Genomic DNA, 207,083 nt, shown 5'->3' on the forward strand with positions numbered 1-207,083 from the left:
TTGAGCGGCTCAGGCAACTGGGACGGCAGCTTCCTGAGCCCATCCCTGCACCAGAAGCCGAAACTCAACGCTCTGCAAAAACCAGCCGACCGCGCCACAGAGTCGAAACCGAGCAGGACCCCAAAGCGCTGTTTCATGAACTGATGCAGGTGAGCCAGGACGGCACCGTCCCTGAGCATCTGATGGCGAGATTGCGGGATGCAGAAGAGCGGGTCGACAGTGAGCGACGCCAGAAGCTGAATGCGCCATCCCCCTTGACGCAGGATTCGCCCTCCCAAACAGCGGTCCCCACCCGCTCGACCGGCAAGGGCAAGAACACCCGCCCTCAACGCCGTGATGTGGTGCCTGGCAGCGAAGAGGACAGCCTGTATGTGGCTTTCGGGCAGATGTTTCTCGAGGAACAAGACGACGAGACGGAGTAACGCCGCTGTGCCATGAACATCTCCCGATACCGGATCATCGCGGTCGGAAAAGTGCGCAAGCGATGGGTTCAGGACGGTGTGGAGCTCTACCTCAAGCGCCTGCCTGGGCTAACCATCACTGAACTGCGAGACAGCAGCCGTGACAAGGAGGTCGAAGCGATCCGTCAGGCCTTGCGTTCCGATGAGTTGCCGGTGCTGCTGATGGAGCAGGGCAACACCCTGACCTCGGTGGACTTCGCTGATCGTTTACGGGACTTTGGCTCCGAGCGTCTGGCCTTTGTGATCGGTGGCGCTGACGGCTTCACCGATGCATTCAAGAGCTCGGCCCGATGGCAACTGAGCCTTTCACCCCTGACCTTTCCCCATGAGCTGGCGCGATTGCTGCTGGTTGAGCAGCTCTACAGAGCGCAGTCGATCCTGCAGGGGAGTCCTTATCACCGGGCCTAAAACCAACACCAATACGAGGTTCAGGCTGGCCAGGCGCTGAGTGCGACAGCTTCGAATTTGGCGATGCTGATGGTCCAGGCGCGCCCACAGATGGCTTGAAGACTCGCCTGGAAGGCCTCGGTGTCGCCACTGTTGAGCCAGTCGGCTTTGAGCCTGGGGAGGTCTTCCGGCAGACACTCCATCGGCAATTCTACCAGCAGCAGACTCTCCACGCCGCAGGCGCGACGTAACGGCCCCCCATCACTGCGCTGCCACAAACGCAGCAGCAATTCCAGGGCCAGCGAATGGGCCACCTGCGTGGGCTGCTCCGCAGCAGCGGCTTCTGCACTGAGGGAACGCCCGGCCAGCGGCAGAGCCCTCTTCCCCTCCTGCTCGATCAGGGCGAGGGCAACGAGATAGGGGGCAGCAGCCATCACGACAACGTCAGTGAGCGCATCCTCTCCGGTCAAGGCCGCGATGGCGCCGAATGCGGATCATGGCTGAACTGGATTTGCGCAGACAACCTGCCGTTCATGACAGCACCAGCTCAGGAGCCGAGGACCATTCTCTGCTTCGGCGACTCCAACACCTGGGGATTCAACCCCGACGGTGGTGGGCGACTGCCCCACGACACACGCTGGCCAAATCAGTTGGAGCAGCAGCTCAACCGGCGTGCGTCCGGCCAGGCCTGGCGAACGATTGAGGACGGTCTCAATTCCCGCACCTGGCTGCTCGACGATCCCATCGGCGCAGCCAGGTATGGCGCGCAATACAGCTGCAGCGGCCGCTCAGGCCTGATGACGTCGTTGCACAGTCACAAACCCATCAACATGGTGATCCTGGCGCTGGGCTGCAACGACTGCAAGGACTATCTCAACCTGTCCGCCGAGCAGATCGCTGATGGCGCCCGCATCCTGATGCATGACATCCGCAGCGCGCTCAACTGTGGCCCGCGCGAGCGGCCCGACCGGCCCCCCAACATCGTGCTGATGACACCACCGTTGGTGAAGATCACGGCACAGTCGCTGGCCTGGGGATTCGATGGCGCCGACACGAAATCCCAGGCATTAGCCAGCTGCTATCTCCAGCTCGCCGACGAACTGGAGGTGCTGGCGTTCGACGTGCAGACCGTGGCCAGCCCCTCACCCCTTGATGGCATCCATTTCGATAGCCAGGCCCAGTCCGCAATCGCTTCAGGCCTGGCGGATCTCATCGCCCCAACCTGAACGCAGAGCACAACCAATCACCAGCCACCTGAATAGAACGCCTGTACTATTCTGTACGTGTCGACCTGTTGAACCCATGGCAATGGAGATCGATCGCTCCTTTCTCCAGCCACCGCAACCCCTAAGCCCCCAACGAACGTCAAGGCAGCTGCCACTGGCCGGAGAGCGTGTGGCCGCAGGCTTCCCTTCTCCGGCAGAGGACTACGTGGACGTGGGGATTGACCTCAACGACCAACTGATCCGGCATCCCACCAGCACCTTTTTCCTGCGTGTTAGCGGCGACTCCATGACCGGTGACGGCATTCACGACGGCGACCTTCTGGTTGTGGACCGCAGCCTTGACCCCCACCCCGGACGCGTGGTGGTGGCTGTTCTCGATGGCGGCTTCACCCTCAAGCGCTTGGTCCGCCATCACGGCCGGCTGCGCCTGGAAGCAGCCAATCCCAACTATCCACCTCTTGATCTGCGGTCCTGCAACGACGTGCAGATCTGGGGGGTTGCCATTCATGTGATTCATCCCCTCTGAACGCCATGGCTCAGGTCACCGCGCTCATCGACGCCAACAACTTCTATGCCTCCTGCGAGCAGAGCCTGGATCCTGCCCTGATCGGCCGCCCAGTGGTGGTGCTCTCCAACAACGACGGCTGCATCGTGGCCCGCAGCGCCGAAGCCCGTGCACTCGGCATTGCCATGGGCACTCCGTATTTCAAGGCCAAGCAGACACTGGAACGGTGCGGAGTGGTGGTGCGCAGTTCCAACTACGCCCTTTACGCCGACATGAGCCAGCGACTGATGAGCCTTCTCGAGAGTCAGGTGGAGGAGCTGGAGGTGTATTCCATTGATGAAGCCTTCGCTCGCATCAGTCGTCCAGCGGCGGTAGATCTACGGCCCTGGGGCCGGCAGCTGCGTGCCCTGGTCCGTCGCAATCTGGGACTGCCAATCGCCATCGGCCTGGGAGCCAGCAAAGGCCAGGCGAAGCTGGCGAACCGTCTCGCCAAGGTGGAGGCCAGCCATGCAGGCCTATTCGATCTCGGGCACTGCAGCCATCGGGACCATTGGCTGGAAACGATCGCCATCGAAGACGTGTGGGGAATCGGTCGCAAACTCGCTGCCTGGTGCCGACTGCGTGGTGTGCGCAACGCCAGGGAACTGCGAGACATGGCCAGCGGCCCCCTGCGGGCCAAAGCGGGTGTGGTCGGCCTGCGCTTGCAGAGGGAACTCCAGGGGCATGCCTGTCTTCCCCTCGATCTGGCCCCATCCCCGAAGCAGGAAACCTGTGTCAGCAGAAGCTTCAGTCGACCCATCACGTCTCTGGCGGAGCTGCAAGAAGCTGTGGCGACCTACGTGGTGCGTGCCGCGGAAAAGCTGCGCAAACAGCAGCAACGCGCCGCCTCTCTAAGCGTGTACACCCGCACCAGTCCGTTCGCGCCTGGCTTCTACAGCCGCAGCGCCAGCACCCATCTGGACCTGCCCAGCAACGACACCCAGATGCTGCTGAACGCCGCGCTGCCACTGGTGGAACGGATCTTCCAGCCCCACCGTCAGCTTGCCAAGGCCGGGGTGCTGATGGAGCACCTGCAGGACACGGAACAACTGCAGCATCACCTGCTGGTGCCTTGCAGTGCAGCACACCTGCAACGGCGAGACACGCTGATGAACACCATCGACGGTCTCAACCGCCGTTATGGACGCGGCACCGTGCAGTGGGCCGCCTGCGGCCTGCATTCCGGCTGGTCGATGCGACGGGAACGGCTGGGCCGGGCAGCCACCACACGACTGAGCGATGTACCCGTGGTCCAGGCCTGAACAACAGCAACAGGGTTCTATGAAAAAATCTGGCCTCTATCGATGGAAGGGTTGTGTTGCGGCGAATCCCGATCATTGCTGCGGGTGCTGTCCTGCTTGGGGCCACAGCGACTGTCGCCGAGCAGGTCACCCTCAAGCTGAGCAACGGCGACACCCTGCACGGGGAGCTGATCCCTTCCGAAAGCACAGACACCACAACGGTGCTGCAGCACCCAGTGCTGGGAAAGCTGAGCATCCCGAAAACGGCGCTGATGCCCGAACCCAAACCGAAACCATGGAAGCTGAGTCTCTCCGGGGGAGTGACGGGATCCAATACCGACAACGATCTCGACGCCGGGGGAACAGCACAGCTCGACACGAGCTACACCTCAGGCGCCGACAAAGTCTCGTTGAAAGTGAATGCCCAGTACGAGGTCTCCCGTGACGAGGGAGAGACCAGCAACTCAACAGACACCAATGAAGGCGACGCTGAACTGCGCTACATCCGCAGCTTGAACAGTCGTTTGCACGCCTATGCAGGTGCACACTTCAACTACGACACACTGAACTTCAGCGGAACCGACGCATTTGAAAGCTCAATTGGCCTCGGTTACGACCTGATCAAGACCTCAAAAACACGGCTCACCGTGTCCCTCGGTCCCTCCATTGAACAAATCTGGGGAGGGGATGGATGCAACGCAGACCCAGTCTGTGGACAGACCTTCGCAGCAACAACAGCGAGAGCTGAACTGGAATGGAAGCCCAGCTCTGCCACCAGCCTCACGCTGACCAATACCTATACCGGGGCATACGTGAACGGAATCTCAACCAACAACATCTTTTCGATCGCGCTGAAAGTCTTCCCCATGAACAATCAGCGCCTGTTCACATCCCTGAACGGCCAAACGATCTACAACGAACTGCGCAGTCCAAAGGTCAACAACAACATCTCCATCCAGGTGGGGGTGAAGCTGGACTGAGCCTGAGCGGACGTCATGGAGATGACTCAGGCCAGATGGCTTTGCATTGCGGATCTCTCGACAGTGCAGCGGATTTCGCGCGTTCCGTTTCTTCTGGATCGAGGTAGTGCGCCGCCAACAGCAACATCAGACGCTTCAAGGCCTTTGATCCCTGATCGGCAGTGAGCCAACCCAATCCGTAATAGGTGCAAGTGGCATCAAGCCAACCCTTGGCTTCACCCTGCAATCTGAGCTCCAGATCATCCATGGCCGGAATGGCCATCACCGGAGAAGCACAAAGACAAGAAGCAGCAGTGAGAGCAATCAAAAAACGATGCATTGAACAACAACGTCTGAGGACATGTTGCAGTAACCACAATTGAGTGAACCGAACGATGGCCAACGCGGAAAGCAATGCAAGAGCCTTCAATATCGCAACAGACCCAAGCAGCGATCGAGCCAGGAGCTTCGACTCCTTCCTGCCACAACACGTGCTAAGTGCTTAAACCGTGAGCTGCAGTGACTGCTCGGCCAAGGCCCGGAAAATCTCCTGCTTCTTGCATTCAAGGAAATCCTGCTCGTTGGGATCGCCGCCCGGCCAATGACGCAGTGCATCGCAGGTTGTCTTGTATTCCAACCTCAGAGCGTTCAAGTCGTACGAGAAGGTGGCAACAGGCTCGTTCATGGGACACACGAGATGATGAAGAGATTATTACAAGTTTTCATGCTGTCTTGACGTAGCAGCAGCAACAGTATCCATTTTTCGCAAGGGACATTAAGTAGCCGTTGAGCTTTTCGCGAGCCGCAGCTGTGCGGATATCTCCGTCACGGACAACAACAGGATTTCGCGATGGTTTCGCTGTTCTTTCTTCGCTTGTTCGAATGACTTACGAAATCCGCAACTGGGCCGTCATTGCTGCCGCCATGGAGAAGCAAGGCGCCACTGATAGCCAGATGTATCGACGCGCAAAGGCTATGGCCAACGGCAGCGTTGATCCGATGCCGACAAGCCATCCCGCCGCTCCTTACAGCATTTCAGTGGCCTGAGCCTTTCAAGGTCGGTTCAAATCCTGGGGAGGCCAACGAACAAGCCTCCCTTTTTGATGCGTTGCAATAACCAGGGGCTTCACCAAGGTGCGCGAAAGGGTCGACCTGGGTTACACCTGAAAGAACCGCTTTTGGTGCTATGCCGTCAATCGACAAGAACGCAACGCAACAGAAGAAATCTGAGGCCTCAAAACCGCTCACTCTGCTGGCCCGTCCCGTGTATCCGGGGACACGCGGAACACCCCACACCAACAACTGAAGAACGATTGCCGGACTTCAAAGCGCTGGCATCCAAGGGGCTACATACAACAGCCCCTTGGATGCCATCAACGTGGACTGAAGCCATCCTTAAACGAGAAAGAGTCGCGGCATGAACGAGAAGAACACGACTGACTCCTGGATCCATATCGAAACATTCAACGAGACGCATTCCTGGAAGCAAACCTGGATGTTTCTCGGAGGTGCGGTGGTGCTGTTTGCATTCGCACTGCTTTATGAGATCGACAAAGGCTTGCATTGCAAGCCCAGCGAGGCCTCAACCAACTCGCAAATTCTCACCAGCCCTAGCCCTGCACAAGACAGACTCACAACGATCAATTCAGACATCTTGTTGGGATAAACCAAATCTGTAAGCTCACAAATCTGGCAGCCAAGACGACGAACAATCAAAACATGAACAAGTGATCAACACTTACAATTGAAGGCCATAAATCAATCACTGCAGTACGTCTTCAACCACTCTTAAAATGGCTTTTTGAATTTTCGAAGCATCGTTCAGATTAACAGTAATTGTATCCTTCATCATCTGAACTTCAACTTCATCAGTTGCTAATAACAGTTGTCCTAACGAAGCTGATGGATCAAGCCGAGCTGATCAGTGCTTGAAATCTCGGCGTAGAACTTGATGCAATCCTGCTCAACCACACTTCAATTGAACATCTGATCAACAGCACGCATAACGGCCACCTACAGACGTTGACGAACAGCCAGCAAAAGACTTCCCGCTCCCGCTCTAAGGCCAGTTTGCGGCCCTAAATCACGTCCCAGCAAGAAACGTTCTTCCGCCTGTTGGCAACGCATCACATCCTGAATGCGACGGTCCTGTTCCCTCTCCAGACACGGATGGTGCGTACAACCTGATTCAGACAAGCAATCACAAATGACACGACACACGCTTTTGGCACAACAAACAACAGATCGCCGTCCTTAAGGTTTGCTCAATAATTGATCAGCACGTTTTTTGTTAACCCCAAATTCACCACTGGGTCCAAGGCAGACAACTGCTGACCCTGTCAATCTCTACACCGAACGTCTCAATGGACGTATGGCCATGCTGGGGCTGGCCATCGGAGTAACCGTGGAAGCACTCACCGGCAAAGGCATCCTCAACCAGGTGTTTGGTCTGTTCAGCTGACCCGATTGGGTTGAAGTTCCGATGCTCTTCAACGGTCCATGAGCTACGACTGAAGGATCGGTACGTTGACCATGACCGAACTCTTCAACAGACCATCTGCAAGTCGCGATTCAAAGGTGTTGATTCATCTTTCCGAATGGCTTGAGAAGATCTGCATGCAGATGCTGTTGACCCTGGCGTTATGGCCGCTGAAGTTGATGTACAAGCGTCCGAGGCCAGAAGAGTCATGGCCGGCCTGGCATGCCAATCAAAAACTCTGCATGGCAGACCAGCGTTACTGCTGAAGGGACATCAACCGAGATCCCAACAACTCTCCAAGGTGAGCTGCTCCAACGTCTTCTGCTTGAAACAGCGCACATCACCCAAACGAGGGAAGCCGCCGTTCAAACCGTGGGAGTTGTCTTGGCTTGAATTGCACAGGTTGCGGTCAGAGGAGGAGCGGCCAAACCCCGAATATCACTGGTTAAAGCACCGGTTGAACGATCCAAAACATTGGAAAGGTATGACCCCGTGTAGGGCAGCTCTTTCCCAAACCTCACGTGCTCAGGTGTAAACGAGGCTGGATATTCCGTACTGCTGCGGAATTCAGGCTTGTAAACCCAAGCTTTGCCAGCCTTCTCATCAAGCGTGATTTCCCAGATGGTTCCATCCAATCCGAAGACATCACAACGCAGATACACCAGATCGGCTTGGGCAGGGTTGAACCATCCCTCCATTGCTGCAAGCGCAACCACCCCAATCAGGCCGGCAACAGCAGAACCCATAACCACCCGAACGCGACTGTCCATTCACCAAAACAAGTTGGTGAAAGGGTGCTCGATCTCGATGCAGAACACATCCCCCCAGCGAGTGATCGTGCCTCCTGGCGATCAGTAGAAATCCTGAACAGCCTCAACAGCCAACGCGCGCTAGCACCAGGGTCGGTGGCCTCTGCACTGAGCTGAAGCATGGGAGAAGAACACCCACTTGGGGGATGAGCCTCAACACAACCTGTCCTAGAAAGGCATGAGTGATGAGGTCTGCCCATGGCGATCCCAACCCCAACCTGTGCCTGTGAGCCCTGCGATTGCACGATTGCTCCAGACTCTGCAGTCGAAAAAGATGGAAAGCTGTTCTGTTCTCAGCCTTGCGCTGATGGTCATGCCGGTGGAGATCAATGCTGCACCAGCTGCGAGTGCTGTTGATTCCTGAACACAGTCCATAAAGAAAAGCCCCACCCGGCAAGAACCAACGGGATGGGGCCCTGAGTGCTGCTGGCGTTGCTGATGGTCATGGCCAAGTCTTCTGGAAGGGTCCATCAGCCATGGCAGAAGAACAACTCAAAGCCTTTCTTGAAAAAGTCACCCGAAGATGTTGTGAGTAACGCCTGATGCGAGGCTCCAGTCCTGCCGTTCCGGCCTCCTATTGAAGATCAATACCCCCTTTGAATCGTCAAGTGGCTGAACTATCAGAATCAAGGCAGGCCCATGCTGAATGATCGACGTTTCATGGCTCACCGAACGATTTTCACTGAGGTTCTCTTATCTCATGAAAAACTCTCCACAACTGAGCCAATCGTCGATGCAAGGATAAAAAATGTGCTCACAGCGATAAAAACACCAATGAGAACTGTGGGATTAACATCGCTGACCGCTTCTTCACTCAGAGCCTGAGTGTTGCCATTAGCAAGCTTGTCTTCCATACAAATCGTTCATACTCTCCTCAGCTTATGAGACAAAACCGTTGGATCTTTAAAGCGGCAATCAAGATACCCAAAAGGCATGGCCGCCGTTAAGATTGATCGAGCCAAAAGAAGCATTCGCGATCGATCAACGTTGGATTGTGTAAGTTGCTTCATAAAACAACAACAACAAGACTGCCAGTTGTTGTTGTTTTGACTGACTGATTGAGAGGCAAAACGGCTTTAGGGTTGATCAGAACACCCTTTCACTGCCTGAGTGCATCTTGAGGCTTCAGTGATCACTCCATGGGGGGATCTGCCTGACCAGAGTCAGTGGTTGGAGCAATTGCGGCAGGTCAAAACTTGCGGAGCTCACGCTGCCGTCCAGTTCTCGACGGGCGCTGCATTGAATCCTGCTGACCAGTTGTCGTTTGTGCTGATGGCATGTCGTTGTCGCAGTCGCAGCGTGGTTCTTTGATTGCCAGAAAAATGACAGCAACGGCAAGCAGCGCAACAGCGATCGAGTGAATCGGCGCAGTTTTGTTGTTCATGAGGCCCAAGAACATTGGTCTGCGTAACGCCAATCGATCCGGGCATATCCACTGGCAAGCATGGCCAACTGCACATTCATCTCGTCGACAAACAGCTCAGCGACAGTCCGGCCATAACGGTCGATCGAGATGCGTCGAAGCCCGACGGATCGTCCCACAACCATCCCGCGAAGGTGATCCCGGGCAGCCCTCGCGGGAAGAGGGGCAGCCCGTTTTCCCCTCAGTTCAGGGGTATCGATGCAAGCCAGCCGAATCCTCTCGCCATCGGTTGTTCGGCAGGTATCACCGTCGTAGCAATCGCTGATGGTCACACTCTCAGGAGCTGCCGTTTGAGCCGGCGCTGCAAGCATCGCCGTCGCCAGCAACTGGATTGCCATCGATCGAAGCTGCATCAGATCTGGCCTGCATCTGAGCTTGGGCAAGCCATTTCCACTATTGGAGGTTTTGCCATCCAAGGCAATGCGCCATTCGACCGATGCCAAAAACGCCTCTGCGGGTGGAGAGTGAGGCCACGCAATCGGAGGAACCAAGCTTGGTCGACACTCCACCTGAGCAGATCGCAGAAGCAGACTGACTTCTGGCCCCTGCTCCAACAGTCTCAACAATGACCTGGGTTGGTCCTTTGGTCGGCAGACCTTGTGCGCCACGCCAATCGACGCTCCACTCGCACCGCCCTAGGTGCCCTCGGAGACAACGACCCGACACCTAGAGCGCATGGCCCCAGGGCGCCTCTAGCCAGAAGCTTCGACCCCTTCCTTTCTCGACAAGCGATGGGTTGAACAATGCACAAACGAGCGACTTAGGCCGTCTTTCCACCAGGAAGGGCGGCCTTCCTCTTTGCGCCCATCACTCGAGGTGAGGCATCAGATTCAGAGCTGGTCAATAAAAAAGCCTCGCCAAAGCGAGGCATCTCATCAATCGTCGCTCGATCATCTGGCGTAGGAGACACCGCGATAAGCAAGCTGGGGGTGAAGCTCACGAGCTGCCTGCTGGCGACGAGCGTTGTAGTGCTCGCGTCGGTAGGTGAGTTCAACACTCTGCTTTTGCACCGCAGTGTGATGAGGGGTGTAGGTCTGACCTCTGTAAATAAGAGCTGTCATGGATGGTTCCTCGAAGCAAGTTCAGGTCCCCGTTCCTTGGCCTGAATCGAACTGCGCCTCTCCGAAAAGAGGTGAACGTGTTGGTAGCTGTTGCTACAGACGTTTTATAAGACAACTCTCAAGGGGTTGGTCGTTCGAGTGGATACAAAACGGACCAATTCCCCCTGCACCGGCAGCTCCACTGGTCTGCTCAGAGATGGGGATAGGCATTCGCCAAACCCCAAACCGCCAAAGCTGTAATCGAGGCAAAGGTCATGGCCGCCCAGGCCGCTGTACTCGAGCTGGAGCTTTTCGACAGTGGCAGTTGGATTTTGCGGGCCATCAAATCACAGTTCAATCATCTCCGTAGTGGCTCATTCCATCCCCGATCGCCAGTGATATCAGTGAGCCCTAACCATTGAGGCTTTCAATCCAGAGAACAGCTGGTTTTTAGAAAGCTTCAGGTCTTTGATCAGACAGGGCAAACCAACTGCACCGCATTGGATCTTGAGGAGAACAAGAGCACAAAATTGTCGCCATGGCCATTTAATCCAGTTTGCTCACGCAGCAAATCAGTACTGGCCAGAGCCAGGCCACAGGTCTCGCAAAACAACACCGGCAATGTTGCAGCACTGCCCTGCATGGCCTGAAGGTCTAAAGCCTGCCGGACTGCACGCTGCGATCGTTCAAGACCGAGTCGCTCCACCAGAGCAGGCCAGAGATCGTTCACCGGTGCGCTGGCCGCGAAATCAACGGATGGATGAGACATCAGACAGGCAGCTGTTCGATCGCCACCACAATCATCTGCGGTGAGACCTCAATCACATCCAGAGGATCCTGGTTATCGAGATAAGCCTCGAATGACGAAAAACGTTCAATCCGGGGAGCCGCCTCCTTCACGGCACAGGCCGCAATCCAGTCGTTGTCGTCAGGCTTGACGGTCACATAGGCCTGCAAAGCCTCCTCCAGGTCACCGCCATCACCGATGCCCTCCCCATGCCAGAACGCTTCGAAGAATTCAGACATCGGACACGGGGAACGACCGTTTTGATCATGACTCCGACCCGAGCCGCTGCCCAGTGCCTAGACGCTCAAGAATGGGGATAAGGGACGCGCAGAACGATGCAGGATTCGCTGTTCAGGCTTGATGGTCAGGTGGCACTGGTCACGGGATGCCGCAGAGGCATTGGCCAAGCCATGGCGGATGCACTGGCTGAAGCAGGAGCCGACATTGTTGGAATCAGCGCCTCACTCAACCCTGACAGCAGTGAGGTGGGAGACGTGATTCGCAGGCGTGGCCGCCGCTTTTCTGGTTTTCGCTGCGACCTCAGCGACCGCAATGCTGTTGACCACGTGCTTGAACAGGTTCTGAGCCAACATCCAGTCATCGACGTGCTGGTGAACAATGCCGGCATCGTGCGTCGGGCTCCGGCAGAGAAACACAGCGATGAGCTCTGGGACACGGTGCTGGAGGTCAACCTCAGTGCACAGTTCAGAGTGAGTCGCCGAATCGGGACGCTGATGCTGGAGCGAGGCAAGGGCAGCATCATTTCCACCGCCTCGATCCTTAGTGATCAGGGTGGATTGAATGTGGCCAGCTACGCCGCCAGCAAAGCGGGCCTGGCCAACCTCACGCGCTCACTGGCCAATGAATGGGCAGGACGCGGCGTAAGGGTGAACGCCATTGCACCCGGATACGTGAAAACAGAGATGACCGAAGCGCTGCAGTCGGATCCACTGAGATCCAGACAGATTCTGGAACGCATCCCCGCTGGTCGCCTGGGATCACCTGATGACCTGCGCGGCCCGGTGGTGTTTCTCGCCAGTGATGCCTCGCGCTACGTGCATGGAGAGACATTGGTCGTGGATGGCGGTTGGATGGGTCGTTAACTCAACCGTTGACGGATGCTGCAGGTTCGGAGCTGGTGTCCGAGGTATAGCCGGCACAGCGCTGTTGATCGAGATGTTGGATGTGTCGACGTTCGGTGTAATACAGCTCCTGAAAACGCAGGGCTTCAGCGTTGAGGTCGTCGAACATGGTGTGGATGCGCTGCTCCATATCGACTTCCAACTCAACAGCAGGAGCTGACTGCTCCTCTTTCTCCTGCTCGATTAAGACGGCAATGCAACGCTCCAGAGTTTGCAGACGCTGGCCAGTCCAGGCTTCCAGCAAATGCCGGCAACGTTTATTGCTCTTCTGACGTTCAAGCATCGCTGCCGTTCCACGCAGCTGATCCATTGGCCGGGCCAAGGCAACACGCTGCAGTTCATCCGGTTCGAGCAGTGGCGTCAGACGCGTCACCAGATCACTGTTGTCCAGGAGGAGCTGATCTGTGAGCAGTCGGGGCAGATCGAGGTCTGCCAATTCGTCGCCGCGATCCTCACCGCGACAGATCGCTTCCAGCCGCACACTGCCGAGATTGCCTTCCTCCAGATCCGTGATGCCAGACCACAGCAGACGGTGATGCTGCAGCGCGAAATCCTCGAGCTCCCGACTCCTCAGTTCCTGGCGGATGCCAGCCCGATGGGACGGGCAATGCAAATAGAGCAGAAGGATCTCAGCTTCTGAACGTTCACGCTGGGAAGCTTCGCCAGCCTTCTCATGTCGGCTGGAGCGGCCGTGCCAGCGCTGACCTTGAACCTGCTGGCGGAGATCGTCTTCAAGCTGCAGAGCCAGACGGCCCTGCCCACCGCTGAGGCGCTCGGCCACCTGCTGGATGTAGTGGGTGCGGATGGCGGATTGGGGAAGCTTGCCCAGCAACGCAACCAGCGAAGCCACCGAACGTTGAAACTGATCTGCCTTACTGAGATCCCTTCCCTCAAGGACCTGTTCGATCTGCCAGTCGAGCCAGAGCGGCGCCTGATCCAGCAGAGCCCGATAGTCACCGGCGCCATGCTCCTTGAGAAATTCATCGGGGTCCTTGCCGGATGGAAGGTGAAGGACCCTCAACTCCAGTTGTCCCTGGAGTGCCAGCTGCTCCACCTCACCGATCGCTCGGTTGGCGGCTCGCACGCCGGCGCCATCGGCATCGAAATTCAGAACAATCCGCTTGCCATCGCTGCATCGGCACAGCTGGGTGATCTGTTGACTGCTGAGAGCGGTGCCCAGAGAGGCCACCGCATTGGTGACACCTGCAGCATGCAGGGCAATCACATCGAAATAGCCCTCCACAACAACAGCACGATCGTCCTTGCGGATTGCGGATGAGGCCCGGTCAAGTCCGAATAGGTGCTTGCCCTTCTCGAACACCTCCGTTTCAGGTGAGTTGAGGTACTTGGGCTCACTGCCATCGAGGCTGCGGCCACCAAAGCCGATCACCCGCCCCTGACGATCACGAATGGGAACAATCACCCGATGGCGGAAGCGGTCATAAAAACCGTTCCCTCCTTTACGGGGAACCACCAGTCCTGCTGCCTCGAGCAGTTCTGGAGACAATCCCTCCACTTGCTGCAGATGCTTCAGCAGGCCATCCCACTGATCAGGTGCATAACCCAGCTCGAACTGATCGAGGGTGGTTTCGCTCAGGCCGCGGGTCTCACGCAGATAGCGAAGTGCATCAGCACCTGCGTCTGTTCTGAGCTGTGCACGAAACCAGCCGGAGGCCAATGCAAGCGCTCGGTGCAGCTTGTCGCGGCGAGACAGCTGTTGTTTGAGTTTCTCCTGCTGCGGACCATCGACGGTCTCCACCGGCAGTTGATATCGGCGGGCAAGGTCAAGCACCACCTCGCTGAAACTCTGACGTTGAAACTCCATCAGGAACTTGATGGAGTTTCCTCCTGCGCCGCAGGAGAAGCAGTAATAGAACTGCTTGGCGGGAGACACCGTCATTGACGGCTTGCTGTCGTCGTGGAACGGACAGATTCCGACGAACTCACGACCCTTTTTCTTGAGCACCACGTGCTCACCAACAACGTCCACGATGTCGGCGCGTTCCTTAACGGCCTCGATGGTGCGTGGGTGTAGTCGGGGACTGACCATCGAACCATTCTGCGAGAAACCGCGCGTCCCGTCGATCGCAATTGCTGCTTCGAGCTCAAGACGATCCAAACAACGGTCGGTAACCATGAACCAGGGCTCGATCAGGAACAGCTCCGGTGACATCGTTGAGAACTAGCGTGCAGACCGATGAATGCGAGGCCTGCTGACAACCATCCGCGGATCGCAGTCCCCTGAGGAATGGAAGGCCTGCGTGAGTCTGGTCGGAGCGGCTTTGGCCTTCAGCCTGATGACCGTCTGCGTCAAGCACCTCGGAGGACGCTTACCCGTGGCTGAGGTGGTTCTGATTCGATCGTTGATCAGCCTCGCGATCACGCTCACCATGTTGAAGCGACTGGGAGTCTCCCCTTGGGGTCATCAGAGGGGTTTGCTGCTGGTGAGAGGTGTGCTCGGCACTGGCGCACTGCTGATGTTTTTCCAGGCCATTTCCAGCCTGCCTCTGGCCGCAGCCACCCTCCTTCAATACACCTACCCGACCCTCACGACCGTTTGCGCCTGGGCCTTGCTGCGGGAACCGATCCGCAAGCGCATCAGCCTGGCGGTCCTGCTGGGGCTGTTCGGTGTCCTGCTTGTTGTGCAGCCCGAATGGGCAGGACAGTCGATGGCAGGACTTCCACCCTTTTCAGCACTGATCGGACTTGGTGGAGCCCTGTTGACGGCACTCGCTTACGTAAGCGTCCGCCAACTTTCTGTGAGGGAGCATCCTCTGGTGATCGTGTTCTATTTCCCGCTCGTCTCCGTGCCAGCGACGTTGCCATTGCTGGTGAACAATCTGGTGCTACCGACGGGAAGCGACTGGCTGTGGTTACTGGGTGTCGGCCTGCTCACACAGATTGGGCAGGTTTGGCTGACCGAAGGCCTGGCGATGCTCCCTGCGGCGCGCGCAACCTCAATCAATTACGTCCAGGTGGTGTTCGCCACTCTCTGGGGAGTGTTGATCTTTGCTGAACCGGTGACCGCCACCGTCATCGTCGGTGCACTTTGCGTGCTCGGAGCCACTCTGATCAGCCTTAGCGCAAAACAACGTCAGGCCGGATCGATCGCCAGTGGATAAGTGATCCAGGTCTGCGAACTGCCGTCATCGGAACCACTCGGCAATGCCAGACGCCAGCTCTGGCCGCGTTCCCCCCGCTCAAGAAACAGCTCAAAGGGACTATCAACCTTGATCGCATCTCCAGGCAGTCGCCAATCGAAGCGTCCGATGAGATGCACGCCTTTCTGATCACCAATGCTCAGACTCTCTTGCTCCTCAAGGCGGACCCTGGTGACCTCTGGAGCCCCGGAGGCCTCAAGATCCAACGACTGGGCGATTGCACTCTGGGTGAGATGAATTTGCTGACCAAGAGCGCTGAGGATCACAGCGCGAGGCGGACGATCGCCAAGTGAACAGGAGGTCAAGCCGAGACTGATCAGACACACCAGCAACAAGGACAGAAGCGCCCTGCGCGCGCTGCGTAGAGATTGAATCACTGCAAAACGGAGTGGACAATCAGACGCATGGACATCTGAAATCTCGCTGACCTGGATACCAATCATTGGTGGTGTTTGGAGCCATCACCCGGAGTTACAGGTTCAGGCTAACGGCAGCCCGAATCCTGAAACCACGCTGGTCAGACTGAGGGTGAGAAAGCCCTGCCTCTGCGCTCCAGCAACGACTATTCAGACGCAGAAGCCATGTTCCGCTCCCTGTTGAACATGAACAGACCGAACGAAAAAGCAAAGGAAATAGCAAACGTTACGGCGATATAGAGATACCAAAATTTCATTTTCAGCCGGATCCCTTCCGCTGCATAAAAAACAAACGATGCAATCAGCACAAGCGTGAGGTCAGCTGCAATAAAGCCCGCAGAGGCATTGGCCCAGACGCCCTGGGAGAACAAATTAACGATTTCAATTGGATCCGTTAAACCCAGCTCTTCCGTTTCCTGAATGAATTGATAAATGCAATACCAAGGCCACGCAATACCAGCCAACGCAGTAGCCCCATAAAGGCCAAGCCTTAATTTAGCCATGTTTTAAAATCTAAATGACCACAATCTCACATAACAAGAACCATTCAGGTGACCAAAGCTACAAAGGTACAGAAAGACTTTGATTCGGCAATTAATTCAAAAGCGAATTCGCGAAGGGATCAAAAAGTCAATTCATTAACATAATCATCAAAAAGGTGATTCAGAAAACCACATCAATCACAAACAAATCAACGCTCTGAGCCGGCCCAAAGACCCTCATGAGAACCATGCAAGGGATGTCCAGGATGCTGCCGCCCCTCGGCGTAATACAGCTTTTCAGCCATAAGATCTCCGACCATCGGCCTTGCCGTCGACTTGGCAGGGATGACCATCAGGGCAAGAGCAGCAAGAGATGCTAAAAATTTCATGTGTCATCACCGGAAAAGACTCTGGAAAAACAAATTCGCGGATCATTGGAACAATCCAAACTTTCGATCCACGTCATGCTCAAAAAGTGGGATTTATGTCATTCAAATCAGACCAGAACCGACTGATTCGGTGTAATCCCGACTCAAGTCAACGTGAAGTGTGGAGAGCCGCCATCAGAGGTACGGTCGACCACCCGAAACATTATCAAGACCCGGCAATTTGCATTGCTTGATACCGTTCAAGCATGTATTTCATGAAATAATTAGAAATATCATTGAATTTTTAGAAATTGACTAATTAACAGCAATAACGCCAACTCCAGCATGAACAGACCCACCTCATCATCAGGGAAAAAGAAGATTCAAACCAAATCGAGTCCACCGCACCACAGTCTTTGGACTGGCGACGAATCACCCCAACGCCGCCGCTATTTGCGCAGCCTGACTGACCAGGAGCACTGCGCAAAGAATCAGCCCAGCTGAAGCCGTCTTGATCCAAGCCGACATCAATTAATGCCTTCACCCTGGCAACACACGCTGGATCACCACTGCTTCTCAGCCAGGCCGCCGAGCTTCAATCTGGCATTGATCAACCTGAGTGGCTCTGAATTCAGTTTTTACCGGCATCATTGGTGACGGCCAGAATTCAACAGACAGGGGCATTTCATGATCGGCTGGCTTCGGGGTGAACGGATCCAGACCTGGGAGCAGGGCGGCCGCCGGGGCGTCGTGATCGCCTGTTCAGGGGTCGGTTATGAAGTGCAGCTGACCAAACGCGACCAGCAGGCTCAGATCGGTAACAGCTGCACCGTCTGGATCCATCAGGTTCAGCGAGACGACGGTTCGACGCTCTTTGGATTCCCCCAGCAACAGGACCGTGATTTGTTCCGAACCCTGATTGCGGTGAATGGCGTTGGTCCCCAGATGGCTCTCTCGCTGCTCGATTGCTACGCAGCACCTGAACTCGTGATGGCGATCATTGAAGGGGACCTGAAGCGGCTGACGCAGGCTCAGGGGGTCGGCAAACGCACTGCTGAACGCATCGCGGTGGAACTCCGAGATCGCCTTGGCTCTTGGGCGCCTGAGGCCAACGAGGCGTCTCTATCGCTTGTTGATCGCAGCGACGTGAAAGCTCTGCCAATCCAGCCTGATTCCCTGCAGGAACTTCAACTCACCCTCGAGACTCTCGGCTATGAGGACCTCGAGATCCGACGGGCCATGCGAGCTGTCGCTAGCAGTTCCGAGGTGCCTGAAGACAACGACAATGAAGGATGGCTGCGTGCCAGTTTGCGTTGGCTCAGCGAATCGGCTTAACGGGACCGCGGGAAGGTAAGTTGGTTCTTTGCACTGTCAGGGCCAGACGCCGCGCATGTCGCTCGATACCACCGAAAAGCAGCAACTGATCAACACCCACCAGACCCATGCCACCGATACCGGATCGGCTGAGGTTCAAGTGGCCATGCTGAGCGAGCGCATCTCGAAGCTCAGCAGCCACCTGCAGCAGAACAATCACGACTACTCCTCGCGTCAGGGGCTGTTGAAGATGATTGGTCGCCGCAAGCGCCTGCTCAGCTATGTGCGGGGCAAGAGTGAGCAGCGTTACAGCAGCCTGATCGCCAAACTGGGTATCCGCGGCTGAACCGCATCCCAGAATCTGCATGAGTCATGGCTGAAAAGCGCGATCCTCTTCCTTTTGAACCGCGTCGTTCAGCTGCAGAGACAACCCGGAATCAAGCGATTCCTAGAGAAGTGGCCAACCGCATGGCCCGACGCGTCGCCATTGCCACAGGGGTTCCTTCCCTGATGGGAATGGCCGTTTTTGTGATCAGTTACCTCGTGGTGAGTCGAGGCATTCTTGATGTCCCGCCAAGCATCACCCTTCTGGGATCGGGCTTCTTCTTCCTTTTGGGTCTGGTCGGCCTGAGCTACGGAGTGCTGTCGGCAAGCTGGGAACCTCAGCCAGGAACGTTTCTGGGCCTGGAGCACCTAAAGCCCAACCTTCAACGTTTGCGCAGCTCGATCAAAGCTCAGAAGCAGGCTTAATCGGACTCAGCGCTAACGCATCAACGGGTCGCTGCAGCTGACAGTGAAAGCACTGTTCTGCAGATGTTGCTGAGCCGCGGCCGCATCCTTGACGCAGAACTGGGGGCCAAGACGCACATAACGCACGTCGGGCCCTCGACGCACCGCTGCCACCACGGGAACGCGCACACCCAGCTCATCCTGGTCAGGACGATGGGCTTGGAGACATTCCCTCAGCTTGTGCTGAACCGCCACATCAGAGGCCTGATCGGGGTCGAGTTCCACCAAAAGCAAACGCAAATCATCAATCGCGCGGCAGTCATCCACGATCAACTGCACCCGTTCGTCGCGTCGATCCACAGCGGCCCAGACCAGAAGCCTGGCCTCGGCCATCAGATGATCGGAGAGTCGCGCATAACTTTTCGGGAACACCACAGCTTCACAGGAACCAGTTAGGTCCTCGAGCTGAAGAATCGCCATGCGGTCACCTTTGCGCGTCGTGACCTGACGCATCTCACTCACCATCGCGATGGCGCTGACCTTCGCCTTGTCTGCTTGTTCTTCCAAGCTGGCCAGTCCAATCGGTGCCAGCAGACGGGCGGGTGCGGTGAGCTGCTTGAGCGGATGATCGGAGAGATAGAACCCCACCAGGTCCTTTTCCAGCTTCAGTTTTTCGCTGGGGTGATAGTCCTTCACAGGAGCTGCCTTGGGAGCAAGGCTCAGGTCCGTGCTGGCGTCAGCTTCATCCTCAGCAGGAGCCGCCATCAGATCAAACAGATTGCCCTGACCGCTGGCACGATCCCTTGCACGGGATCCGGCCCAGTCGATCAGAAGATCAAGATCGGCAATCAGTTGGGCGCGGTTGGCCTCAGGCTCCAGCGCGTCGAGTGCTCCGCAGTGAATCAACGATTCAAGGCTGCGCCGGTTGACCACACTGGAGGGAACCCGGTCACAGAGATCAGCGAGTGACTGGAACACGCCATCGGTTTGTCTAGAGCGAATCAGGGCACGGATCGCACCGTCGCCAAGATTGCGCACCGCCGATAGCCCGAAGAGGATTCGGCTGTCCCTCGGGGTGAAATCGGTACCGGAGGCATTTACATCCGGCGGCATCACCTCGATGCCCATGGCGTTGCAGTTAGAGATGTAGCGCTGAACCTTGTCGCTGGCTCCGGCATTCACTGTGAGCAGCGCTGCCATGTACGCCACTGGATAGTGAGCCTTGAGATAAGCGGTTTGATATGTCACCGCTCCATAGGCCGTGGAATGGCTCTTGTTGAAGCAGTACTCAGCGAACAAGACCATCTGGTCGAACAACTCGTCGGCGACCTTGGTGTCAACGCCACGCTCCGTTGCTCCCTTCACAAAGATGCCGCGATGCTTTTGCATCTCCGAGACTTTTTTCTTGCCCATGGCGCGACGCAGCAGATCCGCCTCGCCAAGGGAGTAGCCGGCCAAATCCTGCGCGATGCGCATGATCTGCTCCTGGTACACCATGATTCCGTAGGTCTCGCTCAGAATCGGCTCCAGCGTGCTGTGGGCGAAGTCGATCGCTTCACGGCCGTGCTTGCGGTTGATGAACTTGGGAATCAGGCCAGCATCCAGTGGACCTGGCCGATAAAGCGCCAGGATCGAGGAGATGTCTTCCAGGGATGAGGGCTTCAGATCACGCACGATCTGGCGCATGCCTGTGGACTCGAGCTGGAAAATACCCTCGAGGTCACCGCGGGCCAGAAGATCGAAGGTCCCCTGATCTTCAGGGGGCAACTGATCGGGGTCGATCCGTTGGCCACTGGTCTGCTCGACAAGCTCGAGGGTCTTGTCGATCATCGTGAGGTTTTTGAGGCCAAGGAAGTCCATCTTCAGCAGACCCATCGACTCGACGTCTTCCATGAAGTACTGCGTGATCACCTGGCCGTCGTTATTGCGCTGAAGAGGGACCAGTTCGTCGAGGGGATCAGCGGCAATCACCACGCCCGCAGCATGAACGCCGAATGTTTTGTTGGTTCCTTCGATGCGCATGGCCATGTCGACCCACCGCTTCACGATGGGATCCTTCTCGTAGCGCTCCTTGAAGTCGGGATTCGGCGACTCATCGCCGATCATGGCTTTGAGTTTGGCGGGCTTGCCCCTGACAACAGGGATCAGCTTGGCCAGACGGTCCGCATCTCCGTAAGGAATATCGAGCACGCGGGCCACATCCTTCAACACGGCCTTCGAGGTCATGCGGTTGAACGTGATGATCTGAGCCACCTTTTCATCGCCGTAGCGGCGCGTGACGTAATCGATCACCTCGCCCCGGCGCTCAATGCAGAAGTCGGTGTCGATATCAGGCATCGACTTGCGTTCCGGATTGAGAAAACGCTCGAACAACAGACCGTTGCTCACAGGATCAATGTTGGTGATCCCAAGGGCGTAGGCCACCAGTGAGCCTGCAGCCGAACCACGACCCGGACCCACAGGGATGCTCTGTTCACGAGCGAAACGGATGTAATCCCAGACAACCAGGAAATAGGTGGGAAAGCCCATCTGCTCCATGATCTTGAGTTCGTGCACCATCCGCTCGGCGTACACCTCCTCGATGGTGTCTGCAGCTGTCAGGCCAAGACGGTCACGCAAGCCCTGCTCTGTGACCTCACGCAGATAGGTGACCGGGGTATGGCCATCAGGAATCGGAAAACGGGGCATCTGATAGCGGCCCAGGATGTCGTAGTCCTCGACTTTTTCTGCGACGGCAACGGTGTTGGCAATCGCTTCCTGCACCACCTCAGGCTCGAGATGATCTGCGAAGAGATGGCCCATCTCCTCCTCAGATTTGAGGTATTCAGTGCCGGTGTAGCGAAGACGTTTTTCGTCGCTGATCAGTTTGCCCGTGAGCACGCACAACAGTGCGTCATGGGCCTCCACATCATTACGAGTGAGGTAGTGAGCGTCGTTGGTGGCAACAACCTTGATGCCCAGTTCACGGGCGATCTTGACGATCTCCACATTGACGATGCGATCTTCCGGCGAACCGTGGTCTTGAATCTCCAGGTAAAAGTCGTCACCGAAAACGCTCTGGTACCAGCGGGCAACCTCGCGGGCCACATCAGGTCGTTCGCGCATGATGGCCTGCGGAATCTCACCGCCCAGGCAGGCTGTGGCAACGATCAGGCCTTCGGAATACCGCGCAAGCAGATGCTTATCAACACAGGCACGTGAAAAAATTCCACGGCCGCGCATGCCACGCAGGTGACTGATGCTGGTGAGCTTGACGAGATTGCGATATCCGACGGCATTTTTGGCAAGCACCACCAGGTGGTATCGACGCTCCTTCTTGGGCTGTGGGTCATCAATTGAACCGTTGATGACATACATCTCGTTGCCGATGATCGGCTTCACACCACTGCTCTTGCAGAGCTTGAGCAGCTCCACAGCGCCGTACATCACCCCATGATCGGTGAGTGCCAATGCCGGCATTCCCAGCTCCTTGGCACGCTCCACCATCTGAGGCAGCTGCGAAGCACCATCCAGCAGGCTGTAGTCGCTGTGGTTGTGAAGGGGGACGAATGCCATGCACCCAGCCTAGGGGCATGCGCAAGATGCAGTGCACAGGCACCCCAGGCAACACCAGATGCAGTGCCGACCAGGCGAAAAGCCTCGTTTCAGGCAGGTACCAGCCCCGCTTTCGGCCTGGACTTCATCACGTCCGCCGCCTGCTCGTACTGATGAGCCACCTGCAGCAGACGGGGCTCTTCCAGCACATTGCCGATGAGCTGAACCCCGATCGGCAGACCGCCGGCATCAAAGCCGCAGGGCACGCTGATGGCCGGCAGGCCGGCGAGATTGGCCGGAATGGTGAGCAGATCCGCCAAGTACATGGACAGGGGATCATCCGCATGGGCACCGTTTTTGAAGGCGGTGCTGGGAGCCGTGGGCGTCAACAGCACATCAACCGACTGAAAGGCCGCGTCAAAGTCGCGCCGGATCAGCGTTCTCACCTGCTGCGCTTTCTTGTAGTAGGCATCGACGTAACCGGCTGATAGGGCATAGGTACCGATCAGAATTCGGCGTTGCACCTCACTGCCGAAACCCTCCGCACGACTTCTGGCAGTCATGGCGGCCAGAGATGTTGCATCCTCGGCCCGATAGCCATATTTGACGCCGTCGTAGCGGGCGAGATTGGCCGATGCCTCCGACGGCGCGATCACGTAATACGTGGCGATGCCATCGTTGAAGCGGGGGCAACTCACGTCCACCAGTTCGGCGCCAAGAGCTTTGAGCTGATCTGCTGCCGCCAGCACCGACGCCTTCACCTGCGAGTCCAACCCCTCCTGGTCAAAGCACTCGGTGACCAGACCGACCCGCAAACCCTTGATCGGAGCGGCAAGGGCAGCGGTGTAGTCAGGAACAGCAACATTCAGACAGGTCGAATCGCGAGGATCAACTCCTGCCATGACCTGCAGCAGTTCTGCAGCATCCGCCACCGATGAGGTGAACGGTCCTACCTGATCCAGGGAGCTAGCAAAAGCCACCAGGCCATAGCGACTCACCCGCCCGTAGGTGGGCTTGAGACCAACCACCCCGCAGAAGGATGCGGGCTGACGAATCGAACCACCAGTGTCGGAGCCGATGGAGGCCAGACACTCGCCAGCGGCAACAGCAGCGGCACTGCCGCCGGAGCTCCCACCGGGCACATGCTCAGGATTCCAGGGATTGGCGGTGGCACCAAACGCGGACGTTTCGGTTGAACCACCCATGGCGAATTCATCCAGGTTGGTCTTACCGAGAAGAACCGCTCCGGAGGCCCACAGCCGGTCGGTCACCGTGGATTCATAGGGAGGCACAAACTGCTCGAGCATGCGACTGGAGCAGGTGGTGCGAACGCCCCTGGTGCAGAGATTGTCCTTGATACCGAGAGGGATCCCAGCCAGGGGCGGCAGATCATCGCCGGCACGACGAGCCTCATCAATGCGATCGGCATCAGCACGGGCACGCTCTGCCGTGACTTCAAGAAAAGCATGCACGTCTGGGTCGACCGCATCAATCCTGGCCAGGTGATGGTCGGTGAGTTCCCTCGCGGACACCTCCCCGTTTGCCAGTTGCTGACGCCATTCGGCGATCGCCATGGTCAGGATTTGCGTGCAGCTGAGACGCTATCAGTCAGATGCGTTCGCATCGGGCTAACTCAGCCCTGGGATTCGATCGTGAACGGTTCGGAACGACGACAGCGCACCAATGAATGATCGAGTGAAGCGGGCGATTCCGAGGACACATCACTCAGAAAAGCCGGGAGCTCCTGCTCCAGGGTGGAGCGGCGCACGAAAGGACCGAACCAGTAGGTGACGTCTGGGCCATGGGTCTGAACCCTGGCCCACCAAGCCATGCCTAGACCGTTGGCAAGTGAGCGCATCGGTCGGTTCAGAGGGCCCATGGCGGAGCGATAAAGACAAGGTCATTGTGCACTGATTCAACGCTGGCGGAAGGATTCCAACCATCGCTGTTCGGAGTCCCTGAAGTTCACCGCAGCGCGGTCAGAGATCGATGCTGCCTTCAAAGGGTGCCTCGACTGTCTGCGGAAGACGTTCGAGTTGCAAATCAATGCCTGGGTTCTCGGGCGGCACGGGGGAAGCGTCAGGTTCGCTGGAGGGCTGCATCCCAGCGATATCGGATGCTTCCGCCGGTGATGAAGTCCCGTTCTGTGAGGCTTCAATCTGCTCTGATGGCTCTGATGGCAGTGCGGGGAGCTGGGGACGCACGATGCGGGGAGATGGGTTCTGACCCTTCAGACCCTTCATCCAGCCTCGACGCGCCACCTCATAGAGACAGAGAGCGGTCGCAACCGAGGCATTCAGGCTTGGCGTGACACCCCGCAGTGGGATGCGAATCAACTGATCGCAATGGCGACGGGTGAGCATGGACAGTCCTTGGCCCTCAGAACCCGTGACCACCACCAGAGGACCTTCCAGATCAACTTCTTCAAGGGTCTGATCACCTTCCTCGGCAAGGCCGACCACGCGATAGCCAGCATCTTTGAGGGTTTCCAAGGAGCGGTTGAGATTGACCACCCGCGCCACAGGCAGATGTTCCAGTGCACCAGCCGCCACCTTGGCGACGGATCCCGTTAGACCTGCGCTGCGGCGCTGAGGCAGAACCACGCCGTGGGCTCCTAAGGCTTCAGCGGAACGAACGATCGCACCGAGATTGTGGGGATCGGTGAGGCCATCGAGGGCCAACAGCAGCGGAGGTTCATTGAGCTCGCCGCAGCCATCGATCAAATCAGGAAGATTCAGCGTGTCTGCTGCAGCGGTCTGCAGAGCGATGCCCTGGTGGACGGCACCACCGGTCATCTGAGCCAGACGAGCCCAGGTGACTTCCTCCACAAGAACTCCGGAGGCCTTGGCATCCCGGAGAAGCTGCATGAATTTGGGAGCACTCCTCATCTCACTGGTGCACCAGATGCGATGGATCGGACGACCGGCTTCCAGTGCAGCCTGAGTGGCATGCCGGCCCCAGAGCAGATCATCAGCCACAGGATCAGCAGCATGGGGAGTGGCTTCTCCACGGGGCTGATCATCAACCTGACGATCTCGACGCTCGCCACGGCCGGGGCGAATGCTGCGGGCCTCGCCATCACTGAAGCGACGAGCTCCAGGACGGCGGTCTGGGAACCGCCTGTCATCAGAACGACGCCCCTTAAAGCGTTGATCACCATCCCGGCGCTCTTCAGGGCGGCGTCCTTCGAAACGCCGGTCACCTTCACGCCGGTCACCATCGCGGCGGTCTTCAAAGCGCCTTGAATTGAAACGCCGATCATCCGAACGACGGTCTTCAAAGCGTCGGTCCCCATCACGGCGATCACCCTGACGGCGGTCTTCAAAGCGTCGGTCCCCTTCACGACGGTCGCCTCGGCCAGGAGGTCTTGATGCGTCTCTGGGACCGCCGCGAAATGCACCATTGCGGGACGGTCCGCGTCCTCGAAACTCACCATCGCGGGATCCACGCCAGGGCGTATCACCCCTGCTGTCGTCTCCATCCCGCCGGCGGGATCCTGTCGGGCTGCCATCCACTCTTGGGCGACGACCACGGGGCCCGCCACGAGGCGGTCGACCGCCTGCGGAATCACCACCACGGGAGGGGCGAGCGGGGCGGCGATCAAAACGGGAGCTCATGGGATCGATGGTTATGACAGGGCGGATTCGGTCTCCTCGAGTCGATCCAGAAGCTGGGCAAGCCGCGTCGGATTCTGCAGAAAGAGCCAGCCAACCATTGTCTCAAACCCCGTGGCCTTTCCATAGGCTGCAGGGTCTGAACCTCGTGGTCCGCGGCCGGCACGATTGCGGCCACGACGCACAAGATCCTTCTCCTCATCAGTGAGCCAGGGCTCGAGCCGTTTCAAGGCAGCCGCCTGAGCATCGGCCCGAACCTCGGCCACCACCGCTTGGTGCAGATCCTTGGAACGACCTGCCTGCCGGCAGTGCCGCAAACGTTGATGGAGCTCCCAGACAGCATCTCCGAGCCAGGCGAGCTGCAAGGGCCCGAGATCAGTGGAGCCTGGCGGCAGAGCGTGTTGAAGCCGAATCCAGTCGCTCAAGCAGCCAGCTGGGTGTAAGCCGTCTCAAGATCATTCACCAGATGGAGGAACGATTCCAGTCGGACCAGTTTCACGGTTTGGGTCACACGGGCATTGCCAACCACCACGAAGCTGCGCTTGGCGTCTTTGCATTGTTTGGCGAGCTGCACCAGGGCGCCGAGACCGGAGGAATCGAGAAAGTCGATTTTGCTCAGATCAAAGACAGCCGGAAAGGCATTGGCCTTCAAAACATCCATCACGTAAGTGATGAACTGCTTTTCGGAGTAGGCATCCAACTGGCCGGTGAAATGAAACACCAGGCAGCCATCCTTCTGCTCAAAGCCTCCACGGAGCGAAACCGTCAGTCGCTGCAGTTCAGTGATGGGACCAGACCCCCCATGTTGCGTCGTCGTCGTGCGAAGTGTAGTGATGCTCCAACAGACAGACCACGCATCAACGTCGATCTGACATCAGCGAAACGAAACGGGCGAAATGATGGTCGGCATCGTGGGGTCCAGGACTTGCCTCAGGGTGATATTGCACGCCAAATAGCGGCTGCTGCCGATGGGCCATCGCTGCAACGGTGCGGTCGTTGAGATTGAGATGGGTCACCTCGATGCTGTCAGCAGGAAGGCTGGCCGCATCCAGGGCAAAACCATGGTTCTGACTGGTGATCTCAACCTGACCCGTGGTGCCGCAAGGATGGTTGAGACCACGATGCCCATAGCCAAGCTTGAAAGTGGTGCCCCCCATGGCCAGTCCGAGAATCTGGTGGCCGAGGCAGATGCCGAACAATGGGAGATCCCGCTGCTGAATCAGACCACGAGCCAGAGCGATCCCATCACTGACGGCCGCCGGATCACCCGGTCCGTTGGACAGAAACACACCCTCAGGCTTGCAATCCAGCACGCTCTGTAGGTCCGTCGATGCCGGCATGACGGTCACATCACAACCATGACTGACCAATCGATCGAGGATGGCGCGCTTTATGCCGAAATCGATCGCGACAACGCGATACGGACTCTGCGGTCGGCCGCTCTGCAAGCGTCGATCGAAATCAACAGCACAGGAAGTGCTCCAGGCGTAGGAGGTGCTTGTCGAAACCCTGTCGGCGAGATTCAAGCCTTCCATCGACGGTGCTGAACGCACCAGCTCAAGCAGCTCAGCCGGCGAGCGTCCATCGGAGCTGATCACACCATTCATGGCGCCTGTTTCACGCAGATGGCGAACCAGAGCGCGGGTATCGATGCCTTGAATGCCGACAACTCCATGGGCCGCCAACCAGTCCTGGAGGCTCTGACGGGAGCGCCAATTGCTTGCCACCGGGGACAACTGCCGGGCGATCAGACCTTGAGCATGCGGCTGATCCGCCTCCTGATCATCAGGATTGACCCCTGTGTTTCCCAGTTCCGGGTAGGTGAACGTGACCAGCTGTCCTGAATAGCTGGGGTCGGTCATCACCTCCTGGTACCCGGTCATGCCGGTGTTGAAAACAACCTCACCGACCACGCTGCCGCCAGCGCCACAGGGCAGACCGGAGAAGACAGTGCCATCGGCCAGCACTAGCCATGCCGACTCACTGGATGAAGCAGTCATCAGCAGACGAATCCCCTCAACAACGCTGGAGCCCTCATCCTCCCTCGGCGGGGGTCAGGCCCTGGCGCAATTGCTCAAGACGCTTCCAGGCAAGGCCATCGCCAAGAGCCGAAAGAGCTCGCTGCGCACCAGATTTCAGATCCATCTCCACACCCGCCACCCAAAGCACCAGCGCACAGTTGAAAGCAACGACGTCGGCCTGGGCTTGAGTGCCACGCCCCTGGAGTAGATCACTGAGGATCGCCTGATTGCAGGCAAGATCACCACCACGCAGCGCTTCGAGTGGTGCCTCCTGAAGTCCGAGATCACCAGGTGAAATGGACTCTGAACGCAACGCGCCATTTTCCAGAATGCGCAGGGCGTTGGGTCCGGCCAGCGACGCTTCATCCAGACCACCAGCACCGTGAACAACAACGGCTCGCTCCTGGCGAAGACTCTGCAGTGCCTCGGCCATCGGATTCAGCAGGTCTTCAGTGGCGACGCCAAGCACCTGACCATTGGGTCGCAGAGGGTTCACAAGGGGGCCCAGCAGATTGAACACCGTGCGCACGCCCAGACTGCGGCGAAGTGGAGCCAGGTTCACCAGTGCTGGATGCCATGCCGGCGCAAAGAGAAAGGTCACTCCGGCCTGAGAGAGAGCATCCACCACCTGAGCCGCAGGTGCCTGCAAATGCAAGCCGAGCCCTTCGAGCACATCCGCTGAGCCCACCTTGCCGCTGGCACTGCGATTGCCGTGCTTCGCCACGTTGGCACCGCAGGCTGCAGCTGTAAAAGCCACGGCTGTGGAGATATTGAAGGTGTCCGCACCGTCACCCCCTGTTCCACAGGTATCCACCATCAACAAGTCCGGCCGTGCCCCCGGCAGAGGACAGGCTTCACGCAACACCGCTGCCATGGCACCGAGTTCTCCGCCGTTGACACCACGTGCCCGAATGGCGGCTAAAAACGCCCCTGTTTGCACTGGCGTGAGCTCCTCCGAGAGCCACGCCCTCATTAATGCCGCTGCCTGATCAGGAACGAGCACTCCGCCGTTGAGCAGAAGTTCCAGTGTCTGAGGCCAGGAAACAGTTGCGGAGACCATGGGGAAAAGAGGCCTGGAGCCTTGGAGATCGACGGACAGAAAAAAGCCCGGGTGCAGATGCACTCCGGGCCGGGTGATGGGGACATCAACACTATCCCTTAAAAAGGATGCGATGGCCAGCTCAAGGCCAATCGCAACCCTTCCTGCCGCTTATCGCTCTCCTGAGCACCAGCTCAATGCCTAGGTTGTTCGTTGTTCAGGGTTCGCGATGGCCGCTTTTCGCCTCGATCTGATCGGCCGCTACCTGAAGCCCCATCGCCGCACGGTGCTGATGGGTGCGATCGCTCTGGTGATCGTGAACATCCTCAGCGTCACCATCCCCCTCGAAGTTCGGAGGGTGATTGATGACCTTCAGGAGGGTTTCGCCTTCTCCGATGTGCTTGCACAGGCGGGCTGGATCGTGTTGCTCGCCACGAGCATGGGAGTGGCGAGGCTGATCTCACGTCAGCTGGTCTTCGGAGTCGGGCGTCAGGTGGAGGTTGAGCTTCGGCAGAAGCTGTTTGATCAGATGCTGCAACAGGAGCCCGGATGGGTTCAGCAAACGGGCAGCGGGGAGGTGATCAGCCGTGCAACCAGCGATGTTGAAAACGTGCGCCGGCTCCTGGGTTTTGCAGTGCTCAGCCTGACGAACACCGTTCTGGCCTACACCTTCACACTGCCGGCCATGCTGGCGATTGATCCCGGTCTCACGGTTGCCGCAATCTCCCTCTATCCGGTGATGCTCGGCGCCGTTCGCCTGTTCGGAGGGCGAATGATGCGCGAACAGCGTCGCCAGCAGGAAGCACTGGCAGGTCTGAGTGAACTCATTCAGGAAGACCTGTCAGGGATCGCCGCCATCAAGATCTACAGCCAGGAACAACAGGAACTGAATGCCTTCAGTTCTCGCAACCGCGGTTATCGCGACACCGCCATTCAGCTGGCACGCACACGCAGCACCCTTTTCCCCCTACTAGAGGGGATCTCCTCGATCTCGCTGCTGTTGCTGCTTGCACTTGGAAGCGGGCAACTCCAGCAGGGCACCCTGTCGATCGGCGGCCTGGTCGCCCTGATTCTTTACGTGGAGCGGCTGGTGTTTCCCACAGCTTTACTTGGCTTCACGCTCAATACATTCCAAACCGGACAGGTCAGCCTGGAACGTGTCGAGGAACTGTTATCGCGACAACCGCTGATCCGAGATCCGATCGAACCAGAGCATCTCAAACTGCCTGTACGCGGTGAGTTGGAGGCTCGCAACTTGCACATCCGCTACGACGGATCCGATTGCGACACCCTTAACGGACTGAGTTTCCAAATTCACTCAGGCGAACTGGTGGCCGTTGTTGGTCCAGTCGGATGTGGCAAAACCACGCTGGCCCGCGCGCTGGGTCGCATGGTGGAAGTGCCCGCCAATCAACTGTTCCTGGATGGGCATGACCTCACTAACGTGCGCCTGAATGACCTGCGCGAACAGATCGCCCTCGTTCCCCAGGAGGGCTATTTATTCACCAGCAGCCTGGCGGACAACCTGCGCTATGGCGAACCCGAAGCCGACATCGAACGGGTTGAGGCAGCCGCTGAACAGGCCCGCCTGTTGGCAGATGTGCGCGGATTTCCCGATGGCATGAACACGCTTGTCGGAGAACGGGGAATCACGCTCAGTGGAGGCCAGAGGCAGCGGACCGCACTGGGTAGGGCTTTGCTGATGAAGGCTCCTGTTCTGGTCCTGGACGATGCACTGGCGAGCGTTGACAACAACACCGCAGCCGAGATTCTCGCTTCGGTCCGACGCCAGACACAACGCACGATTGTGATGATCAGCCATCAACTCTCGGCAGCCGCGGCATGCGACCGGATCTTGGTGCTGGATCAGGGACGGTTGGTGCAGCAGGGACACCACTCCGATCTGATTCAGGAACAGGGTCTTTACCGCAGTTTGTGGGAACGGGAGCAGGCCGCAGAACGGCTGGAATCGGTGGCCTGACGCAAAGGTTGCGCAACGAACGGGCGACAAAACCTGGTGCCTCGGCTTAGCTGGAGTCTCTGCTGCCGAACCATGACGTCAGGTACCCCTTTCTCGGTCCGCTGCACCCTGACGTTCGGGGATATCTACGGACAGATCCTGGCCTGGATGGCTGTGATTTTTGTGAGCCTTGCAGCAGGGCTAGCCCTCATGGGGTCTTCACGACCGGTGTTTGCCCTGGTGGGAGTCGGCTTGATTCTTGTGCTCAGCGTGCCGTTTCTGCTATTCGCCTTCGTCACCACTCTGCTCAATCACATCCGCCTGGATCCGATGACATCTGCCTAGGGTTGCGACACAGACAAGGATGTGATGCTGCCCAACTGGCTCACGGGTTCTCAGCAAGGACAATCAGACGGCAACGCTGACGAACGTCACGTTGTTCTCGGAACGCCACTCAAGGCGCCTCTGATGGAAGACCAGGAAGAAATTGTTTTTGGCTGCGGATGCTTCTGGGGCGCTGAAAAAGGTTTTTGGCGGTTACCCGGTGTTGTCTCCACAGCCGTGGGCTATGCAGGCGGCCAGACTCCATCTCCGAGCTATGAACAGGTCTGCAGCGGACGGACTGGTCACACCGAAGTGGTGCGCGTGGTTTACAGCACCCCAGCCATCGACGTCAGCGACCTGCTCAAACTGTTCTGGGAATGTCATGACCCCACGCAAGGGGACCGCCAGGGCAATGACCAGGGCAGTCAGTATCGATCTGCGATTTACACCACCACCCCTCGGCAGATGCAACTGGCCCTGGCCAGTCGCGACTGGTACCAACAGGCTCTGACTCAGGCCGAACGGGACAGCATCACGACCGAAATCGCAGCCGACCGAACCTTCCATTTCGCCGAGTCTTACCACCAGCAATATCTGGCGCGTCCCGGCAGCAGGCCCTACTGCTCCGCCATGCCCACAGGGATCAGCCTCGATGCCTTTGAAGGATCCGACTATCGCTTACCCACTCAGGTCTGGAACCATTACGACTGGAGCATCAGTCACTGCGTCTTGCGTGGTGACAACAATCCGATCCAGCTCCAGACATGAATGACTCCCTTCCCGACAGGGTGGTGATCGCTGTGATCGCTCTGACGGTGATCCTGGTCTTCGCGATGGCCTTTGCTCTAAGACCAAGGTCGGATCATGAGCGTCCATTTCTGTGGCGTGATCCTTCTCCTAGCCCTCCAGCACAGGTGAGCGCTCCCCTTCTGAGGGGAACCCTGGCGATCTGACCACTCCCTCCCCTCTGGTCAAACCGACCTGGCAAGGTTGGAAGTGATTGGACTCCTCGCGCGGCGTGCCCACCATTCCCGAGCCGAAGCCCCCTCGTCGTTTGCATCCACTGCCGAGTGGTCTGGTGGAGCTCTATGGCCTGATTGCTGTGCTGGTGGTGCTGATTCCGGAGTGGATCGCGGATGGCACCCTGAGTCTTGGCGACAACAAACGACGCTCCAATCTGCCGATTGCCTCCAGAGCCTGGAGAACGCTGCCGGAGCTGCAGCTGGCCTCGATGAATCTGGCGGCGTTGCGTCAGCTGGGCAGACAACTGCGACTTTGGGGGTATGCGGGCGACAGCCGTGACAGGCTCACAACAAGACTGCTGACACGCATCAAGCGACACACCAAGAGCGGGAATGCCTTGTGATAGCTTGCATCTGCCGTCGGGGCGTGGCGCAGCTTGGTAGCGCACTACTTTGGGGTAGTAGGGGTCGTGGGTTCAAATCCCGCCGCTCCGATGTCACAGTCCAATCGATTGAATAGGCCCCTTATTTGAGGGGTCTTTTTTATGCAATTCTCTGTAATCTGCGCAAGGCCAAGAACAGCAACGCCGAAGGAAAGAAGCGAGAGTTAATCTCTCAATGCTCATTCATTTGCAGGGCAAATGGGTGATCACAAGGTGACGTTGGCCGTCGATCTTGAGCCATCCTTCGTCTCTGAGCAAACCGATCACCCTGGTCACCGTGACACGGGTGGTGCTCAGAGCACTCGCCATCTCCTGATGGGTCAGACGCAGATTGAGACGCAATCCCTGCTCACAGGGCTGCCCATAATCCTGGGCAAGCAACTCCAGAAAACCTCTGACACGCTCTTCAACACGACGCAAACCAAGCAGAGAGAGCAGATACTCAGACTGCCGATGACGGAGCACAACCGCTCCCAACAGATCGTTGGCGAGGTCCTGTGACTCACGCACCTCACCCATCGTCATGCAAAGAAGGTCCGAGTCGGTGAGCGTCACAGCCTCATAGGCCTGCACCGTGCTCAATGGCTCGCCGAACGTCTCGTTAGGACCAGCCAAGCCCAGCAACAGCTCATCTCCATGGACAGAAACCGCCCCGAGCTTCACCATGCCATTCACGACAAGCCAAAGCCTGTTTTTGTGCAATGGCACCACATTTCCCGCAGCAAGGTGCAAGCGATTTCGATTTTGAATACTGGAGTCCAGAAGGCGGGGCCTTGCTTTTTGTGTTTTTGATTCTGGAGGAAATTCGACAGCACCGACTGACGATTCCCTACCGACGAGTGTATGGAGCGCAACATCACACACCCAGACGAAGAGCCCGCAATCGAATCAATAAGGAGTGGTCAAAAGTATCGAAAGATCAGGGCAAAAATGATCAATCGATGGTTGTCAAACTGGGCAATGATCGATCAGCAGGCCTGCAATTACTGAGCAATCCGTTCAACGACCGGCCGCGACTTGCTGAGCATTTCAGCCTCCAGCGGAATCAAGCCAAGCTCAGCAACCTGGCTCTGTGCCTGGCTGCTGAGCATGAAGTCAAGCGCCGCTCTGATCGCCGGCGTGTTCTGGCCGTTCCCAGACCTGTAGGCCAGAACCCAGATCAGCGTGACGATCGGATAGGCACCCTCAACCGAAGGGTTGGGGCTGCTGCCGGCAAGATTGAAGTCCAGTTCGATGGCCTTGAGGGCCTTGGCCGCTGAGATCAAATTGGGTCGCTGAAACTCTCCGGCCTTGTTCTGCAAGGCAGCAGCCCTGACACTGCCGCTGAGATGGGACAAACCGAGGTAGCCGATCGCTCCCCTCCTTTTTTCAATGGCGGCAGCAACTCCGGAGTTCCCCTCCGCAGCGATCGCATGATCTGCTGGCCAGCGAATCGAAGCGCCAGTTCCCAACTGCCATTGCGAAGAAAACGCCTGCATGGATTGAGTGAAGGCATCAGTGATCCCAGAGACATCAGATCGATACACCCAGGTCAGAGAGCCGGACTCACAGCCGAGCTGCTTCCAGTCGGTGATCCTGCCGCTGGCCAGCTGAACAGCCTGCTGCTGGGTGAGTTTCAGATCGCACCCAGGCTGGTTGTATCCGAAAGCGATGGCGCTGCCAGCGATGGGGATCTGAACGACACCACGCCTCACCTTGGCCAAATCCTTCGGTTGCATTGGAGCATCGGACACCGCGAAATCAACGGTCTGCCTGATCAAGGCCCATTGAGCCGAAGCTGAACCCACGGAGCGATAGCTGACCTCAGGACCGCCTGAGCTGGCCATCTGGGCAAACCAGTTTCGGTAGAGCCTCGCGGGGAGTGAGACACCGACACTGGTCAGAGACGACTCTGCAAAAGCGGAGACACCGCTTGCAACGGCAAGCAGAGAAAACAGGGTGAGAGCCTGCCTGACAAAGCTCATGGGTGGCCTGAGGGGAAGCGACCTACCCCTAGCGGAGAGCAGACCCAGGCAGCACTGAATCAATGCTCATGAGTGGATGCACCTGAAGGCAACCGCGTCGATGCCGAATAACGCGTCAGCCATCGATTCACTCGCGACCGCTGACAGGACGGAACTTCCTCCAGCAAATGCGAGAGCTCCAACGCACCGAGACGCTTCAGTTCACGCACATCCACATGCCAGAGGCACTCCGCCTCGCGAATCAGGCGCGCCCAAGTCCTGACCTGCTGCCAACGCTGCAGGCGAGAACGAATGGAAGGCGGATGCCTGGGAAGATCCATGACGTCAGCCTGGCTGTCTGAGCAGCAGCATTGGCAAACCCACTACGAGGCTTCCGACTGATGAAGCAAATCAGGATGCCAGGGGCAATTCAGGATCAACAGGCACAACAGGGAAATCGAGTGTGCTGGCTTCCCTCACCGATAGACGCCTAGCCCAGGCTCCTTTCACCGGTTCGTTCCAGCGGAAACCGGCATCCCGGGCGAGATGGCGTTGGTCGTAAGACACCTGGGCGCGCATCAGCTGACGCGGCTCCAGACCACACTCGATCAACTGCTCAAGGTCATCACAGCGACGGAAGACCTCCGCCAAGTAAATGCAATCGGTGAGAGCACGATGGGCGGCCCAAACGGGGATTTCATAGGCCAGGGCCAGATCACGCACCGATGGCCTTGACCTGAGCTGACGATCCGCAGGCCAACGCATGTCCTCCATGCTGCAGAGCCAGCGTTTCTCAGTGGACGGCAGGTGACCACGCCCGAACCACTGGCGATCGAAGGCCGCGTTGTGGGCCACCAACACATCGGCAGCATCCAGCAACGACTGCAGATAGTCGAGGGCGGGTCGCCAGGGTTGAGGCAGGGTGGTCGCGGAGGCGGGAATGCGATTGATCGCCTCTGCGGCATTCGCCTCCACCGGCAACAAAAACGATTGCTGCGCCAGCACCTGACGACTGGACACGTCGAAGAGAATCACCCCCACCTCAAGGCAGTGGTCCAGCTGCGGATCGAGCCCTGTGGTTTCAGTGTCAACAATCAACAGCGTGCGTGCTGCAGAGGCGCGATCAGCAGCTAACTGCGGCAAGGATTGAGATGTGACATGAGGCGGCGAGACAGGAGACGGTGGGCCACCGCCTAACGACAGCAAATCGAGCTGACCTGGTACGGATTGGTTCTCCATGCGCTGACCTCCCTCCTGGATCGCTCCATTCTCCGTCTTTTATCCACGCTTCCTAAGGTTTCGCCACCAATTCGATTGCTTGGCATGGCCCTCACCGTTGGTGACAACGTTCCGTCCATCAACCTGGAGGATCAAGAAGGCAACAGCTGCGCCATCAGCGAGCGCAACGGCACGCCCCTGGTGTTGTTCTTCTATCCCAAAGACGAGACCCCGGGCTGCACCGCAGAAGCCTGCGGATTCCGGGATTCCCACCAGGAGCTGCAACAGCTTGGTGCTCAGGTCTGGGGCGTCAGCGGTGACGATCTGGTGAGCCATCGCCGCTTCGCGGAACGCCATCAGCTGCCGTTTCCCCTGTTGAGCGACAGTGACCAACGCCTGCGCCGAGCATTCGGTGTTCCGAAAACACTTGGCCTGCTGCCATCCAGGGTCACCTACGTGATTGATGGCCAAGGTGTGATCCAGCACGTGTTCAACAACCTGCTCGATGGCCCGGCCCATGTGCGCGAAGCCATGCAGGTGCTGCGTTCGCTGCAACCCAGTCAATGAGCAACTGGGTTCGCTTCCGTGACTGCTGGACCCTGTACCCGCGTCAGCCACGCGGGTTAGTCGAATTCGTGGGAGGCAGCTACCTCGCGGCGACACCACAGATCAGTTATCGGCGTCTGCTCGAAGGAGTGGCAGCCCGTGGGATCGCCATCCACGCCTGGAGCTATGTGCCAGGTTTCGACCACCAGCTCCAGGCACGCGAAGCCTGGAGTGCCATGCGCGCCTGTCGCTCCCGACATCAGGACCGGCGAGGACAACTGCCATTACCTCTGCGCCTCGGTCACAGCTTGGGTTGCAAACTGCATCTGCTGGCTCCCGACGGCGGGAGGAACTGCAACGGCCTTGTGGCGCTCAGCTTCAACAACTTCACCGCAGATCAGTCGATTCCCCTGCTCGACGTGGTGGCGCCAAGCCTGGGGGTGAGCACCGAATTCAGTCCAAGCCCAAAGGAAACCCTGCGCTTGATCGAACGTCAGTATCTGCAGCCACGCAATCAGGTGGTGCGATTCAACAAAGACAAGATCGACCAGAGTCTTGATTTGATCACGGCACTGCAGGCGCGCAAAGGAGACTGCAGCGAACTGCTGAAGTTGCCTGGAGATCACCTCACACCCGCCAGTGCCGGTCTGCGCAGACAGTTTCTGGGCGACTGGGCGGAAGGCAGCGACCGGCAGCAACAGGTGAACCGCCTGCAGGACCTGATCACCTCCTGGGCCTTGGGAGGCTCCCCCTGCTCTCATTAGCCACTGAACGCTAAACCCACCAATGCTGCGAGTCAGCCAAATCAGCAAGTGCCATTCAAAGACAATTCATAGACAAACAGAATCGAATCTCAAGATGACATGCATGCCATCCCCCCCACACTGCCAATATGAACAGGATATAAATACCGTCGGCCAATCAACAATCAAAGAACCAATCCAAGAAATCACGCTTGAGGCCGCTGCCACAGCCACTCCAATAGTAAACCAAGTATTGTAAACATCTTCTCAAGCACAGGAATGCAAAACAAAGAATGGGATTACCTCTTAAAAAATTTTAGAAGGCTTGGTGGCAAGGCTGACAACATCGAATTAAAGGAAGGCAAAAATGGCCGGGGAATTTTTTCAATCAACCCAAGCGACAGGTCAAAAATAATGACACCTAAAAATATACTCATCAGGCGTAGTGACATTCAACTTTGCGACAACAATATATCGGTCAAAACGAATTCCAAAACAGCGAAAGCCGAAAAAGAATTTATCGAACACTATTACAATGAACTCTCATGGGGTAAAGGGGGGAGGAGGGATTCCCAAACATTCCTAAGCCAAATCACGTCAATGCCAATACCAATCAAAACCGACCTGGCAAGATATCGTTTTATAGACAAAGGAATATTGGGTTACCAGGACAATACGGAGACACTTCTAGAAAGATTTATTGACGAAAGAGCATTTCAATTCAAGGGAGAAAGCGTTTTAGTTCCAATGCTCGAACTCGTGAATCACAGCAACTATGCACCACCATTCCGGGCCACCAAAGCCGGCCTAGAAACCCCACCATTACCCCCCACACACTCAGAACTATTGCATAAGTACAGCGGTAAAAATAGCCCAATGAGCTTATGGAGAACCTATGGATTCTCATCAAAAGGCATAGCCGCCTACAGCATTCCCTTTGAGATCAGAATCAATCAACTATCAATTATTTTTAGATGCTTCGGACAACAAGAAGCGGGAAACGAGAGAAGCAACACAGGAACTATTGATTCGAAAATATTGTCGATCGACTCTTTTCCCGCTGGGTGCCAATCCCACAAACTGCCATTCGCCAAACTTATTTCAATTATTTCTCCCATGGGAGCAAAGCCTGATCTCGCCAAAAACCTGATTGCATTCATTCAAAACATAAATATCCAAGCCAGGAAAAAATTATTGGATGCCATTCAAGCACAAGCGAAATACCAAGCACCTGAGCTCTGCGCAGCCTTAAGATACGAAATCGAGATGATTCAAGCCTCTCTAGAGGCCACAGAATTATCTGAACCTTGAAGAACATCCTCACAAAAGCTGGCACCTAGCGATGACACAAACTCGACAAAATTTAAATCATTAATGACATCGCTATTTCTAGCGACTAAACTCAAAGCATGCGATTTCAGTCCTGCAATATCATCTACTCTGTAAACGCTCATGACATTCAAAAGAGCATGAGGGCTATTAGCGTCAAGCGAAAGGGCACACATAATTTCATTTCTCGACTGGTCAAGATCACCAATATCTTTATAGAGAGAACCTAATTTCATACGCGCATCAAACAGATCAGGGCTAAGCGATACAGCCTGCTTACAGTGACTAATGGCTTTTTTTAAACGACCAGTTTCCTGGCAGATATCAGCCAAATTCAAAAATACTGCGAAATGCAAGTGCCCTGATTTAAGGATCTTCTCATAGGCTGCTTCAGCGCTAAGCAAATGACCATTCTGCTGATGCCTCAAAGCCTCCTGGAACAGCAAATCTACATCTATACGCACTTGTTTCTTAAAAGCAGACTTTTGAGCCTCAGGATTCTTTGATGGCCCGAACCCAGTCATGGAGAGATCAAATCAAGAACCCAACAATAAGCCACTACACATCACCACCAGCCAGACACACAGACAAAGAATTCAAACCAGAAAGCATGCCAAGCGAATCAACAACGTTAGAAATCAATGAATGCATAAAACAAGGTGTTATTGAAATTCAGACAAAAGACTACTCAGCTGCGAAGCCGATCAAGCACTGAGCGATCCTCCAAAGTACTGGTATCACCAGTGATTTCCTGGCCGGCGGCGAGGGCGCGCAGAATCCGGCGCATGATCTTGCCGCTTCGGGTCTTGGGCAACGCATCGCTGCATCGAATCTCATCGGGCCTGGCAATGGGACCGATCTCCTGACCCACGTGAGCCCGCAATTCTGCTACCAAGGCATCCTCCGGTTCACGTCCTGCCTCAAGGGTGACGAAGGCGACAATGCCTTCACCTTTGAGGTCATCGGGACGACCGACAACCGCGGCCTCCGCCACGGCCGGATGACTGACCAAAGCAGACTCAATCTCCATGGTGCCGAGGCGGTGACCGGAGACGTTGATCACGTCATCCACACGCCCCATCACCCAGAAGTAGCCATCAGCATCACGACGAGCGCCATCACCAGCGAAGTAGATGTGACTGCCGTCAGCGGGACGAATGTGTTCCCAGTAACTTTCACGGAAGCGCTGAGGATTGCCATGCACAGTGCGCATCATCCCCGGCCAGGGACGACGCACGACGAGGTATCCGCCTTCATCGGCTCCAACCGTGTTGCCATCCGAATCGACAACGTCGGCTTCAATGCCAGGCAACGGCAGTGTGGCTGAACCGGGCTTGGTAGGGGTTGCTCCAGGGAGAGGGCTGATCATCACGCCACCGGTCTCGGTCTGCCACCAGGTATCGATGATCGGGCAACGACCGGAACCGATCACATCGCGGTACCACATCCAGGCTTCAGGATTGATCGGTTCCCCCACGGTGCCCAACAACCGCAGGCTGCTCATGTCGTACTGATCGGGCACCTCACGGCCGTTTTTCATAAACGCCCGGATTGCGGTGGGAGCGGTGTAGAAGATCGTGATGCCATGCTTCTGGATCAGCTCCCAGAACGCTCCGGGCTTGGAGGGACGCGGCGCCCCCTCATACATCACTGTGGTCGCACCGTTGGACAGCGGGCCATAAACGATATAGCTATGACCCGTGATCCAGCCCACATCCGCTGTACACCAGTAGACGTCATCGTCGCGAATGTCGAAGATCCATTGGAATGTGAGATGGGCCCAGAGGTTGTATCCCGCAGTGCTGTGCACGACACCCTTGGGTTTGCCGGTGGAGCCTGAGGTGTAGAGCACGAAAAGACGATCTTCACTGGCCATCGGTTCCGCGGGGCAATCGGTGCTCTGTGCCTCGACCAGGTCATGCCACCACTGATCACGACCTTCAGCCATCTCCACCTCCTGATTGGTGCGCTGCACCACCAGAACGGACTGCACCGTTGGGCAGCTCCCGCCGGCAAGGGCTGCATCAACAGCTGGCTTCAGCGACACGGGCTTGTCCTTGCGGAAACCGCCATCGGCCGTGATCACCGCCTTGGCTTCACCGTCGATCAGACGATCACGCAGGGCTTCGGCTGAAAAACCGCCAAAAACAACCGAGTGAGGTGCGCCGATGCGAGCACAGGCGAGCATGGCGATGGCTGCCTCAGGCACCATCGGCATGTAGAGCGCCACAAGATCGCCCTTGCCGATACCCATGGCCTTGAGGGCATTCGCGGCTTTGCAAACCTCGGCATGCAGGTCGCGGTAGGTGAACCGTCGCACGTCGCCTGGTTCGCCTTCCCAGATCAGTGCCGTTTTATTGGCCTTTTCGCTCTGAAGATGTCGATCCAGGCAGTTATAGGAGATGTTGGTGGTGCCACCTTCAAACCAGCGTGCGAACGGCGCATCCGACCAATCGAGGACTGACTCGAAAGGCGTGAACCAGGAGAGTTCCTTGCGCGCAGCGTCTCCCCAGAAGGCTTCAGGGTCCTGGCGGGCTGCGTCGGACATGGACCGATAGGCCTCCATGCCACCGATACGGGCGGAACGAGAGAAATCGGTAGGCGGCTCAAAAACCCGTTGCTCCTGAAGAACGCTCTCGATGGTGGATTTCTCGCTCGTCATCTTGGGTTTGCCTGTTGCGCCTAGGGCAAAAGATAGTGGCCGCGCCGCATTCAGACAGAACCTTGGATCAAACCGTTTCGAACAGCTGAACACTCCCTTCTGCTGAAGTGCGATCAGTGGTTAGTGGTCACTCAATGGGAACCCCGATCAGAATGGTTGAGGTTCTTGGAGCAGCCATGTCTGGGCTGGATGCCGACCTCAGTCCCGTTCGCGCTGAGTCTTTGATGCGTGGCAACGCCAGCCAGAGGGGTGATCTCTGAATCAGCTCACCAGCCCACCCAAGGCCTGCCTGTTTGATCTCGATGGTCTGTTGATCGACACTGAGCCGCTGCATGCGCGCGCCTGGCAACAGGCGGCACTCCATTTCGGCAGCGAACTCGCGCAGGACCAGCTGATCCAGTTGCAGGGCCGCCGCCGGCTCGATAACGCAAAGCTCGTCTGTTCCTGGATCAATCAAGCGATCACACCGGATCAACTGCTCGCCATCAGACAGCCGATCGCAGCAAAGCTGCTGCCTGAAGCGAAGGCCATGGAGGGAGCGGAATCCCTACTGCAAACAGCCGAACGTTGTGGCATTGCGACGGCTTTGGTCACCAGCAGCGACCGAGCATCAGTGCAACACAAAACAAGCAATCACCCATGGGTGAATCGTTTGCAGATGATGATCTGCGGAGATGATCCCGATCTGAAGGCCGGAAAACCAGCTCCGGATCCTTTCCGGCTTGGAGCTGATCGCCTGAAGGTGAAGGCTGAAGAGTGCTGGGCCTTCGAGGATTCCAGGGCCGGATGCGAATCAGCCTTGGCGGCAGGGTGCTTGGTTTGGCGACTGCTTCGAACAACTGAGAAGGCTGCCCAGCTAGAACATGTTGAGCAGGGTTTACTGCAGGCTGATCGACTGGTTGTCATCAGCCAACTGAGCGAGGCCCAGCGCAGCCTTGAATCGATCGTTAGTAGAGACGACTGAGCACGAAATCGGGGAGCTCCAGCAAGGCGGTGCGATAAGGGGAATCCGGAAGCCAGGTGAGCGCTTCACGGGACTCCTGAGCGAAGGTTTCAGCCAGTTGACGGGTACGAGCAATCGCATCCGACTCACGCACGATGCCAAGGGCTTCGTCGAGATCACCTTCATTGCTGAATTCCCGTTCGATCAACACACCCATGGCTGGATTGCACTCCAGGGCATAGAGAGCCGGTGCGGTGAGGTATCCACTGGAGAGGTCATTAGCGGCAGGCTTGCCGAGTTGCTGATCACTGGCCGTGAAATCAAGAATGTCGTCCACCACCTGGAAGGCCAGACCCAACTGGCGTCCATAGCGGTAGAGCGATTCCAGCTGAGGCTCGGTGCAACCACTGAGTACCCCAGCAGCACGAGCGCTGTTGGCAACCAGAGACGCGGTTTTGCAGTAACTCTTTTCCAGGTAGGTCTCGAAAGTCTGGCCCGTGTCGTAACGGAACAGACCCTGCTTCACCTCACCATCAGCCAGATCCATGATCACGCGGCTGAGCAGTTTCACCACATCGAGATCATCGAGATTGGCGAGGTGCCAGCTGGCTTGCGCGAACAGAAAATCACCAGCCAGAACGGCCACACGGTGATTGAAACGACTGTGAACCGTTTCGACACCACGCCTGGTTGCGGCTTCATCAACGACGTCATCGTGAACCAGCGAGGCTGTGTGGATCATCTCGGTGATCTCGGCCAAGCGGCGATGCCGGGACGTGAGGCCGCCGTCGCTGGCAAGAGCTCTAGAGATCAAGAGAACAATGCCTGGCCGCAAGCGTTTACCGCCTGCACTAAACAGATGTTCTGCAGCTGCTTGGAGGATCGGATGTCCCGCTCCGATCAGACTGCGCAGGTCGCTGAGCAAGATCTCAAGATCCGCCTCGACTGGCTCCAGCAAATCGGTGACGGTGGTCATGAATCCCCTCAGTGCGCAGATCTTAGAAGGCGTCGACCTGTCACTGCAGTTGCACCAGCTCAACCCGTGGCCGTTGCCCCAGCCAGGGCGTGGCACGGTCCGCGAATCCGTCAGCATCAGCCGTGACACAAATGCGTGTTTCCCCGATGGCAAGGGGCTGATCCAGGCCTCCGGGGACTGGCTTCCCTAGCAAGGCATCGAGCTGGCTGGCGACAGCCATGGCGGGATCGATCAGCCGGATGGATGGCGGCAACAGAGTGCTGAGCAGCGGCACCAGCAAGGGATAGTGCGTGCAGCCCAGCACCACAGACTCCACAGAAGCCTCCATCAGGGGTTGCAGGTAGCGACTTGCAGCATCACGGAGGGCCTCAGAACGCAGATCTCCGCTTTCAATCAAGGGAACGAAGTCAGGACAGGCCTGCTGCACCACCAGCGTTCCTGGATGCAGAGCCTCGATGCTTTCCCGGTAGGCACCCGATGCAACGGTTGCCGGTGTGGCCAGCACCCCGACCCGGGTTTCCCGAACCATGGCTGCGGCAGCTCCAATCAGGCCGACCACCGGGACACCTGCTTGCCCTTCGGCAACATCTCTGGCCAGCGCATTGGTGGTGTTGCAGGCCATCACCACAGTGGAGATCTGATGCTGGCTGAGCCACCTCACCACTTCGGAGGCAATCGTGCGGATTTCAGCCGCTGAACGACTGCCGTAGGGAACGCGAGCCGTATCGCCGAGGTAGATCACCTGCAAGGGTCCATGGCGTTCCAGAACCCGACGCAAGACCGTCAGTCCGCCAAGGCCGCTGTCAAACATGCCAAGACGGATGGTCATCGCACCCCCTGCAGATACTCAAGGATGCCGGTAGCAATAGCCAGAGAGAGCCGCCGGCGATGCGCTGCGCTAGCGAGCCTTGGTGAGTCGAGACTGCCAGTGACAAAGCCTGTTTCCACCAAGACCGAAGGCATGGTGGTGCGGCGGATCACAAAGAAGCGGCCGCGACGGACTCCGCGATTGGGGCTTCCCGGAGACACATTCAGCACCTGCTGCTGGATATGTGCGGCCAGCCGTGCAGAGCGAGGATCGGAGAAATAGAAGGTCTCAATGCCGTTCACTTCCGGACGAGACATGCTGATGGCATTGGCATGAATACTCACAAAGGCCGTTGCACCCAGTCGGTTGGCCAGCGACACCCTCGGCGGTAAATCAACATCCACCTCTGCGGTTCGAGTGAGGGTGACCTGAACGCCCTTGGCCTCAAGCAATCGCGCCACCTGAAGCGAAACATCGAGAACAATTTCCGACTCGCGAATCCCCCTGATTCCCACGGCACCGGGGTCAGGTCCGCCATGGCCTGGATCGATCACGACGCTGTAACGACCTCGAGGCACACTCGGCAGCCCGGCGGCATTCACCGGAGTTTTTGTGGGCTTGATACGAACGCCGCCCCAGCGGCCGGAGCTGGCCCGGTTGAGATCGCCTTCCCCGATGGTGCGCAGGCCTCTGGTGGGAAGCCCCTCGAACATCAACTTCCAGCGATCTGGCGAGGTGCCGATCAGTCGCAGTTGGCCAGGATCAAGCTCAACGCCAGGATTGAACTCGATCACCAGACGCGTGGCGCCGGGGTTGGGCTTGCCGAGTCGAACCTCGCGAACCGGTCCGGAACCTCGCAGCTTGCGTGTGCGGCTCAGCTCACCGGGAAAATCAATCCAGACCCTTGGGCCACGACCGGCTTCACCGGCTTCAAAGAATGCGTCGAGGCGCGCTCCCGTGGCCGTGCGCAATTGCAGAACCCCATCACGTCCCAGCGACCAGGCCGCAAGGGCACTGGCGGCCCGAGCGGGAAGGGCCATCAGCAAGCCAGCGCTCTGCACAACGAGAGCAACCAGCAGAGCGCTGAAACGACGAGGGAGCCGAGGCATCAGATTCAGAACAGTGCGGTTCTGCGGTGCTTCAGGCAGGGCATCTGAGTGCGAATGCGCTCGAGATGATCAAGGTCAACCGGAGCGACTGCTGCACCGGTGCTCACCCCGGCATCGGCGAGCACCGTTCCCCAGGGGTCAATGACCAGGGAATGTCCATGATTCTGACGTCGTCCTGCGTAAACACCTGTCTGTGCTGGGGCAAGCACATAGGACGTGTTTTCAATCGCACGCGCCTGCAGAAGCACCTGCCAGTGGTCCTTACCCGTAAAAGCCGTGAAAGCGGCGGGAATCATCAGCAACTCAGCTCCTGCTCCGATCAGATCTCGGTAGAGCTCAGGGAAGCGCACGTCGTAGCAAATCGACAGCCCCACCCGACAGAGTCCAGGCACATCCACAACGGGTGGAGGCGTCGTGCCGGGGCTGAACGAGGCTGACTCGCGATAGGAACTACCGTCCGCCAGGTCCACATCGAACAGATGGAGTTTGTCGTAACTGGCAAGGATCTGACCATCTCGGCCCACCAACTGCGCGCGTTGATAGGTGTGCTCACCGTCCTCGACGGGAACAGGGAAACCACCGCCAAGAATCACCACCTGATAGCGACGCGCCATGGTGACTAAAAAATTGGAGGCCTGTTCTGCCAGGGCCGGAGCCAGTTCAAGGCGCCGTGAATCCTCACCAAGAAAGGCAAAGTTCTCGGGTAATCCGATCAACTCAGCTCCTCGACGTGCAGCAAGGTCGATCTGTTCCTCAGCAGCCGTGAAATTGCTCTGCGGGTCAGAACTGCTGGTGAGTTGCACGGCCGCCGCCAGGAAATCACGCACAGAGATCAGAGTTCAGTCGATGAAATGGTATGGCTGACGCGGGCTCCGCGCTTTAGACAGGCACGGCTCGTAAAACACCGGGCTCGACCTGGGTCGGAACGACGGAAATCTGATCCAACGCCGCGCAACAGCTGAAATCAGCATCGTGGTTGCCAAGTCCGATCAGCCTCTGACCATGCGAAGCGGTGCGCAGGCAGGCCTCAGGGTCGTGTTTCCAGTGATTCCAGAGGGCCAGTGCAGCCTGAAGTTCATCATTGGCAACCGAGGCTCCGGCCGACACGAGCAGCTCACCGATCGCTCCGGCAGCCAGCGAATCCTCGAGGGAATAGGTGCCTTCCCAACCACTGCCAAGAATCAGAATCCGCTGGTATTGGCCTGCCAGCAACCGCTCGGCAACTGCACGCCTGTTAGGCAGAGCCGCCGTCACAAGGCAAGCAACGTCGCGAACCCGCTGCAATGCACGGGTGCCGTTGGTGGTGCTCATCAGCAATCGCTTGCCCTGCACCACCTCAGGGGTCACCGCCACCGGGGAGTTGCCCAGGTCAAAGCCATCGAGCATGCAACCGCCGCGCTCTCCCAAAAGCAAACGGGAGGATTCAGACCACTGCTGCGCCTGGGCACGCAGTTCATCGAGATCAGCGAACGCCTGAACCGCCTCGGCGCCGTTGTGCAGCGCCCAGGCAATCGTGGTCGTGGCACGCAGGACATCGATCACGACCGCAGCATCAGGACCGTCGGCGGAACCAATCGTGTCTGGGACATCCGTGGCCGCATGAAAATAGGAAACCTGCATGGCCACAATCACCGTCAGCGTGCGTCACAGTACCGAGATCATCCCCCGCTGAGGTGGCTTGCAGATGGCTCTGTTCCGCTCCGGTCCCAGCACCAGGGATCTGCGCGCCTTCATTCAACTGCTGGAGGAGCGGGGTCAGCTCAAGCGGATCACGGCCCCGGTGGATCCCGATCTCGAGTTGGCAGCGATCGCCGATCGCGTACTGGCCAGCGGTGGACCCGGATTGTTGTTCGAAAACGTGATCGGATCGTCGATGCCGGTCGCCGTCAACCTGCTCGGCACCGTGGAGCGCGTCGTCTGGAGCATGGGCCTCGAGCACCCAGAACAACTGGAAGACCTGGGTGAACGTCTGGCGCTGCTGCAACAACCACGCCCTCCCAAGGGATTAGGGGAAACCAAGAAATTTGCCCGTGTGTTTTGGGATCTGGTGAAGGCAAGACCAGACAGGGATCTCTTGCCTCCCTGCCGGCAGCAGGTGTTTGAAGGAGATCAAGTCGACCTCGACAACATCCCCTTGATCCGCCCCTGGCCAGGCGATGCCGGGGGGGTCATCACGCTGGGACTGGTCATCACCAAAGACCCCGAAACCGGCGTTCCCAACGTGGGTGTGTATCGACTTCAGAAACAGTCGGTCAACACCATGACCGTGCACTGGCTGAGCGTCCGCGGTGGTGCACGCCATTTGCGCAAAGCGGCAGCACTCGGCCAGAAACTAGAGATCGCCATCGCGATTGGTGTACATCCACTGCTGGTGATGGCGGCTGCCACACCCATTCCTGTGCAGTTGAGCGAATGGTTGTTCGCCGGGATTTACGCCGGCGAAGGCGTCAGGCTCACCCCCTGCAAGACCTTAGATCTCAAGGTTCCGAGTCACAGTGAGGTGGTGCTGGAGGGCACGATCACACCTGGTGAGGTGATGCCAGATGGACCCTTTGGCGATCACATGGGCTTTTACGGAGGGGTTGAGGACTCACCTCTGGTGCGTTTCCACTGCATGACGCAACGCAAAGATCCGATCTTTCTGACCACATTCAGCGGCCGGCCTCCCAAAGAGGAAGCGATGTTGGCCATTGCGCTGAACAGGATCTACACACCAATCCTGCGCCAGCAGATCCCCGAGATCAAAGATTTCTTCCTGCCGATGGAAGCGCTGAGCTACAAGCTCGCGGTGATTTCCATCGACAAGGCCTATCCAGGCCAGGCCAAGCGCGCCGCGATGGCGTTCTGGAGTGCCTTGCCGCAGTTCACCTACACCAAGTTTGTGGTGGTGGTCGATAGTCACATCAACGTGCGTGATCCGCGCCAGGTGGTCTGGGCAATCGCCGCTCAAGTGGACCCACAAAGGGATCTGTTCACCCTGGAAAACACGCCATTCGACACCCTGGACTTCGCCAGTGAGCAACTTGGCCTTGGCGGACGATTGGCAATTGACGCCACAACCAAAATCGGCCCTGAGAAAAACCATCCTTGGGGCGAACCTCTGAGCAGACCAGACGATCTGGAACAACGCGTGACAGACCGCCTGGACGAACTGGGATTAGCCGATATCAGCAACAGAGAGCCGAACCCAGAATTGTTCGGCTACCTGCTGGATCAGCTCATTGCCAACCGGACTCAGCCATAAGCTGAATGGCCTTGGGATTGAGTGCACTCAACTGAGAGATCGTCACATTGTCAGGAGTGAACTTGGTCATCCCTTTGAGATAGGTCGAACCACCAACACCAGTGAGCGGGAATTCGAAAGTAGGACCTGCAATTCCTCTGCTTCCATCAGGGGAAGCCATGAATTCGATGAGTTCAATAGCAGCTGATTTGTTTTTGGCGTATTTCGACACAGCTGCTGCACTGATATTCACATGCGCAGGGTTTGGCATCACAATTTTGACCTGATTACCAAGCTTCGTGTCTTTCGCACCGTTGATACCAGCTCGCATTCGGGCAAGGTAGTAGTGATTCACGACCCCAACACCACACTTTCCTTGAGCGACTGCGCGAATAAGAGCAATATCACCCGGGAAGTAAGGCTGGGAGACATTGGAAATCAAACCCTTCAGCCAAGATTTGGTCTGCGCCTCTCCGCGAATCGCGAGCTGATCAGCCACCAACGATTGGTTATAGACATTTTTACGGTTACGCAGGCATACTTTGCCTTTGAGATCGGGAGACGCTAACTGCGCATAAGTCTGCACCTGTGATGGCTTGACCTGATTAGGATTAATGATGATTGCACGTACACGTCGTGCAATACCAAACCAGCGATTACCGGGATCGCGATAACGCGCTGGAACTTCGGCATTCAACTTTGCAGAGTTGATTGGCTGAAACAAACCAGCTTTTGCTGCATTGTTGATTCTGGCCGCATCAACAAGAATGATCACATCAGCCCTGGTGTTACTTCCCTCTCGCTTGAGACGCTCAACAAGAGAAATGCCTGCTGCTTCGATCAGGCGGACTTTGATCCCAGTTTTCTCAGAGAATGCCTTGTAAGTCTGGCGGTCCGTATTGTAGTGACGCCCCGAATAAACTCGAACTTCTTCGGCGTGTGCGGCAGCCGCCAAGAAAGACAGCGACGCGAGAAATGGGATGGCAAACAGCTTCATAAAACACAAGAACCCACCTGAGGTTGTCCAAGAAAAACCGGTTCGTCTTGCATGTTTGATACCAAGCAAGAGAGCATTTGATACTCCTGTAAAGCAATGAACCATATCAAGCTTCAATTGCTCAACAATGAGGAGTGTGAAAAGCTTTTAAGCAAACTGTGCGATGCAGAGTGGATTGATGGAAAGACAACTGCAGGCTCTCAAGCCCAGGCGGGAAAAATCAATGAACAAGTCAAGCAATCCTCTCCCCTGAGTGCCGAGATTCATGCCTACGTACAAAAAGCAATGTGGGCTCATCCGGCCATTAAGAGCTTTTGCTTGCCACGAAAACTACATCGTTTTTTAGTTAGCAAAACAAGCGTTGGAGGAGGCTATGACAGCCATGTGGACAATGCTTATATGAGCAGCGGCAGAAGTGATTTATCTTTCACTTTATGCTTGTCTGATCACAATCAATTCAAAGGAGGATCACTTGAAGTTGATACTGTGATGGATTCGGTTGACATTGAGCTTGAGCAGGGAGAAATCGTGATCTACCCAAGTACATCGATGCATCGCGTGAACACAGTCACGGAGGGCGTGCGCATCGCTTGTGTGGGCTGGATCGAGAGCTATCTGAAAAACGAGATTGATCGCGTCACACTCTTTCAACTGGATAGCGGCGCCAAAGGACTGCTGGCCAAGCATGGCCGTAGCGAAGAGCTTGATCTTATTTTTCTTGCCTATACGAATTTGCTGCGATCGTTGGGCACATGAAAGTACGTCGATAATTCCTTAAAATGAGAAGCGTCCGTCACTTAGTCGTTCTGACATGAAGAGGTCTACTCTTTCCATCTTTCTTGCAGGTGCAACAGCATTGAGCACTGCCGTAGCAGTACCCGCGGCGTTAGCTGACAGTCCAACCGGTGGTATGCAGGAATGGAGCACCGACCAAGACATCGACGCTGAAGCCAAAAAAGATGCCGATGCCAAAAAAGCTGCTGAAAAAGCTGCTGAAGAAGAGCTCTGTGTACCCATTGGCGAAGGCGAAAATTGCTGGTGAAGTTCTAATCAACTCTTCAAATAAAAAGGAGACCCAAGGGTCTCCTTTTTTATGGTGCATTGACCGACAAAAAAAAGCTCCCCTAACGGGGAGCTTGAAAGAATCAACAGTTCCGTATCAGAAGCGGAACGTTGTTTGGACAAGGTAGCCGAAGATGTTGAATGTATCGGCGTTGTTTCCACCATACTGAGCAGATGTACCTGTGAGTTGTCCATAAGGACGTGACAGGTAGAAGATGGTGGGTGTAACTGCGATGTTGTCAGTTACTTGGAACTGATAGTAGAGCTCCATGGAGTAGTTACCATCCCGAGCACCATTGTCTCCGTTGTCATTGTAGTTCTTCATGGCAGTCTTGAAATTAGACTGGGCAATCGCAGCACCAAGGATGTTGCCCTTCATGAAGGCATCCTTCCAATTCAAACCAACGAACCAGTTCTGAGACGTGGATGAGTAGTTGAGATCAGTACCAGTGTCGCTTGCAGGACCGTTGAATGAGGAAAGACCCCATCCTGCACTGATGCTGGGCATCCAACCAGATTCCTTAGGCTGCCACCATGCACGCAAAGCAACAGAATTCACATCAGAGTAAGAACCCTTTGTGTAATCGCCAGCTGCATTGACGTAATAGTTGGCCTGGCCGCTAGGTGTGCCGTAGCCCTTGAAGGCGCCTGCTTGAGCGTACTGATAAGCAGCAGAAAGGTTCCACTGAGGATTGCCGTAAGCAATTTGTGTGTTGAACCTTGCCTTCGAATCAGTGCCGCCAATACCACCGTTATTGGGGTTTGACTTTGCTCCGTTAGAAGCGTTGTAGCTGGCAGAAACGGTAAATCTAGGATCAGAGAAGTTTTCCTTCTGCTGCCTCCAAGCAAGACCAACACCAGGTGAGGTGCTTGCACCGTATGCACCGTAGTAACCGCCGAGCTTGAATTGCTTCAAGATTTGACGGTAGACACTTGGGGTTGAACCAAGCATGTAGTAGGCCTCAATCTTGGGGCCTACATAAGCTGTGAAGCTTGCACCGATAGGGAACTGGTACCAAAGCTTGTCAACCTTCAGGGTATCTCCGTTGGAGTTACCAACCGCAAGATCAGCGAGGCTTGACTCACCAAAACCATTCTGGTTTTGATCGTAGAAGTTTGCGCCGAAGTTACCGGTCTTGATGCGGGTGTACAGCAGATCTTTGCCAGTGAAACTGGTGTTCAGATCGAACTGAGCCGTGTAGTTGAAGGTGAGGGCGTCTTCACCGGTATAGGTACTGCCTGTACCAAGGCCCATATCGTTGTCGTCAGAGCCGCTGCCGCCGTAGGACAAGCCGCCCAGAACCATGTCAACCCTGCCTTTCAGCTTGGTGGTGGTGGAGAACTGGGTTGCTTCCAGTTCGCCAACACGAGCTTCCAGTCCGTCAACACGGCCCTTCACGATGGCGAGTTCTTTTTCGAACTCCTTCATCAGACGCTTGAGCTCGTCGGTCACTTCGGTGACGCGGTCGAGGCAGGCGTTCAGCAGTGCAGCCGCTTCAAAGCGGGTCATTGCACGGTTGCCGCGGTAGGTGCCGTTGGGGTAGCCAGCGACGCAGCCGTAGCGCTCGATCAGGTTGCTGAGAGCCTGATAAGCCCAGTCAGTCGGATAAACATCCGAGAACTGAGTGATGCTGGTGACCTGATCCACAGAAACCGCGTCAGCAGACACGGGTGCGTAGTCAGAGATGCCAGCAACGTTGACGTCAGTTGCAACAGCAGCGACTGGAGCCATAAGGCCCAGAGCAGCTGGAGCAACAAGAAGTTGCTTGAACAGTTTCATTGATCCTCACACCAATAAAAGAGGAAGAGGCATTTGCCTCGCACCGTATTAAAACGCACAGACAGCGACTCCGCTACCCAAAAAGCAGTCAGGGCGACAAACAACAGAAACCTGAAACGCCGAATGGTTGGCGAAAGAACAAATCCAGCAGAGTCAGACCAGCTCGCGAAGCGCAAAAAACCAGATATTCCGACACCTCAATCGGGACTGGAAAGCCATGACTTCGATGCAGAGGGGGATACAAGAAACGCTCAGACCCCTTGACCTCACTGCAGCAAATGGGAAAGAAGCGAATTTCAAAACCGGGACAGCGGCGGAGCAGCGAACACCTGCTCAAAAAATTTCTACTCGGTAGATGCAGCGATCGAGCGCGAGAGATGAATCACGGTTGCCAATGCACAAACCGAACACCTTAGTGACATATGAAGCTCTCGTTCGTAAATCCAGTCGCTTCTAAGGCGGGCCCAGGCAAGACATCAGCGCCAAGGCACCAAGCCATTCACCATTCGATCAGCGACAACCCCAATAAAAGCTCAGGCTCATTGATCACCCGGCAGAGCATCAGAACTTCGCCCGAACCTTCAAAACAATCCATAAATTATTTGGAGCATGAAATTAAGCATGGACGTTGCTCACGAACTGCATCGGCAACAACTCATCAAGGCTTACAACAACGCGGTCAAAAGAAAAGACTGGCAGGCGGCTCGAAATTACCGCGATGAGCTCAATATTCTAATCGCCAAAAAAGTTGCTCTCTCTTGAGCTCAGGCCGATCTGAATCCTCAATCTGAATCTTTATATCGATTGCGCACCAACGATTTTCGAGAAATACGACTTTTGCTCAGATGATTGCCCATACGCAGTAAAAATGCCAATTTTTACAGCTTTTGCTCAATACACTGCACTCAGATAAAACTCTGAAATAGCGCTATATCCTTAAAGGTATCTCAATCCGCTAATTACGCGGATCAATGATTATATTTTACAAAATATTTTGAGCGAGTTTGTCTTTGCATTCTAAGTAAACATGATGCCAGCAATTCACAACCTGCGATTGCAATCCAACCCCGGTCCATCGTCTGGCGCGGAATCAAGCGACTCATAGAATTAAGGCACAAAGCCATGAGAGAACGTGCCGGGAACCCCAGGAGATGCCCGCCAACTGAGATCCGGCGGAACTCTCAGGGGTCACGTGAGGGTTCCTGGAGATAAATCGATCTCTCATCGGGCCTTGCTGTTTGGAGCTATTGCTGAAGGCCAAACCACCATTGAGGGCCTGCTGCCCGCAGAGGATCCGATTAGTACGGCAGCCTGCCTCAGAGCGATGGGAGCGGAGATCAGTCCTGTCGCCGACGGGGAAATCATCACCGTTCAAGGAGTCGGTCTGGATGGATTGCAGGAGCCCAGTGAAGTGCTCGACTGCGGGAATTCAGGCACCACCATGCGCCTGATGCTCGGGTTATTGGCGGGACGCGATGGCCGACATTTTGTGCTGAGCGGGGATGATTCCCTCAAGCGGAGACCCATGCAACGCGTTGGGCAACCGCTCTCAATGATGGGAGCCGACGTGCGCGGACGCGGCCAGGGCAATTTCGCACCGCTGGCTGTGCAGGGATGCAAGCTGCGCGGTGCCGTTGTCGGCACCCCCGTCGCCAGTGCACAGGTGAAATCCGCCTTGCTGCTCGCCGCACTGACGGCGGATGGAACCAGCACGGTGATTGAGCCTGCACACTCCCGCGATCACAGCGAACGCATGCTGAAGGCCTTTGGTGCAGACCTGGATGTAGGCGGGGAGATGGGTCGCCACATCACCGTTCGCCCCGGTGCTCAGCTGCAGGGTCAGCATGTTGTGGTGCCAGGTGATATCAGCTCAGCAGCGTTTTGGCTGATCGCCGGCGCCCTGGTGCCCGGTGCTGATCTGACCGTTGAAAATGTTGGTCTGAATCCAACCCGCACTGGAGTGCTGGAGGTTCTGGAACAGATGGGAGCCAAGATCGAAGTGCTGAATCAGCGTGATGTGGCAGGCGAACCGGTGGGGGATCTGCGTGTTACGCACGGATCACTGAAACCCTTCCGGTTTGGAGAGGAAATCATGCCGCGACTGGTGGATGAAGTTCCGATCTTGAGCGTGGCGGCATGCTTCTGCGATGGAGAAAGCCAGATCACTGGAGCGGCTGAACTGAGAGTGAAAGAAACAGACCGATTGGCGGTGATGGCACGCCAGCTGAAAGCCATGGGCGCAGACATTGATGAGCATCCCGACGGACTAACCATCCGTGGGGGTCGACCACTGAAAGCTGCACAACTCGATAGCGAGACCGACCATCGCGTTGCCATGAGTCTTGCGGTGGCAGCCCTGATGGCCAAGGGTGATTCAACCCTGATGCGCAGTGAATCCGCAGCGGTCAGCTACCCCAGCTTCTGGACCGATCTCGATCGATTGCAGCGTTGACCCATCCGCTCGGGCAACTCAGGGCGCTCGAAACGGCTGACGGAAGTCTGAGTCTTCACAGCGATCACTTTGATGAGGCGTTTCACAGCTCCGCAGGAGCCCTTGAGGAAACGGAAACGAAATTTGTCCGCCCCGCCGAGCTGGGACGGTTCTCGCAAACGAGCGAGCTCAAGCTGCTCGATGTCTGCTTCGGGTTGGGGTACAACAGCGCGGCCGTAATGGCTGCACTGCCTCCCACCAGCCCACCCTGGGTGCAGTGGTGGGGGCTGGACGTTGACCCGCGGCCCCTTGCATGGGCACTGAATCACCAACCGTTTTGTGACCTGTGGCCCAGCGCCGTTCTGCAGAGGCTTGAACAGCTTCATAAGAGCGGTAGCTGGCGTGACAAGGGGGGCCAGGGAACGATGCTTTGGGGCGATGCGCGCCAAAACCTGAAGGCCCTGCCCAGCAGTTGTCAATTGGACCTAATCCTCCTGGATCCCTTCTCTCCTGGGCGCTGTCCACAGCTCTGGAGCGAGGAATTCCTGAGAGCTTTGGCCAGTCGTCTGGCACCGGGAGGGCGCCTGCTCACCTACTGCAGAGCCGCTGCCGTGAGAAGCAGCCTGCGGCGTGCAGGCCTGACACTTCGATCACTGCGTCCGGCAGCACAACAACGGATCGGATGGAGCGCCGGAACCCTGGCAGTGAAACCCCTCGCCTCAGCACCATTGGCGAAGGAAGGGCCTGGTTGGACTGCACTGAGTGCCATGGAAGAAGAGCACCTCAACACCAGAGCGTCCGTGCCCTATCGAGATCCCGAGGGTGTTGATCAGGTCGAGAGCATCCAACAACGACGGGAGCTCGAGCAACAGTGCTGTGATCTGGAGAGCACCAGTGCCTGGCAGCGTCGCTGGATGATGAACAAAACTCGACAGCAAAGTTCAGATATCAGCTGAGTGTGATCCTGAAACGAAGAAACAGGTTTGGATTTTCCAGGCTGGAGCGACATCAAAAACAGCTTGTACAGGCTGAATTAAAATGCTCTGATCAGACTGTTTTCGCCGCTGAGATCAACTTTCGCCCGGATAAAAAACAAGGCCGATGGCGGGATCTTGATGGTCATTTCTGTTGATTGATGGTGGGGAGTTCAAGACATCGTCGACATCGGGCCCATGAAGGTCCAGGCTGAATGCAGTGATGTGCATTTCTGCCATGACTTTCACCCTGTCCGGCTTCGACGCCTGGACATTTCAGATCGTCTTTTACGGCAGTCTTCTGGTTCTTGAAGCCCTACACGACGACGAGCGCCTCAGCACAGTGCTCCAACCGATGGACTGCACCCGTCAACGGGCCCATGCCTTGATCCGTCAACCCAGTTGCACCCTGGTTGGCCGTTGAAGAGACCAAGAACCATCCTGCTGGGCTGAAGCCACGGGATCCCAGTAGATTCCGCCCGTTTCGCATTACTGTTCATGCTCGCTGTCGCTGTTCTGGCCGCAGGCAAAGGCACCCGCATGAAGAGTGCACTGCCAAAAGTGCTGCAGCCGCTGGCTGGCGCCACTCTGGTGGAGCGGGTTCTGGCCAGCGCCGGCAATCTGCAGCCTGAGCGGCGAATTCTGATCGTTGGCCATCAGGCCGCTCGTGTTGAACAGCAGCTGAGCCCCATCGGCGGGCTGGAATTTGTCTTGCAGGATCCTCAGAACGGCACAGGCCACGCCGTGCAACAGCTGTTGACGCCATTGCAGGGTTTTGAGGGGGAGCTGCTGGTGCTGAATGGCGACGTCCCGCTGCTGCGTGCTGAAACCATCGATCAGTTGGTGGCCACACACCGGAGCAGTGGCGCCGATGTGACCCTGCTGACGGCACGACTGGACGACCCCACGGGCTATGGACGCGTTTTTGCAACTGCCGATGGCCAGGTGAGCGCCATCGTTGAGCATCGCGACTGCAATGAGGAACAACGCTGCAACAACCTCACCAATGCTGGCATCTACTGCTTCAACTGGCGCAAGCTCGCAGCCGTGCTGCCGACGCTGAGCACGGACAACGACCAGGGCGAGTTGTACCTCACCGACACCGTTGGCATGCTCGATCGGGCCATGCACCTGGAAGTGCAGGATTCTGATGAAGTGAACGGCATCAACAACCGGCGCCAGCTGGCTCAGTGCGAAGCCCTGTTGCAGCAGCGCCTCAAAGAACACTGGATGGATGAGGGGGTCACCTTTGTGGATCCGAACAGCTGCAGCCTGAGTGAAACCTGCCAGTTCGGTCGCGATGTGGTGATCGAAGCTCAAACACACCTGCGCGGCGCTTGCCAGATCGGCGACAACTGCCGACTCGGACCCGGCAGCCTTCTGGAGGATGCAGTGCTTGGGGACGGTGTCACCGTGCTGCACTCGGTGATCAATAAGGCCGAGGTGGGAAGCAACACTGCAGTTGGACCTTTCGCCCACCTCCGGCCAGCTGCGGCCATCGGCGATGACTGCAAGATCGGCAATTTCGTTGAGGTGAAAAAGAGCACCATTGCCAATGGCAGCAAAGTGAATCACCTCAGCTACATCGGCGATGCCGAGCTGGGGAGCAATGTGAATGTGGGCGCTGGCACGATCACGGCCAACTACGACGGCGTGAACAAACACCGCACCGTGATCGGCGACAACAGCAAAACAGGAGCCAATTCAGTGCTGGTGGCACCGATCACCCTTGGAAAGAGTGTCACGGTGGCGGCCGGTTCAACTCTCACAAAAAACGTTGCTGATGGAGCTCTGGCGATTGGACGCGCCAAACAGACGATGAAAGAGAACTGGTCGGAAGTGAAGCCATAGAGCCAATCCCAAAACAAAGGAAAACTCAGCACTTTTGGGATCTGTCGGCCTCCAACATCAGCTGACGCTGAACGTTGGATCCACTACCAACAAGGGTGGCGTTGATGGCGCTTCTGCCATCAAGCAAACCCGACAGATTGTCAGAGAAGTGTGGAGCTCGACTCCATAGCCAAGCCAGTTCCTGACGTCCGACCTCTCCCCTGAGCATCGATGCCGTCAAAGATTGTTCTCAATGCCGATCTGAACGTCTGTTCGGCACTCAGATCCTGGGCCTGCAACAACAGTGAGGTGCTCAAAGGTTTCGATCTTCTCGTTGCCGAGGATGTGCTTGAACGCATGACCAGCGACGGCAACCTCGGCAATCTTGCTGTGACGTCATCGCGCGCCATCGCGGAAGGGGGCGATATCGAACTGGCCGCGACGATTCTGCACGGTGAGATCAGCGGCCTGGTCCATTTCCCTGCCCCAGGAGCTGAACGGGCCGGGGATGTGCTGTCGGAGCCGCTGCTACGGGCAGCGCTACTCAACAACCTGCCGATTGCTCTCAATCCCGCCACCGCGTCGGCAATCCTTCGGGGCATCAAGGGAAGTCGCCGGGGCTTTTTGATTTTCAACCCCGTCGCCGGACAGGGCGATCCCAATGCCGAACTCGCCGAGATCCGCAACCACCTCGAGCCACAGATCATGCTTGAGGTGTGGATGACCAAGCCCGGTCTGGATCCGGGCGTGCAGGCACAAGAACTGATCAAAGAGATCAACGCCTTCGATCAAGAGGGGCAGGGTAAATCGCTGATCATTGCCTCCGGTGGTGATGGCACGGTGGGTGCCGTCGCCAGTGCACTGCGAGGCACTGACATTCCTCTAGGCATCATTCCCCGCGGCACGGCCAACGCCTTCTCCGTCGCGCTGGGAATTCCAACGTCCGTCAAGGCTGCCTGCACCAATCTGATCCTCGGCAACACGCGCCTGGTGGATGTGGCGCTCTGCAATGACAAGCCGATGATCCTGCTGGCAGGGCTTGGCTTCGAAGCCGGCATGGTGAACAAAGCCAGCCGTGAACTGAAAAACATGCTGGGGCCGATGGCTTACATCTTCTCGGGAGCCAGGCAATTGGTGGAACAGCAACCCTTTGATGCCAAATTGATCATCGACGGCGAAGCAACGGAAGTGCATGCCAGCGCCATCACCGTGGCCAACGCCGCTCCGGCCACATCGGTGATGGCCCAGGGATTCGGACAGGTGATCCCCGATGACGGCCAGCTTGAGGTGATCATCGCTTCACCACGGGGCCGGATGGGCGGATTCTCAGTGTTGTCCAGCCTGGCGAAATCAGCAGTGCTCAAGAACAGCGCCAACAATGCCGATATCTTTTGCGTACGCACCCATCAACTGAGCGTGACGCTTCCCAAGCCTCAAACCATGGTGATTGATGGTGAGATCGAGGAAACCGATCACATGACCGTGTCGGTGATTCCTGATGCGCTGAAGGTCATCGCACCGATCCGTCTCAGCCCTTGAATCTCGCCAGCGACCCGCCGATCGAGCGCAAGATCACGCGCATGGCACAGCGTGTTCGCTGGCAGCATCCGGCGATCAGCGCACGCAAGATTGACCAGACACGGCTGGTAATCGAGCAGCCAGGCATGAACAGCGGGGAGCACTCCGCTTTTCACTTTCTGGTTCTTGGCGACAGTGGAACCGGCCGGCATCGACGCCACAGTCCTCCACGTCACATTGCTGAACGTCTGCTCCCACACAAAGACAAGGCAGCGTTTCTGCTGCATACAGGTGATGTGGTGTACCTGGTCGGCGCCGCGGCCCAGTACCGCAACAACTTCATTCGCCCCTACAGGGAATGGCTCACTGGCGGAGAGAGCTGGGAAAGCATCCAGCCACAGAACCTGGTGTTCAACCAGCCCTTCCTGCCGGTGCTCGGCAACCACGACTACTACGATCTGGCCCCGATCATCTCGGCAATGGCCGGATTAACCCTGCCGCTGCGTCGCCATCTGCAGTGGTTTCACGACGTGGACACGGGATGGCGCGGATCCGACCAGGGAGGTTGCTTTGCCCATGCCTTCATGGATGTGCTGTCGGATGTATCCAGCAGTCGATTGGACGACTATCTCGACCGCCATTACACGGCTGAATGGGATGGTCAACGCTGCCTGCATTACCAACCCGGCCATCACACCAGACTGCCGAACCGCTACTACCGGTTTCGTCATGCCGGTGTGGACGTCTTCGCGCTCGACTCCAACACCCTGATTGCTCCGTTGAGCGGACGCGATGACCGTGCCTCGCTGAGACAACAGCTGAAATCCCTCGACGACGAGCAGACCCGCTGCCTGAAAGCGCTGTCGCTGAAAGCCCGCGATGAACAGCAACGCGATGGATTAATGGATGATCTCGAGACCCTGCAGGAGGAACGGCTCGATCTGCAACGGAGGCTTCACCATCACGCCGCTGAAGATGGCGAGCAGCTCACATGGCTGCGCGAAGGACTGATCGCATCCCATCGGGATCCGCGTGTTCGCGGCCGAATCCTGACCCTGCATCACCCTCCCTACGTAACCGAGAGAACCAAATGGGCACAGGCCGACACACTCGGGATCAGGCAGCGGCTGCGCACTGTTCTTGATGATGTCAACCGAGTCCTCGGCCTTCAGAGCCGCAGTCAACGAACCGTCGATCTCGTGCTCAGCGGGCATGCTCACTGCCTCGAGATTTTGAGGACAGACGACACCGGTCATGGCGATTCATTCACCAACTGGGCTGTCTGCGGTGGCAGCGGCTACAGCCTGCGGGACCAGCGAGGACAGGGCCCTCACCTCAGCGAATCGCAGAGCAATGGAGAGCAGCGACGGGTCGCCACCAGTGACCTGTATGTGGGCAGGAGCTGGGCAGACTGCGATGGCGGCAAGGCTTACAGCGCCCTGCGAGTCGACATCAGCGAGGGCAGTCCCCTGCGAATCCAACTGACTCCCCTGATCTCCCATCATGAGGAGAACGGCTGGAATGAGGTCACGATGAATCCGATCGAACTGCCGCAACCTGATCAACTCAAAACAATGATCTCAAACGCCAATTGAACGGTTGGCAATCCTTGTTGTAGGCAACATCAACGCGCAACACTGATCCGAATCCACTGTTCGAATCAACTGTTCGAATCCACTGATTGTCTTCAGGTGATGCCGATGGCCTGATGCTGATCATGCGGGACGTTGGGTGCATCCATCACTGGATCCATGAACGATCACAAGCGCTACACGGTGCGTTATCGCGACGCCAGCAGCCGACAGATCGAATCCTGTTACTACGCCGGTGATGCGTTTGAGGCCAGAGTTCTGGCCATGGAGTCGGTTCCCTACATCCGAAACCACCCCCATGCCATCGATCTGATTCGCTGCGAAGACACACAATCAGGAGTGATGGCGGCCTAAACCGCAACCCTCAGGGTTGCTGGAGCAAAGGGATCAGTCGCTCAAGAGCAACTCCGCGGCTGGCCTTGAGCAACAGCGTGTCGCCCGGCTGTAACCAGTGATTGAGAGGTTCTGCAGCCAGTTCGGGCGATTCCACAAGAGCGAATCGCTCGAGAGAGGTCGCCGCTCGCTGCATGGCAGCGGCCTCCTCACCCGACGCCACAGCCACCAGACCATCCAGTCCGAGCTGGACGGCTCTGGAGACCACGGCCTGATGCAGCTCGATGCTGCTGGCGCCGAGCTCGAGCATGGTGCCGAGTACGGCGAATCGCCGACCGCTCTGCTGTGCCAGGAGATCCAGAGCTGCAAGCACGGCTTCCGGGGAAGCGTTGTAGGTCTCATCGAGAACAGTGATTGTGCCGATGCTCAGGCGCCGGTTACGGCCACCGGGCACCGTCACCTTGAGGTGCTGAAGATCCGCCAGGGGAACACCGAGTTCTGAGGCCACCGCCAGAGCCAGCATCAAGTTGCGGGCATTGTGACGACCCTCTAGCGGACAGGAGAAGCGCAGACCCTCGAGGCTGAGCAGACCCTGCTGTGGATCATGAACACCGATCAGATCGGGCGCAGGACAATCACTCTCCGGCAGGTCAGCGGCGATGTCACCTTCAAGGGCAACCCGCAGCGTGCGGCCACTCCAGCAGCGCGACAGGGCTTGTTCCAAAAGGGGATCACCCGCTGGAATCACAACCACTCCCTGGGGGGCCAAAGCGGCAGTGATCTCACACTTGGCCGTGGCGATGGCCGCACGACTGCCCAGCCGACCGACGTGTGCCGTACCGATGTTGGTGATCACGGCAATCTCCGGCTCAGCACAACGGGAGAGACGTTCAATCTCACCCAGGCCGCGCATACCCATTTCCAACACCACAGCAGCATGGTCTTGATGCGCACCCATCAGGGTGAGCGGCACGCCAATGTCGTTGTTGTTGTTGCTGACCGTGGCTTGAACATCTCCAAGAGGCGCCAGCGTTGCTCGGATCAGCTCACGGGTGGTTGTCTTTCCGGCTGAACCGGTCACGGCCACCACACTGGCCTTGAGCTGACGCCTGTGCAGTGTGGCCAGCTGCTGATAGGCCCAGAGTGTGTCCTCCACCCTCCAGTGCAGCAATCCCTCCGGCAGGGGCTCGTTCCAGTCACTGGCCACAACTGCGGCTTGCGCTCCCAGCTGCGCGGCTTGGTTCAAAAAGATATGTCCGTCAAAGCGTTCACCGCGCAAGGGGATGAAGAACGCACCCGGTTGCAGCTGGCGACTGTCAGTGCAGACAGGCCCGAGCTCGACCTGCAACTGAGCTGACGTTGCTCCGCTGATTTCGGGATGCCCCCAAAGCTGCACAAGCTGGGCAAGCTGCAGCGTCATGGCGAAGGCAACGGATCAAACATGATCATGCCGCCGCCCACCCGGGCTGGCCTGGCGAGCAGATGCTGATCGACATCTTCGAGGGTGATGGCGTCATAGCCCTGGTCCTGCAGAGTGGCCCACCAGCTTTCAGCGCGTTCGCGGCGGAGAGCCTGCGGCAAGTCAGACCACAGATCTGCATCCACAACCAGCACCGCAGCATTCTCAGCAGGCACGGGACGTGCAGACAGCAACAAGCCTGCTGGAGCTGCCGCGTCGGCGTCCACTTGCTCCAGCAGGTTCAACAAGGGATCCACCTGAAGGACCGGGATCTCCGGCTCAGGGAGTTCGAGAGCGACAGGCTCAGGTGGCGCGGCCTGAATCGGCGCTTGTGGAGGAGACGTTGGCTTTGACATCTGTGCTGGATCAGCAGCATCCGCCACGATCTCTGGCGCTGACATCAGCGGCCGGGCCTCAGGCAAGGGAGTTGTGCGAATGCGTTCGACAGCTGGAACAGGGTCTGGATCGGCGCCGCTCAACGCTGCACGCAGCTGGACGACACAAAGAGCAAGCAGCAGCAGCAAAACGGCCAGCGCAACAGGCCAGAACAGAGGAGCTAGATCCTGCGGCCAAAAACCGGGCGTGGAAAGATCACCTTCGCGGTTGCGTCGCCAGAGTTCCTGAACGCGCAAGCGCAGATCAGCAGCTGCAGCGGGAAGATCCTGACGCAAGGCTTCCCAGGGGCTCTGGTAGGGAGCCGGAAGCGAACGTTCGTCCCTTGCGTCCTGATCCTGCATCACTCAAGCGTTGGGACATGCAAACCGAGTGCCGCCCAGTTGGTGCGCACCAAGCCCATCACCATCATGGCCTGTCCTGACGGTGATGCGCTGGTTTTAGGAGCGCGACTGACGCAGCAAACGAGCCAGGGGGTTGCGACTGCTACGACCGCGGGCTTCTGCTTGCGGAGCTTCTTCGGACTGCGGTTCAACGGCTCCGTTGCGTGATGGATCAGCGTCCTGGCCCTGAGAGAACCGCTCGACAGCTGCCGCATCGGGGCCGGGTTCCTTCAGACCACAGACATCCCTGTACATCTGGTCGTACTCCAGGGCCGAGCGCGCCCAGCTGTAGTCCTCACGCATGCCTCTCAGCTGGAGCTGTTTCCAGCTGTCCTGATGGCGGTAGGCCTCCCAGGCGCGTACCAGCGCGGTGTAGAAGTCGACAGCTTCAAAGCGATCGAAACAGAACCCTGTCCCCAAAGCATTGCGTGGATCGTGCGGCGGCACAGTGTCCACCAGTCCGCCCACCTTGCGGACAACAGGCACACTGCCGTAACGCATGGCATTGAGCTGACTGATTCCACAGGGTTCAAAACGACTCGGCATCAAGAAGGCATCACTGCCGGCGTAGATCAGCCGGGAGAGTGCGTCGTCGTAGGTGAGGAACACCGAAACCCTGCCCGGATGGCGAGAGGCGAGCTGCCACAGACCAGACTCCAGGCCACGCTCACCGGTGCCGAGCACAACGATCTGGGTATCGGTGTAGGCCAGAAGTCGATCGGCGACCTGAAGGAGCAGATCCACGCCTTTCTGATCAACCAGGCGCGTCACCATGCCCAAGACAAAGGCGTCATCGCGCACTTCAAGCCCCATCCGCTCCTGCAGAACGCGCTTGCAAACCAGCTTTCCGCTGAGATCATCAGCGCTGTAATTCGCTGGCAGGGTCTTGTCTGTGGCGGGGTTCCATGCCTCTAGATCGATGCCATTGAGAATGCCGCGCAGCTTGCCGGAGATGTAGTTCAGCAACCCCTCGAGTTTTTCGCCGTATTCGGACGTGCGGATCTCCTGCGCGTAGGTCGGCGACACGGCATTGACACCTTCTGCGTAGAGCAGTGCTGCCGCCATGGTGTGATCACCCTGCATATACCAGGGGCACCAGGTCATGCGATCCAACTTCCAGCGCCAGGGCCCCTGGTATTTGAGGTTGTGGATGGTGAAGACCGTGCTGATTTCAGGGTCTTGATGCATCCAGACCGGGATCATCCCGGTGTGCCAGTCGTGGCAATGCAGCACCTGGGGCTTCCACACATTCCAGGAGAATTCCGCCGCCGCACTGGCGAAGAAGGTGAAACGCCAGTCTTCGTCTTCGCCGCCGTAGATCCGCTCCGGATCGAACACGGGATGGCCCACCAGGTAAAGGGGAAGGCCATTGGTGGGATGGCGGGTCTCGAACACGGCAAATTCAGTGCCCATGGTCTGGGCGCGCCAGATCGGTTCAGCGGGAATCTCGAGCTGGCTCCAGAGCTTGCTGTAGCCAGGCATGATCAGGCGCACGTCGTGGCCGAGCTGGGCCAGAGCGGGAGGCAGGGAGCCGACCACATCGCCCATACCGCCCACCTTCACCATGGGTGCACATTCGGCGGCGGCAAACAGCACACGCATGGACGATCGATCCGGCTAAGCGGCGCGACTGTAAGCGCAATCCCCCCCTGTCTTCAGGCCGATCAGGGCAGCACGGTGACCGGAGTTCCGACACGCACCAGCTCGAAGATCTCCTGCACGTTCTCCTCGTAAAGACGCACACATCCGTGGGACACAGCGCGACCCACCGTCCAGCGATAGGGGGTGCCGTGGAAGCCAGCCACCGTGCAGCCATCGATATCGAGGTATTGCTCTCCATCCCAGCCTTCACGGCCTTTGCAATCGCGGTAGAAGCCAATCCAGCGGCTGCCAAGTGGGTTGGTCGCATCATCCGGGCCCAGCTTCTTGCCGTTGACCGGATGGGTCCACACCGGTTTCTTGACCTTCTGCATCACGCTGAATCGCCCCGCAGGTGTTTCCCAGCCCACGGTGCCGACCGCAGCTGGAAAGCGGCGGGTGAGCACACCGTCGTGCAGCACAAGCAGCTGGCGGTGTTGACGATCCAGCACCAGCTGCAATCCCACCCGCTGCAATAGATCATCAGGAACCCGCTGCATCGATTCAGCATCCGAAACCGCTGCTGCCAGGGGAGGAATGGGATCAGGTTCGCGCTTGGCGGAGGGAGCGGCAGTCGTTTCAGACGCCACAGATGCATCGTTCGTGGGCTCTGCCTCAACAGACAGCGCCACACCAGGCAGCAACAACAGCAGGGCGGCCAAAGCCGGAAGGCCTGAAACGAAGGGAATGCGAACCGGCATCGCTACGCAGAGCGGGGGATTTCTCCCTGTTTAGCTAGGGCAACCAGGGAGAAGCAGAGAAATCAGGATCTCGCTTCTCAAGGAAGGCGTTGCGACCCTCCTGGCCCTCCTCGGTTCGATAGAAAAGATGGGTGGCCTGCCCCGCCAACTCCTGAAGCCCAGCCAACCCATCGGTCTCGGCATTGAAGGCAGCCTTGAGGCAGCGAATCGCCGTAGGACTGTGCTGCAACACCTCCTGCGCCCAGCGCACGCCCTCGGCCTCGAGCTCTTGCAAGGGAACCACAGCATTCACCAGCCCCATGTTGAGCGCCTGCTCAGCCCCATAGCGACGACAGAGAAACCAGATCTCCCGCGCCTTGCGCTGACCCACCACCCGAGCCAGATAACCGGCACCGAATCCGCCATCGAAGCTGCCAACCCGTGGTCCGGTCTGACCGAACACGGCATTGTCTGCCGCCAGGCTGAGGTCGCAGAGCAGATGCAGCACCTGGCCGCCACCGATCGCATAGCCAGCCACAAGAGCGATCACCACCTTGGGCAGGCTGCGGATCATCCGCTGCAGATCCAGAACATTGAGGCGGGCAAGACCCTGTTCATCGAGGTAACCGCCGTCGCCGCGGACGCTCTGATCCCCACCGGCGCAGAAGGCGTAGCCGCCGTCGTCTGCAGGGCCAACTCCGGTGAACAGCACCGCACCGATGCTGCTGTCATCACGAATGCGGGCGAAGGCATCGCAGAGCTCCGCCACAGTGCGCGGGCGGAAGGCATTGCGTTTCTGCGGTCGATTGATGGCAACCCTGGCGATGCCTGCATCACAGCGATCGAGCAGCACATCCTCGTATTGGCCCCAGGGCTGCCACGTCACCCCTGGATCACCGGGCAAGACCGCGCGGGGGAACGACTCAGCCATGGCAGCGACGACGATCAGGCCTCAGTTGTACCGCCCCGCGACTGCAGCAGTGCAGCGGCCGTGATCTCACGCAGCTGACGACGCAGCTCGGCATCGGCGGATCGATCGGTGCAAACACGCAGCAGTGCCGTGCGCTGCTGTGCCAGTCCCCACTCCAGAGCTGAAGGCAGGTCCTCGAGCCGGGTTAGCTGGCGAGCGGGCACGGCATGGGCCGCTGCCAGAGCCAGAGGGTCATGGCGCTGAGGCATGGCAAACAACTGATCCAACGCGTTGGATGCAACGGAAGCAATCGGCAGCTGGGCAAAGATGCCGCCACCGGCGTTATCGATCAGCAGCACCAGCAGAGGTGGTGAGGCCTCACTGGCCAGCAGCCAGCCATTGCTGTCGTGCTGCAGTGCCAGATCACCGCAGATCAGCACGGTGGGCCCCTGAACGCGGGCCAGACCAAGAGCCAGCGACAGGGTGCCGTCGATGCCGGACGCCCCGCGGAAGCTGAAACAACGCCGTGAGCCAAGATCGGCAGCTGCGAAGGTCTGCCAGTCGCGCACAGGACTGCTGGCGGCGAGCATCAGCGGCATCCCCTGCGGCAACAGTTCAGGCAGAGCCTTCATCAGTGCGGGCTCACTGACGCCGCCTGCAGCCGGCAAGTGCTGATCCAGAACGCGTTGCACCTGGGCATCGGCCTCAGCCCAGGCCGTGAGCAGCGCCCGCGAGCCGGACCGACTGAAGCAAGCATCGGTGCTGATGGCGTTCCACCAAGCCACCAGGCCACTGCTGCATTGCCGCGACAACCCGAGCGGATCCAGGCAGCGGGGTTCGGCTTCACTGATCAACAGCTGGCCCGAACCAAGGCTGCGTAACCAGCTCTCCAATCGCCGGCTGGCAGGAAGTGGACCCAGCCGCAGCACCTGAAGACCTGCTTCAGCAGCCGGAAGACACTGCGGCAACAGCAGCTCCCAGTGGCGGATCAAATGGGGCAGATCAGCGGGAATCGCAGCCAGCTGATCGGCCAGCACCGGCCAACCACTGCACTCAGCCAGCGCCCTGAGTGCCTGCTGATAGGCGGGCTTGTCGGCTTCCAGGCCTCGCCAGGGTCCGGCCACCACTACCCCGGGACGGGACCAATCGAAGCCATCGCTTGGCCGGGTAGCAGCGGAGGCAGGTGGACGGCGAAGCTGCCGCTGCTGATTCACAGCACAATCCCAACCCGACCAAGCCTGCTGCTGATCGTCGCTGCTGGGATGCAGGGGCTCATCGAAGGGGAGATTGAGGTGCACCGGCCCGGGATGCTGAAGCGTTTGCTCCCAGGCTTGGTTCGCCAGCGCTTGCAGCTGGGTCTGCGACAGCCGGTGCAAACCATCCAGGGGTCCAGTCGTGAACGCACGACAAACCGACGCCAGAAAGTCCTCTTGATTGACCGTCTGGTTGGCGCCGCAGTTCTTGAGCCTTTGCGGACGATCGGCTGTGAGCAACAGCAAGGGCAGCGCTGAACGGTCGGCCTCCACCGCAGCGGGCAGCAGATTGGCCACCGCAGTGCCCGACGTGGTGATCACAGCCACTGCACGCCCGGATGCAGCCGCCATGCCCAGGGCATGAAAGGCAGAAGAGCGCTCATCAATGGCCGTGGTCAGCGTCAGCAATCCCCGTTCAGCCAGGCCACCCGCCGCCAGCGCCAGTGGTGCGGAACGACTGCCAGGGCAAAGCACCACCCTTTCCAGGCCTTGCCGCTGCAGGCACAGCAGCAGACCGATCGCTGCAGCGAGATTGTCGGCGGCGTGACTCAGACCTGATGCCGAGGCTGATGCGATCCTCGTTCAAGGCCAACCCTCATTGCTGACGCTGCTGATGAGCGACCCGTCCGCCGACTCCACGAAACGTCAGGGGAGCTGGCGCTCCTTGCTGATCTGGGTGCTGCTGGCACTGCTGCTGCGCTGGATCGTGGTGGAGCCGCGCTGGATTCCATCCGGATCGATGCTGCCCACCCTGCAACTGCAGGACCGGATCTTGGTGGAGAAACTGAGTCCACGCTTCGACCGGGTGCGTCACCAATCGCTGCCCCTGAACAGCATCGTGGTGTTCAAGGTTCCTGAGCCACTGGTGCAGGCCGGCTATGACCCGGATGCTGCCTTGATCAAGCGGGTGGTGGGCAGGCCCGGAGACCAGCTGGAGGTGCGTGATGGCCAGCTCAGGCGCAACGGTGAGGCCGTTGATGAGCCCTGGCTGAACGAAGCGATCGACTACGTGATGGCCCCGATCACCGTGCCCGACAACGAGCTCTGGGTGATGGGCGACAACCGCAATGCCAGCCTTGATTCACACCTCTGGGGTCCCCTGCCGGAAGCCGATGTGATCGGCACCGCAATCCTGCGCTACTGGCCGCTCAGCAGGTTCGGTCCGATTCGGTTCTCTCGACCCGACGCTTTAGTGACGAAGAGCACAGCTGCGATAGGGTCAGGCACATGACGGAGAGCGATGGGATGTTTAACCCTGAGTTTCTGACCACCGATAACCAGGAGGGTCAGCCCGTCAATGGCCTGATTCAGTACCTGCAGGATCAATCTCCAGACGTGCTGCAACGCGTGGCCAAATCGGCCAGCCCTGACATTCAGGACATCATTCGCCACAACGTTCAGGGGCTGCTGGGAATGCTTCCCGGTGAACAGTTCGAGGTGAAAGTGACCTCCAATCGCGACAACCTGGCCAACATGCTGGCCTCCGCGATGATGACCGGCTACTTCCTGCGCCAGATGGAGCAACGCAAGGAACTGGAAGAGACGCTGTTCGGAGACGATGAAATGGCGATTGACTCCGACTCGGATCTCTGAATCCAAATCCAATTCACATCTGCAGTGATCAGCGATTGAAGCGTTTGTTCACTGCGATGACTTCTGCGAGTCGGGAACAACGCCAAGGTCGAGCAGGGTTTGATCAATACTGCCCAAGAATTCCCAGTTGCCTTCACTGGGGGCCCATTCGCGCATCATGAGATGTTCGCGCAGCTGAACAACCTGCAGGGTTGAGAAGGCCAGCGGCGCTGAATAGTGAGCGGGCACCAACCAGTGCAGATCGCGCTGCTGTTCGAGAGCCGCCAACCAGGCGATCAACGCCTGTCGTTGCCTGGGCAGCACCAGGCGCTCCAGCACCGGTGCCACCTGCAACCGCGGTTGATCGTCTCCCATCAGAGCCTTGGCCGAATCCAGCCACCCAGGCTTCCAGGCGAAGGGATACAGGCCGAAATGGGTTCGTGCACTGCGCAGACCGGGCCGAAGGGCCTGCCGAATCACCTGCAGCAGGCCAGGTACATCAAGCGGTTCCGGGCGCAGGTAGGAGGCAAACAACACGAGCCTTGCCCAGCCGCGCCGGCGATTCTCGGGGGTGTCGTCGAAGGGTTGATCGCCGCGATCACGGGCATGGAACAGCAGCGGTGCAGGGTCGTGCGCAAACACCTCCGGCGGTTCAGAAGAAATACCAACCAGAGCGTCGGTCACCAAGAGCGCACCCGAGGGGCGGTGCAGGCAGCTCACTTCCTGAAAACGACCAACGCCAAGATCCAGGGGCCCCAGTGAAATCCACTCACAGACTTCGGGATGGGGCACGCCATCGTCGAGCAACACCCTGGTTCTGTTGGCGGGCACACCCAACCAAGACAGCGGCAAATTGATCGGAAAACTCCACTGACCTGGGCAGACCCAGAGATCAGCTTCAGGAAAGGCCCTGGCCATCGGAGCCAACGGCAGCTTGTGCTCCAGGCCGGAGGCCGTGGGCAACACAATGCTGCGCACAGGACCATGCTCAGCTTCGAGGGTGCGAATCAACGCGCGAAGCTCGCCAGTGGGCGGCAGCGGATTCACCAGCATCAAACCGCCGGGAACCTTCACCACCGTGAGCCGGATCGGCACCGCCACGTAATACACACCCTGAAGCTGCTCGAGGCTCCAGATCTGTCCGGGAATCAGCTCTTCAAAGTGCGTGGCACGGCGGCCATACGGATACAACGGCAGCAGCGGCCACCAGGGCCAGCTTTGGTCCTCTGACGAGATGCCCTCAGTTGCACTCAGATCGCCCTTCATGACTGCTCTAGCTGGTGTTGGGAGCGTTCTGATTTCGCTAAGATTAATGCTTAGCCCGAAATATTGGCTAAACTTACAACATCTTTTGAAGCTTAAATAGTGAATCGGATCAAGCCTGCTTTTTGTCTTGCGACTGTCATCGCAGCAACCTTGGCGATGAGTGCTAATACTTCTGGTTTTGCTAGCAGCAGGCCATCTGAGTGCAACGACATTAAGCCTGCTCTTAAAAAAGAAAGTTCAACGACGAAAGCCATAGTCAATACAGACAACTACGCGTTTGCTGAAACTGAAATAATCCTCGGTGATTATGTTCAAAAAATTGCAAAAGCAACCTGTTCAGATGGGATGGGTGTGTTCATGCATTTCCGAAAGGCAATGGATCCCAAAGATAGAACTATATTGAGGCCAAACTTCGACACATTGTACTCAGCAGCTGTTGTTGACTTGAAAAGTCCAGCAACAATCACCTTGCCAACCTCCGATCGGTTGCAAATCCTGGAAGTCGTTAGCGCTTATCACTGGATTCCATTGGTGACTAGCAAGCCCGGCGTCTACGAGATAACAGAAGAAATGGTGGGTAGTCGCTTCGCATTTATCATCATTCGCACCCAAGTAAACATGCAGGATCCCGCCGATATTGAGCGGGTTGGCGACATTCAAGATGAAATAACAATTCGCCAGAAGAATCGCGGCAAATTCGTGCAAACCAAAGACTGGGATAGGAGCCAAATGCTTTCAATGCGATCTGACTATCAAAAAGAAAAAGAGGCAAAAGGTATTAGCAGCGAAGAAATCTTTGGCGACAAGGGTGAAATCAGTTCGGAGATGAGAAATATTGGGGTTGCCTTCGGGTGGGGGGCTCTGACAAAAGAAGGAGCTGTCTATCCTTCCATTAACATCCCTGGATCTGACGAAGAATTCACACTCGTACTGAAGGATGTCCCTATGGCAAGCAATGCTTTTTGGTCGGTAACTGTCTACGACAAAGATGGATTCGCCCAAGGAGAGAATTACAATGTAAATAGCTCCTTTGCGAAGCAGGATAAAGATGGCAACTATACGCTTAATTTCGGAAAGAATTCAGTCAAAGAAAATTTCTTAGAAATTTACCCAGGCTCCAATGCAACGCTGCGGATCTACTCTCCGCAAAAGCCTTATTTTGATGGAAGTTGGAAAGTTCCCGAAATGCAATCCGCTGCTAAAAGTCAGTAAATGTGTTGAGCATGCCTGCATTAGTCGGATTGCTGCAAAAATCTCCCTTATAGGGATCAAGACCACGTTCGCCTTTCAGAATTTCTGAGATGTCTCACCGCCTTCGTCGTTTCCTCTGCCTCCTGCCTCTGCTGACCTTGAGCCCAATGGCAGCAGCACAGGAAACTGTCGAGTCCTACTTGAGGGAGTATCCAAATCAGGAACAGGTCAAGATGATGAACACTTGGCTTGAGAAGAACGAGAAGGGCACTTTCAAGTTCACCGGCTTGGTGGATCCCAGCGACACCACCGTGGTCACGCCACAAGCCACTGTCGACTACGGCTACAACTGGTTTTCGATCTCAGATGGCCCGGCAATCCTGACGACGCCGACTTACGACAAATTCTTGTCGGTGTCGGTCTTCGATATGAAGCACAATGTGCCGGCTGTCATCACCAACCCAACAAAACCGATCCTGCTCAAACGACCCAGCCAAGCGATGCCCGAGGGCGACTTTGAGGTGGTTGAGCTTGAAACGGATCAAGGTCTTGTGCTGACCAGGATGGTCGTCGTCGAAAACCTGGACGCAGTCGTCGCCTCCCGTAGCCAATTCCAGATGCAGGGTGGCAAGGGAGACATGCAGCGTGAGGTCCAGCAATTCAGCCCAGAGACGGAAAAGAACGCCCAGGCCGTGATCGACACGGTGATCACCTATATCAACCCCGATGACGCCTTCGGTCGGGTCAGCGGAGACGTCAGCTTCCTCGACCTCGCAGCCGGAGTGAAGTTGGGCCAGTTAGGAACGCCTTCCGACACGGTCCGTTACGGCACCATCTTGGTCGACGACAGCGGTGCGCCTTTGCGCGGTGATGCGACGTATGTCGTGACTGTGCCTGCAGGGCTCTACAACCCTGGCGGCTACTTTTCAGTGACCCTCTACGGAACCGATAACAAGCTGCTGATCCCGAACGATCTGAAGATCTACGACCAGACCACATTCTCCTCAGAGCCGAACCAAGACGGAACAACAACCATCACACTCAGTCCGGATGGAAGTGGAAAAAACGGAATCCCCACTGGCAAAGACTTTTATGGAGTCCTTCGTGCGTACGTGCCAGCACCCGATGCAATCATGAAAGTGAAGGTCGAGCGGCAGTAGGGAAAAGCGATGTTGGGATACCAGCTTCTTCAGTAACGACTGATCGATCAGCACAAGCACGCGATTCGAAAACTAGATGCAGTTGCTGAATCCAGCGTTTGCCCACAATCACGCCCAGTTGCACAACAAATCTGAGACAGCTCAGGGACCATTCCTCTAAAACCCAAGGTAATTAGAGAGTCTGATAGTGAACCAGAGCCGTATCCCAGCATCACAGGCAGCAACAGATCACGAGCGAACTATCAATAAGATCGCTCTCGAAGAACACTTCTCCATCGGAGAACTTCTCCCCAAATCAGAAGAGTTGGAGTTTTTCGACCCACAAGTGCTGGGGGTGATTGAACCGTTACTGCCTGAGCTGGCTGAACAGCGACTAGCCAATATGGACAAGGCCGGTATTGAGATCGCCGTACTGTCACAGACTGCGCCGGGTATTCAAGCGATCGCCGACTCGACCGAAGCATCGGCCATGGCCAAACATGCGAACGACGCTCTGCACGCAGCAATCGAGCAGCAATCTCGGCGCTTCAGAGGCTTTGCGGCACTGAATCTGCAGGATATCGATGCCGCTTGCGCGGAGCTGAAGCGATGCGTCAGCGAGCTGGGTTTCGTTGGAGCTCTGGTCAATGGCAGCACACAAGCTGAATACCTCGACAACCCCAGAGTCGATCCGCTGTGGTCGACGCTCGAGCAGCTTGATGTGCCCCTTTATCTCCATCCCGGACTTCCCACCAACCAACCCGCTTCGATGGTGAAAGAACTCGATGGTGCCACTTGGGGCTGGTCATTTGACACCGCTACCCATGCGCTGCGTCTGATTGTGAAAGGCGTTTTCGACAAACATCCCAACGCCAACGTGATCCTCGGACATATGGGTGAGAACCTGCCCTTTTATCTCTGGCGACTGGACAGTCGTTATGCGTCGACTAGCTATCGCAACGACATCAGCACCACACCCAGCGCCGTCTTCCGACGAAATTTCTTCATCACTACCTCAGGCGTCTGTGATGATGCGGCACTGCAGTGTTCGATCGCGACTCTCGGCCCGGAACGCATCATGTTCTCCACGGATTACCCCTACGAAGACATCGAGCTCGCAGGCCGATGGATTGAGCAGGCAACGATCGATCCACTCGCGAAAACCATGATCTGCAGAGACACAGCGCGGATGTTGCTTCGCCTGAGCTGACATCCTTAACTGTGCCGACCTTGACATGGAAGTGATGCGCGAGCACAAGGCTCATTGCTTCTCGCTCAAACTCAACGTGATCGGCGACCACAGTCACTGATAGCCATGCAAGGTATCCCACAGGCTGGATTAAGCAGCTGAACCATTGCTTCCAGAACCTCAACTGAATGGGTGTCCAACACCTGTGAGCAAAATCACAGCTCCTCTTGATCTCGATCATCAAGGCCAATCAACAAAACGGGAAAGCTGAGTTCATTCAGAGGCCAGGCCCCAATCCGGTCTCCAACGTTCTCACCTCCTCCCATGCTTGAGTTCAACCTCCAAGGCGAGCTCCTCGGCGTTTTGGACGCCAGCAATGTCTACCAGCCATTCCCTGGAGGAGACGCTTCCGCCTACGGCCTCACCCAACAGAACAATCTCCAGCCCGAGTTGGCCTTCTTCGATCCTCTGAGCGCCCATGATCCGCTCTCTGCGCTGGCAGATGAGGCTCAAAACGATTGCGCAGCAACACTCAACCTGCCTCGTACTGCATTCTGGAACCAGGGCACACCCATCCAGAACCACACCAGTCAGCCAACAGGTTTTGGTTGGGTCCCTGCCCTGAGCGATCAAGGCAGTGATCGCCAGCAAGACAACAGCGATCAAGCCCAGATCGATCTCCTCACCGATGGTCACCTCGGCCGCCGCGACATCCTGAGCACACAACCCACAACCAGCACTGACCTGCTCAAGCTCAATCAAGCCAATCAGGCTGGCCCAACAGATCTCAACACCGCACAAACCCAGCTCGATCCACTCACCGGAGATACGAGGTCCGGCGCCATGGGCTTTGTGCCAATGCCAATGCCAAGCATCTTTGACATTGATCCGGATCTGCTCTCCTATCTCGGCGAACGCGCAGAGGTGAACAACCTGCTCGCAGAAGACCGCTTTGATCGCGGTCAATCCACCGGCACCGAAACCCACTACAACTTCACGATTGGCAGCGGATTCTCCGCCCATGAGGGCAGCGGCTACGACGTCACCGACAGCTTCCACAATGCAGCTGACATCGGCACCGTCGCCTATCGCGATGACAAACAGGTGATCGGCACCGTTGGTTACCGCAGCGGCTGGAATCGTGACAGCAACGATTACTTCTCCTTCTATGCCGGCAAATCCGGCAACTTTGACCTCTCGCTCACAGGTCTCTCGGCCAACGTTGGTCTGGCTCTCTATGACGAGGGTGGATCACTGGTCACCTGGTCGAACAAGTGGGGAACCCAGGATGAAAACATCAGCACCTACCTGAGTGAAGGCCACTACACCAGCCGCATCTACAGCCACAACACCTCTTGGTGGAACAACAAAGGCGCCACTGCTTTCAATCTCAACATCAGCCGCCAGGCCGACTGCTTTGAACAAATCACTAACTGCTTGATTGATGACAGCAGCGTCAAAAACGCCACGCTCAACTCAATCAAACTCGATAACGAATTCAGCCGCGACGACGTGATCGGCATCCTTAAAAGTGCTGGCGACTATGGATCTGTCACCAATACCGAGCTGACCGATCTAAAGCAATTCCACAACATATTCAGCGGCACCATGCGCGCTGATATTGCCGGCCTCTCCAAAAAGGTGGTGTTCGGGGATGCCAGTAATGATCACTACACCGGCTACGACAGCATCGTTGATGATCTCGGCAATCTGGAATCCGGCACCAGCACCCAGAACCTCAATCTGCTGATTGGGAAACACATGCTCGGCACCGACAGGCCGATGATTCACACCGGCACCTACACCCAGGCCGGAGGCACCCTGGAGATCGGTGGCTACAGCGCCGGTGATATTGATCAAGGAGCGACAGGCTCCTGTTATTTCCTCTCCGCTCTTGCCGGCACCGCCGACAAAAAGGTGTCGATTATTGAGGACATGTTCACTGACAATGGTGACGGCACCTACAGCGTTCGCTTCTATACCAACGGGCAGGCTGATTACGTCACCGTCGACAGCATGATGGCGACCAAAGCCGATGGCACTTACCTGCATGCCGACACCGGCGCGGGCGACGCAATCGACGGCGTGGTGGCAGACCACAATGAACTCTGGGTTGCCCTGGCGGAAAAAGCCTATGCACAACTGAATGAGTCGGGTCGCCTTAATCAAGAAGAAGCGACAAACCGCTACGGCATTGCCGGTGATGAAGGCATCAGCTGGGGGTTCACCACTGACGCGATTACCCATATCACTGGACTCAATTCCAGCTGGGGCAATGCAAGCGCGTCAGGCGTCGGCGTAAACAATGTGAGCTCTGCAGAGCTGCAAACACTCGTTAACAGCGACCGTGTCGTATGCGCAGGATGGGGCGGTCACGCTCGCACAATCATGAGCTACGACGAGGTCACAGGGGTATATGAGATTCGCAACCCCTATGACGAAAACCACTCCTCACTGACCCATGCACAATTGATCAGTCTGGGCGCACAGTTCAGCTGGAGCAACAGCTGACTTCAGCTATCAACCCAACACAACCAACACAAAGGTGGCTGCGGCCACCTTTTTTATTGCAGTCATCAAAGAACTACGGAATAAGTGAGAGCCAGGCTTGCTGACCATTGTCTAAAGATCGAAAACGCTCAAGTGATGTTCAGCACACATGATTCTGGCCAAAAGGTTCTGAGCAGTCGTGCAATCAGGGAACCTCCTTCAGGCCTGGCTCCACCTGCTGAAGTTGCTGCATGGTTAACGAGGATCGCAACAGCAAAGAAAGAGGTGCTCCACCAGATTGGAATGCTCCATCACCCGCAGGCGCGAGCGGAACAGTCCCTGAATCAGCAAGCAGATTCCTGTCGAAGAACAGTTTGGCCATCCCCTGAAGCTCCTGTCTGGCGAGTGACTGATCCGGGCCGGTGATCACTGGTGGAAGGTTTGAGGTGGCATCCAAGAAGGAAAGATGGGTGCCCTTCTCCTGAACTGCCAGAACCGAGCCTGGCTGGCGGAGGCTCGTAAACAGGGAGAGCTGCTGGGAGACAGGCGGAGCAAAGACGTCATTCATGCCAGCGATCACGAGCATCGGCACCTCCACATGGGAGATTGATCGACTGCTGAAAATCGGATTGGTCACCGGATTCACCGCCACAGCAACCTTGACGCGGGGATCACGAAAGCTTGTCTGTTTCACCACACGACCGGGTGCTTTGCACTGCCAGACGATCGCCGGATTGAGAACCACTGTGCGGGGATCATTCAGCTGCTCACAACCACGAACCAGATGGGGCCAGTCCAGCTTGGCGCCAGCAAGCGCCGTGACCGTATAACCGCCAAGGGACTGACCGAGTACGCCAACCCGTTGTGTGTCGACCCGATTCCCCCAGCGCTTCTCCACCTGATCGATCAATTCACTGACTGTGATCGGCTGGCGATACCAGGCGTTCGCAGGAGGAATGGCTCCTGTGCCCTTGATGGCTGCCGTCATGGTATCGGCGCTGGTGAAGGGAAAGTCGAGAGAAGCGACCACATATCCATGACTGGCCAGGGTCTGCCCCACATACAAAAGGGCATTCATGTCGGTGTTCAGTCCGGGCGCAAGCACCACCAGGGGAGCCTTGCTCTGAGCCGTCGACGAGTCAGGCAGATAGGCGCCGGCTTTGATGTTGTCGACAACACGGCCCTTAAAGCTGAAGTGAAACTGCTGAAAGCGGATGCTGCCTGGCTTCGCGGCTGCCAGAAGATCTGGACCAGTCTCTGGAGTGCCTTCCAGTTCAGCCAGACGCGAATACAACTTGTTCTGAAGATTGAACTCCTGATTAAGGGAACGCAGCAGCGAAGCGACGGCCCTTACGTCAATAGGAATCGTGGGCAATGGATAGGCCTGAAGCACATCGATCATGCCCATGCTGTTGTTGCTGGCAGCTCCCTCGATCAATGCTGAGGCCAGGGCATTTGCTGCAACGTCTGTGGGCTGATTGATCAGCTTCACCAACTGTTGAAGCGTTCGACGGCCCAAAGGCGTCGATAGATAGTTTGATGCCATCACGGCATTCACCGGCGCCGACTGATTGAGAGCCTTGCGGAGTGCCTGTTGTTCTGAAGGTTTAAACAGACGAAGAATATCGGCGAGCGCAGTACCAGGAGACTTGCCAGCCGCGTAGTCGGCGAGTTCGTCGATCGGGATGGATCGCTCGAATTCACCAAGCTGAAAGCTGATTTGTTCAGCGCAAAAGGCCGGGGCAGCCATAGCACTTAAGCCAATCACCGTGGCGAGAAAACGCTTCACATCAAATTCAGTCTCTACAACTGAAATTACCTCGAATGACGCAAAAGACGTCCAATCAAGTCAAAGACCTGGGTCAAACAGGGCTGTTGATTCAGCCGAGGCCATACCTCGATTTAGGCTCAATCCTTCAGGAGGACGCTTGAGCTTGATCACGAATCATGCTCCAAGCCTGGTCAGCTGTATCAGCAAACTGGAATAATTGCTGATCCTTATCATCAATCAGACCCGAGTCGGCCATGAAGTCAAAATCAATCAATCGTGACCAGTAATCAGTGCCGAAAAGAATGATCGGCATCGCACTTTTAGACCCAACTTGTCGGAGTGTCAGAACTTCAAAAAGCTCATCCAACGTGCCAAAACCGCCTGGAAACAACACTGCACCAACAGAGCGCATCACAAAATGGAACTTACGCAGTGAAAAGTAGTTGAATTTAAAACACAACTCTGGAGTGATGTAAGGATTTGGATATTGCTCATGGGGAAGATCAATATTGAAACCGATCGAACGGCAGCCAGCGTCAAAAGCTCCACGGTTGGCAGCTTCCATAATCCCAGGACCGCCACCAGTCACGATCACATGGCTCGAGCAGCAAGAAGCGGAGCTATCACCTTGTTGGCCATATTTGGAAGCCAAAAAAGCAAATTCACGTGCTGAATCGTAGAAACCTGAAAGCTCTACAAGTCTTCGGGCTTGATCCACTTTGCGTTGTAACAAGGGGGAGCTTGGGTCAGCATTCAGTGCATCAACTGATTGCGCCAGACACGCCTCTGCAGCTGAGCGTTCTTGAACGCGAGCACCTCCGAAGACGATGATGGTCGAGGTAATTCCAGCCTCCTCAAGCCTTAGCTCTGGCTTACTAATCTCCAAAAGCATCCTGACCCCGCGCATCGACGAACGATTCAGCAGGTCAAGGTCATGGTGAGCCAGCTTGTAGGTGTCCGAATGAATGATCTGATCAAGGTTCTGTGCAATCAAGTCCTGATCATCACTGAGAAAGCTGGAATCACTTGATGCTGAAGACATTGATGAACCATCCATAACAACAGGTTGGCGGCATGGTTTTATGACATCACGCCCATTTCATGAAGGGTGGTCATGACCTGTTGTCGTGCAGCCGCTTCAGTGAGCCTTGGGTTCTCTCTTTTGGTGTTCAAGACCATCTGCTTAAACATCTCTCGATGGTCGCTTGAAGCATGTTTGAGCCACTCTTCATATTCCGACCTGGTTTCGTTCAACAGCCTCTCCTCAAACATCTTTTTGTAATGGGGATAAAGGAAGGCATGGTCTCTCTCACATCGAATCCCCATGTCCGTTAAAAGCTGCATCGACGATCGACCACTGAGGTAGCTCAAGCCCACTTTTTTCTTGTGTCCGAGCCAGTCGCATGCAGAGGCAAGAGCTTCATACGCGCCTTGCTGGTTGTTCATCACAAGCTGTTTCCAGTTGTCATAGGTGTCCTGATCAAACTGGCCGAGGATCAATGTGCGAATGGCTGAGGGTGAACATCGGAACCGTTTGCCGGTCTTCACTCCCAGTGTCCAGGCCGGATACTTGTGCCTCTTGCCTGCTTCGTCGCTGAACGCAAGCACGACCGCCCAAAGCCCACACATGAAGGTGATGCTGTGTGGATGCTTCACCACGAACACACCATGGCCTTGTTGACCCTCTGGCACTGGGGCCAACAGATCTGGCTTCCAAATCTTGTGGTCCTGGTTCTCTTCAGTCCATCTGTCGTGGTCGAACCACTTGCGGGACGCCTCAATCTCCTCAGGGGTGGCGTCCTTGAAATTCTGATTGAAGATCTCGTTGGTCCGCCTGGATGAATAGCCATCACCGGCCTCAATCTCTTGCGCAAATGCCGCCATCAGTCAATCAAAGCTGCTGCTTTGCCAGCGCCCATGAGGGAACGATCCAGCCACACCATTTCCACTATTGGAGGTTTTGCCATCCAAGGCAATGCGCGATTCGACCGATGCCAAAAACGTCTCTGCGGGTGGAGAGTGAGGCCACGCAATCGGAGGAACCAAGCATGGTCGACACTCCACCTGAGCAGATCGCAGAAGCAGACTGACTTCTGGCCCCTGCTCCAACAGTCTCAACAATGACCTGGGTTGGTCGTTTGGTTAGGTACACATCAGATACGTCACGCCAATCGACGCTCCACTCGCACCGCCCTAGGTGCCCTCGGAGACAACAACCCGACACCTAGAGCGCATGGCCCCAGGGCGCCTCTAGCCAGAAGCTTCGACCCCTTCCTTTCTCGACAAGCGATGGGTTGAACAATGCACAAACGAGCGACTTAGGCCGTCTTTCCATCGGGAAGGGCGGCCTTCCTCTTTGGTGATGGCCTCATTGCGCAGGTGAATGGTCCTGGTTTCCAATGACTCGCCGCTGAATCCTGCAATGGCAACGCAGAGAGCTTGTCGTTTTCGTTCCTTCCATTGTCGTGAGACATGGTCATCGACACGCTTGAGAAGAGTGCTCCTCCTGGCCATGGCAGCAAAACACGATGAAGCCTTGATGCGTGAAGCCATCCGTGAAATGCGCGCTGCCGGATTGGACAACAAAACGGGGGGACCATTTGGAGCTGTTATTGCAAAGAACGGCGAGGTTGTAGCCTCGGCCGGGAACAGCGTGATCAGAGATCTTGACCCGAGCGCCCATGCTGAGGTGAACGCAATCCGAGCTGCCTGCAAACAACTGGGAACCTGGGATCTGTCTGGCTGTGTGATGTACACCAGCTGTGAATGCTGTCCGATGTGTTACGCCGCGGCTTACTGGGCTGGCATTCGCAACGTGTTCTACGCGGCGTCCTGGTCGGACTACAACGATCTGTTTTCCGATGAAGCCATCAATCAGGACATGCAGAAACCAAAGGAACAGCGTGAGATCAAACTCACCCAGATCCTCAAATGCGAGGCGTGCGAAGTATGGGATGAATTCCGCAAACTGCCCAACGGGGCTCGCTATTAAGCAGTGGCTGGATTCAAGGTGTAATTGGCTTCCGCTTCATCTCGCGGCACAGGCCAACGTGATCATGCTGCTGCCAGTTCAGATCTCCCAGATCAGAGCGTTTTCACGCGCCACCTCAAGGATGTTGTTGCGTGCCATTGCCTGCAGCTCGGCCGGATACCAGACACCTGCGGGAATGGTCTGCTCTGCAGACGTTTGGCCTGAACGCCCTCGCAGCAGCTCCATCGCGAAGGCTGCTGTGGCCTGACCCACGCAATCTTCGAGATCTGCATGCACACAGCGCAGCGTGACCTTTTCAGGGAAACCTGATCTGACATCAGCGTTGCTGAAGCCATCAACACGCATGGCATTGGTGGCTCCGACAAGCTTGTCGACCAATCTGATCACAGGCATCGAGACCGCTGCCAAGCCCTGCATCGCAGCGCGATTGAGCAGCCAATCGCTCGGCAACAGTTTCATAGCGGCAAACAGACTGTTCCAGACAGCCGGCGCGGTGCCGAAGCGAGAAGCGCAGTTGGCAACAGCCAATGCTTCAACGGTCGTGGGTACATCGGGGTTGTCGAGCAAATAGCAGGCGTGCCTGCCCACACCATCACCAAAGTCAACGAGCCGACGCTCGGTCCATGGCTCTTTGGGCGTGAGCCTGCCATCTCGATAGGTCAGCACTTTGGTGGCCAGCAGCAGAAAGGTGGCACTCACGATGGTGGGACCGGCACCACCGGTTCCAGCTGTGAAAAAGCTCAGCTCAATGCGTTCACAGCTCGCCGGCCCCCCAAGCTGTTGCACCGCCTCCGCCGCCATGAGTGCACTGACGCCAGGCCAGATTCCACACGACACCACGGCAGGAATCCCAGCCGCCGCGGCCTCTCCCGAGAGGTCCTTGGCATGGCGACTGAGGCTGTACTCATCGCAGACATCGCAATAGGGCACTCCTGCTTCGATGCAGGCACGGAGCAGATCAGGTTGCGTCCGCCCCTGGAATGGTCCGGCCGTATGCACCACCAGCTTTGCTCCACGCACCACGGCGACGAGCGAGTTCCTCTCAGCCTCAAGATCCACCGGCCTGAAGACGAGCTCTGGGAGATCGAGGCGATTGCGCACAGCCTCAAAATGGGCCCTGCTGCGACCGCCAATCGCAACTCTGAGTGGCGCACTCGCGCAGCAACGGCAGGAGAGGCGATGGAGCCAACGCACTGTTGAGGCGCCGACGCGCCCACTGCCTCCGACGACGAGTACATCAACCGTCGATGACGACCCCATTACAGCTGACACCGGACCATCAAAACGCGCTGAATGGCTAGCCAGTTCCTTACTAGCCACTGTTGCTCGGGCTGACTCCTGAACATTCAGCGCCTGACATCAGCAAGCAACCTGGATCCGAACCGTGCATAAAGAGCAGGAATCACCACCAGCGTGAGCAGGGTCGAAGTGATCAGGCCACCCAGCACCACGATCGCTAACGGCTGCAGAATCTCGTTACCGGCCCCGAAGGCCAGAGCCAGTGGCAGCATCCCCAGCGATGAGGTGAGGGCAGTCATCAGGATTGCGTTAAGACGGTCCAAGGTGCCGGCTCGGATCAACTCCTTGAGGCTCTCGCCCCTCTGGTGGCGTCGGTTGTAGTTGTCAACGAGCAGCAGCCCATTTCGCACTGCCACACCGAACAGGGTGATGAACCCGATCAGCGATGCCACGGAGAGCACGCTGCCACTTAGCAGAACGGCAACAAGGCCTCCAACCAGAGCCAGCGGAAGATTGAGCAGGATGGCAACCGTCGCGGGCAGAGAACGGACAGCCACCACCATCACTGCCGCGATCACCGCAGCGGCAAGCAGGCTGTAGAGCACCAGAGAACGGGTGGCACGCTGTTCAGACTCAAACTGTCCGCCATAGCGCAGCGTGTAGCCAGAGGGCAGTTTCACCGACTGATCTACACGGCGACGAATGTCATTCACCACCGGCCCAAGGGGGCGACCGGCGACATTGGCCGAGACGACGATCCGCCTGGAGACATCCTCACGGTTGACCTCATTGGGGCCCGTCGTCTGGTCGAAGGTCATGAAATCACCGAGTGGCTTCAAGGCCCCTGATACCGTTCGGATCGGAAGCTCTTGCAGCGACTGCAGGTCGCCCTGCTGCTCAGTGGGAAGCGTCACGACCAGTGGGGCCGCAACGCCGGAGGATTCCGCTTGGCCAACGGTCGTGCCATGCAGGGCCACCTCAGCGGCTCGCGCCAGTGCGGCGACGCTCACGCCTTCCTGCAGCGCCGCCTCGCGATCAATGCGCAGTTGGATCTGAGGCACTGGCAACTGCGGCTCCAGCTGCAGATCAACCACACCGGAAACCTCGCCCACCACATCGCGGACCTGCTCTCCGAGATCACGCAGTTCCACCAGATCAGGACCGGCGATCTTGATCGCGATGGCACTGCGTACACCCGACAGCACCTCATCCATCCGGTGGGAGATGAATCCACCGACGTTGGGTGCCACACCCGGCAGGCCAACAAACTCCTCACGGATGCGCGCGATCGCAGCAGGACGGTCTCGCATCGCCTGATCACTCAACTCCAGATCCACATGGCCGATGTTCACTCCGGCGCCATCAGCATCACCCGGCGCCCGGCCGGCTCTCACCTGCACCCACTCCACATCGTCACTGGACTGGAGCTGTTGGGAGAGAAGTCGACCCGCTCGGCTGGTCATCTCGAGCGAGACACCGGGGTAAAGCACCATCGAGTTGACCAGTGACTGCTCCCGGAACTCAGGCAAGAACACCCGGCCGAGACTGGGAAGAATCAACAGGGTGGCGATCACCACAGACACGGCCAGCACAAGCACCCGGCGAGGAGATTTCAGAACACCCTCGAGCAGAGGTTTGTAGAGACGCTGAACACGGGATTCCACCCATGACGCGGCAGCCGGCAGGGGTGCACGACTCAGCAGCAAGGCGCAGAGTGCCGGTGACAAGGTGAGCGCGACGGCTGTCGAGGCAACGATCGACAGCACATAGGCGATCCCCATCGGCATGAAAACGCGCCCCTCCACACCACTGAGCGTGAAGACCGGTGCAAACACCACAACGATGATCAAGGTGGAAAACAGCACCGGCTGTCGCACTTCAACCGAGGTGTTGAACACCACCTCAAGGGGATTCAACGGCTTGTCCTGAAGCCGATTGCTGCGCAGACCCCGGTAGCAATTTTCCATATCGACGATGGCATCGTCGACAACGGAACCGATCGCCACCACCAGTCCCCCGAGGGTCATGGTGTTGAGTTGCAAGCCGAGCCCACGCATCAACAACAGTCCAACAAGCAGCGACAGAGGAATGGCACTGAGGGCAATCAAGGCCGTGCGCCAGTTCATCAAAAACAGCAGCAGCACAACAGCAACGATCACCACGCCAAGTAGGAGAGATTCACTGACGTTGCGGATGGCGATTTCAATGAACTTCGCCTGACGGAACGTCTGAGTCACCGAGACATCCGCAGGAAGTGACGACTGAAGCCGTCGCATGCTGTCTTCAACAGTGCGTGTCAGCTGAGGCGTATCAACATCAGGCTGCTTGTTGATCATCAACACAACAGCCGGTTGTCCATTCAGGCTGGCCTCGCCGCGCCGCAGCGCAGCTCCAGATCTCACCTCTGCAAGCGAGCCGAGCGGAATGGCACGACCATCACCCGCACGCACCACGGACCGTGTGATGTCGTCGTTGTCGCTGATGGCATGGTCGCTAAGGACCAGACGCTCCTGACCACCAGAAATCTGCACCCCGCCCCGGCCATTGAATTGAGCGTTGCCAGCTGCTTCAACCAGCTCATTCAAGGCGACATCCTGATCCTGCAGAGCCTTGAGATCAAGCTGCAACTGGGTCTGCGGATGGTCACCCCCATAGATCGTGACCTGCGCCACACCGGGAATGGCGAGCAGTGGATGTTCGTAGGTGCGCTGCACAACGCTGCGCAGCTGCAAAGCCTGCTCGGGGGAGGCGCTCTCCGGAAGCGTGAACGCGTATTGAAGAATCGTTCCCAGAGGAGAGAGCAACGGCGAAATTTCCGGGGCCTCCGCCGACTCAGGAAGTTGCATCCGCACTTGCTGCAAGCGTTCCGACACAGCCAGCCGGGCACGATCCAAGCTGGCCGAATCACGAAACACCACCTGCACCATCGACAGACCAGGCTTGGAGGCGGATCGCACCAGATCCACCCCCCCAAGGCCATTGACTGCCGACTCGATCGGCTCACTGATCTGATGCTCGACCTGCTCAGGAGCCAGACCGGGCGCAACGGTCTGAATTTCAACCTGTGGTGGTGCAAATGGCGGAAACACATCCAACGGCATCTGCAGCACATTGACCACGCCGAGAAGGCTGATCAGCACGGAGCTGATCAGCACAAGCCATCTGCGGGCAATCGACCAGCGCAGAATGTCGTTCAGCAGATTGTTGAACATCGTTGAACCGTTGAATCGCCGCAAAACAAAGGGAGAAGAACGGGGTTCAGCGCTTGTTCTTCTGCGACTCAGCGAAGATCGACAACGCACCAGAGACGACAATCTGCTCGTCTGCTGTCACACCGTCGAGAACCACCGTGCGATTCACAGAAACAGAGCCCGGTTTGATCACAACAGGGTCGTAGGTGGTTCCGCTGAAGACGAAGACGTAGGGCTGTCCGTAGGCCTTGACGATGGCAACGTTCGGTACGCTCAACTGACCATTGGCCTCCTTTTTGGGCTTTTCAGAGACGATCCCGAGCATCTGATCGCGGGTGGGGTTGGCCTTCACCTGGCCCACGGAACCGGTCTGGACAAACTCATCGCCATGGCCGGCATGAGCCAACACTGGAGCTTGATAGAAACCACCGATACCGGCCATGGCGGCGATACACGTGAAAGTGAGAGCGCGCATGCACAATCTGTCGATGCATCCATTGTGATGAGAATGGTTATCAATGGCCACCGTTGTGACACCACTCAGCTGCAACAAAAAAGCTCAAAGCGGCTTCAGCAACAACCAGCGCACACTCAGCACCGGCAAACTTGATTCAGCTCAAGCTGATTGCACACTGCGAGAGGCGCTGAACCTGCATCTGAATCATGGTTTTTTCTGCCTTGGCGATTGCATGCACAACCGTTGCCTGCATTTCTGCTGTTGTGATGTCTGGCCTGGCGATGCCTAAGCCTGCATTGGCTCACAGCAAAGGCCTCTACGCAACAGAAGCCGAAGCACGTGAACGCGCTGAACAGATCGGCTGCAAGGCTGTTCATGAAAACAACGGTCGCTGGATGCCCTGCGCAGATGAGCGTGAATTGCATCAACAACTGCGTCAGCAATGAAACGCGGCCTCCATTCACAGCGTCAGGCACAACGCGTTCACCGCTGGCTTGTTCCCATTGCAGCGGCACCACTCCTGCTCACGGCAATCAGCGGGTCGCTCTACAGCGTTTTGCTGGAGCAAGGAATTGATGCATTCTGGTTACTCAAGATTCACACCGGCAGATTCGGCTGGCTGAATCTGCAGTCGTTCTATCCAGCGCTGCTGGGAGTGCTCACCGTTGTGATCACAGCATCAGGACTCACACTGCTGATGAAGCCCCGAAGTTGAAGAGCCCTTGCGAACCGGCTGATCCACGGAGTGCAAACCTAACGCCATGACTGTTGGGACTGAATCTCCCGAGTTGCTAAGCCGTGAACGAACGAACAACAACTAACAATGAGTCGATTCGCTTACAGCTGCGCTGCGATCGGGTTGATTGCAGGCATCAGCGTTGCAGGCCTGCCAGCAGGAGCACAGACACCGACTTACTGCGAACCTGATGTTGGTTCACCGACGAATCTCAAGACCATCAAGCATGGGCTGCTCGAGGGCTATCTGGCGCCCGATGCCGTGCCCGATTCGCTGAAGCTTCTGCCGGCGCATCCCATGAAGGGGTCCATGGCCTACGACCTGGATGTGGCCAATGCCGAATCAACCTTCCCGCTCCAGGGAGGCCCACGCTGGGAAGTGGCAGCGATTGATGCCAATCTGCATTTCCCTGAGGCCGCAGCGATCTACTCCTGCGCTCTGGGCGTGCCGATCACCGAGGAAGGAACACCAAGGCTTTACACCCTGCTGCGACGCACACTGACCGACGCCGGTCTTGCGACCTACAAAGCCAAAAACAACTATCAACGCCCCAGGCCGTTCATGGTCAACGGCAAGCCAATCTGCACGCCCGACGAGGAAACCCTGCTGAGAGGCGATGGCTCCTACCCATCCGGCCACACCGCTGCCGGATGGGCATGGGCACTGGTTCTCAGTGAGCTCGCACCGGAACGTCGCGATGCAATCCTGGCCAGAGGCATTGAGTACGGGAAGAGCCGCTACATCTGCAACGTGCACTGGCTGAGTGATGTGCAAGCCAGCCAGATCATCGCCTCAGGCACCGTTGCTCAATTGCAGAACGATCCGGTCTTCCGCGCTGATCTGCGAGCCGCAAGAGCGGAAGTCCAGGCCATGCGCCGTCAAGGCCTGTCCCCTAACGGAGACTGCGACCTCGAACGAAGAGCCTTTCAACCCTGAGGTTGTGGTCCACATGGCTACTGACCAAGCCACTCGCTCATTGCGGGTGGCCTTTCGAACCAGCACGACTGATGGAGTGGGGCACGGCAAATCTTTGCAACATCCATTGGGAGACCACTGCTTCAGAGCGAAGCTGGAACCATGCACGAAGTCGAATACCTCGACGTCACCATGAACCTTCGTTCCCGAATCGGTGGTGTACCCGAAAATCTCCACGTCAACCTGAATGGCCGCGACGTTCGCGTCACGCTGGAACGTCGCGGTCCAGAGAACGGCGACCTCTGGCTGCTGCTACCAGCCTTGAGCACCGTGTCGAGCCGGGGCGAGTGGCATGACTTTGCTGATGCCATGGGTGAACCATGTCAGCTGGTGAGCTTCGATTGGCCGGGATTTGGAGATAGCGAACGTCCAGCAATGGCGTACAACGCCAAGACCCTGCGTGAGGCTTTAACCGGCATTCTTCAACACCTTCAAGGTGCTGATCTGAACAAAATCAATGTTGTGGCGGCGGGCCACAGTGCTCCCATCGCTCTCGGCCTCGCCGAGCAATGCTCACGGCAATGGGCACAGATCGTGGTGGTTGCACCCACGTTCCGAGGTCCGCTTCCAACCATGACAGGACGAGCAGGGCAGAGCTTCAACTGGGTCAGACGGCTGGTGGAACTGCCACTGATCGGACCGCTTCTCTATCGACTCAACACCAGTCGAGCGATCCTGAAACTGATGCTTCGTCGCCATGTCTGGGTCAATCGCAACCTGCTAACGCCTCAACGCCTGCGTGAGCAGCAACAGATCAGTCGGCAGCCGGGAGCTCGTTTTGCGAGCGTGGCGTTCGTGAGCGGTGGTTTGGATGCGGCCTCCGACTCCCGCTGGTGGCTGGCACAGGTTCAGAACTTGCACTGCCCTCTGCATGTAGTGCTAGCCAACGAAGCACCACCTCGCTCGAAGCAGGAGATGTTGACGCTGGCAGATAAGGCCGATCGTGTCTCTGACATCGATGGACGCTTGGGGCTGCATGAGGAATTCGGCCAAGAACTGGCGCAGAGCGTCAGCGCCAACTGAACCAGTGGCAGGGTCCAGCAGACCCTTGGCATCAGCACTGCTCAGACAAAAGCTTTAAACTCGTGTCAAATCTGCACTGACGCAGCACTGGTTCACCCTCTTCCGAAATCGCCATGGCCTCCTTCACCTGGAATGAATCCACCCTCTCCGCAGATTGCGGAACCCTTGAAGACATGGCTGAACGATTCGAAGACACAGCTGCTCTGATGAGGCGTCTTGCCCAAACTGGATTCGCTGTCAAACAGCAAGAAGGTGCCCGAAAGATCATCCACGCCAATGACGAGGTTTTTGAAAGTTTTGGATTTGTAATCGAGGAATAGGACCGATCAGGTCGGGCACAGCAATCAACACATTCATTCCTGCCCTCCCAGTAGATCTTTTTTTAATGCGGCAATACGCGCGAACACTTCTGCTCGTCGATGCTGCAGCAATAAATTCGAAGTAATCAGTCGCACGACAGCAACCAGGCCAATCAGCTCAGCGACTCCCTGGAACAAGCCACCGACAACCGGCAGATGGTTCATGGAGCTCAAAAATGTGGTGATAAATGACAGCAGCAAACCGAGAATCACCGAGCCGAAGACAATCAGAAAGATCGGGTAAATCTGCTTAAAGCCCTCAAGATTCAACTGTTTCAGCGAATCTAATCCAAGCGAAAGCTGTTGGAGCAGGTGAGAGACAGAGAGTTCATCCCCATGATCTTCTGACTCCAAGGATGACGGAGCTTCAACAGCATCCGATGGAGACTTTGCAATCTCAACATTTTGAACTTCTTCAGCCTCAATGGGGTCAAGCCCGAGATTCAGTTCGGCAGCATCAACAGGCTCTTTGAATGGCAAGTCGCCACTTTGATCAGGACTTTCAGCCACCTGCGCACCTCAGCAATCAAGCTGCCAATATGCGGGACAAGGACATGCACAGAACAATAAATTCAGCAAACAAAAACTCTCACAACAAATCTCATCAAGACCCAGCGACAAAAACACAATACTCAACAATTAGCGCAACAAAGATCCATCTTGTTCGCGCAAACTGCCGTCCCAGTCCCATCAGGGAGCCATGCATGGCAACGATCAAGCCCAGATCGCCACAACAGCCATCACCGCGAAGCCACCAAATGCGTCGATGCACGTCGTCATCACTCCACTAACGGCGCACTGTGAAAGTTCCAGCTGTCACCGTCCTCCAGCCACAGCTCCCAGTTCATCGCCGTTCCATCACGAAGACGCAAGCGTCCTCCAAAACCAGCAGGAGAGGGTTGGTAGAGATCGGATAACTCGATGACTGTTTCGCCATCGCGCGCCAACAGCAGTTCAACAGGTCGACCGATCCGTTGGGACAGGTCCTGACGCAGCTCATCAACGGTCATCAATCAGGAACGCTGAAATCAAGCACCAGGTCACCGAGATCCTCACGGCTGATGGTGAAAGCAAAGCCGTCAACCTTGCCGCTCCAGACCCCTATCGCAGCATCAGCAGCCGTGCCCTCCAACTGCTCCACCTTGTGATCAAAGAGAACGGAGAAACAGTGAGCCGCCACACGAGCAGCCTGGTCCTCATCCATCTCATCGAGCTCATGCGCCTGAACCGTGCATCCCTCAAGCAGTTCGGCATCAATCACATTGCCGCCGCCAACGTCGGCGACAAGAGCCTGCAATCCGGCAAGTTCGCTGTTGTCTGTCATGTCGTCATTGACCGTGTTTAGTAGTTAGAACTGGTGATCACAGGGTTTCTACCTCGTCATCGTTGTAAAACTCGTAAAACGACAGCGGATGGGCAGACCCAAGAAAACAATCCAACGACGGACCAACGGTATCTACATCGTCCAGATATGGCTGGGTGGCAAGCGGCATGTGAAAAGCCTTGAGACCAGGGATCCAGAGAGAGCTGCAGCAAGAGCAGCGCAGGCAATCAGGAAGCTGCAGAAGGAAGCATCTAGTGGTTTCAATCGCTGGGATGAGCATCCAGCTGAAAAGCCATTAACCGAATGGCCGGGACCAATCCCCTACAAGGTCGATGGACGTCCAGACGTTGAGAGCATCGAAGAGGTTCCTGACAGAGAGACCACATGGGGTGAGTTCTGTGAAGACCCAGAGATTCAGATAACCCCACCACATCAGACCGACTGGCTGGACCTAGTCCGTGAAGCGGAGAGCGTTCGTAAGCGCAAGCACAAGAAGCCTTACTCAGCCAGTTGGCACAAGAACGTAGGCATCTCGATCAAGCAGGTGCCCTTCACGCTGCAACAGGCGTCAGCAAAAACCATCAGAGACTGGATCAAGTTGATGGAGAAGCAGGGGTTGAGTGGTCTCACCATCGCCAATAAGTGCACTCTGCTCAGTGGCTTAGTTGATACCTGCATCAAGAGCGGACTACTGGCAGGTCAATCGAACCCGTTCGGGTTGGTTGACTATGCAGCAGGTGAAGCTGACCACATAACACCAGCAGAGGAGCAGGACTATCGAGGACTGAAGGACCTCCTACCGAACCTGGATATTCGGTTCCAGCTACCGATCCTGATCCAGGCTTATTGCGGGACACGGATCTCTGAGGTGCTTAAGCGAGAAGCAGAGGACTTTGACCTAAGCAAAGGAACGATGGAGGTAGCCGTGGGGACTGCAAAGAACAAAGCAAGCGAGAGAACCATCCCCCTACCCCCTCAAATCGTGGAGATGTTGAAAGGGTTTGACTTTGCATGGGGGTCACAAGCAACCATCAACAAGTGGCTGAAGACTGTGAACTCTGAAGTCACGTCTCACTCATTCCGTCATGGACTGACAAAGCTGGCGCGTGATGAACAAGCAGATCAGATCGGTCTAGAAGCAATGCTCGGTCATGTCCTGTCTCACTCACATATGGCAAACATGTATGGCGGCAAGTACGGCCACGAGGCCATGAGGAAGGCTGTGGAGCCCGTCTGGACGCAGTTGGATAAATGGATGGGTCTATGACGTTTGAGCTGTCTTCCGACAATGAGCGTCTCAAAAGAGGATTTCTTGACTCGATAGGGGCAAAACCACAACTGGTTTGGTGATTTACGACTCTAGGGTTAATCAGCAACTCTCCTAGCGATAGTCATCATGCCTATAGCTACTAAGTACTTCTAATAATTACTAGTAGTACTAATTTCAAATAGGTATGTCGGACTGGAAGTCTTGGGCAAGCTGGACAGCTTCGCTGTTAGGTAGAAACTCTTTTTCAAGAGTCTTCCTAACTGGCAAAGCCCATCGTCGCTACCCATTTCAAATGAGGTAGAGGTCGCCCATTGATGCCACAGCCAGTGTCATACGAGGGTTGGGGATAATATTCACGTCTAGATCCGGTGCTGTTAAGCCGAGTCCTGTTGGGTCATCATCAGACCAGACACGAGTTACTCCACACAGTCGCTGTGCTTTCATCGTGTCCCTTTTACATCTCAGCTAATCAGTTCCCTGATCGGCTGTGCTTCGTTGATGGGTTTGATAAAGAGTTTTCCTTCTCTCTAATAGGAGACCTTTGCGGTTGTCCCTGTATTAGGCCGCCTTTGCAAGGCTCCTCTTAAGAACCCGCCTTTGCGGTCTTCCCCTGTAATAGCCAGAGGCGAGGAAAGCGTATCAACCTTATAGGGGTGGGTTTGCAATTGGTTCCTCTATTAATCAGGTTTTGCCCCCTCTTATAGTGAGGGGGTGACTGTTACCCTTGATAGGCAGGGTTAGCAATCTCCTATCTGCAAGCCTCTCTAAGGCCTGTTAAATCTGCTGGATAGGATTACATGCTAAACAGCCCCAAGAGAGATGCTCAAGGGGCTTGCAGGCGTCGCTCAGGGAATGTCGTATCGAGACTTAGAACCTGAAGTACCTGTAGTTGCTGTTGTCTCTGCTGTCGAAGCAGACGATCTGCCTCTCTTCATGTACACAGTTGACGATGTTTTGCTCGCGTGTCTTTGAAACGTTTTCGTAGTTGTGTTCCCAATTCCACTCGTTGCACTCTTGCGTGGTGAATGGACCATTGCACTCCATCTCAGCAGGTGGTGAGATGTATGACTTCCTCACTCGCTCTGAATAGGTCTCTGTGTACTTGCCAGCCATTGTCATGTAGTCATTTGAAGTAATCACTGCCTCTCGCATCGAGCCGTAGCTCTGGGAGCTGCAAGCGGTGACGATGAAAGCAATTGCAATGAGTAGTGGTGCGAAGCGTTTCATCTGCTTAAGCGCAAAACTTCTTCGCAGCTATGTCAACAGCTGTATTGCTTTGTATTGGTCTCCAATTGCTTCCGTATGAACTAAGAGACTCCCAGGAATTGCACCTGACAAAGCTTGTCTGCTTCAAGTATGACTTCACATTGTATGAACCATACCTGAAGTTGCGGTCAAAATCTATTTCTATTTGACTCCCTCTTCTTGACGCAAGTCTTACAAAAGTATCGAAGCAGTTCTTGGCGGAATCTTGCCCAAAAAATCCAATCCTCTGCCAGCCTGGGCCATAGGGAGGCATTGGCTTGAACTTGCACGACTCTCTCATGCAAGACTGTCTCCATTTGCTAGCAAATGTTTGATTTAATTGTCGTGCTTTTTTGTCATGTCCTCTTACATATTTGCTTACAATATTCGGGTGAGCATTGGCATAATCTTTGGCAATTTGCTTGTAATAAAAATCATAACTATTACCTCTGCAGTTCCCTTCGTTAGCAATTGGATGAACGAAAGGTATAGGGTACATATGCCTGTACCTTCTTACTACTTCTGTCTGCCTAACAATACCTTTTGAATCGGTCATAATGCATGGGCCCCTGTAAGTAGAAGACTGCCATCCTTCTTCGCAGGTCAGGAAGCCGGCATTTTTAGCAGACCTTTTCAAACACTTTTGCCATTTATCCCAGTCGAAATCTTCGTGTTCAATATTATATTGGTAGCCAAGCTCATATTTATCACAGCCAAAGTCAAAATGAGCCTTGGCTTTTGGAATGGAAATACTGCCAAAGATGGTCAACAGAAAGACAAGCACCCCAGCTCTGTACGTTTTGCCGTTGGCTCGTCTTTCGAGTGTGGATTGGTTCATGGCTAGTGGTTTTTATTGAATGATCTGTGAAAGGGCAGGGGATACGCATCCCCCATTCGAGCCATTTAGAAGGTTCAGCTTTGGTGCCAACGGGGGATGTGCTCCAGATACAGCACTGCGAGGGTGACAAGAGAGCACAAGTCACCTTGAACCAACAGCAAGTCGAGCAGTCGTACTGGAGGGACCTTGAGTCAGCGTCATCTCAGGATCTACAGCAGTACCTGGAGGAGCTAGATGTTCAGCACTACTTCAGTGCCATCCATCCTATTGTCAGCAAGAAGCTAAGAGCTTGTGCAGCTATCTGTATTTGTGAGGAGGAGTGATGAAAGCTTGGCCTTTGCTGTTAGCTGCTTGTGTCCTTTCCGGCTGCGAATCCAACCCTACATATTCCACTCCAAAAGTTCAGTACTTCTATTCATCTGAGGAACTTATTAGAGATATGCGTAGCTGGGAAAGTTCTGGTGGTCAAACCTCTTATGATGATGTTTCTGGCAAGTTTGTATCAACGTTTCAAAGAAAATGTCACCGTGATCCTGTAGCCAAACCAATGAGCTACATCTGCCAAGAAAAAAAATACAATGAAGATTGGAATAAATCCAAGTATTACTATTTCAAGCTAAGGACTTAAGGCTATGACTCGAACACGAAGTTCTGCGATTGATAAGGGAGAAAAGGCTTTTGCAGCTATTTGCCTCTGTGAGGAGGAATGATGAAAGTCTATTACTTGATGATGGCTATGGCATTAGGTGGTTTACCTGTTAATGCCCAGTTAGACCAGCAGTGGAAGCAGCGTGATGCAGAATTTGCTAATTGCAGGCAACGTTATGAGGATGCTCAATATTCGGGTGGAGGATCTAATTGGTTAATAGATAAGCAGAACAACATATTCAGCCTTAGCAATGAAACCCCACAAGTAAATTTATCATTTTTGTCAGGCAGTGATAAAGGTCCGAAGGCTGTTATGAGATGTTTTGACCATCATATGGCAGTTTTGAACAAACAGAAGAGGTCAGGCGATTACGAGTGTTTGTACAAAGTAGAGAGTAATGAATTAGTCAGATATTGCAAAAGAGATGGACTCAGCGAAGTCACAAGAGAAGTGTTAGGCAGAAATAGAAATAGGCCGGTGCACTAATGCCAATGAAAAACCAGTTCATGAATAAGCAACTAGGACTGCCAATTAATCCTCAGTATTGCCATTCATGCTGGAGGTTAATGTATTACACATTCGACTATGACAGGCATTATTTGATTTGTAAGGAATGCCGAGAAAGACCTACTAAGGCAAACAACAGTACAATTCGCTCAGGCAATCCAGTCATTCAATTCATTAGATTCATTTCACGTATCTGTCAGATTATCAAAGGCAAAGACTACTTAGACTTAGATGACTAGGGCTGATCTCCATGCCTCTGCGAAAAGCGAATAGATAGCGCTTAATATATGAAGAACAGATGACAGTAGCTGCCAACAATTAGCCTCCTTGTCTAACACTTAGGGCTGATTGCTACTGATGCCTGTTAGTAGTGATCAGTGCACCTGCCTGCCACTTCAGTCAGGAGTCACCGTAGGCCCGGTCTTTCCCATAATGACCACAACTCAACGCTGATCTACTGCGCTGCAACGGATCACAAGGGATGACCATGCTTATGTATTGCGTCATCGTCGTAGAACTGCAGCGGTGGAGCCACAAGGACTGCAGAAATAATCTCCAGACCAGGTCAGCAAAGGGCTTTCTTTGATTCTTGGGCAACAGCCACCACAGGAGGTAGACCCACCCATGGGGGTATTTGCGTCCTTATGGTTACGTATATAAGGCCTGAGAAATTTTGTCATTTTCTGAATGGCTCATCCCAGCTGTAGGAAGAACCTGAGATATAAACCCTGTCAACTTCTGATTCTTCAGAACCATCTAGAGGCCTGCTTAAGTATTCCACATAAGCAGCCACGCTCCACATATCCTTGAACTTTTTGTTAGGTGATGGATCACAGTATCCACGGATGATATTGATTTTTTCGTATTCTTCATCGAGAAGGAATGTCCATTTAAATGTGTCGTAGTACTCATCTAGATACTTGTCGAAGTCTTCCTTCTCCAATTTTTGATATCGAGCACGATCAGAGTTCCACAGCTTTCGTTCATCTCTGATTTGATCCAGAGCTTCGCCAAGTTTGTCGTCGCAGAGCTTCATCGCTTCAGCACGGCTAGAAGCAGATGGTTCGGGTCGAGGAGTACAGGCAGCAAACCCCAGTGCGAAAAGCAGTATCAGTAGGAATTTCAGCTTCACTGTTTACTCCGAACATGCAAACTTGATCAATGGTCTGTAAGCAGGATCTGCCTGTTTGAAATTGGCGCTTTCATAAGCCTTAAACTCCAATGTTTTGCAGTTTGCTATTCGTAAGAACTTGTCTTTGGGTTTAGATTCTTTGTTGTTCCATCCTATGCCCGTGGTGGGTCTTTTATCGCTATCTAATGGGACCCAGCCATCATAATAAAAGACAAGATCACCTTTCTTGACTACTGATTGCAGGTCTATGTAATAACCCAGTCCCCACCAGTTGTACTCCTCAGCAATCGTTCCAGGTTTAGGCTTGCCATGCATTTCCCATGAAGCCATAACCCAAGTCTCTCCAGCTTGAACTGATGGGATTGGAATTAAAAGCCCAGCAATAACTGCGGCAATCCTTTTCATTGGCTTACATCCTCCTTCGGCCATTTGAGCAACTTTCCGTTGAACGTGGTTTCACCATGGATGCCATGGACTTCCCATAAGTGCTGCCTTAAGCCGACGAACTGCCAGGCATGCCCAAACTGCTTGCCGCATTCAGGGCAATAGCTCTTGAGGGGATTTCGCTCGTTCATGGGTTCAGCTTGGCCTGAGACCTGGCCCAAAGCATCCCTCATTCTGGGGAATCTCAGCCGTATTCATTCGAAGTGATGCTCTGTGCCTGACCTGATCCAGCAACGGCACAGCCAACCAACAGCATTGTTAGATGATTGAGCTTCTGTATCGATACGGTCCTTTGCTTGGGATCAGCATCCCCTGAACACCTCGCTGAGCGGATCCCCCAAAGGAGGTAACTCGCTACTTCTTTTTGGCCTTATCAGCTTCATTGATCTGGTTCATGCCTAGGCCGACCAGAAGAGCAACAGTGAGAACAAGGGTGGAAGTCATGGCTCGAGCTAAACGCATGAATTGAGTGTCTGCCACTCGGCATGCGATGCCATCCCCCAAGTGAGCCAATCGCTTGACGACCACCCCTTTTCGGGAGTAGTACAGGCGTACTTGCTAGTGATGGGCGATGGACGGATGGCTTTCAGATCCGAAGGGTTATTGGCTTGCACGTTTTCATCGGGACCCAAAGAGCACTTTGGCCAGAGATCAGAGGGTTTACGTGGACCACGGGCGGCCAATGCCAGAAGGACCTGCGCTACTCAAAACCTGAAGGGAAATGCGTTACGAGGATGCAGCTTCTCTGTGGTTCCAGCTCAAGAGGCTTGGGTGGACCGTGACCGAACCCGCCTGGGGTGGTGATATGGAGCCTTAGAAGTCAGCCAGGAAGTCCTTGCGGCCATCAACAGAGGCAGTCGGCTGGAAGACCACCCGAATGGGTGATGTGAATCCGATTGATTCAGGCGATGGTGAAGAGGTCCAGGAGGGATGACCTCCACTATCTAAAACAATCAAATGAAACTTCGATTGATCACCACAGGCCTGCTTAGCTCAGGCCTATTACTAGCTGGTTGTAGCGCTGCATCGGTTTCTTCTAAATCTGAACGTTGGAAAGTTCAAGAAGTGGCAATGATGGCAATGACTCGATGTCTCGTAACTGGTGGTCACTTTAATAGAAACGATGCTGCGAAGTTCATTGCTCAAGCGAATCAAGAACAGAGTGGTCAGTTTCAGCGCGTATATGATTCAATGGCAACAGGAGTTTCTGCGTCTGTAAATCAACAAGTCGCTGATGCAATATCTCAAAGCGGAGGGTGCAGACTGATGCTTACTAAATTTGTCGACTCTGAGCCCCAAACCGACTTCAAGAGGCGCATAACTAATGACTGGTTGTTAAGTCCAATTGAGTATCCAGACGACAAATAGCTAGATATATTCGCATCTATTTTTTTAATGTCGGGAAGCCTGAAGCCATGAAAGCGAGGCTGAGAGCTATACAAGACCCGAAAGGGAAAAGCAGGGGGCGTTGAGTAGTCGCTATCGATCTCCCGACAAAACCATCACTCAAAGAATTTTCTGAACCTCTTTGTCATGTTTCACCGATTAAGCAAGCCTTTAATACTTTGTCTTCTTGGAGTCGCAGTGGCTTCGTGCGCTTCACCCAAGTCAATAGTATCTACATACCTAAAATCGCCCGTTGACTCAAAGAAAAGGTATGACACAATCTGTGAAAAAGATGTAGTTTCTCTATCCGAATTCAGAGAATACTATTCACCTGAAAACAATTCAGATATTGCAAATTGGACAACCGAAAATATTAAATTTGACAGCAAGGCAGGAAGATATACATATATTTCGGCTGACCATGAAATAGGGTCAAAAACTCAAACATCAATCTATAAGACTTTTAAGAAACAAAATGGTGAGTATTGTGTTCTATGGACATCGCATGGACGAGTAATTGGCGACCTTAGTGTCTTGATTCGTTATCCTGAAACCAAGATAACTGCATTTTTGCCAGTCGAATTAAGCGACTATTACAACTACGATTTCAACAATAAAGAGAGAAGCCACATGGCTTTAACTGTTCTAGACTCTTCATTAAAAAACAACCCTACGATCTATATTCCATATAACGGAAATGAAAAGCTTTATCAATACATAAAGACTGCAGACAATCCCGTCATTAAGGGAGTCGTCAGCCGAGAGTACACTCTGGATCTTGACACTGAAAAGGTTGATCAATTCAATAAATCACTCCGTAACTTAAAGACCTTGCTATCACAATATGATACAGGCGAGGATATTGAGTACATGGGGTATAAGCGTTCTTATGTTACTGATGACAGCAGTATTCTGTATATGCCAACAGCAATTCCAGTTACTGCTTCTGCAAGCGAAAATCGTTAGTTTCTTGATGCGCTCGACCTACACCCGTATGGGTGTTGCAATCGATCCCCCGACAAAACAATTTTCTATTTTATTCTTGAGCTGGCAGCAGACTTTGATGAAACTAAAACATGTAATTGGCTATTCACTACTTGTCATTGCAATGGTATTTAGTGGAGTTATGCCGAAGCTGTATGTAGGGCAGAAAGATTCTTTGGTTTCTATTGCTAATGCATCAGCACCCAATGGAATGCAGGAAGATAGCTTTGGTGGTTTGGCAGATGACCCAGTCTTCAAAGCAGTCATAAGGAGTGGTGGCCAAATTGCCTTGGTCACTAATATCGATCCGATTGCTGGCCTGCCAGATGCCTCAGGATTGTGGAACCCAAACAATGGCACGATAGAAATAAAGGCTGGAGAATACCCCTATGAATACTTCACATCAGTCCTCAAGCATGAAGCTATTCATATGGCCCAGTCATGCAGTAATTTTGCTTATACACTTAGTACTCCCTCAGTACCACTGGGATTAGAAGTCACTGCAGAAGGAATGCAAGACCTAGCTCAATACAAGTATTCTCACCCTGCGTATTATCGCAATCCAGTAGAACGCGAAGCTTATTCCAATGATTCTAAGAGTTCTGAATATGTGGCGAATTTAGTAGAAAGGCATTGTGGTTCAAAGCCATGGATTGGCTGGCTAGGAAAGATTCGCGGCAGACTTCAACTTCTAAGTACAGGTAGTGAGACTGGGAATTACCGGTGAAAAAATACTACGTTTACTTGATCAAAGCCACGAACTCAAACGGCTTAGTAAAGATCGGACGCAGTAGCCGTATTGATGATCGATTGCGTGAGCTGGAATGTCCACCAGAGAATGTCATTCAGCTGGCGGATTGTATGATAGAAATACGAATGAAAGCCACTGAAAAAGTTCTGCATAAAAAATATGCCAAATGGCGTGTTCCTCAGTCTGAAATGTTCAACCTATCGGATGAACAGATCAAGGAATGCAGTTTGATTCTGCAATCAATCAATGCCAAGGCAGTTGAGGCAAGACAAGCTGCACACGACGCCACAGTGGCTGAATATGAACGCAAGGCAGCCGAGCAAGCAGAACGCAAGGCAGCTGCTGAACGTGAAGCTCTTGAGCGTGATAAAAAACTGTGGCCTGTTGAGAATGGTGTGCTGAGAGATCCACCAACATTGGCAGATTCAAGACTAGGTGAATCCACGTGGGACCCAAACCGCACCCATCAGGGCAGACCAGGAGCACCGACAAAGCCCTATCCCTTCAAGCAAGATCTAAAACCAGCGCCTGACAAAGGAGAAGAAGCGCAATTCGTCTGCGAAATTATGCCGACTGCCTTTGCATGGATTGCTGGTGCTTGCTTCCTGGCTGCCGGGCTAGTGCAGCTAACTGCCGTTCCAAGCACAAACCAATTCGAACCGCTTTTTGATGTTCAACAACACAACCGACCGCGAACTTCAGGAGATTAAAAAGTGACAACCATTCACTGGCCTTACTTCGATCCTGATTACCTAAAGAACTGGGTTAAAGAAAAGGGATGGCAAAACCTGACAGATGCAGAACGATGCCTTGTCATTAAATCCTGTAAGTCTGAGATGGAAGTTGCTCAACTCATTGCAATGCCATCTATAAAACGCAAGAGAAAAGAAACCTTGCTCAGCGAGATTGATACTTCTACAAAAGACGGATTGAAAATGTTTCTTTGGCAGGTGCAACAGTTGTCCTTAGATATCGATCCTGATGAATATGTCATCTATAATGTTCCGCAAAGAGGCCAGGGCCTTCATGGATGAATTCCGCGTTGATGCCTACCGGAAAGACGGTTCATTAGAGGTCTGAAGCTCTCGCAAAAACCGTGGTAGAACCCGCCTAATGAACTACGAGAGGCCCTGCAAATACTGGATTACTTGACAAGTCGTCATTGTCCACGAAGGACGTCATCAATGCTGAAGTGCTACAGGGTTATAGCCATCAGATGACGTGACAATCAGCCGACGAAGAGCCAGTGGCTCACCTGTCAGCAGAAACCCTTGATCCTGCACGTTGAGCAAATCGATTTGTTTCTGCAGCTCAACTCACGAAACCAAGTACAGCAGCAAAGACAAAGACATCTCAATGATGACCACCGACCAACAACAAGTCGATCATCAAATCATCAGATCAGACACTTCAACAGAGATGAATCACTGACACGAGATTTAAAATAACAACAGTTCCACAAGCGACAAAACATGAACTCATTGTGAGCTCACCACAAAGAACTGACCAGTCACGGATTGTGCTGTCAACTTGAACAAACCATTCGAAGGGACTTCATGCCCACTGTTTCCTGTCGGTATCGCGGTGAGCTGCGCTGTGAAGCCACACACCATGGCTCTGGTGCCGTGTTGATCACCGATGCTCCGATCGACAACGCCGGCAAAGGCGAAGAGTTCTCCCCTACCGACCTTCTTGCCACATCCGTCGCAACCTGCATGCTCACCATCATGGGAATTACTGCCAAGAGCAGAAACTGGTCGATTGAGGGGAGCACTGCAAATGTGGAGAAACAGATGACCCAATCAGGCCCCCGCAAGGTGGAAAAGCTGCGAGTACACCTGAAACTGCCCCAGCAGCTCAGCAACGAACAGCGCTCACTGCTGCAACGCGTGGCCGAGCAATGTCCTGTGAAACGCAGCCTTGATCCATCGATTCACCTGGAGCTGATCTGGAGTTGATTACAGCGCCAGACCCTGTGCCAAGACCGCCGGCAGGGCAGTATCAACGCTGAGAGTGCGTTCACCGAGATGGACCCGCTCTGCCACGACCGAGGTCGCGAGCTCGACCTCGAAGGGGACAAAACCTCCCTCTGGACCGATCATCACCACAGCAGGTCTTGCAGGTGTTTGCGACAGGGCAGTCGCTGCTCCCTTGTCGGTGATCCAGCAAGGCCGACCGTTGCAAAGCTGGAGAAGCTCATCCTCCACAAAAGGACGGAAGCGTTGATGACAGTGCACCACTGGAGCGATCGTGTCCTGTGAGCGTTCCATCCCCGCAATCAAAGCTTCATTGAGCTTGACCTGCGACAGCAGAGGTGACTGCCAGTAACTCTTGTCGACCCTGGCACTATTGATCAGATGCAGGTTTGACACACCAAATTCCGCGACGGTGCGCAAAATCCGCCGCAGCATTTTTGGACGAGGAAGTGCCAGAACGATGTCGAAGCGATGCCTTGACGGCGGTGATTGCGTCAACTGCACAGACAACGTCACACCAGCGTCGTCGATGACATCAACACGAGCGCTCCCCTGAGCACCGCCATACAACCCAACCCGAAGCGTGTCGCCGACCACCGCTTGCAAAACCGTACGGATGTGTTGGGTGCGGCGACCGTTCGCCAAGAAACAGCTGGATCCAGACCAGACGTCGTCGGCATAAAGCAGGATCTGATTCATGCTGCTGATCGTTGCTGAACGGCTTTGACATTCGCATGCCTGGCCATGAATTGCATGCAGTGCTACAGGTTTAGGCCAAAACATCCAAGCGGTGAACCGAACATCTCGGCTCGGCAATCACACCCTTCATTGCGTTGATGTTCTGGTTTCAATCATGGACAGTATCAGTATGCAAAATACGCAAAACAACAACCGAACCAACACGATCAACGACTCAGAATCACTGCTGCAATTGCTAAGTGAACGCCTTCTCCTCTGGGATCAGCAGGATGCTGCTCAGGCCGCCGGTGAATGGCATCAGGCACTCGCACTCGAACAATCCATTCGGTCCATCTCGCCTCGCATCCGACAGAGCATGGGTCTGCTCATGGCCTCAAGAGAAGGGGGCTCTGAAGTTTGAGGCTGAGTGATGTTGTCGCCAACCATGGCTTTGCTTCCTGCAACCTGGCCACGATTGAGAATGCACGTCTTTACCAACGCCAGCACGACGACGGGGTTCTTGAGCTGCTCTGCGTTCAGAAAATCGGCGCCGAGATGCGGGTCGATCGTCAGCCGCTGATTCCCCTGGTGATCGATGGACAACTCACCATGCCCATCTTTCTGCCTTTAGGGAACGCCGTCTCCAATCAGCACATTCCCACGGACCGGCTTGAGGACTATTTGAACACCACTCTCTGAGCGATTAACGGCAATACGCCGCGATGCCTGTCGTGGGGCGACAAATCGCCCTCAGTGAAGTGCCTTGTTCCAAGCCCTCACGCAGTGCGGAAACAACGCGTTTAGCAATCCTGTCCAAGGTCTGCTTGCGTTGGCGTGGGTCGCGAAGTCCCCGCTCCAGAGCGCCCTCAAGCATGCCGATTTCCAACATCGAGACACCCCTGCGAGGTGCTCCCAACATGCCCCGGTAGTCATAGGGATAGGCCCCGAATTCTTTCGCCAGGGCTTCATCCATCACGGAAAAACCGAACGCGACGGCTGGGATGATTCCTGCGCCGATGCCATGGGGTGAGTAAGCGTCGTAATGGATTTCCACCACGTATCCCCCCTCTGAAGCATGCTGTTGCCCCACGGACCAGTTGGTGCGGGGATCCTGCACATTGCGAATGGTGCGCACACCGGGGTCATAGAAGCTGATGTTCAGACCTTGCTTTTTGCCCTCGGCCACGACTGCCCTGGCGGTGCGCAGATTCCAGTAGAGCTCGTCCGTCATTCCCGATTGCATCGGAGCGGCTCCAGCAACACCGACGGCCCAGCCTGGCGTTCCAGAGCCGTACATCCGTTGAGAATCAGCGTGACCTGCCAGAACCAGAATCGAGCTTCCCTGCTTGGGCATGCGGTCACCAACCCAGTTTTTGCCGCGACCAGGCGTCAACGGAAGCGGAGGAAGCTGCAGCCTTGACCGCTCAGGCCGGGCCGGCTTCATGCTGTCGAGCAGCTCCATCAATCCCGCCCCCGACACGGGAGGAGCAAGAAGAAGAGCGCCCCCGAGGAGCCAGGCGATGCGACGCATGGGATTCAACATGGTTGACCATGGTGCCTGGCTTGGTTCAATCCGTCACCCCCCGATCCCTCTGCACGCCAGAACGAGAAGTTGGAGCCATCCAACCAAGCATTCCTCAAGGCGACCATTGCTATCTCAAGTGCAGGTTGCAACCGCACAACAATGGCTGATCTGACTGCGCTGTTCATGGCCTTGATCTGGCCAGCTGCCCTTGTCATCTCAGTCCTGGCCATCAGCCGGACCTTGATCGTTGTGATGCGGAGCGGAATCCGCGTCGAAATCTTCACCCGTCAGCCGATTCTGATCAGCACAGGAAACGCACCGCTTCGCGCAGAAGTGGGCAAGGTCAGGATCTGATTCAGTGGATTCGCATTGCTCTCAACCCAGCTCGCACTGCACCGAAATCTCCAAGAGGGCGTATCAAACAACACCCATCACGGGCACGCTTGCACTGTTATAACAACTATTAAAGGTGCATTTCTAAAATCCTGCACCAGCATTTGATATGGCGCGGGCTGAAAAAGATCTGACGACACTGATCACATCAGTCATCACACTGAAGAAATCAAGTCAGCACAGGATCATCACGAACGACAGCAAAAATCGAAGCTTCCAGCTGAAGATAATTGATGGCTTTATTCGCCTTTACTGCGTGAATGACATTGAAAATAATACGACCGAATCAACATTGGCATTAATTCATGCTGGCACCGACAGTTCAATTTGTTGGAACAACCACCGAAGGCTGATGATTGAAGCCCTTGAGGAATCCAAAGTTGAATTTGAACAAAAAGATCAACCAGTGAGCACCAACGTTTATTTGGAAAACTGGATTCTCGACCTCTACGAAATCAAGCAGCCCGCAGACAGCCTGGAACGATTGATCAAACTGTTCTTACTGCTTGCCAAATCAAAAGGCAATCAAGGTGCCAATCCTGAACAGACGCTGATTTCGGGCCTATCCCACCGACGCATCGGGGAAATCATCAGCAGCACCAGACCGACGATCAGCAGGCATCTTGGCTGGATGCAACGCCAGAAGCTGATCGACGTGGATGCAGTGACGAAAACGATGCGACTCAATCTGGTTCAACTCCAAGCCAAACAAGACGAACTCTTCGCTCAACCTCGCCCGCACTTGCACTGACCACCCTTCCACTTCGAGCACTTGGACTTCTTACAACCTTTCTTTTTCTGAGGCTGATGAACCGGCACGATCCAAGCTGCTGAGAATGCATCTCATTATACAGCGCTGATCAATCACGACGTCAACGACCATCGAAAGACTCGACAACCCTTGTACATTTGATACACAAGTGGCTCGTTGTGATGATTTCAGACCCCTCCAAGCACGTTCAACTCCCAGTTAGCCCTGCCGGTCGGGCCATGGCGGAGCCAATGGATCCGTCGTTGCTGGAGGGCTTTCAGGCCCACTTCAACATGGAGCGCCAGGCCCATGCGACCTATTTTGGCGCTGCCATTTGGATGGGAGAACGGGAATTACGCGGCTTCTCCCAACACTTCAACGAAGAGGCAAAAGGAGAACAAGAGCACGCAGCCAAAGTTGCTGAGTACCTGATTGCCAGGGCACAAACACCCGAACTGCATGCCCTTGAAGCTCCGGATCAATCCTGGGAATCGGTCCTTGACGTGATGCGCACCGCATTCCTGACGGAACGGGACGTGACAACGTCGCTCCAACAACTGCTGATGGCAGCAGAACGTGTTGGCGACACACGCAGCACCGTGTTCCTTGAACCAATGGTGGAAGGACAGATCAAAGCTGAACATGAAGCAGCCCATCTGCTCGGTCGGACCAAGTTCGCTGATGGTCAGGCTGCCGCCGTACTGGTCATCGACAACGAACTGAGGGAAGGTGTCGCGCACCCTGCCCACTTCAGTAGTCAGTTCGCCAAAGAGCGTGTTTTGACAATCGCCCGCCGGGCAACTTCACTGGCGAAATCCAATGCCAGCGGATCAACGACAGACTCGCGATCCATCCCTGCAATCAGCTGTTGCAGTTGCTCGAGGCGTAGGGCAATCAGACACTGCTCAGAGCGCAATCGCTTGAGCAGTGTCTGATTCAGGCAAAAATCACACTGTTGAGTGATCTGGAGGCTCCGCCTTGAGCAGCGCTCTGCTTCACGACAGAGCGCTGCCATGAGAGTGCTGCCCTGGCGGTGAATCACAGCCATCAGAGATGGGTCAGAGGTGCGGTGCTGATCATGTCGATCGAGAAGTTCATGGTGAATTCACCACCTGAACAATTCATCTGATCCACATTTCTCCACTTGGAGACCTGACGGGTCGTGGTGACACGCGTGGCTCCAATCAGCTCTCCGAGGCGGTCATGGGTCAAACGGAAAGGCAACTGGAAGCAATCGCTGCAGCGCTTACCAAGACGATTGACCAACAGAGCGAAGAGAGCATGAAGTCTCTGCTCAGCCTGTCCGAGGTGACGGATGCGCAGAAGCTGCAACGTCCACTCGTTCACTGCGTCCATGCCGACTTCATCGTCGGAGGAAACGCTGCGGGCGAGACGAAGATCAGTGAGAGCTTCGACGCAGATGCCTTCGCTGCAAAGGCGATCAGTCCTCAGGCGATCACCTGCTTGAAGGAAAGCCAGAGTCATGCCCTCTGTTTCTTCACAGGGGCAGTACACACGGCAGAAGCCTTCATGGACCTCAAGAATGCTGCCTTGGCCAGCAGAAGCCGGGTCGATCAACACGGTCTGGTGGCGAGGCATCGTCATCAATGCCACGGGAGCATCGGGGAGAAACCGGTAAGCCGAGAGAGTCATGGACGGATAACGTCCTGCTATTGAGAATCGATCTCGACTCTAGAAGCAAAACTTGCCTTCATGCAAGCGATTCTCAGAAGCAGTAGGGGGTTCCTTTGAGCCATTTGCTACCTGGGGGGTCAACAAGACGTGGCCTGCGAGGTACAGATGGCACCAGCGCAACCGACCAGATCCCACTGTGCAGCTGCAAAGACCGCAATAAGAGCGACCGTCGAAAAGTTATGAGCAAGACGAATGAGCTCCGAACCAGAAGCCGTCGATCAGCCGTAGCACCTCGTTACATACGACCTTCACACGTCTGCAAATCAGCATCAGCAGCATCCTCAGCAGATCCCTCAGCAACGACGTCAGCTCAGTCGCTGCTCAAAGTCATGAGCGCAGCATCCTGTAAAGCTCTCCAGGCCAGTCCTCGAGCCCTGCACTTACCAGCAATGAACCTGGCAACGAAGCATTGACGCAAGGCATGCTCAGAAGCTGCCTAACTGCAATCAGAATGACGATCAACAACTCACAACAGCAACACAAAAAAACGCTCAATCAACAAAATCAATTTCACACATTTGATACCGGAACAGTGCTGCGGTGCATTTCGCTACGTGCGGGTGTTGAGCTTGAATCCATACCGATTCATTCGCACAAGTAGACAACTTGCACTGAATCCAGCGCAATGGATCTGCCTGAACATTGTCATCTCAGATGCCGCAGAGCACAGGCAGCTGCATTACAGAACTGGTGCATGGGTCAACTTTCAAAGCTCACACTCCAGGGTCGAGAAAATGATGCCAGAGCCTTAACTCAAGAACACCTGGAAACCCTGATCAAGATCGATATCAGCACAATCATGTGGATGCAAATCAAAAAAGTCAGTTGAGATTGCAGAGAAAAAATAAAAAACAAACAAGTCAAAAACCATATACTGTTTAATTGATCTTGATCAATGACTCGACAAGAGTTGAATCAGAATATTGCCCCAAAAATAGAATAGCCCTATTCAGATGATGTCTGAATAGGGCATTGATGCAGCGCCACAAACTGGAGAAGGTTGCCTAACCCAAGCGATGGGTAGACAACCCGCTGAATATCAGAACGAGAAGCTCACGCCTGTGCCGGCATGATGGTTCCACCCTTTGCCACCTTCATCACTCCAGTTTTCTGAACTGTAGATAGGCTTCCAATGGGCAAATACAGCAATTTGGTCCGTAATTGGGTATTCAGCCTCTATTTCTCCACCCCAGTCAGTGCGGGAAGAAAGACCTGAGTAACTACCAGGTGAATAGAAACGAGGACCACCTGAAAGTGTGATATTCAACTGATCAACATTAAAACCAAAACCAGGCCAAAGATCAGTGTAATTACCGATATAAGTGCCATCAGATTCCCAACCAGTACGATTTTCAAGGGAAATGAAGACACCATCAATCACATCTTCGAGGCCGTCACCTAAAGCGAAGTTCACATCACCATCGCCGAATGCATAAGTCACATTAGCGCCAACCTCATTCTTCAGACCCTCACCATAGTGTTCACCTTTACCTGTGACGTAGTAGGGCATCCAAGAAAGCTGGAAAGACAACCGATCGTTCGGTTGATATCGAGCCGCAAAATATCCCCTGACGTCTGTTCTTTTCCAATCAGCTCCACTTCCATGGCTATGACCATGTTCTTCTTCCTCATGCCCTTCTTCCTCTTCTTCGTGAGCATGCTCTTCTTCGAGGTGAACTGTCCCATAAAAATGTTCTGCTTCGCCCCAAACACCAGCCGGACCAACAGTAGCTTCAATAGCAAAAGTACCATTATTTGGAAGTCCCCACTCAAAGACATAACCGAACTGGCCATCAATTGCATAATGCGAAGGATCACCATTTAAATTAGTTTCGAAACCTCCATGTCCCTCAATCGTAATCGTGGGGATAACACGAGATTCACCAGCTGGCAATTGTTCACCACCACCATGGCCGCCATGGGCATGGACCCCGCGGATTGCAGCATCACCAGCCAGCAACAAGGCAAGCCCAGCAGCGGCATTCAGAAACGAAAGACGAGAAAAGATCATTGGATTGAAAGATTAGAAAAATAGAAAAACAAAAAGTCAGCGAATTGAGGCCCAACGCTCCTGAAGCTGAGCTGCACCGTTTTCATCACAACGTCCGCCCTGGGCAACAACGAACGTGCAGATGTTGCCTGTTGCTGTTTGGACAAGACTCTTCCCTGGAGCCTGGCCATCTGCAAACAAAGGCTTGCTGGCGAGGGGAACGCCACTGGCCTTGCTGATCCGGCGCATCGTCTTGGAGGGGGGCAATGCTTCGGGGAAGATCACCTTGGTTCCTGACTTCTTGATCGCCTTACTGATGGCACTCAGGCTGGAGGGGCGCATGCGGCCGCCGGTGGCATATTCATCAATGACAGGAAGTTCGCGAATGCCGAACCGACGTGCCAAGAAGGAATAGGCGCGGTGTCCTGTAATCAGAACGCGCTGTTCAGCAGGCACGGTCTGAATCTGCTGGCCCGTCCAGGTTCCGAGCGAACCCAGCACTGAATCCATGGCAGCCCTGCGTTGATCGATCGCTGCGTCCTGAGTTCCGTTGAACACAGGCTTGAGCTTGACCGCAACCGCATTGGTCATGGACGCCGCGATCGCAGGGTCATGCCAGAGATGCGGATCGTTCAAGGGATTACTGGGAACAGCTATTTCACCAACGGACACAACCGGGCCGCCGGCTTTGACACCCTTCAGCGCGGGAGTGAGGTTGTAACCGTTCAGCAGCACAAGCTTGGCCTTGCTGAGATTGCTGCGATCAGCAGGCCTGAGGGCCATGGTGTGCGGGTCTGACCCCGGCGGGATTAAGCAAATCACGCGGGCCTGATCAGCCACCAGCTTCTTGGTGATGTCGCAAAGAACGCCGTCAACTGCAACAACCGTTGGGGCTGAGGACGCAGCAGCTAGCAGGGTTCCTGCTGCTGCCGTGACGAAAGGGAAAGGCAAGATGCGACAAAATATCTTCGGAAATGATAATCATTCTCATTCATCATGCAAGTCAGGCTGAATGGGCTGGTCGCAACTTGGGCAGGCAGAGCAAAACCATGCAAACAACGCCGATCAGGGGGCCCGGTGGAAGATTGAGCGGAACAGCTAACAAGAAGCCCACGGCACTGAGGCCCAGGCCCACCAGCGCCGACTGAAGCATTGCGGCACGCAAGCTGCTCACCCTCCAGAGACCAGGGAGCACCGGTGCGCACAACAGGCCAATCACCAGAATCACCCCCACAGCAGCCATGGCGCTCACGATCACCATGGAGGTGACCAGTGCCTGAACCAGTTGCAAACCGCGGACCGGCAATCCGGAAGCCTGGGCACCCTCTGGATCAACACCCAGAAACACAAGCTGTCGGTAGCGGGTCAGAAGCAACAGGGCCATCGCGGCAGCAGCTACAAGAACTCTGTACAGATCTGACCAGTCGACGATCAGCAAATCGCCGAACAGAAGCGCTTCCAAATCAAGGCGAATGTTGAGCACAGGAATCAAGAGCACACCGAGACCGAGAAAACCGGCCAGCACCGTGTTGATCACAGCTTCCTGTCCAGCCGGTTGCCCTCGCTGCATGCGCTCAGCCGCCAGTGACCCAAGCAGACCACTGAGCACCCCGCCAATGGCAGGGTCCACACCAAAGGCCACTGCGATGGCAACGCCTGGCAAAACAGCATGGGAAATCAGATTCGCTTGCAAAACGCGCCGTTGCGTCACCAGCAACGTGCCGGTGATGGGACAGAGCACCCCAATCAGCAATGCCATCAACAAAGGAACCAACCAGAGATCGAGTTCACTCATGGAATGACTCCTGCACAGCAAGATTGCTGCCGAGCATGCTGCGCACCTGCTGCGGAGCGCCATCAGCCACGACACGTCCATCCAGCACAATCACTCGGTCATACAAATCAAGAGCTGAGCCCCAGTCATGGTTGCTGACCAACAAGGTCTGCCCCGCATCAGCCAGTTGACGCATCAGGGCAATCAACTGCCCCCGGGAAGGCGGATCAATCGCAGCGCAAGGTTCATCCAACAACAGAACTCGCGACGGCTGCACCAAGGTGCGTGCCAACAACGCCCGTTGCTGCTGTCCTCCCGACAACGCATCCAAGCGACGCGTCGCCAGCGATTCCAGACCAACACGCTGCAATGCCGCTTCCCGGTCGCAACATCCAAATGAACTGTTCCCCATCGCTCCAAGAGCGACAAACTCACGCACGGTGATGGGGAAAGACCAGTCGATCCGACCACGCTGTGGCATCAGCACCACCCGATCACGGCAGCTCTGAATCGGCATTCCATCGCAAGCAACCATTCCCGCAGAGGGAATCAGCCGGCCCTGCAGCAAATGCAGCAAGGTGGATTTACCAGCTCCGTTGGCGCCGACCAGCGCCGTCAGCGTTCCGGCTTCCAGTGTCAGCGACACATCATCAAGAACAACTCGGTTGCCATAGGCGACGGATAGACCTTGCGCAACGAGGGGTGGCACCCTCATGGGCAGTGAGAACGATTCTCAGCCAACTTATCGAGATGGCTTTGAAAAGTCAGTCAATACTCCTCCGGCCGGCAGCCAACGCGCCAGCACCGCCGGTTGCTCCAGCACCTCAAGGTTGAGTGTGCTGCCGGAGATCAAAGCAATCCGTCCGTTGTCAGCCGCAGGCTTCTGAACCACAGTCAGCAATTGATCACTCACCGGGTCGTAGTCGAGTTCCGACCCTGAGCTCAAACGCCATGGCCCCAGGGAGCGTCGACTGATCTCTTGCCCTTCGCTGTCGAGCTGCAGGAGCACGTCCTCGGTACGCAGGCCGGCTTCCCGCAACACCAGCCAGAGGCGCTCGCCACCGTTATCGCAGGCCGCCGCCATCACCCCCGCCTCACCCAGCCAAACCTGCTTTGGAGGCCGGGCCGGAATCACCAGCTCCAGGGATCGGCGGTAGTCAGGCCAGTGACGCACCAGCAGAGCACGCCCGGAGCCGGAGCAGAAGGCTTTCACCTCCCGACTTCCAGGCAGTGACTGCCTTGATCCTCCATCCAAGGAAGGATTGAAGGGCAGCAACTCCAAACCGTCGTAAGACGGCAACACCAGTCCGTTGCCATCAGGGAGCAGACGCAGAGGACCACTGGCCTTCAAATCCAGGAGCCGGCGTGCTTTGCCTCTGGATTGAATCCAGACGCGATCACTATCTGGCTCAAACCCCCCGAGCTGAACCAGCAATTCACCCAGTTGATTGCTACTCAGATGAGCAAACAGCAGCGATCCCGAGTCTCCGGACTCCAGCTCCTCAAGGCTGCCCAGCACTGGATCACCAAGACCTTGCTCATGGATGCTCAGAGCCTGTTGATCCAGTTGACGCAGCAGCACCCGCTGCCGTGCCTCACTGTCGTCGCTGACCAGTGCAACACCAGAGCCATTGCCCAGGGGTTCAATCTGCAGAATGCGTTGCTGGACCGGTGCAAGCGACTGCCATCGTCCGTCTCGCAGGCGCAGCTTCAAGCGTTCTCCCTCTCCGCTGGGCACCACCGCAAGCAGGTGGGGCCTGGGATTCCACCAGACCATTTGCTTCTTGAGGGGCAACTGCCGCAGATCCTGACCAAGCAGTTCCAGACGCAGAGGCCCCCTAATCGGTTGGCCGGAGTCCACCAGAAGCCGCAGACGATCCTGTCGACCAAACCAGCTGTGAGGAAGATCCGGAGCCAATGAACTGGCTGCGACGGTGTCGCGATCCATCGGTCTGCTGAAGATCACATCCAGCGCAGCGGCTCCGGAGCGCAGGGGCTGAATGGCCACGGATTGAAGCCAAGGTGGTCGTCGCAGCAGGATCTGTTGCTGCACAACAGCCAGTCCGGCCAGAGCCGCAAGGCTTCCAAGCAACAGCCGCGGCCTTGCCGATGAGGCCTGCGTGGTCATGGCTCGAGCGGGCGCTCAGGCCTTGGTATCAGTGTCATCTGAGTCGGCTTCACCACACTGACCGGAACCCCATTCCGCTCCTGCACAATCATCGTCCCCTCGATCGAAAACCATTGGTCCGCCTGAGGATTCGCCTCAGCTGGCCAGTCCACGGGCAGGCCGGCTGGCGTTGCATCCGCGAGGCAGCAACGCACCGTCAAGCGAGCCAACTGCAAGGGTTCACCAGGTCGATCCAGAACAAAACCACTGATCCGCACCGGATCTCCTGCATGCAACTCCGGGTCGGGTTGACTGCGAAGCAGCCGCACCCACTCCGTCAGTGTGCGCTGCTCCGGAGGCAGGAAAAAACTCAGACTCGGTGCCGCCGGAAGACTGTCCGGACGGCTCGCGGCAAGGTCACTGAACGATGGTCGGGGAGGCAGAAGCAAGATCAACAACGCCACTGCTGCGGAGAACAGCCAGCCGAGTGGAGCAACAGGCAGTCGACGTCGACCAGCCAGCCGCAGCTGGATCAGTCCAACCAGCATCAGCACCACACCGGCAACGGCGACCACCGGGTGAAAGGCCGCATTCAGCAGCAGATCCAACCGGGAAGACAGGCTGCTCCACACCAGCACCCATCCCCAGAGCGTGAGCACCAGAGGGGGGAGAACAGCTGCCCGACGCAGGTGACGCAAGGATCTCATCGCAGCAGACACCACATCAGAGCTGAATCAGATTCACCCACTGGCCAATCAGCAAAACCATCAGTGATGCAGACAGCGCTGTGATTGCAATGGCTCGTGGCGTGAGCAGAACGGTGAACAATCCGGCCAGTTTGAGATCAACGACCGGTCCAAGCAACAGGAAAGCCAGTAATGCTCCTGGCGTGACCTGGGCGGCAAAACCCAGTGCCAGAAAAGCGTCCACACTCGAACACACCGAGACCACCAACGCCAGCAGCATCAACGCAAGCACCGAGAGCGTCGGCGCACTACCAAGTGCCAGCAGCCAACTGCGCGGCAGCCAGGTTTGCACCACGGCGGCCAAAGCACTACCGAGCACCAACAACGTGAGCAGGCTGAGGAATTCCCGGGTGCTGTGGAAGAGAAGCTCACGCGGCAAAAGGGCCGTTGATTGGGCTGGCATTGCAGGCTTGGCCGGACCTGCTCCGACCAGTCCTGTGCGGCGCTCGAGCAACCCGATGCTCGACAGGGGCTGACTGAGCCTGCGCTCTTCCAGCAGTGCACCCTGAAGCAGACGGGATTCAGGAATCAGCCCCAGCAGAGCACTCAAAGCCAGTGCAATCACAAATGCCCCAGCAGGCCTGGCCCAAAGCAACCAGGTTTGATCTGGAAATGCCGCCCAGGTACTGGCCAGAACAATGGGGTTGAGAACCGGCGCAGCGAAAAGAAAGCCGAATCCCGTGCCAAGAGGAGCGCCGCTGGCCAGGAGGCGACGAGCCACCGGCACATTGCCGCATTCACAGGCTGGGAGCGCAAACCCGAGCAAGGCTCCAACGATTGGCGCGAGCAGGGGATTTCGTGGCAGACGACGAACCCAGGCCGACTGGGGAACCAGCCAGCGAGCGAGGCCGGCGATGGTGACTCCCAACATCAAAAAGGGAAGTGCCTCGATCAGCAGGCCTTGGAAGATGGCCCAACCGGTTGCGACACGCGTCATTCAGCCCTGAGCACTTCAGCTCCAACCGTTTGTTATTTGCTGTTCAACGTAGGAAGCAACTTCAGCGATGTCGACATCACTCTGCTTGGCAGGTGAACCAGAAGCAGAGAACAGACATCCGCATCCATCACCACTAACGTCCGAAGAAAGACGTCGTCTTGGAATTCATGGTGCGACGCTCGCTGCAGTGGGTGCTGAGTTTGCTGATTGCAGCCGCAGTGCTCTGGGCTCCCGCAGAAGCCATGGCCTGCATTCCAGGTTTGAAGTGGGGCATGGACAGCTCCACCGTTGAACAGCGTCTGGAAGTTTCTCTGGAAACAGCCCGTTCCCTGGACGAGGATTCCTCAGCTATCTATCGAGTCAGCGACCAGCACATCGGTGAAATCCCAGTTGAGCAGTTGGATCTGCGCTTTGGCAGCCAAGGGCTTGAACAACTGGTGTACAGCTTGCCCAGCAATTCAATGACAGAAGTGCTGGCAGGGCTCAGAACCCGATATGGGTCTCCCGTGAGCACAACAATCAAACACACAGATCAGGCCCCGCAACAGGTCTGGATCTGGAATACAGAAGACGACTGCATCACGGCGGTGAGAGCCGAAGATCAGAAATTTCTGCTCAGCTACCGACCAAGCCGGCTCCGACCATCACTGCTTTGATGGCCTGAGCCGGTCAGCACAATCAGTGAGCGCCGTGGCCATGCGATGAACAAGGCATCCACTGGTTGCCCATCTTGTGAGCCCCTGTGCAATTGAAGCCTGGGGCAGCGGCTTCAGCCTCAGCTTGGGTGCTGAACATGGCTTTCTTGCCCTGGGCCGTACTGGTGGACTGACCAGACAGCAGGGTGCCGGTGTGGTCGTCGCCAGGGACATGGTGGGCCCGGGCCGATTGTGCTCCCACGAGCGTGAGTGCGGCCAGTGCGGCCAGGGAACCCCGAACGACGGATCGGTTGGAGAGGAGCATCAGGCTGGACAACGCAGATGTGTTTGTCCCATTCTCCAACATCAGCCCAGCCTTTGTGCACCCCTTTACGAACTAGCGGGCATCAAATGGTGCTGAGGAGTGATGCAGCACGATGCGAACCGAGCCATCCATTTCACGGATGAACGTCCAGGTTTTCTCAGGAGCCGCCGTCTGTCCTTCGGCATCAGTGACGATCACCTGCCCCATGGTGTTCGCAGTGTTACCAAAGAGCTGCACCACTTCGTCTTTGATCTCGCACTTGACCCAGTGGCGATAGGTGGCGAATCCCAGCTTCTTGTCGCGGAAGAGGGGGATCGAAGGGTCGGGTCCCACGAAGTAAGCCAGAGCCCCATCCCTGGTTGTGCGGAACGTATCTGGTCCTGTGGCATAGGTGGGCTTAAACGCCACAGGCCCGTAGTTGTAGGCATACGCCGTGTCGATCACGGCAGCAGCCTTGGCTTTGGCCGCGTCATAACCACCGTTCTGATAAGCGGCACTGATAGCCAACAAAGCATCGCACCAACCTTGTTGGATTTGATTGACTTCAGCTTCAGTAATTGCAGTATTGAACACCTGAACCACAGGCTTGGCCTGAACCTGCGCACAAATAAGGGATGAGACCGCAACAGCGGCAGCGGCAACTGATGAACGTCGCAACAAAGTCATGGAAAGTGTCGTCACTAAGCGCTACTTAGCTAAAGCGCGTTGATGCGTAAACAATCGGGGCCGAGCCTCAGGAGGACGGTCTGCAGAGGATTCCGTGACGCGGCGCCAACAGGAATGCCAGCAGGAAAAGACCGGTCTGAACCAGAACGATGCAGCCAGCCGTGGAGCTGTCGGTCCAGTAGCTGAGATAAACGCCCAGAAGACTGGACAGCACACTGCTGCCGATCGCCAGCCAGGTCATGCGATCAAAGCGATCAGTCAGCAGATAAGCCGTCGCACCCGGTGTCACCAACATGGCCACCACAAGGATGATGCCAACGGTTTGCAGGCCGGCGACCGCCGCAAGCGACAACACCGACAGCAGCAGGTAATGGAGGAAACCGGTGTTGATCCCGATCGAGCGGGCATGGGTGGGATCGAAGCAAAACAGCAGCAAATCACGTCGGAACAGCAGCAGCAGCGCAACAACGACGAGGCAGATCATCCAGGTCTGCTGGATATCAGCCGCGGAAATCCCCAGCACGTTGCCGAACAGAATCTGAGTGAGATCGATATTGCTGCGCGTCTTGGAGACCAGCACCAAACCAAGAGCGAAGAAGCCTGTGAAAACAAGGCCGATCACCGTGTCTTCCTTGATGCGCGACTTCTGCTTCACGAAACCGATGGTGGCCACCGATCCCACACCGAACACAAAGGCTCCCAAGGAAAAAGGCAATCCCAGGGCGTAGGCCAACACCACACCGGGAAGAACGGCATGGGATACGGCATCGCCCATCAGGGCCCATCCCTTCAGCGTCATGTAGCAGGAGAGCAGACCGCAGACTCCGCCAACAAGTGCACTGATCATCAGCGCTCGCACCATGAAGTCATGACGCAGAGGCTCTAGCAGGACGTCAGGCAATGTTGTGCCCCCTCTGATCCCTGCGCTGTTTCAGCAAACAGGCCATTCGGCAGACAGTGAAGATCACTGGGTCTGCCCCCGCAGCACATCAGGTGGAAGACCACCAAAGGCCTGCGAGAGATTTTCCGGAGTGAAGACCTCCGATGTTTCTCCGTAGGCCAGCACGGTCTTATTGATCAGCACCACCACATCACAGAAATCACGCACATGACTGAGGTCATGGGTCGAGATCAGGATCGAACAGGACTGCTTACGCAATTGCAGAAACAATTCCGCCATCAGCTTTTCAGTGCGTACATCAACGCCACTGAAGGGCTCATCGAGCAGCAGCACAGAAGCTCTCTGGGCAATCGCCCTGGCCAGAAAAGCTCGCTTGCGCTGACCACCGGACAACGAAGAAAGGGGGCGATCTCTCAAATCCAGCAGTTCCACCCGCTCGAGCGCATTACGGACCGCCAGGCGATCGGACTGGCGAGGAATGCGCAACAGATTCATCGAGCCATAGCGGCCCATCATCACCACATCCCAGACAGACACAGGAAAATCGCAATCGATACCCTCGCTCTGGGGGACATAGGCCACAGCTTGCTCCCGCTGAGCTTCAGCCACCTTGAGTCCGTTAATGCGGATCTGTCCCCGGGACGGACGAACAAAGCCGGTGAGTGCCTTGAACAGGGTGGTTTTGCCAGCTCCGTTCATCCCCACCATTCCGCAGATGCAGCCGGCAGGCAGCGTCAGCGACGCGTCGTAAAGCGCAACAGAGCCGTTGTAATCAACGCAGAGCTGATCGGCTGCGATCCGAATCTTCATGGCTTTGGATCGGCGGCGGAACCCAGCCCTGCTCGAATGAGTTTCACATTGTGGCGCTGCAGATCAAGCAGGGTGGCGGCAGGACCGTTGCGATCCGACAAGGAATCAACATAAAAACTGCCGCCGAAACGACTGCCAGATGCCCTGGCAACCTCGCGCTGGGCCTTGTCACTGACAGTGGTTTCACAGAACACAGCAGGGACCTGATCTCGCTTCACCCGTTCAATCAACCGGCCCATCCGACGTGGTGAGATCTGACTTTCGGCGTTGACGGGCCAGAGATAGGCCTCTTCAAGGTCGTAATCGCGCGCCAGATAACTGAAAGCGCCTTCACAGGTCACGAGCAGGCGCTGACCAGCAGGCAGAACCTTCAAGCTCTTGCGCAGCTCCGCATCCAGTTCCTGAAGACGACCTTTGTATGCCTCTGCATTGGCCTCGTATTGCTGCGCACCCTCGGGATCAAGCGTCGAAAAAGCCTCCACCAAGCGGTCGACGTAATGCTGGGCAGCTTTGGGAGACATCCAGGCATGCGGATTGGGGCGACCGGAGTAGGCGTCCTCTCCGATCAAGAGCGGTTCAATGCCATCAGTGAGCGTCACCGAGGGCACATCACCGGCCGCTTCCGTGAAACGCCTGGCCCAGAGTTCAAGACCGAGTCCGTTTTCAAGAATCAGATCGGCACCGGCAGCGCGCTCGATATCGCTGGGCGTGAATTCATAACCATGAATCTCCGCCCCGGGCTTGGTGATGGACTCCACCTGCAGCCTGTCGCCAGCAACATTGCGGGCCATGTCAGCGAGGATCGTGAAGGTCGTCAGCACCTTGGGGCGACTGCTCTGAGCCGAACGATCTGAGCCACGACTCTGCTGAGAAGGATCCCCCGCACTGGGAGCCCCCAGCCGAGTCGAGTTATTACAGGCAGCCGTGATGAAAAAGAGACTGATCCAGGCACTGACAAGAGACAGGCCCCGCTTCAACATATCGAGCTCACCAATGCGTGACTTTTCTATATCTATCTTAAGGGATGACATCATCATTTGATCCTGCCTTTTCCTGAGATCGAGCTGAGATATTCCAATCAAACAAAGAGATACAGCCCGGGCAATGATGTCCGAGCCAGCATGCAATCAGTCATCAAACTCGTGAGCATGCTTGTGTATAGCTTCCACGATCAGTTCGTGCATCGTCGACTTCACTCCAATGGCACTACGATGCAAACAAGACGTTAAATCGCGCAATACGCTATCAACATCACCGGCAAAATGAGAACATTGATAAACTCAAATATGAATTCTATGAATACATCTTGGCGAAAATGAGCCGTCTGAATGAATGCTTCAAACAACATGATGACTCAGATCAATCGTTCCAGCCGCATTCACGTGATCTACTCGCACCGATTCAAAACGACTCGATGAACTCACGCCACATGTAGTGGCCGACAACGCCGGGCGAAGACACACTGCGACAGAGAGGCCAACGCACCAGCCCATCCGCTCGCTCGACGGCACTAGATCTGGGGCTTGCGTAAAGACGCACACCAGACCTATTGGTAGAAGGGTGAATGGGAGGCGGCATCAGCCGCCGCGACCCCATTACAGGGCCGGGTGTTGGGGACTTTCAATCACCGGCTTCAGACTCCCCGATCAGTGATCGGGGATTTTTTTTGGCGCCTGCAGCGCTCGGAGCAATAGCGCACCTGATCCCAGACGTCCTTCCATTTCTTACGCCACTGAAAAGGCCTGCCACAAACCGGACAGGTTTTCACGGGGCGATCGCGAGGGCGAACCCCAGAGACAACACTCGATCGCTCTGTTCGCTGCCTACCCATCAGCGCTATCGAGCACGAAAAGACCCAAATCCAACTCAAAAGTTAGGGCAACCGGCAAGCAATTCGAGACGCTGATCCAACCTGATCAGATGACGCCCCGCCACGCAGACAGGATCGACGCCAACACCATCACGCAAAATTGACCAGGCTCCAACCAATCGAAGGTTAATTCTTTAGCAAAAATAAATACTTATTTGAGATTCAAGAAGCTGCTGAACTGGCTCCAGTCATTGGTCATAGTTTGAACACATTCGGTTTCTGGCGTGGCATGGCTCTGCATCATTCGGCACCGTCCTGCTTCATGCACTGGAGCGTTCAGCGCGTGACCAACAACCTGTTTTCGGTGTCAGCAACCAGCGATGGCCTCGATTACACCCATGTGGGCAATTACCGGTCCGTGGAAGATGCCAACCGGGCTGGTCGACGCTTCGTCTTAGCCAGAGCACATGAACATGGCCACAACAACCCTGAGAGATCGGGAGTCACACTCCATCAACATCAACAACGAACAAGCAACGCACTGGCTGGCTAAGTCAAAGCTGATGAGCCCAACGTTCATGTTCAGCGTGAAGAGCTTGAGGTATTGCGTCTGGCGCTAAAAGCCTCTCTAGGAGGTCAGCATCAGTTCAACATTAATATGCAATTCAGATTGGTCTTGACATTGATTGCTCGCGAATCGGAATCATTGAGGCAGTTGTCGATCATTGATGAACGCACAATCTGCAACTCAAGTCAGTGTTGTCAGCTGATTTCTGGAGGTCGTTCAGGGATGGATAGGTCTCGCTCCTGCATCACCCGTTGTTGAAGCTCACTAAAGCGCTCATCCCGATCCAGTACAGAGAACCAGCGGCGCTTTCCACCCACAACAATGAAATCTTTGGACTTCGCGGTCTCTTCATTTGCCATGGACTTGGCTCCTTTGCTGACTGAGGCGGGCTCATCGCCATAAGTTGTCAAGAACCTAACGAAGCCATGATTGTGATGAAGACCGAGTCAGCTCTTTTTCAGCGGAGCTTAAGGTTTTAGTAAGACTTGAGACATAACAGGTCATGATTCACCCGAAAGTGTGATCAAACAGACCAATCAATGAGGTTCATCATGAGCCATTGAACTGGATCGACATCTGCTTAACGACGCTGATTCGTGCCAACAATTGACGAGTCATGCATGGAGCAATGGATGTGACTAGTCAGCTCGAAATCCGCTTTCCTTGATGACTGCCAACAACCCCATGTTTGTTCTCCACTGAGGGCTGTGCTCAAATCAGCGACCGACATGCCCGAGCCCATGAACTCCAGAACGATGACTCTGTGCTTGAGATGAAAAGAATGTGGATGACTCTTGCTGAATCGGTCTGGTGATCCTGCTGGTCTTGCTGGTCATCCTCGTGGTGGTGTTTTTGGGCTTTGGCAGAGCCTGACGCCACACTTGCGGCAGACCAGGCTAGTAAGCGAGGGATCACTGAAAAACTTGGGGAACCGTGTGATCTGCAACAAAACGTTTGAATGATCCCGATACCTTGCAGCCATCCCCGCACTGGTGATCGACATGAACGGCAGCATCCAACTCACCACCGAGCAGCAATTTCAGATCGAACAGTTCAATCGTGCTCTCGACACAACCCAGGACCCGGAACAGCTTCGTCACTTAGCCAGACAACTCATGCAGGCCTGGCAGACCCAGAAAGCGGCAACCTGCTGGGTGCTCAAACAGGACATCCCTCCACTCATGGCGCCGAATGGATGATGCCGCCAGTCTTGGCCTCCATTGCCTAAAAATCACCTGTCTTCAGTGTCCAATGAACCTCCTGAGCCCCACAACTGGCTGACCAGCACGATTAAGGTTTTCTCAGATCGGTTCACCCATGGTTGAGCTTTACCTGAACGCAAAGCTGCATAACTGCATCACCGAGGATGCTTACCGATCGGTGCTCACTCTGAAGGATCTCGACGACCAGGATCTCAAGCTGCGCAGCGACCTGCTCAAGCAGGTTGACAATGGATCGATCAGGCTGACCTGACGACTCCAAAAACTTTGTTTGAGCCCAACGACCCACGCTTCTGGAGGTTTCTCCTGGGCATTTTCGCACTGCTCTTGGGATGTTCTTTGGCCTGGTTGATCCTCTATCTCTAACGATCAGCTGATCAGCATCCAAAGCAACGACACAACGGCGATACTGACGCCCGCAGCCAACAGAGCCAGCAACAACACACTCCCCCCGGCGAACCAAAGCAGCCGACGGAATGTCTGGGGGAATAGCAGATAAAGGCTCAGCCCCAGAGCAACAGGCCAAAGGGGCGGAATTAGCACACAGACGGCAGTGAAAAGGCCAAGCTTCAGACGTCTTTGCGACTCCTTCGCCTGCTCCTGTCGGATCAAAAGCTGCTCATGCTCAAGCTGTTCAAGTTCGTCGTCACTCAGCCAGCGCCCCATTTCGCGAGCGTGGTTCAGCTCCCGCTCCAACTGCTGAGATGACATCGAATTGGCCATCCCCTGATGCTATTCAGCGATGGTGACGTGTGTCGCTCTTAAGCCAGGACCGTTCAAGTGAGGCGCGCACCTGATCAGGGTCGAGCGATTCCAACCGCTGCTGAGCCTTCAGTTTGGAACGAAACGGACCTGTGAGCCGCCAAAAGCGCAGTGCAGAAGCAACAGCCACAACAGCCCAAGCAACCAGGATCCAGCGGGGATCATGCAAGTTCATCGACCTCCATTGGCATGACAGAAAGCGGTTGTTTCAACTGGGAGTGTGACCAACCTTTGGCCAAGCGGTGACCCGATGGCTACAGGTGCCCGAGAGACCTGAGATCCCTGCATCAAAATAGATGGATCAGACTGGCTCACGGACAGGCTTCAAAGACTCAAAAGACATAGATCGTTCTAGGGAAGAAGGCATCACGCCTGCGGAAACTGGACACAACAGTCACTCACTGCAGCAATACAACACGACGCAACGTCAGACGAAACAAAAAAGAGCGACAAGGGAATAAGACTTGCCAAGAGGTCAGAAGACACAAGTCAAAGGCATCACATTCAAGAATTTCCAAAGAACTAGGCTTGATCTGCAGGACGCACACGCTCAGCTCTACGCAATGAAAACTCTTCCAATTTTTCTAGCGTTCGTAGTGAGCAGCTTGACGGCATGCGACAACAACTATCAGTCAGTGCTACAAGCAGAGAAAGCATGCGAAAACTGGGCTCGCCAAGGCATTGCATTCACCCTTGAGCCAAGCGGATACCTCGAGAGTATCGAATATAAGGGTGCAACAACCAATCGATTCTGTGAGAAGAAAGAGATCCAATACATCGGCTACGTGTTTGATCTACCAGACGCTGACAAACCTGTTTTCGCCGATGAGTTAATGAAACTTCGAGGCAACGCTAAACCCATTCAAAAATTCAGATGGTAAATAAATCAACAGATCTCAAGCTAATGCCCATTCATTGAGCAGACTAAAGATAGCAACCTTCTAATCATGACGTATGAGCAAGAGATCATCATTAAATGCGCGATCAAGGGAACTCTCGGAGGCCTTGACAAAAAGATGACAGCCGAGGAGCTCGATGAATTATTGAATGGCTCACAAGACTGGAGAAAGCACTTGGTGATTGAGGAGATCACAGAAGTTGCAACCATCCATGCGGGGCGGAGACGCCCAGAAATCGAATAGCACCGAGTTATTCAGCATTGAATCCATCAAGGAGTGCTGATATTGCTACCAAGCGCATCAGTGGGGAGCCTGGTCATCTCGATAGATCTTGATTGAAGGACGCCATGGCATCACGACTGGCGCAGCTGTATTTGAAAATTGGTTAAGGAGTCTGGCAATCAAACACAGGTTCGCAACGATTAGCTAATAAGAAGTGTTTCTATGCCAAGCAAGCATCAAAACAGTGACGACGATTACATTGTGATCGGTGGCAAGCGGCGTTGGTTCGGCACACCGATGTCGCCAGAGGATTCACCAACCAAACAAGACGCTTATTCTGAACAGACGTCATCAACAAAGAAGAGCACTTTCGCCTGACAGGTCGCTGGTCTGAGTCAATGATGCCCGAGCCTTTTCAAGGCCTCATCTGTGGTCAATCCGTTGGAGGCTCGATGGAAACGTATTGGATTCGCCATGGCCATATGTTCTGTTCGCCTTGCTGGAGCGGAGTTCCACCCCTGGACGAACAACTGCCAGAGCAAAGACTTGCAACCCAACATCGTTTACTGATGCTGATCAAACACCGGCGTTTCCACATTTAAATAAGTCACACATTGTTTCAGCAATTGAATTGATGCGCCGATGTCATGGATGCCCATGACTTAACCCGTTGGCCCTAAGCACGATGATCAATTCTTAGGCATTCCACGAATCTGACTCGTCGTCATCGGGTGGCCCAACCAAGAGCACATCACAATCGCGCTGATTCACTTGAATAACCAGAATTCGTCTCGGGGATTCGTCATAGCCTTTCTTTGCGGTTGCAACAGCCTCAACAACATCATCCATCGTCGTAATGGCTCCTCTCTGCAAGTCTGATTGAGCCTCCTTCCACAACTGAGCGAATTCCTCTCCGGAGTTCATCAGCATTTTGTGCATGGCTTTCTCTGCTCCCCGTTCTTTTGCGAGAGCAATGAACTGTTTCACCAGTGGACTCGACATCGCAGACGAAACTCTGAGATGAGTCGAGAGCCCTGAAAGAGTCGTCTGCATGACTTCGTTCTGCTGATCGATCACCACGCACTCGGCACTGAGATCAAACGCAGTCCTGTTGCTCAGTCGCAGCCAATGCGGCTCGATGTCACTCCAATTGCGCTTCATCGCATGATTCTGGCTGATGTGACAAGGGCAATCCCTGGGGACATTGCTCGAGCCGGGATTGAGAAATAGGCATTAAGCCTTAATCGTCGAAAAGAAAAAAGCGTCCATAGTCAGGAACCGCAAGGAGCCCCATGAAAGAACTGCACCTGTCGCTCCCCCTGTTCGGATGCACGGTTGCTCTAGCCGTCATGGTGATGACCTTCGTGGTGAAAGCAACTGCCTAAAGAGGGCTATGTCGTTGGACGGTTCTGTCAGTCGACCCGTCAGTGGGCCAGTCAGTCGTCCACGCTGAAAAGTGAAAAAGGGGCATCCCACTGCCCCTCCTTGCTGTTAGCGGGATCCCGCCCAAGGAAGCACGCTGAGGCAAGAGTAAAGATTTATACAAGAATTCGTGACTTGGGGCACAGTCGCCAAGACCAGATGGCCAGGATTCAGCATCTGCAGGCCACCTCGAGGCAAGCCCACGGCATGACGAAGCGCCGTGACCTGTGCCGTTCAACGGACTGGCCGAACGGTAACTGGCACAGTGCTACTGAAGTGGCTAGATTGATTTTGTGAGGAGAAAAGCTCACGGGGTGGAAACAAGGACACACTCCCTCAGAGTTTTCAGAACCCCTGCCTTCGGCGGGGGTTTCTTTTTGATTGATCGTCAAGACCGCGGCACGCAGATCGTCGAGTTACTGCCCATCGATCTGAGTGAGACGAACTTCCCATTCGCCCCGTGAATCACTCATGACGGTAGGTCCTCAGACAGCAAACCCACGGTCTTTGAAAGCTGATCGAAACGATTAAGGTGCCAGCCCTCGGGATGGAGATCTTGACCGACCAGCTGAATAATCGGGTGGTCGTGATCTGCCGTTCAGACGAAAGCTCGTGGCGACCGAATGGGATCAAGGGAGCACCGATCGAGTCGTATTCGATCGGCATTGATCCAATCACGAGGAAGATTCGCAGCGATCGCCGACCGGAGAGCTGCCTGCAAAGCTTCAGCCACAGCGCCAACGGCACGCTGATCGAATTGTCCAGCGAGGGGACAGGGGTGATTGCCATTGACACCCTTGAACTGCCGCGCAGCACTTTGGCGGTGGTACGTCTGATTTCCAATCGCCAAGGCCATGATATCCACCTGGTTGAAGGCGTGAAAGCTGAGGATTTATCGGCTTACAACTGGAGCCTGGAGGGCAAAGAGAGATTTCAGCTGTTCAGGGATCCAGCTCCACCCGCGGGCTGGGTGGGAGACCTCAATGACTGGCGCAGCAGCGATCTCTATCGATCCCATCAGCAGAATTTCGATCATCGGCTAGACCAAGAATTCGCTTCAGCGGTGCACGCCCTCTCCATTCACATCACTGCCGATGATCAGAAAGTTTTTGATGACTTCATCACCCATGCCTGCGCTGAGAACACCGGCTTGTTCTGGGACATTCGCAAAGCTGCGGCCACTTATGCACTGCAGGGAAGCTTCAGCCAGAACGACCTAAACCGAATGGTTTATCTGGCACAAGAGGGGATCGCTCCTGCTGAGCGGTGCCTTGAGTGCACAGCTCAGCAGTTCCTCAAAGCCCTCTTCGATCACTGCAAGCAGAGCTCAGAAACCCTGAGCGATGAGCAGATCTGGGATGCTCAAACCCGGTGCGACCTGCTGAAGCTCGATCAGCTCATGCCCATCGTGCAAACCAAGTCGAGATACAAACCGTTCCTGTACCAGTGGCTGTGGCGACTCGACGGCAAGCCCGATCCAAGCCTGATCGAAAACCCCGACCTCTATGAGATCTACCGCGAGGAATTGATCGCCGATCGTGGCAAGATCATGGCCGCCTTTGGAGTTGATGGTGCTCTGGAGGTCGACTATCGCGACCAAGTGATCAACTCCATGCTTCGAGATGACGGCTGGACCCTGGTGGAGACTGACCGGTTCGAAGAGGAGGAACAACGACGACGAGCGGGCGAGTTGTAGCTCATCAACGGCATCACCCCTAACTTGGGTCTCCATTGGTTCTGCTCAGCAGACAAGCTCACCTTGAAACGCATTGACGGTCGAGTGCTGATTGGTGTGATCGGAGTGTTTCTCTTGGCGGCTGCGGCCTATGAGTACTCACTCGTACAGGGGTTAGCACCTGCGGCCTGACTCAACGGGTTCATTCTTCAGGGCTACAGGCATAACTCACGATCCCCCCCTTGCGTTGGCGGAAATCAGGCTGCTCAGGATCCTCGACTTGCCACCACCAGCGACCATCGGTGTAACTGGGAGCCCCAGCATTATTGGTACGAGGTAATTGCAGGGTGACGCCCCGCCAACTGAGCAGGATTACATCCCCAGGAACGGTGCCGTCAGTACTGTTGGGGATCGGCTCAGCCGTAGCACCGAAAGCGTCACGACCCAGCTGAATGGGTTCCGCGGTGAGGCGGTCACCATCACAAATCCAGGCCGCTGACACCGGCAGCTCCGCTGTGAGGATCATGGTCAACACGAGCAGGAGCTGGAACAATCGCCGGCACAGAAGCTCGAGCCATCGCACAGGTTGATCCACAGCAGCGCCTTGGAAACGACAGAGTGACACGGTCGCACCCTCGTGCAGGTCCAGTTCAATGCTCCTTCCCTTCGTTCCGTTCTGTCCAATCAGCGCCGCGAAGATTGCCGGTCTCAAGGCCACAGTGACACTGTTGCTAATTCTGTTGATCAAATCCAAGCTGCTGCGAGTCAAGATGTCATTGCTCGGCTCTGTGCTCGGCTTGATCATGCTCACGGGATTTTTGTTGAGCACCGGTCTGCTCACCCTGGTGGCAGGTGGAGCCGTGGCCTATGCGGCTAATCAAAACAAGCCATGAGTTCACAGTCACCAGAAGTCATGACCTTCCCCAACCGTGACCAGGTTCTCGCCGCATCGGCTGGCTGGGTGGCCGTGCTGCTGAATGTGTTGCCGGGCCTCGGTGCTGGCTATCTCTATCAGCGTCGCTGGAAGGCCTACTGGATCACATCCGCTCTTGCGACGATCTGGTTTGCTGCCGGTGCTGCACTGGCACAGGGGGCCGCAGCTGATGCGGAACAGCAGAATCAGCTGGTGGGTCTGCAGGGTCTTCTGTTGCTGGCTGGCATCACCGCAGCGGAAGCAGGTCTTGCCGTGAAACGGGTCCGCAATGCCGGCTGAGGGACTCCCTCTCGCAGAAGACATCCTTCGCTTCTGGTTTGAAGACTGCAGGCCCTGGCAATGGTTTCGGCGTGACAGCGAATTTGATCGTTCTGTGAGTGAACGATTCGGGGTGCTGGCGGAAGCCGCTCAGGACCAAAAGTTGATCGACTGGGAGGTCAACCAGACGTCGTGTTTAGCGCTCGTGTTGTTACTCGACCAGTTCTCTCGACAGATCTGGCGGGACCAAGCCCGTGCCTTTCAGGGAGATCTCCGTGCACAGCGTTTGAGTCATCTGGCACTGGATCAACGTTGGTTGGAGCATGAGCCTCAGAGACCACGTCGACAGTTCTGGTTAATGCCCCTGTTGCACGCCGAATGCCTCGAGACGGTGAACAAGGCCATCCCTCTTCTGGAGAGATGGGTTGATATCGCAACGGCCGATGTGGCCCGGCGAAACCGCGACATATTGATCAAGCATGGGCGTTATCCCTGGCGAGATGGAGCGTTGGGCCGGTGATCCATGCCGAACCAGGATTGTGTTGTGAGCTCTGTGAATGTCTCGGTTCTGTGCACTACCGGGTGCGCAGCGAAGCAACCAGAGAGTGGACTCTTGTGTGTGCAAAGTGCTGGACAAGAATTGCCACCCAATCGGGCTACAGATACGGAGGAACGCGCAAGGCGAATCGCCGAAAAAGAAAGCGATGAAGCTTCGCTTCAGCACGATTCTTTCGATCTACACCAAGCTCGACTTGCATCCCATCAAGCAACTGGCATCATCAGCACAGTTCGAGATGGATCTGAGGTTGGAGCAATCCAACCTCTTTTTTTGTGATTGCACGATCTCGTCGACGCCAATACAAAACCACAGCGTTGGTCGTGGTTGAAATTGGAATGTCGGATAATCTCCATCACCCGGCCCAATACAACAAAGCTAGAGATCATCACCTCGGAGTAGGCGTTCTTGTATCCGTTGTCACGAACTTGAGATTCAAGCTCCATTTCGAGACAAGCAGGCAATCGCGATGAGGTCTTTTGATTGGACGTCATGGTGACGACGGAACTTGCTGTGCAAATACAACCAGGTGTGTTTTCCAGGCACCGAACCACACAGCTGTGGCTATACCTCTTGTAGTTGGCTCTCCTCACCGAGATTCCCAACTCCTCACACCCACTGAAGACCCTATGGGTCTTTTTTTTTGCCTTGGGTCAGCTTTCTGATTGGCGACCCACAGAGGGATCACTGCAGTCGTCATAGTCAAAGTCCGATTTGCGTCGAGCTTTCGGGCGTTTGCCAATCCAGTGGATAGGGATACCCACTGGGTTGGACAGCGTTAAGCAGCAAACATCACTGAACCTTGCCGTCTCAACCACAGAGCCGTGCTGAGGTTGGCGTTGGAGCACCAGACCACTCCATTCAGCCGCCATGACAAGCACTCATGCGCTCAATCGACCAGGCGGCAGATTCTGAACTGGGCCTGCCAAAGCAACTGAGCTGAGCCAGGGAGGCCACACCAACCGGAATCAGAGTGATCGCAATCACAATCAACGCCACTCCCGTTCCCGGCGAGTGAATGTTGGCTTGAAAAAACGGCTTGTTACCCATAAGAGCCATTCAAGCAAGGGCAGCGCCCGAGTGGATTGGGTCAGGCCTTGCAAGCACCAATGGACTTTGACCCAATCAAAAAGGCCCCTTACAAGAAGGGGCGTGGTTTGCTTCAAGGCTTCAAGAAAAGACCACCTTTTTAGGCTCGGGAAGGTCCCTGCCTTTGCCCTTGAAGAGTCAGCTCACTTCGCAGGAGCTTTTGTGTCACCAGGCTGATTCTTGTGATGTTCAGCGTTGGGGTTGTTGCAGCACATCGGCTTAATCGCGACTTCAATCGTCCTAACAGCCGAATGATCTTGATCAGCTGAAAAATGGCTGAAAGTTACACAACAGCATCAAAAAAACGATAGTGGTTGTCACTCTCACTCCTGACGGAAGGCCCCAGGCTCAGCGCGGCAATCAAGTGCAGACTGGTGAACTATCCGCCACAACGACAACCACAAGCGCCTGCGCCATCATGACAAGGCTCATCGTTGGGGTGCCCATTGGCGCAAGCATCAGAACAAAAACTTTGGCCGTTTCTTTGAACAGCAGACGAACCGCCAGCATCGCAGTTGCAGTCTGGGCATGCACATTTCAAGACTGTTGCCATCATTGAACATTCACTTCTGAGATAGGTCTAACAGCAAATGGAGGTTCGACGAACTGAGAATAAATGAAAGTCACACAATTGCACGAGAAAACGAGAATGATTATCGCTTAATCCTTCAATCTTGAAAACGATTATCACGCTGGTGTGAACTGGATGTGTTGTGAACCATAGAACTCGAAAATGGGTTGGGGTTGCTCCCAGTCAGGGTGAGGTAAGGAGTCATGGCTGCCTCCTGAAAGACCAACAGTTGAGGCACACAAAGAACCACCCTTTCGCAAGGCACCGAAGTTGAATGGTGTTGAGACAATCAGCCGTCGATCACAGCAACCAAGTCACAACAGCAGAATGGTTCCAGATGAATGTCATTGATGCGTCTGCTTGCTTCGCTGTTGGCTCTCTGCATCGCCCTGCTGATGCCGGGCAAGGTTCAGGCAAGTTCTTTGGAGATTGACATCCTCAGCATCTCCAACGACGGAATCGGCGAATCGATTGGCACCGTTCTGGCCAGAGACAGTCAGAACGGACTTGTGATCACACCATCCCTCACCAGTCTGAGCGAAGGCGAGCATGGTTTTCATCTGCATGCCGGCACGTCCTGCCAGGCGGCTTTCAATGATGAGAACGTGAGCATCGCAGGGCTGGCAGCCAAAGGGCACTGGGATCCCGACAACACCAAGACGCACAGCGGTCCGTTCAGCGACGGACATCGTGGTGATCTCAGTCGCCTGATTGTCAATGCCGATGGCAGCACCACCACCGAAGTTGTGGCTCCGCGGCTGAACACTGCTGATCTGCGAGGGAGGGCTCTGATCGTTCATGCCGGAGGAGACACCTACAGCGACGTTCCCCCACTCGGCGGTGGAGGTGCGCGCATCGCTTGCGGTATCGCAGGATGAGCAGCAGACGCTGATTCAGAAACTGCTCTGGTTCTGACCCGCGAAACGACCTTGATAGTTCTCTTCGCCATCAAGACTTTGGAAGATGAACTGACAGATGGCTGTACCAGGATGAACGGCAAGAGGAGCAGGTCCGAAATTGCTCATCTCCAGCACCTGTTGACTGTCGATTCCAGGTCCCATGAAGGGTGCACTGATATGCACCATCAGACCCAGGCGAGCAAATCGGCTACGCCCCTCAAGCCATCCACAAAGGCCAGGGCCAAGCCTCAAACGCTCTTCGGTGATCCCGAGGATGGTTTCACCCGGCATGATCAGGATGTGGCCTCCTCGTGCGATGTCGACCTTGTCGGTGAACGATCGGTAGTCGGTGTGTTCATTCACATCGACAATTTCGTGAACTTTGCGAAAGACGCGAAAACTGCAAGCCAGCGTGAGATCGACTGAGGCAGGACCGACATGCTCCGGAATGAACGGAGTGATGGTGATGGCGCCACTGTCGATCGCCCGCAGAATCGCCTGACGCCCGAGAACGGCCATAAAAAGGATGTCTGGCCATTCAGGTTATGGACAAGTGGACTCTGCGGCCAGTGCGAAAGACAGACAATGCGTCAGCCGAACGTCCTTCCGTTCCAACCGAAGAAACTCGCAGGAACATCATCGAAGCTGATGTAGATCCTGTCGGCAGGAATCCCCGTTCGAGCCGTGATCAGCTCACAGAATGCCTCTGTCATCGCAGATGGGTGCAGGGCCCCGATGGACTTGACCTCAACGAATGCGGCAGGAGCGGATGTACCGGCGAAGGTCATCGGCACATCGGTCTCGAGGAGTGTCATCACGTAGGCCTCTGGCTTGCCGGTCTGCTCGGCCAACATGGCTGAAAGCTCAAGCAGAAGCTCGTCTCGACGATCGACAGAAGCAAGCGAGGTGCGCAGAGTGATCAGAGGCATGGTGAGCGTCACAAATGGCCAATAGTCTGAATCTTTTCAACGCTGCTGAGATTCTCGAAAGGCCTGAAGTTTGTCGATGTCTTTTTCCTGATCGATCGAATAGTCAGTGAGGATCAGCGCCTTACCAATCGTGCCAAGGGCGTATTCAATCCGATCGAGATCTGCACGTCCCTGCTGATCAGCCCGGGCAGTGCGAATCACTGATGGAGTGAGCTGGTCGGCCAACTGTTCGATTGCATCAGCAATAGCGCTGGCCTGGGTGAGGAGGTCACTGGAGCCCACGAAACAAAAGAATGCGGTTCTGCACTGATCATGCCAACAGCTAGCGACAAAAAAATATTGCTCTCGTGATTCAACGACTGTTCCAGCGATTCCAAACACGTCGATGCCAAGGCGTGACATCTTGGGGTGGAACGCTGTCACCCCGTTGCGTTCGCTCGATCTGATCGATTTCCTGACGGAGCTGCTTGAGCACAGGAATCAACAGAACTGCTGCAATCAGTCCCACAACGAGCAGAACCGGCAAAAGCGTCACCATCCAGACCGTGACGATGACCAGAACAGCAAAGCTGATCAACTGTTGAAGCCAAGGGGGGCGACTGCGCCCAGGCAGTTGCTTCATGCGCTGCGGAGCGGCGTGGTTAATCAGCCAAGGAGAACACAGGATCAGGTCAGAAAACAAGAATGCTGTTGATTCAGCTGTATTCGCCTGGAGGCTGGCGTTTCGACACCGTGACACGCCCCACCTTCTGACCTGAGAAACGCAGCAGCTCATCACCGGAGAATTCATAGCCAAGACCGGCAGCAATTTTGGCCACATCATCAGCAGTGGATGAGGCCAAAACAGCATCCTTCAACGTTGGATCGCTCTGCATCAGAACCAGAAACGCCTTCAACTGATCGAGAGCCATGGACATAAGCGACCAGGCTGATCATCGCCTGTAGCGGCACCCTTCGGAAACAGAAACGCCGAAGAGCACCAATGCTTGACCAGAGTGTGATGTTTTTTGCATCAACAACAAAAAGATCTAATTAGATTAATTTAAAATTTAAACTCAATGAAGTTCAACCTTCCCTCACCGCAGGGCCTAAAAAAGAAGACCGAAGAAATTCTGCTAAGCAATAAGTCATATGCCGCGATTTTACTGATCTTCAATGTGGCTTACATTCTCCCTAAATTCACCCAAGCGTCTGACCCTTCAAGCATCATCATCGCCACAATTCCACCCGCTTTTGTCATTTCAGTTGTCATCACCTTCGCAAGAGACCAATACATTAAAAATACTCTCATCCGCAGATTAATGGACGACTCTTACATACCATCCCTCTACAAAAGTGATATCGACCTCAGAGCACTTGAAAACCCAACACCATTAAAAAAGAAGAGAGCCATGACCAGGCAATGGCTTGAAGCCAACATTCTCGACCGAATCAGCAGCGAATAAGGATCCAACACCCACAAAGCCACTTTTTTAGAAGACAAACTTCCAGCTAAAGTTCCGAGAACATATGTAAAATTTTTAATCAACCAAATCCAACCAGTCTCAGGTGGCACTTCAGCTCCCAGTTGATGCAGGCAGGCCCGAGGTTCCAATCGGTCACCAGATGAGACGGTCAAAGAGCGGTAAATCTGCTAAATGATGATTAATGAGCACAAATCGTTCAATGCTCCAGGGTCGATACGAGCACAAAGGCATGGCTTATGTCATTAAAGAAATGACCGGTGGTCCTGGATATCTCGTGCTTGGCTCACCCAAGGGACACCTCAAGCAACTGGGCAGAGAATATCCATCCCTGAAGGCTGCGGATGCTGCAGCACGACGCGCCATTGACCAGATGCTGGCAGAAGCGCAGTAAAAAGCCCTCTCAAAAGGAGGGCTTTCTCTGCAGGTGGGCCTGCACATGGTAGAAATACTTAGTACTGAATCGTGGCTGTCACACCAGATTCTGGATCAACTTTTCGATCGCTTGATCAAACCCAGGCCTTGAGAGGTTGCGGAAAACGATCGCGATAAAGCCTTGACAGACTCAGAGAGCCAGAACCAGCGATGGCAAGCACCAGAAAAATGAACAGATAAAGCGCTGAAGTCTCGTATTCGTAGTTGTGGGCTTCAACAACTCCGAAGGGAGCGCCTTGAAGACCGGTGTCGAGAAAATGAAAGGTCATCGCGAACAACATCGTCGACAACAAACCAATCACAGCTGGACGAGTGGCGATGCCGAAAACGAGAACAACAGATCCGATGATTTGTGTGTATGCAGCAAGATATGTCCAAAGGACATGGTCAAACGGTAAAAAAGAAAAGTACTGATCAACAATAAATGAGGTGAATCCAACAGGATCCTGCAACTTCTCAAACCCATGATGAATCATGAGAAAACCTGCTGAAACGCGCAGAATCAGTAAACACAAGTCAGAGGAAAATTGATTCGACGTTTCTTCACTCATGATTTTCAGGCAAACTAAAACCTGATCATCTTACTCTTGATCAATGCCTGTCCGTTGTCGAACAACACACGGGGACAAGACGAGTGAAAGAGGTGCGCTGGTGAAACCATCCCTAGTGCTCACCAGCCCAACCTGCTTGATTCGAATTGAATGGAGAAACCACCCTTCATCAAATCAATCCAATTGCGTACAAGCAATCGGCACTGCAACCATCGGACAAACAAACAGATTGGACTGAAATGAATGAGACCAGATCAGGTGTCGTGAGTTGCCGAGCGGGCGTAGCAATGCATCGAGCCAGAAGAAGCACTCAAAAACTGAGGTTCTTGAAGCCAAAAACATCTGCATAGAGTATCAACAGGCACACTGGCGAAGGCTTGTGCGAACGTAACTTGTATTTATGAATCAAGCCAGATTGCAACGCCTGTCCGAAGAATATTTCCTCATAACCCATCCCGATGGGACATGGGAAATCATTCATGGAGACCGCATCAGCACACTTCAACGGTCATAAGCATTGGCAGCATGGAGCAATCTCAGAGTCAAAGGAGAGTAGACAGATGCTGCCAACCTTTGTTTGGTCAGGAGAGGACATTGACCGGTTGGAGTCTTGGTGGTCCAATCGCATTGAACAGCTGATTGCCATGAAACAGCCACTGGCTGCATCAGCTCTCTTTGATGAATTCCAACTGGAGCAACGAAGCAATTTCACTCATCCAGACTGACTTTTGATACAATGATCAATCGATTGCACGAGTGATGACAGTGGAAAGACTCTACGGCGAAGATAAAAAAAAGGCTCTATCGATCTTTTACGACAATTTCTGCGAAGAGATTGATCAACTCTTCTTCAATAAATTTCAGGAACTTTCAGATCTGAACGTGGGAGAAGGTGAAACGACCAGGATTGTTGGTCGTCTTCTGAATGCGAAAACCAATGTGATTGATCAAATCAGAGGTTAACTCCTCAGAAACAATAATGACCGCCTTAACAAGATGATCAAGAGCGATCAGGCTGAGATTCAACCCAATGGATGAATCAAGAGGGAGGCTGGAAAATTCACAGCAGCCAGAGAAAGAAGCGCTAAATTGACTTTAGTGATGACCTGAGAGCGTGGAGACGCGAAAACAAAATCAAAAATCGTCTGTGTGGACATGGTTGCTTCAACCGCTAGACAAACTCAAAAGGCGAGTTGCCGTAGTTCCCTCAGTCAATGAGACGGTCAGTGCCATGAAAGACATCGGCGTCGACCTGACGAATGACGTCAATCAAGAATGACGCTGAGCACGCTGCCCATGCATTGAGATCTAGAGACTGGCATGCCATCTAAACCCCGTGATCGTGTCGGTGAAATCTATGGCCGATTGACCGTCGTTCGCGCATCCGAACGCCGCACTAAAAGTGGCAATGCCTATTGGTGGTGTCGTTGCAGCTGTGGCAGAGAAAGAGAGGTGCCCGGAGACAAACTCTCAACCAACACAGCCCGCAAAAAACCAGTAATTACGGCATGTCTGCTCTGTTCCAAGGAACTGCAAGTTGAAGGTGTCTGCGCCAAGAACGATCGTGAAGAACGCCAGAGACGGGAGGACGCAAAGCGTCAACGCGATGCATTGAAAGGGCATGTGCCGGATCGATGGCTACGACTTCCACTCACTGATGCCCATGCTCGCGAGCTGGGTCAAGTTCTGTTTTTTCGAGGAACGTCTTGCCTGCGAGGTCATCTGGCCCCGTATCGCATTAATGGAGGTTGTCTGGCTTGTTCAGGCCAGACACCATCAGCTCACTCGACACTGATCACAAACAGCCCAAACTCAGCTCAAAGCGAGTCATAACAACAACCAGGATGCATAGCCTGTCAGAGAATCAGAACCTGGTCTGATCAGAAACCTGACTCATTCATTCCCTCTGGCTATCAAACCAGCAAGGGTTCAAAAGACGATGACAAGATTTGTACTGGGGAGTGGTGAGGTCTTCGAGTCTGAAAGAGATCCTTCAGATTTTGACACTTATTGCTACGGAAAAAATGGGCAGGAACAAACCTGCCATCTCCTCTCTTACCAATCAGAGATCGCCTTCTTGATGGTCTTGGGTGATGACCTCAACCTCCGCTACGAGCCGGTTCAGGCCCAAGGTTGAGGCGATGATCAAAGATTCACCAATGACATCTTGGTGTGATCTTATGAACGCGAGTAGTGCATCAATCAGACGAACTCGCTAGAAAAGTTGTATGACTGATAACAGCAAAAGACGAGCGCTTGAAGCTCTGATCGAGAGAGCAGCCGCAAACCTCAATCTCAGCGAAGAGGAGTCCAAGGCTTTGATCGCACCGATTTCTGAGCAATTCAAGCGACTTGAAGCCGACAACTGAATCACTGAATGCGTTTTTGCTCTAGCTCACGCAAGGATTCGTAAGCAGCCCAAAGACCTTCGGTGACTGTGCAGCTTCGGCTTTGATCACAGACTCTGTATTGACCACCTCCCAAAGCATCGATGGTGGATCCCTTTGATGTCAGGCAGATGCGACTGGATTGAGCCATTGAGATGCAGATTCGCATCTCTTGGTCTACAACTGCGAAATTACACCAATCAATCGAATGTTAATCATCTAAATTATTCTCTTTGATGAATATCAGGGGCTAAACCGTCTCGCTGACTTCGAGATGAAGAGTGATCAATCCAGCGAGACGCGGCAGTCGAGCACTAAAAGAACGTCTTGCCAGCAATCCAGGAATCAAAGGGTGCCGTGGCAGCCTCAGACAAGGCGAGATAGCAGGTCGTGACCATACCGATAAAAGCAATGCCAACCCCAGTGGCAATCAGCGACTCGTAAAGTTTCTGGGCAGCCCTTGTCTCAGGACTGGGGAAGACGCGACGACGAGCCATACCTACTCCTGAATGAGATTAGTCTGGCCACCTATGGGCTAAAAGAGCAACGCAAAGAAGCAAAGATTTGCAAGTCCCAACCATGTAACTTTTGCTTTACGTTGTAAAGATCACGTTACGTTCACAGGACAGCATCGATCCCGAACGCAACACCCATATCATTTTCGGTGGAGAATTAACAAAAATCTCACAATCAAATGCCTTGACAATCAAGCGGTCTGCTTCTCAATGATGAAGCACTTTGTGACTCAGTGATGACGGATCAAAGACTGACAATCCTGCTACAAGAAGCGGAGGAACATCTCCTCAGACAAAGCTGCCGCAGTCGCTATGAGAGATCAGTTGTGCGCCTTCCTGACAGCAGGCGGAACATCTGGCTCAAAGACGACAAACGCGCTGCTTAATCAACGCTGAACAGGCCTCCTTCATGCCTCAGACCATGACCCTCGGGAGACCCACTTGGCATCAAGTGAAAGGTGCAAACAAAAAGAACCGCTCCAGAACTGAAGCGGTTCACCCCTCAAGCCAAGCGATCCCCATCACCCGGCCGTTTGCACCACATCTTGTGGTACTTGAAGAAAATGGTAGTGCGTGAACGGCACATATGGAGTTGCTAAAGCTGCCCTTCAGGTTTGAGTGAACTATTAACAGTCTTGAAACACTTGAGCGCAAAACTCTGCATCTAGCGTGCCAACGACCTAGCTTTGGAGACCCCCATCACCCGGCCTGCCCCAGTGGCAGGCTTTTTTGTTGAAAAGCACTAGTGGTGGGGTATGACCATCGGTCAGCCGACCGGAGCCGACGTGGGCAGCATTTTCAAGAACCGCTAAAAAAAAAAGGCCCGAAGGGCCTTCAGGGGGTGTGAGGAGTTGGAATCTCTGTGAGGAGAACCAACTGACCGAGTTCTAGCAGCTCCTTTGTGCCATTCAAGAGACCGGCCTGCCAACAAGTGGCACTGTGCCAGTCAGGTCGCTAAATTAATCTTGTGAGGAGAAAAGCTCACGTGGTGGAAACAAGGACACACTCACGTTGAACTTTCAGAGCCCCTGCCTTTGGCGGGGGTTTCTTTTTTGCAGATCAAAACCAGCTTCAGCGAATTCTTCAACGCTTAATGGAAGGCTCAATGACCGAAAAGGAGACATTGGTCGAACAGGTTTTCGCAAAATATCGTTCCTACTGCAAAGACATCGGCATTACACCGGCCGAGATGATGCAACAGGCCTATCTCAGCCACCTCAAAAGCCTCACGACAGAACAGCTCAAAGCAAAGCTTTGACTGATAGCCGTATCGACATGAGCAACAGCCTGAGCTTCATAGCTGGGTAGAAATGCTCAAAACCAAGGCCACAGAAGCATTTTGAACATCCTTCCGTAATCAAGCCAACGAAGCGACTGGGGAGAACTCGCCAGAATCTGCAGGCATAAAGTTTTGTAATGGACTCCCAGATTCGACAAGTCCTACAACGAGAAATCCTCGAGCGTTGCAATGAAGAAGAGCGGGAAGCTGTTGAACGATGGTTCAAAAGTTTCCAAGCCATTGGCTTGTCCAAGCTGAACGGCATGTCCGTAGCAAGAGGAACCACGATGTCCTGCCCTCTTTATTGAGCTGAGTGTGTGCGGCTATGCGCACTGATGAGCCACCACGACCTGCGTTAGGCCATAGGTCGTTGCGAGTCTTGTTATGGCGATTCAACCGTCTGATCTTGGTGAAGCGTTTGTCAAATCTGGGAAACGCCTAACCACCCAACGATCTGCCGATGAATTACTGGGACGTGCGGATCTAAAGCCGATCAGCCCCAAATTGATGTTTGACGCGAATTCGAACAAAGAATGACGAGCTGATCATTCAAGTCCAACCATTTTGAATTCGTTTCAGCCTTCAACAGCCGAACATCAGTGTGATGGACAAGCATCTTTGCTGATCCATCGCACCAAGAACATTGGAATTAGTTTTAACGACTTGATTCCATTAAGGGATGTTCAGAATTCAAAATTTGAAAACAAGTGTATAAAAGCAAGGTCAACATCTAAGTCACCATCAGAGTATGTCAAACAAACAACTTATCGACAAAAAGCACAAACATAATGAAGCCTACATTGAGCAATGCCAACACCCCACAGAACGCAAGAGTCAACATTGTTCAACCTCGATGAAGTTGCTGGATCCGCCTAGGGACTCCAACCTCAAATTGATTGAACCAGAATTAATCGTCTTCACGCTCGGCCTGACGTGCGCCAATTGCGAGGGCAGCAACAAAGGGCAGGATTGCAATTGCTGTTAGAACTTCCATCAAATCACCATCCACTCTTCAAGAGCTGACCGACAGAGAATTACCGTCGAGCCCACTAAAGTGAACGACTAATAATTCCTCTTGAGTGATGAAACCATTCTCATCAATCAACTCAGGATGAGTTGTTTTCAAACCAGTTCTGTCACCAGTCCGGGATTGACGCCTGAATGCCAATGCCATGCCGCGAAAAGCCGACAACAGCACAAACGCGCAAGCAACGGTGTACGCGAGGGGTAGGAATGCTGTCGACATCCTCAGCTCCTGACTTTTTTAATCGAAGGAAGATCCGAAGGCTGAGCCAGGACGTAAACGACACCTGCGGTAATCACAGACGCAAATGCGATGAGGCCGTAGATAGCTGCGGAGTAATCGGACATTGTGCATGTACTTCTGTGAAGAAGCCTAGGCACTTTGTAAAGCTGTGTAACCAGGTGTATTTGCTTATCTTGCCAATCAAGCCGGATTGAGCCGAGGCAACAAGGCGTCAGCCTCCTGCAGCAGCACGGATGACCCCGACATCAGCCAGGCCGAGAGCACGGATGAATACGGCACTGATGACGCTGTAGGCCACAGACCCGAGCACGGCACTGCGCAGTCCATCCTTCAAACGAAAACCATCAATCAACGACGCCGCCAAACCAAAAAGAATAACAGTGATCAACCAGTCGAACAGCCAGCTAACCGGGGCAATCAAACCGCCAAGACTGGTCACTGCCCAAGGCAGCGCCAAAACAAACTTCAGAGGCAGGATCAAGAGAGTGCCCAGCAAACCAATCGTGACGGCCGATGAAAGAGCTGCCTGGAACCCAGCCAGTTCAACTCCCAGAGGCATTGCCGCCACAAGCAGCAGAACCACAGCACGCACAGGCCATTGCAACAACCAACCGATCAGGCCCATGGGACTCCCGCGATAAGACTTAAAGGCTAAGTCTGGCCTTGGATTTCAGCAGAGCCGCGCCAACGCAAATCTTGGAGCAACCAATCAGCCAGTAAACCAATCCGCTGCTTGTTTTCAGAGAGCAAAGGCAACAACCGTGAAACCGGTCAGCAATGAAACGGTGATTAACCACATTCGGTGTTCAGGCCTCAGATTCCAAGTCGCTGGTCGCCCGAAGAAAAATGGTGAGACCAACGACCGTGCCCAAAACGAGGAAGGAAAGCATCGGAGCAACGATCACGCTGAGTATTTGTACTGATCCTAAGGGCATCTTGTGATCGCGCGGTGTCATGAACGACATCACTCTTCAACGAGGACGCCTGAAAAAACTCAGCACACCAGCTCAAAACAGCAGGATCTTCTTCGAAAGCGGCTGCAAATCAAGCTTCAGAGACCAGAGCCCAGTCATGCGTCATCCAACGAACCAGAATCAACAAGTGCCTGGTCTGCTTCCGCTTGATCCATTGAGACGGGTTCCAACACAACAGGATTGCTGTTCAAAGCAACACCAGAGTTGGAACATGCCGTGACAAGCAGTCCCAAACTTAGACAAAGCAATAGAGCTGAGTTAATAAGACGAGTAGCAAGATTTTTGATAAACACAGGCATTGATCTGAAACGTTGGCAAAGGCAAACTAATCAAAAGGAACAGAATCATCAGCAAGAACATCACACCAACAGGCACATTGATTACAGCAACAACAGTGGAGCGATGGACTTAGTTCCAGAAAAGATGAAAGACATAGGACGTGAATAGCAGCTCACTTTGCTGAAAGCCAGGTTGTGAAATAAACGAAAGGTCGTCAAAGCTTGATGAGTCGCTTGACTCTGCTGCGCAGATCTATCAGACATGGCTCTAAAAGTGATCTCGCTCGGAGATCAAGGACAATCAGCCCTTGACTGGCAAACAAGTGATCGATACCAAGGGATTACAGACTTAGTTAGTGGTAAAAATTGACCAGAAAATTTGAAACGAATAATGGAAAGCGCCGACTTACTGCATTAGAAACATGGCTAAGCATATAGCCCTAAGCATTATTACCTGAACAAAGTTTTGTGTGGCAAAGACTACTACTCACACAAATTACTCCTATAAAGCTGAGAGAGTCGGAGGATTTTCATGAGTTTCACGCTCCCTACCGTTTTAATTGGAGTCAGCTTGTATCTGTTAATGCATGTTTTATTGTCACCAGTGATGCAATAAACAAACAGCGGAGAGGCTTGGTTGCGGACAAAAACCTTAGCCGAGCCGTGATTTCAGCCAGAACAAACAACATCGTGGCTCAGCCAGGAATACGCCGCCAAGCCAGCTTGAGCAACCGTGCTGTAGCTGCATCGATCAGATTGAAACCAGCCAGATGGCGGCAGGCATGAACACGCAAGCAGGGCCGGCACGACGTGGACGCACGATTCGCTGGGATTTGCTGACCAGTTCAGCCAAATAAGCAAATCTCTTGGTGATTTATACCCAGGGATTACCTCACTTCTTCAGCTTGTCTGCTTATTTGTCTGGGTTCACTGACATTAAGGTGACAAGGTCCAACCGTTTGTTGTGCAGATGAGAGGCCAATCTCCGGCGCCACTGTCTTGCCTGAAGTGGGGGATCGACGGAGAGTTGTCGGCACACGACACAGCACTTCTCGTGAGCAGACTCGCATCATCCGAGAAATCAAGACGAGCCTTCAAGGATCATTTCGAAAGACGTCGACATCGCAGCACTTCTGATCAAGCATCACGTCGGGAATGACACTGGCAATGAAAGGTACAACGCCAATACCAAAAAACGTGAGTGATTGGTGAAAAAACTGATGACCGAATGTGAATCAGCCATCACCACACATTGCGGTTTAAGCTGCTGCTGAAACAAAAAATGACGGTGCCATGAAACCACGGTGGGGAGTGATCGTCTTTGCCGTCATTGCACTTACTGCGCCACGCCCTGCTCAGGCTAATTTCAAGAACAACATCATCTTCAGCGGCTGCGCCGCAGCGATGCGAAAAGAATATCAGCAGGCCAACAAACAATTACTGCTAAGCCAACTCAACAAAACTTGCGATTATGTGGTTAAGCAGATCAATAATCGAAAAATATTGAACAAGCCAAAGCTGCTTGCATCAATTTAGAACAACCAATCAGTAGCAACAACAATCGACAATCGACAATCGATCTAAACTATCAACAGACAAAACTCAACACCAAAGCCAACAAGATCAATACAACTCATTAACCAAGGGACATTTTCACTGCTTATCACTCTCCAATTCTGCTTGCATTATTGAATACTCAACCCGATCATCAGAACAGCAGAGATCGGCATAAAAACGTTCGAGTTCGTCATACGCCTCGTCATACGTGCTGAAGCACCTGCGCGTGAGGTCGTCTTCAACGCCATCGTCGCGAATCACCCTCACCAGATGGTTTCGGTCGCTTTTCACCACAGCTGAGCTGAGTAGGAACACCGATTCTCGCGCCCAGCAAGGCAATCAGACTGAAGAATGAGCGAAGAGAAAGACAAGCATGAAAGACCAACAGGTTGATGCCATTCCCTCAGGCCTGAGCGAAGAACAGGTCTCCCAGAAACTGCTCAGTGACCAGAAGCTGCTGAATGAAACCGTGCTGGCAGGAGAGGAATGCCGTGCTCGCAATGACCGTCAGACCTACTTCTGCATTGCCCGTGAATTGGTCGAAGCTCAATTTGTTCTGGCCGATCAGGAATTGACACGCAGGCTCTGGCAAGAGGTGGGTGATCGCAACCTGGAGATAGGGCGCATCATCAACCTGCTCTACCGCTGCAGCAGCCATGAGGACGAGAGCGAAATGGTTGAGGTGGACGACGCTTTTCTGGAACTGACATTGAGCTGAACACCGACTGCCGTTGCCGTAAAGGCCGGACCTACCGATACTGCATGCACACCCTGCATAGGGATCCTTCAAGGAGCGACGAATGGCAGCGAAGCTCTATAACGTTCGCTTTGAAACCGAGGGTGCAGACCTCTTTGTGGAAATAGAGGCGGAGGAGGGTCTCAACCGCCAGCATCTACTGGAGAGAGTGGTAGCAATCCTGGAGGACCGTCATGGCATGGAAACGATCGACAACGATCAGGGCGACATGACCAAAGTGGATCACAGCGATGGAGCAACGCTCCTGGCCTGGCTTTCGATCTCCGGACAATCTTCGCGGCAAGCCCTGGATGACGACGGTCTCGATGAAATTCTCACCTGTCTGGTGTTCATGTTGTTCCCACCAGTTGTGGAAACAAGCGTGCAAGACGAAAACAAGAACGCCTTAGCCCTGGCTTGAGGCGCATTGAGCGCCAACAATCGATGCCATCTGATCTTCGCCAAGGCTGAACTTCATTTTGATCTAAAAATCAGCACGCGATCTGCCGTCACGAATACCGCGATGAGTCCTACAACTGAATTTTCGTTCCGGTAGGAATCGTTACGACACGGCTTGATTCGCCAATGCCATGACAAACAGGCAACCCGCTCCAACTCCATGGATGTCCAGACACTTCTTGCCAGAACTGCCAGGGGAACTGCCTTGCACAAACATCACGAGGGCTTTGTTGTTTGCGATCCAGACGGGCAATGTCAATTTTGTGGTGATTTATACAAAGCCGAAGAACTAGTGCGGGAACTAGACAAAGGCTTTGACTATCCCTATTCCTCCGGCTTCCACGAAATCATGCATTAATCACAAACCAGTGAGCCGCAGTAAGCCCTTGGCATCAGCGATGTGGCTTATCGGGATTCAAGTTCCTGACGGCTCATGCCCGTTTGAATGAACTGATCTCATGGCATGGCACGTGAGATTCAATCATGCCGAGCCTGCATGCAGGCATTAAGTATCGTGTGTGTCAGAAATCCAGGCCGACTTCAACATATAAAGTGCTTAAATAAGCTTAAAATCAAGAATATGAGATGGTTGTTATCCATACTTGGATTTTCCAGCAAAAGCAAACAGCCCAATCAGCAGAGCAATTCACACGCATCCTTTTTTGCAGTCAACGTCCATACCGATCAGCTGATCTGCAATTGGAAGATCAGAGATGAAAGCAAGTCAATGATCCAAAGGGACTTTGAATCTGCACTCTTCATCAGAATGAAAGATATCAGCGGGGATCATTCGATATCATCCAAAATAGTCCAAGTCTCTTTAAATCAAGAAAGAGCCAGAATCAACTTACCATTCAAAAGTGGTAAAATTCTTGTCGATCTTGGTTACAAGAGTGGTCTCGATTTCATGACTCTTGAGTATCAAGTTTTAGACCTTGGGCCTAAGGCAATGCCAACCACTCATGACGCGAATTGGTTTGCAAAAGAGTCTGAGGATATTCACGAGGAAATGTACAAACTCGCCACGGGTGGGCGGCCCTTGGGAGGATCAGAGATGGCGCACAACGATTGACCTCTATCCATGGAGACCAGTGAACACTGCTCAGCTGTGAGCAACATCACAGGTCTGGCTGCCTCAGGTCAACGAGTGAACCTGTGTAATCGCGGATGGTGATGGCAACGGAGTTCCCTCCACCGCAAACTGTTCCATGTCTTTCCAGTCAGGCCTACTCGGCGCCGCCATCACACTGATAGGCGCTTTGTCTCTCAGTACTCCAGACGAGATGCAGATCCATGAAGTCCAACGACAGCGTGGCTCGGGAGAAGACATCAATCACCGCTTCAATACCGGTCTTCTCCAGACAGCCTCTGCCGATTCAGGCAACATCTGCCTGAGCGACAACGCAGAAACAAGCAGCAAGCAAGGCAGCAGTGGGCTTGTCAGCGTTGATTCAGGTAGCGTTCATTCATCTGAAGTCTCATTGATATGACGCATGAGAAGCCTTCTTTCTTCTCTTTCGAAGGAGAGATGGGTCGCATTGATTACTGGGGTAGCGCCATCTTCAGGTCGCTGATTGCAGGCCTGATTTTCTTCGTTGCTCTTGCCTTTGTTTTTAGAGGTTATTTCAGCAGCTCTTACGAAGAGTTATCAGCAGCAATCTCACAATGGACCACAGATCACGCCGTCAGAGTGTGGTTGCTTGGTGAAATTTTGAACATCTTTCTATTCCTGCCGATCACCTGGAGACGATGGCGAGATCTGGGACCACGCTTAAAGAAAAACTGGCTCTACATCGCTGTTGTGAGCAGCCTGATGCCGGGATATGAGGTGTTCCCCTTTGTGGGGGTGCAGTCGCTGATCATCACTCTTGGGATCCTATCGATTTATCCAAACTTCAAACTACTGTTCTGGCCCGGACAGCAATACGCAAAACAGCGGCAGAACGAAAAGTCCTGAGCCATGCGCAGTGCAAGCCGCTTACCACCACAAGCCATCAACATGCTCACCGAGCTAGCACTGAAGATGAACCGGGGTTGTGATGCAGGACCTTCTATTGATCGCGCAACTCCTGGCATGGAGTGATTTTGATTTCCAAGACTGGGTGGACAGCAGACCACCGGCTGAACTTTGCCAGGGGTTCAAGGATGGTTTGATTTCCGAAACGATGCTCCCTGGCGGCCGGGCACAGACCCCATGCAGCAGTTTCAATGGCGACGACCCGATGAATTACGTCTTGGACTGATGCACTCAGTGCATTTGTCAGGCGATGCGGTGCATGTGATGCAGCAACGGTGCCAGCCGGCTCGCCATGATCACTTCGCGACCGTTCAGAGGTGGGCGTTCGCACGTGACGAACCCGACGGCGTATTGCGGAATGCAGCGTCGGGTGAGTCCACGTTGACGCAGATTCGAGCAGTTTTGCGGATCATCTGAATGACTTAACGAATCAGCCAGCGCATGCGTTTCAATCTGCAGCCTTATCAGCAGAGCCACCGAATCAATGGCCTAGCCGAGCTGACGGCTCTCGCGAACTACTGCTCCCAGCATCAGATTGAGGTGGAACGCATTACAAAAGCGGAGCTGGATGCCTCGATCGATCCAGACACCACAACTGCCCGGTGTGTTTTGGAGTCTGAGGGAGGAGTGTGTCTGAAATTCACCGCACACAACGGAGCCGTGATCACGATTCGAGCCTCTGAGCATCTGATGGAGCTGTACCGGCAGCAGCGCAGCAGTGATCGCAATCCGCAGGATTTCCCTGAAGCCTTCGAACAGGGTCATTACTGATCCAGCACTCCCGTCGCCAACAGCAGCCAGACCATTCCCGCAAACAACAAATAAGCCACCAGCAGAGGATTGGGGCCAAGCGTCGCAATCAGCAGAGAGGCAATCGCGCCACTGACGACAAGACCAATCAGCGGATTCCATCTCTGTTCGTGCGTCGGCTTCAAGGCTTGTGGGTAATGACCGGACCGGAGACAGGGTCAGTGACTCCAAGCTCTGGTGAGAGCTCCTCAAAGAGGTCGCGGACTGCATTGAGATGCTCAATCATCTGAGGCCTTGCAGCAACGAGTTTCTCTTCGCTCTCCCAGAGGCCGACAAAGCAATGGGAGCGTTCACCTGTCTTGGCCCAGTAGGCATCCAGCATCCCTTCGGGATTGACCCATTGCTTCGTTACGGCGATGAAGTTGTCTTCGCAGCCTTCTTTGCAGCGGACACGAACGTTGTTGAGAAATCGGGCTGCCACTTGAACTCTCAGACTTCAGGGAGGCTGCCAGACGGATGCGCTGATGTCTGTGACCAATGCGCCTGAGTGAAAAAGCCGAACTCAGTAGTAACGGCCGGGATATTCACCGGGGTGATCAACGCGTGTGACGCGCACCCCCGCCGTGCTGCTGCCGGACAACATCAGCAGATCGCTGCCAGACACGGCATAACCCAGCTCCTGGGCCAGCTGCGCCACTTCATCCGCTGTGACAGCCGCCTGAACCCTCACCTGCAGGACCGGATCACGGCCAAGGTGCTCAAGAAACTGCTGCACCGGTGATGGGGTCATCGCTACTGATGAACTGGTGCAATTGAACACGATCCTCAGCGGATGCGTGAAAGCGGGTCATTGTGTGCAGAGATCGCGTTTCTGGAGGCGAGCCCCATGCTGAGTTCCCTGCTCAACATCCTCTGGGTGGTGCTCGGCGGTCTGATGATGGCTCTGGGCTGGTGGCTGGCCGGACTGATCTGCGCCATCACGGTGGTAGGGCTGCCCTGGGCTCGTTCCTGTTTTGTGATCGGGCGTTTTTCGCTCTGGCCCTTCGGACAGGAAGCCGTGAACCGCAGGGATCTGCGGGGCCGCGATGATCTGGGCACCGGATCTCTGGGCTTGATCGGCAACGTGCTCTGGTTTCTGGTGGCGGGATGGTGGCTGGCGATCGGCCATCTGAGCTCCGCCCTGGCCTGCTTCGTGACCATCGTGGGCATCCCCTTCGGAATTCAGCACATGAAGCTGGCCCTGATCGCCCTGGCTCCTGTGGGGATGACCGTTGTACCGGTCCGCAACGTTTGATCGCCGCTGACCAGCAGCCTTCAGAAGGGCAGATAGAGAACATCAGATCTGCAGCGTTCCAACGCCTCACGCACATCTTCGAGCTCCTGTTGCTCTGCTTCGAAGTTGCGACCTGCCGGCACCACAAGCTCGCCAGCGGCATCGAGATGAATGTTGGCGCTGAACCACGACGCGCCTGAGGGCAGAAACGCCCGACAGCTCATCGCACCATCTGCTCCCTGCTTGCGCTCAAGCAACCAGCCATTGACCCGGTCAAGCTCGGTGTAGCTGTCGAGACCCGCAGAGCAGGGATGCGCCAACAGCACCAGCGTGGCGGCACTTCTGCACAGCGCCGCCGGCAGATCTGATGGGGCACAGCCGAGCCTCAAGAACGTTCCTCCTCAGTGAGGTACTCCTCAACGATGGGAGAGCAATCACCGCGTTCTAGGGCTGCGATCTCACGTTCGATGTTGTCGATAAACAGCTGATTACCGTTGCGCCTGGCCACCTCCAGAACGGTACGCAGACGCTCAAGCTGCATCAGGTTCTCATCGTCCATGGACTGCACATCGCAATCAGGGCAGCCAATCATGGATGGCGCATCATCAGCAAGCCCGCACAAACAGAACGGCCAAACGGTCGGCGTCGCTGCAACAGTGACAGGTCAAGATCCGTTAAAAGGGGTTGACATGAACAGCAAACATGGCCAACGGATACGGAGTAATCGGCAGCGGATACGTTGGCACCGCCGTGGCCATGCGCATGAAAAGGGCCGGACAGCCCGTGACTGCCACTACACGCTCAGTAGAGAACGTGCGCGAATTGCGGCGACTGATGGATGACGTGCGCCAGCTCGACATCACTGACCCCGATCCGGACCTTTCCTTCCTTGCCGATCTGCAGGGCCTGCTGATCAGCGTGGCACCCACCAGACAGAACGATGGCTACAGCGATGTTTTCGCCCGCGGCATGCGCAACCTGGCTGGCGCACTGCGGCGCAGAACCAGCACACAACCCCTGCACATCACCTACATCAGCAGCGTCAGTGTCTACGGAGACCGGCAGGGAGAAGAGGTGTGGGAGCACTCAGCGGTGGACTCCAGCTCTCCGGTGAACAGCATGCTCGCGGCAGCGGAGGAACTGATGCTCGACATTGACCGCCCTGATACCTCGATCTGTGTGCTGAGGCTGGGCGGGATCTATGGACCCGGCCGCGACATGGTGGGCATGATTCGCGAAGCCGCGGGCCAGCAGGTGCCCAAGAACGGCAATGCCATTAATGCCTGGAGCAGTCTTGTCGACATCGCCAGAGGTGTGCAGTTCGCAAGCGAACAGAAACTGACAGGCATCTACAACCTGGTCGACGACATGCAGCTGAGTCGCCGGGAACTCTCCACTCTGATCTGCGATCAAGATGGCCTGCCTCCCGTGCTCTGGAGCCACTCCAGCTCAGCGAGCGAACGCAGCATGAATGCCCGTGTTTCGAACCAAAAGATCAAGGATTCCGGCTTCAAGCTGATGTCACCATCGATGCTGGAACCAGCCATTGTTTGAAACGCTCAATCAGCGAATGACCAATCGCTGACAACAGGCTGAATGGGTATTCATGCACACATCAGCCCCAATGATTGAGTCGCGATGATATGCAGAATCAATGCAAATATCATGGCGAATCAACAATCAATTGAAATCATTCGATACGCTGGTCTAGACACAGGAATCGCCTTTTTCAGTGATCCCCTCATCAGCCATGAAACGCTGGTCGCGGACGTGACGCCCAACCGACACGCCGAGTTGTTCTGTCATCGCCACCAAACCGACCAGTTGATGGTTCTGAGCGGCAGCCTGGATCTGGTGATTCTTCAGAATCGCCAGTTTCAGTTCATTCGCTTGAAGCAAAAGGATCGAACCTGGGTCCGCATTCCGCCAAGAATTCCGCATGCCGCCATCGTTCGGGGTGACCAGGCTGCAACCGTGGTGAATGCGGTGTTACGCCATGGCCCGGTTGACCCACGAGACTATCAACCCAGACCCATTCCACGCGCCTTGATCCCTCAGTGGCAGGCGCTGCAGAGCCTGGATGCCGCTAACCGATCATGCGCTGGCGCACCAGTGCATCCCACAGCTGGGTGGGGATGAACCGCTGCAACACCAGCACTTCCGACTCGCTGCCGCAGCGGTAGCGAGGTTTGGGACTGGACGTCTCCAGAGCCGAGACGATGGTGCTGGCCACTAGCTCCGGCGATGAACCTCGGCGAAAACCCTCAGCCCAGCTGGCTGCAACACGACGCATCATCGCCCCCCACACCGGATCGGTCGACTGCTGCTGCAAGGAAGCCTCACTCACCGCTTCGAAGCCGGTGCGGATCAACCCAGGTTCCACCAGCACCACCTGCACCCCGAAGCGATGCAGCTCCAGACGCAGAGCATCACTGATGCCCTCCAGCGCATGCTTACTGGCGCCATACCAGCCAGCACCGGGAGTGACAAAACGGCCGGCAATCGATGACAGATTCACGATGCGGCCGCGACGCCGTTCACGCATGGGCGGCAGCAGCATCTGAGTGAGACCGATCAACCCAAACACATTCACTTCAAACATCGCTCGGGCACGCTCGATCGGCATGGTCTCCACCGGACCCGTCTCCCCATAACCGGCGTTGTTCACCAAGGCATCCAAAGCACCAACCTGGCCGCTGACAGCGTCGGCCAGCTGCCGGCAGGACGCCTGATCAGCGAGATCAAGCGGCAACACCTCAGCGCCGCGACAGCGCAAGGACTCCATCGCCTCAAGCCGACGCGCAGCAGCGAAAACTCGCCAACCACGGTCGAGCAACCGGTGAGCTGTCGCCAGGCCAATGCCACTGGACGCTCCAGTGATCAAGACGCTTGGCCTGGAGTGGGATCGGGACGTTGTCATCTCACTTGTGGCAAGCCGCTCGGAAACGATCGGACGAGCTGGTGCTGCCGTGCTTGGTACGCCGGCCAGTCACTCGCTTGCGCCAGGCGCGAAAAGAGCCTGACTTGAGCTGAGAACGCATCAGAGCGATCACTGCAGCTTCAGACAGGCCGAACTGGAATTCGATGGCTTCGAACGTGGTGCGATCTTCCCAGGCCATTTCGATCACGCGATCGATGTCCTCAGAGGTGAGCTGGTCGAGCAGGCCGCAGTCCATTGAACGGTCAGATCAGTGATCGGGATGCTCAAACAGAGCCACTGCCCGGTCGGACTCGCTGAGCTCGCGGACGCGGGAGGCCGGCTCAAGCTCAGCAGCCGGCGGCACGGAAGGAAGCGCAAAGGCTTTCTCCAACTCGGTTCTGGCAGCGCCGAAGGGGTAGGTCATGAATGCGGCAGTGAGACGGAAGGGCAAGCGAAACGCCCTTAACATTGCGCAACATTAACCATAAAAGCCGCCTGGCGGGCAGCGCAGAGCGAACTGGGCACACAAACGAAACTGATTCTCATCAGCAGATTTGCACTCCTGACTGTGATTCTCAAGTGCATATTTACGACTACTGAATGTGATTCTCAAAAGCATATTTTGATCCCTTAATGTTCGGTTTTTACCCTTATCTTTCGCTCTTTTGTGATGTAGAACTGATTCATCCCTCCAAGAGGTTCGACATGACAAATTCAGCTACCGCTCAAGCCGCCATCACGATTCCCGTCGGTCCTGCAGGCCGGGCCATGGCCGAGCCCATGTCCGCCGAGATGCTCGATCTCATGCAGGCTCACCTCAACCTTGAGCGTCAGTCCGCTGCTGCCTATTTCGCTGCTGCCATCTGGTTTGCTGAACGCGAGCTGGTCGGCTTTGCCGAGCATCTCCGCGATGAGGCCAAACAGGAAGAGCAACACGCTGCCAAGTTCGCCGATTACCTGATCTCCAGAGGTCAACGGCCTGTTCTCGACACCGTTGAACCGCCTCGTCAGCAATGGCCTGATGTCGAGCAGGTGATCGCCAATGTCTTCCGCATGGAAGCTGATGTCACCGCTTCCGTTCTGCAGCTCTACGGCACCGCTGAACAGGATCTCGACCGCCGCACCTCGGTGTTCCTTGATCCCATCGTTGATGATCAGCGCCTTTCTGAGCACGAAGCCGCTTATCTGCTGGGTCGCGTCAAGTTCGCCGTAGGCAACCCTGCTGCCGTGATGATCATCGACGCCGAGCTCAGAGAAGGTGACGCCAAGCCCGCCAAGCTCGAAGCCTGATCCACTCACAACAACCCAAAGCCCCGCTCAACGCGGGGCTTTGCTGTGCGCTGGCTCCACCAAACACCGATGCCCAGCTTCAGGCTCGGACCAGCTTGTACAGCGCCCAGAGTGCAGCCGCAGCAAGCAGCCAGTAGAGCCATGACCACTGCAGCCAGACAGCGGCGATGAGGCCCAGGGCGAACAACGCCAGAAATCTCCCGAAGGTCACACCAAGCTGAAAAAGATCTCCCATCTAAGCCAACTCCAGCCTGATTTCACAGCCCGCATCAGCATGGCGATGCTCCGTAGGGTTCACAGCCAATCACGCTGATTGAATGAACGTTGACCCAGAGCTGCAGAAGCAGGCACGCAAAAGTCTGCGCGGCACGGACCCCTCAATCGCCAAGTACATGCAGATGCTCGAGCACGAGGTCTGCCACCTCGAGAAGCTCAACGCGCAGCTGAACCAGGAGGTCCAGGTGCTTCAACAGCGCCATCAAGCCTGAACGAATCCCTACAGACGTTGTCGTCAGGCAATTCTGAGAATCGCGCTGATCAGGTTCGGGCGTTGCCGCAGTTCGGCAGTGAATTCACGGGCCAGATCCCTGGCCTCCATCGCATCAGAGGCATAGACGCAACCTTCGAGCGTGGCTCCGCTGAGATCCCGGTAGCGCACCAGGTAGCGGTTCGTCGTTTGAACTGGTGACATCAGTTGACTCCTGCTCTAAGCGAACCCAAAACGGCGAGCGGCGCTGGCTTCAGCCTCGCGTCTGATCTGCACAATCGCTTCGCGGGCAAAAGCCTTCTCGTTTTCCTGCGCCGTGATGATCTGTTTGGTGAGCTGACGCAACTGCTCAATGTCCTCACAGGCATCAATCTCGCGAAACGCAGATTCGAGATTGAATTTCTGCTCAACCGACAAGCGATGGTTGGTCATGGTGCAGAGACGGCAAAAGCCTCACTTGAGTGAGACGTTGATTGGCTGAATCCAACGATCGCCATTCCTGGGCTCGATCGTGACAGTGAAATCCGCCCCGGGCCGAACACACGGTCAGGCCTGGGGCGTGATAAGCCAACCTTTGCCCAGGCCAGTCAGGCTCAGAATCCGAGCTGATTGAGGATGCCCTGGCCGGTGAGCAGTTCGGTGCCAAGGCCAATCACGAAGCCAAGCATGGCAAGACGGCCATTCCATGTTTCAGCGAAGTTGACGAAGCCGAAGCGGCGTTGGGTGGTGTCAGTCATGGATTCAGGTGCAAGTGTTGTTGACGCAGACGTACATCAAGGAGATCAACCGGCACAGTTGCAACCACAGGGCTCATGGTCATGGCATGGCTCCCTGTTGGTATGACCATTGGCGCAGGCTTGCGAGCAGAAGAGCTGATTGCCACGCCGCATGGCGGTGGATTCCTCAACGGCGCAGGTACAGCCGGGGCAGGCGCACTGAAGCAGAACTGCTGTCATGGGTGTCTCCGGGAAGGACCTTTTCGTTCTATGCCTGTCGCACTGCAGGGAGCAGAGGGGACAGCCGACCTCAGAGGTACGGTTTCAGGATCTTTCCAGGCGGGTTGGGTGAGAGCAGATTCACAGGTTTTTTTCATCTGACTGACCCGCATCACAGCTGCCCATCACAGCTGAGCAACACATCGATCGGGTCTCGGTAGCCGTTGTCACCGACGCAGGGATTTCGGCTGGCCAGCATGACGACATCACCACCGTTGGAGTTGGGCTCATGAAAGCCAACAGCAACCGTTGCCAGGACCTGAACAAGCAGCTGGCCATGTATCGCGCCTTCCGCGACATGGATGGCGTGGCAGCTGTGACCCGCGAGCTGCAGATGGACGCCTGCGCCTGCCCGGTCAGGAACTGAGCCCGATCGAGGCAACCAGCGTGGTCAGGCACGCCGCAATCGCCTGAAACCGCCGAGACTGCCTGGAGCAAGTCAAAGCCGTTGTTCGATCAGCAACTGCTATTCCCAGGAAGCGAAGCCATCCAACCGGCTTGCCCGGTGCCTTTCTGCGGGAGGGCTCCCACCGGAATCGAATACATCGGTAACGCGGTTGATCTACCCGATCCTGATTCGATGGCACTGTCCATTGGGTTTGATCTGGAAACGTTCAACCGCCGCACTGATCTGTGGCGTCATAAAGCCAGCCTCAGCCCGTCTCTGGGTGGCGAAATCCGTCTGGCTCAGCTCACGACGGCTGACAGCAACAGCACGCTGGTGGTCGATGTGGCGGTGATCGGCCAAGCCGCCATCGACTGGCTGCGCAGGCTGGCGCGCAACCCGGAGCGCAGGCTGGTGGGCCACAACCTTCTGTTTGAAGCCACCTTTCTGATCGCTGCTGGGATCAGGCCGCTGTGCCAGTGGTGGGACACGATGCTGGCCTGTCAGATCATCGGCGACTTACCGAGCAACAGCCTGGCCGCCGCATCTGCGCACTACCTGAAGCGTGAGCTCGACAAGAGCGAACAGACCAGCGACTGGGGGAATGCCCTCAGCGCCAGCCAGCTGCGCTATGCGGCTCTGGATGCCGAAATCGTGCTGCCTTTGGGGCGTGAACTCCATCAACAGCTGGTGGCCACGCAACAGGTCGCAGTGCATCGGCTCGATTGCTCAATGATCAGTGCCTGCGCCGATGGTCAGGTGCGAGGGCTGGCGGTTGATATCGAAGCAGCACGCGACTCCAGAACACGTGCTCTCAGCGAACGGCAACGCTTGGCGGCTGAGGTGCAGAAGACGCTCGGAATTGAGAATTACAGAAGCCCGGACAAACTTCAGGAGGCTCTGAGTGTTCACCTGGGAGAGCCCGTTGAAAACACCAAAGACCGGACTCTGAACACCTACCGTCCCGATCCCGTCATCGAGACGTTGCTCCAGCTGAAGGCGCTGGATCAGGAGCTGAAAGAGGTGAACTGGCTGCTCGAGGAAGCCCAGCTCACGGATGGCCGCGTCCGCCCCCACTACCGGATCATTGGTGCCAGCACCGGCCGCATGAGCACAAGCGCTCTGATCCGCGAAACCAGCAGTCAGGTTCCCTCCGATACCGAGCGGTTCAAAACAGGCCAAAGACAAGGCGAACCCAAGGCCGTGAAGCTTGGGCAATGCGGGTTCAATTTCCAGGGCATCACTGGCGATCGCAAAAAAGCCCTGGGCACCGGCAATCCCGACAGCGTGCTGATGGACCTCGACTGGTCATCGATTGAGATCCGGCTCCAGGCCAGCCCGCAGCTTTACAACGACGATGGTCAGCGCAGGATCCTGCTGGATGGCATTGACCCGCATGCCTACATCGCCAGTCAGGCCTGCGGACGCGAGATCACCAAAGCGGATCCGGAACGCTCGACGATCGGCAAACGTGCCAATTTCGCCCTGGCCTACGGCTGTGGGCTCTCGGGTGTTCGCAAATTGCTCTCCCGTGCTCGCGGTGAGCAGGTCACGGAGACTGAAGCCCAGAAGGTCTACGACGCCTGGCATCGCCTGCACCCACAAATGAGCCTGGAGATGGACAGGTTCTCCAACAGAAGCGTCACCGAAGTGCGCAGCATTGCGGGGAGACGGATGACATTCCGCAGTCAGCAGGCAGGCCCGGATGGCATCAGAGCGATGCAACCGCTGGGACGCACCAACGGGATCAATTTCCCTGTTCAGGGTTCTGGTCGTGATCTGCTCGCCGCTGCCCTTGGTGACCTCTGGCCAGCACTGGATCGCTTCGCAGGTGTTCACATCGTTGGCCTGATTCACGATGAGATTCTTCTCGAGGTTCCAAGGGATCTGGTGGACGAGGTGAAAGCCGTGGCCTTGGCCTCGATGACCTCAGAAAAGCTTCAGAAGCAATACCTGGGTGACATTCCCCTGGAGGCAGATTGCAACATTGCAGAGAGCTGGGGAGAAGCTCACTGAGAGGGACGCTTGCATCGAAAAGGCCAATTCCTTACCAGCATGAGGCAGGACTCTGCGAGTTCATCTGCTACATCCGCAACCGATGAGATCCACGAAAGGTTGAGAGCCCGACGAGCTCAAGACTTGTTATTCATGGGCGGCAGGGTATAAATATGAATGACGAATTCTTCTACCTGAAATGCTCACTGGTGCCGATCTGCTTGCCAAGGTCAAAGAACTAGGAGATGTCTCTAAAACTGATTTGGCAACTGCCTGTGGGTATGTCTCCAAGAAGAAAGACGGCTCTGACCGTGTGAACTTCACTGCCTTCTACGAGGCACTGCTGAATGCCAAAGGAATCGAACTCGGTGGCGGTTCTGCCGGCATGGGCAAAGGTGGTCGCAAACTGAGCTACACCGCCAAAGTGCAAGGCAACGGCAATCTCCTGGTTGGCAAGGCCTACACAGCCATGCTGGATCTTGCTCCTGGCGATGAGTTCGAGATCAAGCTGGGTAAAAAGGCGATCCGCCTGATTCCTGTGGGCGGTGAGGAAGAAGGCGAAGAGTGATCGGGCTAACAAAGCCAATCACCACTTAGTCGATGCAAGGCAGGGTTGCTAATCAGCCCTGCCTTTTCTGCTGTTAAGGCCAAGCGAAGCGACCCCATGGCCCATCCCTTAAAGTGCTGCTCCAAGCAAACCATCAGTGAGCCCAGAAAAACTCCACTGGAAAGACTTATCTCTTGACGAGCTGGAGCAGGTTCTGAAGTCGGAAGACGTGAGTGGTGAGCCAGAGGATTATGAGTACATCAGGCGCGATGGAGCACTGCATCTGTTCAACGACGAGTGTTCCATCGAATTAATGCTGAACAACGAGCAGGCGGCTTGAGCCATACAGGTTGAGTTCAGAGCAAGTGCCGTTGAAGCCTCTCGAGGCAGCTAGAGTTTCGCAATTCTTGAGTCAACCTTGCTGAGCCTGATCCCTCCGTATTATCTGGTGGCGCTCGGCCTCGGGCTGGCAGCGATTGTTGTGGTTCTCTTTTATTCCTTCACGCGCACAACCAATTACGAAGTGCAGGAGAAGATCAAGAAAGCTCAACTCAGGAAGCAGAAGCAGCAGGCCAACGATCTGTAAACCTCGATCTTTGCTTTGATCAACCCATGCTGAAGGTTGAGCTCAGGGCCGCCAAAATTCCAGGTCTGCCTGGATGGATTGCAGATCATTTTTGGCTGCTGGTGATTCGCGACGTTGAAGCCAGCGATCATGAAACTTGTGATCGCTGGGAAGTCTGGCAATTCGCGCGCCAGAACGATTCCTGCTGGGGGCATCTGCACAAGAACCTTCTGTCTCCCTACCAAGGTGTTGGCAACGGTCCATCACGATTCATCGAGCAATGGGTTGGGGATGAGGCAATCAGCATCGCGGAGAAGATTGAATCCTCCCCGTACAACTACCCCTTCACCGAGACCTACCTCTACTGGCCGGGACCGAACAGCAACACCTTTGCGCAATGGATCGTTGGCGACAAGACGAGGCTCGGTCGTCGAGCCATCGGTCAAAGCTTTCCTGTTCCAGAGATCGCCTGAGGACGATGCCCCTCCAGGGGATTGAAGACATCACTGCCAAGACATCCAACAGATGTGCCATTGAGGGTTTCCATGGCAATCATCTGATCAATCAAAACGATAAAACCGAGTACATTTATCCAATCTGCCAGCAACATATGTCGATGGAAGAATTAAAAAGATTTTTAGTTGCCATGCGAGCCGACAAGACTCTGTACGACAAGGTTTCAAGCTTCGCGACTGCAAACGAGATCGCCTCCATCGCCAGCACTATGGGGTTTGATTTCACAGATACTGAATTAAAATCAATTTCCAATCAGAATATTGAAGGCATAAAAATAAAGAGACAAGACACCACACCTTCGTATAATTTTGGCGAAGGTGGCAACTGAAACCTGGCAGACATCAATCAGGCATCAGATATTCCAGAAGCAACGAAAAACTCCACAGCCCGGCAACGGCAATCAATCCCAGCAGGATCAATGCAGCAGGGCTCACCACACTGACAGACTCAGCCGGCAGCTCCTCAATTGCACTGCTTTCAATTTGGTTTTGCATAAGATTAATAATCACTAGATAAATGCTATAGCACTGCTCATAAATCAAGTATTGCCCGACACTTCCGACACTTTTAATGCAGCATTGGGCGGCAATTCAATTCAGATCGGGTAGCTTCCGACAATTTTCAAAGTCGCTTCTTGTCAAACACTTCACAGACCACAATAAATAAGATTATTCACCCAGCAGGCAGTAACAGCAGCGGTCCCGAGCGAACTGACAAGGACTTCAGACAACAAGCAAATCGCCAAGGCGACGACAGCGAACCCCCAGTCCCCCTACCGACGGCGGCGGCTCATTTCATGCTTTGAGGTCTCGCTGAAAGCCGTGAATAAAACAACAACCACAGAGGCAAGGCCCAATCCAAGAAAAACAAGATAATAGGAAGGCAGAATGCTCAGCATTTGAATTCAATCTTTTGATGATTTTAGCCAAAAGCCAAAAAGCCAACTCACTTCTTGATACGCAATTGCGATCAATCTATTGGTTGGATTAAAATTATTTTTCAGCCATCTGTCATCGATGCTTGTCCTGACGTGATCATCGATGCTGCAGCTGCAATGCCTGGACAAACAGAACTGATCTGCGCCGGTGACCGCCAGTCGGGATGGATCGCTGACTGCAGCTCTTCCGCAGCATCTCCCGGGACTGGAGTTAACAGCTCTGAACATCCAGCAGAACAGCTGACAAACCCTGTTGCCATGTTCAATCTGTGGAAACCTGGGTCATCCAAATGCTTTCACTGAGATCACCTGCCATCGCCTTGTTTGCCATTGCCCAGGGATTCACTGTTGGCGTGATGCCAGCCCAGGCCGCACAAAACTGTGGACCTGGCGCTCACTGGGTTCAGACAGGACCGATGCTGGGTTCTGGTTATTGCAAGCCAAAACATCGGAAAGACCATTTCGTTTGTGCGATTGGCTATCACTACGCCGGCCAAGGTCGTTGCGTTCGCAATGGTCCCTGGTGGACGGGCCACAGACCTGTGAATTGGGGGCCTTATTACGAGCCACGCAATAAATCAGGCAGCATCACCTTTGACGGCCCGAACGGAGGCCAAATCAAACTGAAGTGGTGAACTGGGACCCTGCACCAGGTCACTGCTTCTGCGTTTCGAATCTGGACGCTCACACTGTGTTTCGATCGCCAAAAGACAGGCCAAATCAATCACCAACGACAGACAGATCCGAGGAATCAATCAACCATGAATCGTTGATCATTTGCGACAATCTGAAGCAGCCATGAAGCCTGCTTGCAGCACCAGGGTGGTCGGTTCAGGCTGAGGCTATGAACCCTGAATTCACGATTCGCCCGGTCCAACCCGTTGACATTCCGGTGATCAACGACTGGGCGCGAAGTGAAGGATTTGCCCCCGGGGCGGGAGATATCGGGATTTACCGCCAGACCGACCGTCAGGGCATTTGGACCGGATGCCTGGGTGAAGATCCGGTCGGATGCATCGCAGGCATCCGCTACAACCATGCCTACGGTTTTATCGGGCTCTACATCGTGCGCCCCGATCAGAGAGGCCGAGGCTACGGAGTGAGGCTCTGGCGAGAAGCACTTGACCACCTCCATGACGTGAGCTGCGTTGGTCTCGAAGCAGCAGAAAACAGGATTGATGATTACTCAAACTGGGGGTTTCAACCGGCTTCCACAACGACGCGTTGGCAGCTTGAGCTTGACTCTCTTCCTCATCAGATCAGATCACTGGAACGGCCGAGAGGGCTCAGATTGATTCATGGCGATGACATCCCTGAACCCAAGGTTCAGATCTATGACGCTGATCGTGAACTCAACCCCAGACCGCACTTTCTGTCTGATTGGCTGCATCACCCAGCCGGTGTTGTCACGGCACTGATTGACAGTCAGCAGGAGTGCCATGGTTTTGCCCGAATCCGGCCATGCCTGCTGAAAAACACAACGGGCTGGCGCATCGGACCCTTACTGGCGGATTCCCCTGAACTGGCCGAGCTGTTGATCATGGATCTGCTCGTTGCCAGACAGGGATTAGTGATCATGGATTCACCGGGTGGCAATGCCCTAGCCGCGCCGCTGCTTGAGAAGCTTGGTTTCAAGGCCGTTGGCCGCACGCTGCGGATGTACCGCGGCGTGATGCCGTCTAGGCAGCAGGATGAGGTGTACGGGCTGGCCTGCCTGGAGCTTGGCTGAGGCGCACAAAAGCCAGCCCTGCGACCACCAAACAAGAAACATTCAATGCCCTGAATTGGACTGAACCTGATGGAGAGACCCAATCAAATCACCCTGGCTAAGAGAGGCACTCGTCTGAGCTGATGACTCAAGCCAAAACTTACAAGCACGGATGCGACACCACCCAAAACCAAAGCAGCAAAATTAGGCCATTCGGTTAGCGAAATAAGACCCATAACAACAACGACAATAAGTGGATGAATGATATAAACAGCAAAACTGTCCACTCCTGCAGTGGCCAACCACTGACCACAAGACTGCTGATGACGCTGGAACCAAAGCAGCAAATATCCCATGACACCCCAGCCAATAAATGTGTTCATAAAAGCAAGGAGCCGAGCGACACCAATTGCTTCGTCTTTGAGATGTCCATTCATCGCCAATACGGCGCAAAGACCCAGCAAAAGCAAAGATAGAAAGATTGAAAGACGAAACCATTTCACCACCAAATGGGCATCAAGACGCTCAAGCCATTGATGAGATGCCGACTTGCAACCAAGGAAAAAGAGAAAGGCATAGGTAAAAATATGAGGTCCCTGGGCACCAAGGCCATCTAGCGGTGAGTTCATCAATTTCAACCAAAAATTACCTTGCATAGCCATCAACACCTCGATGACAGCCAAGATCCCTGCACTGACAAGCCAGGGGAACAGTCCTGGCGGCGGGATGGTGTCATCAATCCTGAAACAATCACCAAAGATCTTCACCCAGCCGCAATACAACAAATCGAAGCTAAACAGAACGACCAGAAACCACAAAACTCCAAGATGATTCAATGGATAGTCTGCAAGAGGTATTCCACGCAAAAGGCCCGTTTGGAACCATTGACTCACCAAATAAGACAGGTTGTTAATTACCAGCAATCCGAATAAAAACGGAATTCCAAGTCTTCTCAATCGACCCTTAAGATAATCGGCAACACCTTTTTTGGCTACTGAGCGCGGCACAAAATAACCAGATATCAAAAACAACATGCACATAAAAAAAGTATTCGACAGATCTACAATCGCGAAATCAACTCCAGTCAACCAGCCTGGCTGAATCCGTCCAGCGAAGCTCAATCCCATGAATGCCCCTCCAGGGAGAAAGAGCAGAGTGACATGGACCACGACCACAAGTGCGATCATCACCGCCTTGATTTGATCAAAAAAAAGCACCCGCTGATGAGCGCTTGTCTGTATTTGAGTCATATTGTTCTTTAATCAACTAACTAACGACCGGCAACCTCTCGCCACCGATCGTTGCTATCGCTAACAATCAAGAGCCGCTGAGGAACGAAAACAAAGCCAGGCAGATGAGATCGGATCAAAAACCCAGCGCCATCAGCAGTCCTTGATGGAGCAGGGCTTCGCTGCCGATCAGAGCAACAAAACCGAGCATGGCCAGACGTCCGTTCAGGCGTTCAGCTTTTGCCAGGTGTTCAAGGCGCATCTGGGCAGCGGCAAGGTCTTGCCAGTAGCGCTCATCAGCCAGAAGAGTTGCAGTTGTCATGGCTGTCTCCGAGTGGGACCTGATCGGTCTATGCCCCTTCGATGACGCTTGGGAGAGGGGACAGCCGTCCTGGAAGGTTCGGTTTCAGGACCTTCTCGGGCAGGTCGGATAGGAGCAGAGTCACCCGTTTTGATGCACTGCTCAGCGGGATTGAACAGCAACAACGGCCAATATTCATTGGTCAAAGGATGTCGGCGACACATTGACGGACCCCGCTGAGGTGGCAGTTTTGAGGTCCAATGAGTCAGAGGTGGCTGATTGGTCGTTCGGGCGCTGGTGGGACAGCGCCAGGACGTATGGACACCCGCAAATGATTCAGTGGTGGGGATGCATTTCACCTGTGCTGGTGCTTCAGGTGATGCAAGGCTTTTCAGGCAGCTGTTGCCAGGTTGTGAGTCCAATCTGATGGTCGATTGGTCGCCTAGGTGGGACCGGTGCTGAACGATTCAGCACCGGGCTAGTCGGAACTCAGCCAGCGCGCAAAGGGCGATGGCGAAGCCTTGATTCACTCCCCTGGCTACAGATGGCAGGAAGTCATTCAGGGGCACAAGCAGCGGATCAGCATGGAAGCAAGGCTGCTAACTCTGGCCCTGATCACAGTGGCCATTCGGCTTTTCGGCAATGCCAGCGTTGTGATCCTCACGGGGCTTGATCCGCGACCGGTCGCCGTGCGCAAGCGGTTGTTGGCCTGGCTGGTGTCCCTAGGCGCTGCTGGGCTGGCGATGCTGCTGGCTCCTGTTGTGAGCAGCCTGTGAACGTCAAGCTGACTTGATCAGAGCTCCGCAACCTCATAACGACGGCAGCAGCGTTGTCATCCCCCCTTGTTCACGCCCGGTGAAGTCCGGTCATCGCAACTTTGCGAGAGTTCCCCTGCATCACAGAGGGCGCAGTGGGGATGTTCGGACTCGATCAATACCTGTTCGTGGAGTGGCTCTCTGCCTGGTTGGTGCTGAACTGGGGCGCCCACCTTGCCTTGAGCCAAGGCCCGGCTGGAGACAGCAGTGATGGTTCAGCCCGGCGTCAGTTCCCCAAGCTCAGCGACCAGTTCCCTTACGTGCTGCACTCGCTGGCCATTGCCTGGTTGATCCAGTGGTCGTGGCAGCTCCTCCCACCGATTGGATAAGCCTGGAAGCCTGAGCACTGATGGCTGGATCACACCGGGTTGATCCGATAGGTATCGGGAAGACGTGCAACCTGGCCCGTGAGCATGCAGTCGACGATGCGATGGATGTAGGCAGCCCGGCGCATGTTCTCCATGGTTTGCCATTTGGCTTCGCCCATGGATTGTCTGGCCACTGCGATGGAGGCAAGTCCGGCGAGATTCTGAGCGCGGTCCATGGGCAAAGCCCTGTTGCCCAGGATCAAACCGGCTCGCCGTTCAATGGCAACCCGCAGATCAGTAAACCCCGGCAAATCGCTGTCACGCGTCTTGCGTTTGCAAAACAGCCTCAGCGCACCGGTGGACGGCAGCGCCGCCAGCCGACCTTCTGCATGTTCTGCCAGGCCTCGATGGCGTTGTGCTGCAGCATCCGTCTCTGGCTCTGCGGCTCCGGGGGGTGAGGCCTCACCCAGCGATAGGTGCTCAGGATCACCCACTGACCATGAGCGGTGGAGCGGCCATTGCTGAACCTCACCAGCAGCTGCTCATCACCATTCACCAGCCAGCCATCCCTGCCGGCCTGCAGCGGTGGTTCATGGGTGACCTGGTCCCAGTTCGGCATGCCGGAAAGTTTCGCTGTGATCCGTGGGAACGCGGCCCAGAATTCACAGAACCTCACTCCAGCCAGTGCTTTGCAGCACATGGGCCGATGCAGCTAAGCGATCAGCTGGGTCAGCAGAGCTGCGGACGCCAGTCCGCCGAAGAACAGAAATGTGGGCAGCATGGCCGGCCAGACCGATGGCTGAGTCGGATCGGACATCCCTTTGATCTTCATTAGATCCTGCGAAGTTAAAAGGCTTCGCGTTAGCCCCAGGTGATCAGCTGATGGCGCGTAGGTCGTATTTGCTTGGTTGCGAGGTATCTGTGCGATGAACACGCCAGCTGCTTGAACGACTGCAGTGGAGATCTCCGCACCCGCAGCAGACGGTTGTCCCCCTGGAAGATCTCAAGGCGCTGCTTGAGATTGAAATGGCGTCGGGTGAGGCTTTTCCTGCCTGGGTGCCGGCCAAGCAAGCAGATCAGACTGGGGGAATGGCACTGCTCTCTCCCGCCTGTCAAAAGGACCTGAATGCCATCGCCGTTCCTCGCCATACCAGCTGGGATCCGGTGGGTCTGATGGCCGTGCGCAGTTATTTGCGCGAACAGCTCGCCACACTCGGGGATGTGGAGGAACACAGCTTCAGGCGCGGCAGCCATGAGGGCGTGAATCTGATTCTGAAACTTCCCGGCCGCAACCCCAGGCGCCGGCCGCTGCTGGTGGGCGCCCATTACGACGGGCCGCTGCAATCGATCGGCGCCGATGACAACGCCAGTGCCGTTGCTGCCCTGCTGGAACTGGGCAGGCGCTGGAGCATTACACCACCCCGGCGACCTGTGTGGCTGGTGGCCTTTGATCTGGAGGAATGGGGCCTGATCGGCAGCACCGTGCTGGCCGAGCAACTCAAGGCCGATCGGCAACGGCTCAAGCTGATGGTGAGTCTGGAAATGCTCGCCTACACCAGCGACCAGCAGAGCTACCCCCACCCCGCCATGGACAGGCTCTACGGCAACCGCGGCGATTTCATTGCCTTGGTGGCGAATGCCCGCGCTGGCTTGATGCTCTCCAGGCTCACCCATGCCATGGGGCGACACGTGAAAAGCAAAGCTCTACCGGTGCCGCGCGCAGGCATCGATGTGCCCGCTGTACGCCGCAGCGACCACAGCCCCTTCTGGGATCAGGGCTACAACGCCCTGATGGTGACAGACACCTCGTTCATGCGAAACCCGCACTATCACCAGATGAGCGACACGATCGAGACGCTCGATCTGCCCTTCCTGGCCTCAGTGATTGATGGGCTGGAGCTGGCGCTGGGAAGGTTGTGAACAGCTCAACAAAAGGTGCGAAGCCATGAGGGCAGTGGCCCTGGCAATTAAGGAGGAATTCAAGCAATCGCATCATCCAGCACCAATTCGTTCCAAAGATGTTGGGACTGATTGCTGTTAATGGATCAAAAAAAGGCCCGGCATCCCGAAGACATCACGCACCACATGATTCGAGCTGCAGTGGCCCTTTTCATCGTGGCTACTGCTGCTGTGACGTATTGGTCAGTGCACAATCTGAAGAAAGACATCTCGGTACCAAAGACCGAGCCAATGTCTCAACAAGCTATGCCCCAGAACTCGTCTCGCTAAAGAGATTGCTTCGAATGATCGAAACCATTATCTGCAGATTGGACATCAGCAACTCGCTTGCGGGGTTTGCAGACAAATTCGATCACGAGGAGGCATCTGGCCGTTGCTAAAGCTGTCAATACATGGGTGATCCAATCGATGAACGACCAAGAACTCAGAGAAGCTGCCCTGGCAAGCCTTAAGCACCGAAGGGGATTAGAGAGGCAGCTCAGGATTTATGCCATTACCAACATCACGCTTGTGGTGATCTGGGCACTGTCAGGTCGTGGTGATTTCTGGCCAATTTGGTCGATTGCTTTCTGGGGGCTGGCCTTGATCTGGCAAGCCATTTCCTACAACCACCGACCAAAGCCAATCACCGAGGATGAGATCCAAAGCGAGATGAAGAAACTGGGTTCTTGACAGCTATTGCAATCGATCCAGGCGTTACGCGTTGTGCCGATGGCCCACCGAATCGGACTGTCTTCCGAGCAGAGGCACCTGGATCTAGCAGCTGATCTCCAGCACTTGCAGCGAGACCGTCTCGCCGGGTGCTGGAAGGTCAGATCTTTCGGCTCAGAACAGTTTGATCTTGATGGACGGTGCCGATGGCTTGGACTGTGTTTTGGGCTCAGAAGAATTGCTATTCGAATTGGAATCGCTCGAGCTGCCAGACGATTCGCCATAACACTCGGTGATCACGGCCTGATTCCCGCCGAGCACTTCCCTGAAGCTCACATTCAGGTTGACCACAGATGGATCCAGCATCACGGCCTGTGTGGCCAGCACTGCGTATTTGCCCTGCTGTGTGCCATCAACAACGGTTCCTTTTGGCGGTGCCCAGGTGGCTGAAAACGTTCCCCGGGTGACATTGGTGCGAATCGGTTCTTCGCAGTAACCGGCTTTGGTGAGATCGGCACGGATCTTTGCCAGCAGCGCTTCCAGCGTGGTGTTCTGATGGCGGCTGTTGAGCGCCAGTTGCCCCAGTGGATTGGCACTGAACATCAGCTCGGCATTGGATCCCAGGCTGGGAGGAAGGCTCTGGAGCAGCTGCTTTACAGGCTCCGCTGAGACAGGGATGACGCCTCCGCTCAACGCGGCGAAGAGCGATAACGCTGCGATTCTGCGAATCATGTTTCGATCAACCTGTGACCAAAAATCTAGGGATCCATCACCCCAATGACGGCCCCTTAACTTCTCTTATCCAGTGGCATCAACGGTTGCCTGATCTCAATTCCGTTGCCATCAATGGATCGTGGGAAGCGCTCTTGGTGGGGCGCCCACGTCATGAGGACGGAGGCGGCCTAGGTCGCCCCCCTCTTGATGCAATCCGTCAGAGCGATCCAGCCTCAGGCTGCCTTGCTCTGCTCAGACTCTTCGGCTTCAGAACGGAGGAAACGCTTGCGCTGCGCTGACTCATAGCCAGACAGTTCAACCTGTTTCTTCTCGATCGGTTTGCGCTTGGTCTTGTCCAACCCCATCAAAAGGGGGTGAATTCCTCTTCGGCTCATTGAACTGGTCCGGTTATTTGGATTCCGCGTCTTGGTCGGCTTGACCATCCACGTGAGGAAATCATGCCGTCTTCAGATCAGCAATGCGGTGTGATTGGAGACAAATGAAACGAATCGGCGATCACTTTTCAAGGATTAATCAATCAACAGTCCTGGTGGGTTGTCGCAGCCAGACTGATGCCAACCGAAGCGCACCGATGCTGTCTCTTCTGGCCACCAGCCTGATCGCCGTTGCGGTTCCGGCCGCCGATCGACCCTGCCCCAAAGGCGTGATCGATCAGATCGATGGTCTCTACCAATGGCATGTGAAGCCATTCGATGACAACGAAGACCCCGACAAAGCGTTCTCCAGCCAGCGCCAACGCTTCACACCATCACTGTTCAAGTTGCTGCTTGAGGCCAGGCAACTCACGCCCGCGCGTGATGGACGCTTTCTCGATTTCGACGTGTTCAGCAACACCCAGGTGGCGACCTACGGAGCCAAGGTCACAGGCTGCAGCGCCGAAAAGGGCAACAGTATCCAGGCTGAGGTGGCCGTGGATGTTGGCCTGCGTGGCCAATCCAGCGGCACGCCGCGACTGCTGCTCTACGAGCTCAACAACAGCAAGGGCAGCTGGCGCATCAACGACATCACCTATCTCGATGCAAAGGCGTTTGAGCTGCGGTCATTTCTGCAGAAGCTGGTCCATCCCACGCCCTGAACCACAGCCCCGCGCAGACGCTCAGCAGCGACCAAGCTGGTGTGCGAAGCCAACGACTCCGCTTGCGTAGCCCTGCACCACTGCTCAGAACTCTGCTGCTGATGCTGAGTGCCGGCAGCCTTGCGGCAGCTGCTGCCGCACCGGTCAGCCGCGATGACCCGGAATCCTCCGACCCAGGCCGCAAGCCCATCTCCACAGCCGCTGGCTCTGCGGTTGTGGTCAGCGCCAATCCGCTGGCCAGTTCAGCAGCCCTACGAGTTCTCAAAGAGGGTGGCACCGCAGCCGATGCTCTGGTCACAGCCCAGGCCGTGCTGGCTGTTGTTGAACCCCAGAGCTCCGGCCTCGCTGGTGGTGGCTTTCTTCTTTATTGGGACAGCCAGCAACAAAACCTGAAGGTGCTGGATGGGCGTGAAGTCGCACCACGGAGCAGCCGGCCCGGCGACCTGCTGACGCCAACCGGAGAACCACTGCCCTGGCGGGAGGCCACGGCACGGCTCGATGCGATCGGCATCCCTGGCACGGTGGCGCTGCTGTGGGAAGCCCATCAGCAGTTCGGGCGACTGAGCTGGGGCCGCACGCTGCAACCGGCGATCCAGCTGGCGAGCGATGGCTTCCTTCCCAGCCCGCGGCTGCTGCGTTCGATCAGCCTGGCCCAGCGCATCGGGGTGGGGCACAACACAGCATTCACGGCGCTCTACCTTCCCGGCGGCAAGCCACCACCGGCCGATCAGCCGTTCCGCAATCCACAGCTGGCACGCACACTGAAAGCTCTGGCGCAGCGCGGCGGAACTGATTTTTATCGCGGAGCCCTGGCCCGGCAGATCCTGCGGGAGATGGCCGCGCTGCAGGCCGGCGACCCTGACTTTCGCGGCTGGAGCCCTACAGACCTCTCCTCCTATGCGGTGCTGCGCCGCCAACCGCTCTGCAGCCAGCAGCTGAAGCACCGGATCTGCACGATGCCGCCGCCGAGCAGTGGTGGCGTGGGCTTGCTGCAGACCCTGGCCTTGCTGAACCAGAGCACGGATCTGCCCGGCTCCAGCGCCGCTGATCCGCAGACCTGGCGGCAACTGGCCAGAGCCCAGGCCTGGGCCGATGCCGACCGCCTCTACTGGGTGCATGACCCGATCGATGGTGGTGGTCCCGCCGCGGCCTTGCTGAATCCGGCCTACATCCAGGGCCGTGCCAAAACCATGCAGGCGAAACCAACGAAGGCACCCACCCCTGGACTACCGCCAGGGATCGATCGCTACCCCTATGGCCGCCCGAACCAGGGCCGCGAACAGGGCACCACCCAGGTCACGATCGTGGACGGGTTCGGCAACATTGCGAGCTACACCTCCTCGGTGGAGACGGTGTTCGGCAGTCGGCACCTGGTGGCCGGCATGGTGATGAACAATCAGCTCACCGATTTCGCCTTTGCGCCACGGATCAACAACCAACCGGTCGCCAACCGACGCCTGCCGGGACGGCGGCCGATGTCGTCGATGGCGCCCACCCTGGTGTTCAGGCAGGGCCAGCCGGTGCTGGCACTCGGCAGCCCGGGAGGCCGCAGCATCCCCCACCTGCTCAGCCGGGTGCTGCTGGCCTCACTGACCTGGAACGAATCACCGCAGCGGAGCGTGGGACTGCCCCATCTCTCCAGCCGCGGCCAACGGCTCGTGCTGGAACAGGATCCACCACTCCCCTGGCCGCTGCCGCTGGATCAGCTGCAAACCAGCGATCAACCCGCACGCCTGCAGCGGGTTGGCAGTGGCACCGCTCTGGTGCAGAAGATCAACGGCCGCTGGCACGGCGCAGCCGACCCACGCCGGGAAGGCACCGCCCTGGCTCTGCCCTGAACCAGAACCCAGCCAAGCTGGTTACTTCGCCAGCCAGGGCCAGTTGATGCCCAGGGTCTCCAGCGGATCCATCACCAGCTTGTTGAGCGCACGACCAAGCAGCACCTGCGGTTCATCCGAGCGGATCGGAATCACAGGGTGCTGCTTCGTTCTGGGCACGCCCTCGCCACGCACGATGCCACGACGCAGCAGCGAGTTGCCCGCTTCAAGACCGCACACGTAGGCGCGTTCCTGGCACAACCCTTTCGCTCCGTGTTCCCTCTCACCCATGCGCACCCAGTCGCCGGCACAGACCACCGGGGCCAGTGAGGTTTCCAGCGGCGGCCGCTTGTTGAAACTCCCCGGCGAGAACAACGACACCGAACGCGGATAGCGCCGCACCTCCTGATCCACCACCTTGGCCTCGCCAAAGGCGGGCTGCGCCATCGGCAGCAGATCCTGCATCAGGCAATCGACAATCGCCTGATCACTCAGTTCAGCGATCGCGGTGGCGTTGTAGAAATCGCTGGCGATCACCGATCCCTGCGGAGTCTCACCACCCCAGAGCTCAGCCTCCGACTGCTTCTGCAGCTGATCGAGCATGAAGAAGGTGGCACCGGAGCCTTGCAGTGCGCTGAAGCGCGAAAACACATTGGCGGGATCGGCAACCGGCACGTAGCGATCCAGCCAAAGCCTTACCGACACCACGTCGATCGTGCCAAGCGTGCCGGCCTGAACCAGCTCCGGTGCCAGCACGCCGCACTGCGGCGACTGCGACATCAGGGAGCCCATGCCCTTGGCGCCCACGGCCAGCACCACCGCATCCACGTCATCGAGCACAGCGCTGCTGCCTGTCATCACGTTGCGGGTTTCCAGCGAGCGGATGCTCTGGCCATCGGATGAGACATTCAACTTGCTGGCCAGGGTGCCGCCCAGCACCGTGAGCTGATGGCGCTCACGCAAGCGCTCACTGAGCGGCGCAATCAGCTGCTCAGCAATGCTCTTGGAGCGGATCCAGCGCACATCAAACGAGTCCTGATGGGCCAGGGCGTAGTAGTAGAGCAGCTCCATGGTCACCGCTGCTGAGAGCTCCTCCGGCGGCTTGAACAGTCCCACCAGCAGCGTGGGTCGCAGGAAGTCGTCGATCATGCGATCACTGATGCGCAGCTGTTTGAACAGCGTCAGCGCATCGATGGCGTCGTAGCTCCGGTACACCGCATCACTGCGGTTGAGATCGAGCATGGCGTAGAGCAGTCCGGCGATGCTGAGCCGATCCGGCACCGGCAGTCGCTTGAAGTTCTTCACTGTGGCCAGCACCTGCCCCACCGGACTGGGCAGCTGTGGCGCATCACCAAACACCGGTGCGGTGGCCTCCAGCCCATCTGGCGACCAGAAGGCACTGGTGGTGAAGTCGGTGTAGATCGAGTCGAGCCCCAGCTCATCGGTGAGTGAATTGATATTGGGGTAGTCCTTCCAAAAGCCGCGGGTGCCGGCCTCGAACGGCTTGCCGCTCTCGGTGATGATCGGCTCACTGCCGCTGGGATCGGCCATCCCATCGATCAGGGTCACGCGCACGCCGGCTTCGCAGAGCGCCTTGGCGGCACCCCAGCCACCCCAACCGGCGCCGACCACCACCACATGCGATTGCTGCTGCGCTGAAGAACCCGTTTCGACCATGAAGCTGCTGTGCGTGCGCTCAAGTTAGGGAGATCAACTGCTCCGACAGCTGCCACAGCCGCCTGGCCTTCTGCAGATCAGCACCTTCAGCACTGGTGTCGGTGGGCTCCAGCCGATGCCCACCGAAGCTCACCACCTTGTTGGTGAAGTAGTTGAACCCCGGGTTGATCTGCGGATCGCAGACCAGCTGCGCCAGTAGGCGGCCGGCATTTTCGGGCGATTCGGTGATCCGCAGCAGATCGCGGGCCACAAAGGCAAACGCCCCCATGCCCAGTGGATTGCTGCGCTTGTTGTACCGGAAAAAGCCACCGCTGTTGCGCGTGATCACCAGACCGGGGCTCCAGGCGATCACGGGCAGGGCGCCCTCCAGCTGCCGGTTGAGCTCCCGCGCCATCAGCACATTGCAGAGCTTGCTGTCTTTGTAGGCCTTGTTGCCATCAAAGCCTGGGCTGCCATTCACCATCGCGAAGCCGGCCCCGGCACGCAGTCCCTCCAGATCGCCGAGATCCGCAGGCTTGCCCACCTTGCCGGCACCGCTTGAGGGGTTGTGCACCTCCGAAGCGGTGATCACCACGCGCGGACTGTTGGCCTGGTGCAACAGCGGCAGCAACCGCATCGCCATCAGCTGATGGGCCAGCTGATTCACCGCAAAGGTGAGCTCGATGCCCTGCACCGAAAACTGCGCCTCGGAGGCACCGGCGTATTGCAGACCGGCATTGAGCACCAGCGCATCCAACGGTGTGCCGCGATCCAAAAGCTGTCTGCAGATCGCGGCAACGGCCCCGAGATCAGCCAGATCGCAGATCAGGGTGTGAACAGAATCCGGCAGCAGGCTGCGGGCCTGATCGGCCGTGGCCTGGTTGCGGCACACAATCGTGAGCTGATGCCCCTGGGCACTGAGAACTTTCGCCGCCTCAAAACCCACCCCGGAGCTGCCTCCGGTGAGCAACACGCGTTGGGATGCAGGATCAGCCATGGAGCTGGAACACGTAGAGCTCGGCGTCACGATCGCTCACCACATAAACCCTGCCACGTTTTGAATCCACGGCGATGCCTTCGGCTTTGCGCACACGTTTGGGTTTGCCGCCGTCATTGAGCCGCAGATCCAGGCGCTGCAGCACCTGGTCGCGGTTCCAGTCGTAATGAAACAGGCACTGTCCCTGGTCGCTGGCAATCCAGAGCGTGTCGCGCTGGCTGTCGTAGCTCAGCCCGGAGAAGTCGAGCCTGCGCGGCCCAAGCTTCGGGTGGGAGAAGCCGTTCGCCGTCGTCAGCAAACGCGACGACAAGATCGTGCTGCATTCAGCATCGAGTTCGATCAGCAGCCCGGGTCGTCCTTCCTTGACCACGAACACATGCTGGTTGGTGCTGTTGACCGTGATCCCCTCCAGACCCTTGTTATCCGGCTCGCTCGGGAAGTGCATCGCAACACTGGCGTAATTGGCCATTGACTCCAGGGGGCTGTGCTGAAGTTCCCGGCGACTAGAGAGATCAATGCTGATTACCGAATTGGTATCTTCCTGCAACGCCAGCAACCGGTTGCCGTCGCTGCTGAGAGCGAGGCCCTCCAGATCCGACACGCTCACAAACAACGACTCACTGAGCGACACCCGGCCCTCGAGATCCATGCAATAGATGGCCTTGGTGTCGTCGCTGACGGTATAAAGCGCCGTGCCATCAGCATTCAGGCTGAGCCCTGAGGGCTCATTCAGGCCAAGGCCTGGATCACGGATCTTGTGCCTGCTGATCAGCTCAAGGCGGAACGGTCCCATGAGCGACGTGGAATTCATGGCAGTTGATGTCCCCGTAGCTGGAGTGATTCCTGTGAGACGGTGACTGGTTTGGGGCTTGGCAGGTCCACCAATGAGGGACGCTCCAACCGCTGATCCAGCGGTCAGCGCCATCGCCAAAAGGGAGCGTCGACGCATCGATCTGCTGAGCAGTTGAGGAGATGGTGCTTGCGAAATTCTGACGCAACACAATGTGAACGCTAATGAGAATCACTTGCTCCAAGCAGAGCGACCATGCTTTGTTGAGACTGAATCTCAGATGCAAGGACAATGCTTCGGCTGTTCGGCGATCGTCAATCCCTGCTGGAAGCACTGATGCAGGACTGGGCTGAGGCTCAGCTGCAACTGCCCAGCGCCAGTGAAATCCCCCAGCGCCTGCGCATCCAACACAGACCACTGCGCTCCTCCGGAAGCTGAGCTCAACGGAAGAATTGCCAAAGTTGCTCAGTTCCCCCTCCAGGCTCTCTAAGGTCTGGACTTCAGGAATTCGTTCTGTAGGAGGAATTGCGCGATGTCTGAAGGCAAGCACAAGTTCGAGGAGTATGAACTCCCTTACGGCACCAACGAGAAGCACACAACAGAAGAGTTCGACCCCAAAAAGGATGCTGGGGTGAACAACCCCGACAGCCGTCACCGCGACAAGGTGCTCGACGAGATCTGCGATACCCATCCCGGCTCACCGATGTGCAAAGTCTTCGACGAGTGAAGCTCTGACCATCTCGCCTTACCCCCCACCAGCGCGTGGGGGTTTTTTGTGGCCTGAACAGTCAGACCGCATACAGCAGAGGTCGTTCAGCGGATGCTGTCGAAGGCCTTGGCCCGCACTTTGCGGAAGTTGGGCGCAGGGTTAGCCGTTGATCGGGTGATCGCCAGGATCAGGCCACCAATCAGTGCCAGGTTCATCAGAAAAGGCACCGCCTGAAACGGGGACGCATAGAAGACCAAGGTGGTGGGCACCAGGAACACCAGCAACAGTGACGCGCCCAGAATCGTGTCGGCGCCGAACACCAGGAGGATCGAACCGGCGATCAGCACCAGAATCGCTGCGAACAGCAGCACATTCGCCAGCGGCTCGGGGATCCCCTTGGAAGCGATCCGAGCGGCGTTGCCGGCGAAGTCGGTGAATTTGCCGGGCAGCGCGTTCACAAACACGGCGGCGATAAATACGCGGCCCAGGAAATCCAGAACCCGGTTGGGCGATACGGGGGTACTCATGTCGATCGAGCGGTCACAGGCACCGCCTTGGTAGTGGTTGAAACAATAGTGACCAAGTCGAGTGAAGCCATGCGAGCCCCCGTCCTGTCGCTGATCGCCATCACCAGCCTGCTGGTTCCGGGAGCCGCGGCCCTGGCTCACGGCAACCACGAACCCCATACCGTGACGCCCGCCCGCGAACAACGCCCAGCACCCCGTGATGCTCCATCCACCACCACAAAGGTGAGCGTGGAATCGCTGGGCAGCCTGGATCTCTCCAGGGAATTCGCCGCACTGCAAGGACGGATGCTGCGCACCAGGCGCATCACGATTGCTCCCGGTGGATCAGTGGCCTGGCATCAGCATCAGCAACGGCCCGGTGTTGCCTACCTGATCAACGGATCCCTGATCGAGATCCGCGATAACGGAACAGGTCCCCGTGCGATTCAGCGCAAGGCCGGAGATGCCGTCTTCGAATCCACCGGCGTGCTGCACGGCTGGAGAAACGACTCAGACCAACCAGCCACCGCCGTGGTGATCGATCTGGTGCCGCAGACGCAGCCATGACAGCAAGGATCCTCTGAAGCGCTCAGCCATTCATTCGTCCCACTCAGTGGTGGGCATCCCCTCAACCGAGGCCACCATCACCCACACGACCGTGGGCTTGTCGCTGTTGTTCTGCACGAAATGAGGTTCCGCGGAGCCTTCAATAAAACTTTCACCGGGCTTGAACACGGTGGTCACCTCCGTGCCATCCGGCTGAACCCGCGTGTTGAGCAGATCCCCGGATTCGAAGCCCTGCACATACACCAGCATCGGAGCGGGGTGCGTGTGCACAGGAATCTTGCCGCCCACAGGGATCTCTACCCGATACAGGCGCAACTCCGGGTTGCCCTCGGGGTAGCTCAGAGCAGTGCCGTTGAGCGTCTTCGAGCCTTTGAACACCTCTTCGATCTTGACCTCAGTTGAAGCGGGCTCAGCAGGCGCAGCAGCCTGGGTGGTTTCACTTCCCCGGTTGGAGCAGCCAGCAACACCCGTGATCAGAACAGAGGCTGCCGCCAGGGCGGGGAGAACGAACTTACGCATGGATTCGGAGGTCAAAACAGATACCTTGATCAGTGTGACCATGATTTAGTCAGCAGACCCTGCTCAAGCGAAAATCAACCAAACAACAGTGAAGTGATGGCCGGATTTAATGCATCCACACCGTTCATGTTGCTGGCCCGCATTCATGTGAAAGCGGGCTGCGTGGATGCTTACCTGAAGCTTGCCGAAGCCACCGATGCCGCCGTCCAGGCCAGTGAGCCCGGCATGCTGCATCACACCTTTGATCAAGACCCCGACGATCCCCAGGCCTTCGTCTGGTCAGAGGTGTATGCCAACGATGCGGCCTTTGCCGCGCATGTGAGCAATCCACCGGTGCAGGACTATCTGCAACAACACGCCGAACTGGGTGATGGCTTCAGCATCGAGGTGTATGGCACCGTTGGCGACGAATGCCGCGCCCTGATGGAGTCGTTCGGGCTGCCGCTGAAAATCTTCGCCAGCAAGCTGGGCTACAGCCGCGTCTGAGCGTGCCGACAACTTGAGGAGTTTTCACGACCACAAGTGCCCGCACTTGATGGATGGTTGACGTCCGTATCAGTGATGCAATGGACTGCTGAAATCGCAGGATTCGGCCTGACAGCGATCAAGAGTCGCGGTGAATCATCACAACACAAGAACGATTTCAGCCAGAACGAATGCAGCAACACCGTTCACTGTTTGATCGTCATTCACCAGCCTGGTCAATACAGCAGAGCAGGTATTTCTCACCTTTTCACATCGAAACTTCATACATCTATTGAAACGCCGTGAACTTCCATTGCTGCAACAGCACAGGTTGTCAACAACACATACCTTGAGGTCCACTGGGCCAGGCGATGAAAACCGCTCTCATCCCTGAATTCGAACAGGAACGCCTCAAGGCCCTGAGTGAATACAGGATTCTGGGCACGCGCCCTGAGCAGTCGTACGACGACATCACACACATGGCCTCTCTGGTGTGCGAAACACCGATTGCACTGCTGAGCCTGGTGGACAGCGAGCGCCAATGGTTCAAATCAAAGGTGGGAATTGAAGCCGAGGAAACCCCCAGAGACTGGTCGTTCTGTGCCCATGCCATCCACGCCGACCAGCCTCTGATCGTGACCGATGCGCTTCGCGACGATCGCTTTGTCGATAACCCGCTCGTCTGCGGCGATCCAAAGATCAGGTTCTACGCCGGCTTTCCGCTCAACAACGATGCAGAGCACCGCATCGGCACCCTGTGTGTGATCGACCGCAAGCCGAGCCAGCTCTCAGGCAATCAGATGCAGATCATGGAAGCCCTGTCCCGACAGGTGGTTTCGTTCCTTGATCTGAGGAAACGATCGATCAATCTGCTCGAGTCGTTCTGCTCTGAGAGCCAGCCATCGGGAATCATCTCCACCTGCAGCTACTGCCGCAAAGCCCAGGATGAGCGTGGCAGCTGGGTCCATCTCGATCAGTACCTGGCCAAACGCAGCACCCTGAACTTCTCCCATGGCATCTGCGACAGCTGCATTGAAGAGCACTTCCCGGAAGTATTGGAGGCCTGGCAGGCCGAGAGTCGGCAGTCTGGGAAAGACGTTCAGAAACCAGCACAGGTGATCAGTGATTGAGGCTGATCAGGCCAGCTGCCGACCTTTCCAGGTCCAGCCGCGGCCGGTAAGCGTGCGCCACACCGACACCGGTCCGATCGCCCCCAGCAGCAGGCCGCCAGCACCCATCAACCACCAGTAGGTGAGCGGAACATCAAAGCGCCGGCGTTGCCAGAAGCGCAGGGCCAACTGCTGTCCAATCCCCAGCAATGACAACCCCAACAACAGCAGCCACCAGAGCGATAGCTGGGGCAACAGCCAGAGCAAGACAAGCGACGAAGGCAGCAGCAGCCAGGGTGCACTGAACATCAGCACCACCACACCGGCGGCAGCCAGTGCCTTGGCCACGTCGCGATCGAGACCGATCAACCAGTTCTTGGTCCACCCCTCCCAGAGGGATGGCAGATCGGCATACATGCGCAGATCCACTGCGTCCAGACCGAGCAGGTAGCGCAAGCGGAAGCCACCCCCCTTGATGCCCCTTGCCAGGGCCAGGTCCTCCACCACCTCTGAGGCGAGGGCGCGATGCCCGCCAATGGCCTCATAGGCACTGCGGCGGAACAGCATGAAAGGCCCTGCCGCAAACGCCACCTCTGAATCAGGGTCATTGGTGGCCTCAATCGGAAACCCCAGACCCAGAAGGCTGGCCATGATCGGTTGGACCATCCATTCCGCCAGGCAGCCACAGCCAAGCCGTGGCGCCAGGCTGAACAGATCCGCTTCCTCCCGGATGGCCTGAGCCAGGGCACGGCGCAAGGCCTCGGGCCGCAGACGCACATCGGCATCGATGAACAGCACCCAGTGGCTGCGCACCTGCTCCATCGCTCGGGCGCAGGCCCAGTTCTTGCCCACCCAACGCTCACCGGCGGGACGGGGGCCGGCCCTGAGCAGTTCAAACGGCAGCCCAGCAGCGTTCGAATCACTGGCTGTGCTCGCAGCTGCTGTGCGCATGGCTCGTTCGGCGGTGAGATCCGTGGAGTCGTCATCCACCACCAGCACCTGCCAGTCACGGCAGGGAGGATCACTGGCCAGCACACTGCTCAGGCAAGGAGCGATGTTGTCGGCCTCGTTGTAGGCGGGAATCACCACACACAGAGAGGTGTCCGCTGGATCGAGCTCCGGCGCTGCCTCCAGACAAGGGGCGATCGAAAACACCCGCTGCAACCCCACCAGGGCAATCAGCAAACCAGCGCAGGCGGCAAAAGCGGTGGCCACCAACAACAGGGCTGCGACGAAAAAGAAGTCAAAGGGAGCCGTCAGATCCATCACGCCGGTTCAAACCAATTGCTGGGGTGCCTCTGAGTCCATATCCAACGCCCACACAAAGCCCCATGACGACCCATGACGACCCATGACGACCCATGACGATTCATGATTTTGTCGTATCCAGATCACAAAGGAGAGCAGCTCAGAGCCCCAGACCCTGGAGCAATACTCAAACTTCCTACAAGGCCGTATGCGATGTTTCGCTGAGAGTCGCAACAACACAATCCAACAAGCAAAGCAGTCCGAATCGGATTCTTCTCCATACAAGAATCAGAGCCAGATTTCAAAAGAACCCGAATATGGCAAAACAAAAAAATGATATGGTCATCAATCGCTAAGACCAACGTGCAAAGCAAGTCACTGTGAAGACCAACAACCGATGGAACAGCCTGCGATTGTCAGCCTATTTGATCGGACTGCTATGCACAGGGTGCACAATCCCAAACCAGAACATCGCCTTCAATAGCGGAACAATCAAACGCGTTTATTGCTCTGCAAACTCAGTTGGATTTGACTTTCATATTGACCGTCTAACAGGAGAAGTCTTCAGCTACAACAAAAAGACCAAATCTCTCGTCGATTTCAACCTTAAAGACGAAGTACCTTTCGCCTCTTTCATTCCAAAAAGTCAATACAACGATATCTCCAACAATCTAGAAATGATTAACTTTAAAACAGAAATTTCTGACAACGCTTTTGTCTTCACAATGTCCCCAGCGGAAATATCCTATGTGGACGGTTTTATATCACTGACACTGGATCTCGATACACTTGAAATCGACCTTGATGCCGACGTACCTGATTCACCAGTCCCAGTGGCTGTAATCGCACCAATCATCAACGATCAAATCTCTTGTGAGTACATCACACCCGAATCAACAAAAGTCGAGTCCTTGGCCTCAACAGGACATTGATTGCCCATTCAACTGCAATCAGCCCAGAGACAACCACTGGGAACAGGTAGCTGAGTCCACATCAACGCCGAAGCTCTAATCATTCAGTTCAACAGCACAGCCCCTGTCGCCAGCAGATCACGGCGGTAGCGACCGAGAGCAGAGCGACTCACATGGGCGACCTGGGAGCAGCCATTCATCCAGAACTGCACGCAGACCAAACCCTCCCCACAGAAATCCTCCGCACAACTGTTGATGGATCGACTGGAGGAGGCGCTCTCAGAGCAGGAGGCAGAAGCCATGGATCAGCAACAGGTGGTGGCATGACACCGCAGCTGAACCAACGCTGATGTGTGGTCGATGACAGATCAGAGATCCGGGTTCCATCGCCGTGATCAACCGGTAGCCGACGCCACGAAAGCAAGCAGCTGCGGCACGGTTCAGCGTTGAGACTGACCTGCCTTGCCCCCGGATCCACGCCTGTTTCTGTATCCCTGAGCTTCAGCGAGATGGCGCAGAAAAACGATCTGATGACGATCGGGAATTCCTGCGGCCCCGATCAGGCCCAGCAGCCCGAACAGAAGACCGGCGACAAACCACGACCGGCTGTTGCGAGCCTTCTGCCGCGCAATCGTCGCGGCCAGGAAGGCGCTGGCCAGATGGGAAGCGGCAATCAACAGCAGCAGCATCCAGTCCATGGGCAGAGATCAAGGTCACTTCAACTAGCTAGCCACAACCACAGCACCTGGCTCAAGCTGCTGTCAACAACGGCTCGTACATCATGAGGGCATGGTTTTCCACCAGCAGTTTGTCTGAGCTGGAACCATCCAGATCATGCCGGATCTGGAAAATCTGATTGTGCCTGGAATAACCGCCCCAGATCTGTTGCTTGATCTGGTGATGGCGCTCTTCCAGGCTGTAAGTCGATGAATAGTTGGTGTCACAGAAGAGCTCACCATGCAAATGCGTCTCATCCAGCCATAAGTGGATGCGAAAGCAATAGGCCGTGTGATTGGTCAACTGCAGGTCGACATAGTTGTAAGCCAATGTTGCTCCAGCCCCGAAAGGAATCGATCGATTCACATCAGGAAAAACATCAAAGCCATGCCGCCAACGCTCGCTGATCGTGAGTGGACTGTGCCCTGCGATCCAGAACAAAAGATTTCCCAACTGGCAAAGTCCCCCACCCGGACCTTGAGCAATCCTTCCCTGTTTTAAAACCAAACCATCGAGATAGCCTTTGCGTCTGGTCGGCCGACCCACCAGCTTCCACACTGAAAATGTGTCACCCGGACGCAACACAACTCGATCTAATCGGGCGATAGCCAACTCGAGATTCCTGCGCTTGTTGTGCTGAAGCTGCAGATCCACTCCTGGCAATGGGCGAAGAATCAACGACTGATGACTGAACTTCAGATGGTTGATCAACAGGGAGTCCGAGCGTGAAGCCCAGGTCTGGCCTCCCATCAACCAGTGGACCTTTCGTTTTGCAATATGAAACTCTCGACCCAGCACATGCCGGATCCTGCTGCGCTGTATGGGTTGGGGAAGTTCAAACATGCCCAACAGAGAGCTGGATCAGAGATCAGCCACGAATTTTGAATGGCCACACCGAGACTCGACCATCGGAGTCAATCGCCGCCAAAGCGGTGTCATCCGGCTTCCAACACACCGCACTGATCTTCTCCGCAGTGAAGGCTCCCCCCAGCGGATTTCCATCCCCATTGTGATCCAGCAGCCAGACAAACACCGATCCATCCCTTGCACCTGAGGCCAGGATCCGTCCTTCATGCGCGAAAGCCAGGGTGGAAATGGCTTCGGGGTGGAGCACAAGCTGACCAGGCAGTGATCCTTCAGGGCCATCACCTTGAAAGTTCCAGACAATGATCTGGTCACTGCCACCGGTGGCCAGAAACTGACCGCTTTGATCAAACGCCAGCTGACTGGGCTTGCCTGGATAGCCGGTCATCTCAGCATCCTTGCCGGTTGAACGGCGCCAGAAATGCACGGAATTATCCTGACTGCCGCAGGCCACGATGTCTCCGCCGGGACTCAGCACCATGGAGACCAGTGATCCCTGCCATCTCAATTCCTGCGCAACTTGTCGCCTGGTGATGTCAAAGAAGCTGACCTTGCCATAACAAGCGGTGGCGAGCTCATCGGGCTTCGACCAGGCGATCGAACTCACGGTGCTGGGGTGTTCCTCAGTGCACCATTTCTCAACACCATCAGGTTGGTAGATGTGAACATTTTTCGATGCGGCAACCGCCAGCATGTCGCCACTGCCTGACCAGGCCAGATGCTCAACCCAGCCTCGTCCAGGCTTGATCGAGTGCAGAATTTCCCCCTGCAGACTGTCCCAGATCAAGACGCATCCATCCTGGCCGGATGTGGCGAAACGATCCCCTTTCGGATGAATCGCCAAAGCCAGTAAACCGCCCTGGTGAATGTTGTTTTTGGTCCAGATCAGTTCACCGGTCTTGCCTGCAAACAGAGACAGTCCTCCGGCAACATCACCGACCAGCAGATTGTCTCCATCACCCGTCCATCCACAGGCCAACGCGTAGTCATCAACCTGGGCAGTCCAACCCTCATGAAGCATGCCCTGGGGGGCAAACGTCTTCAGATCAGGCATTCGTCAAAGTCCTTGCGCATCTGGGCCTCATCGAGATTACGGCCGATGAACACGAGCTGATTGCAGCGCGGCGCATCTCCCCACTCCTGCCCCGGCTGGGCGGTGAACAACATGTGGACCCCCTGAAACACAACTCTGCGGGATTCGTTCTTGTAACTGATGAATCCCTTGGTCCGGAAAATATCAACGCCCTTTTCCGCCAACAGTGTTCCAATCCACTGGTTGAGCTTTTCAGGATCAACATTGCCCTCACGCTCAATGGCGATGGAACCGACCTCGTCGTCATGCTCGTGCTCTGCGACCCAGACGCGCTCTTTGATCGGGCTCACCGCTTGCCCAGATTTGATGATCTTCAGGTCAAATTCCGCTGCCGTGTGCTGGGCATAGAAACCGATCGTTTCTGCGTTCTTGACTTCAAACAGAAACGACTTCGTCCCCTTCGACTCCAACTCCAGGCTGAGATGTTGATTGGCAGCAATCGAATCACCTGGCTTGATGGATTGCGCGGCCTGGGCGAAGAGCCGAACGCACTGCTCTGCGCTCTGCTTCAGCGCATCTTCATCAGCTTGCTGCCCGGGGATGGCAACCAGAGACATCTCAGGGTCTGGTCCATCATCGAGAGTCATCTCGTATTTCCCTGGCTCAAGCTGGTAGACACCGGTCCACTCAAAGGGGTACTCCGGCTCAAGGAAGGTGGGGCGACGCTCCAGAATCTGGTCAAGATCAAAGGCGCTTAGATTCAACACCGTTTCAACAGGCACTTCAGCCTGAGTGCTACGCACTACACGGGCCATGGTGTTCATGTCTCGCAGGCGTGACTCCAATTTCACCAGTGATTCCTCAGGAACAAGGTCAGATTTATTGAGGATCAAGACATCAGCAAACGCCACTTGTTCAGAGCTTTCATTGCTTCGTTCAAGCTGTTGATCAATGTGCGCAGCATCAATGAGCGTGACAATTCCATCAAGCATGAATTCATCCCGAATCTCATCATCCATAAAAAATGTCTGCGCAACTGGCCCAGGATCCGCAAGCCCAGTCGTTTCGACCAAGACGTAGTCGAATTTATCTCGTCGTTTCATCAGGTTGCCAAGAACCCGGATCAGATCCCCTCGCACAGTGCAACAAATGCACCCATTCGACATCTCAAAGACCTCTTCATCAGCATTGATCACAAGACCTTGATCAATGCCAACTTCCCCATACTCATTCTCAATGACAGCAATGCGTTTACCATGTTCTTCACTGAGTATTTTGTTCAATAAAGTTGTTTTTCCAGACCCCAAGTAGCCGGTCAAAATCGTAACGGGTACTTTTTGATACATCTACACTGAGCAGCGTGTTTTCACAACGCTAGTGAGCACGGTCAACCGCCGCGATAATGATTATCATTTTTCATTAGTGAGCTCGATCGAGCTCTGAACCTCAAACCCGCCCTGGCTTTCAGAACTGAATGGCTTCTGTGTTTTCGCGTCTGAGCGCAATGTCGCTTCTGCTTGGCCTGGTGGCCTGCGGTGCTCCTGGTGTCAACAACACCGATGCAACCGAAAGCAAAGGAGTGAAAGTGGTTACCACGTTTCTGCCGATCACACTGTTCACGGAAGCGGTGGCTGGTGACTGCGCAGATGTCACGGCCTTGATCCCACCCAACCTGGGGCCCCACGACTTTCAGGCCACACCATCCGACCTGACGGACCTCAGTGGCGCGAACGTGTTGGTCAAAAACGGGCTCGGCATGGAGGAGTTCCTTGATGATCTGATCAGCTCCGCTGACAACAAGGATCTGGTGGTGATTGACTCCAGCACTGGAGTGAAGACCATCAAAGCGGCTGGAGGTGGTCACCACGACGACCATCACGATGATCACCACGACGACCATCACGCCGATGAGCACCACGACCACGGCCATGGACACAGCCATGGTGAATACGATCCCCACATCTGGCTAGACCCGGTTCGCGCCGCTCAGCAAGTCGAGAACATCAGAGATGGTCTGGTCAAAGCCGATCCCAGTTGTGCTGAGGGATACAAGAACAATGCAGAGCAGTTCACCGCCAAGCTCAATGAGCTGAACACGGAATTCACCGAGAAGCTCAAGCCCCACAGCGGCAAGACGTTTGTGGCCTTTCACGACTTCGCCACCTATTTCGCCAACCGTTATTCGCTGAAAGCAGAATTCCTGGTTGACCTTCCCGAGATGAATCCCAGCCCGGCCGATCTGCAACGGGTGGCCGCTCAGGTCAAAGCTTCAGGCCTCAAAGCCCTGCTCAGCGAGCCTCAGGAGGGCAAGCGTTCCTTCAATGCCTTGGCGAAAGATCTCGGGGTGAATATCGTTGAATTCAACCCTCTGGAGACCGGCTCAGCAGAGTCCGCCAAAGTGCCTGGAACTTACTTTGAGGTGATGCGCTTCAACGTCAACAATCTGGTCAAAGCCATTGGGGACTGACGTTTGATGCCCAGCCCGGTGTTGGTAGTGAGCGACCTGTCGGTTGAACGTTCAGGTCGCCTCGCTGTGGACAAGGTCTCGTTCGAACTCCAGAGTGAGAGCGAGACCGCTGTGGTTGGCCCTAACGGTGCTGGTAAGAGCACTCTGGTAGCTGCATTGCTCGGGCTTCTGCCACGAAAGGAAGGAGACGTTCAGATACTCGGAGAACAGCTTTCAGCCAACGGCGAACTTCCCGGTGCGATCAGATCTCAGATTGCCTACGTGCCGCAGAGTCTGGCCTTGCAGGGTCGTTTCCCCTTAAGCGTGGCCGAATTCGTCGGCTTTGGGTTTGACCCGCCAGGGCCACGTTGGCCCTGGCAGCAACATCGCAAACGCAAAAGTGCTATCGAGAAGGCCCTGGATCGCACCGGTTGCATCGATCTGCGCAACCGTCTTCTCAGTGAACTGTCTGGGGGGCAGCTCAAACGCGTGATGCTCTCGTTCTGCGTTGTGCGGCCCCGTCAACTCCTGGTGCTCGATGAAGCGCAGGCAGGTCTTGATGTGCCATCGAACGAACGTTTTCAGCAGCTGCTGCTGGAGTTGCGGCGTCAGGAGGGATGGACCGTTCTGCATGTCTCCCACGACCTCGACATGGTGCGCCGCAGCAGCGACCAGGTTCTCGGACTGAACCGTCGCCTCTGCTGCAGTGGTTCACCGGACCACACCCTGACTGCTGAACGACTCGTTGATCTGTATGGACCCAACATGGTTCCGTACAGGCATCAGTGTCATGGTTGACACTCAAGCGCTGGCGCTTGTTCTGGCCGAACCCTTCATGCAGCGCGCGCTGATCGGCGGTCTGCTCACTGGAGCGCTTGGCGGTTTGCTGGGCAGTGTCGCCGTGCTCAGGGAACTGTCGTTTTTCAGCGATGCCCTGGGGCATTCCGCCCTGCTGGGCATCACGCTGGGAATCCTGATCGGCGTGAATCCCACGCTGGTTTTGATCCCCTTTGCGGTGGTGTTCGCCATCCTGGTGAATCAGCTGGTGGAGCGCAGCTCCCTCCCCACGGATGCCCTGCTGAACATTGTGTATTCATCGTCTCTTGCGGCTGCAATTTTATTTCTCAGTCTGGTGGAGAGCTATCGGGGCGGTATTCGCCAGCTGCTGTTTGGAGACATCCTCGGGGTCAGCAGTCTCGACCTGATCGTGATCGGCATTTTGCTGGCAGCGGCACTGATCTATCTGAGCCTGAGCATGCGTGCACAGGTGCTGCTCACCCTGAATCAGGATCTTGCCGGTGCGGTGGGTGTGCAGACCCGATGGCACAGACTGGCCTTCATCGTGCTGCTCGCCGTGGTTGTGGCGGTGTCGATCAAGGCGGTTGGCGTGCTCCTGATCAGCGCCTTTGTTGTGATTCCGTCCTGCGCAGGCCGTCTGCTCTGTCGACGTTTTCCGATCTACGTCTTCGTCTCCTCGATCCTGGGAGGCACCTGCGCATTGCTGGGGTTGTTGGCATCCGGACTCACCAACCTTCCCTCAGGTCCTTCGGTGGTGATGGTGCAGTTCCTGGGATTCCTGATCGCCCTGATTCTCAGTTCACGAGTCTTCAGGCGGCCATCAACGACAGCACTTGACCCACAACGTTGAGTGAGGCCGATAGGTTCTCGTGGCAACCAATCAGCTTCCATGAGCGTCGCGACATGTCCCAGCACCGGTGCTGTCACGGGCCTCAGGGAAACGCTCGACTTCTTCAGTGACCCTGGCTTCGCCAGCAAACGCTTTGCAGCCCATGGCGATGTCTTTGAGACCCGCCTGCTGGCTCAGCGCATCGTGTTCATCCAGGGTGAACGGGCCATTTCCGATCTGCTGAAGCAGGGAGCAGCCCTCGAGGGTTGGTGGCCAGACAGCGTGCGTCAACTGCTCGGCAGCCGGTCGCTGGCCAACCGCAGCGGCTCCGCTCACAAAGCCCGCCGCCGCGTGGTGGGGCAGCTGTTTTCCAGCGGTGCACTCTGCCGCTACACCCCATCGATCCAGTGTTTGATCGAGGAACTGATCCATGAGCTGCAGGAGTCTGAGACTCCGCAGCCTCTGGCCGCCAGGATGCGACGCTTCGCGTTCGCAGTGATCGCCACCACCGTGCTGGGGCTGGACGCCAGCGATCGCGATGCTCTGTTCGCTGATTTCGAGATCTGGACCCAGGCCCTGTTCTCCATTCCACTGGCGATACCGGGAAGTCCCTTTGCCCGGGCACTGGCTGCACGGGAGCGGTTGCTCACCCGCCTGAAAACGGTGCTGCAACACAGCGACTCCAGCCAGGGAGGGCTGGATCTGCTCAGCGGCGGGCTCGATGAAGTCGACATGCCACTGGATGACGACGACCTCGTGGAGCAGTTATTGCTGCTGTTGTTCGCTGGTTATGAGACAACGGCATCATCACTGAGCTGTCTGTTCCGTGCTCTGCTGCTCAACCCAGACGTGGAGCAATGGCTTCTGCCAGAGCTGCTGTCATCACACTGGCCTTTCGAGGCCTCGCATCGATCACCCCGCCTGAATGCCACGGTTCTGGAAGTGATGCGGCTCACGCCACCGGTGGGAGGTTTTTTTCGCCGCAATCTGCAGCCGATCCGGTTGGCCGATGTGGAGATTCCCCAGGATCGGGTGATTCAGGTGGTGCTGGGTTCCAGAACCGCAGAGGATTCATCTGACATCGCCGCATTCAGGCCGCAGCGCCATCTGGATGGGTCGTTCACTCAAACCCTGCTGCCCTTCGGAGGCGGTGAGCGGGTCTGCCTGGGCAAGGCCCTGGCCGAACTGGAGATCAGGCTGATGACCGTGGGGCTGATCCAGAAGCTGCAGCTGCGTCTCGTGCCCGATCAAGATCTCTCGTTGAAGCAGATTCCCAGCCCGACCCCTCGTGACGGGCTGGTGGTGAGCGTGACACCACGCCAATGAAAACTCTGCGCAAGCCGTCAGGACGCCTTGGAGGAATGATGCCGACGTCGCCTGGCTCGGCGAGGCTTGCCTGCGGCCTGCGAGCTCTGCCTGAGATAGATCTTCCGGCCGTTGGCGTCCAGGCGGTAAAGACCTCCGCGTGGCCCTTTGTGAACCAGATCCTGCTGTTCGGAGGCAACCGCCTGAAGCGTTCGCTGCTTCAAAGATTGAGCATCATCCGTGGCCAATTGTTGATCGGATTCTCCGAAAAACAACGACTTTAGAAACCCAAAGACGCCCTTAATCATGGAAGGGGGAAATGCTTCCCTACTTAAACGTCACCGTCAAGGCCCTGAAGATCACAGCTGTTGATCGATGAAGATGAACGCGCCCCAATCAAGCCGCTCAGCTTCACTGTTCATCAATGATTGGATCATTCTGCGTGAGTCTGTCCAGCAGATCAGGGTCGCCGACGATCACGCGCCGGCAGCCGTCTTGCCCCATATAGGTGAGCCGACCGGCTTCATCGACCCTGAGGGCGGTCAGTGGCGTGATCAGCTCCGGTTCCAGCAAGGGGCTGTGCAGCAGCAAGACTCCATCGTCTTCTGCCATCACTGGAAAAACACGTGCGCTTCATAAAAAAGTTCCCAAGGTTTTCACCTCAGGAACTGGTGCTCTCATGAACTTCTCAACCGCAACAAGTTTCCTACAGCGACCGGAATCTTCACAGGGGGAAAACCGCCTGGACAGGGTCGGTTGTCCAGACAGCAAGAGATACAACTCCTCCACTGCTTCCCACATCAACAATCAACTAAGCGACCCAGCGGTCGGCGTCCATGATCGTTTTGATCAGCAATCCAAGGCGTTTGAACTCAGCAAAATTGAGGTCTTTGACAGCTTGATCAAGACCACAATCAACCCAATCACCATCTCGTTTCTCATAGATCGTGAAGTCCTGATCAAGCGACTCACGCCGAATGCAATAGGTGAGTCCATCGTCATGCAGAAACTCAGCCGAGTGAAGTTGCAAAGCCATGCATCGCGAGCCTCAGGGGCTGTCTTATTGGCACGGAGCGTAAAACTCAGCGCTTCAGTTCGAGAACCAGTCGCCTGATCTCAACCGAACCGGACAGAACGGGCACCGCGGTGACCTGCAGCCGTTGATCCCCAGCGGTGGGGCCGTATTCACACCGCATTCGCGCCACTTTCCAGGATTGATTGACACGATCCTGCAGCTGCGTCTTCGTTGACATCAACGTCATCGACGGGTCGAGAGCATCACACTCCACCTCTGTGGAACTGGACGCATCCTGCGGCTGAATCGAGACCCTGAACGTCACAGAACTGCCTTGCTCATAGCTGAGATCAAGACTGTTCCAGAAACTCAGCTCTCCACCTGCGGGCACATCCACGGTCGCCACCTGGGCACCCATCGCGTCGGGATTGAACTCAAAACGCTTCATAGCCTCTCCACCCGTGCAGGAAACGAGCAGAACCGTTGCTGCCAGCGCTGCAGCATCCGACAACGCTCGAAAAGCCCGTGGCCTCATCTCAGAACCAGGCACGCCGTCTTCACTCTCCAGGGATCCACCTGGATCAGGCAATGCGCCTTCATGCTCATTGCTTTTGTAGCGACCGACACCAAAACTGTCTTCATCGAGATCGGAGGCGCTGATGACAGCCGACACTCCACCCAACCAGAACGCAGAAGCCTTCTGACTTTCCGGCCCCCTGCTCCAACAGTTTCCACCCATCCGTGAGGCTGGTCCTTCGACAGGCAGACATCAGGTGCGCCACGTCGATCGACACTCCATTGCACCGCCGCAGGTGCCCCGGAGCCGCATCAGCCCCACCTCTGGACGTCATGGCCCCAGGGACGCCACAGCCAGTTGCTTCGCACTCCTTCTTTCACCGACGTTGATGGAGTGAAACCTTGCGAGAACGAGCGAGTTAGGCCGTCTCTTCCATCCGGAAGGGGCGGCCTTCCGCATTGGATGCATCACGGCTGACCGCTTAGACCGCCACGATTGGTGGTCGACCAACACCACTTGAAGCCATGCATGACCCCCGCGCTGCGCTGCTGCAGCACAACAGCGGACACTGGAAGGGGTGCTTCATTCGGCTGGGCAGCAGCGGCAATGAGGACGATCGTTTCCCGACATCGCTGAAGGTGCAGGAACGCGATGGCGTGATCGAAAACTGCCTCACCTATCTCTCCTCCGGAGAGCAGCGGTCGATGAATTTCGAAACCGTGCCGTTCACGATGCAGGTGAATTCAAGTGGCGGCTGGTCACTCGGCCCGAGTGCAATCACTCCTCTGGCCTGGGTCGGTGAACTGAGCGTCGTCCATGGCGAAGAAAGGCGGCGGGTTGTTGCACGCCATGGATTTCATGGTCTTGATCAGGTGGTCTACATCGTTGAAACCAGGCAAGACAGTGAACCAGTGGCACCGGCTCAGCCTTTGCAGTGCACGACAAGGACCAGCGGCAACTGGGTGATCTGGCAACCCGAGCCGCATGTGGAGCTGTTGCTCGATGCCAGAGATCGGCAAATGGGAGATTCCACGGCCTGCGGCCTGCGCTGGATCACTCCCCAGGGGCAAACCCATCAGATCGTGCGGCGCTACGACGCCAACGGATACCTCGAGCCCCTCTCGGAGGCTGACATCTGGGGATGACGGTTCGGAGTGATCAGCTGCAGAAATCTTCCAGCATCGATTGCCTGCACTCTGAAAGAGTCATGTCATAAACAATGGCGTTCCCGTTGTCGACATTCCTGAGCCCGAAAGAACCTGCAAATCCACGCAGCATCCATTCACCGCCTCGTGTGTCTTTGTAGAAGCCGACATTGCGCGCAACACCGTCTTTGTAGCGAGTGAACACATCACTCGCACCGTCTTTCCATTCCAGCTTGAACACGCCGCAGGGAGCACCGCTGCACAGAAAGGCTCGCCTGCAGTCAATGCTTTGGTTGTTGTAGAGGCAGCGCGACCACTGATCCGCCCTGGCAGGTCCCAGCGAGCCAAGGGCAATCACAGGCAAAGCGAAGGTCGTCAACAGTGAACACCTGGTGGAGGAATTCAATCCAGTTCCCAGCATTCACTGCCATTCCTGGTCATCAGACACACAAGACCCGATTCCCTACTGATCACCCGATAGGTGTGGCCATCTGCATCGCTTTTGGATCTTGCATGCCAAAGAGCGTGGTCCTTGGTGTCATGCAAGTCGGTCTGATGCCAGCCCGCGTCAGTGAGCTCTTCAATCTGAAACACAAGATCTCGAGGAATCTGCCATCAAGATGTGCGGCTGAAACGAACATCTTGAGAAGCAACGGAAAAATGTCGGGATTGGTTCATCTCAAGTCGCAGTTGATCAATCAATCGGGCTGAAATGCCCTGGCCGACAGACAATCTCGCCATAGCGCCATCGAATGCGTTGCATTCCGTTACACAAGCCCTTAATATTCCTTCACAAGCACAGAGGTTATGAGTTCTTCCACGTCCACCCAAGACCAGTGGTATCAGGATGCAGCTGCGAGCCAGATCAAAGGTGAGCGACTGGTGCGCGCAGAACTGTTGAACGGCCGCGTTGCCATGCTCGGCTTCGTGATCGGAATTCTCACTGAAGCTCTGACTGGTTACGGCATCCTCAGCCAGATCACTTTCGGAGTGCTGGGCCTCAGCTGATCGCTGTATTCACATCTGAAGCAACGGACAACATCTCCGCAGCACTTGCTGCGGGGATTTTTTATTGGGAACAATCCAAAGTCAGACATCAACTGAACGACATCAACGACACATCAACTCAACATTGGAGTCGGGATCAATGACGTCTCCGGGGTAGCTGATAGCGACAATGGCGACCTGATTGTGCGTTTCAGCCTGGGAGCTTGAACAACACCGTCATCGACCATTTACTCGTCCTTGGTCTGGCCTGATGCGGCGATTCGGGCGTCCGCCCAGCGCGCGAAGAAATAAACCCCCACAAACAAGGGCGTGTAGGCCAGCCACATCCGTTCAGGAGCCAGACCGCTGTTGTTGATCACAGTCAGTCCGCCATATCCCACCAGGAAATAGATCACGGCCCGTCGAAGGGCACCCACCTGCTTGGGATTCATGTCGCGGCCAACGCTGGCCTCATCTTAAGTAGCCGAACCACGCCGCAGAACTCACAGACTGTCGCGATTGCCACGACCAAAGCCGGGCTGGACGTCAAGCATGCATCCAACTGCTGGCACTCCATGACCAAAGAACAAGCAATTGCACTGATTGGAGCCGCGGTGGATTACAGCAGGCAGCGCTGCAGAGTTCTGCACAGCACCGACCGTCGCGTCGACGCCGATGCAGTTCGCAGTGAATTCGAGGAATGGCTGAACCCCTCCGGAGATTGCCTGCCGTTGATGCCCTGCCCGCTTCCGGAGGAGAGTTAAACGCGCCGTGTAGCGGCGCGAACGACCTCACTGTTGACCAGCCTGCTATAAAAATCGTGTTGAGACTCTCAACATCGTTCACCTCGTCCTTGGCGAGGCGCAGTACGACTCAGGCCATGGAACGGGGACCTGAGCTTGCTTCGAGGAACCACCATGACACTGACCTATCGCGGCCAGAAGTACGCGCAGAACACCGCTGTCGCCAAAAGCAGCGAGCGTCCTGAACTCGTGTACCGGGGCCAGAAAGTGGCCAGATGAGTTCCGCCGAACTCCGGCACAACGCCCTGCTCCGTCAGGGCTTTTTTCATGCCTCTGCAACATCCTCTGAAACTCACCTGCAGGCTGCTTCTCTTGAGCCTTGGCTTCGTCATCACTGAAGTGGCCACCAGGGTTCATGCCGACAGCACGATCGCCCATTGCCAACTGAGCCATCACAACCCTTCTATTCCGCTCCAATCCGGTCCGTGTCGGTTCAGCCAGCGCCAGGGCAACGTGACCATCATGTTCCGCGACCAGACATTCAACTTCCCGTACAGCGCAGCGGGACAGAGTTATCAGCGCAGCAACAGCACAACAGGCATCCGCTTCGACATGTCTGGAGGCGCCACGATCGAAGTGCTATGGCGATGAGGCCAGGGCAATGGATGGCTTGGCAGCGTTGCCTTCAGGCCATCAGCAACTGATAGGCGTCATTAACCCGGCGAAAAGCATCTGCCGATCCACCCAGATCGGGATGATGCACCTTGACCAACGTCCGGAATGCCTGCTTGATGGCCTCCTGGGAGGCATCCGTCTTCAACCCGAGAACCGACAGCGCTTCGGAACGCGCGTCACTCGATCCAGTACGCCCCTGCTCGCTTGGCTCTCGATCCGTCGCTCGTTGATCACTGCGTGTTCGCCGACCGCTGCTGCCTGCCTGGCGATGATCTTGGCCCTGCCGATGACGGTGACGGAGTTCCGCCACCACCCTGCGTGGATCCTCATCAAGCCATTCACTGGCCCGCACCCCATAGAGGGCAAACGCCGCCAGCACCGCCGCGGTTTTCTTCGTGGACTTTCCCCCCACGGCAGCCAACAGATCAGTGCCAAGACCACTCACCACCCGGTCAAGCCTCTGGCTCAAGCTGAGCTGAGAGTGAAAGCTGCTGCGATTGAGCTGGTCGATCAGCTGCTCAAGGCCGTGCTGGCGCAACGCACTCCAACCCGGCTGCATCGCTAAAGAATCTCCCCAGCGCTGCACCTGCGCAGAGTTCACCAGAGTTGATGGTTGTTGCCGGTTCCAATCACGGTCCGCATCACGCTGAGGTCGCTGCCACTGCTGCTGCTGCAAACGATCAAGCTGCTGATGCAATCGCTGCACCTCCCTGCGCAAAGCATCGTTTTCCCGCAGCAAAGCTTCCACATTGCTGGTGACGCGTTCAGCGTGGTTCTGCCGGTTGCGATCGTCACGGGTTGACGATGACGGCGACCACTGGCGCGGATCAAAGCCCATGAAAACCGCGCGACGGCGACCGCTTCAGCGAATGCAAAGAGACTACGAGCCGAGACGATGGGAGAGACCCCCATCCGTTGATGCTGACGGCAGGATGGTGCTCAACTGCGATTCGGCCCTTGGCGACTTCTCTGGTGACCGGTGCCAACAGGGGAATCGGTCTTGCTTATTGCCAACAGCTGCACACGCGTGGAGACAAGGTGATCGCGGTCTGCCGTCAGTCCAGCGACGAGCTGGACGCCCTTGGCGTACGGGTTGAATCAGGGATTGAACTCACCAGCCCAGATTCGATCGCTGCGTTGGTCAACGGACTGGCCGGCCAACAGCTGGACACCGTGATTCTCAATGCAGGGATCCTGCAGTCGATGGGGCTGAACGACCTGGACCCGGATGGCATCCGCCAGCAGTTCGAGGTCAATGCATTGGCTCCTCTTTTGCTTGCCAGGGCGTTGATTCCGTTGATGCCTGAAGGATCAAAACTGGTGCTGATGACCAGCCGCATGGGGTCGATCGAAGACAACAGCTCAGGGGGCTCTTACGGCTACAGGATGTCGAAAGTGGCGCTGAATATTGCTGGCAAATCGCTCGCAGTAGACCTGCAGAGCCAAGGCATTTCCGTGGCGATACTGCATCCTGGCCTGGTCAAGACTCGGATGATCAGATTCAACCCCAATGGCATCAGCCCGGAGGACTCTGTTAACGGACTGATTGCACGAATTGATGAACTGACTCTTGAGAACAGTGGCAGCTTTTGGCACGCCAACGGCACAGTGCTGCCTTGGTAAAGAACGGCAGTTGCCATTAAAAAACCCCTGCATTTAGCAGGGGCTCATTCAAACCGGCAATCGTGGTTGCTGGATGAATTCAATCAAAAATAATTGCTGAGAGCGTCCAGCGATGACCATAGGTATTTCACAACAATGTTGGCACCTACTCCGAGGGTCGCGATGAACGCACCGAAGAGAATCAGTTGGACGTATCCAACACGATCTTCCGGTGCCCAAACATCATGCTCCTGGATGGATTTCAACCGAGGCCAACCTGGGAAAGGATTCCCTGACCGGTCAGAAGCTCGGTGCCGAGACCGATCACGAAACCCATCATTGCCAGACGGCCGTTCCACTGCTCAGCGAAGGCGGAGAAACCAAATTTTGCGTTGTCCATGGGGAAGAATCGCGTGTGCACCCTTTGTAACAGATTGTGTAGCCCGTGTGTGGATCAGCGTGCCATTGATTAGTCGGCCAGACGCTTGAACGGTGACAGGCTGCTCAACGATGGACCCTCAAACGCCCGCCAAATCAACGCCTGTCAGGCCTGCGCTTCAGGACATTCTGCTGCGAGGCCTACGCATTGCCGCAAGCACCGTTGCGATCGTGGAACTGCTGCGCAGCCACTGGACCGGGGGAGTCCTCGCATCCATGGCCTGGCTTCTGTTCACGCAGGTGGAGAGATCACGCGGCTCTGCCGATGAACACACCCGCAACGAATCCAGCTGAGCAGGTCATGACAGGGACGATCCCAATCGAACAGGTCGCCGCCTTTGCGGAAGGGCCGTTTCAGGGCAACCCTGCCGCTGTCTGCCCATTGCAGACCTGGCTACCGGGTCAGCTGATGCAGGCGATCGCCTCTGAGAACAATCTTTCCGAGACCGCCTTTTATGTGGGCAGCGAAGGGCACTATGAGCTTCGCTGGTTCACTCCAAGCTGCGAGGTGGATCTCTGTGGCCACGCCACTTTGGCTGCTGGCCATGTCGCGTTCCAGCGTGAACCCAACCTCAAGATTGTGCAGTTCAGCTCCAACAGCGGACCACTGACGGTTCGCCGCAATGGACAGCAGCTCACTCTCGACTTCCCACTGCAGCCGGGGGAACCGTGCGCCACCCCGACCGGACTCCATCAGATCCTTGGCACCAACGTCATTGCCTGTCTGCAGGCCATGGATCTGATGGTGGTGGTCGCAGATGAGCGTGAGGTCGAGGCGATCAAGCCTGATTCGGAAGCTGTCGCCGCTCTTCCTGGACGGGGTCTGATCGTCACAGCACCAGGGTCAGACTCGGGCGTTGATTTCGTCAGCCGGTTCTTCGCTCCGTCATGCGGCATCGCAGAAGATCCCGCGACCGGTTCAGCACATTGCACCCTGGCGCCTTACTGGGCTGATCGACTCGATCGCGCAAGCCTGGTTGCCCGTCAGCTTTCAGCTCGAGGGGGACTGCTTCACTGCGCATTGGCGGATGAAAGAGTGTTGATCAGCGGCCGTGTGATCCCTTATCTCAGTGGCGTGATTCACATCGATGGATAACGCGTTGATCCACGCAACAACGACGAACCTTCATCGACATCGTTCAAGGGATGTCGACTGGCAGCGCCAATCAACGCCGCGCAACCCAAGACCAGACGAACCAGGCAATCACGCCGAGCAACACCCAGGGCAGCAGTGCACGCAACACAATCACGGCGACGAACACAACCAGCAGACTCACAGCACCACGCTTAACCAGCGCCTTGCTGTCGTCGGTCATGTACCGCCAGCGGGGAATCAGCGGCACGGCATCAATGCAAGAGCAGCGTTGAATTTAGAAGATGCCGCGCAGATCACTCCGCCCAGGCTTTGTTCGTTCACGGACCTGCCTGCTCGTTATTGAACTGATTGAGCCCACAGAGCTCTGCTGCGTGGTTGTAATGAGGGTCAAAGCGATCCCAACGGAAACTGCGCGGGTCATATCGACTGCGACTTCGATCCACGGCCGCATGCGTGGTCAGGCGCGTGATGGGGATCCCGAATGTCGCTTGCCAAAGCAACACCTGCTCTGCGAGCGATTTGTATTGCGCGTTCGTGTAACCAGAATGGCCATGTGAGTCGCCGCGACCATCCGACGGCGTCACCAAGCTGAGATGCAAAGCGATGTTGTTGATCGATCCCACACTGCCGGGCCGATCCCGCATCGTGATGTCACCGAAGGCCGACATGCCGCTGCCGTAGGCTCGCTTCTGATCAGGAACAATCCGCACACGCCGCCCATCCCGGCCAATCAGCATGTGATAACTCACCTGTTGATCATCGTCCGGATGGTTGGTCTGAAACAGGCCAAGGGCCTGAGGCTCGCTGATCACTGTTTCGTGCAGCACGATCACCATCGGCTTCACCTGCAACACGCGTCCCCACGAATCCCTGACCTTGCGTTCTCCGAAATTGGTTGGGTGAGCCAACTGAACATCTTCCGCAGCAAGGCCAAGACGCTGTTCACAGGCCTGAATCACCTCCAACGACGCAGCAGCGACACGGCTGTCTCCCAGGCGCATCAGAGGAGGCCGATCCAGAGATGGCGGAACTCCAGCAACCGTGCCAGAAACACCTTTGCCGCCGGAATCGCCGTCCAAAAGCGAACAGCTGCAAAGGCCAATCACCAGTGAAATCGCGTACTGATACGGCAGTGATCTCATCACAGTATTGGGCACGTTCAATGCGTGACCAACAATCTCATGCTTGATGGAATGCTCAACAACAGCGACATCAATCATCTTGCTGAGCAAGCAAATCAGGGCATCTGCCTACTGATCGAGCAATGCATCAATCCATCGATCAGAAGATCAACGAGATTTCTGGAACGGCTTCAGGGCAACAAACCACAGACACAACGATGGCAATCTGGTCTTCAATCAAAGATCCTCAACGACAGGACTTCGAGGTCAGCCCTTCATTGCCGCAGAAATGAAACTGACTTGACCCTTTGCGGCCTCACGATGACTGCACCGATTGCGTCAGGCACTGAGCGAAGGTAAGTGGTGAATGATCGCGAACGCATCACGCCTCGACCGGGGGCTGCATGGATGGCATCCAGCCGAGAACCATCTCGAACCAGAACCCCGGTGTGGCTCACATCAAGACCTTCGACCCGCGTTGCCACAGCAAAAATATCGCCGGACTGAAGACTGGGAAGCGCATCATTGAGCGCCGCAAGCGGCAGGTAATGCTGATCAATCCGCCTTCCCTGCTCCAGCGCATCGATGCAATCAAACAAAGCAGGCGATTGCAGGGCGGGGTATCGATCGCGATGGCTCGACATGAAATTGAGCGACAGATAACGCCTGGCCTGCCCAGGCCAGGCGGAAGACGCCTCAAGCAATCCCTGAAGCTGCGCCGAGCCAACCCAGTCGTGGAAATAATGCTGACGTGTGCAATAACTGATCTCGCCGTTTCGGTAGCGAAGGCGCCTGGTCAGTTCAGCGAAACCATCAAACGAATCAGCCGACACGATGGCGAGCAGCTGTTCAACAAACAGCATGCAATCGAACTGAGTCAGGTCGAGACGCAACTGTTCTCGACCGGATTGATCGAGAGACATAGCCAAATAGGGGCTGCCAAGAAAGAACTCAGCGAGACGGGCCATCGCCTGATTCACAGGCAATCCTCGTATCAGGGATCGAGCCCGTTGAAATTTTGACCTGGTGCCTTCTACAACAACGCTCTCTTCAATGGATTGGAACAAGCTGGACGTGGCTCCAACAGCAGGCAGTTTCTGAAGATTGCCTGACGGAATGATCCCCGATTCCTGCTGACCAACAGAAAGAGAAAGCGTTGTCAGCCCGGCGAAGAGCAGCGCAGTGAAGTCCACATCGGCATGCTTGAAGAATTCACGCTCTCACGTCTCGGATGCTCATTCACTCGGCTGCGACATCGCATCAAGCCTGCGCCGCATGACGCCGCCGACCGAGAGGCTCAATCCAGTGTTCAACCACATCCCGATGCTGAAACCACTGAGGCGGAACTCGGCAACCGAGGTTGACGACGCCATCGTCCATCAAGCGTCCCAGGCGGACTGCAGCGGCCTCCTCGGCTCGCGAAAAAACATGTTGATGAGAAGCCAGCCAATCCACCTCATCTTCTGTAATCACCCCTGTGGAAAGGCTTTCCAGGAATAGCTCACCGAGGGTCATCGGAGATATGTAACGAAGTTGTTACATCATGACGCTCGCGATAGGCCACCGCGAGTGCCATCGCAGATCTGCCATAGAAGGGCTCTCGCGAACGGTCGTGACATTTTTTTAAGATCCCGCCAACAACCGGCTATCTCATGCAGGTCAATCTTTCTCAGCAGTTCGAAGCCGAGTCGCTTAAGCGGATGATTGATGCCACCACTGATGTGCACGAGCTTCAATCTCTGGCTCGGGAACTCACTGACCTCTATTTCCGCCAAAGGGCTGCAACCGCCTGGGTGGTCTCGGAGCAGTGACCACGAATCGTCTGCATCAGATGCGCAGCAGCATTGCCATCGATTGATCAACGTGGGACGAACGTTCCAGCCGTTGTCTCTCCAGCTGAAAGGCCATCACAGCGTGAGCAGAGAAGCGAAGCGCCGACAAAACAGCCAGGCCCATACAGAGCGGACAGTGAAGTAATCCCATTGCTCAAGCCTGGGATCGAGATCGCCCTTTCACACGATTGCTTGCCATTTCTTGACCTGAATGCCTGAAAACCAGAGGATCAACTCCGTTTCACTCTCATCATGCGCGCATTTAGCATCGCTCTGGTCACTGCCACTGGCTTGCTGGCAACCACCATCGCTGTTGAGGCCAAAACCACCAGAAACTTCAGTGGTTCAAGCCCAGCGGAAGTTGAAAAGAATGCCCGCAAAGCTGGTTACAGCTACCCGGATGGGGACATGAACTGCTCCAGCAGGTGCAATCAGCGCTGGGCCAAAGATTGAAACATCTGCATCACTCCGCAAGACGGCATCGCGGCGAAGCAGTAGCCACTATGAATTCAGCCTGACGCAGGACTCAAACCAGAACAATGCGTGATTGCACTGATTGCCCAGGGGTCCACACAACATCAACACTGGAGTCATCCAATCGGAGGCACCGGATGACGGCAGACACTCCACCTGAGCAGATCTGAGAAGCGATTCGGCTGTTCGTCACTGCTCCAACGTTTCTCTCAACCAACATGAGGTTCAATGGATCGGGTCATCAAGGCCGATCCGATCAGCCAAGCCTCACAGAAATCTGGTCCAAGAGGCTCACAGCAGGATTGTTCGCTTCTACTTTCCTTCGCTTCACTCACTGTCCTTCGCAACGAATTCAACCAGGATTCACGTTCAGATTCAGACAGGAAGCCAATGAACAAACGAGCGAGTTAGGCCGTTCCATTCATCCGGATGGTGCGGTCACCAAACCAGCAAATTGCTGGCAAAAACCCCCGGAATTCAGCACCAACTCTGAATTCCGGGGGTTCATTCATGCCGACTCAAACGGCTGTCGCGGTCAGGGAGCGAGACATCGCCTGACCGCGACCAGCATCAATCACATCCTGCTCAACAAGTGAGGCGTTCATGGCGATCCAGTCAGCACACCACCCTGTGATCTGTGGAAGAGAGCAGGAGCTGCGCACTTTGATGCAGAACTCGACCCGGAACTGGCCATCAACCGAGCACGGAGCTCAGGGGCTGAAATCGGCCTTCGCCTGTGCGCTGCATATGCATCAACCCACGGTGCCCGCAGGTCCCAATGGAGCGTTGATCTCACACCTGCAGTACATGCTGGAACACCCCAATGAAGGCGATAACCACAACGCTGAACCCTTCGCTGAGTGCTACAGGCGCATGGCGACGCTGATCCCGGAGTTGATCAGAGAGGGCTGTAATCCGCGGATCATGCTCGATTACTCAGGAAATCTTCTCTGGGGCGTCACGCAGATGCAACGCCGAGACATCACCGAAGCTCTTCGTTACCTGGCCTGTGATGCCGAGATGGAAAGACACGTGGAATGGCTGGGCACGTTCTGGAGCCATGCCGTTGCGCCCTCCACGCCCATTCCAGATCTGACTCTGCAAATCAGCGCATGGCAACACCAGTTCGCCGACCTATTTGGCGACGCCGCTCTCCAGCGCGTGCGTGGGTTCTCACTGCCGGAAATGCACCTGCCCAATCACCCGGACACCCTGTTTGCGCTGGTGAACAGCCTGCTCGAAGCTGGTTATCGCTGGCTGCTCGTTCAGGAACACAGCGTGGAACAGCTGGATGGATCTCCCCTCAGTTCCCAGCAACGTTTTGTTCCCAACAGGCTGGTGGCTCGTTCCTGCTCAGGCGAGGAAGTCAGCATCACAGCCTTGATCAAGACCCAGGGATCCGACACCAAACTCGTCGGGCAAATGCAACCGTGTGAGGAAGCGTGTGGTCTCAGTCGCCAACGACTTGGCAACGTTGAGATTCCCTCTCTCGTCAGCCAGATCGCAGACGGAGAGAATGGTGGTGTGATGATGAATGAATTTCCGGAAGCCTTCCGTCAAGCCAATCGCCGCATTCGCGACAGCGAACCAGACACAGCCGCACTCAATGGATCGGAATACCTCGAACAACTCGAGGCAATGGGACTGAAGACGAGTGACCATCCCCGCATCCAAGCCGTGCACCAACATCGGTTATGGCAGAGGGCGGGTGACTCGGGTGACGTGGAAAGCGTTGCCACAAGTATCGATGAGCTCAGCTCAGCCAACGACGGTTTTTCCATGGAGGGTGCTTCATGGACCAACAACCTCAGCTGGGTTGAGGGATACGACAACGTGCTCCAACCGATGCAGCGCTTCAGCGCAAGATTTCACCAACAGTTCGATCAGCAGCTCTCTGAACAGCCAGGCTTGTCGCAATCACCTGCCTACCGAGATGCACTGATGCATCTCCTGCTGCTAGAAACCAGCTGCTTTAGGTACTGGGGGCAGGGTCAATGGACCCAGTACGCAACTGACATCTACGATCAAGGGATGCGGCTATTGAATCGATATTGTGCCTAATACTGTGACCTCATGGGTCGAGCAAGAGGTTTTATCACTGGCGAGCATCAAAATGCCATCAATACCAGAAGGACATGGGTCCTCATCCGCTTTACTTTCTTATTAAACTACTTCAGTACTTTATGGGCGGTTCCGTCTCCGTCATACTTATCTGTGTTGTAAAAACCGTTTCTTGTACCGAAGTACAGGGTGACTAATACGAAAGGAATAGAAACATACACAAGAACTGTGGATAATGTCATTTTAGATCTGCAGAACCCAGATTGATGTCTCTATGCTAGATGCAGGGTCTGTTGATGTCAGGATCTACTGCGAAGAACAACACCGCACTCAGAAGACCGCCAATAGCAGAGGCGAGAACAACACGCTTAAGACCTTTCATTGATGGATTATTAACACACGCACCGTCGCTGAAAGGCTGATGAAGGCGCATCCCACAAACAGGCCAAAGATCGCCCTGGGTCCTTGGTTTGGGGGACTTTCATTGGTGGTAGATGGAATAGGGGGTCGTCTCTAAGCTTATGAACAGCTATTGGGAGCACACTAAGGCTTGTGAATCAACAGGAATTGCTGCCAGAGTCCATGACGCTTTATCCCAACAAAATCAAGTGGGTCTTGGTGTTACTGGGCTGCATCATCTTTATTACAATGGGGATCTTCCTGATAGGAGATCACGACACTGAAACATTGTTCGGGCTGTTCCTCTGCGTGCTGGGCAGCTTAGGAATTCTGATATCCGTACTGACGCTTTGGCCTAATAGTAGCTGGCTGAAACTAGGCCCAGATGGAATACGAAATAGGGTAATGTTTCGAAAGTTTTATTATCACTGGAGTGACATTAACCGTTTCGAGATAACGATTGTGCAACATGGAACAGGATTATCCAAAAGCAAGACGGAGTTTGTGAGCTTCTGGATGAATCATGATGAACAGATGCGTTCACTGAGTGACTGTTATGGGAAAAAGGCTGCGGAACTTATGGAAATCCTGGAGTCTTATAGGAATCGGTATGGTTGAGCAATTACCCATCCCTTTGCAGGTGGCAGATAAAATAGAGAGTCGTCTCTAGCCTGTTGATATGAAATACCTTCCAATTCTTGGCGCTCTGCTTCTCTCAGCATCACCTGCCGTTGCTGACGACTTTCTTTACTTGAAATGCAAGCAGTCAGTTGATATGGTCATTACCGATTTAACAACATCCAAAATAGTCGAAGACAGAACAATAGATGACATATCTATCCTTAAAATAGACTTTTCGAAGAAGACAATGCACGACTCACGTGCTGAGCTGACAGTCAACTTTGCGCTAAAAAATAAAATAGCAACTATCATTCAAAAAGTTGATGATGACGAAGTGAAGCTTGACGACGTAACCAAAATCAAATTATCCCCACCATATTCAAACTCATCAACAGGCACAGGGATCCTCAAAGCAAAGAATCAATCATCAACTCATAGAGCTGAAGGCAAATGCGAAGAAGTTGATGCATCAGTGTGGAACAAGTCTTTCAAAGAGTCTGAGAGCTGATGCAAATCAGTTGGTGAAGTTTGCAAATAAAATATTAATCGGCTTTTACAATTACTTCTCAGATGCTTGATCGTCCGACAATGAATTTTCTGACTCGACTTTAGAATTGACTGCTTGCACAATGACAAAACCAATCCAGCCAACGAACAGAAGGCCAAGCCCAATTGCTGGCCAATATGAGTCCATTCCTATTTGATATTTTGGCAGCGAGTCAGGAAGGAGCTGGAGCGACTGAAGCTCTTCTTTCCAATCTTGGTCTAATTCATAATATTGATCTCCAGCATCATTCTTACCGGCATTCACTTCGGCAATGACATACTTGCTAACATACAACTTATATGGAATCAAAAAATTTTCTGTGTTAACCATCGCTGCGTAGCATGTATTGATTTCCTTGCCTTGTTCATTATTTAACTTGAAGTAAGAAACGCCTTTAACGCATTTCAAGTCCTCACTCGTTCCCATGCTATAAATAAAACCTTGCAAAATAGGCTTAGCTAAATTCATTGATCCTCAGTTCTCTATATATTTGATGTTAGTCAACTTGCAGAGTTCTTTCATACCTTCGTTTCCATACCCAAAATCATAAATCTCTCCATCTTGCCGAGTTGTCCGAACCCGTTGCACTGGGTAGATCAGAAGGCAGGTTCGAGGGGTGATGGACTCAATATCTTCTGTGTTGACTTCCCATAAAATGCGCTTGCTTGGAATAAATGCATGAAAAATCCCCAGCAAGTCCGCCTTGAGCCAGTGACGCTTGCAAAAGATCACTCGTTGATTGGTAAACACGAGCCAGCCTTGGTGGAGCTCCTTTCGTTGGAGGCCAAGGGATAGAAGAGTCCACCAAATACTAAATTTTCCAGGAGAACCATTGCAGGTTTTCTTTGAGATCTCTGTCTCTCCAGAAGACAAGACATATCTGCTTTTTTTCATCTTGAGCAACAATATTGATTCGATTATCGCATAAATTGCTGATAAACAGTTTCACCACGCCTGCAGCTTATCTTTTGTATCAATTATTTATGCTTGCTTTGAAAGATTCGCGATCTGTCATGCAGTCATCAGCATGAAATTAGATCCTTGCAAAGGTAATTCTCTCGAAGGCTTGTACTTTAGTGAATTCATAACCAAAGGCATTTTCAAAGCGATCGATGGATCAGAATTTGAAAAATCCATGAATCAGTGAATAGAATATCAGTCTTCCTTCTTCTAACAGGACTAATAGTCTGTAAGCATCCATCTAGTCAGACTGAGCTCTATGCAAAGCCACATAAGCAGCCCAAGCAACAAACAAAGCAATAACAACTAGAGGAACCGCTACAAATAGTGCAAGTATGACTATGTAATCAGACAGTGTTACAGGCTGAAGAGCAATAACACCTTCACGAGTCCAGCTCAAAAGGACATGAACCCACAGTGAAATAACAACAAAAAACGCAACCAAAAAGGAAGCTGCCTGGGTAGTCGACAAAAGCGTCGGCTTACTGGACATCAGATTAGTCTCTATACCTCAATGAGCAGTTCAGCCTAGAAGTCTGATAATTAAAACCACTTACCATTTGTGCCTGACCCCTCTTACTGATTCCATCTCTGATAATCAATCTCTCTAGCGAATCCAATACATTTTCTACTTCTCGATTGCTGTAACCTGAGTCCAGCATTGCACACCCCATTGCAGCTACGCCCTGGCCAAAATCATATCTTTCAGCTTGTGCTGGAGCTGCAGTCAGCAAGGCAATCAATAGTAACGGTGTTTTCATTGCTAATGGCATGCTTTTTACAGCTTAACCGTATTGCTCGGGGAGGTCAATGAACTGATCAGTAACATCAGTCGTTCTATCAGGAATGAACTTAATGCTGTCAATCAACCGATTTGATCAAAGGCAGAAAGGAGCTTTAGCCTAATAAGGGGTGCGGCTCTGTTCCATCACTGCGTGGGTGCTATTAAAGCCGCAGTCACCTCAGGCAGGACATGAGTCACCAGAAGCGAGGTGTTATTTGCATGCCCAACTCCACCAACTTTGGGCAACGGAAGTTTTGTCAATTTTCTCCCATTTTCTTTCCCCCCTTTGTTTAATTGCCATCTTTTTGCATTCAATGGCATAAGTAACCACATAATCCTTTTCAACCTGATCTTTAGGGTTGGTAACCAGGGCTTTCATTACAACTTGATCCCCCATCCTTGAAAGTACACGACCGTAGTAAGAGTGTTCATCAGCAGCAGTTGTGAGATAGTCCCATTCACCTTTTCTAAGATTTTCCGCAACAGAAGTTGCTGGCACAGCAATCGCCAAACCTAGAGCAGAAAGAAGAGCGAGTCTCATAGTCACTGACAGAGTTATTCAATGAATAGCTACGGATGGAGTCAGATAGTCGTCTTCTTAAAGCACTGCCACGAACCAATCCTGTTACTGCGATGCGGCTATTACTCCCATTCCAAACAGCCCTTTAACGAGCTGCTTGAGATGTGCTGGAGCTCAGACCTTCAAGCGGTGCTGAAAGCTGAGTGGGCTTCGATCAGCTTGAACACTGGGGATCTCATGGTTAGGTGCTTACCCCATTCATCCATCAGGCCAAGTTTTTATTGGGAGCGACTGCACAACCTTCTAAAAAAGTATGAATTACCCTCAAAAATAATGACCACAAACTCATCAGACTGGACAACACCCTCATATTCGACGCAAAAGGAATCGACAAACTGATCGGCAGTTCTGATTCCGCTTTGCCTTAAAAGAACGATAAATGCATTGTTCTGATCTTCGCCAAGAATGTAATCGGTCTGGTCTGCGATCTCATCGATCAGCAGCTGTTCCTCCTCAGGTTTTGCCTCATACCAGTCGGCATAACGTTGTCGCTCTTTAAGCGATTCAAGCGAGAGACCACCACTCATTAGAGAACATCATTGGAGTTTCACAGTCCTGAAGCTGGTCAGAACGGCTGACTGTCGTCACCCGATCCAATGGCAACAGCACCAAAGCGAATCCAACCCAGCACTGCTGCATCAACAACAACTGGCGCGATCGCCCAACTCAACCGGTGGAGCGGGAGCGGCGACGCACCACTCGGCGACCGTCAGGTGTTTGTTCGACTTCAGGAGCGGAGTCTGCCGAGTCTGCCGACTTGGTCACATCCTGCCCTTCAGGCTCATTCTCAGGAGGTTCCTGTTCAGCAATCACGCCAACCACCACAGCCGCCTGCACCTGGTCATGCAGATCGCCTATCACCATCAAGGCTTTGAGCGTGAGCTCAAGCCGAGACTCCCTTGGTAGGCCTGGACGCAGCTTCTTGACTGAGCCCCAAAGCTCAAGCGCCACCTCTCTGAGGAGTTCCTTGTCTGCCATTCGAGCCCGATGCGATCCGTTTAATCGATGGCATCAACCTACCGTTCAGAGTGCAGCGCGCTTCCGTTACACAGAGAATTGACGGCAGACCGTTGCTTACCAGTGCCGCTGAACAGCATCTGAACACGCCAGGATGTCTGCATGGCTCTCACACTCGTCTATGACGGCGGCTGCCCGTTCTGCAGGCATTTCGCACAGCGCAGTGAACTGATGGGTGGTCTTCCCGACCTGGTGATCAGGGACGGCCGCAGTGACCATGCACTGAGAGCTGAACTGCGCAACCGAGGATTCAATCTCAGCAACGGCGCTGTGCTGATGGATGAAGATCAGATTTGGCATGGCAGTGAAGCCATCTCCAGGCTTTGTCAGCAGCTGTCTCCCAGCGATCCTCTGCTGATCCTGCTGAATGGTCTGTTCAGCGATTCTGGTCGAGCCAATCGCCTGTATCCGGGGCTGCTATTGGCCAGACAGATTGCTCTGAAAATGCGTGGACTGCCAGTGGATCCAGATCAGGCTTGAGCCGAGCTTCCCAGCAGATTGGTGGACAGCTGCTCAGCATGATCAGAGACATGATCCTGCTGGTAAGCGAACTCTTCCAGTTCAGCGTGCAATTCCATCAGCATCACAGCCATTGAATGTGCCAGTTCACTGCTGAAGCTGATCTGCATGGAACGCTCGAATATCCAACCCGGCGGTTCTAAAAGCTTCAACGGAAAAGGCGTGGATGTCGTCAATGTGCCGTTACATAAGGGCCGCCAACTGATCAAGTGGCGGCCCGAATGATCACTTGTGCTCGCGTTGCCAGCGGCTGAAGTTGGCAGCGGAAAACTTGTGCCCATGGCGCATTCCAACCTTGGCCACGCAGGTTGTGTCACCAGCGCACTGCTCAACCTCGCGTCGGATGTTGTCGTTGCCGTTAGCCCTGGCGAGAAAAGTCTCCAGCTGTTTCATGGACATGGGGAACCTCCAGAGGGTTTCTCCACCGCTAACCCAACCAGAAGGGAACATCCGGATCCATCGGTTTTTCTTCCCCAACACGCTGGCCATGGAAGCTGCCCTGACAAGCGGCATCACATCAGCACACCTGGACGCTGATTGCGCTGCTGTGAAGGAGCAGGAGCCTGCGGAAAAGGTCCTTGTTGCGGCAACACCCGGTACTGAACCCTCACCCGCGTACGAGCAGCGCAGTGGGTGATCAGACCCAACAGAAGCACCAGCAACAGTCCTGTAGCTGCGCGTTGGTTCATGCTCAGACCAACCTCGCAGGCCAACCGACCGGGAGGACAAACCTCCACGGCGCGAATGACCTGATCAAGACCAGCGGCTGAAACAACATCACTTCCGGCCGACAATCACCGGAGGAGTTCCTCCAGCACCACCTGGCAGACCAGGAACAACCTGGGTCTGGCCATCCCACTTATCCAGGAAGAGCTTGTAGAGAACCTGATCATCAAGGCTCTTGTTGAGCGTGTCGTAACGGAGCGCTTCCTGCTCAGCAATCTTGACCTCGGTCTGGGCGCGAAGCAGCTGCTGTTCAGCAATCTGTTTCTGCTCAATGGCAGCTCGGTATTCCTCAGCAATCTCCAGACCGGTGAGATCCAGACCCACTACCTTCACGTAATCGAACTGGTCAAGTTCTTCAGCAACCGTGGAGGCCACCAGCGAGGAAATGTCATTCCACTCAGACGCAATGGTGACAAGCTCGTATTGGGAAAACACCGATTTGAGCGCTTTCAGAAGCGAAGGCTGAATGATGCGCGGATAAACATCGCGATCACTGCTGGCGATCGTGCTGTAAACCCGGCCGGCCTCATCAGGGCGCAAGGCGTATTTGATGGTGGCCGTGGCCTGGATCACCTGAAGGTCCTTGGTGAGCGTGGCGAAGTTTTCGGGCCTCACCTGAGTTCTGATGCTGAATGGCCACACCTGCTGCACCAGCGGAGCTTTCACATTGAGGCCCGGCTGGCGCGGAGCACCACTCACCTTTCCAAGGGTGGTGATCACCGCCACTTCACCGGCAGGGACAACAAACAGCGCCTGACCCAAGAGCAGCAAACCGGCCAAAACAAGGGCAACGATCGCCACCAGACCACCTTCGGGACCTCCTGGGGTGACCGATCGCATCGACGAAGGGCTCTGCATGAAGTGAATGCGTCAGACGCTGAAGTTCGCTCTCTTCTAGCGACGAGCGGCGCTCTCTGCTCGCGGGAGCGATTGAGCCCTGATAGCGTCCGCCCATCCTGTCTGGGTCCCATGCTGAGAAGCCTGTTCTCACTGCTGTTTGCAGCCCTCCTGCTGATGGCGCAACCGGCATGGGCAGCAGACCTGCGGCTCACCTCCGTGAGCCTCGCTCCCTGCGACGCTGCCGACCCGGGCTCACAGCCGAGCAACAGCAACAGGCAACGCAGCAACATCACCAGCC

276 protein-coding genes and 1 tRNA gene (2 of these 277 only partly in view) are annotated in these 207,083 nt (G+C 55.4%); 132 read left to right on the top strand and 145 right to left on the bottom strand.

The genetic code is table 11. The features are described 5' to 3' along the window. Both SynMITS9220_RS07050 and SynMITS9220_RS07055 read left to right on the top strand, forming a co-directional pair. Positions 1-422, top strand: the 3' portion of a protein-coding gene (locus SynMITS9220_RS07050; RefSeq protein WP_186988161.1) for a hypothetical protein. The gene continues 22 nt to the left of window position 1, outside the view; 422 of the gene's 444 nt are visible here — the last part of the coding sequence; the start codon falls outside the window, past its left edge; its stop codon occupies positions 420-422. A gap of 12 nt (positions 423-434) precedes the next feature. Further along, positions 435-869 (top strand): 23S rRNA (pseudouridine(1915)-N(3))-methyltransferase RlmH, encoded by a 435-nt coding sequence (locus tag SynMITS9220_RS07055; RefSeq protein WP_186988163.1) that lies wholly within the window; start codon positions 435-437, stop codon positions 867-869. 20 nt (positions 870-889) lie between these two features. Here the strand turns inward: SynMITS9220_RS07055 and SynMITS9220_RS07060 are convergent, their stop codons facing one another. Beyond that, positions 890-1,282 carry a hypothetical protein gene (locus tag SynMITS9220_RS07060; RefSeq protein ID WP_186991976.1) on the bottom strand — a complete coding sequence of 131 codons (393 nt, stop codon included), beginning with the start codon at positions 1,280-1,282 and terminating at the stop codon, positions 890-892. Between the two features lie 99 nt (positions 1,283-1,381). Between SynMITS9220_RS07060 and SynMITS9220_RS07065 the strand changes: the two genes are divergently transcribed. From SynMITS9220_RS07065 to SynMITS9220_RS07080, 4 genes are all read left to right on the top strand, one after another. Then, positions 1,382-2,074: an SGNH/GDSL hydrolase family protein gene (locus SynMITS9220_RS07065; RefSeq protein ID WP_186988165.1), complete on the top strand. Its 693-nt coding sequence runs from the start codon at positions 1,382-1,384 to the stop codon at positions 2,072-2,074. Positions 2,075-2,156: 82 nt separating this feature from the next. Beyond that, positions 2,157-2,600, top strand: a complete 444-nt coding sequence (locus tag SynMITS9220_RS07070) for a LexA family transcriptional regulator (RefSeq protein WP_115126096.1) — start codon at positions 2,157-2,159, stop codon at positions 2,598-2,600. A 5-nt stretch (positions 2,601-2,605) separates the two neighbouring features. Further along, entirely contained in the window at positions 2,606-3,880 is a 1,275-nt protein-coding gene (locus SynMITS9220_RS07075) for a Y-family DNA polymerase (protein WP_186988167.1), read from the top strand. A 53-nt stretch (positions 3,881-3,933) separates the two neighbouring features. Then, a complete protein-coding gene (locus SynMITS9220_RS07080) occupies positions 3,934-4,839 on the top strand; it encodes a DUF481 domain-containing protein (protein ID WP_255482963.1) in 906 nt (301 codons plus the stop codon). 13 nt (positions 4,840-4,852) lie between these two features. On the opposite strand, the gene SynMITS9220_RS07085 is transcribed toward SynMITS9220_RS07080, so the two are convergent. Together SynMITS9220_RS07085 and SynMITS9220_RS07090 are read right to left on the bottom strand one after the other, a co-directional pair. Next, the gene (locus SynMITS9220_RS07085) at positions 4,853-5,101 is read right to left on the bottom strand and encodes a hypothetical protein (protein ID WP_255482965.1); all 249 of its coding nucleotides are present in this window, start codon (positions 5,099-5,101) and stop codon (positions 4,853-4,855) included. A 219-nt stretch (positions 5,102-5,320) separates the two neighbouring features. Further along, entirely contained in the window at positions 5,321-5,503 is a 183-nt protein-coding gene (locus tag SynMITS9220_RS07090; protein ID WP_186988171.1) for a hypothetical protein, read from the bottom strand. Between the two features lie 197 nt (positions 5,504-5,700). Here SynMITS9220_RS07090 and SynMITS9220_RS07095 point away from each other — a divergent pair, with 197 nt between their 5' ends. From SynMITS9220_RS07095 to SynMITS9220_RS07105, 3 genes are all read left to right on the top strand, one after another. Further along, positions 5,701-5,865 (top strand): hypothetical protein, encoded by a 165-nt coding sequence (locus SynMITS9220_RS07095; RefSeq protein WP_186988173.1) that lies wholly within the window; start codon positions 5,701-5,703, stop codon positions 5,863-5,865. A gap of 1,240 nt (positions 5,866-7,105) precedes the next feature. Next, entirely contained in the window at positions 7,106-7,279 is a 174-nt protein-coding gene (locus SynMITS9220_RS07100; RefSeq protein WP_115126092.1) for a high light inducible protein, read from the top strand. Between the two features lie 71 nt (positions 7,280-7,350). Further along, the gene (locus SynMITS9220_RS07105; RefSeq protein ID WP_186988175.1) at positions 7,351-7,563 is read left to right on the top strand and encodes a hypothetical protein; all 213 of its coding nucleotides are present in this window, start codon (positions 7,351-7,353) and stop codon (positions 7,561-7,563) included. A 99-nt stretch (positions 7,564-7,662) separates the two neighbouring features. Here SynMITS9220_RS07105 and SynMITS9220_RS07110 read toward each other — a convergent pair whose 3' ends face one another. After that, positions 7,663-8,043 (bottom strand): hypothetical protein, encoded by a 381-nt coding sequence (locus SynMITS9220_RS07110; protein ID WP_186988177.1) that lies wholly within the window; start codon positions 8,041-8,043, stop codon positions 7,663-7,665. Between the two features lie 261 nt (positions 8,044-8,304). Here SynMITS9220_RS07110 and SynMITS9220_RS07115 point away from each other — a divergent pair, with 261 nt between their 5' ends. Next, positions 8,305-8,463 (top strand): metallothionein, encoded by a 159-nt coding sequence (locus SynMITS9220_RS07115; protein WP_074160771.1) that lies wholly within the window; start codon positions 8,305-8,307, stop codon positions 8,461-8,463. A gap of 341 nt (positions 8,464-8,804) precedes the next feature. Here SynMITS9220_RS07115 and SynMITS9220_RS07120 read toward each other — a convergent pair whose 3' ends face one another. The 6 genes from SynMITS9220_RS07120 to SynMITS9220_RS07140 all read right to left on the bottom strand — a co-directional run bounded on the left by SynMITS9220_RS07120 (position 8,805) and on the right by SynMITS9220_RS07140 (position 11,595). Beyond that, on the bottom strand, positions 8,805-8,960 hold the full coding sequence (locus tag SynMITS9220_RS07120) for a hypothetical protein (protein ID WP_186988179.1): 156 nt from the start codon (positions 8,958-8,960) through the stop codon (positions 8,805-8,807). A 526-nt stretch (positions 8,961-9,486) separates the two neighbouring features. Next, complete coding sequence (locus SynMITS9220_RS07125; RefSeq protein ID WP_255482966.1) at positions 9,487-9,867, bottom strand: thermonuclease family protein; 381 nt, start codon at positions 9,865-9,867, stop codon at positions 9,487-9,489. Between the two features lie 552 nt (positions 9,868-10,419). Next, positions 10,420-10,590 (bottom strand): DUF4278 domain-containing protein, encoded by a 171-nt coding sequence (locus SynMITS9220_RS07130; RefSeq protein ID WP_186988181.1) that lies wholly within the window; start codon positions 10,588-10,590, stop codon positions 10,420-10,422. 190 nt (positions 10,591-10,780) lie between these two features. Further along, positions 10,781-10,912, bottom strand: a complete 132-nt coding sequence (locus tag SynMITS9220_RS13370) for a hypothetical protein (RefSeq protein ID WP_255482967.1) — start codon at positions 10,910-10,912, stop codon at positions 10,781-10,783. Positions 10,913-11,041: 129 nt separating this feature from the next. Beyond that, positions 11,042-11,338 carry a hypothetical protein gene (locus SynMITS9220_RS07135; RefSeq protein WP_067097922.1) on the bottom strand — a complete coding sequence of 99 codons (297 nt, stop codon included), beginning with the start codon at positions 11,336-11,338 and terminating at the stop codon, positions 11,042-11,044. Beyond that, positions 11,338-11,595 carry a hypothetical protein gene (locus tag SynMITS9220_RS07140; RefSeq protein ID WP_067097925.1) on the bottom strand — a complete coding sequence of 86 codons (258 nt, stop codon included), beginning with the start codon at positions 11,593-11,595 and terminating at the stop codon, positions 11,338-11,340. Before SynMITS9220_RS07140 ends, SynMITS9220_RS07135 begins: the two co-directional genes overlap by 1 nt. Before the next feature lie 96 nt (positions 11,596-11,691). Between SynMITS9220_RS07140 and SynMITS9220_RS07145 the strand changes: the two genes are divergently transcribed. Then, positions 11,692-12,459: an SDR family oxidoreductase gene (locus SynMITS9220_RS07145; protein ID WP_186988183.1), complete on the top strand. Its 768-nt coding sequence runs from the start codon at positions 11,692-11,694 to the stop codon at positions 12,457-12,459. Position 12,460: 1 nt separating this feature from the next. Here the strand turns inward: SynMITS9220_RS07145 and dnaG are convergent, their stop codons facing one another. Beyond that, positions 12,461-14,548 (bottom strand): DNA primase, encoded by a 2,088-nt coding sequence (gene dnaG / locus SynMITS9220_RS07150; RefSeq protein ID WP_186991982.1) that lies wholly within the window; start codon positions 14,546-14,548, stop codon positions 12,461-12,463. Between the two features lie 151 nt (positions 14,549-14,699). Here dnaG and SynMITS9220_RS07155 point away from each other — a divergent pair, with 151 nt between their 5' ends. Beyond that, a complete protein-coding gene (locus SynMITS9220_RS07155) occupies positions 14,700-15,620 on the top strand; it encodes a DMT family transporter (RefSeq protein ID WP_186988185.1) in 921 nt (306 codons plus the stop codon). Here the strand turns inward: SynMITS9220_RS07155 and SynMITS9220_RS07160 are convergent. From SynMITS9220_RS07160 to SynMITS9220_RS07170, 3 genes are all read right to left on the bottom strand, one after another. After that, on the bottom strand, positions 15,593-16,000 hold the full coding sequence (locus SynMITS9220_RS07160; RefSeq protein WP_370594393.1) for a hypothetical protein: 408 nt from the start codon (positions 15,998-16,000) through the stop codon (positions 15,593-15,595). The two genes, SynMITS9220_RS07155 and SynMITS9220_RS07160, sit on opposite strands and share 28 nt — an antisense overlap. 221 nt (positions 16,001-16,221) lie before the next feature. After that, positions 16,222-16,578, bottom strand: a complete 357-nt coding sequence (locus SynMITS9220_RS07165; protein ID WP_186988189.1) for a DUF2834 domain-containing protein — start codon at positions 16,576-16,578, stop codon at positions 16,222-16,224. 188 nt (positions 16,579-16,766) lie between these two features. Then, positions 16,767-16,910 carry a hypothetical protein gene (locus SynMITS9220_RS07170; RefSeq protein WP_255482968.1) on the bottom strand — a complete coding sequence of 48 codons (144 nt, stop codon included), beginning with the start codon at positions 16,908-16,910 and terminating at the stop codon, positions 16,767-16,769. A 702-nt stretch (positions 16,911-17,612) separates the two neighbouring features. Here SynMITS9220_RS07170 and ruvA point away from each other — a divergent pair. Genes ruvA through SynMITS9220_RS07185 form a run of 3 tightly spaced genes read left to right on the top strand, consistent with a single transcriptional unit; the run spans position 17,613 to position 18,989 of the window. After that, entirely contained in the window at positions 17,613-18,260 is a 648-nt protein-coding gene (ruvA, locus tag SynMITS9220_RS07175; RefSeq protein ID WP_186988193.1) for a Holliday junction branch migration protein RuvA, read from the top strand. A 55-nt stretch (positions 18,261-18,315) separates the two neighbouring features. Further along, positions 18,316-18,585 (top strand): 30S ribosomal protein S15, encoded by a 270-nt coding sequence (gene rpsO, locus SynMITS9220_RS07180; protein WP_067097939.1) that lies wholly within the window; start codon positions 18,316-18,318, stop codon positions 18,583-18,585. A 26-nt stretch (positions 18,586-18,611) separates the two neighbouring features. After that, on the top strand, positions 18,612-18,989 hold the full coding sequence (locus tag SynMITS9220_RS07185) for a PAM68 family protein (protein WP_067097941.1): 378 nt from the start codon (positions 18,612-18,614) through the stop codon (positions 18,987-18,989). Between the two features lie 12 nt (positions 18,990-19,001). On the opposite strand, the gene SynMITS9220_RS07190 is transcribed toward SynMITS9220_RS07185, so the two are convergent. From SynMITS9220_RS07190 to trpD, 8 genes are all read right to left on the bottom strand, one after another. Beyond that, positions 19,002-22,523 (bottom strand): DNA polymerase III subunit alpha, encoded by a 3,522-nt coding sequence (locus tag SynMITS9220_RS07190; RefSeq protein ID WP_186988195.1) that lies wholly within the window; start codon positions 22,521-22,523, stop codon positions 19,002-19,004. 89 nt (positions 22,524-22,612) lie between these two features. After that, positions 22,613-24,076: an Asp-tRNA(Asn)/Glu-tRNA(Gln) amidotransferase subunit GatA gene (gene gatA, locus SynMITS9220_RS07195; RefSeq protein WP_186988198.1), complete on the bottom strand. Its 1,464-nt coding sequence runs from the start codon at positions 24,074-24,076 to the stop codon at positions 22,613-22,615. A gap of 59 nt (positions 24,077-24,135) precedes the next feature. Further along, positions 24,136-24,381, bottom strand: coding sequence for a DUF1816 domain-containing protein (locus tag SynMITS9220_RS07200; protein WP_186988200.1), 246 nt, complete (start codon positions 24,379-24,381; stop codon positions 24,136-24,138). Positions 24,382-24,481: 100 nt separating this feature from the next. Beyond that, a complete protein-coding gene (rlmB, locus tag SynMITS9220_RS07205; RefSeq protein ID WP_186988202.1) occupies positions 24,482-26,119 on the bottom strand; it encodes a 23S rRNA (guanosine(2251)-2'-O)-methyltransferase RlmB in 1,638 nt (545 codons plus the stop codon). Positions 26,120-26,130: 11 nt separating this feature from the next. After that, complete coding sequence (locus SynMITS9220_RS07210) at positions 26,131-26,541, bottom strand: ribonuclease III domain-containing protein (protein WP_186988204.1); 411 nt, start codon at positions 26,539-26,541, stop codon at positions 26,131-26,133. Further along, positions 26,538-26,885, bottom strand: a complete 348-nt coding sequence (locus tag SynMITS9220_RS07215; protein ID WP_074160780.1) for an STAS domain-containing protein — start codon at positions 26,883-26,885, stop codon at positions 26,538-26,540. Before SynMITS9220_RS07215 ends, SynMITS9220_RS07210 begins: the two co-directional genes overlap by 4 nt. Positions 26,886-26,973: 88 nt before the next feature. Continuing rightward, complete coding sequence (gene carA, locus SynMITS9220_RS07220; RefSeq protein ID WP_186988213.1) at positions 26,974-28,116, bottom strand: glutamine-hydrolyzing carbamoyl-phosphate synthase small subunit; 1,143 nt, start codon at positions 28,114-28,116, stop codon at positions 26,974-26,976. Positions 28,117-28,150: 34 nt separating this feature from the next. Next, positions 28,151-29,197 carry an anthranilate phosphoribosyltransferase gene (trpD, locus tag SynMITS9220_RS07225; protein WP_186988215.1) on the bottom strand — a complete coding sequence of 349 codons (1,047 nt, stop codon included), beginning with the start codon at positions 29,195-29,197 and terminating at the stop codon, positions 28,151-28,153. Positions 29,198-29,405: 208 nt separating this feature from the next. Between trpD and SynMITS9220_RS07230 the strand changes: the two genes are divergently transcribed. The 6 genes from SynMITS9220_RS07230 to SynMITS9220_RS07255 all read left to right on the top strand — a co-directional run bounded on the left by SynMITS9220_RS07230 (position 29,406) and on the right by SynMITS9220_RS07255 (position 32,917). Continuing rightward, positions 29,406-31,157: an ABC transporter ATP-binding protein gene (locus tag SynMITS9220_RS07230; protein ID WP_186988217.1), complete on the top strand. Its 1,752-nt coding sequence runs from the start codon at positions 29,406-29,408 to the stop codon at positions 31,155-31,157. Positions 31,158-31,229: 72 nt separating this feature from the next. Next, positions 31,230-31,481: a hypothetical protein gene (locus tag SynMITS9220_RS07235; protein WP_066906518.1), complete on the top strand. Its 252-nt coding sequence runs from the start codon at positions 31,230-31,232 to the stop codon at positions 31,479-31,481. Between the two features lie 24 nt (positions 31,482-31,505). Continuing rightward, positions 31,506-32,228 carry a peptide-methionine (S)-S-oxide reductase MsrA gene (gene msrA, locus SynMITS9220_RS07240; protein WP_186988219.1) on the top strand — a complete coding sequence of 241 codons (723 nt, stop codon included), beginning with the start codon at positions 31,506-31,508 and terminating at the stop codon, positions 32,226-32,228. Next, positions 32,225-32,413: a hypothetical protein gene (locus tag SynMITS9220_RS07245; RefSeq protein WP_186988222.1), complete on the top strand. Its 189-nt coding sequence runs from the start codon at positions 32,225-32,227 to the stop codon at positions 32,411-32,413. The genes msrA and SynMITS9220_RS07245 overlap by 4 nt, the downstream gene beginning before the upstream one ends. A 47-nt stretch (positions 32,414-32,460) precedes the next feature. Next, positions 32,461-32,826 carry a hypothetical protein gene (locus SynMITS9220_RS07250; RefSeq protein WP_370594318.1) on the top strand — a complete coding sequence of 122 codons (366 nt, stop codon included), beginning with the start codon at positions 32,461-32,463 and terminating at the stop codon, positions 32,824-32,826. 17 nt (positions 32,827-32,843) lie between these two features. After that, positions 32,844-32,917: transfer RNA gene (locus SynMITS9220_RS07255), tRNA-Pro, on the top strand. Positions 32,918-33,048: 131 nt separating this feature from the next. On the opposite strand, the gene SynMITS9220_RS07260 is transcribed toward SynMITS9220_RS07255, so the two are convergent. The 4 genes from SynMITS9220_RS07260 to SynMITS9220_RS07275 all read right to left on the bottom strand — a co-directional run bounded on the left by SynMITS9220_RS07260 (position 33,049) and on the right by SynMITS9220_RS07275 (position 36,047). Next, on the bottom strand, positions 33,049-33,627 hold the full coding sequence (locus SynMITS9220_RS07260) for a Crp/Fnr family transcriptional regulator (protein WP_067098162.1): 579 nt from the start codon (positions 33,625-33,627) through the stop codon (positions 33,049-33,051). Between the two features lie 221 nt (positions 33,628-33,848). Then, a complete protein-coding gene (locus SynMITS9220_RS07265) occupies positions 33,849-34,829 on the bottom strand; it encodes a PstS family phosphate ABC transporter substrate-binding protein (protein WP_186988226.1) in 981 nt (326 codons plus the stop codon). Between the two features lie 59 nt (positions 34,830-34,888). Continuing rightward, positions 34,889-35,149 (bottom strand): hypothetical protein, encoded by a 261-nt coding sequence (locus SynMITS9220_RS07270; RefSeq protein WP_067097985.1) that lies wholly within the window; start codon positions 35,147-35,149, stop codon positions 34,889-34,891. 70 nt (positions 35,150-35,219) lie between these two features. Next, a complete protein-coding gene (locus tag SynMITS9220_RS07275) occupies positions 35,220-36,047 on the bottom strand; it encodes a 3'-5' exonuclease (RefSeq protein ID WP_186988228.1) in 828 nt (275 codons plus the stop codon). An 84-nt stretch (positions 36,048-36,131) separates the two neighbouring features. Between SynMITS9220_RS07275 and SynMITS9220_RS07280 the strand changes: the two genes are divergently transcribed. From SynMITS9220_RS07280 to SynMITS9220_RS07290, 3 genes are all read left to right on the top strand, one after another. Then, a complete protein-coding gene (locus tag SynMITS9220_RS07280; RefSeq protein ID WP_186988230.1) occupies positions 36,132-36,593 on the top strand; it encodes a peroxiredoxin in 462 nt (153 codons plus the stop codon). Then, positions 36,590-37,336, top strand: a complete 747-nt coding sequence (locus SynMITS9220_RS07285; RefSeq protein ID WP_186988232.1) for a DUF1350 family protein — start codon at positions 36,590-36,592, stop codon at positions 37,334-37,336. The genes SynMITS9220_RS07280 and SynMITS9220_RS07285 overlap by 4 nt, the downstream gene beginning before the upstream one ends. A gap of 258 nt (positions 37,337-37,594) precedes the next feature. Then, positions 37,595-38,626: a hypothetical protein gene (locus SynMITS9220_RS07290; protein ID WP_186988234.1), complete on the top strand. Its 1,032-nt coding sequence runs from the start codon at positions 37,595-37,597 to the stop codon at positions 38,624-38,626. Here the strand turns inward: SynMITS9220_RS07290 and SynMITS9220_RS07295 are convergent. Together SynMITS9220_RS07295 and acs are read right to left on the bottom strand one after the other, a co-directional pair. Beyond that, positions 38,587-39,168, bottom strand: coding sequence for a tetratricopeptide repeat protein (locus SynMITS9220_RS07295; RefSeq protein WP_186988236.1), 582 nt, complete (start codon positions 39,166-39,168; stop codon positions 38,587-38,589). The two genes, SynMITS9220_RS07290 and SynMITS9220_RS07295, sit on opposite strands and share 40 nt — an antisense overlap. 164 nt (positions 39,169-39,332) lie before the next feature. After that, positions 39,333-41,306, bottom strand: a complete 1,974-nt coding sequence (acs, locus tag SynMITS9220_RS07300) for an acetate--CoA ligase (RefSeq protein ID WP_186988238.1) — start codon at positions 41,304-41,306, stop codon at positions 39,333-39,335. Between the two features lie 289 nt (positions 41,307-41,595). On the opposite strand from acs, the gene SynMITS9220_RS07305 reads away from it, so the two are divergent. Further along, positions 41,596-42,270, top strand: coding sequence for an HAD family phosphatase (locus tag SynMITS9220_RS07305; protein WP_255483286.1), 675 nt, complete (start codon positions 41,596-41,598; stop codon positions 42,268-42,270). Here SynMITS9220_RS07305 and sds read toward each other — a convergent pair. From sds to SynMITS9220_RS07330, 5 genes are read right to left on the bottom strand one after another with little or no spacing between them, the layout of a single operon-like run. Then, positions 42,254-43,225: a solanesyl diphosphate synthase gene (gene sds / locus SynMITS9220_RS07310; RefSeq protein WP_186988240.1), complete on the bottom strand. Its 972-nt coding sequence runs from the start codon at positions 43,223-43,225 to the stop codon at positions 42,254-42,256. The genes SynMITS9220_RS07305 and sds overlap by 17 nt on opposite strands. 40 nt (positions 43,226-43,265) lie before the next feature. Further along, positions 43,266-44,054, bottom strand: coding sequence for a glutamate racemase (gene murI, locus SynMITS9220_RS07315; protein WP_186988242.1), 789 nt, complete (start codon positions 44,052-44,054; stop codon positions 43,266-43,268). Next, the gene (locus SynMITS9220_RS07320) at positions 44,051-45,142 is read right to left on the bottom strand and encodes an N-acetylmuramoyl-L-alanine amidase (protein WP_186988244.1); all 1,092 of its coding nucleotides are present in this window, start codon (positions 45,140-45,142) and stop codon (positions 44,051-44,053) included. Before SynMITS9220_RS07320 ends, murI begins: the two co-directional genes overlap by 4 nt. 5 nt (positions 45,143-45,147) lie before the next feature. Continuing rightward, positions 45,148-45,969, bottom strand: a complete 822-nt coding sequence (locus SynMITS9220_RS07325) for a carbon-nitrogen hydrolase family protein (protein WP_186988246.1) — start codon at positions 45,967-45,969, stop codon at positions 45,148-45,150. Positions 45,970-46,021: 52 nt separating this feature from the next. Next, positions 46,022-46,762, bottom strand: a complete 741-nt coding sequence (locus SynMITS9220_RS07330; protein WP_186988248.1) for a 2-phosphosulfolactate phosphatase family protein — start codon at positions 46,760-46,762, stop codon at positions 46,022-46,024. 64 nt (positions 46,763-46,826) lie between these two features. Between SynMITS9220_RS07330 and SynMITS9220_RS07335 the strand changes: the two genes are divergently transcribed. After that, positions 46,827-48,386 carry a UbiD family decarboxylase gene (locus SynMITS9220_RS07335; protein WP_186988250.1) on the top strand — a complete coding sequence of 520 codons (1,560 nt, stop codon included), beginning with the start codon at positions 46,827-46,829 and terminating at the stop codon, positions 48,384-48,386. Here SynMITS9220_RS07335 and SynMITS9220_RS07340 read toward each other — a convergent pair. Continuing rightward, positions 48,361-49,362: an extracellular solute-binding protein gene (locus SynMITS9220_RS07340; RefSeq protein WP_186991988.1), complete on the bottom strand. Its 1,002-nt coding sequence runs from the start codon at positions 49,360-49,362 to the stop codon at positions 48,361-48,363. The genes SynMITS9220_RS07335 and SynMITS9220_RS07340 overlap by 26 nt on opposite strands. A 96-nt stretch (positions 49,363-49,458) precedes the next feature. On the opposite strand from SynMITS9220_RS07340, the gene SynMITS9220_RS07345 reads away from it, so the two are divergent. Together SynMITS9220_RS07345 and SynMITS9220_RS07350 are read left to right on the top strand one after the other, a co-directional pair. Further along, positions 49,459-50,118: a Fe2+-dependent dioxygenase gene (locus SynMITS9220_RS07345; RefSeq protein WP_186988252.1), complete on the top strand. Its 660-nt coding sequence runs from the start codon at positions 49,459-49,461 to the stop codon at positions 50,116-50,118. Between the two features lie 55 nt (positions 50,119-50,173). After that, positions 50,174-50,404 carry a hypothetical protein gene (locus tag SynMITS9220_RS07350; RefSeq protein WP_186988254.1) on the top strand — a complete coding sequence of 77 codons (231 nt, stop codon included), beginning with the start codon at positions 50,174-50,176 and terminating at the stop codon, positions 50,402-50,404. A gap of 117 nt (positions 50,405-50,521) precedes the next feature. Here SynMITS9220_RS07350 and SynMITS9220_RS07355 read toward each other — a convergent pair whose 3' ends face one another. Next, positions 50,522-52,204, bottom strand: coding sequence for an iron uptake porin (locus tag SynMITS9220_RS07355; RefSeq protein WP_186988256.1), 1,683 nt, complete (start codon positions 52,202-52,204; stop codon positions 50,522-50,524). A gap of 621 nt (positions 52,205-52,825) precedes the next feature. On the opposite strand from SynMITS9220_RS07355, the gene SynMITS9220_RS07360 reads away from it, so the two are divergent. The 8 genes from SynMITS9220_RS07360 (at position 52,826) to SynMITS9220_RS07395 (ending at position 60,903) form a co-directional block, all read left to right on the top strand. Continuing rightward, entirely contained in the window at positions 52,826-52,966 is a 141-nt protein-coding gene (locus tag SynMITS9220_RS07360; protein WP_186988258.1) for a hypothetical protein, read from the top strand. Positions 52,967-53,336: 370 nt separating this feature from the next. Continuing rightward, positions 53,337-54,656, top strand: a complete 1,320-nt coding sequence (aroA, locus tag SynMITS9220_RS07365; protein ID WP_186988260.1) for a 3-phosphoshikimate 1-carboxyvinyltransferase — start codon at positions 53,337-53,339, stop codon at positions 54,654-54,656. Further along, positions 54,653-55,591, top strand: a complete 939-nt coding sequence (locus SynMITS9220_RS07370; protein ID WP_255482970.1) for a tRNA (5-methylaminomethyl-2-thiouridine)(34)-methyltransferase MnmD — start codon at positions 54,653-54,655, stop codon at positions 55,589-55,591. Before aroA ends, SynMITS9220_RS07370 begins: the two co-directional genes overlap by 4 nt. Before the next feature lie 256 nt (positions 55,592-55,847). After that, a complete protein-coding gene (locus SynMITS9220_RS07375) occupies positions 55,848-56,033 on the top strand; it encodes a hypothetical protein (protein WP_066906656.1) in 186 nt (61 codons plus the stop codon). A 74-nt stretch (positions 56,034-56,107) separates the two neighbouring features. After that, positions 56,108-57,460: a bifunctional UDP-N-acetylglucosamine diphosphorylase/glucosamine-1-phosphate N-acetyltransferase GlmU gene (glmU, locus tag SynMITS9220_RS07380; RefSeq protein ID WP_186988262.1), complete on the top strand. Its 1,353-nt coding sequence runs from the start codon at positions 56,108-56,110 to the stop codon at positions 57,458-57,460. Positions 57,461-57,670: 210 nt separating this feature from the next. Continuing rightward, on the top strand, positions 57,671-58,978 hold the full coding sequence (locus tag SynMITS9220_RS07385) for a diacylglycerol kinase family protein (RefSeq protein WP_186988264.1): 1,308 nt from the start codon (positions 57,671-57,673) through the stop codon (positions 58,976-58,978). Then, positions 58,975-60,552 (top strand): metallophosphoesterase, encoded by a 1,578-nt coding sequence (locus tag SynMITS9220_RS07390; RefSeq protein ID WP_186988266.1) that lies wholly within the window; start codon positions 58,975-58,977, stop codon positions 60,550-60,552. Before SynMITS9220_RS07385 ends, SynMITS9220_RS07390 begins: the two co-directional genes overlap by 4 nt. Before the next feature lie 156 nt (positions 60,553-60,708). Beyond that, positions 60,709-60,903 (top strand): hypothetical protein, encoded by a 195-nt coding sequence (locus tag SynMITS9220_RS07395; RefSeq protein WP_067098177.1) that lies wholly within the window; start codon positions 60,709-60,711, stop codon positions 60,901-60,903. Positions 60,904-60,913: 10 nt separating this feature from the next. On the opposite strand, the gene murF is transcribed toward SynMITS9220_RS07395, so the two are convergent. From murF to SynMITS9220_RS13375, 7 genes are all read right to left on the bottom strand, one after another. Further along, complete coding sequence (murF, locus tag SynMITS9220_RS07400; RefSeq protein WP_186988268.1) at positions 60,914-62,302, bottom strand: UDP-N-acetylmuramoyl-tripeptide--D-alanyl-D-alanine ligase; 1,389 nt, start codon at positions 62,300-62,302, stop codon at positions 60,914-60,916. Further along, positions 62,299-63,078 (bottom strand): hypothetical protein, encoded by a 780-nt coding sequence (locus SynMITS9220_RS07405; protein WP_186988270.1) that lies wholly within the window; start codon positions 63,076-63,078, stop codon positions 62,299-62,301. The genes murF and SynMITS9220_RS07405 overlap by 4 nt, the downstream gene beginning before the upstream one ends. 96 nt (positions 63,079-63,174) lie before the next feature. Beyond that, positions 63,175-64,719, bottom strand: a complete 1,545-nt coding sequence (glgA, locus tag SynMITS9220_RS07410) for a glycogen synthase GlgA (RefSeq protein ID WP_186988272.1) — start codon at positions 64,717-64,719, stop codon at positions 63,175-63,177. A 62-nt stretch (positions 64,720-64,781) separates the two neighbouring features. After that, positions 64,782-65,456 (bottom strand): L,D-transpeptidase, encoded by a 675-nt coding sequence (locus SynMITS9220_RS07415; protein WP_186988274.1) that lies wholly within the window; start codon positions 65,454-65,456, stop codon positions 64,782-64,784. Between the two features lie 34 nt (positions 65,457-65,490). Then, positions 65,491-66,366: a 1,4-dihydroxy-2-naphthoyl-CoA synthase gene (gene menB / locus SynMITS9220_RS07420; protein ID WP_186988276.1), complete on the bottom strand. Its 876-nt coding sequence runs from the start codon at positions 66,364-66,366 to the stop codon at positions 65,491-65,493. A 14-nt stretch (positions 66,367-66,380) separates the two neighbouring features. Beyond that, a complete protein-coding gene (gene menD / locus SynMITS9220_RS07425; protein ID WP_255482971.1) occupies positions 66,381-68,075 on the bottom strand; it encodes a 2-succinyl-5-enolpyruvyl-6-hydroxy-3-cyclohexene-1-carboxylic-acid synthase in 1,695 nt (564 codons plus the stop codon). After that, entirely contained in the window at positions 68,014-68,184 is a 171-nt protein-coding gene (locus SynMITS9220_RS13375; protein ID WP_255482972.1) for a hypothetical protein, read from the bottom strand. Before SynMITS9220_RS13375 ends, menD begins: the two co-directional genes overlap by 62 nt. A gap of 27 nt (positions 68,185-68,211) precedes the next feature. Between SynMITS9220_RS13375 and lepB the strand changes: the two genes are divergently transcribed. Both lepB and SynMITS9220_RS07435 read left to right on the top strand, forming a co-directional pair. Continuing rightward, the gene (gene lepB / locus SynMITS9220_RS07430) at positions 68,212-68,829 is read left to right on the top strand and encodes a signal peptidase I (RefSeq protein WP_186988278.1); all 618 of its coding nucleotides are present in this window, start codon (positions 68,212-68,214) and stop codon (positions 68,827-68,829) included. Positions 68,830-68,843: 14 nt separating this feature from the next. Beyond that, positions 68,844-69,191 (top strand): DUF760 domain-containing protein, encoded by a 348-nt coding sequence (locus SynMITS9220_RS07435; protein WP_067098188.1) that lies wholly within the window; start codon positions 68,844-68,846, stop codon positions 69,189-69,191. A 48-nt stretch (positions 69,192-69,239) separates the two neighbouring features. Here the strand turns inward: SynMITS9220_RS07435 and SynMITS9220_RS07440 are convergent, their stop codons facing one another. Then, positions 69,240-70,436 (bottom strand): DUF4336 domain-containing protein, encoded by a 1,197-nt coding sequence (locus SynMITS9220_RS07440; protein WP_186988280.1) that lies wholly within the window; start codon positions 70,434-70,436, stop codon positions 69,240-69,242. A gap of 99 nt (positions 70,437-70,535) precedes the next feature. Here SynMITS9220_RS07440 and SynMITS9220_RS07445 point away from each other — a divergent pair, with 99 nt between their 5' ends. From SynMITS9220_RS07445 to SynMITS9220_RS07460, 4 genes are all read left to right on the top strand, one after another. Then, complete coding sequence (locus SynMITS9220_RS07445) at positions 70,536-71,648, top strand: DUF1254 domain-containing protein (protein ID WP_186988282.1); 1,113 nt, start codon at positions 70,536-70,538, stop codon at positions 71,646-71,648. A gap of 215 nt (positions 71,649-71,863) precedes the next feature. Beyond that, a complete protein-coding gene (locus SynMITS9220_RS07450) occupies positions 71,864-72,787 on the top strand; it encodes a DUF1214 domain-containing protein (protein ID WP_255482973.1) in 924 nt (307 codons plus the stop codon). A 304-nt stretch (positions 72,788-73,091) separates the two neighbouring features. Further along, positions 73,092-73,976, top strand: a complete 885-nt coding sequence (locus SynMITS9220_RS07455; RefSeq protein WP_186988284.1) for an amidohydrolase family protein — start codon at positions 73,092-73,094, stop codon at positions 73,974-73,976. A gap of 303 nt (positions 73,977-74,279) precedes the next feature. Continuing rightward, entirely contained in the window at positions 74,280-76,466 is a 2,187-nt protein-coding gene (locus SynMITS9220_RS07460) for a C2 family cysteine protease (protein WP_186988286.1), read from the top strand. 184 nt (positions 76,467-76,650) lie between these two features. Here SynMITS9220_RS07460 and SynMITS9220_RS07465 read toward each other — a convergent pair whose 3' ends face one another. The 3 genes from SynMITS9220_RS07465 to SynMITS9220_RS07475 form a co-directional block, all read right to left on the bottom strand. Next, complete coding sequence (locus SynMITS9220_RS07465) at positions 76,651-78,234, bottom strand: alpha/beta hydrolase (protein WP_255482974.1); 1,584 nt, start codon at positions 78,232-78,234, stop codon at positions 76,651-76,653. A gap of 127 nt (positions 78,235-78,361) precedes the next feature. Then, the gene (locus SynMITS9220_RS07470) at positions 78,362-79,273 is read right to left on the bottom strand and encodes an LOG family protein (protein ID WP_370594319.1); all 912 of its coding nucleotides are present in this window, start codon (positions 79,271-79,273) and stop codon (positions 78,362-78,364) included. 23 nt (positions 79,274-79,296) lie between these two features. Beyond that, positions 79,297-80,100, bottom strand: a complete 804-nt coding sequence (locus SynMITS9220_RS07475; protein ID WP_186988288.1) for a hypothetical protein — start codon at positions 80,098-80,100, stop codon at positions 79,297-79,299. A 628-nt stretch (positions 80,101-80,728) separates the two neighbouring features. On the opposite strand from SynMITS9220_RS07475, the gene SynMITS9220_RS07480 reads away from it, so the two are divergent. Then, positions 80,729-81,208 carry a nucleoside deaminase gene (locus SynMITS9220_RS07480; protein ID WP_186988290.1) on the top strand — a complete coding sequence of 160 codons (480 nt, stop codon included), beginning with the start codon at positions 80,729-80,731 and terminating at the stop codon, positions 81,206-81,208. Positions 81,209-81,286: 78 nt separating this feature from the next. On the opposite strand, the gene SynMITS9220_RS07485 is transcribed toward SynMITS9220_RS07480, so the two are convergent. The 3 genes from SynMITS9220_RS07485 to SynMITS9220_RS07495 form a co-directional block, all read right to left on the bottom strand. Then, entirely contained in the window at positions 81,287-82,468 is a 1,182-nt protein-coding gene (locus SynMITS9220_RS07485) for a saccharopine dehydrogenase family protein (protein ID WP_186988292.1), read from the bottom strand. An 86-nt stretch (positions 82,469-82,554) separates the two neighbouring features. Continuing rightward, positions 82,555-85,659, bottom strand: coding sequence for an efflux RND transporter permease subunit (locus SynMITS9220_RS07490; protein WP_186988294.1), 3,105 nt, complete (start codon positions 85,657-85,659; stop codon positions 82,555-82,557). 46 nt (positions 85,660-85,705) lie between these two features. Continuing rightward, on the bottom strand, positions 85,706-86,113 hold the full coding sequence (locus tag SynMITS9220_RS07495; RefSeq protein WP_186988296.1) for an efflux RND transporter periplasmic adaptor subunit: 408 nt from the start codon (positions 86,111-86,113) through the stop codon (positions 85,706-85,708). A gap of 248 nt (positions 86,114-86,361) precedes the next feature. Here SynMITS9220_RS07495 and SynMITS9220_RS07500 point away from each other — a divergent pair, with 248 nt between their 5' ends. The 5 genes from SynMITS9220_RS07500 (at position 86,362) to SynMITS9220_RS07520 (ending at position 89,149) form a co-directional block, all read left to right on the top strand. Then, on the top strand, positions 86,362-86,541 hold the full coding sequence (locus SynMITS9220_RS07500) for a DUF3721 domain-containing protein (RefSeq protein WP_370594394.1): 180 nt from the start codon (positions 86,362-86,364) through the stop codon (positions 86,539-86,541). Then, on the top strand, positions 86,538-86,810 hold the full coding sequence (locus SynMITS9220_RS07505; RefSeq protein WP_186988300.1) for a hypothetical protein: 273 nt from the start codon (positions 86,538-86,540) through the stop codon (positions 86,808-86,810). Before SynMITS9220_RS07500 ends, SynMITS9220_RS07505 begins: the two co-directional genes overlap by 4 nt. Before the next feature lie 108 nt (positions 86,811-86,918). After that, positions 86,919-87,767, top strand: coding sequence for a phosphatase PAP2 family protein (locus SynMITS9220_RS07510; RefSeq protein ID WP_186988302.1), 849 nt, complete (start codon positions 86,919-86,921; stop codon positions 87,765-87,767). Between the two features lie 141 nt (positions 87,768-87,908). Further along, the gene (locus tag SynMITS9220_RS07515) at positions 87,909-88,829 is read left to right on the top strand and encodes an alpha/beta fold hydrolase (protein ID WP_186988304.1); all 921 of its coding nucleotides are present in this window, start codon (positions 87,909-87,911) and stop codon (positions 88,827-88,829) included. A gap of 113 nt (positions 88,830-88,942) precedes the next feature. Further along, entirely contained in the window at positions 88,943-89,149 is a 207-nt protein-coding gene (locus SynMITS9220_RS07520; protein ID WP_186988306.1) for a hypothetical protein, read from the top strand. Positions 89,150-89,182: 33 nt separating this feature from the next. On the opposite strand, the gene SynMITS9220_RS07525 is transcribed toward SynMITS9220_RS07520, so the two are convergent. The 3 genes from SynMITS9220_RS07525 to SynMITS9220_RS07535 all read right to left on the bottom strand — a co-directional run bounded on the left by SynMITS9220_RS07525 (position 89,183) and on the right by SynMITS9220_RS07535 (position 90,512). Beyond that, positions 89,183-89,698 carry a CAAD domain-containing protein gene (locus SynMITS9220_RS07525; protein WP_186988308.1) on the bottom strand — a complete coding sequence of 172 codons (516 nt, stop codon included), beginning with the start codon at positions 89,696-89,698 and terminating at the stop codon, positions 89,183-89,185. A 269-nt stretch (positions 89,699-89,967) separates the two neighbouring features. After that, complete coding sequence (locus SynMITS9220_RS07530; protein ID WP_186988310.1) at positions 89,968-90,198, bottom strand: hypothetical protein; 231 nt, start codon at positions 90,196-90,198, stop codon at positions 89,968-89,970. Beyond that, the gene (locus SynMITS9220_RS07535; protein ID WP_066909796.1) at positions 90,198-90,512 is read right to left on the bottom strand and encodes a hypothetical protein; all 315 of its coding nucleotides are present in this window, start codon (positions 90,510-90,512) and stop codon (positions 90,198-90,200) included. Before SynMITS9220_RS07535 ends, SynMITS9220_RS07530 begins: the two co-directional genes overlap by 1 nt. An 88-nt stretch (positions 90,513-90,600) precedes the next feature. On the opposite strand from SynMITS9220_RS07535, the gene SynMITS9220_RS07540 reads away from it, so the two are divergent. Then, positions 90,601-91,779, top strand: a complete 1,179-nt coding sequence (locus tag SynMITS9220_RS07540) for a site-specific integrase (protein WP_186988312.1) — start codon at positions 90,601-90,603, stop codon at positions 91,777-91,779. An 870-nt stretch (positions 91,780-92,649) separates the two neighbouring features. Here SynMITS9220_RS07540 and SynMITS9220_RS07545 read toward each other — a convergent pair. Both SynMITS9220_RS07545 and SynMITS9220_RS07550 read right to left on the bottom strand, forming a co-directional pair. Next, on the bottom strand, positions 92,650-93,009 hold the full coding sequence (locus SynMITS9220_RS07545) for a hypothetical protein (protein ID WP_186988314.1): 360 nt from the start codon (positions 93,007-93,009) through the stop codon (positions 92,650-92,652). A gap of 4 nt (positions 93,010-93,013) precedes the next feature. Beyond that, positions 93,014-93,865, bottom strand: a complete 852-nt coding sequence (locus SynMITS9220_RS07550; RefSeq protein ID WP_186988316.1) for a hypothetical protein — start codon at positions 93,863-93,865, stop codon at positions 93,014-93,016. Positions 93,866-94,187: 322 nt separating this feature from the next. On the opposite strand from SynMITS9220_RS07550, the gene SynMITS9220_RS07555 reads away from it, so the two are divergent. Both SynMITS9220_RS07555 and SynMITS9220_RS07560 read left to right on the top strand, forming a co-directional pair. Continuing rightward, positions 94,188-94,493, top strand: coding sequence for a hypothetical protein (locus SynMITS9220_RS07555; RefSeq protein WP_186988318.1), 306 nt, complete (start codon positions 94,188-94,190; stop codon positions 94,491-94,493). Between the two features lie 78 nt (positions 94,494-94,571). After that, positions 94,572-95,000 (top strand): hypothetical protein, encoded by a 429-nt coding sequence (locus tag SynMITS9220_RS07560; protein WP_186988320.1) that lies wholly within the window; start codon positions 94,572-94,574, stop codon positions 94,998-95,000. A gap of 697 nt (positions 95,001-95,697) precedes the next feature. On the opposite strand, the gene SynMITS9220_RS07565 is transcribed toward SynMITS9220_RS07560, so the two are convergent. The 3 genes from SynMITS9220_RS07565 to SynMITS9220_RS07575 form a co-directional block, all read right to left on the bottom strand. Further along, positions 95,698-96,057 (bottom strand): hypothetical protein, encoded by a 360-nt coding sequence (locus SynMITS9220_RS07565; protein ID WP_186988322.1) that lies wholly within the window; start codon positions 96,055-96,057, stop codon positions 95,698-95,700. A 99-nt stretch (positions 96,058-96,156) separates the two neighbouring features. After that, entirely contained in the window at positions 96,157-96,558 is a 402-nt protein-coding gene (locus tag SynMITS9220_RS07570; protein WP_186988324.1) for a hypothetical protein, read from the bottom strand. After that, positions 96,555-96,728, bottom strand: coding sequence for a hypothetical protein (locus tag SynMITS9220_RS07575; RefSeq protein ID WP_186988326.1), 174 nt, complete (start codon positions 96,726-96,728; stop codon positions 96,555-96,557). Before SynMITS9220_RS07575 ends, SynMITS9220_RS07570 begins: the two co-directional genes overlap by 4 nt. A gap of 440 nt (positions 96,729-97,168) precedes the next feature. Between SynMITS9220_RS07575 and SynMITS9220_RS13500 the strand changes: the two genes are divergently transcribed. From SynMITS9220_RS13500 to SynMITS9220_RS07605, 6 genes are all read left to right on the top strand, one after another. Beyond that, positions 97,169-97,312 carry a DUF1651 domain-containing protein gene (locus SynMITS9220_RS13500; RefSeq protein ID WP_370594322.1) on the top strand — a complete coding sequence of 48 codons (144 nt, stop codon included), beginning with the start codon at positions 97,169-97,171 and terminating at the stop codon, positions 97,310-97,312. 869 nt (positions 97,313-98,181) lie between these two features. Continuing rightward, complete coding sequence (locus SynMITS9220_RS07585; RefSeq protein WP_186988328.1) at positions 98,182-98,949, top strand: hypothetical protein; 768 nt, start codon at positions 98,182-98,184, stop codon at positions 98,947-98,949. A gap of 7 nt (positions 98,950-98,956) precedes the next feature. Beyond that, a complete protein-coding gene (locus tag SynMITS9220_RS07590; protein ID WP_186988330.1) occupies positions 98,957-99,694 on the top strand; it encodes a hypothetical protein in 738 nt (245 codons plus the stop codon). Continuing rightward, positions 99,691-100,428 carry a GIY-YIG nuclease family protein gene (locus SynMITS9220_RS07595; RefSeq protein ID WP_186988332.1) on the top strand — a complete coding sequence of 246 codons (738 nt, stop codon included), beginning with the start codon at positions 99,691-99,693 and terminating at the stop codon, positions 100,426-100,428. The genes SynMITS9220_RS07590 and SynMITS9220_RS07595 overlap by 4 nt, the downstream gene beginning before the upstream one ends. A gap of 3 nt (positions 100,429-100,431) precedes the next feature. Beyond that, entirely contained in the window at positions 100,432-100,752 is a 321-nt protein-coding gene (locus tag SynMITS9220_RS07600) for a hypothetical protein (RefSeq protein WP_186988334.1), read from the top strand. A gap of 522 nt (positions 100,753-101,274) precedes the next feature. Further along, positions 101,275-101,676: an OsmC family protein gene (locus SynMITS9220_RS07605; protein ID WP_186988336.1), complete on the top strand. Its 402-nt coding sequence runs from the start codon at positions 101,275-101,277 to the stop codon at positions 101,674-101,676. On the opposite strand, the gene SynMITS9220_RS07610 is transcribed toward SynMITS9220_RS07605, so the two are convergent. After that, positions 101,677-102,393 (bottom strand): 16S rRNA (uracil(1498)-N(3))-methyltransferase, encoded by a 717-nt coding sequence (locus SynMITS9220_RS07610; protein WP_186988338.1) that lies wholly within the window; start codon positions 102,391-102,393, stop codon positions 101,677-101,679. It lies immediately after the preceding gene. Positions 102,394-102,547: 154 nt separating this feature from the next. Here SynMITS9220_RS07610 and SynMITS9220_RS07615 point away from each other — a divergent pair, with 154 nt between their 5' ends. Both SynMITS9220_RS07615 and SynMITS9220_RS07620 read left to right on the top strand, forming a co-directional pair. Beyond that, positions 102,548-102,793 carry a hypothetical protein gene (locus SynMITS9220_RS07615; protein WP_186988340.1) on the top strand — a complete coding sequence of 82 codons (246 nt, stop codon included), beginning with the start codon at positions 102,548-102,550 and terminating at the stop codon, positions 102,791-102,793. Continuing rightward, positions 102,790-103,071, top strand: a complete 282-nt coding sequence (locus tag SynMITS9220_RS07620; protein ID WP_186988342.1) for a hypothetical protein — start codon at positions 102,790-102,792, stop codon at positions 103,069-103,071. Before SynMITS9220_RS07615 ends, SynMITS9220_RS07620 begins: the two co-directional genes overlap by 4 nt. A 4-nt stretch (positions 103,072-103,075) precedes the next feature. Here the strand turns inward: SynMITS9220_RS07620 and SynMITS9220_RS07625 are convergent, their stop codons facing one another. Next, positions 103,076-103,903 (bottom strand): dehydrogenase, encoded by an 828-nt coding sequence (locus SynMITS9220_RS07625; RefSeq protein WP_186991999.1) that lies wholly within the window; start codon positions 103,901-103,903, stop codon positions 103,076-103,078. A gap of 153 nt (positions 103,904-104,056) precedes the next feature. On the opposite strand from SynMITS9220_RS07625, the gene SynMITS9220_RS07630 reads away from it, so the two are divergent. From SynMITS9220_RS07630 to SynMITS9220_RS07640, 3 genes are all read left to right on the top strand, one after another. After that, complete coding sequence (locus tag SynMITS9220_RS07630) at positions 104,057-104,251, top strand: hypothetical protein (protein ID WP_186988344.1); 195 nt, start codon at positions 104,057-104,059, stop codon at positions 104,249-104,251. Positions 104,252-104,399: 148 nt separating this feature from the next. Further along, a complete protein-coding gene (locus SynMITS9220_RS07635) occupies positions 104,400-105,041 on the top strand; it encodes a helix-turn-helix domain-containing protein (RefSeq protein ID WP_186988346.1) in 642 nt (213 codons plus the stop codon). 239 nt (positions 105,042-105,280) lie between these two features. Continuing rightward, complete coding sequence (locus SynMITS9220_RS07640) at positions 105,281-105,976, top strand: ferritin (RefSeq protein WP_186988348.1); 696 nt, start codon at positions 105,281-105,283, stop codon at positions 105,974-105,976. 112 nt (positions 105,977-106,088) lie between these two features. On the opposite strand, the gene SynMITS9220_RS07645 is transcribed toward SynMITS9220_RS07640, so the two are convergent. From SynMITS9220_RS07645 to SynMITS9220_RS07680, 8 genes are all read right to left on the bottom strand, one after another. Continuing rightward, the gene (locus tag SynMITS9220_RS07645) at positions 106,089-106,694 is read right to left on the bottom strand and encodes a Crp/Fnr family transcriptional regulator (RefSeq protein WP_114992061.1); all 606 of its coding nucleotides are present in this window, start codon (positions 106,692-106,694) and stop codon (positions 106,089-106,091) included. A 1,081-nt stretch (positions 106,695-107,775) separates the two neighbouring features. Further along, complete coding sequence (locus SynMITS9220_RS07650) at positions 107,776-108,747, bottom strand: hypothetical protein (RefSeq protein WP_186988350.1); 972 nt, start codon at positions 108,745-108,747, stop codon at positions 107,776-107,778. 36 nt (positions 108,748-108,783) lie between these two features. Next, the gene (locus SynMITS9220_RS07655; RefSeq protein ID WP_186988352.1) at positions 108,784-109,677 is read right to left on the bottom strand and encodes a metal ABC transporter substrate-binding protein; all 894 of its coding nucleotides are present in this window, start codon (positions 109,675-109,677) and stop codon (positions 108,784-108,786) included. Positions 109,678-109,729: 52 nt separating this feature from the next. After that, positions 109,730-110,521, bottom strand: coding sequence for a metal ABC transporter permease (locus tag SynMITS9220_RS07660; protein ID WP_115126708.1), 792 nt, complete (start codon positions 110,519-110,521; stop codon positions 109,730-109,732). Further along, positions 110,514-111,215: a metal ABC transporter ATP-binding protein gene (locus SynMITS9220_RS07665; protein ID WP_186988354.1), complete on the bottom strand. Its 702-nt coding sequence runs from the start codon at positions 111,213-111,215 to the stop codon at positions 110,514-110,516. The genes SynMITS9220_RS07660 and SynMITS9220_RS07665 overlap by 8 nt, the downstream gene beginning before the upstream one ends. Positions 111,216-111,242: 27 nt before the next feature. After that, entirely contained in the window at positions 111,243-112,628 is a 1,386-nt protein-coding gene (locus tag SynMITS9220_RS07670) for a hypothetical protein (RefSeq protein ID WP_186988356.1), read from the bottom strand. Beyond that, positions 112,625-113,314: a TIGR03943 family protein gene (locus tag SynMITS9220_RS07675; protein ID WP_186988358.1), complete on the bottom strand. Its 690-nt coding sequence runs from the start codon at positions 113,312-113,314 to the stop codon at positions 112,625-112,627. The genes SynMITS9220_RS07670 and SynMITS9220_RS07675 overlap by 4 nt, the downstream gene beginning before the upstream one ends. Before the next feature lie 16 nt (positions 113,315-113,330). Further along, complete coding sequence (locus tag SynMITS9220_RS07680; protein ID WP_186988360.1) at positions 113,331-114,290, bottom strand: permease; 960 nt, start codon at positions 114,288-114,290, stop codon at positions 113,331-113,333. A gap of 167 nt (positions 114,291-114,457) precedes the next feature. Between SynMITS9220_RS07680 and SynMITS9220_RS07685 the strand changes: the two genes are divergently transcribed. After that, entirely contained in the window at positions 114,458-114,946 is a 489-nt protein-coding gene (locus tag SynMITS9220_RS07685) for a hypothetical protein (RefSeq protein WP_186988362.1), read from the top strand. Positions 114,947-114,968: 22 nt separating this feature from the next. On the opposite strand, the gene SynMITS9220_RS07690 is transcribed toward SynMITS9220_RS07685, so the two are convergent. The 7 genes from SynMITS9220_RS07690 to SynMITS9220_RS07720 form a co-directional block, all read right to left on the bottom strand. After that, positions 114,969-115,250: a DUF3721 domain-containing protein gene (locus tag SynMITS9220_RS07690; protein WP_186988365.1), complete on the bottom strand. Its 282-nt coding sequence runs from the start codon at positions 115,248-115,250 to the stop codon at positions 114,969-114,971. A 72-nt stretch (positions 115,251-115,322) separates the two neighbouring features. Then, entirely contained in the window at positions 115,323-115,916 is a 594-nt protein-coding gene (locus SynMITS9220_RS07695; RefSeq protein WP_370594324.1) for a hypothetical protein, read from the bottom strand. A gap of 67 nt (positions 115,917-115,983) precedes the next feature. Continuing rightward, entirely contained in the window at positions 115,984-116,778 is a 795-nt protein-coding gene (locus tag SynMITS9220_RS07700) for a metal ABC transporter permease (protein WP_067098433.1), read from the bottom strand. Positions 116,779-116,880: 102 nt separating this feature from the next. Then, positions 116,881-117,621, bottom strand: a complete 741-nt coding sequence (locus SynMITS9220_RS07705; RefSeq protein WP_186992003.1) for a metal ABC transporter ATP-binding protein — start codon at positions 117,619-117,621, stop codon at positions 116,881-116,883. A 2-nt stretch (positions 117,622-117,623) separates the two neighbouring features. After that, positions 117,624-118,607 carry a metal ABC transporter substrate-binding protein gene (locus SynMITS9220_RS07710; protein ID WP_186988367.1) on the bottom strand — a complete coding sequence of 328 codons (984 nt, stop codon included), beginning with the start codon at positions 118,605-118,607 and terminating at the stop codon, positions 117,624-117,626. 421 nt (positions 118,608-119,028) lie between these two features. After that, a complete protein-coding gene (locus SynMITS9220_RS07715; RefSeq protein WP_186988369.1) occupies positions 119,029-119,223 on the bottom strand; it encodes a hypothetical protein in 195 nt (64 codons plus the stop codon). A 37-nt stretch (positions 119,224-119,260) separates the two neighbouring features. Next, entirely contained in the window at positions 119,261-119,458 is a 198-nt protein-coding gene (locus SynMITS9220_RS07720) for a DUF2256 domain-containing protein (RefSeq protein WP_186988371.1), read from the bottom strand. A gap of 268 nt (positions 119,459-119,726) precedes the next feature. Here SynMITS9220_RS07720 and SynMITS9220_RS07725 point away from each other — a divergent pair, with 268 nt between their 5' ends. Further along, positions 119,727-119,990, top strand: coding sequence for a hypothetical protein (locus SynMITS9220_RS07725; protein ID WP_186988373.1), 264 nt, complete (start codon positions 119,727-119,729; stop codon positions 119,988-119,990). A 209-nt stretch (positions 119,991-120,199) separates the two neighbouring features. Here the strand turns inward: SynMITS9220_RS07725 and SynMITS9220_RS07730 are convergent, their stop codons facing one another. Then, positions 120,200-120,364, bottom strand: coding sequence for a hypothetical protein (locus SynMITS9220_RS07730; RefSeq protein WP_186988375.1), 165 nt, complete (start codon positions 120,362-120,364; stop codon positions 120,200-120,202). A gap of 642 nt (positions 120,365-121,006) precedes the next feature. Between SynMITS9220_RS07730 and SynMITS9220_RS07735 the strand changes: the two genes are divergently transcribed. Together SynMITS9220_RS07735 and SynMITS9220_RS07740 are read left to right on the top strand one after the other, a co-directional pair. Continuing rightward, on the top strand, positions 121,007-121,204 hold the full coding sequence (locus SynMITS9220_RS07735; RefSeq protein ID WP_186992005.1) for a hypothetical protein: 198 nt from the start codon (positions 121,007-121,009) through the stop codon (positions 121,202-121,204). A gap of 118 nt (positions 121,205-121,322) precedes the next feature. After that, complete coding sequence (locus SynMITS9220_RS07740) at positions 121,323-121,478, top strand: hypothetical protein (RefSeq protein ID WP_186988377.1); 156 nt, start codon at positions 121,323-121,325, stop codon at positions 121,476-121,478. 116 nt (positions 121,479-121,594) lie between these two features. On the opposite strand, the gene SynMITS9220_RS07745 is transcribed toward SynMITS9220_RS07740, so the two are convergent. Beyond that, positions 121,595-121,948, bottom strand: coding sequence for a hypothetical protein (locus SynMITS9220_RS07745; RefSeq protein WP_186988379.1), 354 nt, complete (start codon positions 121,946-121,948; stop codon positions 121,595-121,597). 13 nt (positions 121,949-121,961) lie between these two features. Next, a complete protein-coding gene (locus SynMITS9220_RS07750; RefSeq protein WP_186988381.1) occupies positions 121,962-122,162 on the bottom strand; it encodes a hypothetical protein in 201 nt (66 codons plus the stop codon). Between the two features lie 388 nt (positions 122,163-122,550). Here SynMITS9220_RS07750 and SynMITS9220_RS07755 point away from each other — a divergent pair, with 388 nt between their 5' ends. Continuing rightward, entirely contained in the window at positions 122,551-122,868 is a 318-nt protein-coding gene (locus SynMITS9220_RS07755; protein WP_186988383.1) for a hypothetical protein, read from the top strand. A gap of 936 nt (positions 122,869-123,804) precedes the next feature. Here the strand turns inward: SynMITS9220_RS07755 and SynMITS9220_RS07760 are convergent. After that, positions 123,805-124,188: a hypothetical protein gene (locus SynMITS9220_RS07760; protein ID WP_136975598.1), complete on the bottom strand. Its 384-nt coding sequence runs from the start codon at positions 124,186-124,188 to the stop codon at positions 123,805-123,807. A gap of 889 nt (positions 124,189-125,077) precedes the next feature. On the opposite strand from SynMITS9220_RS07760, the gene SynMITS9220_RS07765 reads away from it, so the two are divergent. Next, positions 125,078-126,226, top strand: a complete 1,149-nt coding sequence (locus SynMITS9220_RS07765) for a hypothetical protein (protein WP_186988385.1) — start codon at positions 125,078-125,080, stop codon at positions 126,224-126,226. A 181-nt stretch (positions 126,227-126,407) separates the two neighbouring features. Here SynMITS9220_RS07765 and SynMITS9220_RS07770 read toward each other — a convergent pair whose 3' ends face one another. Further along, the gene (locus tag SynMITS9220_RS07770) at positions 126,408-126,830 is read right to left on the bottom strand and encodes a hypothetical protein (RefSeq protein ID WP_370594326.1); all 423 of its coding nucleotides are present in this window, start codon (positions 126,828-126,830) and stop codon (positions 126,408-126,410) included. A gap of 28 nt (positions 126,831-126,858) precedes the next feature. On the opposite strand from SynMITS9220_RS07770, the gene SynMITS9220_RS07775 reads away from it, so the two are divergent. The 3 genes from SynMITS9220_RS07775 to SynMITS9220_RS07785 are packed head-to-tail and all read left to right on the top strand — an operon-like array spanning position 126,859 to position 127,917. Next, a complete protein-coding gene (locus SynMITS9220_RS07775) occupies positions 126,859-127,098 on the top strand; it encodes a hypothetical protein (RefSeq protein WP_186988387.1) in 240 nt (79 codons plus the stop codon). A gap of 20 nt (positions 127,099-127,118) precedes the next feature. Continuing rightward, positions 127,119-127,418: a hypothetical protein gene (locus SynMITS9220_RS07780; protein WP_186988389.1), complete on the top strand. Its 300-nt coding sequence runs from the start codon at positions 127,119-127,121 to the stop codon at positions 127,416-127,418. Beyond that, on the top strand, positions 127,408-127,917 hold the full coding sequence (locus SynMITS9220_RS07785) for a DUF924 family protein (RefSeq protein ID WP_186988391.1): 510 nt from the start codon (positions 127,408-127,410) through the stop codon (positions 127,915-127,917). The genes SynMITS9220_RS07780 and SynMITS9220_RS07785 overlap by 11 nt, the downstream gene beginning before the upstream one ends. An 897-nt stretch (positions 127,918-128,814) precedes the next feature. On the opposite strand, the gene SynMITS9220_RS07790 is transcribed toward SynMITS9220_RS07785, so the two are convergent. Together SynMITS9220_RS07790 and SynMITS9220_RS07795 are read right to left on the bottom strand one after the other, a co-directional pair. Next, positions 128,815-129,012, bottom strand: coding sequence for a hypothetical protein (locus SynMITS9220_RS07790; protein ID WP_136975600.1), 198 nt, complete (start codon positions 129,010-129,012; stop codon positions 128,815-128,817). Positions 129,013-129,421: 409 nt separating this feature from the next. Then, positions 129,422-129,598 carry a metallothionein gene (locus tag SynMITS9220_RS07795; protein ID WP_255482983.1) on the bottom strand — a complete coding sequence of 59 codons (177 nt, stop codon included), beginning with the start codon at positions 129,596-129,598 and terminating at the stop codon, positions 129,422-129,424. 365 nt (positions 129,599-129,963) lie between these two features. Between SynMITS9220_RS07795 and sodC the strand changes: the two genes are divergently transcribed. Then, on the top strand, positions 129,964-130,491 hold the full coding sequence (sodC, locus tag SynMITS9220_RS07800) for a superoxide dismutase family protein (RefSeq protein ID WP_186988395.1): 528 nt from the start codon (positions 129,964-129,966) through the stop codon (positions 130,489-130,491). A gap of 15 nt (positions 130,492-130,506) precedes the next feature. On the opposite strand, the gene dcd is transcribed toward sodC, so the two are convergent. The 5 genes from dcd to SynMITS9220_RS07825 form a co-directional block, all read right to left on the bottom strand. Then, complete coding sequence (gene dcd / locus SynMITS9220_RS07805) at positions 130,507-131,031, bottom strand: dCTP deaminase (protein WP_186988397.1); 525 nt, start codon at positions 131,029-131,031, stop codon at positions 130,507-130,509. Positions 131,032-131,102: 71 nt separating this feature from the next. Beyond that, positions 131,103-131,441, bottom strand: coding sequence for a phenylpyruvate tautomerase MIF-related protein (locus tag SynMITS9220_RS07810; RefSeq protein ID WP_067098322.1), 339 nt, complete (start codon positions 131,439-131,441; stop codon positions 131,103-131,105). Positions 131,442-131,477: 36 nt separating this feature from the next. Further along, complete coding sequence (locus SynMITS9220_RS07815) at positions 131,478-131,723, bottom strand: hypothetical protein (protein ID WP_067098324.1); 246 nt, start codon at positions 131,721-131,723, stop codon at positions 131,478-131,480. Positions 131,724-131,793: 70 nt separating this feature from the next. After that, positions 131,794-132,063: a hypothetical protein gene (locus tag SynMITS9220_RS07820; protein WP_186988399.1), complete on the bottom strand. Its 270-nt coding sequence runs from the start codon at positions 132,061-132,063 to the stop codon at positions 131,794-131,796. A gap of 73 nt (positions 132,064-132,136) precedes the next feature. Then, the gene (locus SynMITS9220_RS07825) at positions 132,137-132,352 is read right to left on the bottom strand and encodes a Nif11-like leader peptide family natural product precursor (protein WP_186988401.1); all 216 of its coding nucleotides are present in this window, start codon (positions 132,350-132,352) and stop codon (positions 132,137-132,139) included. Between the two features lie 147 nt (positions 132,353-132,499). Between SynMITS9220_RS07825 and SynMITS9220_RS07830 the strand changes: the two genes are divergently transcribed. Both SynMITS9220_RS07830 and SynMITS9220_RS07835 read left to right on the top strand, forming a co-directional pair. Next, the gene (locus tag SynMITS9220_RS07830) at positions 132,500-132,886 is read left to right on the top strand and encodes a hypothetical protein (protein ID WP_186988403.1); all 387 of its coding nucleotides are present in this window, start codon (positions 132,500-132,502) and stop codon (positions 132,884-132,886) included. Between the two features lie 202 nt (positions 132,887-133,088). Continuing rightward, positions 133,089-133,298: a hypothetical protein gene (locus tag SynMITS9220_RS07835; RefSeq protein ID WP_186988406.1), complete on the top strand. Its 210-nt coding sequence runs from the start codon at positions 133,089-133,091 to the stop codon at positions 133,296-133,298. Between the two features lie 115 nt (positions 133,299-133,413). Here SynMITS9220_RS07835 and SynMITS9220_RS07840 read toward each other — a convergent pair whose 3' ends face one another. After that, on the bottom strand, positions 133,414-133,890 hold the full coding sequence (locus SynMITS9220_RS07840; RefSeq protein ID WP_186988408.1) for a DoxX family protein: 477 nt from the start codon (positions 133,888-133,890) through the stop codon (positions 133,414-133,416). A gap of 870 nt (positions 133,891-134,760) precedes the next feature. Beyond that, a complete protein-coding gene (locus tag SynMITS9220_RS07845; protein WP_186988410.1) occupies positions 134,761-134,916 on the bottom strand; it encodes a hypothetical protein in 156 nt (51 codons plus the stop codon). A 294-nt stretch (positions 134,917-135,210) separates the two neighbouring features. Here SynMITS9220_RS07845 and SynMITS9220_RS07850 point away from each other — a divergent pair, with 294 nt between their 5' ends. Then, entirely contained in the window at positions 135,211-135,723 is a 513-nt protein-coding gene (locus SynMITS9220_RS07850; protein ID WP_186988412.1) for an early protein (E6), read from the top strand. Positions 135,724-136,118: 395 nt separating this feature from the next. Then, positions 136,119-136,259, top strand: a complete 141-nt coding sequence (locus SynMITS9220_RS07855; RefSeq protein ID WP_186988414.1) for a hypothetical protein — start codon at positions 136,119-136,121, stop codon at positions 136,257-136,259. Positions 136,260-136,591: 332 nt separating this feature from the next. On the opposite strand, the gene SynMITS9220_RS07860 is transcribed toward SynMITS9220_RS07855, so the two are convergent. Continuing rightward, the gene (locus SynMITS9220_RS07860; RefSeq protein ID WP_115126732.1) at positions 136,592-136,774 is read right to left on the bottom strand and encodes a hypothetical protein; all 183 of its coding nucleotides are present in this window, start codon (positions 136,772-136,774) and stop codon (positions 136,592-136,594) included. A 1,123-nt stretch (positions 136,775-137,897) separates the two neighbouring features. Here SynMITS9220_RS07860 and SynMITS9220_RS07865 point away from each other — a divergent pair. Then, positions 137,898-138,050: a hypothetical protein gene (locus tag SynMITS9220_RS07865; protein WP_186988416.1), complete on the top strand. Its 153-nt coding sequence runs from the start codon at positions 137,898-137,900 to the stop codon at positions 138,048-138,050. Between the two features lie 1,033 nt (positions 138,051-139,083). On the opposite strand, the gene SynMITS9220_RS07870 is transcribed toward SynMITS9220_RS07865, so the two are convergent. Both SynMITS9220_RS07870 and SynMITS9220_RS07875 read right to left on the bottom strand, forming a co-directional pair. Beyond that, entirely contained in the window at positions 139,084-139,317 is a 234-nt protein-coding gene (locus SynMITS9220_RS07870) for a DUF2973 domain-containing protein (RefSeq protein WP_186988418.1), read from the bottom strand. Between the two features lie 232 nt (positions 139,318-139,549). Then, positions 139,550-139,963 carry a phage holin family protein gene (locus tag SynMITS9220_RS07875; RefSeq protein ID WP_186988420.1) on the bottom strand — a complete coding sequence of 138 codons (414 nt, stop codon included), beginning with the start codon at positions 139,961-139,963 and terminating at the stop codon, positions 139,550-139,552. 1,920 nt (positions 139,964-141,883) lie between these two features. Here SynMITS9220_RS07875 and SynMITS9220_RS07880 point away from each other — a divergent pair. Further along, the gene (locus tag SynMITS9220_RS07880) at positions 141,884-142,126 is read left to right on the top strand and encodes a hypothetical protein (RefSeq protein WP_186988423.1); all 243 of its coding nucleotides are present in this window, start codon (positions 141,884-141,886) and stop codon (positions 142,124-142,126) included. A gap of 117 nt (positions 142,127-142,243) precedes the next feature. Here SynMITS9220_RS07880 and SynMITS9220_RS07885 read toward each other — a convergent pair whose 3' ends face one another. Next, positions 142,244-142,486 carry a hypothetical protein gene (locus SynMITS9220_RS07885; RefSeq protein ID WP_370594327.1) on the bottom strand — a complete coding sequence of 81 codons (243 nt, stop codon included), beginning with the start codon at positions 142,484-142,486 and terminating at the stop codon, positions 142,244-142,246. A gap of 34 nt (positions 142,487-142,520) precedes the next feature. On the opposite strand from SynMITS9220_RS07885, the gene SynMITS9220_RS07890 reads away from it, so the two are divergent. From SynMITS9220_RS07890 to SynMITS9220_RS07925, 8 genes are all read left to right on the top strand, one after another. Then, positions 142,521-142,865 (top strand): hypothetical protein, encoded by a 345-nt coding sequence (locus SynMITS9220_RS07890; protein WP_255482985.1) that lies wholly within the window; start codon positions 142,521-142,523, stop codon positions 142,863-142,865. Between the two features lie 82 nt (positions 142,866-142,947). After that, the gene (locus tag SynMITS9220_RS07895; protein ID WP_186988425.1) at positions 142,948-143,304 is read left to right on the top strand and encodes a hypothetical protein; all 357 of its coding nucleotides are present in this window, start codon (positions 142,948-142,950) and stop codon (positions 143,302-143,304) included. Positions 143,305-143,502: 198 nt separating this feature from the next. Beyond that, positions 143,503-143,700, top strand: coding sequence for a hypothetical protein (locus SynMITS9220_RS07900; protein WP_186988428.1), 198 nt, complete (start codon positions 143,503-143,505; stop codon positions 143,698-143,700). Between the two features lie 105 nt (positions 143,701-143,805). Then, entirely contained in the window at positions 143,806-144,414 is a 609-nt protein-coding gene (locus tag SynMITS9220_RS07905; RefSeq protein WP_186988430.1) for a hypothetical protein, read from the top strand. 136 nt (positions 144,415-144,550) lie between these two features. Beyond that, positions 144,551-144,832 carry a hypothetical protein gene (locus SynMITS9220_RS07910; RefSeq protein WP_186988432.1) on the top strand — a complete coding sequence of 94 codons (282 nt, stop codon included), beginning with the start codon at positions 144,551-144,553 and terminating at the stop codon, positions 144,830-144,832. Continuing rightward, a complete protein-coding gene (locus tag SynMITS9220_RS07915) occupies positions 144,829-145,299 on the top strand; it encodes a DUF805 domain-containing protein (RefSeq protein WP_370594328.1) in 471 nt (156 codons plus the stop codon). Before SynMITS9220_RS07910 ends, SynMITS9220_RS07915 begins: the two co-directional genes overlap by 4 nt. 82 nt (positions 145,300-145,381) lie before the next feature. Continuing rightward, a complete protein-coding gene (locus SynMITS9220_RS07920) occupies positions 145,382-145,585 on the top strand; it encodes a hypothetical protein (protein WP_186988436.1) in 204 nt (67 codons plus the stop codon). Between the two features lie 215 nt (positions 145,586-145,800). Then, entirely contained in the window at positions 145,801-146,130 is a 330-nt protein-coding gene (locus SynMITS9220_RS07925) for a hypothetical protein (protein WP_186988438.1), read from the top strand. Here SynMITS9220_RS07925 and SynMITS9220_RS07930 read toward each other — a convergent pair. From SynMITS9220_RS07930 to SynMITS9220_RS07940, 3 genes are all read right to left on the bottom strand, one after another. Continuing rightward, positions 146,124-146,294 carry a hypothetical protein gene (locus SynMITS9220_RS07930; protein ID WP_186988440.1) on the bottom strand — a complete coding sequence of 57 codons (171 nt, stop codon included), beginning with the start codon at positions 146,292-146,294 and terminating at the stop codon, positions 146,124-146,126. The two genes, SynMITS9220_RS07925 and SynMITS9220_RS07930, sit on opposite strands and share 7 nt — an antisense overlap. Then, positions 146,291-146,590, bottom strand: coding sequence for a hypothetical protein (locus SynMITS9220_RS07935; protein WP_186988442.1), 300 nt, complete (start codon positions 146,588-146,590; stop codon positions 146,291-146,293). Before SynMITS9220_RS07935 ends, SynMITS9220_RS07930 begins: the two co-directional genes overlap by 4 nt. 81 nt (positions 146,591-146,671) lie before the next feature. Further along, complete coding sequence (locus tag SynMITS9220_RS07940; RefSeq protein ID WP_186988444.1) at positions 146,672-146,899, bottom strand: Nif11-like leader peptide family natural product precursor; 228 nt, start codon at positions 146,897-146,899, stop codon at positions 146,672-146,674. Positions 146,900-146,995: 96 nt separating this feature from the next. On the opposite strand from SynMITS9220_RS07940, the gene SynMITS9220_RS07945 reads away from it, so the two are divergent. Continuing rightward, the gene (locus tag SynMITS9220_RS07945) at positions 146,996-147,403 is read left to right on the top strand and encodes a YccF domain-containing protein (RefSeq protein ID WP_186988446.1); all 408 of its coding nucleotides are present in this window, start codon (positions 146,996-146,998) and stop codon (positions 147,401-147,403) included. 20 nt (positions 147,404-147,423) lie between these two features. Here the strand turns inward: SynMITS9220_RS07945 and SynMITS9220_RS07950 are convergent, their stop codons facing one another. Both SynMITS9220_RS07950 and SynMITS9220_RS07955 read right to left on the bottom strand, forming a co-directional pair. Further along, positions 147,424-147,771, bottom strand: coding sequence for a hypothetical protein (locus tag SynMITS9220_RS07950; RefSeq protein ID WP_255482986.1), 348 nt, complete (start codon positions 147,769-147,771; stop codon positions 147,424-147,426). Next, positions 147,768-147,974 carry a hypothetical protein gene (locus SynMITS9220_RS07955; protein WP_067098389.1) on the bottom strand — a complete coding sequence of 69 codons (207 nt, stop codon included), beginning with the start codon at positions 147,972-147,974 and terminating at the stop codon, positions 147,768-147,770. Before SynMITS9220_RS07955 ends, SynMITS9220_RS07950 begins: the two co-directional genes overlap by 4 nt. Before the next feature lie 110 nt (positions 147,975-148,084). Between SynMITS9220_RS07955 and SynMITS9220_RS07960 the strand changes: the two genes are divergently transcribed. Both SynMITS9220_RS07960 and SynMITS9220_RS07965 read left to right on the top strand, forming a co-directional pair. Continuing rightward, positions 148,085-148,936 (top strand): NAD-dependent epimerase/dehydratase family protein, encoded by an 852-nt coding sequence (locus tag SynMITS9220_RS07960; RefSeq protein ID WP_186988448.1) that lies wholly within the window; start codon positions 148,085-148,087, stop codon positions 148,934-148,936. Positions 148,937-149,047: 111 nt separating this feature from the next. Beyond that, complete coding sequence (locus tag SynMITS9220_RS07965) at positions 149,048-149,521, top strand: cupin domain-containing protein (protein WP_186988450.1); 474 nt, start codon at positions 149,048-149,050, stop codon at positions 149,519-149,521. Here SynMITS9220_RS07965 and SynMITS9220_RS07970 read toward each other — a convergent pair. From SynMITS9220_RS07970 to SynMITS9220_RS07980, 3 genes are read right to left on the bottom strand one after another with little or no spacing between them, the layout of a single operon-like run. Continuing rightward, the gene (locus tag SynMITS9220_RS07970) at positions 149,469-150,302 is read right to left on the bottom strand and encodes an SDR family NAD(P)-dependent oxidoreductase (protein ID WP_186988452.1); all 834 of its coding nucleotides are present in this window, start codon (positions 150,300-150,302) and stop codon (positions 149,469-149,471) included. The genes SynMITS9220_RS07965 and SynMITS9220_RS07970 overlap by 53 nt on opposite strands. A gap of 1 nt (position 150,303) precedes the next feature. Next, entirely contained in the window at positions 150,304-150,558 is a 255-nt protein-coding gene (locus tag SynMITS9220_RS07975; RefSeq protein WP_186988454.1) for a TIGR03643 family protein, read from the bottom strand. A gap of 12 nt (positions 150,559-150,570) precedes the next feature. Continuing rightward, positions 150,571-150,726, bottom strand: coding sequence for a hypothetical protein (locus tag SynMITS9220_RS07980; protein ID WP_186988456.1), 156 nt, complete (start codon positions 150,724-150,726; stop codon positions 150,571-150,573). A gap of 281 nt (positions 150,727-151,007) precedes the next feature. On the opposite strand from SynMITS9220_RS07980, the gene SynMITS9220_RS07985 reads away from it, so the two are divergent. Continuing rightward, positions 151,008-151,592, top strand: coding sequence for a ferritin (locus tag SynMITS9220_RS07985; RefSeq protein WP_186988458.1), 585 nt, complete (start codon positions 151,008-151,010; stop codon positions 151,590-151,592). 79 nt (positions 151,593-151,671) lie between these two features. Here the strand turns inward: SynMITS9220_RS07985 and SynMITS9220_RS07990 are convergent, their stop codons facing one another. Further along, on the bottom strand, positions 151,672-151,827 hold the full coding sequence (locus SynMITS9220_RS07990; protein WP_170951863.1) for a hypothetical protein: 156 nt from the start codon (positions 151,825-151,827) through the stop codon (positions 151,672-151,674). Between the two features lie 82 nt (positions 151,828-151,909). Between SynMITS9220_RS07990 and SynMITS9220_RS07995 the strand changes: the two genes are divergently transcribed. Then, on the top strand, positions 151,910-152,080 hold the full coding sequence (locus tag SynMITS9220_RS07995; RefSeq protein WP_186988460.1) for a hypothetical protein: 171 nt from the start codon (positions 151,910-151,912) through the stop codon (positions 152,078-152,080). Positions 152,081-152,103: 23 nt separating this feature from the next. Here the strand turns inward: SynMITS9220_RS07995 and SynMITS9220_RS08000 are convergent, their stop codons facing one another. From SynMITS9220_RS08000 to SynMITS9220_RS08020, 5 genes are all read right to left on the bottom strand, one after another. Continuing rightward, positions 152,104-152,283 (bottom strand): hypothetical protein, encoded by a 180-nt coding sequence (locus SynMITS9220_RS08000; RefSeq protein ID WP_170951874.1) that lies wholly within the window; start codon positions 152,281-152,283, stop codon positions 152,104-152,106. Positions 152,284-152,298: 15 nt separating this feature from the next. Continuing rightward, positions 152,299-152,511 carry a hypothetical protein gene (locus tag SynMITS9220_RS08005; RefSeq protein ID WP_115126753.1) on the bottom strand — a complete coding sequence of 71 codons (213 nt, stop codon included), beginning with the start codon at positions 152,509-152,511 and terminating at the stop codon, positions 152,299-152,301. A gap of 161 nt (positions 152,512-152,672) precedes the next feature. Further along, positions 152,673-152,816, bottom strand: coding sequence for a chlorophyll a/b-binding protein (locus SynMITS9220_RS08010; protein WP_066907841.1), 144 nt, complete (start codon positions 152,814-152,816; stop codon positions 152,673-152,675). A gap of 45 nt (positions 152,817-152,861) precedes the next feature. Continuing rightward, on the bottom strand, positions 152,862-153,035 hold the full coding sequence (locus SynMITS9220_RS08015) for a conjugal transfer protein TrbI (protein ID WP_186988462.1): 174 nt from the start codon (positions 153,033-153,035) through the stop codon (positions 152,862-152,864). 151 nt (positions 153,036-153,186) lie between these two features. Then, the gene (locus tag SynMITS9220_RS08020) at positions 153,187-153,456 is read right to left on the bottom strand and encodes a hypothetical protein (protein ID WP_186988464.1); all 270 of its coding nucleotides are present in this window, start codon (positions 153,454-153,456) and stop codon (positions 153,187-153,189) included. A gap of 66 nt (positions 153,457-153,522) precedes the next feature. On the opposite strand from SynMITS9220_RS08020, the gene SynMITS9220_RS08025 reads away from it, so the two are divergent. From SynMITS9220_RS08025 to SynMITS9220_RS13380, 6 genes are all read left to right on the top strand, one after another. Continuing rightward, on the top strand, positions 153,523-155,475 hold the full coding sequence (locus SynMITS9220_RS08025) for a DNA polymerase (RefSeq protein ID WP_186988466.1): 1,953 nt from the start codon (positions 153,523-153,525) through the stop codon (positions 155,473-155,475). Between the two features lie 178 nt (positions 155,476-155,653). Then, positions 155,654-156,022: an AbrB family transcriptional regulator gene (locus tag SynMITS9220_RS08030; RefSeq protein ID WP_067093102.1), complete on the top strand. Its 369-nt coding sequence runs from the start codon at positions 155,654-155,656 to the stop codon at positions 156,020-156,022. Between the two features lie 136 nt (positions 156,023-156,158). Further along, the gene (locus SynMITS9220_RS08035; protein WP_186988468.1) at positions 156,159-156,341 is read left to right on the top strand and encodes a hypothetical protein; all 183 of its coding nucleotides are present in this window, start codon (positions 156,159-156,161) and stop codon (positions 156,339-156,341) included. 78 nt (positions 156,342-156,419) lie between these two features. Continuing rightward, the gene (locus SynMITS9220_RS08040) at positions 156,420-156,587 is read left to right on the top strand and encodes a hypothetical protein (protein WP_186988470.1); all 168 of its coding nucleotides are present in this window, start codon (positions 156,420-156,422) and stop codon (positions 156,585-156,587) included. 26 nt (positions 156,588-156,613) lie between these two features. After that, entirely contained in the window at positions 156,614-157,039 is a 426-nt protein-coding gene (locus tag SynMITS9220_RS08045) for a DUF3750 domain-containing protein (protein WP_186988472.1), read from the top strand. A gap of 5 nt (positions 157,040-157,044) precedes the next feature. After that, positions 157,045-157,410, top strand: a complete 366-nt coding sequence (locus tag SynMITS9220_RS13380; protein ID WP_255482987.1) for a Nif11-like leader peptide family natural product precursor — start codon at positions 157,045-157,047, stop codon at positions 157,408-157,410. A 13-nt stretch (positions 157,411-157,423) separates the two neighbouring features. Here SynMITS9220_RS13380 and SynMITS9220_RS08055 read toward each other — a convergent pair whose 3' ends face one another. Continuing rightward, positions 157,424-157,576, bottom strand: coding sequence for a hypothetical protein (locus SynMITS9220_RS08055; protein ID WP_186988474.1), 153 nt, complete (start codon positions 157,574-157,576; stop codon positions 157,424-157,426). 733 nt (positions 157,577-158,309) lie between these two features. Between SynMITS9220_RS08055 and SynMITS9220_RS08060 the strand changes: the two genes are divergently transcribed. Beyond that, on the top strand, positions 158,310-158,654 hold the full coding sequence (locus tag SynMITS9220_RS08060; RefSeq protein WP_186988476.1) for a hypothetical protein: 345 nt from the start codon (positions 158,310-158,312) through the stop codon (positions 158,652-158,654). Positions 158,655-158,863: 209 nt separating this feature from the next. Further along, a complete protein-coding gene (locus tag SynMITS9220_RS08065; RefSeq protein WP_186988478.1) occupies positions 158,864-159,748 on the top strand; it encodes a GNAT family N-acetyltransferase in 885 nt (294 codons plus the stop codon). Between the two features lie 83 nt (positions 159,749-159,831). On the opposite strand, the gene SynMITS9220_RS08070 is transcribed toward SynMITS9220_RS08065, so the two are convergent. Continuing rightward, positions 159,832-160,977 carry an acyltransferase gene (locus SynMITS9220_RS08070; protein WP_186988480.1) on the bottom strand — a complete coding sequence of 382 codons (1,146 nt, stop codon included), beginning with the start codon at positions 160,975-160,977 and terminating at the stop codon, positions 159,832-159,834. 115 nt (positions 160,978-161,092) lie between these two features. Then, the gene (locus SynMITS9220_RS08075) at positions 161,093-161,278 is read right to left on the bottom strand and encodes a chlorophyll a/b-binding protein (RefSeq protein WP_186988482.1); all 186 of its coding nucleotides are present in this window, start codon (positions 161,276-161,278) and stop codon (positions 161,093-161,095) included. 500 nt (positions 161,279-161,778) lie between these two features. Here SynMITS9220_RS08075 and SynMITS9220_RS08080 point away from each other — a divergent pair, with 500 nt between their 5' ends. Next, a complete protein-coding gene (locus SynMITS9220_RS08080; RefSeq protein WP_186988484.1) occupies positions 161,779-162,033 on the top strand; it encodes a hypothetical protein in 255 nt (84 codons plus the stop codon). A gap of 101 nt (positions 162,034-162,134) precedes the next feature. Then, positions 162,135-162,401 carry a hypothetical protein gene (locus SynMITS9220_RS08085; protein ID WP_186988486.1) on the top strand — a complete coding sequence of 89 codons (267 nt, stop codon included), beginning with the start codon at positions 162,135-162,137 and terminating at the stop codon, positions 162,399-162,401. A 29-nt stretch (positions 162,402-162,430) separates the two neighbouring features. Here SynMITS9220_RS08085 and SynMITS9220_RS08090 read toward each other — a convergent pair whose 3' ends face one another. Then, the gene (locus SynMITS9220_RS08090; protein ID WP_156485105.1) at positions 162,431-162,616 is read right to left on the bottom strand and encodes a hypothetical protein; all 186 of its coding nucleotides are present in this window, start codon (positions 162,614-162,616) and stop codon (positions 162,431-162,433) included. 110 nt (positions 162,617-162,726) lie between these two features. After that, positions 162,727-162,999, bottom strand: coding sequence for a DUF1651 domain-containing protein (locus tag SynMITS9220_RS08095; protein WP_115126857.1), 273 nt, complete (start codon positions 162,997-162,999; stop codon positions 162,727-162,729). A gap of 470 nt (positions 163,000-163,469) precedes the next feature. On the opposite strand from SynMITS9220_RS08095, the gene SynMITS9220_RS08100 reads away from it, so the two are divergent. Both SynMITS9220_RS08100 and SynMITS9220_RS08105 read left to right on the top strand, forming a co-directional pair. Further along, on the top strand, positions 163,470-164,300 hold the full coding sequence (locus SynMITS9220_RS08100) for a M28 family peptidase (protein ID WP_186988488.1): 831 nt from the start codon (positions 163,470-163,472) through the stop codon (positions 164,298-164,300). Positions 164,301-164,747: 447 nt separating this feature from the next. Further along, positions 164,748-165,011 (top strand): 2TM domain-containing protein, encoded by a 264-nt coding sequence (locus SynMITS9220_RS08105; RefSeq protein WP_186988490.1) that lies wholly within the window; start codon positions 164,748-164,750, stop codon positions 165,009-165,011. A gap of 153 nt (positions 165,012-165,164) precedes the next feature. Here SynMITS9220_RS08105 and SynMITS9220_RS08110 read toward each other — a convergent pair whose 3' ends face one another. Continuing rightward, positions 165,165-165,722, bottom strand: a complete 558-nt coding sequence (locus tag SynMITS9220_RS08110; protein ID WP_186988491.1) for a hypothetical protein — start codon at positions 165,720-165,722, stop codon at positions 165,165-165,167. A gap of 86 nt (positions 165,723-165,808) precedes the next feature. Between SynMITS9220_RS08110 and SynMITS9220_RS08115 the strand changes: the two genes are divergently transcribed. The 3 genes from SynMITS9220_RS08115 to SynMITS9220_RS08125 all read left to right on the top strand — a co-directional run bounded on the left by SynMITS9220_RS08115 (position 165,809) and on the right by SynMITS9220_RS08125 (position 168,638). Next, entirely contained in the window at positions 165,809-166,003 is a 195-nt protein-coding gene (locus tag SynMITS9220_RS08115; protein ID WP_186988493.1) for a hypothetical protein, read from the top strand. Between the two features lie 293 nt (positions 166,004-166,296). Further along, positions 166,297-166,800, top strand: a complete 504-nt coding sequence (locus SynMITS9220_RS08120; protein WP_186988495.1) for a DUF3828 domain-containing protein — start codon at positions 166,297-166,299, stop codon at positions 166,798-166,800. A gap of 101 nt (positions 166,801-166,901) precedes the next feature. Next, positions 166,902-168,638: a gamma-glutamyltransferase family protein gene (locus SynMITS9220_RS08125; RefSeq protein ID WP_186992017.1), complete on the top strand. Its 1,737-nt coding sequence runs from the start codon at positions 166,902-166,904 to the stop codon at positions 168,636-168,638. A 21-nt stretch (positions 168,639-168,659) separates the two neighbouring features. On the opposite strand, the gene SynMITS9220_RS08130 is transcribed toward SynMITS9220_RS08125, so the two are convergent. The 3 genes from SynMITS9220_RS08130 to SynMITS9220_RS08140 are packed head-to-tail and all read right to left on the bottom strand — an operon-like array spanning position 168,660 to position 172,219. Then, positions 168,660-170,294 (bottom strand): FAD-dependent oxidoreductase, encoded by a 1,635-nt coding sequence (locus SynMITS9220_RS08130; protein WP_186988497.1) that lies wholly within the window; start codon positions 170,292-170,294, stop codon positions 168,660-168,662. 19 nt (positions 170,295-170,313) lie between these two features. Then, positions 170,314-171,270, bottom strand: coding sequence for an SDR family NAD(P)-dependent oxidoreductase (locus SynMITS9220_RS08135; RefSeq protein WP_186988499.1), 957 nt, complete (start codon positions 171,268-171,270; stop codon positions 170,314-170,316). Next, positions 171,263-172,219, bottom strand: coding sequence for an SdiA-regulated domain-containing protein (locus SynMITS9220_RS08140; protein WP_255482988.1), 957 nt, complete (start codon positions 172,217-172,219; stop codon positions 171,263-171,265). Before SynMITS9220_RS08140 ends, SynMITS9220_RS08135 begins: the two co-directional genes overlap by 8 nt. A gap of 132 nt (positions 172,220-172,351) precedes the next feature. Here SynMITS9220_RS08140 and SynMITS9220_RS08145 point away from each other — a divergent pair, with 132 nt between their 5' ends. Further along, entirely contained in the window at positions 172,352-172,498 is a 147-nt protein-coding gene (locus tag SynMITS9220_RS08145; RefSeq protein ID WP_186988502.1) for a hypothetical protein, read from the top strand. Positions 172,499-172,592: 94 nt separating this feature from the next. Then, positions 172,593-172,787: a hypothetical protein gene (locus SynMITS9220_RS08150; protein ID WP_067093086.1), complete on the top strand. Its 195-nt coding sequence runs from the start codon at positions 172,593-172,595 to the stop codon at positions 172,785-172,787. Between the two features lie 86 nt (positions 172,788-172,873). Here the strand turns inward: SynMITS9220_RS08150 and SynMITS9220_RS08155 are convergent, their stop codons facing one another. Further along, positions 172,874-173,296: a DoxX family protein gene (locus SynMITS9220_RS08155; protein WP_186988504.1), complete on the bottom strand. Its 423-nt coding sequence runs from the start codon at positions 173,294-173,296 to the stop codon at positions 172,874-172,876. Between the two features lie 69 nt (positions 173,297-173,365). Here SynMITS9220_RS08155 and SynMITS9220_RS08160 point away from each other — a divergent pair, with 69 nt between their 5' ends. After that, a complete protein-coding gene (locus SynMITS9220_RS08160; protein ID WP_186988506.1) occupies positions 173,366-173,842 on the top strand; it encodes a cupin domain-containing protein in 477 nt (158 codons plus the stop codon). A gap of 30 nt (positions 173,843-173,872) precedes the next feature. Here the strand turns inward: SynMITS9220_RS08160 and SynMITS9220_RS08165 are convergent, their stop codons facing one another. After that, entirely contained in the window at positions 173,873-174,361 is a 489-nt protein-coding gene (locus SynMITS9220_RS08165; RefSeq protein ID WP_186988508.1) for a cupin domain-containing protein, read from the bottom strand. Between the two features lie 96 nt (positions 174,362-174,457). Between SynMITS9220_RS08165 and SynMITS9220_RS08170 the strand changes: the two genes are divergently transcribed. From SynMITS9220_RS08170 to SynMITS9220_RS08180, 3 genes are all read left to right on the top strand, one after another. Beyond that, positions 174,458-174,847, top strand: a complete 390-nt coding sequence (locus SynMITS9220_RS08170; protein ID WP_115126770.1) for a putative quinol monooxygenase — start codon at positions 174,458-174,460, stop codon at positions 174,845-174,847. Positions 174,848-174,922: 75 nt separating this feature from the next. Continuing rightward, positions 174,923-175,132, top strand: coding sequence for a hypothetical protein (locus SynMITS9220_RS08175; RefSeq protein WP_186988510.1), 210 nt, complete (start codon positions 174,923-174,925; stop codon positions 175,130-175,132). Between the two features lie 65 nt (positions 175,133-175,197). Beyond that, complete coding sequence (locus SynMITS9220_RS08180; protein WP_186988512.1) at positions 175,198-175,956, top strand: GAF domain-containing protein; 759 nt, start codon at positions 175,198-175,200, stop codon at positions 175,954-175,956. Positions 175,957-175,962: 6 nt separating this feature from the next. On the opposite strand, the gene SynMITS9220_RS08185 is transcribed toward SynMITS9220_RS08180, so the two are convergent. Then, on the bottom strand, positions 175,963-177,201 hold the full coding sequence (locus SynMITS9220_RS08185) for a glycosyltransferase family 2 protein (RefSeq protein WP_186988514.1): 1,239 nt from the start codon (positions 177,199-177,201) through the stop codon (positions 175,963-175,965). A gap of 395 nt (positions 177,202-177,596) precedes the next feature. On the opposite strand from SynMITS9220_RS08185, the gene SynMITS9220_RS08190 reads away from it, so the two are divergent. Then, positions 177,597-178,115, top strand: a complete 519-nt coding sequence (locus SynMITS9220_RS08190; RefSeq protein WP_186988516.1) for a hypothetical protein — start codon at positions 177,597-177,599, stop codon at positions 178,113-178,115. Between the two features lie 83 nt (positions 178,116-178,198). Here SynMITS9220_RS08190 and SynMITS9220_RS08195 read toward each other — a convergent pair whose 3' ends face one another. The 5 genes from SynMITS9220_RS08195 to SynMITS9220_RS08215 form a co-directional block, all read right to left on the bottom strand. Then, entirely contained in the window at positions 178,199-178,396 is a 198-nt protein-coding gene (locus SynMITS9220_RS08195) for a hypothetical protein (protein WP_186988518.1), read from the bottom strand. 138 nt (positions 178,397-178,534) lie between these two features. After that, positions 178,535-178,792, bottom strand: coding sequence for a hypothetical protein (locus SynMITS9220_RS08200; RefSeq protein ID WP_186988520.1), 258 nt, complete (start codon positions 178,790-178,792; stop codon positions 178,535-178,537). Positions 178,793-178,844: 52 nt separating this feature from the next. Then, positions 178,845-179,654 carry a VanW family protein gene (locus SynMITS9220_RS08205; protein WP_186988522.1) on the bottom strand — a complete coding sequence of 270 codons (810 nt, stop codon included), beginning with the start codon at positions 179,652-179,654 and terminating at the stop codon, positions 178,845-178,847. Between the two features lie 25 nt (positions 179,655-179,679). After that, positions 179,680-180,729 carry a WD40 repeat domain-containing protein gene (locus tag SynMITS9220_RS08210; protein WP_186988524.1) on the bottom strand — a complete coding sequence of 350 codons (1,050 nt, stop codon included), beginning with the start codon at positions 180,727-180,729 and terminating at the stop codon, positions 179,680-179,682. After that, complete coding sequence (locus tag SynMITS9220_RS08215; RefSeq protein WP_186988526.1) at positions 180,717-182,054, bottom strand: GTP-binding protein; 1,338 nt, start codon at positions 182,052-182,054, stop codon at positions 180,717-180,719. Before SynMITS9220_RS08215 ends, SynMITS9220_RS08210 begins: the two co-directional genes overlap by 13 nt. 158 nt (positions 182,055-182,212) lie before the next feature. On the opposite strand from SynMITS9220_RS08215, the gene SynMITS9220_RS08220 reads away from it, so the two are divergent. From SynMITS9220_RS08220 to SynMITS9220_RS08235, 4 genes are read left to right on the top strand one after another with little or no spacing between them, the layout of a single operon-like run. After that, entirely contained in the window at positions 182,213-183,175 is a 963-nt protein-coding gene (locus tag SynMITS9220_RS08220) for a metal ABC transporter solute-binding protein, Zn/Mn family (RefSeq protein ID WP_255482990.1), read from the top strand. A gap of 6 nt (positions 183,176-183,181) precedes the next feature. Beyond that, positions 183,182-183,952 (top strand): metal ABC transporter ATP-binding protein, encoded by a 771-nt coding sequence (locus SynMITS9220_RS08225; protein WP_186988530.1) that lies wholly within the window; start codon positions 183,182-183,184, stop codon positions 183,950-183,952. Next, on the top strand, positions 183,945-184,802 hold the full coding sequence (locus SynMITS9220_RS08230) for a metal ABC transporter permease (protein ID WP_170951880.1): 858 nt from the start codon (positions 183,945-183,947) through the stop codon (positions 184,800-184,802). The genes SynMITS9220_RS08225 and SynMITS9220_RS08230 overlap by 8 nt, the downstream gene beginning before the upstream one ends. A 39-nt stretch (positions 184,803-184,841) precedes the next feature. Beyond that, positions 184,842-186,107, top strand: coding sequence for a cytochrome P450 (locus SynMITS9220_RS08235; RefSeq protein ID WP_186988532.1), 1,266 nt, complete (start codon positions 184,842-184,844; stop codon positions 186,105-186,107). 17 nt (positions 186,108-186,124) lie between these two features. Here SynMITS9220_RS08235 and SynMITS9220_RS08240 read toward each other — a convergent pair whose 3' ends face one another. From SynMITS9220_RS08240 to SynMITS9220_RS08255, 4 genes are all read right to left on the bottom strand, one after another. Continuing rightward, the gene (locus SynMITS9220_RS08240; protein ID WP_255482991.1) at positions 186,125-186,394 is read right to left on the bottom strand and encodes a hypothetical protein; all 270 of its coding nucleotides are present in this window, start codon (positions 186,392-186,394) and stop codon (positions 186,125-186,127) included. 103 nt (positions 186,395-186,497) lie between these two features. After that, positions 186,498-186,698 (bottom strand): hypothetical protein, encoded by a 201-nt coding sequence (locus tag SynMITS9220_RS08245; protein ID WP_186988534.1) that lies wholly within the window; start codon positions 186,696-186,698, stop codon positions 186,498-186,500. A 199-nt stretch (positions 186,699-186,897) separates the two neighbouring features. Then, positions 186,898-187,122: a hypothetical protein gene (locus tag SynMITS9220_RS08250; RefSeq protein ID WP_186988536.1), complete on the bottom strand. Its 225-nt coding sequence runs from the start codon at positions 187,120-187,122 to the stop codon at positions 186,898-186,900. Between the two features lie 46 nt (positions 187,123-187,168). Beyond that, positions 187,169-187,840: a hypothetical protein gene (locus SynMITS9220_RS08255; protein ID WP_186988538.1), complete on the bottom strand. Its 672-nt coding sequence runs from the start codon at positions 187,838-187,840 to the stop codon at positions 187,169-187,171. 302 nt (positions 187,841-188,142) lie between these two features. On the opposite strand from SynMITS9220_RS08255, the gene SynMITS9220_RS08260 reads away from it, so the two are divergent. Then, a complete protein-coding gene (locus SynMITS9220_RS08260) occupies positions 188,143-188,763 on the top strand; it encodes a DUF3598 family protein (protein ID WP_186988540.1) in 621 nt (206 codons plus the stop codon). 13 nt (positions 188,764-188,776) lie between these two features. Here SynMITS9220_RS08260 and SynMITS9220_RS08265 read toward each other — a convergent pair whose 3' ends face one another. Further along, positions 188,777-189,142 carry a hypothetical protein gene (locus tag SynMITS9220_RS08265; protein WP_186988542.1) on the bottom strand — a complete coding sequence of 122 codons (366 nt, stop codon included), beginning with the start codon at positions 189,140-189,142 and terminating at the stop codon, positions 188,777-188,779. A gap of 428 nt (positions 189,143-189,570) precedes the next feature. Between SynMITS9220_RS08265 and SynMITS9220_RS08270 the strand changes: the two genes are divergently transcribed. Next, on the top strand, positions 189,571-189,771 hold the full coding sequence (locus SynMITS9220_RS08270; protein ID WP_186988544.1) for a chlorophyll a/b-binding protein: 201 nt from the start codon (positions 189,571-189,573) through the stop codon (positions 189,769-189,771). Positions 189,772-189,998: 227 nt separating this feature from the next. On the opposite strand, the gene SynMITS9220_RS08275 is transcribed toward SynMITS9220_RS08270, so the two are convergent. Next, the gene (locus SynMITS9220_RS08275; RefSeq protein ID WP_115126788.1) at positions 189,999-190,202 is read right to left on the bottom strand and encodes a hypothetical protein; all 204 of its coding nucleotides are present in this window, start codon (positions 190,200-190,202) and stop codon (positions 189,999-190,001) included. A gap of 123 nt (positions 190,203-190,325) precedes the next feature. On the opposite strand from SynMITS9220_RS08275, the gene SynMITS9220_RS08280 reads away from it, so the two are divergent. The 3 genes from SynMITS9220_RS08280 to SynMITS9220_RS08290 all read left to right on the top strand — a co-directional run bounded on the left by SynMITS9220_RS08280 (position 190,326) and on the right by SynMITS9220_RS08290 (position 191,144). Then, positions 190,326-190,514 carry a hypothetical protein gene (locus SynMITS9220_RS08280; protein WP_067093064.1) on the top strand — a complete coding sequence of 63 codons (189 nt, stop codon included), beginning with the start codon at positions 190,326-190,328 and terminating at the stop codon, positions 190,512-190,514. A 153-nt stretch (positions 190,515-190,667) separates the two neighbouring features. Next, positions 190,668-190,772 (top strand): DUF4278 domain-containing protein, encoded by a 105-nt coding sequence (locus SynMITS9220_RS08285; RefSeq protein WP_136975611.1) that lies wholly within the window; start codon positions 190,668-190,670, stop codon positions 190,770-190,772. A 48-nt stretch (positions 190,773-190,820) separates the two neighbouring features. Then, positions 190,821-191,144 (top strand): hypothetical protein, encoded by a 324-nt coding sequence (locus tag SynMITS9220_RS08290; protein WP_186988546.1) that lies wholly within the window; start codon positions 190,821-190,823, stop codon positions 191,142-191,144. A gap of 34 nt (positions 191,145-191,178) precedes the next feature. Here the strand turns inward: SynMITS9220_RS08290 and SynMITS9220_RS08295 are convergent, their stop codons facing one another. Then, positions 191,179-192,006 (bottom strand): J domain-containing protein, encoded by an 828-nt coding sequence (locus SynMITS9220_RS08295; RefSeq protein WP_186988548.1) that lies wholly within the window; start codon positions 192,004-192,006, stop codon positions 191,179-191,181. Between the two features lie 119 nt (positions 192,007-192,125). Between SynMITS9220_RS08295 and SynMITS9220_RS08300 the strand changes: the two genes are divergently transcribed. Next, positions 192,126-192,791 carry an SDR family oxidoreductase gene (locus SynMITS9220_RS08300; protein WP_186988550.1) on the top strand — a complete coding sequence of 222 codons (666 nt, stop codon included), beginning with the start codon at positions 192,126-192,128 and terminating at the stop codon, positions 192,789-192,791. A 241-nt stretch (positions 192,792-193,032) separates the two neighbouring features. Here SynMITS9220_RS08300 and SynMITS9220_RS08305 read toward each other — a convergent pair whose 3' ends face one another. Continuing rightward, positions 193,033-193,170 (bottom strand): high light inducible protein, encoded by a 138-nt coding sequence (locus tag SynMITS9220_RS08305; protein ID WP_066908436.1) that lies wholly within the window; start codon positions 193,168-193,170, stop codon positions 193,033-193,035. Positions 193,171-193,280: 110 nt separating this feature from the next. Between SynMITS9220_RS08305 and SynMITS9220_RS08310 the strand changes: the two genes are divergently transcribed. Together SynMITS9220_RS08310 and SynMITS9220_RS08315 are read left to right on the top strand one after the other, a co-directional pair. Further along, entirely contained in the window at positions 193,281-193,502 is a 222-nt protein-coding gene (locus tag SynMITS9220_RS08310) for a hypothetical protein (protein ID WP_186988552.1), read from the top strand. A 7-nt stretch (positions 193,503-193,509) separates the two neighbouring features. After that, on the top strand, positions 193,510-194,304 hold the full coding sequence (locus tag SynMITS9220_RS08315) for a PhzF family phenazine biosynthesis protein (protein ID WP_186988554.1): 795 nt from the start codon (positions 193,510-193,512) through the stop codon (positions 194,302-194,304). Between the two features lie 70 nt (positions 194,305-194,374). Here the strand turns inward: SynMITS9220_RS08315 and SynMITS9220_RS08320 are convergent, their stop codons facing one another. The 4 genes from SynMITS9220_RS08320 to SynMITS9220_RS08335 all read right to left on the bottom strand — a co-directional run bounded on the left by SynMITS9220_RS08320 (position 194,375) and on the right by SynMITS9220_RS08335 (position 196,940). Beyond that, the gene (locus SynMITS9220_RS08320; RefSeq protein WP_170951882.1) at positions 194,375-194,551 is read right to left on the bottom strand and encodes a hypothetical protein; all 177 of its coding nucleotides are present in this window, start codon (positions 194,549-194,551) and stop codon (positions 194,375-194,377) included. Positions 194,552-194,621: 70 nt separating this feature from the next. Then, entirely contained in the window at positions 194,622-195,446 is an 825-nt protein-coding gene (locus SynMITS9220_RS08325; RefSeq protein WP_186988556.1) for a peptidoglycan recognition family protein, read from the bottom strand. A gap of 254 nt (positions 195,447-195,700) precedes the next feature. Then, complete coding sequence (locus tag SynMITS9220_RS08330; RefSeq protein ID WP_186988558.1) at positions 195,701-196,618, bottom strand: N-acetylmuramoyl-L-alanine amidase-like domain-containing protein; 918 nt, start codon at positions 196,616-196,618, stop codon at positions 195,701-195,703. 67 nt (positions 196,619-196,685) lie between these two features. Continuing rightward, on the bottom strand, positions 196,686-196,940 hold the full coding sequence (locus tag SynMITS9220_RS08335; RefSeq protein WP_186988560.1) for a hypothetical protein: 255 nt from the start codon (positions 196,938-196,940) through the stop codon (positions 196,686-196,688). A gap of 137 nt (positions 196,941-197,077) precedes the next feature. Here SynMITS9220_RS08335 and SynMITS9220_RS08340 point away from each other — a divergent pair, with 137 nt between their 5' ends. Next, positions 197,078-197,236: a hypothetical protein gene (locus SynMITS9220_RS08340; protein WP_170951883.1), complete on the top strand. Its 159-nt coding sequence runs from the start codon at positions 197,078-197,080 to the stop codon at positions 197,234-197,236. A gap of 16 nt (positions 197,237-197,252) precedes the next feature. Here SynMITS9220_RS08340 and SynMITS9220_RS08345 read toward each other — a convergent pair whose 3' ends face one another. Then, positions 197,253-197,408 (bottom strand): hypothetical protein, encoded by a 156-nt coding sequence (locus tag SynMITS9220_RS08345; RefSeq protein ID WP_186988562.1) that lies wholly within the window; start codon positions 197,406-197,408, stop codon positions 197,253-197,255. A gap of 101 nt (positions 197,409-197,509) precedes the next feature. Between SynMITS9220_RS08345 and SynMITS9220_RS08350 the strand changes: the two genes are divergently transcribed. The 4 genes from SynMITS9220_RS08350 (at position 197,510) to SynMITS9220_RS08365 (ending at position 201,320) form a co-directional block, all read left to right on the top strand. Continuing rightward, on the top strand, positions 197,510-197,710 hold the full coding sequence (locus SynMITS9220_RS08350; protein ID WP_186988563.1) for a hypothetical protein: 201 nt from the start codon (positions 197,510-197,512) through the stop codon (positions 197,708-197,710). Positions 197,711-198,334: 624 nt separating this feature from the next. Continuing rightward, positions 198,335-199,792, top strand: a complete 1,458-nt coding sequence (locus SynMITS9220_RS08355; protein ID WP_186988565.1) for a glycosyl hydrolase family 57 — start codon at positions 198,335-198,337, stop codon at positions 199,790-199,792. Between the two features lie 582 nt (positions 199,793-200,374). Then, entirely contained in the window at positions 200,375-200,809 is a 435-nt protein-coding gene (locus SynMITS9220_RS08360) for a hypothetical protein (protein WP_186988567.1), read from the top strand. Positions 200,810-200,870: 61 nt separating this feature from the next. Further along, entirely contained in the window at positions 200,871-201,320 is a 450-nt protein-coding gene (locus SynMITS9220_RS08365; protein WP_186988569.1) for a hypothetical protein, read from the top strand. 51 nt (positions 201,321-201,371) lie between these two features. Here SynMITS9220_RS08365 and SynMITS9220_RS08370 read toward each other — a convergent pair whose 3' ends face one another. The 5 genes from SynMITS9220_RS08370 to SynMITS9220_RS08390 all read right to left on the bottom strand — a co-directional run bounded on the left by SynMITS9220_RS08370 (position 201,372) and on the right by SynMITS9220_RS08390 (position 204,661). Further along, positions 201,372-201,827, bottom strand: a complete 456-nt coding sequence (locus SynMITS9220_RS08370; protein ID WP_186988571.1) for a hypothetical protein — start codon at positions 201,825-201,827, stop codon at positions 201,372-201,374. Between the two features lie 6 nt (positions 201,828-201,833). After that, entirely contained in the window at positions 201,834-202,262 is a 429-nt protein-coding gene (locus SynMITS9220_RS08375) for a hypothetical protein (protein ID WP_186988573.1), read from the bottom strand. Between the two features lie 1,052 nt (positions 202,263-203,314). Continuing rightward, a complete protein-coding gene (locus tag SynMITS9220_RS08380; RefSeq protein ID WP_186988576.1) occupies positions 203,315-203,644 on the bottom strand; it encodes a hypothetical protein in 330 nt (109 codons plus the stop codon). Positions 203,645-203,901: 257 nt separating this feature from the next. Further along, positions 203,902-204,210, bottom strand: a complete 309-nt coding sequence (locus tag SynMITS9220_RS08385; RefSeq protein WP_186988578.1) for a hypothetical protein — start codon at positions 204,208-204,210, stop codon at positions 203,902-203,904. A 139-nt stretch (positions 204,211-204,349) separates the two neighbouring features. Further along, the gene (locus tag SynMITS9220_RS08390; protein WP_115126799.1) at positions 204,350-204,661 is read right to left on the bottom strand and encodes a TIGR03894 family protein; all 312 of its coding nucleotides are present in this window, start codon (positions 204,659-204,661) and stop codon (positions 204,350-204,352) included. 141 nt (positions 204,662-204,802) lie between these two features. On the opposite strand from SynMITS9220_RS08390, the gene SynMITS9220_RS08395 reads away from it, so the two are divergent. Continuing rightward, the gene (locus SynMITS9220_RS08395; protein ID WP_186988580.1) at positions 204,803-205,180 is read left to right on the top strand and encodes a DCC1-like thiol-disulfide oxidoreductase family protein; all 378 of its coding nucleotides are present in this window, start codon (positions 204,803-204,805) and stop codon (positions 205,178-205,180) included. Here SynMITS9220_RS08395 and SynMITS9220_RS08400 read toward each other — a convergent pair. The 4 genes from SynMITS9220_RS08400 to SynMITS9220_RS08415 all read right to left on the bottom strand — a co-directional run bounded on the left by SynMITS9220_RS08400 (position 205,171) and on the right by SynMITS9220_RS08415 (position 206,803). Beyond that, positions 205,171-205,500: a hypothetical protein gene (locus SynMITS9220_RS08400; protein WP_186992284.1), complete on the bottom strand. Its 330-nt coding sequence runs from the start codon at positions 205,498-205,500 to the stop codon at positions 205,171-205,173. The two genes, SynMITS9220_RS08395 and SynMITS9220_RS08400, sit on opposite strands and share 10 nt — an antisense overlap. After that, positions 205,445-205,618: a Nif11 family protein gene (locus tag SynMITS9220_RS08405; RefSeq protein ID WP_074160695.1), complete on the bottom strand. Its 174-nt coding sequence runs from the start codon at positions 205,616-205,618 to the stop codon at positions 205,445-205,447. The genes SynMITS9220_RS08400 and SynMITS9220_RS08405 overlap by 56 nt, the downstream gene beginning before the upstream one ends. A 113-nt stretch (positions 205,619-205,731) precedes the next feature. After that, positions 205,732-206,013 carry a hypothetical protein gene (locus SynMITS9220_RS08410; protein WP_186992286.1) on the bottom strand — a complete coding sequence of 94 codons (282 nt, stop codon included), beginning with the start codon at positions 206,011-206,013 and terminating at the stop codon, positions 205,732-205,734. Next, positions 205,997-206,803, bottom strand: a complete 807-nt coding sequence (locus SynMITS9220_RS08415) for a prohibitin family protein (RefSeq protein ID WP_369818414.1) — start codon at positions 206,801-206,803, stop codon at positions 205,997-205,999. The genes SynMITS9220_RS08410 and SynMITS9220_RS08415 overlap by 17 nt, the downstream gene beginning before the upstream one ends. 111 nt (positions 206,804-206,914) lie before the next feature. Here SynMITS9220_RS08415 and SynMITS9220_RS08420 point away from each other — a divergent pair, with 111 nt between their 5' ends. Next, positions 206,915-207,083 carry the start of a hypothetical protein gene (locus SynMITS9220_RS08420; RefSeq protein WP_186988582.1) on the top strand. 341 nt of this gene lie beyond the right edge of the window, so only the first 169 of its 510 coding nucleotides appear in the window; it begins with the start codon at positions 206,915-206,917; its stop codon lies beyond the right edge, outside the window.

Origin of the sequence: Synechococcus sp. MIT S9220 (assembly GCF_014304815.1) — a bacterium.
Taxonomy (GTDB): domain Bacteria; phylum Cyanobacteriota; class Cyanobacteriia; order PCC-6307; family Cyanobiaceae; genus Synechococcus_C.

Bases quoted from the DNA above. Each gene is read 5' to 3' on its own strand.
- SynMITS9220_RS07055 (WP_186988163.1), top strand. From the start codon at position 435: ATGAACATCTCCCGATACCGGATCATCGCGGTCGGAAAAGTGCGCAAG.
- SynMITS9220_RS07060 (WP_186991976.1), bottom strand. From the start codon at position 1,282: ATGGCTGCTGCCCCCTATCTCGTTGCCCTCGCCCTGATCGAGCAGGAG.
- SynMITS9220_RS07065 (WP_186988165.1), top strand. From the start codon at position 1,382: ATGACAGCACCAGCTCAGGAGCCGAGGACCATTCTCTGCTTCGGCGAC.
- SynMITS9220_RS07070 (WP_115126096.1), top strand. From the start codon at position 2,157: ATGGAGATCGATCGCTCCTTTCTCCAGCCACCGCAACCCCTAAGCCCC.
- SynMITS9220_RS07075 (WP_186988167.1), top strand. From the start codon at position 2,606: ATGGCTCAGGTCACCGCGCTCATCGACGCCAACAACTTCTATGCCTCC.
- SynMITS9220_RS07085 (WP_255482965.1), bottom strand. From the start codon at position 5,101: ATGGCCATTCCGGCCATGGATGATCTGGAGCTCAGATTGCAGGGTGAA.
- SynMITS9220_RS07090 (WP_186988171.1), bottom strand. From the start codon at position 5,503: ATGAACGAGCCTGTTGCCACCTTCTCGTACGACTTGAACGCTCTGAGG.
- SynMITS9220_RS07095 (WP_186988173.1), top strand. From the start codon at position 5,701: ATGACTTACGAAATCCGCAACTGGGCCGTCATTGCTGCCGCCATGGAG.
- SynMITS9220_RS07105 (WP_186988175.1), top strand. From the start codon at position 7,351: ATGACCGAACTCTTCAACAGACCATCTGCAAGTCGCGATTCAAAGGTG.
- SynMITS9220_RS07110 (WP_186988177.1), bottom strand. From the start codon at position 8,043: ATGGGTTCTGCTGTTGCCGGCCTGATTGGGGTGGTTGCGCTTGCAGCA.
- SynMITS9220_RS07115 (WP_074160771.1), top strand. From the start codon at position 8,305: ATGGCGATCCCAACCCCAACCTGTGCCTGTGAGCCCTGCGATTGCACG.
- SynMITS9220_RS07120 (WP_186988179.1), bottom strand. From the start codon at position 8,960: ATGGAAGACAAGCTTGCTAATGGCAACACTCAGGCTCTGAGTGAAGAA.
- SynMITS9220_RS07125 (WP_255482966.1), bottom strand. From the start codon at position 9,867: ATGGCAATCCAGTTGCTGGCGACGGCGATGCTTGCAGCGCCGGCTCAA.
- SynMITS9220_RS07130 (WP_186988181.1), bottom strand. From the start codon at position 10,590: ATGACAGCTCTTATTTACAGAGGTCAGACCTACACCCCTCATCACACT.
- SynMITS9220_RS13370 (WP_255482967.1), bottom strand. From the start codon at position 10,912: ATGGCCCGCAAAATCCAACTGCCACTGTCGAAAAGCTCCAGCTCGAGT.
- SynMITS9220_RS07135 (WP_067097922.1), bottom strand. From the start codon at position 11,338: ATGTCTCATCCATCCGTTGATTTCGCGGCCAGCGCACCGGTGAACGAT.
- SynMITS9220_RS07140 (WP_067097925.1), bottom strand. From the start codon at position 11,595: ATGTCTGAATTCTTCGAAGCGTTCTGGCATGGGGAGGGCATCGGTGAT.
- SynMITS9220_RS07145 (WP_186988183.1), top strand. From the start codon at position 11,692: ATGCAGGATTCGCTGTTCAGGCTTGATGGTCAGGTGGCACTGGTCACG.
- dnaG (WP_186991982.1), bottom strand. From the start codon at position 14,548: ATGGTCAGTCCCCGACTACACCCACGCACCATCGAGGCCGTTAAGGAA.
- SynMITS9220_RS07155 (WP_186988185.1), top strand. From the start codon at position 14,700: ATGCGAGGCCTGCTGACAACCATCCGCGGATCGCAGTCCCCTGAGGAA.
- SynMITS9220_RS07165 (WP_186988189.1), bottom strand. From the start codon at position 16,578: ATGGCTAAATTAAGGCTTGGCCTTTATGGGGCTACTGCGTTGGCTGGT.
- SynMITS9220_RS07170 (WP_255482968.1), bottom strand. From the start codon at position 16,910: ATGGTCATCCCTGCCAAGTCGACGGCAAGGCCGATGGTCGGAGATCTT.
- ruvA (WP_186988193.1), top strand. From the start codon at position 17,613: ATGATCGGCTGGCTTCGGGGTGAACGGATCCAGACCTGGGAGCAGGGC.
- rpsO (WP_067097939.1), top strand. From the start codon at position 18,316: ATGTCGCTCGATACCACCGAAAAGCAGCAACTGATCAACACCCACCAG.
- SynMITS9220_RS07185 (WP_067097941.1), top strand. From the start codon at position 18,612: ATGGCTGAAAAGCGCGATCCTCTTCCTTTTGAACCGCGTCGTTCAGCT.
- SynMITS9220_RS07190 (WP_186988195.1), bottom strand. From the start codon at position 22,523: ATGGCATTCGTCCCCCTTCACAACCACAGCGACTACAGCCTGCTGGAT.
- gatA (WP_186988198.1), bottom strand. From the start codon at position 24,076: ATGGCGATCGCCGAATGGCGTCAGCAACTGGCAAACGGGGAGGTGTCC.
- SynMITS9220_RS07200 (WP_186988200.1), bottom strand. From the start codon at position 24,381: ATGGGCCCTCTGAACCGACCGATGCGCTCACTTGCCAACGGTCTAGGC.
- rlmB (WP_186988202.1), bottom strand. From the start codon at position 26,119: ATGAGCTCCCGTTTTGATCGCCGCCCCGCTCGCCCCTCCCGTGGTGGT.
- carA (WP_186988213.1), bottom strand. From the start codon at position 28,116: ATGACTGCTTCATCCAGTGAGTCGGCATGGCTAGTGCTGGCCGATGGC.
- trpD (WP_186988215.1), bottom strand. From the start codon at position 29,197: ATGGTCTCCGCAACTGTTTCCTGGCCTCAGACACTGGAACTTCTGCTC.
- SynMITS9220_RS07230 (WP_186988217.1), top strand. From the start codon at position 29,406: ATGGCCGCTTTTCGCCTCGATCTGATCGGCCGCTACCTGAAGCCCCAT.
- SynMITS9220_RS07235 (WP_066906518.1), top strand. From the start codon at position 31,230: ATGACGTCAGGTACCCCTTTCTCGGTCCGCTGCACCCTGACGTTCGGG.
- msrA (WP_186988219.1), top strand. From the start codon at position 31,506: ATGCTGCCCAACTGGCTCACGGGTTCTCAGCAAGGACAATCAGACGGC.
- SynMITS9220_RS07245 (WP_186988222.1), top strand. From the start codon at position 32,225: ATGAATGACTCCCTTCCCGACAGGGTGGTGATCGCTGTGATCGCTCTG.
- SynMITS9220_RS07265 (WP_186988226.1), bottom strand. From the start codon at position 34,829: ATGAGCTTTGTCAGGCAGGCTCTCACCCTGTTTTCTCTGCTTGCCGTT.
- SynMITS9220_RS07270 (WP_067097985.1), bottom strand. From the start codon at position 35,149: ATGGATCTTCCCAGGCATCCGCCTTCCATTCGTTCTCGCCTGCAGCGT.
- SynMITS9220_RS07275 (WP_186988228.1), bottom strand. From the start codon at position 36,047: ATGGAGAACCAATCCGTACCAGGTCAGCTCGATTTGCTGTCGTTAGGC.
- SynMITS9220_RS07280 (WP_186988230.1), top strand. From the start codon at position 36,132: ATGGCCCTCACCGTTGGTGACAACGTTCCGTCCATCAACCTGGAGGAT.
- SynMITS9220_RS07285 (WP_186988232.1), top strand. From the start codon at position 36,590: ATGAGCAACTGGGTTCGCTTCCGTGACTGCTGGACCCTGTACCCGCGT.
- SynMITS9220_RS07290 (WP_186988234.1), top strand. From the start codon at position 37,595: ATGCAAAACAAAGAATGGGATTACCTCTTAAAAAATTTTAGAAGGCTT.
- SynMITS9220_RS07295 (WP_186988236.1), bottom strand. From the start codon at position 39,168: ATGACTGGGTTCGGGCCATCAAAGAATCCTGAGGCTCAAAAGTCTGCT.
- acs (WP_186988238.1), bottom strand. From the start codon at position 41,306: ATGACGAGCGAGAAATCCACCATCGAGAGCGTTCTTCAGGAGCAACGG.
- sds (WP_186988240.1), bottom strand. From the start codon at position 43,225: ATGACCACCGTCACCGATTTGCTGGAGCCAGTCGAGGCGGATCTTGAG.
- murI (WP_186988242.1), bottom strand. From the start codon at position 44,054: ATGACCATCCGTCTTGGCATGTTTGACAGCGGCCTTGGCGGACTGACG.
- SynMITS9220_RS07320 (WP_186988244.1), bottom strand. From the start codon at position 45,142: ATGCCTCGGCTCCCTCGTCGTTTCAGCGCTCTGCTGGTTGCTCTCGTT.
- SynMITS9220_RS07330 (WP_186988248.1), bottom strand. From the start codon at position 46,762: ATGCAGGTTTCCTATTTTCATGCGGCCACGGATGTCCCAGACACGATT.
- SynMITS9220_RS07335 (WP_186988250.1), top strand. From the start codon at position 46,827: ATGGCTCTGTTCCGCTCCGGTCCCAGCACCAGGGATCTGCGCGCCTTC.
- SynMITS9220_RS07340 (WP_186991988.1), bottom strand. From the start codon at position 49,362: ATGAAGCTGTTTGCCATCCCATTTCTCGCGTCGCTGTCTTTCTTGGCG.
- SynMITS9220_RS07345 (WP_186988252.1), top strand. From the start codon at position 49,459: ATGAACCATATCAAGCTTCAATTGCTCAACAATGAGGAGTGTGAAAAG.
- SynMITS9220_RS07350 (WP_186988254.1), top strand. From the start codon at position 50,174: ATGAAGAGGTCTACTCTTTCCATCTTTCTTGCAGGTGCAACAGCATTG.
- SynMITS9220_RS07355 (WP_186988256.1), bottom strand. From the start codon at position 52,204: ATGAAACTGTTCAAGCAACTTCTTGTTGCTCCAGCTGCTCTGGGCCTT.
- SynMITS9220_RS07360 (WP_186988258.1), top strand. From the start codon at position 52,826: ATGGACGTTGCTCACGAACTGCATCGGCAACAACTCATCAAGGCTTAC.
- SynMITS9220_RS07375 (WP_066906656.1), top strand. From the start codon at position 55,848: ATGACTTTCACCCTGTCCGGCTTCGACGCCTGGACATTTCAGATCGTC.
- glmU (WP_186988262.1), top strand. From the start codon at position 56,108: ATGCTCGCTGTCGCTGTTCTGGCCGCAGGCAAAGGCACCCGCATGAAG.
- SynMITS9220_RS07385 (WP_186988264.1), top strand. From the start codon at position 57,671: ATGCCGTCAAAGATTGTTCTCAATGCCGATCTGAACGTCTGTTCGGCA.
- SynMITS9220_RS07395 (WP_067098177.1), top strand. From the start codon at position 60,709: ATGAACGATCACAAGCGCTACACGGTGCGTTATCGCGACGCCAGCAGC.
- murF (WP_186988268.1), bottom strand. From the start codon at position 62,302: ATGACGCTGCAGCTTGCCCAGCTTGTGCAGCTTTGGGGGCATCCCGAA.
- SynMITS9220_RS07405 (WP_186988270.1), bottom strand. From the start codon at position 63,078: ATGCAGGATCAGGACGCAAGGGACGAACGTTCGCTTCCGGCTCCCTAC.
- glgA (WP_186988272.1), bottom strand. From the start codon at position 64,719: ATGCGTGTGCTGTTTGCCGCCGCCGAATGTGCACCCATGGTGAAGGTG.
- SynMITS9220_RS07415 (WP_186988274.1), bottom strand. From the start codon at position 65,456: ATGCCGGTTCGCATTCCCTTCGTTTCAGGCCTTCCGGCTTTGGCCGCC.
- menB (WP_186988276.1), bottom strand. From the start codon at position 66,366: ATGGCTGAGTCGTTCCCCCGCGCGGTCTTGCCCGGTGATCCAGGGGTG.
- lepB (WP_186988278.1), top strand. From the start codon at position 68,212: ATGAGCGACCCGTCCGCCGACTCCACGAAACGTCAGGGGAGCTGGCGC.
- SynMITS9220_RS07435 (WP_067098188.1), top strand. From the start codon at position 68,844: ATGTTTAACCCTGAGTTTCTGACCACCGATAACCAGGAGGGTCAGCCC.
- SynMITS9220_RS07440 (WP_186988280.1), bottom strand. From the start codon at position 70,436: ATGAAGGGCGATCTGAGTGCAACTGAGGGCATCTCGTCAGAGGACCAA.
- SynMITS9220_RS07450 (WP_255482973.1), top strand. From the start codon at position 71,864: ATGAACACTTGGCTTGAGAAGAACGAGAAGGGCACTTTCAAGTTCACC.
- SynMITS9220_RS07460 (WP_186988286.1), top strand. From the start codon at position 74,280: ATGCTTGAGTTCAACCTCCAAGGCGAGCTCCTCGGCGTTTTGGACGCC.
- SynMITS9220_RS07470 (WP_370594319.1), bottom strand. From the start codon at position 79,273: ATGGATGGTTCATCAATGTCTTCAGCATCAAGTGATTCCAGCTTTCTC.
- SynMITS9220_RS07475 (WP_186988288.1), bottom strand. From the start codon at position 80,100: ATGGCGGCATTTGCGCAAGAGATTGAGGCCGGTGATGGCTATTCATCC.
- SynMITS9220_RS07480 (WP_186988290.1), top strand. From the start codon at position 80,729: ATGGCAGCAAAACACGATGAAGCCTTGATGCGTGAAGCCATCCGTGAA.
- SynMITS9220_RS07485 (WP_186988292.1), bottom strand. From the start codon at position 82,468: ATGGGGTCGTCATCGACGGTTGATGTACTCGTCGTCGGAGGCAGTGGG.
- SynMITS9220_RS07490 (WP_186988294.1), bottom strand. From the start codon at position 85,659: ATGTTCAACAATCTGCTGAACGACATTCTGCGCTGGTCGATTGCCCGC.
- SynMITS9220_RS07495 (WP_186988296.1), bottom strand. From the start codon at position 86,113: ATGCGCGCTCTCACTTTCACGTGTATCGCCGCCATGGCCGGTATCGGT.
- SynMITS9220_RS07500 (WP_370594394.1), top strand. From the start codon at position 86,362: ATGTCTGGCCTGGCGATGCCTAAGCCTGCATTGGCTCACAGCAAAGGC.
- SynMITS9220_RS07505 (WP_186988300.1), top strand. From the start codon at position 86,538: ATGAAACGCGGCCTCCATTCACAGCGTCAGGCACAACGCGTTCACCGC.
- SynMITS9220_RS07510 (WP_186988302.1), top strand. From the start codon at position 86,919: ATGAGTCGATTCGCTTACAGCTGCGCTGCGATCGGGTTGATTGCAGGC.
- SynMITS9220_RS07515 (WP_186988304.1), top strand. From the start codon at position 87,909: ATGCACGAAGTCGAATACCTCGACGTCACCATGAACCTTCGTTCCCGA.
- SynMITS9220_RS07520 (WP_186988306.1), top strand. From the start codon at position 88,943: ATGGCCTCCTTCACCTGGAATGAATCCACCCTCTCCGCAGATTGCGGA.
- SynMITS9220_RS07530 (WP_186988310.1), bottom strand. From the start codon at position 90,198: ATGACCGTTGATGAGCTGCGTCAGGACCTGTCCCAACGGATCGGTCGA.
- SynMITS9220_RS07535 (WP_066909796.1), bottom strand. From the start codon at position 90,512: ATGACAGACAACAGCGAACTTGCCGGATTGCAGGCTCTTGTCGCCGAC.
- SynMITS9220_RS07540 (WP_186988312.1), top strand. From the start codon at position 90,601: ATGGGCAGACCCAAGAAAACAATCCAACGACGGACCAACGGTATCTAC.
- SynMITS9220_RS07545 (WP_186988314.1), bottom strand. From the start codon at position 93,009: ATGAAACGCTTCGCACCACTACTCATTGCAATTGCTTTCATCGTCACC.
- SynMITS9220_RS07550 (WP_186988316.1), bottom strand. From the start codon at position 93,865: ATGAACCAATCCACACTCGAAAGACGAGCCAACGGCAAAACGTACAGA.
- SynMITS9220_RS07555 (WP_186988318.1), top strand. From the start codon at position 94,188: ATGAAAGCTTGGCCTTTGCTGTTAGCTGCTTGTGTCCTTTCCGGCTGC.
- SynMITS9220_RS07560 (WP_186988320.1), top strand. From the start codon at position 94,572: ATGATGAAAGTCTATTACTTGATGATGGCTATGGCATTAGGTGGTTTA.
- SynMITS9220_RS07565 (WP_186988322.1), bottom strand. From the start codon at position 96,057: ATGAAGCTCTGCGACGACAAACTTGGCGAAGCTCTGGATCAAATCAGA.
- SynMITS9220_RS07570 (WP_186988324.1), bottom strand. From the start codon at position 96,558: ATGAAAAGGATTGCCGCAGTTATTGCTGGGCTTTTAATTCCAATCCCA.
- SynMITS9220_RS07575 (WP_186988326.1), bottom strand. From the start codon at position 96,728: ATGAACGAGCGAAATCCCCTCAAGAGCTATTGCCCTGAATGCGGCAAG.
- SynMITS9220_RS13500 (WP_370594322.1), top strand. From the start codon at position 97,169: ATGGACGGATGGCTTTCAGATCCGAAGGGTTATTGGCTTGCACGTTTT.
- SynMITS9220_RS07590 (WP_186988330.1), top strand. From the start codon at position 98,957: ATGCGCTCGACCTACACCCGTATGGGTGTTGCAATCGATCCCCCGACA.
- SynMITS9220_RS07605 (WP_186988336.1), top strand. From the start codon at position 101,275: ATGCCCACTGTTTCCTGTCGGTATCGCGGTGAGCTGCGCTGTGAAGCC.
- SynMITS9220_RS07610 (WP_186988338.1), bottom strand. From the start codon at position 102,393: ATGAATCAGATCCTGCTTTATGCCGACGACGTCTGGTCTGGATCCAGC.
- SynMITS9220_RS07615 (WP_186988340.1), top strand. From the start codon at position 102,548: ATGGACAGTATCAGTATGCAAAATACGCAAAACAACAACCGAACCAAC.
- SynMITS9220_RS07625 (WP_186991999.1), bottom strand. From the start codon at position 103,903: ATGCGTCGCATCGCCTGGCTCCTCGGGGGCGCTCTTCTTCTTGCTCCT.
- SynMITS9220_RS07630 (WP_186988344.1), top strand. From the start codon at position 104,057: ATGGCTGATCTGACTGCGCTGTTCATGGCCTTGATCTGGCCAGCTGCC.
- SynMITS9220_RS07635 (WP_186988346.1), top strand. From the start codon at position 104,400: ATGGCGCGGGCTGAAAAAGATCTGACGACACTGATCACATCAGTCATC.
- SynMITS9220_RS07640 (WP_186988348.1), top strand. From the start codon at position 105,281: ATGGCGGAGCCAATGGATCCGTCGTTGCTGGAGGGCTTTCAGGCCCAC.
- SynMITS9220_RS07645 (WP_114992061.1), bottom strand. From the start codon at position 106,694: ATGACTCTCTCGGCTTACCGGTTTCTCCCCGATGCTCCCGTGGCATTG.
- SynMITS9220_RS07650 (WP_186988350.1), bottom strand. From the start codon at position 108,747: ATGATCTTTTCTCGTCTTTCGTTTCTGAATGCCGCTGCTGGGCTTGCC.
- SynMITS9220_RS07660 (WP_115126708.1), bottom strand. From the start codon at position 110,521: ATGAGTGAACTCGATCTCTGGTTGGTTCCTTTGTTGATGGCATTGCTG.
- SynMITS9220_RS07665 (WP_186988354.1), bottom strand. From the start codon at position 111,215: ATGAGGGTGCCACCCCTCGTTGCGCAAGGTCTATCCGTCGCCTATGGC.
- SynMITS9220_RS07670 (WP_186988356.1), bottom strand. From the start codon at position 112,628: ATGACCACGCAGGCCTCATCGGCAAGGCCGCGGCTGTTGCTTGGAAGC.
- SynMITS9220_RS07675 (WP_186988358.1), bottom strand. From the start codon at position 113,314: ATGAGATCCTTGCGTCACCTGCGTCGGGCAGCTGTTCTCCCCCCTCTG.
- SynMITS9220_RS07680 (WP_186988360.1), bottom strand. From the start codon at position 114,290: ATGACGCGTGTCGCAACCGGTTGGGCCATCTTCCAAGGCCTGCTGATC.
- SynMITS9220_RS07685 (WP_186988362.1), top strand. From the start codon at position 114,458: ATGGTGCGACGCTCGCTGCAGTGGGTGCTGAGTTTGCTGATTGCAGCC.
- SynMITS9220_RS07690 (WP_186988365.1), bottom strand. From the start codon at position 115,250: ATGCTCCTCTCCAACCGATCCGTCGTTCGGGGTTCCCTGGCCGCACTG.
- SynMITS9220_RS07695 (WP_370594324.1), bottom strand. From the start codon at position 115,916: ATGACTTTGTTGCGACGTTCATCAGTTGCCGCTGCCGCTGTTGCGGTC.
- SynMITS9220_RS07700 (WP_067098433.1), bottom strand. From the start codon at position 116,778: ATGGTGCGAGCGCTGATGATCAGTGCACTTGTTGGCGGAGTCTGCGGT.
- SynMITS9220_RS07710 (WP_186988367.1), bottom strand. From the start codon at position 118,607: ATGTTGAAGCGGGGCCTGTCTCTTGTCAGTGCCTGGATCAGTCTCTTT.
- SynMITS9220_RS07715 (WP_186988369.1), bottom strand. From the start codon at position 119,223: ATGGGGTCGCGGCGGCTGATGCCGCCTCCCATTCACCCTTCTACCAAT.
- SynMITS9220_RS07720 (WP_186988371.1), bottom strand. From the start codon at position 119,458: ATGGGTAGGCAGCGAACAGAGCGATCGAGTGTTGTCTCTGGGGTTCGC.
- SynMITS9220_RS07725 (WP_186988373.1), top strand. From the start codon at position 119,727: ATGGCTCTGCATCATTCGGCACCGTCCTGCTTCATGCACTGGAGCGTT.
- SynMITS9220_RS07730 (WP_186988375.1), bottom strand. From the start codon at position 120,364: ATGGCAAATGAAGAGACCGCGAAGTCCAAAGATTTCATTGTTGTGGGT.
- SynMITS9220_RS07735 (WP_186992005.1), top strand. From the start codon at position 121,007: ATGAACGGCAGCATCCAACTCACCACCGAGCAGCAATTTCAGATCGAA.
- SynMITS9220_RS07740 (WP_186988377.1), top strand. From the start codon at position 121,323: ATGGTTGAGCTTTACCTGAACGCAAAGCTGCATAACTGCATCACCGAG.
- SynMITS9220_RS07745 (WP_186988379.1), bottom strand. From the start codon at position 121,948: ATGGCCAATTCGATGTCATCTCAGCAGTTGGAGCGGGAGCTGAACCAC.
- SynMITS9220_RS07750 (WP_186988381.1), bottom strand. From the start codon at position 122,162: ATGAACTTGCATGATCCCCGCTGGATCCTGGTTGCTTGGGCTGTTGTG.
- SynMITS9220_RS07755 (WP_186988383.1), top strand. From the start codon at position 122,551: ATGAAAACTCTTCCAATTTTTCTAGCGTTCGTAGTGAGCAGCTTGACG.
- SynMITS9220_RS07765 (WP_186988385.1), top strand. From the start codon at position 125,078: ATGGAGATCTTGACCGACCAGCTGAATAATCGGGTGGTCGTGATCTGC.
- SynMITS9220_RS07775 (WP_186988387.1), top strand. From the start codon at position 126,859: ATGCTCCTTCCCTTCGTTCCGTTCTGTCCAATCAGCGCCGCGAAGATT.
- SynMITS9220_RS07780 (WP_186988389.1), top strand. From the start codon at position 127,119: ATGACCTTCCCCAACCGTGACCAGGTTCTCGCCGCATCGGCTGGCTGG.
- SynMITS9220_RS07785 (WP_186988391.1), top strand. From the start codon at position 127,408: ATGCCGGCTGAGGGACTCCCTCTCGCAGAAGACATCCTTCGCTTCTGG.
- SynMITS9220_RS07790 (WP_136975600.1), bottom strand. From the start codon at position 129,012: ATGGCTCTTATGGGTAACAAGCCGTTTTTTCAAGCCAACATTCACTCG.
- SynMITS9220_RS07795 (WP_255482983.1), bottom strand. From the start codon at position 129,598: ATGATGGCAACAGTCTTGAAATGTGCATGCCCAGACTGCAACTGCGAT.
- sodC (WP_186988395.1), top strand. From the start codon at position 129,964: ATGCGTCTGCTTGCTTCGCTGTTGGCTCTCTGCATCGCCCTGCTGATG.
- dcd (WP_186988397.1), bottom strand. From the start codon at position 131,031: ATGGCCGTTCTCGGGCGTCAGGCGATTCTGCGGGCGATCGACAGTGGC.
- SynMITS9220_RS07810 (WP_067098322.1), bottom strand. From the start codon at position 131,441: ATGCCTCTGATCACTCTGCGCACCTCGCTTGCTTCTGTCGATCGTCGA.
- SynMITS9220_RS07820 (WP_186988399.1), bottom strand. From the start codon at position 132,063: ATGAAGCAACTGCCTGGGCGCAGTCGCCCCCCTTGGCTTCAACAGTTG.
- SynMITS9220_RS07825 (WP_186988401.1), bottom strand. From the start codon at position 132,352: ATGGCTCTCGATCAGTTGAAGGCGTTTCTGGTTCTGATGCAGAGCGAT.
- SynMITS9220_RS07830 (WP_186988403.1), top strand. From the start codon at position 132,500: ATGAAGTTCAACCTTCCCTCACCGCAGGGCCTAAAAAAGAAGACCGAA.
- SynMITS9220_RS07835 (WP_186988406.1), top strand. From the start codon at position 133,089: ATGAGCACAAATCGTTCAATGCTCCAGGGTCGATACGAGCACAAAGGC.
- SynMITS9220_RS07840 (WP_186988408.1), bottom strand. From the start codon at position 133,890: ATGAGTGAAGAAACGTCGAATCAATTTTCCTCTGACTTGTGTTTACTG.
- SynMITS9220_RS07850 (WP_186988412.1), top strand. From the start codon at position 135,211: ATGCCATCTAAACCCCGTGATCGTGTCGGTGAAATCTATGGCCGATTG.
- SynMITS9220_RS07855 (WP_186988414.1), top strand. From the start codon at position 136,119: ATGACTGATAACAGCAAAAGACGAGCGCTTGAAGCTCTGATCGAGAGA.
- SynMITS9220_RS07860 (WP_115126732.1), bottom strand. From the start codon at position 136,774: ATGGCTCGTCGTCGCGTCTTCCCCAGTCCTGAGACAAGGGCTGCCCAG.
- SynMITS9220_RS07865 (WP_186988416.1), top strand. From the start codon at position 137,898: ATGACCGAAAAGGAGACATTGGTCGAACAGGTTTTCGCAAAATATCGT.
- SynMITS9220_RS07870 (WP_186988418.1), bottom strand. From the start codon at position 139,317: ATGTCGACAGCATTCCTACCCCTCGCGTACACCGTTGCTTGCGCGTTT.
- SynMITS9220_RS07875 (WP_186988420.1), bottom strand. From the start codon at position 139,963: ATGGGCCTGATCGGTTGGTTGTTGCAATGGCCTGTGCGTGCTGTGGTT.
- SynMITS9220_RS07880 (WP_186988423.1), top strand. From the start codon at position 141,884: ATGAAACCACGGTGGGGAGTGATCGTCTTTGCCGTCATTGCACTTACT.
- SynMITS9220_RS07890 (WP_255482985.1), top strand. From the start codon at position 142,521: ATGAAAGACCAACAGGTTGATGCCATTCCCTCAGGCCTGAGCGAAGAA.
- SynMITS9220_RS07895 (WP_186988425.1), top strand. From the start codon at position 142,948: ATGGCAGCGAAGCTCTATAACGTTCGCTTTGAAACCGAGGGTGCAGAC.
- SynMITS9220_RS07900 (WP_186988428.1), top strand. From the start codon at position 143,503: ATGGATGTCCAGACACTTCTTGCCAGAACTGCCAGGGGAACTGCCTTG.
- SynMITS9220_RS07905 (WP_186988430.1), top strand. From the start codon at position 143,806: ATGGCACGTGAGATTCAATCATGCCGAGCCTGCATGCAGGCATTAAGT.
- SynMITS9220_RS07910 (WP_186988432.1), top strand. From the start codon at position 144,551: ATGTCTTTCCAGTCAGGCCTACTCGGCGCCGCCATCACACTGATAGGC.
- SynMITS9220_RS07915 (WP_370594328.1), top strand. From the start codon at position 144,829: ATGACGCATGAGAAGCCTTCTTTCTTCTCTTTCGAAGGAGAGATGGGT.
- SynMITS9220_RS07920 (WP_186988436.1), top strand. From the start codon at position 145,382: ATGCAGGACCTTCTATTGATCGCGCAACTCCTGGCATGGAGTGATTTT.
- SynMITS9220_RS07925 (WP_186988438.1), top strand. From the start codon at position 145,801: ATGCGTTTCAATCTGCAGCCTTATCAGCAGAGCCACCGAATCAATGGC.
- SynMITS9220_RS07940 (WP_186988444.1), bottom strand. From the start codon at position 146,899: ATGACCCCATCACCGGTGCAGCAGTTTCTTGAGCACCTTGGCCGTGAT.
- SynMITS9220_RS07945 (WP_186988446.1), top strand. From the start codon at position 146,996: ATGCTGAGTTCCCTGCTCAACATCCTCTGGGTGGTGCTCGGCGGTCTG.
- SynMITS9220_RS07955 (WP_067098389.1), bottom strand. From the start codon at position 147,974: ATGATTGGCTGCCCTGATTGCGATGTGCAGTCCATGGACGATGAGAAC.
- SynMITS9220_RS07960 (WP_186988448.1), top strand. From the start codon at position 148,085: ATGGCCAACGGATACGGAGTAATCGGCAGCGGATACGTTGGCACCGCC.
- SynMITS9220_RS07965 (WP_186988450.1), top strand. From the start codon at position 149,048: ATGGCGAATCAACAATCAATTGAAATCATTCGATACGCTGGTCTAGAC.
- SynMITS9220_RS07970 (WP_186988452.1), bottom strand. From the start codon at position 150,302: ATGACAACGTCCCGATCCCACTCCAGGCCAAGCGTCTTGATCACTGGA.
- SynMITS9220_RS07975 (WP_186988454.1), bottom strand. From the start codon at position 150,558: ATGGACTGCGGCCTGCTCGACCAGCTCACCTCTGAGGACATCGATCGC.
- SynMITS9220_RS07980 (WP_186988456.1), bottom strand. From the start codon at position 150,726: ATGACCTACCCCTTCGGCGCTGCCAGAACCGAGTTGGAGAAAGCCTTT.
- SynMITS9220_RS07985 (WP_186988458.1), top strand. From the start codon at position 151,008: ATGACAAATTCAGCTACCGCTCAAGCCGCCATCACGATTCCCGTCGGT.
- SynMITS9220_RS07990 (WP_170951863.1), bottom strand. From the start codon at position 151,827: ATGGGAGATCTTTTTCAGCTTGGTGTGACCTTCGGGAGATTTCTGGCG.
- SynMITS9220_RS07995 (WP_186988460.1), top strand. From the start codon at position 151,910: ATGAACGTTGACCCAGAGCTGCAGAAGCAGGCACGCAAAAGTCTGCGC.
- SynMITS9220_RS08000 (WP_170951874.1), bottom strand. From the start codon at position 152,283: ATGTCACCAGTTCAAACGACGAACCGCTACCTGGTGCGCTACCGGGAT.
- SynMITS9220_RS08005 (WP_115126753.1), bottom strand. From the start codon at position 152,511: ATGACCAACCATCGCTTGTCGGTTGAGCAGAAATTCAATCTCGAATCT.
- SynMITS9220_RS08010 (WP_066907841.1), bottom strand. From the start codon at position 152,816: ATGACTGACACCACCCAACGCCGCTTCGGCTTCGTCAACTTCGCTGAA.
- SynMITS9220_RS08015 (WP_186988462.1), bottom strand. From the start codon at position 153,035: ATGACAGCAGTTCTGCTTCAGTGCGCCTGCCCCGGCTGTACCTGCGCC.
- SynMITS9220_RS08030 (WP_067093102.1), top strand. From the start codon at position 155,654: ATGCTCACTGGTGCCGATCTGCTTGCCAAGGTCAAAGAACTAGGAGAT.
- SynMITS9220_RS08045 (WP_186988472.1), top strand. From the start codon at position 156,614: ATGCTGAAGGTTGAGCTCAGGGCCGCCAAAATTCCAGGTCTGCCTGGA.
- SynMITS9220_RS13380 (WP_255482987.1), top strand. From the start codon at position 157,045: ATGCCCCTCCAGGGGATTGAAGACATCACTGCCAAGACATCCAACAGA.
- SynMITS9220_RS08055 (WP_186988474.1), bottom strand. From the start codon at position 157,576: ATGCAAAACCAAATTGAAAGCAGTGCAATTGAGGAGCTGCCGGCTGAG.
- SynMITS9220_RS08060 (WP_186988476.1), top strand. From the start codon at position 158,310: ATGCTTTCACTGAGATCACCTGCCATCGCCTTGTTTGCCATTGCCCAG.
- SynMITS9220_RS08065 (WP_186988478.1), top strand. From the start codon at position 158,864: ATGAACCCTGAATTCACGATTCGCCCGGTCCAACCCGTTGACATTCCG.
- SynMITS9220_RS08070 (WP_186988480.1), bottom strand. From the start codon at position 160,977: ATGACTCAAATACAGACAAGCGCTCATCAGCGGGTGCTTTTTTTTGAT.
- SynMITS9220_RS08075 (WP_186988482.1), bottom strand. From the start codon at position 161,278: ATGACAACTGCAACTCTTCTGGCTGATGAGCGCTACTGGCAAGACCTT.
- SynMITS9220_RS08090 (WP_156485105.1), bottom strand. From the start codon at position 162,616: ATGGACCGCGCTCAGAATCTCGCCGGACTTGCCTCCATCGCAGTGGCC.
- SynMITS9220_RS08095 (WP_115126857.1), bottom strand. From the start codon at position 162,999: ATGCCGAACTGGGACCAGGTCACCCATGAACCACCGCTGCAGGCCGGC.
- SynMITS9220_RS08100 (WP_186988488.1), top strand. From the start codon at position 163,470: ATGGCACTGCTCTCTCCCGCCTGTCAAAAGGACCTGAATGCCATCGCC.
- SynMITS9220_RS08105 (WP_186988490.1), top strand. From the start codon at position 164,748: ATGAACGACCAAGAACTCAGAGAAGCTGCCCTGGCAAGCCTTAAGCAC.
- SynMITS9220_RS08110 (WP_186988491.1), bottom strand. From the start codon at position 165,722: ATGATTCGCAGAATCGCAGCGTTATCGCTCTTCGCCGCGTTGAGCGGA.
- SynMITS9220_RS08120 (WP_186988495.1), top strand. From the start codon at position 166,297: ATGCTGTCTCTTCTGGCCACCAGCCTGATCGCCGTTGCGGTTCCGGCC.
- SynMITS9220_RS08125 (WP_186992017.1), top strand. From the start codon at position 166,902: ATGCTGAGTGCCGGCAGCCTTGCGGCAGCTGCTGCCGCACCGGTCAGC.
- SynMITS9220_RS08130 (WP_186988497.1), bottom strand. From the start codon at position 170,294: ATGGTCGAAACGGGTTCTTCAGCGCAGCAGCAATCGCATGTGGTGGTG.
- SynMITS9220_RS08135 (WP_186988499.1), bottom strand. From the start codon at position 171,270: ATGGCTGATCCTGCATCCCAACGCGTGTTGCTCACCGGAGGCAGCTCC.
- SynMITS9220_RS08140 (WP_255482988.1), bottom strand. From the start codon at position 172,219: ATGCGTCGACGCTCCCTTTTGGCGATGGCGCTGACCGCTGGATCAGCG.
- SynMITS9220_RS08145 (WP_186988502.1), top strand. From the start codon at position 172,352: ATGCTTCGGCTGTTCGGCGATCGTCAATCCCTGCTGGAAGCACTGATG.
- SynMITS9220_RS08150 (WP_067093086.1), top strand. From the start codon at position 172,593: ATGTCTGAAGGCAAGCACAAGTTCGAGGAGTATGAACTCCCTTACGGC.
- SynMITS9220_RS08155 (WP_186988504.1), bottom strand. From the start codon at position 173,296: ATGAGTACCCCCGTATCGCCCAACCGGGTTCTGGATTTCCTGGGCCGC.
- SynMITS9220_RS08160 (WP_186988506.1), top strand. From the start codon at position 173,366: ATGCGAGCCCCCGTCCTGTCGCTGATCGCCATCACCAGCCTGCTGGTT.
- SynMITS9220_RS08165 (WP_186988508.1), bottom strand. From the start codon at position 174,361: ATGCGTAAGTTCGTTCTCCCCGCCCTGGCGGCAGCCTCTGTTCTGATC.
- SynMITS9220_RS08170 (WP_115126770.1), top strand. From the start codon at position 174,458: ATGGCCGGATTTAATGCATCCACACCGTTCATGTTGCTGGCCCGCATT.
- SynMITS9220_RS08175 (WP_186988510.1), top strand. From the start codon at position 174,923: ATGCAATGGACTGCTGAAATCGCAGGATTCGGCCTGACAGCGATCAAG.
- SynMITS9220_RS08180 (WP_186988512.1), top strand. From the start codon at position 175,198: ATGAAAACCGCTCTCATCCCTGAATTCGAACAGGAACGCCTCAAGGCC.
- SynMITS9220_RS08185 (WP_186988514.1), bottom strand. From the start codon at position 177,201: ATGGATCTGACGGCTCCCTTTGACTTCTTTTTCGTCGCAGCCCTGTTG.
- SynMITS9220_RS08195 (WP_186988518.1), bottom strand. From the start codon at position 178,396: ATGGCTTCTGCCTCCTGCTCTGAGAGCGCCTCCTCCAGTCGATCCATC.
- SynMITS9220_RS08200 (WP_186988520.1), bottom strand. From the start codon at position 178,792: ATGGACTGGATGCTGCTGCTGTTGATTGCCGCTTCCCATCTGGCCAGC.
- SynMITS9220_RS08205 (WP_186988522.1), bottom strand. From the start codon at position 179,654: ATGTTTGAACTTCCCCAACCCATACAGCGCAGCAGGATCCGGCATGTG.
- SynMITS9220_RS08210 (WP_186988524.1), bottom strand. From the start codon at position 180,729: ATGCCTGATCTGAAGACGTTTGCCCCCCAGGGCATGCTTCATGAGGGT.
- SynMITS9220_RS08215 (WP_186988526.1), bottom strand. From the start codon at position 182,054: ATGTATCAAAAAGTACCCGTTACGATTTTGACCGGCTACTTGGGGTCT.
- SynMITS9220_RS08220 (WP_255482990.1), top strand. From the start codon at position 182,213: ATGTCGCTTCTGCTTGGCCTGGTGGCCTGCGGTGCTCCTGGTGTCAAC.
- SynMITS9220_RS08225 (WP_186988530.1), top strand. From the start codon at position 183,182: ATGCCCAGCCCGGTGTTGGTAGTGAGCGACCTGTCGGTTGAACGTTCA.
- SynMITS9220_RS08230 (WP_170951880.1), top strand. From the start codon at position 183,945: ATGGTTGACACTCAAGCGCTGGCGCTTGTTCTGGCCGAACCCTTCATG.
- SynMITS9220_RS08235 (WP_186988532.1), top strand. From the start codon at position 184,842: ATGAGCGTCGCGACATGTCCCAGCACCGGTGCTGTCACGGGCCTCAGG.
- SynMITS9220_RS08240 (WP_255482991.1), bottom strand. From the start codon at position 186,394: ATGATTAAGGGCGTCTTTGGGTTTCTAAAGTCGTTGTTTTTCGGAGAA.
- SynMITS9220_RS08245 (WP_186988534.1), bottom strand. From the start codon at position 186,698: ATGGCAGAAGACGATGGAGTCTTGCTGCTGCACAGCCCCTTGCTGGAA.
- SynMITS9220_RS08250 (WP_186988536.1), bottom strand. From the start codon at position 187,122: ATGGCTTTGCAACTTCACTCGGCTGAGTTTCTGCATGACGATGGACTC.
- SynMITS9220_RS08255 (WP_186988538.1), bottom strand. From the start codon at position 187,840: ATGGGTGGAAACTGTTGGAGCAGGGGGCCGGAAAGTCAGAAGGCTTCT.
- SynMITS9220_RS08260 (WP_186988540.1), top strand. From the start codon at position 188,143: ATGCATGACCCCCGCGCTGCGCTGCTGCAGCACAACAGCGGACACTGG.
- SynMITS9220_RS08270 (WP_186988544.1), top strand. From the start codon at position 189,571: ATGAGTTCTTCCACGTCCACCCAAGACCAGTGGTATCAGGATGCAGCT.
- SynMITS9220_RS08275 (WP_115126788.1), bottom strand. From the start codon at position 190,202: ATGAATCCCAAGCAGGTGGGTGCCCTTCGACGGGCCGTGATCTATTTC.
- SynMITS9220_RS08280 (WP_067093064.1), top strand. From the start codon at position 190,326: ATGACCAAAGAACAAGCAATTGCACTGATTGGAGCCGCGGTGGATTAC.
- SynMITS9220_RS08285 (WP_136975611.1), top strand. From the start codon at position 190,668: ATGACACTGACCTATCGCGGCCAGAAGTACGCGCAGAACACCGCTGTC.
- SynMITS9220_RS08290 (WP_186988546.1), top strand. From the start codon at position 190,821: ATGCCTCTGCAACATCCTCTGAAACTCACCTGCAGGCTGCTTCTCTTG.
- SynMITS9220_RS08295 (WP_186988548.1), bottom strand. From the start codon at position 192,006: ATGGGCTTTGATCCGCGCCAGTGGTCGCCGTCATCGTCAACCCGTGAC.
- SynMITS9220_RS08305 (WP_066908436.1), bottom strand. From the start codon at position 193,170: ATGGACAACGCAAAATTTGGTTTCTCCGCCTTCGCTGAGCAGTGGAAC.
- SynMITS9220_RS08310 (WP_186988552.1), top strand. From the start codon at position 193,281: ATGGACCCTCAAACGCCCGCCAAATCAACGCCTGTCAGGCCTGCGCTT.
- SynMITS9220_RS08315 (WP_186988554.1), top strand. From the start codon at position 193,510: ATGACAGGGACGATCCCAATCGAACAGGTCGCCGCCTTTGCGGAAGGG.
- SynMITS9220_RS08325 (WP_186988556.1), bottom strand. From the start codon at position 195,446: ATGAGATCACTGCCGTATCAGTACGCGATTTCACTGGTGATTGGCCTT.
- SynMITS9220_RS08335 (WP_186988560.1), bottom strand. From the start codon at position 196,940: ATGACCCTCGGTGAGCTATTCCTGGAAAGCCTTTCCACAGGGGTGATT.
- SynMITS9220_RS08340 (WP_170951883.1), top strand. From the start codon at position 197,078: ATGCAGGTCAATCTTTCTCAGCAGTTCGAAGCCGAGTCGCTTAAGCGG.
- SynMITS9220_RS08345 (WP_186988562.1), bottom strand. From the start codon at position 197,408: ATGGGATTACTTCACTGTCCGCTCTGTATGGGCCTGGCTGTTTTGTCG.
- SynMITS9220_RS08350 (WP_186988563.1), top strand. From the start codon at position 197,510: ATGCGCGCATTTAGCATCGCTCTGGTCACTGCCACTGGCTTGCTGGCA.
- SynMITS9220_RS08355 (WP_186988565.1), top strand. From the start codon at position 198,335: ATGGCGATCCAGTCAGCACACCACCCTGTGATCTGTGGAAGAGAGCAG.
- SynMITS9220_RS08360 (WP_186988567.1), top strand. From the start codon at position 200,375: ATGACGCTTTATCCCAACAAAATCAAGTGGGTCTTGGTGTTACTGGGC.
- SynMITS9220_RS08365 (WP_186988569.1), top strand. From the start codon at position 200,871: ATGAAATACCTTCCAATTCTTGGCGCTCTGCTTCTCTCAGCATCACCT.
- SynMITS9220_RS08370 (WP_186988571.1), bottom strand. From the start codon at position 201,827: ATGAATTTAGCTAAGCCTATTTTGCAAGGTTTTATTTATAGCATGGGA.
- SynMITS9220_RS08380 (WP_186988576.1), bottom strand. From the start codon at position 203,644: ATGAGACTCGCTCTTCTTTCTGCTCTAGGTTTGGCGATTGCTGTGCCA.
- SynMITS9220_RS08385 (WP_186988578.1), bottom strand. From the start codon at position 204,210: ATGAGTGGTGGTCTCTCGCTTGAATCGCTTAAAGAGCGACAACGTTAT.
- SynMITS9220_RS08390 (WP_115126799.1), bottom strand. From the start codon at position 204,661: ATGGCAGACAAGGAACTCCTCAGAGAGGTGGCGCTTGAGCTTTGGGGC.
- SynMITS9220_RS08395 (WP_186988580.1), top strand. From the start codon at position 204,803: ATGGCTCTCACACTCGTCTATGACGGCGGCTGCCCGTTCTGCAGGCAT.
- SynMITS9220_RS08400 (WP_186992284.1), bottom strand. From the start codon at position 205,500: ATGGGCACAAGTTTTCCGCTGCCAACTTCAGCCGCTGGCAACGCGAGC.
- SynMITS9220_RS08405 (WP_074160695.1), bottom strand. From the start codon at position 205,618: ATGTCCATGAAACAGCTGGAGACTTTTCTCGCCAGGGCTAACGGCAAC.
- SynMITS9220_RS08415 (WP_369818414.1), bottom strand. From the start codon at position 206,803: ATGCAGAGCCCTTCGTCGATGCGATCGGTCACCCCAGGAGGTCCCGAA.